A 230686-nucleotide genomic window follows, 5' to 3' on the forward strand; every position below is an offset into this window, starting at 1 on the left:
TGTACAGGGCAGGTCGGTCACGCATTACTCACCCGTTCGCCACTCTCACCCAATAGCAAGCTATCAGGATCCCGTTCGACTTGCATGTGTTAAGCACGCCGCCAGCGCTCGTCCTGAGCCAGAATCGAACTCTCCACAAAAAAATCATGAAAAGCCAGAAACAAATTCCAGCACAAAAAAGACGGACCACAACCCCAACCAAAAAGATCAGAATCATGGAACGCACAAACAAAAAAGAAAAAACACAACCACACAAAACAAACTCATGCGGAAGCATCAATCCTTAACTGGCATTCAAAAAGACTACTAAAGTAGCACAATCAACGCTCTCGAGTTCTCAAACCACCAGCCCAACAAAACCAACCACCAGTCACAAACAACCAGCAACCAGCCCCGCAGGCAGCAAGAAGTAAACCTACACCACCCACACCAACCACCACAACCCCACCACCACAAAACCCAACAAACACAACCCAAACACGGCGTGTCGAAAAAGTATTGCAGACACCATCAACCTAACCAAACCCACGTAAACACCACATGAACCATCACAAAACCAACACAATTGAAAGTGAAATTCCACTCAATGGATGATCCACAGTGCGAAGCACCCACCACAAACCACAAATGGGAGTGAAATCTGCGAAAACCGCACTGATAATCTCAAGAAACTCAAAACCGAGAAAACAAAAAACGGCAGGCCACAAGACCTGCCGCTAAAAAACTCACCTCAGAAAACTCAGAGGGAAGCAACGTCGAGAGCAACACCCGGGCTCATGGTCGATGCCATGGAAGCCTTGATGATGTAACGACCCTTGACGGTGGAAGGACGCAAACGCTTAATCTCGTTGGAGACTGCAGCGAAGTTCTCTTCCAGAGCCTTCTGCTCAAAGCTGAGCTTACCGATGAGGAAGCTCAGGTTACCATTCTTGTCGACGCGGAAGTTGACCTTACCACCCTTAATTTCCTTAACGGCGGTGGCAACATCCATGGTCACAGTGCCGGTACGTGGGTTTGGCATCAAACCACGAGGACCGAGCACGCGGCCGAGACGACCAACCTGGCCCATCATGTCTGGGGTTGCGACAACGGCATCAAAGTCGAGCTCGCCACCCTGGACCTTTGCCACGAGGTCTGCGTCGCCAACGATGTCAGCGCCGGCCTCGAGTGCAGCGGTAGCCTGTGGACCACGAGCGAACACTGCGACGCGAACGGTCTTACCAGTGCCGTTTGGAAGGTTCACAGAACCACGGATAAGCTGGTCTGCCTTGCGCGGGTCAACACCGAGGCGGTAAACAGCCTCGACAGACTCATCAAAACCACGCTTAGGCATGCCCTTGAGCAGGGCGATTGCTTCCGCTGGGGTGTAGAGGTTGGATCCATCGATCCTCTCTGCCGCCTCGCGGTACTTCTTCGAACGCTTTACCATCTGCTTCTCCTATCAAGCAGCGCGGTTCGGGCAAGCGAAAGCCCTTCCGCACAAAAACTCACTTACCAGTGACGGTGATTCCCATGGAACGGGCGGTACCGGCGATGATCTTGGCACCGGCCTCAACGTCGTTAGCGGACAGGTCGGCGAGCTTGATCTGAGCAATCTCGCGGCACTGATCCATGGTCACAGAACCGACCTTGGTGGTCAGCGGATTTGCAGCGCCCTTATCCACACCTGCAGCCTTCTTCAGAAGGGTTGCCGCCGGTGGGGTCTTCAGCACGAAGGAGAAGGTGCGGTCAGCATAAACAGTGATCTCCACTGGGATGATCTGACCCATCTTGTCCTTGGTCTGGGCATTGTACTGCTGGGTGAACTCCATAATGTTCACGCCATGCGAACCCAGAGCTGGACCGATTGGCGGTGCAGGGGTTGCCTTGCCTGCTGGAATCTGAAGCTTGATCAGAGCAGCAACTTTCTTAGCTGGCATTCCAATGACTTCTTTCTGTGAAGCGGTGCAGACGGTGAAGCTCGAAAGCTCCCCCTCCCGCTACCAATGTGTCATACTACGCATGCACAGGCGTGCACACATAAGCTTTCCCATTATACGAAGTGGGCGGACGAATTTTGTTTACTTGAGGACGAATTTGTTTACTTGAAGATTATCAGCACAGTTGAGCAAAGACGAGGACGTGAAGAGCCCGCGGATGAAAAAAGCCGCCCGAAGGCGGCTTTGAATAAACAGCAGGCGATGAGCTCACACAAGCGAGGTCAGCGGGCTGATAATCTTGAGAAATTCTGGGCTTTCAGCCGCGCTTCTCGTCATCAACCTTCTTGACCTGGGAGAAGTTGAGCTCAACAGGCGTATCGCGGTCAAAGATAGAGACCAAAACGGTGACCTTCTGCGTTTGAGGCTGGACTTCGGAAATGACGCCAGCCATCGTAGCGAATGGGCCATCAGTAACGGTGACCTGGTCGCCCTGCTTGAAGGAGACTTCGACGACGCGCTTCTTGGCGGCAGCTTCACCCTGACCGGCCTTGCGCAGAGCCTCCTGAGCGATCATGGGGCCCATCATGGAGACGACTTCCTTGCGAGACAGCGGCATTGGCTCGTTTTGCAAGCCAACGAAGCCGGTGACAGCTTCAGTTTCGCGCACGATGCGGAAGGCGTCCTCATCCTCGTTGGACATGCGGATCAGAACATAGCCAGGGATGCGAACGCGAGAGATGAGCTTCTTACCCTTCTCAGTGTGCTTTTCGACTTCCTCCATTGGCACTTCGATCTGGTAGACCTTGTCCTCCAGGCCGAAGGTAGCGACACGAGCTTCAACGTTTTGCTTGACGCGGCGCTCGTAGCCGGAGTAGGTGTGCAGCACGTACCACTTGCCAGGAAGGGTGCGCAGCGACTGGCGGAATTCGGCGACGGCCTTGGTGCCAGCGTCTTCTTCCTCGCCGTTGTCAGCGTCAGCATTCTCGCCGGCTGCCTCAGCACCTTGAACGCCGTCAGCGACCTCAGCACCTTCAGCTTCATGAGCTTCAGCGTTGTCAGAAACTTCAGAAGCATCGCTTGCGCTGGCAGCTTCCTGAGCCACAGCACTCTGCGCGACATCGTGAGCGACTGGCTCGTTGCCCTCGAGCTCTTCTGCCTCAGCAGAGGCGGTATTTTCATCGACCATGAGTACCTCTCGTATTGCGTACGTCAGCGCACTACTCTGACATAAAATGCCATACTTCAATATTTAAAATGCCCGGATCGAAAGGTCGAACCGGGCATTGTTTTAAAGCTTTCAGGCGAAGATGAGGAACATCAGCTTGCCCAGACCAAAGTCCAGAGCCGTGATGACCAGCATCAACAGCACAACGAACACGAACACTGCGAAAGACCAATTCCACAACTCAGAACGTGTTGGAGAAACAACCTTGCGCAACTCCGTCACGATCTGCTTCGTGAACAGGCCAATACGGGCGAAGAAGTTTGGCTTGCGAACGCCCTGTTCTTTCTTCGCTGCACTATTCGATGCCATGTTCGTCCCTTTGCTAGAAAACAACTGAGCAGGGGAAGCGGGACTCGAACCCACAACCTACGGTTTTGGAGACCGTTGCGCTACCAATTGTGCCATTCCCCTATCGCTTTGCACCATAGCAAACCGACACGACGACACCGAAGCATCGCCGACTTGATAGATTAGCGCAAAATAGAATTCTCGTCTAGTACCCGCGAGTGTTGTCGCTAGAATAAGGGTTATGAGAAACTTCGAAACATCCTCTCGCATGAAGCCTGCATGGCGTTTCGCTAGCCTTGTTGCCGCCGCTTCGCTCGTTTTCGCGGGCCTGCCTGGTTGCGGTGCGCCTGCTCAAAGCACTGGCAGTGTCAAACCTCAAACGAGCCAGAAGAGCGACACGGACTCCTCCTCGACGTCGAAGAAGAGCTCGAACGACGATTCCGACACTCAGGCTCCGAAAACTGACCCGACGGACACGAGCCAAATGTGCACCACCTCAAGCTTGACGGCCAAGCTCACTATTGGCGGTGGTGGCGGTGGCGGCTCGGCTTACCCGTACCTCGTTTTGACGAACTCGGGAGAAAATACCTGCACTGTTGAAGGTTTCCCTGGGGTCTCTCTGATGGCTTCTGGTAAGCAAATTGGCGCCGCAGCAACTCGCGATGATGCGATAACCCCTCAGCCGGTGGTGCTCAAGCCTGGCGAATCAGCACATAGCCCGCTCAAGATTGTCAACGCGGATAACTTCGACACCGCAGCATGCAAGCCACAAGCGGCTGACACCATGCGCGTATTCCCGCCCGACCAGAAGAACGCGTTGAATATTCCTGCATCGGAATACCAAGGCTGCCAGAACACGAATACGGCGATCATCGCCGTGCAAGCTCTCCAGCCCGGTGAAAACTGAGCATAGAGCGCTGTAACCACAGCGCGGTTTTACCGCACGCTGCTGTCAACGCAGCGTGCAGCGCACGCGAAAAACACAGCTAAGAGCGCATAACAAAACAGCGCAGCGAAAGCTGCGCTGAGTATGCGAAGTGAAAATCTTAAGAAATGTTAGCGAGCCAGCCACTGGTCAATTGCGGCCAGAGCTGGCTTTTTGTATGTATCCGACATCACCGAGCCGTTAATCGAGCAACGAGCCCAGGTTGCCAGCATCTCGTCGGTAAAGCCGTGAATCGTGCGGGCATCCTCGTACTGGCCTTCGAGCCTCTCACCAAAGAGCAGAGGGTCATCAGCGCCGAGAGCCACCTCAACGCCAGAATCGTACAGCGCACGCAGAGGAACGTTCTGCTTGTTCTCAAACACGCCCAAGCCAACATTCGACGCCGGGCACACCTCCAGAGTGACGTGATTGTGCTTGAGCTCGGCCAAAAGCTCAGGGTCAGAAGCGGCCTGAACGCCATGGCCCATACGAGCTGGGTGCGCGTTATTCATGATGAAACCAATATGCTCAGGGCCTAACAGCTCGCCACCATGAGGCATGAGAGGCAAGCCGGCGCGCTGAGCAATCTGGAAGGCCGGCAAGAAGTCAGCCGTATTGCCACTGCGTTCGTCGTTGGACAAGCCAAAGCCCACCACCGTGCCAGGAGTGTCCCCTGCGTAACGAGCCGCCAAACGAGCCAAAGTACGAGCCTTGAGAGGGTGAGAGGTACGGGCAGCAGCAACAATCACGCCCACAGCGATATGGTGACGTTCGCTCGCCTTCTTCGCCTCATCGAGCATCACTTCCAAAGCAGGAGTGAGCCCACCCATAATCGGTGCATAAGAGTCAGGAGTGACCTGGATTTCCAGAATTTTAGAGCCCTCTTCAGCGTCAATACGGGCAGCGTCGTCGATAATCGTGCGCATATCCTCTTCGGTTTGCACGCAACGACGAGCCATGTCGTACAAACGCTGGAAGCGATACCAGCCACGACGGTCCGCAGGAACGCGCAGAGGGTGAGCGTTGAGCAGCTCCGGGTCGAGAGTGATGTGATGCTTCTTCGACATTTGGCGCAGCCGCTCTACCGTCATAGAACCAGTGAAATGCAGGTGCAGATGCGCTTTAGCAAGCTTGACCAGGTCAGCGCGGCCCTGAGCAGGGTCAGCAGTGTGGTCGGTGGCGCTGATGGAGTAATCAGTGTCAATGTGAGCCAGCTGCTCGGCGTCCTGGTTGGGCTCGTGAGCGTGAAGAGAGTCGATATGCTCTAACAGTGCGTGGTTCCACTCCTGCATGTGCTGTCCTTACTCGTTCGGCTGTTCAGGCGAATCAGTGACGCTCGGGTCGCTCCAGTGGCCAGCACGACGTTCTCGTTCGCGCTCGGCTCGGGCCTCAGCGCGACGATCCATCTCTTCATGGTAATCTACGCGCCTCTGCGAATTGGAGCGGCGCTTAGCGTAACCGTAATCGCACAGGCGAATGTCGTCACCGCGCGACACCAGAGGAGCGTCATCCAAGCCTTCAGCGCCAGCAGTGATGGTTGGCTCCCAGTTGAACACCACTTCGTTGCCTGCAGGGCCCATATGCACTTCGTCGCCTTCCACTGCTCCGGCAGCCTTGAGGGCGTCTTCTACGCCCAGAGCTGCCAGGCGGTCAGCCAGGTAGCCGACGGCTTCGTTGTTGTTGAAGTCGGTTTGGATGACCATGCGAGCGATTTTCTCGCCTTTAACCACGAACCAGTAGTTGCCTTCCGGATCGCCATGACGGATGACGTTGAATGCAGGACCCACCTGGTTTTTGGCACGGTTGCGCGCCATCTCCAGAGGTTTGATGACGACGCGTTCTTGCTCGTGCTCGGCCTCAAGCTTTCTGACAATCTCGCGCGTTTTGCTAACCTCTCGAGCCAGGGCAAACTTGAGCTCTTTCAAGCCTTCGTGAGATGCCGTAGAAATTTCGTAAACCGGCAGGCCAAGCTTTTCAAAGTCGGGACGCACCAGATTTGCAAGGTCTTTGGCGTCGGGAACGTCCATCTTATTGAGAACCACGATTCTCGGGCGCTGCGAGATCGGGATAGCGCCGATCGGCAGCTCGAGGTTCTTGTCGTATGCGGCGAGCTCCTTTTCCAGCGCCTCGTAGTCGGCCATCGGGTCACGATCCTGCTCGTAGGTGGCGCAGTCGATGACGTGAACGATAACCTGCGTGCGCTCGATGTGGCGCAGGAACTGCAAGCCCAAGCCCTTGCCCTCGGAAGCGCCAGGGATCAAGCCCGGGACGTCAGCGATGGTGTAGCGCACGTCGCCAGCCTCCACAACGCCCAAGTTTGGCACAAGAGTGGTAAAGGGGTAATCGGCGATCTTCGGGCGAGCAGAAGAGAGAGCCGCCACCAAGGACGACTTTCCTGCCGAAGGGTAGCCCACCAAAGCGATGTCAGCGATGGACTTGAGCTCCAAAATGAGGTCGCGTTCCTCACCAGGCTCACCCAAAAGGGCAAAACCAGGCGCACGATGAGCCTTATTCGCCAAAGCATGATTACCTAAACCACCCTGGCCGCCAGCTGCTGCGACGAAAGTTTGGCCAGGAGTGCGAAGGTCGGCGAGTAGTTCGCCGCGATGCTTGGGCTTACCTACCTCACCTTTGGCTTCGAAAACCATCGTGCCAACAGGGACGGTGAGGACGATGTCGTCACCCTTCTGCCCGTCCTTGTAGTCGCCTTCACCATGATGGCCGTTTTCTGCGGTGCGGTGAGGCAGCATGCGGAAGTCGAGCAGAGAGTTGGTGCCTTCTGAGCAGCGCAGGATGATGGAACCTCCCCTGCCGCCGTTTCCGCCGTTCGGGCCTGCGAGAGGCTTGTACTTTTCACGGCGAATGGAGTGTGCGCCATTGCCGCCGTCACCGCCTTTGAGGTGAACGGTAACACTATCGACGAACTCTGCCATACTTCCTGCTTTCTTGTGATTTTCTGAGTCTGTGGTCAGTTTGTAGTGACTGCTGTTGCGTGAGGTGAGCGCGAGGTGGAGTTGAACTAGAGCTTGAGCTGGAGTGTGAACCGGAGCTTCAGCTGCCTGCACGCTCAGTTTTCAGGTAAAAAAAGAGGGCCGCATCAGCGTGTGACGCGACCCTTTCAAGAGCAATGCTCAGGCCTTGTTCTCCTCGGTCAGAACATCGACGACCTTGCGGTCGTGACGCACGCCGAAGCGGACAACACCGTCAGCCAATGCGAAGAGGGTGTAATCCTTGCCCAGGCCGACGTTGAGACCCGGATAGAAGCGGGTACCACGCTGACGGACGAGGATGTTACCAGCGACGACGCTCTGGCCGCCAAAGCGCTTCACACCCAGGTATTGTGGATTTGAATCGCGACCGTTCCTAGAGCTGGAACCAGCCTTCTTGTGTGCCATTTTTTCCTCCGATTCTTCCCTACTTCCGAGAAGCCTCGGAATGTAGGTTTACACCTGTTTTATCAGCTGCTCAGCTCAGGCGATCTTGGTGATCTTGACGACGGTGAGCTTCTGACGGTGACCAGCGCGACGAGCACCGCCAGTCTTGTTGTGGAACTTCATGATGGAGACCTTTGGGCCCTTGGCCTCGTCATCCACCACTTCGCCCTGAGCCTTGACCTTAGCCAAGTCCTTAGCAGCCATGGTGACCTTGTCACCATCGACGAGAAGAGCAACTGGGAATTCCACAGTCTCACCCTTCTTTGCTGCCAGGCGATTCACAGTAATCTGCGTGCCGACTTCGACCTTCTCTTCGTGGCCGCCGGCCTTCACAATCGCGTACATAGCCCCTACCTTCATAAATGAAGCTCTTAGCTCTGAAGTTTCTTTCCTCGTCACACTCCTTGGCTCTCCGCTTGCTTTTCAGCTGCGTGAGGCGTGCTTCAGGGCGTGACAAAGCACCGACTTTCCACACTACACAAAAGCGAGCGGGTTCGTCAAACTCCAGAATGGAAACACTGCTTGCAATTTTAACGAACCCATAAGACGAGATTTGCACTGAGCTTACTGCTCGTTACGCTCGGCTTCCTTTTTCGCTTCAGCTGTCACACGGCTCGGGATTTTCAGCGCAAAGCCAGCGAGCATGACGGTGTCCGGGTCATCCGACTGGGCCTGCGATGCCACAGGGCGATGCTTCCTTTGAGCAGGGCGAGCTTTCACCTGTGGAAGGTCCAGCTTCGGCAGAACCTTGGCTGGGTGCTCCTGCTGCTGTACATGATCAGCCTGAGCGGCATTCTCAGCACGTTTTGTCTGCTCAGTGGTGAGCGTGCGCGCTGCAGTATCAGCCTGCTCAGAGTTGACAGCAGCCTGCGCCTTGCGCCTACCCCTGTGAGGGTTGAGGTCAACAGTAGGCGTGTTCTGCGGTTCACCGCGGTGGACTGTCCTCGTGCCGTGCGCTCTCCTCGTTCCCCTCAACTGGGTGCGAGAGGAGCGGCGAGCGTGACCACTGTGTTCTTGATCGGAACGTTCTTGGTCGCCGTGATCCTGGTCAGAGTTCCCTTGAGTGCGGTCAGTCTCGTGAGCTTGCTCATGCTCAGCCTCGTGAGCGTCATCAGCTTCCTGGGCTGGCTGTTGCGCTGGTTCCTGTGCCTTCTCCTGCTTCTGCGCCAGCTCATGCTTCTGCTCGCTCGCAGGCTTTGGCTGAGCCGAAGGTGCAGTCGAAGCCTCAGAAGAAAGCTCAGTGGTAATCTCAAGCGACGCATGAGCAGCATTTTCACCAGCTGCCACCTCGCCACTAGCTTGAGCTTGCGATGCGCGGCCAGCCTCAGCAGCCTCAGCGGCCTTAGCGGTTTGGGAAGCGGCGGTTGCAGCAGCAGCAATAGCAGCCAACTTTGCCTTCACTTCCTGCGAGGAATGCTGAGGAATGGCAGACTTGCGCTCTTCACGAGCCTGAGCCTCATCAAAGTAATCGCGAGACTCATACTCGCCACGCTCGGCCTCACCAGAGTGAGAATCAAACTCCCCATGCTGGTAATCAGAGGAAGGATGCGAGCCATGCTCCAAACGCTGCTCACGAGCCTGCGCCTCACGACGGCCCTTCGACTTTTCGAAAGGATCGCCGCCCTTCACCTCATACGGGTCGAAAGCGTCAGCCTCAATGGTCGGCTCGTCATGGATCAGGAAGCCGCGGCCATGGCAGGTTGGGCACTCCTCCGAGAAGGCCTCCACCAAGCCCTGCCCCACGCGCTTACGCGTCATCTGGACCAAGCCCAGCGAGGTGACCTCAGCAACCTGATGCTTCGTGCGGTCGCGAGTCAAACATTCAACGAGGCGGCGCAACACAAGGTCGCGGTTCTCCTCCATCACCATGTCCACAAAGTCGATCATGATCATGCCGCCAATATCGCGCAGGCGCAGCTGGCGGACGATCTCCTCAGCAGCCTCCAGGTTGCAGCGAGTGACCGTTTCCTCCAGCGACTTGCCCTTGCCGATGAAGCGGCCGGTGTTCACGTCGATGGTGGTCATAGCCTCGGTACGGTCGATCACCAGAGAGCCGCCGCTTGGCAGATAGACCTGGCGTTCCATGCCCTTGCGCAGCTGGGAATCGATATTCCACTGGTCGAAGACGTCAGCACCCTGATGCTCGGCTGGGTCCCACTGCTTCAAGCGTGGCAGCAGTTCAGGGCTCATCTCCTCGAGGTAGCCATGGATGCGGTCGTAGACGTGCTCGCCTTCGACGACAAGCTGGCGGAAGTCATCGTTGAAGATGTCGCGCACCACGCGGATGGCGACGTCAGGTTCGGAGTGCAGGATGTGCGGGCGATGCGTGTCCTTGAGCTCGTTGTAACGCTTCTGAATGCCTTCCCAGCGTTCGAGCAGCAGCTTCAAGTCGGCTTCGACGGCTTCCTTGCTGGCTCCCTCTGCTGCCGTGCGGATGATGACGCCCATATCCTTCGGGGTGACGGCTTGGACGATGCGCTTGAGGCGCAGGCGCTCGCGAGAGGAGAGCTTGCGCGACACGCCGGTCATTCCGCCGCTTGGCACGAGCACGATGTAGCGGCCAGCCAAAGTAACCTGGCTGGTCAGGCGGGCACCCTTGTGGCCAATCGCATCCTTGGTGACCTGCACGAGCACAGGGTCGCCCGAATGGTAGGCGCGCTCGATGCGGCGAGCTTCACCTTCCAGCTGCGTGTCATCCCAGTTGACTTCGCCTGCGTAGAGAACGCCGTTACGCGCTTCACCAATGTTGACGAAGGCTGCTTCCATGCTTGGCAGAACGTTTTGGACGCGGCCAACGTAGATGTTGCCCACGGTCGACACTTCTTGGATGTCGGAAACGTAGTGCTCGACGAGGATGTTGTCCTCGATGACGGAGATTTGGGTGTGGTGGCCCTTTTCGCGCACGATCATCTGGCGGTCGACGTTTTCGCGGCGTGCCAGGAAGTCCTGCTCGATGACGAGATTGTGCTGGCTGCGAGTTCGGCGCGTGTCACGACGGTGGCGACGCTTGGCCTCCAGGCGGGTTGAGCCCTTCACGTCCTTGATGCGCGAAATGTAGGCTTGCTTGCGCTCGGCGTGGGTTGCTGGCAGTGGCTCCATCGAGTCGCTCGGCTCTGGCAGGGCGAGGCGGCGGGAGCGGTTGCGCGTTCTGGTGCGCAGGATTGTCGATTCGCTGGCCTCGTCGCGTTCTTCACGGCTTGCGCGGTCGGCGCTGCGGTCGGCGTTGCGCTCAGCGCGGCTGGCTGCCCTATCGGCGCTTCTCCTGCGACGGCGGCGAGTGACGCCTTCTTCGCGGTCTTCCTCGTCTTCCTGCTCTTGCCTTTGCTCACGCTCCTGCTCGCGCGCTGCTCGACGAGCCTGACGCCTGGCCTCAATTTCCTCAAGGCTCCTACGGCGATGGCGCGTTGGTGTGGTGCGCTCTTCGTCAAAGTTTGGCTCAAGATTACCAGCGTCGTTTTCGCCGTCCGCACCCTTGCGACGCCTACTTACGCTGATAGCGCTCTTGCCTTCAGCTGTTTCGCTGTCATGTTCGTCATCATCGCGTGCTGCAGTGATTGCGCGTGAGCGTGCAGCAGTTTCGTTCGCCTCTGCGCCTCTGCGGCGACGGCGGGAGCGGGTGCCGCGCTCTTCTTCCTCACTGGCAATCTCTTGCTCAATGCTGTCTACTTCGGCAGCGGCTGCGCGTTCCGAAGAGTTCAAGCGGCGAGAAGAGTGGGAGCGAGAGCGGTGACGGCGATGGCCTGCCTCTTCTTCCTCTTCAAAGGCTGGGCTTGGCTCAGCGCTCGGAGCGGAGGCGTTAGTCGCTGGCAACACGGGCTCTTGGAAGAGCAGTGCCGACATTGCGCGGGTGAGGCGGCGGTGTGGCTCTTCTTGTTCTGGCTCTGGCTCGCTGAAGGTTGGCGTGATTGCCAGGCGGCGGCGAGTGCGCTGTGCGCGCGTTTGGTTGTTGTGCGCAGTTTCTGCGGTTTCTGCGGTCACTGCAGGCGCTGCGGTTTCTGCGGTTTCGGTTGCAGCCTTACCCTCAGATGTCTTGCCTTCAGCAGCTTTGCTCTCAGCTGCCTTGTTGGCGGCCGGCTTGTCAGCAGTTTCAGCCTTCGCTTTTTGCACAGCTGGCTGTACTTGCTGCACAAGCTTCGGCTCGCTCACGCCCTTATCAGAGAAGAGAACGGCGGCAATTGCTTCTCGACGCGCACGCTGTGCCTGTTCAGGGTTTTCTTGCGCTTCAGGTTCCTTTGCGGCAGGTTCCTCAGCGCCACTTTCCTCAGCTGCACTCTCCGCTACTGCGGCTTCCTTGGCAGCACCTGCAGTCGAAGCTGCTCGCTCAACAGTTTCCTTCACTGAAGCTTGCTGCTTGACAACTTGGTCAGCGCGCTCGGCGCGATCGGCCTGCTCAGCATTCTGAGCAACAGTTTGTGCGGCAGTTTCTCTAGCCGTTTGCTCAGCAGCCACGCTCGTCGAGGCAGCTTGAGCCGTATCGTCGTCACTGTGCGCGGGCGCAGTCACTGAGACTGGCAGTTTTGCTCCTGCCGCTCCAGCAGCGCGCACGACACGCCTTCCTGCACGCCTGCGGGTACGGCGGACTGGTGCCTGCTCAGGCGTATTTGCATTTTCAGATTCTGTTGTATTGCTCACGAGAAGCATCTCCTCGGAACGGCTGCACCCACTCCTGTGTGGATTTCCAAGCCTTGGGCCTAGAAAAGTTTCAAAAGCTCACGGGCGGATGCGGACACCGTCACTCGCAATCGGCGAGGGGATCAACGCATCACTCTCACGCAGTTGTGCAGAACTGCTCTTCACAGTATGGCACACTTTTGCTCACTCTATGGAAACTTTCCGCAATTCTTCTTTTTGTAAAGCTTTTGTAAAGGCTTAAGATTGCCACTCCTTGAAAAATCAACGTTTCCCCATATCTAACCTGTCAGTTTCAAAAAACGCGTGGCCAATATCTGTTTTCTTCACCCACTTTTCTCGAAATACACACCCTTTTAAGCTTGAAACCATGCGGATTATCACTACAACACCCCTCTTTGCGCACACCTGAACAGCACCTGTCTTCATCTACGAAATGCGCTGGTAAGGTGGAAGGCACCGTTGATCTTTACGAGATCAACACTTTCTAATGAGGAGAAAGATTATGTACTGCACGCAATGTGGCGCACAGATTCCAGAGGACTCAGCCTTCTGCACCAACTGTGGCGCGCCTGTTAACCCGCCTGCTGAGCAGCAGCCTGCATCTGCTTCCCAACAGTCCCCCAACCCCGTGCCGCCTGCACAAGGCCTAACATTCCAGCCAGGCGTTGCGCCAGCAGCACCGACGACCACTGCTCCTGCTGGACCTCAACCATCAGCTTCTACGGGCGAATTTGTTCGCCTGCTTGAAAATCCAAAGCTCTACCAGCATGCCGGTATTATTGCCGGCTTTGCGATGGCAGGAGCTTTGATTGGCCTTGTCATCCTTGCACCACTGACTTACTTCGGCGCAAAAGGCGATGCGACCAGCGGCCTTCCTCGTGAGGTTAATGCCTTCCAGCTCATTTTGAACCTCTTGGTTCTGGGCTTCGGTGGCAACATCCACATGACAACCTCAGGAATGTTTTCCTTCGGTACATCTGGCGATGCTTCACTTCCTCTCTCCCTCGTTGGCCTGCTAGCATTTGTCGGCGCCTATGTAGGTGTCATTCAGATTGTCAAGAGTGACAACAACATGCGTTTTGATGCTTCGACAGCTGCGGCAAAGAAGTCTTCATACGTGCGCATCTGCACCTCATTGATACTGGCTGGCATATTCTCCGGCCTGTTTATCACCATCGTGGCAGCGATCGCAATTATGCACCCAGATAACTCAGTCGCGTTCTCTACTGTGAGCGCACGAAGCTTCTTTAACCCATTCTTCATTGTCGTGGCAGGTGGAACATTGGGCTTCGTCACTTCCCAGTATTCAGGGAAGCCTCTCGATCAATTCGTAGCCGGCCTGAAAGGCCTGCGTTTTGGACTACGTACCTTCTTAGAAACCACGGAAATCTTCTTTGCTGTTTTCACTGTTGTATCCATTGTCGCGCTCGTGGTGTGGAGCATTGCTGGTAAGAATGGCTACGCGGTTCTCTTCCTGCCTTTGATCGGCCCATTCCTTGCAGTGGGAATGACTGCTATTGGTAGCTTAGGCTCTGTAAGCTTCATGGGATTCACCGTAAGTTTGTTCCAGCATCCTGAAGGTGAATTAGAAATCAGCATTTTCTTCATTATTTCTCTGATTCTGGTTCTCCTATGCACGGGATATTCCGCATATCGCTTGGCGAAGCGTATGGCTATTGATCCACAAGAACGTGAATGGAAGCATTCTTGGAAAGCCCCTCTCTATACCGCAGTTCTGTGGGGATTCCTCGTTATTTGCTTCGCTCCCATCTCCGTTTCTATGGGTGGCTTTGGCGGAACGATTCTTAGCGGCCTTGCTGCCTGGGGTACTTCCTCGAACTATTCGCCAACAGCAAGTAATGGCATCACTCCAGCAATGGTCTTGATCGGTGCGGTGTGGGCCTTCGGTATCGAAGCCCTAGCACGATTGGTATTCTTGGGCATGTTTAATGTCACCCCAGCAGTTGCTGGACAACCTCTTGCCCAGCCGCCAGTTCAGCCAGCTGCTGCCGGTCAACCTGTTGCTGCAGGTCAGCCAGGCGTCGCTCCAGCGCAAGCTGCAGCCGCAGCAGCTGCTTCTGCAGATGTCACCCCTGCTGCTGTTCAAGCAGCACCAGCAATGAAGGTAAACAAGAAGGTTGTTATTCCTGTTGCTATTACTGTCGGTGTTCTTGCACTCGTCGGTATTGGTGGAAGCATTGCTATCACCGTTATCGACAACACTCGTTTCAGCCCAATGGCGGTTGCTGAGAGTTACACGAATGCCATTGCTGCAGGCAACTTTGAGCAAGCTAATGCTATGGCAGTGAGCACATCGAAGATGTCAAGCCCACTGATCAGCAACGCTGTAGGCAAGAAAGTTCAGCGCCCGACGAACTTCCGCCTCTCTGAGAACCAGACATCCGGTGAAAATCGTTCAATCACGGTGAAGTACGACCTTGATGGTCATACAAAATCCAATACCATCACTTTGCAAAAGACGGGAACGACTGGCATCTTCTTCTCCAAGTGGGAAGTGAAAGACCAGTTGAAGATGAAACTGAGCATCTGGCATGATGAGATGCTCTCCGACACTGCTACCGTCAACGGAGCCAAGGTGAAAGCGGATGGCAAGCCATATGAAGCTTACCCAGCTATTTACACTGCATCTGTCAAGAACACGAAGTGGGTGGAATCAAAGCCGGTAAAGGTGACCCCCGAGAACAATGAGGTTGTCTTCGAGTACACACCATCATCCGCTGTTAAGGAAGCTGTACAGCAAGCCCTGAATCAAGCCATCGATGAGGTTGCGAAGCACCCGACCGACAAAGATGGATATGAGTGGCTTGACACTGGCTGGTATTCATGGAGCAGTGACTTCTATTCCAACGTCAAGGCAACCGTGAAGAAGTATCCAACTATTGGAGAGATCTCGGTAGAAGATAATGAATTCGAGGCAAAGCTCAAGGATAAAGGAAAAATTCATTACGAATACGATTATTCCTTCCTTGGGGACACCGATCATGATCAAACAGATAATGACATTGATTTTGGTTGGTCTTCTTCCATCAACTTCACTGTGGACAAGAACGGAAAGATTACTTTTAATGAGTAACACTCTTTCCATCTCGGATCTGGAGCGATAGTACAAGCCGAGCAGTGAAAACTGCTCGGCTTAATTAATAACTCGTGATTACCGTACTGAAAATAATCTCAGTGATTTCAAGAAATTATCCACAGAATGCAATTTGTGAGGAAATTGCACTCTGATTCTTGCTAGTCTTAGCCGCATAGCTGTATGCAATGATGCAGCACAAAATGAGGAGATAGAAATGTATTGCAGAAATTGCGGATCTCAACTCAGACCCGGTGCTGCATTTTGCGGGCGCTGCGGTACTCGAGTCCTGCAAACACCTGCGCAACCAGCGCAGGCCGTAGCACAACAACCAGTAGCACAACAGGCACAACCACAATATGCAGCGCCTGCACAGCCCGTACAACCTGCACAACCAGCGATCCCGCCCGTACAACAGGCTCAAGTTGCATCCCAACCGGTTGGAACTGTACAGGCGCAGCAGGTGCAAACTCAACAATCATCGCAGCCTGAAATTGCTTCTCTTTCTGCTGAGATTGCTCATATCCCAGCCCAGCCAGAAGCAACAGGCGATGAAACTACCTTCATGATGCCCCTGAGCCAACACCCTGCCCAGAAGCAACAAACTTCTGAGCCTCACGTCCAACAACCAACACCTGAACCTGAAACGCAAACTGCACCTTCCGTTGTTGAACAAGAAGAAGTGCTCGAGCCAACAACTGTACAACCTCCAGTTGAGTCCACACAACCAGCTCCTTCAGCACCACAAGAAGAACTAGAAGCCCCTGCAGTTGAGCACAGTGGAGGTGTTGAGTCAGAACTTCCCGTAGCTCCAGCACCTGCAGCGATTGCTCCTCAAGTTCCAGAACCGAGTGCAGCAGAAGCAATGCAAGAAGCTTTGGATACTCCTTCAGCTGCAGACCAAGCAACACCTACACCAGACGCTGAACCTACACCACAACAGCCAGTTGCTGCCGAGCCACAACAGACACAACAACCACAGCACCCAGCTGCCGCCCCGGTGCAACAGCCTGCTGCACCTGCTATGGCACAGGGATCTGCTAACCAGCCAGCAACCCCAGGAGCAGCCACTCCCTCCCTGTCCATCAAACTGCCGCAGAATCAATTCACTGCAGTACTGAAAAAGCCAGCAATCTATCAGAGAGCAGGCATTATCGCAGGAACAACAATGGCAGGTGCTGTTATTGGAGTGATGTTGCAAGCCATTATGCTGTTCCTTACCTCCATCTTGCTGCCTAGCCACAATTCCGCGATTACCTCTTCCGCGCTCTCCTTCAAATCAATCCTGTCAACACTGGTAACTGGTTTTGGTGGAACGTACAATACTGACGTCGATCTGAGAAGCACACTTCAAGGTTTCCCCGTTCAAACCTCTCAAACATCGGTGAGCTTTGCCGTTGAACTTCCACTCACAATCATTGGTGTTTTGGCGCTCGTTGGCGCACTTATCGGCGGTATCATCGCAGCGCGTTCCGCGGTAGCCGACACAGAACAGCGTCAGGAAGTACTCCTTTCTCGTTGCATTACTCTCGCTATTGCAGGAATTGGCACCGGCATTATTGTTTGCATCCTCGGTGCACTTGCTAGTTCCACGACAACGGCAACAATCGTTCAAACTCCCATTCCAGTTTCCGTGTCCTCTGTATCAGCAAAAGCGTTCTGGAACCCTCTGTTCTTAGTCGTTGTGGGTGCTCTCCTGGGAATGCTCATTACCGGAAAAGACCACAAACCCTCACTGGCACGTTTGCACTATGGCGTTCGTACCTTTGTTGAAACATCGCTACTCTTCTACGTTGTATTCACCGTTTTAACGATTATTCTGTTCGTTGCCGTGGCAGTAGTGTCGAAGACGTTTGCTTTCATCCCATTGATCTTCGTTTTCGGTCCTCTAGCCATGTTCCAACTCATGACCCTGGGAAGCTGGGGTTCCTTCTCCGTCCTCGGCCTGTTCACCTTCTCTACCTTCTCTGACTTCTCGTCCTCCGTCATGGATGGGCTTGCTTTGCAGGTAGACAACCTTTACCCACTGTTTAGGTTCCTTCCCGGTTCAAACGTGACTAATCAACTCGATATGTTGAGAAGAAATGGTCGTTTCGCCCCAAGCTCAGTGCATGACCCAGCATGGATCCCTCTGATCAAACTGGCTCTTGTTCTGATTACCTTTGCAAGCCTTGCTGCAGTAGCCTACTCTTTGGCTCGCCGTATGGCCGCTGACGAAGAGGAACGTAACTGGAAGCACACATGGGTGTTCCCACTGCTCAGTGCTGTTACATGGGGATTCATTTGCTTGGCTTATACCCCTCTGGGCCTTATGGTTCCTCGCGACACTGTTTCCTTCATATCGCAAATGAGCAATCCGAATACTGCAGCCGTGTTCTCCGTGTTTAGTTCTGCAGGTCAGATTTCCCCAGCAATGATCTTCTGGGGAGCACTCTGGGCATTCGCCGTTGAGGCTCTTGCTCGTCTGGTATTCCTCAAGATGATTCAGAAGAAGGCACAGCCAGCCCAGCAAACAACGCAAGCTGCTCAATTCGCACAACCACAAGTGCAGCAGCCACAAGTTCCACAGGCTCAGCACTACCCTGCTCAGCCTCAGAACTATCAGGCTCAACCTCAGATGCCACAGTACCCAGCACAATCTCAGTACCCGGCACAACCACAGTACCAGGCACAACCACAGCAATATGCTGCTCCTGGAGCATATTCCCAGCCTCAATATGCCGCTTACCCTGTGCAGCCTACTGGGCAGATGCCGCTCCAGCAACAGGTAGCTGCCGCACCACAGCGTCCAGCTGCTCCCGCCCCTCAGAGCCCAACAACACCAGCTCCTGCGCAACCAGCGGCTCCTGCTCCTTCACAGCAGCAAGGTGGACGCTACCCGCAGGCTCCGGCTCCTCAGTACCCAGCACAGCCCGGCACCTACCAGCAAGCGCCTGCTCCTCAGGCACCTGGATACCCGCAGAACCCTCAGGATTATCAGCAGGGCAATAATCAGCAGTGATAATCTCAGGTAACAGAGAGCCGGGTAGTGCAAGAGTGCTGCTCGGCTCTTTTGCTGCTTCATACGCCTTCGTACCGTACAGCGATACCGAACAATAAAAGAAGCAACGAAGGCCAGTGAACTATGGCTGACATACCAGAGAAGTTTTGCACAAACTGCGACACACCGAGAGAGCCGAGCGATAACAGTTGCCCTCAATGCGGTAAGCCAACGGGTTGGGAGGCGAGCGTTAAGCAGTACCCGAAAGCTGTGCGCGCTGGGATGAGCTATATGCGACCGAGCACGTGTGTGGTGCAGCGGCCCGAGCGGTTCACGTACAAGATCGAGCGGTTAAAGTGCAGGCTCCGAGCGTGTTCTAGCTGATCAAGGCTGAGCGCAGTTTTTCATGCTCAGTTGTTTGCCATAGCGCGCGAGATTTGACGGGCGCGATGCAAATCATCCAGCCAATCTGCCTTGAAATAGCTCAGCAGCGGCAACGACTCCACATCAGACACACGCTTCCACACCACATCGATGGACTCGTTATCCGTCACATGCGGCTTGACCGAATGGCCCACACGCTCAAACGCGAGCAAAGTCGTGTACGCCCACGGGCCATGGTCCTCCGTATGCGCACCGACAATGTCAATATCCTGCGGAGCGATACCTGCTTCTTCCCAGGCTTCACGAAGGCCGCCTTCAAATGGGCTCTCCCCCGTTGACAGCGCACCACCCGGGTTACCCCAGGTTCTACCCTCTATCGACCAAACCGCACGACGCTGCAAAGCAACATGAGTAATCTCACCAGTGAAAGTGTCCCTGCGGAAGAGCAGAACACCAGCAGCACCGTGCAAACCCCAATGCTTATGCCCGCACGCGCAATCGATGAAACCATCACCCGGCTGAGAAACATGCTTCAACGGGGCGCGAGAATCTCCGTTAATAGCCAAACGGCCGCGCTTATCACGCTTCAAATTCCACAAATCAGGCCAGAAGAAGCCCAAACGAGTGGCCATCTGGCGCACCAGAGGAAGCGACAACCCCTGAATTCCATGCGGATCGCCAGAAACAGAGTCGATAAAAGCTCCGCCCAAACCCTCAAGAGTGAAAGAACCTGCCACTTCGAGGGGCTCACCCGTTTCCACGTATGCGCGAATCTCTTCGTCGGAGTAGTCGGCGAAGTGAACACGAGCGCTGGAAATCTCCGATAGTTCCCTCCCCGAAGCAAGGTCAATGAGGGTGTGACCTGTCCACAAAGTGCCGGACTTGCCACGCATCTGGGCGATGCGTTCGAAAGCCTTTTCAGCAGTGTGCGGCTTGCCATACGCCACACCGTCAAACTCGAACATAGAATCCGAGCCGATGAGCAGAGGGCCCTTCTTCAACCCCGCAAGCCCAGGGTTAGCAGCGATCGTGCCCAACGGCCCGCCCAACAGTTCCGTCGTCGTGCGCCCGATCAGAGGGTTGACGCGCTCCTCAATAGCAGTGGAGCGGCGAGCGCGGTTAATCGTGTTCTCCTGCTCGCGGTAAGCAGCCTGCACAGCGTGAGCCTTCGCGCGGGAAAGAACCATCACGCGCTGCTCGGTAGGCATATCCTCCACTTTCATGTCCGCGTTGGCGGCGAAGCGACGAATGACGGCGTCCTCGTCGACGCGCGAAACGCGGATGGTTGGGCAGATGCCTGCTTGCAACAGCAGAGCACGCCTCGAAGGGGAAGAGGATGCCAAGATGACAGGGATACTCACTCTGATGCCTTCCTTTGTGGCTTCTGTACCTTCGTTTTCAGTTCAGCCCACTCGGCGCGGGCGGGCGGCGCGCGGGACCTTCGCTATTCTGCAATTATTCTGCATTCAAGGGCGTGACTTGAACACCGTTTTTATCGAGCGGCATATAAGTCAAGCTCCAACGCTTGTTGGCCAGCCAATCATGCTCCACCAGCTGCTTGATGCGGTTAACCCACGCGGGCCTGGCGCTCGAACTCCACATACCCGGAGCGATACCCACTCCGTAAGGGTTCCACGCTTCTGAACCAGACTCTTGCGCATCTTTCATACGCGCTAAAGTGCGCTGATAATCTGGGTCAGCGTGAAGAACGAGAACAGCTGGACCAGAGCCGAGCAGAACAGCAGCGAAACCTTGGGAACGTAAGTGTTCCACCAGCAGCACCGACTCGCGCAGAGCCCCGTCGAGCAAAGGAAGCCTCATTGCGTCATGAGTAGCGTCGAAAAGCAACTGATTATCAGGCATATTCTGGCCAGTCAGCTGAGAGTGCAGGAGCACCGAACGCTGAATGTTCGTCAGCGCGCGCGAGCGGGAGAACGGCTCAGAAGTACCTTCACCGTAGTCTGGTTCAGCACCAAGAGGAAGGCTTCCGCGACGTCGCTCAGCTGGCAACAAGAGTGCTGCTTGAATGGCGGGATGCACAGGAGAGCTTTGCGCTACCCACTCTGTTTGGCGCGTAATAGCTTGCGGGAAGCCAACAACTGAAGAAGGCACGTCGCTGGGCTCTCTGAGCCACACTGACACAAGATTGCCACACACCGATGCCGCTGTGGCGCTTTGCCTTCCCAACATCGATGCGGCAACAGAGAACAACTGCTGCTTGAACTCAGCTGAAGTGAGGTCATCTTGGTCAGGGCGCATGGCGAATGCTGCTGCTACTCCTGCCACGACACTAGCTACTGACGTTCCCAAACCTGCGCGAGCTGGAATTAAGTTGCGCATGCTTACCGTCAAACCGGTGCGGGGCTCACCCAAGAAATCTTGGGTTAACCAGCAGGCTTTCACGCTCAAATTTTGCTCGTTATGAGGAAAAGCAAGCTCGTCGACGCCACGAATGCTCACCTGCGCTCCGGAGCGAGCAACAGGTTCGAAGGTGACGTCGAGGTGAAGATCCAAGCCCAAGGCGAGCGTTCCCACACCGGGGCCTAAACCGGATGCGGATGCGGGGACGCTCACTTTCACACCGTTTGACTGGTAAACCATTGAGGTCACATCTTTTCTGGAGCAGACACTGCCAAGAGTGCCAAACCGTTTTCTACAACCTGGCGTACTGCGTCGTTCAAACGTAGGCGAGCTGCAGCGCGTGCCGGTTCAGGGTTCTTCTGCTTTTCCAGCAGTTCAACCGCTTGCTGCTCGCCACGCTTTTCTGCGTCAGTCAAAGGCATGGCAACCACACGTTCTTTGGCATACCACGTGTGGTAAGCTCCAGCGAGATCTTCCAAATAGTGAGCAATGCGGTGTGGCTCGCGCAGGTCAGCAGCGGTGGTGAGAACCTCACGGTAGAGGGCGAGCTGTGCCAGCAGTTCCTCATCGTCCTTGAGGTCGAGCAAGGAAAGGTCAGCGCCGTCACGGTTGACTCCTGCTGCTTGAGCGTTGCGGTCCACAGCGCAGGAACGAGCGTGAGCATACTGAACGTAGTACACCGGGTTTTCGTTGGTGTGACTGGTCAGAACGTCGAGGTCGATGTCGAGAGTCTGGTTGTATGAGGTGCGAGCCAAGGAGTAGCGTGCAGCATCCACACCCACTGCGTCAACGAGATCGTCAATGGTAACGATGTTGCCAGCACGCTTACTCATGCGCACCACTTCACCGTTCTTGAAGATGTTGACGAGCTGACCGATGAGAATTTGCATGTTCTCTTGTGGTTTGTCACCAAAAGCGGCGGCTGCAGCCATCAGGCGGCCAATGTAGCCGTGGTGGTCAGCGCCGAGCATGTAGATTGCCGTGTCAGCAGGCTTTGTGGCACGGTGACGCTTGTTGAAGTAGTAGGCGACATCGGAGCAGAAGTAGCTTGGCATGCCGTTGGAGCGGATGAGAACGCGATCCTTATCGTCGCCATAGTCAGTGGTGCGAAGCCAGGTTGCGCCGTCCTTTTCATAGACGACTCCCAGCTCACGAAGCTTAGCCAAAGCTTTATCTACTTCGCCATCGTCGTAAAGGCTCTGCTCGTGGAAGTACACGTCGAAGTGAACACGGAACTCTTCCATGCTCTTCTTAATTTCGTCGAACATGAGTGGAACGGCACGCTTGCGGAACTCCTCACGCTGAGCAGAATCGCCCTCGCCCAGAGGCTCGCCGTCCTCATTCACGCCGTCGTCAACACGAGGCAGGGAGAGGATGTCAACGCCGTCAGCGGTGGCTTGCGAAATTACTGTACTGGCAATCTCGTTGATGTAGGAGCCTTTGTAACCGTCGGCTGGAACTGGCTCGTTGTGAGCTGCAGCAACCAAAGACTTTGCGAAACGGTCGATTTGGGAGCCATGATCGTTGAAGTAGTACTCGCGCACCACGTCGGCGCCGTTGGCTTGCAGGACGCGAGCCATGGAATCGCCAACAGCAGCCCAGCGAGTGCCACCAATGTGGATTGGCCCTGTTGGGTTTGCTGAAACGAACTCGAGGTTGAGCGTGCGGCCTGCCAAATGCGTATTCGTGCCAAAAGAGGAGCCCTGCTGGAGAACTTCGTCGACAATTTGTGCGGAGGCTGCAGCGTTCAACGTGATGTTGATGAAGCCTGGGCCTGCGATGTCGACAGAAGCAATACCGTCGTTTTCGCGCAGTTTCTCAGCAATCGGTTCAGCGAAAGCACGCGGTTGCATGCCAGCGCGCTTACCCAGCTGAAGGGCGATGTTCGATGCCCAATCGCCGTGTGCGCGGTCCTTTGGACGCATGACAGCGGCCTTTTGGGCGGTCGGAACCATGTCGGCGGTCAGTTCGCCGGCCTTTCCAGCGTTCACCAGCTCGGTGACGATGGAGACAATCAAAGTGCTCAAAGCTTGCGGATTCATAGTCTCCATCATACGGAACCCGCGCTACTCGACCCGCCTGAGGGTTAATACTGGCCTTCATGATGCATATAGTCAAAGAGACTGATGCAATAAACTCCAAAATGACGTGCAACCGGCTGCTTCAAGAAGCTTTGGGAAGGTAGTTCTGTTACTTCCTGTCAAGCGGTACGCCTGAGTATAAGTTGTTCGTCCCTCTGAGATGCTCGCGGACAACCGTGCAAGGAAACGATGGTCCAGTCGAGATTGTTTGGTGTTGTAGTAGTTCCCACCTGAAACTGTTGATTCCTTCTGTTCCCACTGTTTCAGACTTTCATCTGCAATCTTGTCATACATTGCCTGACCAATGAAACCAGCGTCAAGTGCCCTGCGAGCAACAGTTACAGCTGATACTGGAAACACTTTCGCAAGCTGAGCTATGATTTGTACCTCACCTATCCCTGTAGACATGCTTCGCTTCCATTCTTGAATAAAGGCAGCATTCGGTACGAGCAGTTCAGCTGCGGTAGCATTGCACAGCACTTCCAGAGGCGCATTGCTTTGTGTTAGGTAATTGTCGTTGTACAGCTCATCTACGCCTAGCCAAATGTGCGCTACTTCATGAGCAAGAGAAAAGAGTTGGCCGGCACGACTATCAGCATGGTTGATGAAGATGAGTGGATCATAGGCATCAACCAGGGCAAATGCGCGGAACTCTTGAGGATTTAACGCTCGATGAGTGTTATCTCCAACTATTCCATTGAGCATGACGAGAATGCCAGCCTGTTCGCAACTTTGCCTCAACAAGGTAAAAGCTTCAGATAGAAGCCGTGGTGAGCTCACTGCTTCAAACTATCGTTCATCGAGGCCGAGCACTTGGCGAATTCGATGAGCGAGTTGTTGCGCGGTGATGGTTGCAATTGAACAAGAACCGACATAGCTCAATTGAGCATAATCGTTATCGCGAGAATCTTGCCGTGCCCAATCCTGAATAGATTGCATGGAGAAAACGGTATCTACAAGATCGCGAGAAGGCTTGGCTAGATTAGCATTTGCAATAGTTCGATGAGCAAAAACTTGAGGAGTGTCATCAACTGGCTCTTTGAGGAAGAAATAGCCGAATGGCACACTCAGCTTTTTGCTCATGTAAGAGATTTGACGCATCGTAGGATTTTCACTGCCAGAACGCCAGAGATCGATTTTCTCATGATCTGCCACAGTGAGGTTGCTGTATGCGCCGATACGCATAACCCAATCCCAGATAGAAGCCTTCACTGGCACTCTTACAGTCGTGCTCATTGCTCCTCCCCTCTCGTGTGACGACGTACCGTCATTTTATCGACCACACAACAGCAATTCGAGAAATATTTCTTATTGTGGATAACTTTTCATGCGCACAAAGCACCTCAAATCGTTCATTTTTCTATCCTTTGTTCACACATTGATTCGCTTGGGAGCAGCGTAAGCTTGGCGAGCTGTTTGAAAAAGCCGGATCAGGCGGAACTCCCAAATCTTCTGTGGCTGAATATTACAACGGAGATATCCCGTTTTTGAGCATTTCTGATGTATCCGATTCGAATGGCTATATTAAGCAAACCACAAAGATGATTACTGAAGCAGGTTTACAAAACTCTGCTGCTTGGATTGTTCCGAGAGGAGCAATTAGCTTGGCAATGTATGCTTCAGTTGGGAAAGTAGCAGTTCTTGAAATCGATGCTGCTACTTCTCAGGCCTTTTACAATATGGTCTTCACAGATTCTTCTGTTCGTGATTTCGTGTACCAATGCTTGGTAAAAGCGAGTGTAGAAGATTCATGGAGGCCATTTATCTCTACTGGTACCCAAGCCAATTTAAATGCAGAGAAAGTACGAAATGCTGTAATCTACAAGCCATCAGATAAACAGGAAATTGAATTAATCAATCACTACTGTTCAACTGTTGATTCCCTCATCGATTTGTGTCGGCGAAAATTTGATCTTCTCACGCAAGCGAAGAAAGCTTTAATGCAGCAGATTTTCTCTCAACAGCTGCGGTTTAAGGCTGATGATGGTTCTGATTTTCCGCGGTGGGAAGAGAAGAAGCTAGGGGAAATGGCTATCCTTCGCAACGGATATGCTTTCAGTAGTTCTACTTATGTACCTCACGGGTATTATCACATAATTACGATTGCAAATGTACGAGGAGAACATTTCATAACAGTAGATTCCAGTACTAGTACAATCGATGAGTTGCCAAAAAACATCGCTCATTGGCAGGTATTAAAAGAAAACGATATATTAATCTCTCTGACTGGTAATGTCGGGCGGGTTTCTCTAAATCGGGGTTCAAATAATTTACTCAATCAACGTGTTGGTCTATTGGAAGTTAATAGTACCGAGCTCAATGTGGAGTATCTGTATCAAAGAATTTCCTCTGCTGATTTTGAGCAAGCTATGCTCAATGCTGGTCAGGGAGCAGCTCAACAAAATATCTCTAAGTATGACATTGAAAATTTCAGGGTTTCTATCCCATCTCTCCCCGAACAGAAGAAGATTGCTGCTTGTTTGAGTTCTGCTGATGCGCTTATCGATCAGGCTCGTGTTGAGCTTGAGCAGTGGCAGGAGGTGAAGAAGAGTCTGCTTCAGCAGTTATTTGTGTGAGTAGTAATGGGTTTCTGCCTCATAGGAGGCAGAAACCTTCATTGTTTTAGAGTTGGCTTAAGTGTTTCATGACTTTGTCACGGTCTTGATTTTCCAGCTCTTGAATAATGTGCAGGTAGGTTTTCTCTGTGGTCGTCGTATCCGCGTGTCCCAGACGTTTGGAAACGCTCGGAATCGATACACCTTCATACAACAGCAGTGAAGCGTGAGTGTGACGTAACCCGTGGATAGAGATTACGGGAATTCCTAACTGCGTGCAGTAGCGTTCGAGAATGTCGTTCACTGTTGAGTTGAACACGCGCTTACCCTCAGGAACAAAAATCGGCTGATCAGCAGACTTTCCTTCACACAGGGTGGTTAACTGATGAATCAGTTTCCAATCAGCAGGTATTTTCCTCACTGAAGTAGGGTTCTTTGTTTGCTGAAAACCACCCGTACTGCTTTTATAATTCCAAGAATTGGTCACGCTGATAATCTGGTGTTCTCTATCAATGTCAGCAGGAGTGAGAGCAAGAGCCTCAGCATAACGCAAACCGGTTTTCGCCACCACGAGAATAAACCAATCCCAACTTGGTTGCGAGCCCAAGTGCAAGTGGCGCAACAGCAACTGCAACTGGTAAAGGCTGAGAAATTTTGTTTTCTTTGCTTTGGGAGCACGCCCTTTGATGACCGCTCGACGAGTAGGATCATGAACAAGCAAACCATCATCTAAAGCGTCAAGAATGGCTGCTTTCACGTGGTGGTGGAAATCCATCACCGTTTGCCTCTCGTGAGTTTGAGCATACTTGTTCAATAATGCCTGGTAGCTTGCCCGGTTCAACTCGTGCAAGTGCAGGTTGGGCGCAAGCTGGGTGATGTGGTCGAGAGTTTTCTCATACTTGCGCAACGTGACAGGACGAACTGCGCCTTCTTTGTAGAGGTGAATCCAGTGCGCGTAATAGGTGGAAAACAATTGTTTACTCGGATATCGAGCCATAATACATCTCCTGTGAAATCGGTGGAACAATTGCACAGGAGAGTATGCACGGCTGACTGCCTACACAAACAACTGCTGAAGCAGACTCTTCTTCACCTCTCGCCACTGCTCCAATTCAACACGAGCCTGATCGATAAGTGCATCAGCAGAACTCAAACAAGAAGCAATCTTATGCTGCTCAGGAAGAGAAGGAATAGTAACCTTTACTCGAGTTAGAGATCGTTGACTAATTCCTTGTGCTGTTCCCCCAGTAGCGAGGATACGTAGTTGATTTTGTACTTGCGGAGATCGCAAAAGACAAGCTAGGTAATCATCTGAAACAAGATCACCTTGCGGAATAAAAGCAATAACTCTCTGACTTAGGATATATGGTTCAGAATCAGGAATCTGAGCAACATTCCCCATGGGAGCTTCAGTAGTGATCACAACCTCTCCTGGGTATAATTCGTTACCTGTCATCCATTTGTCATATAAAGCTTTATTTCCATAGTGAGGATCTACAGCAAAGTCAATATATCCTTGTTTTACATTTAGTGCAGAGAGGGCGAGATATTTTGTCGGCTCTGGAGTCCATTCCATTCCAATCTTTTTCGGAGTTTTACCCCTATAATCGATGATTCTGTCTATTAATTCCAAGAATCGTCGATCTTCCCACTCCGGAAAATCAGAGCCATCATCAGCCTTAAAGCGCAGTTTGCGAGAGAAAATCTGCTGCATCAAAGCTTTCTTCGCTTGCGTGAGAAGATCAAATTTTCGCCGACACAAAGTGAGGGTGGAATCAATGGATCCGAGGAAAGAAGAAATTACTTTCTGCTCTTCGACGGAAGGCAACGCAACTGTTGTCTCCAGAACTTGCTTTTTGGAAACACTAGGAATTGTTGCAGTCTGCTGATCACGAATAAGTTGATTTTCTCTAACTTTTAACGCATAGTAGAGGAAAATCCAATCAGACTCATCCAACACCTCAATAGAATGGCAGCTGTTGCCAGCCCAAAAAGCCGTAGCTGAACGGTTTACGAAGCCAGCAGCTCCTCTGGCACTAATAATGACTTTGTTCCCTGTCTGATTGTATTCACTGTAGTATCCAGTATTAGTTTTCCCTCCGTTGTAGACCGGGTAAGGATAAGAATCATCTTGCTTAGTCTTGATAACAAATTCGCCACTCGTAACTTTGCAGAAGTCCTGGATTCTTCGCTGCTCCCAATCGTTCGTGAAGCCGTCAAAACGCACAGAAGGAGTTGATTTTTCACTCATCAGAGCCGACCTTCTTCTGCAAGAATGAAACGAAGGAATCAAGGTTTGCCTGCAGTTGAGCGTCGTCAGAATGCAGCTGGCGAGCCATACCCAAAAGCTCCTTCTGCTTTTGCATCATCTGAGAATCAATATCACTCAGCTCACGAGTCACAGCACCCAAATCAACTGGTGGCTCCTCCTCAAACGTATCAACGTAGCGAGGAATGTTGAGGTTGTAATCGTTGCTGGCAATCTCATCCATGCTGGCAACATGAGCGAACTTATCAACGTCCTGACGCGCAACATAAGCGTTGACAATCTTAGAAATGTTCTCATCTGTCAAGGAATTCTGGTTCTTACCAGGCTTAAATTCCTTACTAGCATCAATGAAGAGAATGTTATTCTCATTCGCCCCACGGTTGCTCTTCAACACAAGCAAGCACACAGGAATAGATGTGCCATGGAAGAGGTTCGGAGCCAAACCAATAACAGCATCCAAACGGTTCAAATCGCGAACAATGTACTCACGAATCGTCTGCTCAGCACCACCGCGGAAAAGCACACCATGTGGCAACAGCACAGCCACACGGCCATCCTGCTCATCCATGTGGTAGAGCATGTGCTCCACGAAAGCATAGTCAGCGTGCGACTTGGGAGGAAGCTTGCCAGCGCCGGAATAACGAGGATCATCCAACAAAGCAGGGTTCGCATCATACTTCAACGAATACGGCGGGTTGCACACCTGAACCGTCATCTTCACATCGCCATACTTATCCTCACGAAGAGTATCTCCCTTGTAAATGTCAAAGTTCTGATAATCAATGCCGTGCATGAGCATGTTCATGCGAGCCAAGTTGTACGTGGTTGCATTGTTTTCCTGACCATAGAAATGACCAACGCGCTGCTTCGTCAAATGCTTCTGCACTTCGAGCAACATGGAAGCAGAACCGCAGGTGCAATCGCCCACCGTCTTCGCCTCATCCAAGCCGATAGTAGCCAAAGTTGCCACCAAGCGTGACGGGCCAGCCGGAGTGAAGAACTCACCACTCTTCTCTTCTTGCCCGCGTCGGAAGCGAACTTACCGATCAAGATCATGTATGCAGTGCCAAGAACATCGAACTGCTGGTCGGCAACATGCAAATCCAGCTCGTTGACGCGCAGAATCACCTTGGAAATGAGAGCGGTACGGTCAGCAACAGAATCGCCTAAATCGGGGTCCTGCAACTTCATGTCGTTAAACAAGCCAGAGAAATCCGACTCTGAAGGCTGGCCAATAGTGGAGCCCACCAGTTCGTTGACCGCGCGCTCATAATCTTCAATGCTGAAGCGGTCAGCGTCATCGCGAGGACTGACAATCTTACGAACAAGCTCGCGGTACAGGTTCTCCGGCTTAATAATGAAGCCCAAGCCAGCCAGCGACATCTGCTCCACAGCCGGGCGGTAGTCATCGTCAGCGAATGCCTGCTCGTAAGTGATGTCAGAATCCTCATTCTTGAGCAGGTTCTTCATGTAGTTTTCTGTGCTCTGCGAAAGGTAGGAGTAGAAAATAGTGCCCAGAATGTAGTTGCGGAACTTGGTAGAATCCATGTTGCCGCGCAGGTCGTTGGCAATGGCCCACAGCTTGCTGGACAGTGCGGCGGCCTGGTCGCGGTAGATAGCTTCCTTCTGTTCAGAAGTTTCCTGGGAAGCTTCGTTGGAAGTTCCCTCAGGGTTTCTCTCAGAAGTTTCCGTGGGCATGTGAGCCTTTTCATCGCTGACAGCGTTATCAACGAGATTTTCCACCACAGAGTGCTTATCCGTCATACTATTCTCCTTCAGCCTGGAAGCGCAGGGATTCCTGCTTCACAAATTCTTTGAGAGCCTTGATCAGCTTGATCACTTTCAACAAGCCCAAGTGGTACGGCTCGAGTGCCTTACGGATGTCCTCATCGGAGAGCTCACCGCGGAAGTTATGCTCAGTGAACACGTGCTGAACATCCTCCGGTTTCAAGCCGTTCTCCTGAGCGAAAGCCTCGAGTTCGTGCTGCAGCACCTGCTTCTCATATTCCTCATAAGCCTCAGAAATATTCGCATCCTCGGGAAGCTCATAGAACACGTTCTCCAAGAAGCCCACAATAATGTCCTTCTTGGCACGCAAAGCAGCATTATCAGAGCGCTCAATTTCGCGCTTGACGAGGTCAATATCACGCTCGCGCTCCTCAGCCGTCTTTTTGCTGGATTTTGCTTCCTTCAGCAAGCCCAGAATATACATAACGTTGATGCGGTCAGTGCGCACGAGTTCGATTTCAAAATCAACATCAACCGGAACTGGCGCTTTCTTCTTATCATCCTGAACGCGCGTTTGATCGTAGAAGTACAAGTATGCCGACTTATACACTTCAAACTCTTCTTCATCCATCGCAACAGAGAGGTCGTGCCAATCAAACTGCGAGAAGGTTTTCAGCGTAGCCAGCGTTCCTGCCAGAGCGCGGAAATTAACAATAAACTCGCGAATATCGTCTTCAGCCTGCAAGTTCAAAGCCATATCAGCCGTCGGAGCAACCAACCTGACGTGAGCAACATTGCGAACCCAGCGCTCGAGGTATTCCGGGTAGCTTTCCAGCACGATGCAGTTAGGGTCGCCATCACCTGAGAACAGGCGCAAAGCGTCATCCTGTGCCTTCTTGATGTTGCGGTAAGAAATAATTTGGCCAAACTGCTTCGTTGGCTTATCCACACGGTTGGTACGCGAGTACGCCTGAACGAGCGAATGCCACACGAGGTTCTTATCCAAGTACAAAGTATTCAGTGTTCTCGCGTCGAAGCCAGTCAGCATCATGTTGACGACCAGCAGGATGTCGATTTGTGGAAGCTCCTTTTGCTTCATTCGCTTGGAAATATCCTTGCGGTAAGCATCGAAGGAGTCGAGGCCGTAAGCTGTGTTGAACTCTTGGTTGTAGTCGTTCATGATGCGCTGGAGAAGCATTTGCGCGTTCTCCTTTTGCACTGGTGCAAGCTGCTGGTCGCCTTCTGACGTATCGGCTTGAGGGTCGAGGTACATCGCAGGATTATCAGGAGCATCCTCATTATCTGCGTAGGAGAAAATAGCAGCAAGGCGGAATCGCTTTTCCTCTGGTCGCTGCTCGTTGAGGGCCTTGAAGACGTCATAGTACTTGCCCAAAGTTTCTATCGAGTCAACAGCAAAGAGCGAGGTGTACGTGTCTGCTCCTTGAATGGCGTGCTGATCGTGATGGGCAAAAATATGTTCTGCAACCTTCTCAATGCGCTGAGGGGCATGGTAGAGCGGGGAAATGTCGATATCATGCTCTGCACAGTACTGTGGGTCGTCAAGCTTCTCAGGGTCAACACCTGGAGCAGCAACATCGGTAATTTTGATGGAATTCTCAAACTCCACGGAGAAGCGCAGAACATTGCCGTCGGCGATGGCGTCCTTGATCATGTACTTGTGCAAGCACGCTGGGAGCTTGTCGCCTGCGGAGAAAATGTCTGCTGTGGTTTGGCGCGCACTTCCCCTATTCTCTTCGAAAATCGGGGTTCCGGTGAAGCCAATGTAATTGGCGTTGCGGAAGGTGCGGTCGATATCGCGATGCATTTTGCCAAACTGAGAGCGGTGACATTCGTCGATAATGAAGACGACCTTCTTATCGCGGTAGCTTTCCATCAGATCGCGGTAGCGTTCGCTACGCACTGCGGTCGCCATCTTTTGAATGGTGGTGACAATCAGTTTTCTGTCGGCTTGCTTCAGCTGCTTGACAAGCACTGCCGTCGAGGTAGAGCCGTCGACACTGTCTGCTTCGAAAGAGTTATATTCATCAACCGTCTGGTCGTCGAGGTCCTTACGGTCGATGAGGAAAATCACTTTGTCAATCCTGGGCTGGTCGCGCAAAAGCTGGGCGAGCTTAAAGGATGTCAGTGTTTTACCCGAGCCTGTGCAAGCAAAGACGTATCCGTTCTTATTTTCAACGATGACGCGCTTCATAGCTGCCTTCACCGCGAAAATCTGATACGGGCGCATTACCATCAGCACAGGCTCAGTGGTTTTGATCACCATGAACTTGCTGATCATTTCCACGAGAGCGGCACGCTGGAAGAAGGTGGCGGTGAACTCTTCGAGCCTGTTAATACGCTTGTTGTGCTCATCAGTCCAGAAGAAGACGAGCGACTTCAAAATATTGTTCGGTACACCGTTAACCGTTTCATTCTCATTGCAGAAGTACTTAGTCAAAGCCGAGTTCGACACGACGAAAAGCTGCAGGAAGTGGAAAAGGCCTTTGAAGGAGTAACTGCGATACCTGTTAATCTGATTGATCGCTTCGTTAATATCAACGCCATTACGCTTCAATTCAATCTGAACCACAGGAAGGCCGTTGAGCAGGACGGTGACGTCATAGCGGTTCTTATACACCACATCGTTGCGATGAGCGGGGTCCATGGTGATTTGGTGGGCAACTTGGAAAGTGTTATTGTCCCAAATCGAGTCAAAGAAGCTTAAATAGACGGTTTTCTCATTGTCGAGCGTAAGCACCCATTGGTCGCGCAGAATCTTCGCCGACTCGTACACCGACTTCTTGTCGACATGGTTCATCACGCGCTCAAACTCAGAGTCGGAGAAGCTTGCCTCACCCTTGGCCTCAATGAGCTTTTTCGCATTGAGCTTGGCGAGTTGAACGCGGAAGTTATCAAGGACGTCTTGGTACGTATGCAGATCGACGTACTCATAGCCAATCTGTTCCAAGCGCTCGATGAAGAGATTCTCCAGCTCCAACTCTGACACCCGTGTCATAATGACTCCTCACGTCGATGGGGTGAGTGGGCCCGACGCGGGTCGAACGCGCGACCTTCTGTTCCGGAGACAGACGCTCTATCCACTGAGCTACGGGCCCATAAAAAGTGCTGGCCATGTCAAAGAGTCCATACAAAAGATGACGCGACCAGCACAAGCTCAACTCTAACACTTTCGCTGTATCGCAGCGAAAGTGTCAGGCGGGAAAAGTACCGCTTTCCCTGCAAGCTCAGGTTTTCTTGTCCAGCAGTTTGGCTTGAGATTAGCACTTCTCAGTACAGCAGCACGGACAAGCGGCGGCGGGCGCGAGCAACGCGAGGGTCGTCATCCCTGCAGATGGGGAAGTACGACACGAGGCGCTTCCTCACCTCATCCAAAGCCTCACGGTGGCTGGCAGCAAAGTCGAGCAAGCGCGAGAAGGCGTCGTCAACAAAACCGCCGATCAGGTCAACATCCGCAACGGCCAACTGCGCATCCACATCATCTGGGTTGGCGGCAGCAGCCTCGCGCACCTTGTTCACGTTGGCAGTAGCAGATCGAGCGAGTAAGAGTGCCTTCGCGTGCTCGCGTGCAGCGATGCGATCGCTCGGGTCTGCTTCCAAAACCTTGCCGTATTCGAGGGCTGCGCCGGAGAAATCACCTTGAGCGGCGAGATCATGCGCTTTTTGGTGGGTTGGTGGCACATTGGCGTTGGTGGTTTCGCTGGTTTCGCTCGGTGCAGCATCCGCTTGCGCGTCCATACGGGCGGTACCGTAGCCGTCCGAACCGTCAGAAGCGGAAGATTCAGAGTCCTGAGAATCTTGGTCGGAACTTTCCATGTGAGGTGCCGTACCAGAAATGCCTTGCTTATGGGCAAGCTCAACCAGGCGCGCGACCACGCGGTCCATCTGCGCAAGCTCAGAAGCGTCAGGAACACCTTGGGTAATTGGGATTGGCCTGCCGCCCAGCAGCAGCACGAGGGCCGGAACGCCTTGCAATTGCAGGGCTTGAGCGATGGCCGGGTACTTCTTGGCATCGATGCGAGCCAGCTGAATGCCACCCTTCTGCGCGTCAACGGCCTTGTGCAGCACCTCGGTGAGCTTGAAAAGCCTGTCATCGTCAGCAATCCAGACGTACAGGAGCACCGGGTAGGTTTGCGAACTGCGCACTACCGATTCGAAGCTTTCGGTGGTCACGTCGATGGTATAGCCGCCAGCTTTCGGCGCGCCGCCCTTCTCGCCTGGCTTGGCGTCAACATGGTGGGCGACGGTGCTCAAGTCGACGGCACCTGCCAGCGAAATTCCCACGTTCATCTTTTCCTGTTTATCTGCCATTTTGCCTTCTTTTTTGGGAGTTTCTTAAGATTATCAGCGCTGTTTCACGTGGTGCGCAGCGCAGGGGCGCTCACTTCACGGCTTCAGCGGAAATCGGCTGGCGCTCAGCGCCCACAGCCTGAATCGTCGCCTTCGAACCAGCCGGTGGAATGTAGAGAGCAACCACATTGGTGTATTCCACACGGATTGTTGCCGTCGCCTCCTGGTTACCAAACAACGCTTTTTCTGCGTCAGAAGCAGGGCCAGAAGTGCGGCCCTCCCCTGCTGAGCGCGTCCATTCGGAGTTAATCGCCGCGATGACGAGGTCACCACCATCAGCGGAACGGACAACGGCCAGAGAGTTGTAATCCGGAGTGAAAATCTGGTGTTGTTCGCCCTTATTGGCCTTCACGCCTTCATCGACTGAGGAAACGAGGTCCGCCAAGCTCTTGCGGAACTGGTCGTCGCTAAACTTCTTCGGCATGTCGCCCGTCGGGTTCTCCAAGCTCGAGGCGTAGGCTGCGACAGCTTCGCGAGGAGTCATGAGCAGGCCGGAATCCTCCAAGGTGCCTTGGCGAGTGCCGATCGACGGAATTTCAAACTTCGGCAACTTCACGCCGGAGAACAGGCGCACCAAACCCCACAGCGAGTAGTTCTGCTGGCCATTGGGCTGGCGCATCACGAGCAAACGTTCCGACTGCTGGTCGTCGGTGGTGGTTGTGATGGTCACGATCGCGCGCGGCCAGCCGGTGGCGATGGGCAGAACGCGCTGGCGAATGGTGTGAGGAATGACCATTTTAGCATCATTCGTGTTGGTCTGCTTTTCGATGTTGAGCTGGCTGGTGCGAATGGCAAGCTCGGGGCCGGTGACGCGCGGGCTGAGCAGCGTTGGGTCTTTCTTTTCGTCGGCGGCGGCGATCGCGTCGAAAATGGCCTTTTCGATTTGCTTGGCCTTGCTCAGCGATACTGCCGGCTTGCTCACCACGTCGGTGCTGACCTGAGTCGTCGTGGTGGAGGGGCTCATTTGCCCGCATCCGGCGAGGCTCATCATGCTGGCAAGGGCAATGACGCTGGTAAGGCTGGTTTTCCAAGCTTTACTCATTGTTTGCCTCCTGGTCAGTTTTGTGTTGCTCAAGATTATCAGCGCTCTTCATCTCGTCCGAGCCACCCTCGGTTGCGGTTTCTCCGGTTGCGGAAGCGTCAGCTGCGGCGGCTGCGTCAGCCACCTCGTCGGTGGCGGCATCGGTGGCGGCATCGGTGGCGGCATCGCTGTCTGCCGCATCGTCCTTTTGCAGGAAGACGTGCAGCTCGGAGTCCAAACCAGACTCTTCCAAGCCCTGAGTGCCGAGCTTTTCTTCGGAAAGCCTGCGCAGGTAATCTTGGATGTCTGCGTCGCTCGGGCGCTGGTAGGTTCCGCCAGTGATTGGCGCGCTTGCATCCGAGCCAGCGGCGAAGCCCTCGCCCATACCTGTGCCCATATCCGTACCGTCAGTGCCAGCAATAGCAGAAGCATTAATCGGCTTCATCACCTGCGTGGTAGCAGCATCAGCAGCAGTGAATGAAGCACCTACCCCACTGTGAGCAGCACTGCCCGAAGCACCAGCAGCAGCCGAAGCACCCAGCACAGCAGCCGAAGCAGAACCCATCGAGACTGGCTGAATCACACCCGTCTGCTCTTGCATACGCTGAACGAAGTTAGCGCCGCGAACATCCACCACGTTCGGGCCGGTTGCCGCACCCGAAGCTTGAGATGAGCCCACTGCAGAGGATGGCTTGCGCGTAATCGACTTGAAGAATCCTGATAATCCTGTGTCGGACTGAGCGCGATGAGAGGAGACGTGACGGCGAGCGCGCTTACGTTCCTTCACCACGTGGTCATTCGCCCAGCGAGGAGCGTCGTCACCAGCGACCTTAATCTCCTCCGTGCCTTCCATCTGGGCCGGCATGCGTTCGGCATCGACCAGGCGCTTCGGCTTGCGGCGCAGGCGAGGCGCGAGGGCGAAAATCGTCGCCACAATGCCCGCCAGCAGCGCGACCAGAGCGGCCAGCAGCCACAAAAGCCGTGCAGTGGAGTTGAGGTCGGTGCGAATCCAGCTCATCTGCAAGGTTACCGGCGAGGCAGACTGCGAACCGGTCAGACTGGAGTTAGGGTTGGCGTCGATGATGAGCACGTCGGCGCTCGTCTTGTCACCCTTCCAGTTGAGCGTGACCTGCTTACCGCAGGAGACGCGCTGCCAAGAGTCGAAATCCTTGAAAAGCGGTACTTGCTGCTCGTCAACCTTGGTGTTGCGCGCTTTTGGTGCGGTGGCTTGTTGAGTGGCCAGCTGCGTCCAGGAGTGGGTGCCGGTGATGCGCGTGTACTTTTGCCCGGCAATCCAGCCTTCGGCGTCGGTAGAGCTGGTGAGGGCAACGCAGATGTCGTTGCTACTCGTCGCCTTAATTTGCACGGCATTGTTGATCAGCGGCAGCACACCGGTGTCGGTGACCGAGTAGCGAGTGGTGAGGCTCGCTTCGGGGCGCGCCCAGGGGTCGTTGTTCCACCGTAATTGGGTAATAAGGCCCAAGATTGCCAGGACGACTGCAACACCGGCAATTACTGGAGCAACGATCTTGCGAGCTCGTGCACTCGCCTTCTTTGCTTCCTGGTTAGTGTGGTGTGATTGCCGCTGTGTGCTACCTTCCCCGCGCTTGGCTGCCTGGCGTTCTTGGCGGGCGCGTTTGAAGTCGGCCCAGAAGTTTTTCTGTGTTTGGCTTTCGTCGCCATCGCGGTGAAGGCCCAGACTGCGCTTTTTGCGCTTCTTCTCTTCAAGTTCGCGATATTCTTCGACAGTTTCGGGCTTATGCTCGGGTTCTGCGTCGCCCTCCTCAGCACCCTCTTCAGAAGCCTTTTCAGAATCTTCGTCAGCGCTCTCGCTGGAGTTTTCTTCAGCTCCCTCGTGATCAGATGGCTGCTCAGCTGAATCAGCTGAATCCTGCTGGTCATCAGCCTGAGCAGGCTCTTCGGCTGGTTCAGCACCCTCAGCTGGCTCAGCCTCGGTGGCCGATTCAGCTTCAGCTGCCGACTCCGCGCTCTCAGCAGATGTGCTCTCAGCGGACGTGCCCTCAGCAGCTGCTTCCTCCCCAGATGCACCCTCATGAGATTCGCTCTTGCGAGATGTACTCTTGGGGGAAGGGTCAGCCTCACTGACAGGGCGCAGCACCTGCGTCTCAGCCTCACTAGCACTCATCTGATCATTCTTCATACCTTCTATCCTACCGAGAAGCGAGTAAAGGCGCTGATAATCTGAGAAAAAGCTGCTGCGCTACACCTACGAGTAGGCTTAAAAACATGAAATCACGTAATGTCATCACTCGTATCGCCGCCGGCGTACTCGCCTTGGGCATGAGCATCGCCATGATCGGCTGCGGCAACGATAACCCGGCTGCAACTGCTGCCAAAGCTTCCGGCATTCCGCTGCTCGAAGGCGTCAAGCTGAAGGGCTACGACAAGAAGGGCGTGCCACAGCTGGAGTTTAAGAAGCCACTGAAAATCTCGCAAAATTCTATCGCAACCCTTGAGCAGGGTAAGGGTGCCGACGTCAAGGATGGCCAGCGCCTCTGCTTCTACTCCGACGTGGTGAACGCGCGTACCGGCAAGGCCGTTTCAGAGACTTTCTCCACCAAGAAGCTCGACTGCACAGTGAAAGTAACCAAGCAGATTAGCAGTGAGTACCGCAAGCTGTTCCTCAGCGCCAAGCTCGGCGACATGTGGGCCATGGGAATCCCAGGCTCCTCCTCCGGCTCGCAGACCAGCTCGGCCAACTCTGATGACGCTTACATTTCCGTCATGAAGCTGATTTCCGCCGAGAAGGACCTCACTCGTGCCGAGGGCGACAAGGTGAGCGACATTCCAGCCAACCTGCCGAAGGTGACGCTTGACAAGAAGGGCAAGCCGAGCATCGATATGAACGGCTACAAGGGTTCCGACAAGCTCGTCGTTCAACCTCTCATCAAAGGTAAGGGTGCTAAGGTTGGCGAGCACGCTGTCGTCTCCGTCAATTACACGGGCTGGCTTCTGAACGGCAAGCAGTTTGATTCGTCATGGGATCGCGGCCAAAGCGCTGAGTTCTCCCTCGACCAAGTGGTGAAGGGGTGGTCTCAGGGCTTGGCTGGCCAGACTGTCGGCTCGCAGGTTTTGCTCGTCGTTCCACCGTCTTTGGGCTACGGCAATCAGGCTTCCGGCAAGATCCCGGCCAACTCGACGCTCGTCTTCGTCGTCGACATTCTCTCGGCGAACTGACAGCTGCGCGCAGTAGCGGCAAAGTTCAAGCCTTCGGCATCGCTTGAGATTATCACCGCGCTTCATCGCAACTGAAAATTGTGGCGGCTCCTTCGGGGGCCGCTTTTTTATGCGCACAATGGGGCTTTTGCTGGGCCCGGGCTGGCTGGCACGCCTGGTCAGACACCCAGCGCGCAACCCAGCCAGTGACCCGACCCGGTCAGAGAGCTCCCTAGCCAGCGCCTCACCTCAGAACAGCGTGAGAGCGGAATCTGGCTGCTCTTTCATCTCGTCATACGGCAAAATCAAGGTCGCAAACCCGCGAGATTGCGCCAAAGTCTGCGCCTGCGGGGTGATCGTCTGCGCCGCGAACATGCCATGCACCGGCGCTAGCAGCGGATCCTTGTTCAGCATCGTCACATAGCGCGTCAGCTGCTCGACACCATCAATGCCGCCGTGGCGCTTAATTTCAATAGCCACATTTTCGCCTTGCGCATTTTTCGCCATAATATCGACCGGCCCTATCGGCGTCGGGTACTCGCGCCTCACCAGAGTCGCGCCTTCACCAATGCGCTCAATCTGCTCGGCCAAAAGCTTTTGCAGATGCGCTTCCACACCGTCCTTGACGAGGCCAGGGTCCTGGCCGAGGTCGAAAGTCTGGTCGCTTTCCTTGCTAAAGAGGCGAATCACCAGCTGGTCGTCGCTCTTGGCTGCTTGTACGCGCAAAGTCACGATCGGCTCAGCACTCTCAGCCATAGGGTCCTCAAGTTTATCAGCGCGCTTACTCTGCCCTGCACCAACTGAACTGTCGTCGTCACTCTTCACATTCTCAACTTCGGTACTCTCCGAGTTATTGTCGTCACGAGTCGCCGAGTCCTCGTCGTCATTGTTGTCGGCTGTCACTTCGTGGATCGTGCACGGAGCTGCCATCCAGTTCAGCGGTTTATACGAGCCCAGCTCGGAAAAGATCAACACTGATTGGTCGGCTTTGATCATCAGCACTCGCTTCGCCCTCGGCAGGGTTGCGTTGAGGCGGCCCGTGTATTCAGCTTCGCAAACTCCAACAATAATGCGCATGCACTCTAGGCTAGCGAGGCCAGCGAATATGCACACGCCAAAAGGAGCCGATGAACTGCACTGATAATCTTGAGCACTAAAAAAGCCTCTCCCCGAAGAGAGAGGCTAAAAACTGGCTCAAGTGCCACAAACTCAGGCCAAACGGCCCGCACGAGAAGCTAAACGGCCAGCGAGGCCGCCCAGCGAGAGGTACCGGTAGCGGCCTCTACTCAGGCTTGCTCGCCAGCAGAAGTGTGAGCGGCATGCAGCTCCTCAGAGCAATGCGGAACGGCAACAGTCAGCTTGTTCTCGTCGAAAGAAGCAAAACCACCATCGACGTCGAAGAAGTGACGGTTACCCTCAGCATCGACAATCCGCACGCGGCCCTTTCCCAAAATGGTCAGCACAGGCTCATGCCCTGGCAAAAAGCCCATCGAACCAGCGACATCAGGAATGACAACGAACTTCGCCGGGCTCGTGAACACCGGGTGATCACTTGCCACGAGGTTCAAGTCAAACTGTTTGCGCGAGGCCTTCACGGAATCGTCTGTCATCACTCACCGTATTCCTTCTGCATGTCGTGCCACTTGCGCTCGAGGTCCTCGATGCCGCCGATCTGGGAGAAGGCCTGAACTGGGACCTTATCGTACACACCGTCGCAAATACGAGTGAAGGCTTCGATCGTCTCATCTGCTGGGACGTAAGAGCCCTCGAGGCCGGTGAACTGCTTTGCCACGTAGAAGTTCTGACCGAGGAACTGCTGGATCTTACGAGCGCGGTTCACCGTGGTCTTATCTTCTTCGGACAGCTCGTCGATACCGATCAGGGCGATGATGTCCTGCAGCTCGCGGTTGCGCTGCAAAATAGCCTTCACGCGGTTAGCGCACTCGTAGTGAGTCTTGCCCACATAACGAGGGTCGAGAATTCGCGAGGTGGAAGCCAGAGGGTCCACTGCCGGGTAAATACCCTGAGAGGCGATATCACGCGAAAGCACGGTTGTTGCATCCAAGTGAGCGAAGGTCGTCGCTGGAGCTGGATCGGTGTAATCATCTGCTGGGACGTACACAGCCTGCAGAGAGGTGATGGAGTGGCCCTTGGTGGAGGTAATACGCTCCTGCAAAGCACCCATCTCATCTGCCAAGTTTGGCTGGTAACCCACTGCGGAAGGCATGCGGCCCAGAAGGGTCGACACCTCAGAACCTGCCTGGGTGAAGCGGAAGATGTTATCGATGAAGAGCAGCACGTCCTGGTTCTGCACGTCGCGGAAGTACTCTGCCATAGTCAGAGCGGTCAGCGGCACGCGCAGACGGGTACCTGGGGTCTCATCCATCTGGCCGAACACCAAAGCGGTCTTATTGATAACGCCTGCAGCAGTCATCTCGCCGATCAAGTCGTTACCCTCACGGGTACGCTCGCCGACGCCTGCGAACACAGACACACCACCGTGGTTCTGAGCAACGCGCTGAATCATCTCCTGAATCAGCACCGTCTTGCCCACACCTGCACCACCGAACAGGCCGATCTTGCCGCCCTGAACGTATGGGGTGAGAAGGTCGATCACCTTGATGCCGGTTTCGAACATCTGGGTGCGAGGCTCGAGCTGGTCGAAGGCTGGGGCATCGCGGTGGATGTTCCAGCGCTCGGTCACCTTGATCTGCTCGCCTTCCTTCTTGTTGAGGATGTCGCCAGTAGCGTCGAAAACGTGGCCCAGGGTCACATCACCAACTGGAACGCTGATCTGGCTGCCGGTATCCTCCACAACAGAGCCGCGGACCAGGCCATCGGTTGGCTTCAAAGCGATGCAACGCACCACAGAGTCGCCGATGTGCTCCTCGACCTCAAGGGTGATGGTCTGAAGCTGCTCGCCCTCTTCTTGAGAAGCAGGGTTGATCTTCACCTTCAGAGCATTGTAGATATCCGGGATGTGGCCCACCGGGAACTCAACGTCGACCACAGAACCCTGTACAGCGACGATGCGGCCCTTAGAAGCGTTCTTGTTCTCCTCCGAAGCTTCCTGCTTCGTGGCCTCGGTGGCATCCTGCTTAACAGCTGTTTGAGCCATGATGCTCCACTTCCTTATTTTTTCTTCTTCAGCGCGTCGGCGCCGCTAACGATCTCGGTCAGCTCCTGCGTGATCTGTGCTTGGCGAGTCTGGTTCTCTTCCAAGGTGAGCTGATCAATGAGCTTGTTCGCATTATCCGTGGCCGAATGCATAGCGTTCTGTCGGCTTGCCGTTTCCGAGGCAGCAGCAGTCAACAAGCATTCGTGGATACGAGACTGCACATACAACGGAAGCACAGTGTCCAACACCGTTTTGGCATCCGGCTCGAATGCGTAGAGCGGAATAGGGCGGTGTTCGATCTTCTTACCGTTGATCTGGTCTCTGATCTCGCCACCTTCATCGTCTACCAGTGCGATCGGCAGCATGCGCAGCACGCGCACCTTCTGGACGACGAGGTTCACGAACTCGGTGTAGACGATGTACAGCTCCGAAACACCACCTTCCACTGCTGGACGCATGTAGGCTTCCAGCAGCTTGGAGGAGATGGAACTTGCGAGCTTGACAGAAGGATGGTCAGATTCACCTTCCCAGGTACCTTCCAAGTCGCGGTTGCGGTACTTGTAGTAGCTCACACCGCGCCGGCCTGCCACATACAGTTGTGGAACTTTACCCTGCTTATCCAAAGAGGCGAGCAGGCCTTCTGTTTCGCGCAGAATATTCGGAGTGTAAGCGCCGGCCATGCCGCGGTCAGAGGTGATTGCCAAAACCGCTACATGGTTGTTATCCGGCTCTTGCCTAAAAATCGGGTGATCGATATCCGTGTGGGCGACCAAGCTCAGCATCGCGTCGTTGAGCGCATCCGTATACGGCTTTGCATCCAGGGCGACCTTACGAGCCTTGGCGATGTGCGAAGAAGCGATCATCTCCTGAGCTTTGAAGATCTTTCCCAGAGATTCTGTGGATGCAATGCGCTTTTTCAGTGCGAGTTGAGATGGCATGGATCAGTTCTCCTTTGCAGCAGAACGATCAGCAGAGGCGTTGGAATCGTCAGCCTTTGGGCGAACGATCTGCTCCTGGCGAACCTCAGTTGGCTCTTGAACCTGCTGCTTGGCGTCGACCAGTGGGCGGCCGTCATGGCAGATGAAGGTTGCGCGGAAGTCATCCACAGCCTGAGCCAACTGCTTCTCGGTTTCAGCCGAGAGGTCACCAGTTTCGCGAATGGTGTCCATCACCTTGGTGTTGGAAGCCACATAAGCGTGCAGCTGGGATTCGAAGTTGGCCACATCGACCAAGTCAACATCGTCCAGCTTGCCGTGAGTGCCAGCCCAAATGCTGACAACCTGTTCTTCCATGCTGAAGGGATGGAACTGAGGCTGCTTGAGCATTTCCATCAGGCGAGCGCCACGAGTCAGCTGTGCCTTCGAAGCGGCATCCAAATCGGAAGCGAACATGGCGAAGGACTGCAGGGAGCGGTACTGGGACAGAGAGATTTTCAGGGTTCCAGAAACCTTCTTCAAAGCCTTTGCCTGAGCTGCACCACCGACTCGGGAAACGGAGATGCCGACGTCGATAGCTGGACGCTGATTAGAGTTGAACAAATCAGTCTGCAAGAAGATCTGGCCATCAGTGATGGAAATCACGTTGGTTGGAATGTATGCAGACACGTCGTTTGCCTTGGTTTCGATGATCGGCAGGCCAGTCATCGAGCCGCCACCCAAGTCGTCAGAGAGCTTGGCGCAGCGTTCGAGCAGACGAGAGTGCAGGTAGAACACGTCGCCTGGGTATGCCTCACGGCCTGGGGAACGACGCAGCAGCAGGGAAATAGAGCGGTAAGCTTCTGCCTGCTTGGACAGATCATCGAAGACGATGAGAACGTGCTTGCCGTTGTACATCCAGTGCTGGCCGATTGCAGAACCGGTGTATGGCGCAATGTACTTGAAGCCTGCTGGGTCGGATGCTGGGGAAGCCACGATGGTGGTGTACTCCATAGCACCGGAATCCTCGAGAGCAGAACGCACCGAGGCGATGGTGGAACCCTTCTGGCCAATAGCCACGTAAATGCAGCGCACCTGCTTCTTCGGGTCACCAGATTCCCAGTTAGCCTTCTGGTTGATGATGGTGTCGAGAGCCAGAGCGGTCTTACCCGTCTGACGGTCACCAATGATGAGCTGGCGCTGACCGCGGCCCACTGGCGTAATAGCGTCGATGGCCTTGATACCGGTCTGCAAAGGCTCGGTGACAGACTTGCGGTGCATAACGTCTGGAGCCTGAGCTTCCAGAACGCGGCGACCTTCGGCCTTAATCTCACCCAAGCCGTCGATTGGCTGGCCCAGAGGGTTCACCACGCGGCCAAGGAAAGCGTCGCCCACTGGCACGGAGAGAACGTCGCCGGTGCGGCGCACTTCCATGCCTTCCTCAATTTCAGAGAACTCGCCGAGAACGATCACGCCGATCTCGCGTTCCTCCAGGTTGAAGGCCAGACCCTGCACGCCGTTAGCGAAGGTCAACAGCTCGTTGGCCATGCAGCCCGGAAGCCCGGTCACATGGGCGATACCGTCGCCTGCAGTCTTGACGTGGCCGACCTCCTGGGTCGGTGCATCCGAGGGCTTGTAGGAGTCGACGAAGTCGTTCAGGGCCTTCCTGATGTCGGCTGGATTGATGGTCAGTTCAGCCATGTATCACTCCTTTTCGCGTTAGTTTCACCGTTGAGTTCGATCCGTTTCTCAGGATTATCAGTCAGGCTCATCAAGCCCTGGCTCCAAAGCTCGCGCGCAGGTTATTCAACTGACCTGCCACGGTGGTATCCGTCACGTCACGGCCGGAACGAATTCGCAAGCCGCCCATGACTTTCGGATCAACGATGACATTCACATGGACCTTGTGGTTCAACTTCGCCGCATAGATCCTCTTAATCCTGGCAATCTGCTCTTCACTCAAAGCAACGGCAGAAGTAACCGAGACTACGCGCTCACGCAAATGATGACCCAGTTTGACGATCATCCAGGAGAGAGTATCCGCATAACGGCGGTTGCGCAGGTCTTGGGTGGCGTGCCTGGCGAGCATGTCAGAGATCTCATGCAGACCAGAGTTGCCAAAGATCGTGTCGTAGAACTTCACACGCACACTCGAATCCACCGTTTGATCAGAGAGATTCGTCCTCACTTGCGGCAGGTTCAAAATTGAGCTGCGCAGCCAAGCCAACTCAAGAGCAATGATCTTGGTTGCTCCACGAGCGTCAGCGGCATACATCATGGCGTCAACTCCGAAATCCTCTACTGCATTAGCAATATCAGAGAATTGGCTCCATGGCCTTCTCACCAGGTCATCGATAATCTCGTGGGTGAGAGGCTGAGCGTGGGCTTCGTCCAAAATGCGACGAGCCAAAGCTGCGCGCTCTTCATCTGAGCGAGACGGATCGGTGAGCTTATCTTCCAGTGCTGGATTATTGTCCAGAAGCGAGCAGAGCTCAAACAGTTCTTTGCCCACTGTCAGTGAGCCGTCACCGAGCTGTTCAAGGGAAGCTGCAAAGTGATCCCTTGCCAGGCGATCGGACAATTGCGAGGTTTCACCGCGCATGTCTGCTCCTTTCCTTTCTGCTCGTCACTGGTTATTCGTGCTATTCGTGCTGGTTTGCGCCGAATCCTGGTCCTTTTCCATCGAATCCAAAAGAGAATCGATCATATCGGACTGGGCCTGATCATTTTCCAAATGCTGAGCAACGATCTTGGAAGCAAGTTCAGTTGCCATCTGGCCAAGCTCATCACGCAAAGCGTTCATAGCTTGAAGCTTTTGCGCTTCCACAGCCTTCTGAGCGTTGGCGGTGATCTGCTTAGCAGCAGAATCAGCCTTGGAGCGAGCATCCTCACGAATGTGAGATGCCTCAGCGCGAGCGTCTTCGCGAATATGAGAAGCTTCGCTCTTGGCGTTTGCCAAGCGCTGCTCATACTCGCTCTTGAGCTCTTCAGCTTCCTTCTGCACCTGTTCTGCCTGGTCCATACGACCCTGGATGCGCTGGGCCCTCTCGTCGAGAACCTTATTCATCTTTGGCATGAAGAACTTGGCGAAGAAGAAGATCAGGATGGCGAGGATGACCAGCGACCAGACAATGTCATATGTTTCCGGAAGGAACAAGTCAATTCCGGACGCAGCTTGTGTCAGCACAGCATCCTCCTTTAGCGTTCGTTATTGTTCGTCGTGCTCGTAATAAACCCTGAGGGGCAAATCACTTGACGAAGCACAGAACGAATGCCAGAAGGGCGAGAACCTCGACGAATGCGATGCCCAGAAGCATGAGCGTACGCAGCTGGCCAGCAACCTCTGGCTGACGAGCGGTAGACTCCAAAGCCTTTGCAGTCATCAAGCCCATGGCGATTGCTGGGCCGAGAGCAGCGAGGCCGTAACCAAGAATGTCGACGTTACCAGAGACAGCAGCGAGAGTAGCGATACCCATTGTTTCCCTTTCTCACACAAGAGGAGCTTTGCTCCTCGCCCGGCACAGTGCCGGAAAATTTTTTCGGTGCCGGTGAAACCGGCCTTTCCGGCCATGCCGGAAAAAAGTTGTACTGATAATCTCAAGCGCTAACAGCTGCCAGTTGAGCAGCAGGCTGAGCGGCCTGAGAAACTTTCTTATCCTCTTCTTCCTCTTCCTCACCCAAGCTCATCGAAATGTAGCTTGCCGTGAGAATGGAGAAGATGTACGCCTGCAGGCCGGCAACGAAGATTTCGAAGCAGGTCATGAACATACCGCCTGCCAGGGTCAGCACACCGAATGGTGCAAAGATCTTGGTATTGGTCTCGATGAAGAAGAACTGAGTCGCCGCCAAGCACATGCCGACCAGCAAGTGGCCAGAGAGCATGTTGGCGAAGAGTCGAACTGTCAGGGAGAACGGGCGAATCAGCGTGATCTCGATCAAATTGATCGGAGCCAGCAGGATGTAGATTGGCCAGGGGATTCCGGCAGGGAAGAGTTCCTCGCGCAAGAAGCCACCCAATCCATGAGCCCTAATTCCAGCTGCCCAGTAGTTATATACAGACCACAAGGCAAAAACAAGAGGTGCGCAGATCGTCGCGGTTGCAGCCATATTCGCAAACGGGATGACAGCGCCCAAGTTGAAGATGAAGATGGAGAAGAAGATGGTGGTAATCGTTGAAACGTAACGCTTACCCCTCTCCTTGCCGATCACGTCGTAAACGATGCTTTCACGGACGAAATCGAGACCATATTCAACAACGGACTGCCATCTGCTAGGAATGAGCTTCGCATGGCTTGCCGTAAGGCCCAGAACCACCAGAATAACGACGGTGAGGATGATACGGATCAAGATGATGCGGTTAATCGCGAACGGTGTGCCAGCGAATAGGGCTGGCTTGGGGAGGAAGTCCTCGATCGTCGGGTAATCTGGCTGCTTTGCCGATGCAAGGTGCATCAGGCCGCTAGCCGTCGTCAAGCCAACGAATGAAACCATTTCGCCTCCTGTAGATGTTGAGCACGGGGGCTCTTGCACTCGGTACACTCAGGGCACCTAGCGCAGGCCACCTCGCGTGATCGCTCCGCCTTACTTTACCCCTACGTGTTCCCCGTTAAAGGACATATAAGGCGTGTCGGCTTGAGATTATCAGGAAACAAGGCTGTTGTCGTGAGTAATTACTCACCCGCTAGTGTGAAAACATGAACGCCATGTGCAAGTACGGTACTGATTGCTTGAAATACGAAAACTTTACATCAGGGTTATCACTCAAGCTGATAACCCGTGAAACGAGTAATTTTTCAAAAATGTTACAAAATTCTGTACATGGACTCAGAAAAGCCTATGATCTCACACATTTTGCAGCTGTTATCAGATTAGCTGAAGTAACAAGTACTGATAATCCTCCCAGGAAAACGTAAGCTAACTACCAATGCGCGAGGCATCGCCACCTCCACTGTTCTTGTTTTGGTGCGGCCGGTGCGCGTGAACCGATTGATTGAGGAGAATATATGAGTCAACGACCACACTCGAGGTCTGCTACAGCTGCCATCGCAGTTCTCGCAGCCGCCTCTATGTTCGCTACTCTTCCTGGCACCGCTGCAGCAGCAGAATCGACAGCAAAGTCGCCCGCTGCTTCCCAGCAAAGGTCAAAGGAAGCGTTGGCAAAACTCGTAGCCGAGAAAGGTTACGTTTCGAAGAAGATACGCGAAACACAAGGTACGACGGCTGCATTCATCCAGCTTGTGCAACAGTCTGGCATCGAAAAGAAGGCAGAGAAGCTCAACGGTAAGCTCAGCCTTTCTGCCAATCAAGAGAAGAGCGCCAACCAGGAAGCCCAAGCCTCTGCAAACAAGGCTTCCCGTGTTGCAGCAAGCGTAGAAGCTGAGCTCAAGAAGCTCGATCCACAGGCAAAAGTTCAGTACACCACGAGCTACGCCATCTCCGGTTTGGCAGTTCAAGCAGATTCTCAGGCCTTGTTTAAGCTTGCACGCAACTCTTCCCACGTGTTGCGCGTTGTTCCACTGCCACAGCACACCGCTTCCGTTGCCAGCGACCCTGACATGAAGGGTGTCACCGTTTCCGGTGGTCCAGAGAGCCCTCAGAATAAGAATTCTGACAATCTGGTGCGCGCCGTCAATACCTGGAGCCAAACAGGAAAGACGGGTAAGGGCGTCAACGTGGCCATCGTCGACACCGGCCTTGACTACACGCACGCTGATTTCGGCGGCGCAGGAACTACCGACGCTTACGACACGGCATACCAAGCTCAAGATGAAGACCCTCTGACTAACCCTGCACTCAGAGGCCTGTTCGACCCTGCCAAGTTCAAGGGCGGTTACGACTTCGCAGGCGCTGCTTATAACGGCAAGAAGGTCAAGACTCCAACGCCTGATCCAAACCCGATCGATGGTTCTGGCGGCCACCACGGCACCCACGTCGCTGGAACTTCTCTCGGCTTTGGTGTCAACGCTGACGGAACCACTTTCCGCGGTGACTACACCAAGCTCACCAACGGCGACGTTTCTGGCATGCGCATTGCCCCAGGTTCCGCCCCACAAGCTGGCGTTTACGCTTTGAAGGTGTTCGGTGACTACGGCGGCTCCACTGACCTGACGCTTCAGGCTCTCGACTGGATTGCCAAGCACAATCTCACTGCTTCCGAAGAAGACAAGATTTCTCTCGTCTCCATGTCGTTGGGTGACTCCTTCGGTACCCCAGATGACCCAGAAAACGATGCTGTTGACAACTTGGCTGCTACCGGTGTTCTCTCCGTCATTGCTGCAGGCAACGACGGCGATATCACCGACATGCTGGGTGACCCGGGCGGCGCACGTTCTGCTTTGACCGTTGCTGCTTCCTCCTCTGGTAAGACGGTTCAGGATGCTCTGCGCGTCGACGAAGGCCCAGCTTCCTTGAAGGGACAGCTGCTCGCCGGTCAGTACTCTGCAGACCTTTCTGGCGACTTTGATGTGGAATCCACTGAGGTTGTCCGCGTCAAGGATTCTGCTAACCTCGATGGCTGCTCTGCATACTCTGATGAAGACAAAGCTCGCGTTGCTGGCAAGATCGCCTACGTTGAGTGGGACGACAAGGACGTGAAGTGCGGCTCTGGTAAGCGTTTCAACAATGCTGAAGCTGCTGGCGCCGTGGGCATCCTCTTCGCCTCTCAACACGACATTCCAGAAGCTGGTATCGCCGGTAACGCAACGCTTCCAGGCTTGCAGTTGGTGAAGTCTGCTGCCCAGAATGAGGAGCTTCAGAAGGCTATCGACGATGGCACGCTGAAGGTCACTCTCGCTTCTTCTTTGAAGCACGCTAAGGATGCTGATTACTCCGCCGAGTTTGAGGATACAGTGGCAAGCTTCACCTCTCGCGGCCTGCACGGTTCTCACGATGGCACGGTGAAGCCTGATGTTGCTGCTCCTGGTGTTGGTATCATCTCCGCTTCGGCTGAGTCTGGTAACCAGTTTGAAGTGATGTCGGGTACCTCGATGGCTACCCCATTGACTTCTGGTATCGCCGCTCTGGTCCGCGAAGCTCACCCTGGCTTCACTGCTCAGCAAGTCAAGGCCCAGATTGTCAACACGGCTGATCACGATGTTCTCAACGCTACTCGCAGCGCGGCTGAAGCTCCTATTCGCGTGGGTACTGGCCGTGTGGATGCTTTGGCTGCTGTGAACAACCAGGTTCAGATCAGCTCTACTGATACCGAGGCTGTAACTGTTCAGTTCGGCGTTCTTCAGGTTCCTCAAGCAGGACTGACTCAGACGAAGGAACTCGTCGTTTCCAACAACTCTGATGTTGAGCGTTCCTACCGTGCTGAGTACTTGGCACGTACTGAAACCCCAGGTGTTTCGTACACTCTGTCTGCTAACCAGGTCACTGTTCCAGCTCACGGCACCGCAAAGCTCTCTGTCACCCTGAAGGCTGACCAGGCTGCTCTGCGTCACACTCTCGATAAGAACATGGAGCCACAGGTTCTCGGCGGCGACCGTGCTTATGTGACTGATGCTTCTGGTGTGGTGAAGCTCACTCCTGTGAGCCCAGCTGTTGGTTCTGACCCTGCTGCTGTCGGCCTGCGCGTTGCAGTTTCCTCCGCTCCTCGCCCACTGTCAGAGACGGAAACTTCTCTGAAGGGCCTCAATGCTGGTGGCAAGCTCACTCTCTCTGGTCACGGTGTGAACCAGGGTGAAGGTAAGGAAGCTTACCAGTCCAAGCTGTACCCAATGGTCATGGTTGCTGACGACCCTATCAACGCTTATAGCGGCGACTTGAATACGAACGGTCAGATTTCCAAGGCTTCTGGCGACTTGCGCGCTATTGGCTACTCCTCCACTGCCCCACAGTTGGATGATCCATCACAGGGTACGTTCTCTGTGGGTATCGTTACTGATAAGGCATGGTCGAACTTCTACACTCTTGCTATGTGGCCTTCCATCTTCTTCGATGTGAATGGTGATGACGACCCGGATTACCAGACCGAAATCAATACCACCAAAGGCAAAGATGAGAATCTGGATCGCGCTGAAGCAGTGACATACGACCTCAACACTAATGAGGTTGTAGATGTTGAGCCAATCGACAAGGAATTCTTGTTCGATTCCAACCAGCTCGTGCTCTCCACCAAGCTGTCTGCTTTGGGCTTCACGAAGGACACGCAGAACCCGTCGATCAACTTCCTCGTGGTAACTCGTTCTGTTTACGTTCCATCCTCTGAGCACTATTTCATCGATCTCTATGGTCTCAATGAAACAACCACGGTCAACCCTTATGCTCCAGCTTTGAGCTTCGGCCCACTCTCTGAACAGGGCAAGAAGGCTATGGCTGACGCAAAGGCTGCTTCCTCCAGCGCCTCTACCCCAGCTCCAAGCGAGCCGGGCACAGGTTCTGAGGAGCCAGGCGCTTCTCGCACTTCGAAGAAGGCTGGCACTCAAGCTGCCCGTCGCACAACCTCTGCTCGTACTGCTGACACAAAGGAAGGCTCTGCTTCGGTCGAGCCAGTTTCTGACCCAGCTGCGCAAGCTCCAGGCCAGGTTGCCTTCGATGACCAGGATGGCCAGAGCGTGAAGGTGAGCACTGGCTCTTCTGCTCAGGACCTGCGAGTTCTGTCCATCCACAACTTGGGCAAGACCGCTCTGCGAGCCGAAGATCAGGCTCAGCCAGATGTTGATTCTCTCAGCGCAGTTGACCCTCAGAAGTTGCAGGATGCTATTGACCAGTACTCTCAGCTGAACAAGGATGAGTGGACTTCCACCAGCTACGCTGAGCTGCAAAAGCAACTCGAAGCAGCCAAGGCTGTTCTCGCTGATCCTAATGCTGACCAGCAGGCCATGGATGATGCTTATCAAGCACTTCTGACCGCTTACAACGGTCTGGTCGCTCGTGCTTCCGGCGTCTCCCGTGGCCGCCTGCAAGCAGCAGTCGGCGCTGCGGGCAAGCTCAACCCTGGCGATTACACTGACGAAACCTCTCAGGCATTGCAAGATGCTTTGAAGGCGGCTCAGGACGTTCTTGCCAATCCAGATGCAACTCAAGAGGATGTCGACAATGCTCTTGACGCCCTCTTGAAGGCAATGGATGCTCTGGAGAAGAAGCCTGCTGAGCAGCCTGGTAAGGACCAGAAGCCAGGCCAGCCATCTGAGCCAGGCAAGCCGGGTCAGCCATCTGAACCTGGTAAGCCAGCCGAGCCAGGCAAGGGTGGCAAGCAATCTGCTAAGCCACAGGTTGTTGCTCAAGCATCCCGCTCCCGCCTTGGTGAGACCGGTGCAAGCGCAAACCTCATCGCCCTCGGCGCACTGGTTCTGCTCGCCACTGGCTCCGCACTCACCCTGCTTCGTCGCAAAAACCACACCACGGTTGCTGGCGAAGAAGAGTGAATAACTCCATAAACCGGTCGAACGACTCTCCTTCATCGACCGGCGGCCACATCCCCTACAACCGCGGGATGTGAATGGTAGAAAGAAAACTCCACTGTCCGTGATTCGGCAGTGGAGTTTTCTTTTCTGATAATCTTGAGTTATTTTTCCTGAGCTTGAGCCAAACAGTGCGTAACCGAGAACCCAGCTCAAGCAACGTACAACAAAACAAGACCGGTTGCCACGCATAGAATGCAGATACCGGCCAGAATTCTCACCGTCATGACTTGCTTATGCGCAACAAGAGATCGTCCTTCCTGCCCTTTAGCACTAGCAGAACCAGCACCAGAAGCAGTGCCGAACGTCATGCTGAATAACGCTGCGAAAACAAAATGTCAGCAAGGGCGCTAAACGCGCCCTGCGCTGGCACGGTTTGACAAGTAAAGAGAGACGCCTCTTCATACGGAAAACGGCCGGATTCTGAAACTGAATCCGGCCGCATTAGTAGCGGGGCATGGATTTGAACCATGGACCTCTGGGTTATGAGCCCAGCGAGCTACCGAGCTGCTCCACCCCGCGATACGCGATGTTGCTTGTGCAACGTCTCTCTAGTTTACACAGTCTGAAAAACTTGTCAAGCACTGACACGAAAGCAGTGAACAAACAGTGAAACCGGCTCACGTCGACACTCACAAGCGCGTCCTCTCACTTCACCGCTCACAAACTCGTCCGCTCGCCTCACGAATTATCGATAAAGCTCACCACGCGAGCACAAGCAAGAAGCGTGCCATCCTCGTTGAAACCATGCGGCTGGCCAGGCAGCAACACAAGCTGCGACTCAGGAATCTCCCCCACCGCGCGGTAGCTGACATCAGGCGGCACAACAGAATCATCCATGCCCTGAACAATGAGCGTAGGCACAGGAATCTGCGCCAGCCAACGGTTCGCATCAACATCCCAGATATCCGTCGCATACTGACGGCTCAAGGTCACACCAAACTGCGTCACCTGCTCAGGAATCAGAGCTTTATCCTGGAAAACATAGCGCACAAGGTGAGGCAGCATAAACGCTGGATATTCGAAAACTGCGCGCGCATACCACTTCGACTGCTCGTGCAGTGCGATCAGCGCAGCAAGCCCTCCTTGCGATTGCCCCAGAAGCGTAATCTGCTGGATGTTCACATCACTTTGGTTGCGCAACCACTGGGTAACGGTCAGGGCATCTTGCGCCTCTGTTTTCGCTGACATCGTGGTGGTCGAGCCGGAGGATGCCGCACCTGGCGCAATTCCTCGCGGGTCGAAGAGCACGACGTCGTAGCCCGCGCGAGCCAGCCGTTGGCCAACACTCGCACGGCAGGCGCTCTGCGTAACTGCTAATCCTGAGACGCATATCACAACAGGGCGGGGCTTGAGATTATCACTGCTCAACTGCCCAGCAGCTCGCAACCTCGTTACCGAGAGGAATTGATCAGGCGAGCCAGGTACGGGAACTTTCACCGTTTCAGTAGCAGGGGTCTGCCCCGCAAAGCGCGACTGCTGGTTTCTCTCCTCCAGCCATGACAATGCCTCTTGTGGCTCGTGGGTTTCACGGCACGTGCGAGCTCGCGAGCGAAGGGTTGGACTCAGGGTGGATTCAGCCTGAGTGGAAATCTTGCGCCCTGCGATAGGCTGCTCACCAAAAGTGGCGCACTCATCAACATCGTGAGGCACAGTAAAGCCGCCAAAAGCGCGCGGATCCCGCTTGAGAGCTTGCTGGATTCTCACCGGCAAAGTTGCGCCGCTCACCACCGTCTGCCGGGCAGCTCGGCCCTGCGAAAAGGTGCGGAAAGCAAAGAAGGCGCTGGCTGCCACAAAAGCGAGTGCGAGCAGTAAAACCAAAAAATGGCGCGCCCCAGCATGGTGGGAACGCGCCTTTTTGTCACGAGAATCGTTTTCGTCACGGTAATCATCGTGATCACGGTAATCATCCGCCTCATTGGTTGGGTCGGCGAATGTTTCCGTGTAATCGTGAGAAGTCATACGCCCATTGTAGGGCGCAAAGTTGAGCCTACGCTAACTCAGCCTTCAATGGCGACAGTAGTCTCGGCTTCATCCTTAGCAGGAGCCTTCTTCGGCAAGGTCAGAGTGAGGATGCCGTTGGAGAAGGTGGCGTGGATGTCACGAGGCTGGAAGCCTTCACCCACGTAGAAGCTACGAGAACGGGTGCCAGAGAAGCGCTCGCGACGGAGCAGCTTGCCCTGAGAATCCTTATCCTCGCTCTCCTTCTTCGCAGTTGCAGTGACGACGAGGTTGCCATCCTTGAGCTGCACGTTTACATCCGACTTGTCAAAGCCAGGAAGCTCCATGGACAGCTCGTAGTCGTCGCCCTTATCACGAACATCAGTGCTCATGATGTTGGCTGGCATGGAGTTGCGAACCATGCGATCGGGGAAGAAGCTATCAAAAGCGTCATCAAAATCAGAACCAAAAACTGTTGGAAGGAATGCCATAAACCCTCACGTCCTTTCATTAACGCTTTTCGCGATGGCGGGCTCAAGCTTGCCGTCAGGCCCGTGCGGCTGGCTGTTCTCGTGCGGCTGACTGTTGAAGTAGCCGCGGGTGGAGCGCCTGCGAGCTCGGACGGCTCGTGCTCGCCCGGCCATCGTGGTCATTTGTTCTACTTGGCTCAACCCGAAATCAAGCTGCACATTCCCCGATTTCACTCTGAGTTAAAAACTTGATAGCAGTAGGCTCAAGTTTTGGGTTTGTCGAATTTAACGAGGTGTACCGGTAAGCTGAAAGAGTCGCCAACAGCGATAGCAACCATTACAGCCATGAGCAAGGAGGCGCTTTTATGGCTCACATGGAAAACGTCCCACGTTTCGGCCAGCTGGGAATTTTGAACGTAACCCCAGCTCCTTCACCAGAAGGGTTCCCACCACGAGTGGAATTGGGTGAGCAATTCCCTCTCACCGCACAAGTTTTCGGCGCAGGCCGCGAACCCGTGCGCGCAGAGGTGACCCTCACTAATCCAGCAGGAAAGCACTTTACTTATGCCATGCCAGTGAAAGAAGAAGGCCTTGACCTCTTCGAACTGCAGGCACAAGCAGGCAAACCCAGCACGCTGATGCCATGGCAAAGCGGTTATAAGGCCCACGTTGCCCCACAGCTTGGCCACTGGACCTTCGTCATCACCGGTTGGGAAGATCGCTTCTCTCTGTGGCTGCACGACATCGCTATTCGCGTGTCCGTTCACGACGACGACCTCGAAAACGCATTCGCCGAAGGTGCACAACTGTTGCAAACCTGGACTAACAAGCGCTCGTCTCACGTCCCAGCCGCTTCCAAGAAGCTGCTTCACGACACAGCAGAAAAGCTCGTGGACACCAGCTTGAGCGCTGAGGAGCGCCTGAGCTTGGCTCAGAGCAACGAACTGCGCCAGCTCAACGAGGTTCACCCACTGCGCACGAACCAAACAAAGTCGTCCACCTTCCACCTCGAAGTGGAGCGCCCACATGCAAGCTTCACCTCGTGGTATCAGTTCTTCCCCCGCTCGGAGGGCGCTCACTACGCAGCAGACGGAAGCATCGTCCCCGGCACTCTCAAAACTGCAGTCGCCGGCTTGGAGCGCGCCAAGGAAGAAGGCTTCAACACCGTTTACATTCCACCGATCTTCCCTATCGGCGTCACTCACCGCAAGGGTAAGGACGGCTCTCTGATCGCCAGCCCCACCGACCCAGGCTCTCCATGGGCTATCGGCTCGGAGCAGGGCGGCCACGACACCGTCGACCCAGCACTGGGCAGCATGAAGGACTTCGCAGACTTCTGCCACCGCGCCCACGAGCTCGACCTCGAAGTCGCCCTCGACTTCGCCCTGCAGTGCTCGCCAGACCACCCCTGGGTTAAGCAGCATCCCAACTGGTTCAAACACAAGGCTGACGGTTCCATCGCCTTCGCCGAGAACCCGCCAATGAAGTATGAGGACATCTACCCTCTCAACTTCGACGAGGACATGGACGGCATCATCGAAGAAACCGTGCGCTGCATGAAGGTGTGGATCAAGGCCGGCGTGACAGCATTCCGCGTTGATAATCCTCATACCAAGCCCACTGCCTTCTGGCAGCAGGTGATCGCCGAGGTTCACGAGGACCACCCTGAGGTGCTCTTCCTCGCCGAATCCTTCACCCGCCCAGCACCTCGCCGCGCCCTGGCATACGCTGGCTTCACCCAGTCGCACTGCTACTTCCTGTGGCGCAACACGGGTGAAGAGCTTGAGGAGTTCCTGCCGCAGGTGAACGGCACGGATGGCTTCTATACTCACGACACTTTGTGGCCATCGACGCCTGATAATCTGACGGCATTCCTGCGTGACGGCGGCATTGCTGCTCACGCTATCCGCGCGGTTTTGGCAGCTTTGGGCTCGCCAACCTGGGGTATTTACTCGGGCTATGAGCTGGTGGAGAACAAGCAGCTGGAAGGTACCGAAGAGCCTGCCGACAACGAAAAGTTTGAGATCAAGGTGCGCGACTGGAATGCCACCGACCAGTACGGCATCAAGCTGTTGCTCACCGTTCTCAACAAGATTCGCTCCGAGCATCCGGCAACGCACTCCTTCCACAACCTCACGGTTCATAAGAGTGATAACCCGAATGTCATCGCCTTCTCGCGCTATACCCCGGCTAAGGTAAGCCCGACGGGTAAGGCCGACCGTTTGGTGTGCGTGGTCAACCTGGACCCTCACAACACGCAGGCCGCCAATATTGAGCTTGACCTGGGCGCTCTGGCCTTGGATGCGAACGCCGGCTTTGACGTTGAGGACCTTCTCACTGGAGCCGTTTTCCACTGGGGCTCGCACAACTGGGTGTGCTTGTCTCCTAACCAGGAGGTCGCTCACATCCTGTCGGTACGCGCCTGAATTTCGAATTTCTCAAGATTATCAGGCTGCGGCTGATGAGTGCGCATTGATAATCTTGAGAGACTTCATGAGGGCAACGTAACTGAGGTGAAGGCATATGCGCGGTAGAATTCCTGCCGCGCATTACCATAGTGAAGGTAATGGTGACTCGTAAAGGAGAGCATATGGCAAACGAGACTTTCGACGTGTTGGTCGAGATTCCGCAGGGTTCGAAGAACAAGTATGAAGTGGACCAGCACACTGGCCGCATCACTCTGGACCGCACCCTGTTTACCGCAATGGGCTACCCACAGTGCTACGGCTACATTGAGGGTACTTTGGGCGAAGATGGCGATCCACTGGACGCTTTGGTTATGCTTCCTGTTCCTGTGTTCCCAGGCTGCGTCGTGAAGTGCCGCGCCATCGCTGAGTTCGACATGACCGACGAAGAGGGCGTGGACTCCAAGATCCTGTGCGTGCCAGCAGATGTTCGTTTCGACGGCTACCAGGATGTTGACGATGTGAACAAGTTCACCCTCGACGAGATCCAGAACTTCTTCGAGAACTACAAGGTTCTCGAGCCAGGCAAGGACGTCAAGCCAGGTTCTCACTGGCTGAACAAGGAAGCCGCTCAGAAGGCCATTGATGCAGCATTCGCTCGCGTCAACGACCCTAACGCAAAGCGCAACTGAGCTGTGGCGAGAAAACCGCTTCGGTTATAAAAAGGCCCTGCACCTTCACGGGTGCAGGGCTTTTTCTTGCGTTAAGAGGGGCGCAAGCTTATTGTTCAAGATTATCAGCGCTTGAAGGTGTTCAGCGGACGGCAGTTGTACGGGACGAAGCTAGGCGGGCTGCAGTTGTGCGCACTGATAATCTTGAGAAACTCATACCAAGAGGAAGAGCGGGATCAGCGTGCCGCACAAGCCCAACGTGAGCAACGGCAAGCCAACGCCTACGCGAGCGGCATCGAGGTCGGCCGACTTTTCACCAGGCTGGAGCATGTAGGCTGAGCGGATGAAGCCGATCATCATCACAATGTCAATGAAGATGACGATGAAGAGCAGGCCCCACGCCATCGCCGGCATTTGCGCGGTGAGCAGGAGCGGGACGAAAAGCCAACCGCCCATCAGGAAGCTCGAAGCGCCAACGAGGAGCAGCTCACCAGCGGAAGCGATCATATGAGTGCGGTCGCGGCGAAGCATTTGTGTCACGAAAATCACGGTGATCAGGGCAACCAGAGCCCACAACATGGCGCGCATCCACCAGAAAACAGCTTCGACCAGCGCGTAAGAAATGCGGCCAGAGACGCTCATCGTCAAAATGGCGAAAAGCGAGGCGGCGACACCGCACACACCCCACACGCCGGCGACGATGCTCGGTGCGGTTTGCGGGGTTTCCGGCTCCATATACGGCATGCGCCAGGCCATGGCGGCGATGGTGATGACCACGAAAACGGCGGCAACGATTGGCGCGCCCATATGCCAGGTTTCTGGCAGCAGCGAGGTGAGCAGGGCCGGGATGATTGCCACAGCGATGATGGCCAGAACGCTGACGAGCAGAGCCGGGCGGAAGGTGCGCTGGGAGCGTTCTGCTGCTCGCGATGCAACTTTAATGCGTTCGATACGTTCTTGGTCAGCGGCAGAAGCGTGCTGTGCGCTGGAGTGCTGAGGAGCGGCGCTGGAATTTTGTGGAGCGTCGGCTTCTGCAGATTGAGCCCTTTCTGCAGATTGAGCTTTTTCAGTGCGAGCGCCTTGCTCAACGGCCTCAGCAGCCTCAGCAGCTGTTGCCTCTCCAGCAGCAGGCGCAGCGGAAACAACGTCTTCTTGAGCTTCATGAGCAGCATTCACCTCAGCTGCAGCGAACACTTCAGTGCTGTCGTTACCGCTCATACCTTCCGTGTTCCTGCTCTCGTTCTCGCTGTACGCCATGCTCGTCCTCCTTGATGTGCACATCTTTCCCTCCAGCTTAGCAATAATGCGCCATCGCAGCTTGCCTCACTGCCTTGGTTTCTCAGGTGAGCAGATTCCACTCACCTCGCTCACAATCGAGACTAGAAAATCCGAAAAAAACTCCATCATTCGATCAAACTACGAGTAAGAATCTGCCGAATATAAGCGCTAGGCGTCAACCCCTGCTTGGCTGCAGCAGAGTCTATTCAAATTCCTTTTCTCTACGTCCTACTTATCAATCAGAGATAGAAACTCAAGCGCTTATGAAATTGTTATCCAGGTCTCATGGCAAACAGAGCAGCGCTAGAAAACCTGAAATTTTTGATGTTTTTGCTGATAATCTCCTGCCTTTCCGCCTGTGTGCTTAAGATAAAGAAGTACTTTCGTACATCTCACGGAGAGGAGCCGACGTGACTGACCTCACGCTTATGACAGCCGCTCATGATCCAGCAACAGTGTTGCCTTCATTAGCGCTTCTCTCTCATCGCGTCCGCGTTCTGCCGCTCGAGCCCAGCGCTTTGCCTAAAATGCCGGAATACACCATCCTTTTCATGGATGCTCGCGAAAATTTGGGTATGGCGAAGTCTATTTGCCGGCTCATTCACACCACGAATCTTTCTATTCCGATCATCCTGATTCTCACTGACGGCGGTTTTACCGTCATTAATTCCGAGTGGGGCGTTTCTGATCTGATTCTTTCCCAGGCAAGCCCGGCCGAGGTTGAGGCGCGCTTGAGGCTGATTAATGAGCGTGCTGTTCGAGGAATGGTGTCCACTGGCCGCGGTCGCATTCGCCATGAAGTTGAGGAACCTCGTCGTCAAGATGATTCTGACACTATTCGCTCGGGCGACCTCGTGATTAACACCGCCGGATATTCAGCAACTTTGAATGGCAAGCCTCTGAACTTGGCTTACAAGGAGTTCGAGTTGTTGCGCTACTTGGTGGAACATCCGGGTCGCGTTTTCACGCGTGCCCAGCTGCTGCAAGAGGTGTGGGGTTACGACTACTACGGCGGCACTCGCACTGTCGACGTGCATGTCCGCCGTTTGCGCGCCAAACTCGGCACTGAATATGAGAATCTCATCGGCACGGTTCGCAACGTCGGCTACCGTTACGACCTGCCGAAGAAGCGTTAGTCTGCCTTCACGCCCCTCTCGAGTTGTGTGAGATTACCACCGCGCTGAGCCTTCAGCGCAGGCTCTCGCGCTGGCCCTTCAGCGCTTTTCTCTGCGCTGCATACTTCTTGCGCGCCTCTTTTTCTGCTTTCTGTGCTAAGAACTGTGGAGCAGCAGGGCAGGTTGAAGCCAGCGGGCACACCTCACATTCGGGATTCCTAGCATGGCAGATATTGCGGCCAAAAAAGATGAGGCGATGCGATACATCAGCCCACCATTCCGGTGGAAATTCAGCAGTAACTTGCTTCTCAATCTCCACAGGGTCAGGGTTAGTTTTACGCCACTGCGTATGCCAGCGTAATCTACTCGTCACCCGCTTGACGTGAGTGTCCACAGGGAAACCAGGAAGGTGGAAAGCATCTCCCAGTACGACATTGGCAGTTTTGCGCCCTACTCCAGGTAGGGTGGTGAGCTCGTCCATTGTGTGAGGAACAACGCCATCAAAACGCTCAACAAGCGCTTGGGAAAGCTCAATAATATGGAGAGCTTTCATGTGGTAAAAGCCAACAGGGCGAATAATGTTTTCCACATCCCACAGTTGAGCTTGAGCCAGCGCTTGAGCATCAGGGTAACGATCAAAAAGCTCAGGAGTTACGCTGTTCACCCGCTCATCAGTTGTCTGCGCGCTCATCACGGTGGCGACGAGCAGTTCCCATTCATTGCGATGGTGCAGAGAGCATTGTGCCACAGGGTAGAGTTCGATGAGGCGAATATACTGCTCTCGCATCCTCTCATGACGTTGAGCCTTGGTCTCTCTCGCCATCTCTCCTCCTCGCTGAGCACTGCGCCGGACGGTCTCTCCACGCCGAGCCGCACGCACTAGCCTCACACGCTAACCGCAAGTTTTCCACAGCCGCACAATTTTCACAGTGCACTTCCGTCTTTAGTTTAAGCTAGTACCTATGAGCAAGAAGAGCACATTACCAGATTTTCAGTCTGACAATTCGCAGGCTGATAAACAGTGGACATCTGCACCACGCTCGCAGAACAGCTCTCGCGTCCTCGACGAGTTTCGACACAAGCGCGGGCCTTTGCGCGCGCTGATGTTCCTCGTCCTGCTGGTAATCTTTGGCCTTATTGCGACCCTCGCCGTCAGAAACGTCAATAAAGAAGAGGTTTTCGGCGGCATCCTTCCCGGAGTCGAAACCAACGGCCAAACCTTAAGCATCGGCATGCTCTCCCAGCCTCAGCACCTCGACCCGCGTACCGACCCTGCTGCTGCTCGCCTGCTCGTTTCCACTGTTTACCAAGGCCTGACCGCCCGCGATCAGAAGAACCGCGTGACGAACACGGGCCTCGCGAAAAGTTGGAAGGTGAGCTCGGACGGCTTGCACTACACTTTCACCTTGCGAACCGCTTATTTTGCGACGGGTACGCCGGTTACCAGCCAGTATGTGGTGAAGTCCTTCCAAGCTTTGAGTGAACAAAAGTTGGGTGGCGACCTTCTCGCTCACGTGTCGGCCATCACGAATACCGACGCGAAAACGGTGAAAATGGACCTTTCCCAGCCTGACCCTCTCCTACTCACCAAGCTTGCAGGGCCTTTAGGCATTGTTTATGAAGCCAGCGCTGGTTCTTCTTTCGACGGCGACCATCTGCCTGCCGGTTCTGGCCCGTATTCTTTCTCTACTCGCAACGGTGGCACCCTTCGCCTGTCGTCAAATCCGCAGTATAAGGCGGCTCGTACGAGTGCTCGGCCTGCTTTTGACGCTATTTCAGTGAAGTACTTCCCTTCCTCACATGAGCTGTTCGAAAGCTTTAGGAAGGGCTCGCTCGATGGTGCTATCGGCTTGGACGCTCAAGATTATCAGTCTGCTAAAGCCGACAAGGACCTTTCGTCCCGCCTTGTCACCGGGCCGAGTACGCAGCGCGCTGTGGTTGTATTCAATGCCAATGACAATTCGCTCAACTCCGATTTGCGCTACCGTTTGATCTACCGCATGGTGTTCAACCGCGACGAACTGCTCAAGGTCAGCGGCTCTTCTGGTTTTGTAAACGCGAGCCCACTCAACTCTTTGGAGTTGGGCTATAAGGATGCGCTCAAAGGCCAGGAGAATGACTTGGAGAAGGCGAAGCAGGATGTTCGCTACTTCGTTATGTATTACGGGTGGACTACTTTCACCATGGCGTTAAGCCCTGATTTCCCCCAGGCTGTTGCTGACAAGATGGTGGAGCAGACGGAAGCTATGGGCGACCATTTGAAGCTGGTGCGTTTGAATGCGCAGCAGTGGCATGATGAAGTGACGAATGCTCCGGAAGGCAAGATGAAGTACGATATGGCTGCCTTCTTGGATAGTGGTTTGTACACCTTCTCGAAGTTCACGCATGATACGTGGTGGCATTTCGACTCTGTGGAAGCAGATAAGGCGTATGAGGCTGCCAGCACGGCAAAAACGCAAAAAGAGTATGAGCAGCAGATTGATCAGGCTGCTCAGCACTTGCTGGCCAATCAGCCGTGGACGTGGCTCTACCAGATGAATAGCGTGAGCTTGTGGAAGAAGGGCTTCACTGGTATGCCAACTTCCATGCTGGATGAGTGGGTGGATTTGAGTAACGTCGCTACCACTGGCAGTAGCCCCAGCAGTAGCAGCAAGTAGCAAGCTGGGCACACCCGCTTCCTTGCGCTCGCCGCGCGCACGCCCCCCCGTACATCCCAGCGTTCTGGGCGCGAGCTCGCGCTAGCGCCACACGTCACAATGCCTTTATAGACTTAAACGCATGGATAAAAACGGTGTGATGCTTGCTGACCTCACCCCACTTCCTGACAAAGTGGGTGTTGAAGGCCTCGAAGATAAGTGGACCGAAAAATGGGCCGCTGAAAAAACTTATGCTTTCGATGGAAACCATCCTCGTGGCGAGGTGTACTCCATCGATACCCCACCGCCAACTGCTTCTGGCCATCTGCACGTCGGCCATGTGTTCTCCTACACACATACCGACGTGATCGCCCGCTATAAGCGCATGCGCGGTTACGACGTGTTCTACCCGATGGGCTTCGACGACAACGGCCTGCCAACCGAGCGTCGTGTTCAAAACTACTTTGGTGTGCGCGTCGACACATCTCTTCCTTACGACCCGAACTTTAAGCCACCTTTCCACGGCACTGAAGGCAAGAAGCTGGAAGCTCGCGATCAGGTTCCCTGCTCTCGGCGTAACTTCATCGAACTGTGCGAACAGCTCGCCACCTCCGATGAGGAACAATTCCGCGACTTGTGGACCAAGATTGGCCTGTCCGTAGATTGGGACCAGGTGTATCACACCATCGGTGAGCGTCCTCGCAAGGTCGCTCAGAAGGCCTTCCTGCGCAATCTCGCTCGTGGCGAGGTGTACCAGAAGGAAGCTCCTGGCTTGTGGGACGTCACTTTCCAGACGGCCGTTGCTCAGGCTGAGCTGGAAGCTCGCCCTTACCCGGGCAACTACCACAAGCTGGCCTTCCACAAGGCTGATGGTTCTGGTGACGTGTTCATTGAAACTACTCGTCCAGAATTGTTGGCTGCTTGCTGCGCTCTGATTGTCAATCCTGATGATGAGCGTTATAAGGACCTTCCTGGTACGAAGGTTCTCTCCCCTGTTTTCGGTGTGGAAGTTCCTGTTTACGCTCATCCTTCTGCTCAGCCTGATAAGGGCACGGGCGTGGTGATGTGCTGCACCTTTGGTGATACTACTGATGTTCAGTGGTGGCGTGAGCTTCACCTTCCTACTCGCTCTATCATCATGCGTAATGGTCGCATCAACCCAGAAACCCCTGAGTGGATCACTTCCGACAAGGGCCGCGAAGTGTACGCAACTTTGGCTGGTAAGACGACCTTCTCTGCTCGTAAGGCAATGGTGGAGGCTCTTCAGGAAACTGGCGAAATGATTGGCGAACCGGTGCCAACCATGCGCGAGACGAACTTCTATGAGAAGGGCGAAAAGCCTCTCGAGATTATCACTTCTCGTCAGTGGTACCTCTCCAATGGTGGTACGGACCTTGAGCTTCGTGACAAGCTGTTGGCTCGTGGCCGTGAGCTCGTTTTCCATCCTGATTTCATGCGTGCTCGCTATGAGAATTGGGTCAATGGTTTGAATTCTGATTGGCTCATTTCCCGCCAGCGCTTCTTCGGTGTTCCTTTCCCGCTGTGGTACCCAGTCAAGGACAACGGTGAAGTCGATTATGACCATCCGATCACTCCTGAAGAAAGTGAACTTCCTGTTGACCCAACCTCGGATACTCCTGCAGGTTTCACAGAGAGCCAGCGCGGCCAGGCGGGCGGCTTTGTAGGCGAATCTGATGTGATGGATACGTGGGCAACCTCGTCTCTGACTCCTCAGATCGTCACTCACTGGGATGAGAACGACGGCCTGTATGAAAAGACCTTCCCGATGGATCTGCGCCCTCAGGGTCAGGACATCATCCGCACCTGGCTGTTCTCCACCATCGTGCGCGCTCAGCTGGAGAATAACTGTCTGCCATGGGCTGATACTGCTCTTTCTGGTTGGATTCTTGACCCTGACCACAAGAAGATGAGTAAGTCCAAAGGCAACGTCGTTGTTCCAACTGAACCTATTGATGAGTATGGTGCTGATGCAGTGCGCTACTGGGCTGCTTCAGCTCGCCTGGGTATGGATGCCACATATGATGTCGGTCAGATGAAGATCGGCCGTCGCTTGGCAATCAAGCTGCTGAACGCTTCAAAGTTCGTTCTGGCCATTGGCCGCGAGGATGAGAACTTCCATGTGAGCGAACCTGCTCATGTGACGTGGGACCCTTCCAACATCACGAAGCCGCTCGACCGCGCTGTGATGGCTCGTTTGGGCCGCGTGGTGAAGCAAGCGACGAAGGACCTCGAGAATTACGAGCATTCGAAGGCTCTTGAGACCGTCGAGACTGCTTTCTGGAACTTCTGCGACAACTATATCGAGTTGGTGAAGAACCGCGCTTACGGCACGTCTACTTTGGGAAACCAAACCCCGAGTGAAGCCGATATTCTTTCTGCTCGTACCACTTTAGGTTTGACGATGGATTGCTTCGTTCGACTCTTCGCTCCATTCCTGCCCTTTGCAACAGAAGAAGTGTGGCATTGGATGCATGAGGGCGAAGGTTCTGTCCATCGCGCTTCTTGGCCTGAGGCGAGCTTCTACACGGGCATTGCTCTGGGTGTTGCTCCTGAGGTTTTGGACGAGGCTGGTAAGGCTTTGGCCGCTTTGCGTAAGCTCAAGTCCACCGCTAAGGTGTCGATGAAAACTCCTATTCTTGACGTCACCCTGGGTACCTTGCCTCAAACTGTTGAACAGGTGAAGGCCTCTTTGGATGACATTATGGAGGCTGGTCGCGTCACTGGTAATCTCAAGCTCAAGGCATTGAGCATTGAGGAGATTCGCACGAAGTTGCGCGAGCAAGTGGAGCAGGAGCTTGCTGCTAAGCCAAAGAAGGGTAAGAAGGCTGAGCAGGAGGCTCAGCAGGCTCTTGAAGCTGCGGCAAACATTGATGAGAACTCGAATGTTCCTCTGCTGGCTGAGAACTCCACCTTGGGTGAGGCTCCAGCTAAGAAGAAGTAACGCTCAAGATTGTCACGCTGCGTTTTCCCTGCCTGGAAAATGAAAAAGCCGGAGGTTTTTCCTCCGGCTTTTTCATTGTGTTAGCTGATCAGACGCTCATCGCACTGTCGCGACGCCACACAATGATAATCCCAAACATCAGCGCGGCAAGCAGAAGCGTATAGACTGCTGCGACAACGAGCATTTGCCAATCGCCTGTTGCTGGCATTGTAGCGATCACCGCGCTCTTTTGGTTGACCAGGGTAACGCTCGTTCCATCAACAGAGCACCCACCTGAGCCCTTCGAACCTTCAGGAGCAGTATTCACACAGGTGATCGTCACTTTTGGTGTCGCCTCCATGGTGAGATCATCTTCGTTATAGCCCACGCTAATATGCGCTTCCCATGTGGTGTTCTTGTAACCAGGCTGAGCTTTCGTTTCCTTGAGAACATACTCGCCCGCTGGTATATTCTTCCAGTCGTAATGATCGACATTCGTGTAGGTTTCCGTCTTCGTCACCGAAGAAGACGGAGCAGAAGAATATGTAGACGCATCGCCATCCCAGCCCTTGAGTGATTCAACGAGTTTAACCTCACTGGCAGCAACAGATTTGCCAAACTGATCGACCTTCTTGAAGGAGAAAGAGCCAAACAGTGTTTTCAGGCTAGAAGGAACTGATTGCACTGGCGAACGTCCATCCACAGTGAATGCTGCAGCATTCACTGATTGAATAGTTGGGTTGGCCTTTGCCAACAGTGCAGGATCATCTTCACCAATATTTTCAGGGATCTGGGTTGGCAAGATCAAACGCACGCGAGAGTAGGCTGGAACATCGCCGAAACTGACACGGAAACTAGTGATGCCATCCCAAGGAATAGTCGGATCATCCATCGTCGTATCCACTCGAGTGATGCTCGAGTCGGCACTGGACGCATCCCATGTCATTCCTGTTGCACGAGGGTCGGTGGTGTAGCGAATGTTCAGTTTCGACAAGTCGTAGTCGGTCGTCTTTCCCGTTTGGAAATTGTAGAGAACAGCAGTAACCTTTCCTGCCAATCTGACGGGGAATTGTGTACCTCGAGCTTGACCGTTCACCAGCATCACGTCGCCGACATTGGGAACAGTGTCGAACATTTGCAGATCTTTACGAACAACAGAGCTGCCATTGTTGTAGGACAGTGCCCAGTAAACCGTTCTTCCTGGAACGATCGTCATGCTCGTTTCACCCAAACCTTGAGAGGCGTGAGCAGCAGGATAGCTTCCGTACAAGCTCTTGATGAAGGAATCACCTTCTGCAGTCAACGTCGTGTACGAGCCCATGGAGAACACAATGTTCTTATTCGGGCCAAAGTGCATTGTGTCCTCAATGGTGTTGGAGTCGTCCTGAACAGGGGCGTTATCCGCTGTGAAGAAGGCTGGAACCTTATTCGCACCATTTCCCGAGAAGGACTGAGAGAAGTCTACCTTACCGTTGACTTCAATCCACATTGTGCCTGAAGGGTAGAGGGAGAATGCTTTTTTGGCTGCATCTTGGTTGATGTGGAAGATCAAAAAGTCCTGACCAGTACCCCTGTAGTTTTCCACTTTCTCCCAGCTGCTGACAAAGGTGCTATTCCATGTTCCTGGCAAACCATCGGCATTCTGGTTATGAGTTCCCGTCATCGTAAAACCAGGGGGGATTGGGGCGAGAACGCGGAGGTCTTTGTAATCCTTCTCTGGGTCGAGGAAGGCTCGCACTGCGTAAACGAGAAGAGGATCGCTGCCATCCTTCGTCAGATTAGAGTTAAAGGCCCATGCATTCAGCACGAGCTTTTCTGGGGCAGGGGCTAGCAGATGTGTTTCTGCTCTCGACCAGCCAAACAGAGTGGAGGTTTTATGTGTCGAGAAGTAGCCAGCAGACAAATCAGCATTATTGACAAAAGTGTTATTCGTTGTTGTCACTGAGTCATAGTTGATAGCAGAAGGGTCTTTCCATTGAGTTTGGAAAAGCGCGTTGATCTGTTCACCGTAGTTGAGCGCATAAGTCTTGGGGACAACAATTTGCGCAGAAACATAGGTTTTTGACGTGTCAAATGTCAGCGCATTACTCACCGTTTTATCTGCCGACCAAGTCAGCGGGTAGGTATCTTCATGGCCATCTTCAGTACGCGCAACGACAACGGTTTGCCCAGCATCAGCTAGTGTAGTGAGATTCGGCCACCAGTATTGTCCGCGCGGGCGAACATACAGCTGGTCGAGTCCAGTTATTTTGAAGCGAGAATCATTAGTAACAGCTTTGCCTTGCCCATCCGTGATGGAGCGGTCAGAAAGAACGATATTCGTTGCAGCGACATTCGACGTATTCGACCAGCGCACAGTCCACTGCAAAGGTATGTTCTTGTGTGCGGAGGTTTGAGTGAAATCGCTCGGAGCAAACTTTTCTGGGCCTGCCGACTTGATGAAACCGCCAACCACAACGGTCTGCGGCGAGCTAGCAATATTCGTCCGCTGAACTACCGTATCTGCAGGATTATTGGCGTAAGCGTCGATATATGCCTTATTGACAATCTGAGTGGATGGGTCTCCATCAGTTACGCCGGTCAAAGGCAGGTAGGGAAAAGTCAAGCCAATGGAATACTGTGGCAAAGAGCGATCCAAGCTATGCATTACAGCAATTTCGTTGTACTTGTCATTGCTCTCATCTGCACGGAAGCATGCTGTCGTACCATCTGGGGAAAGCTTCCACCCATCGGCCTGCGATTGGCGCGACAATTGCGCCGTGTGCTGCTGGCCATCAGCGCCTATGTAGGTAGGCAGAATATCGCAAATATCATATTTGCTCACTCGGCGAAGGTTACTGCCGTTAGTAATAGAGAAGTTGAAGATCACCGGAGCAAGATCATCGGGGCTAATATATTTCACCCCATCTACTGTTGTCGCGTACGTAGTTGCACCCTGTTGGGTTCGTGGCCCGTTGAGGCTCAGCTGCGGGGTAGGGTACGCATAGGTGACGGCCAGGGTATCTTTTCCTGCAGTTTGAGCTTGTTGGTCAGAAGAATACGACACTGAGATTGGCAGGCGATAGTCGAGGGGAACATCCGTTCCCCATGCCACGGAAACTGGAATTACCACACTGGACGTGGCATCATAGGTAGGCCAGGTGATGGTAAATGTCCAGTTGCCTTGAGCATCTTTCACAGGAGTGGAAATGGTATGCGGGCCACCCCATTGATCAGAGAAACCTGGGATGTTCGGCGCTTGAACGGAGTCGCCAGGCATGGTAACGGTGACGCGATAATTGGTCGGGTTTTTCTGACCTTGAGAATTGACACGAATATAGAACTTGAAACCTGTTTGAACAGATTGTTCGGAAACTTGCGTATGCGCGTCCAGCGACACACCGGATGCCACATAGTAATCAGGATCATCAGTGACAGCGTGCGCGAAGGAAGCAGAAGAGAAAGCCACCATGGCTGCCATAGCGAGCGCAATCAGCAGTGCAATGAGCTTGCGCATTCTGAATTGATGCTTGTTGCGTACAGGCATTAGCCTTTGTACCACGTTTCTCACCTTCTTCTGGCTCATTCACCCGTTGTACCCATTTGACGTTCAACAGTGTTCGCCCCTCTGTTGCGCGTGAGCTCTTCACACAGATGGTTCGCGTGCGCCCATTCTGTACCCTGTCAGCCTTATATCAGTGCGTGCAACACTGTTATCTCTCATCTTCCGGGCAGAGGACGGCATACTGTCACATCTCTCAACAGTATTCAGTCTATCACGCGCTCTACTCATTCTGCACAGCATGTATTTGTTTCTTTCATTCCGCGAGAAACAGGAAAAAGATGACAATAATTTGTGGCACTGTACTATGCCACAGTGATAATCTAAACGGCGCTTCTGAGAGAATTCAGAAAATATGAAAAGTTTTTGATAAAAGACGAATGCTGTTCTTTCCTTGGCTTCTTTTTCAAAACGCCAGAATTTATTCTTCTTGCCCAAAAAAAACAAAAGCACATTAGAATGACAGTGTGCGATGAACGATAGCCATCACACACTGTCTGTTCAATGGGGAGCGGATGCTTCGGGCTCGTGAGAGGGAACCCTCTTGCGAGCCCTTGCTTTTACCACATGTTCTCGCTGCACGATCGATGTTGTTGCTTTTCACGAGCACTCGCTTGCTATCACGCTCTCTTTTCTATCGCTCTGTTTTCTTAACAAAAAGGCCGCCCGAAGGCGGCCCGATGATTTTTTATCCTCAGGAACGCAGCTTGTCTGCGTTCACTCGCGGTGACAATCTTGAGCGATATTACTGCTTACCCAACTGCTGGTTAAGCTGAGCACCTTGAGCGCCCATGTTAGCCACAAGCTGAGCATAGAACTCGCGGTTTGTCGCCGTCTTCTTCAAACGAGGAACAAGCTGAGAGTAAGCCTGCTCAGCTTCCATACCACCGAAGAGACGACGCAGGCGGTACGTCACCGCCAGCTCATCGGCAGGAGTGATGAGCTCCTCACGGCGAGTGCCAGAAGCGTTGATATCCACTGCTGGGAACATACGCTTATCAGCCAGATCGCGCGAAAGGCGAAGCTCCATGTTGCCAGTGCCCTTGAACTCCTCGAAAATGACCTCATCCATCTTCGAACCAGTCTCCACCAAAGCGGAGGCAATAATCGTCAGAGAACCTCCATTTTCAATGTTGCGAGCTGCACCAAAGAATCGCTTCGGCGGGTAGAGAGCTTGAGCGTCCACACCACCCGAGAGAACACGGCCGGAGGCAGGCATAGCAATGTTGTATGCGCGAGCCAAGCGCGTCATGGAATCGAGGAGCACGACGACATCCTGGCCCAACTCGACCAAACGCTTAGCACGTTCAATTGCCAGTTCAGCAACTGTCGTGTGGTCAGAAGCTGGCTTATCGAAGGTAGAGCTGATCACCTCACCATGAACCGTACGCTGCATATCGGTCACTTCCTCCGGCCGTTCGTCGACGAGGACAACCATGATATGGCACTCCGGGTTATTTTCATGAATGGCGTTGGCGATGGACTGCAACGTGATCGTCTTACCAGCCTTTGGCGGGGAAACGATCAAACCGCGCTGACCCTTGCCAATAGGAGAAACAATGTCCATCATGCGGCCAATCAGCTTGTTCGAGCTCGTCTCCATCTTCAAACGCTGCTGCGGGTAAATTGGGGTGAGCTTGTTGAAGTCTGGCCTGTTCTGAGCCTCTTCCACACTCAAACCATTGATCTGAGTGATGGCCTGCAATGGCACGAACTTCTGACGAGAGTTGTGGTAGTCATTGCTCTGCGGGGAGCGAATAAGGCCACGAACGGCATCGCCCTTACGCAAGCCATACTTGCGAACATGACCCATGGAAACGTAGACATCGTTAGCACCCGGCAAATATCCCGATGTACGAATGAAGGCGTAGGAATCCATGAGGTCAACGATGCCGGCCACTTCGACCATTGCTGGTTCTTGTGGCTGCTCGGCTGCGTCCTGATAATCTCGAGCGTCCTGCTCTTCGTTGTTTTCCGTGCGCTCGTAACGCTGAGAAGAGGCGTTGTCATTGCGGTCAGTGCGGGTGCGGCGACGGTTGTTGTCGCGAGAGTCGCGCGTATCGTGACGATCAGCCTGGCGAGCGTTGCGACGGGCGAAGCGGGAGTTGCGGCGAGAATACTGGGTATCCTCCTCTTCTGAACTGTCGTCAGTGACGCGAACGGTGCGGATCACTGTCGCTTCGTCATTCTCCTCGTTGCGGTAGTCGCGACGGCGTGGACGGCGGTTGCCGTCTTCCTCCTCGTTATTGGCGTTCGAGGAGTTGTTCTGAGCGTTACCAGAACGGTCAGGCAAGGAAGCCAAAATGTCATCCAAGCTGTGGCGAGGTGCACCAGCAGAGCGAGTCACGCGGCCACCTTGGCGGCGAATGGATGGACGACCAGTTTCACGGCCTTGAGGAAGGGTGATGCCCAGGTCGAGGTTTTCAATGCCCTCTGCCTTGTCGTGGTGCAATTCGCCGAGGGACTCGTGCAGATCAGGCAGCTGGGAAGCGTTGCGATCCGCGCGATTTTGGCGCTCGTCACGCTCGTTGCGATCCGCGCGCTCAGTACGGGAGTTGCGCTCGTCATGCTCGGAACGCTCGCGCTCATTGCGAGAGTCGGTACCCCCGTCGTCGCGCAGGCGTGGACGGTGCTCGAAGCGGCCATTCTGCTGGCGGTAGATATGCGGTGGCTGGTGCTCCTCGCTACGCTCCGAGTTTTCTCCGCCTTGCTCTTCATGGTTATTCTTGTCGGAAGCGTGTGAAGAAGAACGACGAGCATCGTTGCTGGCGCTCTCCTGTGCTACACGCTGAATGCTGCGCTCGAGGTCATCGAGAAGATGAGTGCCGAAGGCGAGTTCTTCACGCTCTTTAGCTTCACGCGCATCGTTCTCACGTTCTTCGCGTTCGCGGGCCTCTTGGCGGGCTTGCAGCACAGCCTTGGTAGAACCTGGCTTGCGGCCGCGGCGAATTTCACCCACAGTCACGCCTGCTGGTGCTGGGCCGCCGCTGCGTGCGGCTTCCAAGGTTGCAACAAGTTGAGGCTTACGCATGGTTGAAACGCCACGAATGCCCATCTGACGAGCGACCTGCTTGAGGTCGGTGAGCTTCATATCTGCGAAATTCTGGGCTGCTGCCACAACACACCTTTCATGGACTTTTACCACGTGTATACACGGGTAGAGTCGTAATAAAAGAATTGGAAAGTTGAAAAGAGCCGAAACACTACAGCTCATATCACTGCTCTGAGTATATTCCAGCCTCTACCCTAACGGCAAGCAAAACGCCCGATGCTCAACAATTTCGCCATGAACCGCTTCAGATGAGTATGCGGCGGCACGGTGACACGGCGGCACAGCAGCATTAGCGGCCCGCGGCACGGTGCCCCCCCCACCGAAGAACCTCCGGGCAAACAAAACCGCGGTGCAAGCCGAAGCTTGCACCGCGGTTCAGGTTGTGAAGCAACTTCACAGCTGAAGCGTCATGAGTTTGTCATGAGTTCACCATGCATTCACACACGCGCATCAGCGGGCGCACACTCACTTGCGGTGAGCGCGGTAGAAGTTGATGAGAGCCTGAGTGGACTGGTCCTGAGCTGCCAGAGCCTTGTCATCCTTGGACAGAGCTGGAGCGATCTCGAGAGCGAGCTTCTTACCAAGCTCAACACCCCACTGATCGTAAGAATCCAAGCCCCAAACGGTGCCCTCGACGAAAGTGATCATCTCATAGAGGGAGATGAGCTCGCCCAGTGCAAATGGGGTAAGGGAGTCACCGAAGATGGAGGTAGTTGGACGGTTACCAGTGAACACGCGAGCTGCAGCAACAACTGGGTTCGTGGTGCCCTCAGCATGAACCTCATCGAGGGTCTTGCCGAATGCGAGAGCCTTGGTCTGAGCCAGGAAGTTGGAGAGGAAGAGCTCCTGAACATCCTGGTCGCCATCCTTGGTTGGATAAGCGGTGTTAGCGAAGGCCAGGAAGTCAGCTGGGATCAGGTGGGTGCCCTGGTGGATCAGCTGATAGAAGGAGTGCTGGCCGTTGGTTCCTGGCTCACCCCAGAAGATCTCACCGGTCTTAGAGGTAACTGGGGTACCATCCCAGCGAACACCTTTACCGTTGGACTCCATGGTCAGCTGCTGCAAGTATGCAGGGAAGCGATGCAGGTACTGGTTGTAAGGCAGCACTGCGTGAGCTTCAGCGTTGAAGAAGTCGGTGTACCACACGTTCATCAAGCCCATGAGAGCCACGACGTTCTTCTCCACTGGAGTGTTACGGAAGTACTCATCCATAGCATGGAAGCCCTCGAGGAACTGCTCGAAGCGCTGTGGGCCGAGGACGATGGCGAGGATGGTACCGACGGCAGAATCCACGGAGTAACGGCCACCAACCCAGTTCCAGAAGCCGAAAGTATTCTTCTCGTCGATGCCGAACTCGCGCACGCGCTCGAGGTTGGTGGAAACGGCGATGAAGTGAGCGGCAACGGCCTTCTTCTTGGACTCATCAGAGCCGTCGATGGCGCCGTTCTTCTCGAGGGTGTCGAGCAACCAGCGACGTGCGTCACGAGCGTTAGTCAGGGTCTCGAGAGTGCCGAACGTCTTAGAAACGATGACGAAGAGAGTGGTCTCTGGGTCGAGGTCCTTCACCTTCTCAGCCTGATCCTGTGGATCAATGTTGGAGATGAAGCGAGCAGTGAAGCCAGCGTCTGCGTATGGCTTCAGTGCTTCGTAAACCATGACTGGGCCCAGATCAGAGCCACCGATGCCGATGTTGACGACGGTGGTAATCTTCTTGCCGGTCACGCCAGTGTGCTCGCCGGAGCGAACCTTGTTGGCAAAAGCGTAAATGCGGTTGAGAACTTCGTGAACGTCAGCAACAGTGTCCTGGCCGTCGACGATGAGCTTGCCTTCGTCGGAAGCTGGACGGCGCAGTGCGGTGTGCAGAACAGCGCGATCCTCAGTGTTGTTGATGTGCTCACCAGAGAACATAGCCTCGGTGCGCTCTTGCAGCTTGACAGCCTTAGCAAGGTCAGCGAAGAGAGCAAGAGTTTCTGGCTTGATCAGGTTCTTGGAGAGGTCGAAATGCAGATCGCCAGCTTCGAAGGAGAGCTTAGCGGTACGCTCTGGGTCCTGCTCGAACCACTGGCGCAGGTTGATGCCTTCGGACTGCAGATCGTCATAGTGCTTCTGCAGTGCCTGCCAAGCGTCGGTCTTCGTAGCATCGACTGGTGGATTGATGGCCATTATTGTCCTTTCCGCGCCAAAGCCCAACAAGAGCGGGCGCAAAACAGCCTCATTGCATCCGTAACGCTGTCAATTTAGCAACGATTGCAGACACTGACGCATACCGGTTGCTGAGGGCTCATTTTTGAGTACTGATAATCTTGAGAAACTCTTTATTTTCCAAGATTTTCAGGAAGCTTTACTCTTACCCACAAGCTTTCGCCATCGGTTGCAAAAAGGCCTCACGCGAGCCTCATGAGCTTGAGCAGAGGGCGCCGGACGACACGGTCCAACAGCAAAATCGCCACAATATAGAGCGCGGACAGCAGAGTGCCTAACACAATGAATGCTAACACTACCACCGGTTTATACGTCATCATACCCGGAAGCGAGTGCGAGAAAAGCAGCGAGCCACTCGGCAGAGGAAGCGCGCGATTCGTTGAGCCTGGAGCGATGCCCAAAACGGCGCACAGAAGCGGGCGGATCCAGCTTTCCCACACGGGGTTGAAAAGCGACTGGAAAATGTAGAAGCCCAAAATGCCAGAAGCGGCACTGATAATGACGCGGTTCCAACGGGCTTTTACCGACGCCTCAGCCCAGGAAAGCCCGGACTCATCGACGACAGGCCTCAACTCGCGCTGCTCGCGGTGGCGGTCGCGCAGGTTCATGGCTTGCATCAGGCAGCCGACGGCCAACAGGAAGGAGAGCACCGACGTGGACTTGTAGGTCAGCGCGCCGATCACTGCCCTATCGCCAGGAAGCGCGAGGCCTGCCATGAAGATGACAGTGACGAAGAGAATGCCGATGAAGAAGATGCCGGAGACGTGACGGAAGGAGCGCCACGAGTCAGCAATGACGCCGGAGACGAGGAAGGCGACGACGTAGGTTGCGCCGGAGAGCAGCTTGCGCCAGTCGAAAACCCAGCTTGATTGGGCGACTTGGTCAAAGAAGACAACGTAAAGGTTCAAGCCCATAACGGTGACGAACAAGATTGCCACCACGTTGGCCCAGGTTTCGATGCGTACGGCCAGCCATGCGAAAACCGGGGCGAAGGCGACGATGATGGCGTACAACCAAATAAATTCCAAGCCCATGGTGAAGCGGCCCACCACGCCGGTGGAAAAGTAATCCATGGGGAGCACGAGGGAGAGCAGCCAGCACAGTGCGCCGATGATGGCCACCGAGGCGACGATGACAGCGATGCGGCGCAAGGTTTTGCGCGTCTGGCGTTTCCAGTAGCCGGGAGTACGGCTGTCCTTTTCAAGGCTCGGCATAATGAAGAAACCCGAGATCATGAAGAAGACGTTGTTGCCGAACGAACCAAGCAGGGCGATGAGGGCGAGCAGGAAGAGGGCAGTGAATGATGTTGTCATGCCGCTGACGCCAATGCCTACGCCGTCGTCCATGTTGTGGAAGAGTGCGTTGATCCATGGCAAAAAGGTATGGAATACAGCAATTCCCAAGATTGACACAATACGGAGAACTTCCACTTCGATATCGCGTCTCTTGACTGAAGCCATGGTCACCTCCTCGCTGATCACTGCGTGAAGCTGTGCTTCTGCCGGCTGCCGAGGGGCTCGTTTCTCAGCGAGCGCCACTGGGCTATCGTCAGGCTTGCTTCTGCGTTGTCACCTGTATGTAAAGCTAAGTGCTTCATCTGAAAGCTGCTCGGCGGTTATCTGAGTGTTTTCTGAGAATTTACAGGTAGCCGGGTAGGGAGCGGCGGCGCGCAGGGCGGCGCGCGGACAGGGCCTTGCATTGAGAGGCTGTTATGTTATACACTTCTTCATTGTTCGTGGTGTCACTGTTTCAGCAACACCGCCTGCCGCTTTAGCTCAGTCGGTAGAGCGTCTCCCTCGTAATGAGAAGGTCGACAGTTCGATTCTGTCAAGCGGCTCTGAGGCCTTGAGTTTTTCTCGAGGCTTTTTGTTTACCTAGGGTCAGTCCCCAGCTGGGGTAGGCCTCAGAGGAGTTAACCCCGCAGGCCTGAGCCTCGCTAGGGTTATCCTCTATTGCGCGAGTGGCGAAATTGGTAGACGCGCAGGATTTAGGTTCCTGTGACTTCGGTCGTGTGGGTTCAAGTCCCATCTTGCGCACGCAGCACACATCACCTTCCCAGCAGGTGATGGGCAATCTGCTTCATCGCATAGGTCACCGGCTTGAGTACCACACTGAACTGGCCCGTCATTTCCGCCACATAGCCTTGGAAACCTTGCTTGAACTCGAGCACACCATGGCCTTGCGAATTCGGATCATTAAAAACGCCATCAATTCCGTAGAAGTTATATGACATGAGCCCGCGCTTGAGCGATTCTGTCATCACCCAATGCTGCAAAGCTGTCGGACCATAGAACTTCGCATACTTTTCATCCGAGCCGGAGAACAAGTAGAAAGCTTGACGAGGGTGCCACACAAACATGGCTGCGGAAATATCAACCGTCGTCCCATCCTGCTCGATGTACTCGTGAGCGCGGGCGATGCGGTTTTCGCAGGCAGTGAGCGTTTTCTGAGCAGTGGCAATCTTTTTGTGTACTGACTCAGGGTAGCGAGAGGTTGCCAGCAAGGCTTGCAAACGCGCGATTTCCGCCTCAGCCTTCTGCTTTTTGGCCTCCCACTGCTCGAGGTAATACTTCAGGTCAAGTGTGGCGAGCATAAACTGCGCCTTATCGCCAAGGTTGTCGTACAAGGCTTGGAAGTACTCGAGCGGGCGGTTGTCAAAACCTTGCTTTTCGCTGGCTAGCTCGCACAGATGATGGAAGATTGGCAATTCGTCGCGGCCAATTGCACGCACTGTTACACCCGATTTTGCAGCGATTTTGACGTTACGACGAGTGTTTTTGGAATAGCTGGCAAGCAGGGCTTTCTCATCAGCGATAGTGCTGAGGTCCTTGAGGTAGCGCCACCGCGGAATGGTCGTGTAACCCACGGTAAAGCCAGAATGCTTGAAGCCTAGCTTCTCCAGAGTGGCAATCTCAGGCTCGCGAGCGAAAGCGACAGGAGAAATGGCAGGGCGAGAAGAGCCGTCACCAGCGTCGTGGCTGGCCGCCGGCACGTCGTCACCAGCGTCGTGGCCGGCCGCCGAGAAGCCGTCACCCATCAGGCTGCCGTCGGAATTGCGCAGGTTATAGATAGTTTCGGGAATGATCTCGAGCTGGGAAGCGCCATTTTTGCGAGCGCGCTGTTGAAGCTGAGTGAAGAAGAAAGTGACAAGTTCTTCGTCGTGATAATCCAGAAGAGGACCGTTATGCACGACACTGAAAGTGGAAAGGCGAGAGTGGTAGGTTTCCAAAACGCAAGCAGCGACTACCGTTCCCTCCCTCTTGACGGCGAGGATTTCAACCTGCGTACCTTGAGATCTCCTCATCGCGGCCATCTGGCTTGTCTGTTGGAAATTGCCCTGAGGCAAGCTCGCGCTGAAAGAATCCAAATCTTGAGGCGAGATTTCTGTAAACTGCAGTGAACTCATCAATACTCCGTAGGTAGATCGGTAGGTAGCGGTCGCAAACACCTCATTATAACGAGCGGAAACCCGCCACACAGGCACGCCCTGCAGCACGAGTGCCTTTCACCCTGCGCGCAATTCACACAATTTTCACCGCATATTCAAGGTCGAGCAGGTGTGTCATCGCCCATATTTTCTAAGCTATTCAGGTCATACACGTACCGAGTGAGACGCTACTTCCGACCCCACACCGAGCCAGCGAGCAAGCTACTCCCACTCACCACCACCTGCTCGGAGTACTATGAACATGCTCTTGCAGCCTATAGCGCTGCTTTCCGCCATCGCAGTTGGATACTGGTTGAAGCATACCGGCCGCGTTCCTGCCAACAGTTACAAGGCCTTGCAAAAAGTGATCTTCGATTTCACTCTTCCTGCAGCCATCATCTACTCGTTCACCATTCGCCACCCGGAGAAGAACATGCTGCTCATCTCTGTGTTCGGCTTTATTTGCGCTGTTCTGCCGCTACCTGTTCTCTTCCTGGCAACGCGCAAGAGGCCGGTGAATGAGCGCTTCTTCTTGATGCTCAACGGCTCGGGCATGAATGTGGGCAACTTCACTTTCCCTGTGGTGCAAGCCTTGTGGGGCACTTCCGGAATGCTCACTTCGGTGATGTACGACATCGGCAACTGCCTGGTGGTGGCCGCAACCTCGAATTCCGTGGCCTCCATGCTGCTCAAAATCCGCCCGGACAAGCCTTTGAGCGAGTCGACCTATCGCGATGAAAACGGCACGCTCCACGTTCGCGTCTCCTCCAAGGACCCGGATGCTCGTCGTCTCGAAAGGCGTGCGAACATTCGCGCTATGCTTCTGAGCTATTGGCGTTCTTTGAGTTTCGTCGTTTACATCATCTTGGTCATCATGCTGCTCGCGGGTGTGCGCGTACCTCAGCCGGTAGGCACGTTCTTGAAGCCAATCGCCGACGGCAATTCGCTATGCTCCATGGTGATGATCGGCCTGATGATGGAACTGCCAACGAACGCTGAGCAGGTCAAGCTCGTGCTTCAAGCCTTCTCCTGGCGTATGCTTTTCGCCATCATCTGCTTCTCGGCCGCTTGGTTCTTGCTGCCTTTCGACCCGGTGACGCGCAAGATCGTGGCCGTCACCACCCTCTCCCCTGCCTCGATTTTCGGCACGTACTTCACTGATCGCATGTTAGGTGACGCTAAACTCGCTGGTTTCCAGTTGACGTTGACGAGTTTCTTCTCGCTCATCGTCATGACGGTGATCTACTTCGTGCTTTAAAGTATTTCTCAAGATTTTCACCGCGCAACATCACCCGCGCAACAAATTGCCCGCCTGTGGTTACCACAGGCGGGCTGTTGTTTTCGTGCTGATAATCTCAAGAAATACTGAGTTCAGAAAAGCAAAGAAGTGACGTCGGCAGCAAGCTTGCGCATCGCCTTGCCACGGTGAGAAATGGCGTCCTTCTGCTGCTCGCTCATCTGAGCAAAAGTGAGCGGGCGAGTTGGGTCTTCTTGCTCGTCAGGCAGGAACACAGGATCATAGCCAAAACCTGCATCACCCCGCTCTTCGCGCAGAATTCTTCCCGGGCACTCGCCCGTCTGAACAACCTCACGCGAGCCGCTGTCACCAGGAATAACGAGAGCGGCAGCACACATGAATCGGGCTGTTCGCTTATCATCCGGAATATCCGAAATTTGAGCGAGAAGCAGAGCTTTGTTCGCGGCGGAATCACCATGCTTGCCTGCCCATCGAGCCGAGAGAATGCCAGGAGCTTGGCCCATCACGTCAACAATGAGGCCAGAGTCGTCAGCAATGGCAGGGCTTCCCGACTTTTCGGCCACAAAGCGAGCCTTCAGCAATGCGTTTTCGCTGAAAGTGACACCTGTTTCCACAGGGTCGGGCAGGCCGAGCTCGCCAGCGGTGGTCAGTTCCACATCGTCAAAAGCTTCGCCGATGCTCTCGCGCAGAATGGCGCGCAGCTCAGGAACTTTACCGGGGTTGTGCGTTGCTAAAACGATTCGCATAGGAAACCTTTCTGTACTTCAGGCACTTACGCGCACTTGGACGCGCTTTCGCTTATTGGTCGCGCTGGGGGCGCCGACGCTTATTACTGCTGTTCCAGCGCCTCGCGCTGCAACTTTTGCAAGTCAGCATTGCCCTTGGCAGCAAGGTCAAGCAAAGTGTTCAACTGGTCACGGTCAAACGGGCCATGCTCAGCAGTGCCCTGAATTTCAATGAACTTGCCTTCGCCGGTCATCACCACATTCATATCGGTGCCTGCAGTGGAATCCTCCGGGTAGGGAAGGTCAAGCATAGGAACGCCTTGAATCACACCGACGGAAATTGCGGAAACCTGATCGCGCAAAACTGTGGCGTTGCGTGCAATCAGGCCCTTTTCGCGAGCCCATTCAACAGCATCGACGAGGGCAACATACGCTCCGGTGATGGAAGCGGTGCGAGTGCCGCCATCGGCTTGGAGAACGTCGCAATCGATGAGAATCTGGTTTTCACCCATCGCAGCGAAGTCCACAACTCCGCGCAGGGAGCGGCCGATCAGCCTGCTAATCTCCTCGGACCTTCCGGCAACATGGCCACGCACCGAGTCGCGCTGCGTGCGCTGGGATGTGGCGCGAGGAACCATAGCGTATTCGGCGGTAACCCAACCCAAGCCAGAATCGTGACGCCAGCGAGGAACACCTTCCACCCAGCTGGCAGTGCACAGAACACGAGTATTTCCAGCTTCAATCAGCACGGAACCTTCGGGAGCGCTCGTCCAGTGGCGGGTAATTTTCACCGGGCGGATCTCATCGACGTGGCGGCCGTCATAGCGAGCCACCTCTCCATTGACCGTGCGAACAAGCTGAATATCCATGTTTCACTCCCATCGTTAGAGACCGCTCTCAGACTATCGCTACGCATTGATTGGGCGCAGGTGCGAGCACACGGCTGTCCAAGCCTCGACAATTGCTCACTCTTTGTCCAGCGCGAGCCGTGCAGGCGAGCAAAATGCACCCGCACGCCAGCTCAGCCGCTAGAGTGAAAGCATGAATTTCCTCAAGAGACTCCTTCTCGCAGCCATTCGCATCGGCATCGGCGTTCTCGCCCTCGCCGCCACGTACAGCGCCTGGAGCGGACAGACGCCTACTCGCCTGCTGTATTTCACCACGGAATCGAATATTGGCATTGGTGTCGTGTTTATCTGGGCTGGTTTGGCCGCGCTCTTGAAGGGCGTCGAACCTCCTGCTTGGCTTAAAGGTGCGCTCACGCTCTACATTCTCATCACTGGAATCGTGGGGACTTTCATCCTGCCGGTTCCTAACCTCGCCACAGAACCGGTTATTTTTGGCGTTCTAGCCCGCACTTTCGTCGTCCACCGGGTCGTTCCGCTACTCGCTCTGGCCGATTTCGTGCTTTTCGACGTGCATCGCCGCTACAAGTGGCATTACGCCTTCTCCTGGCTTTCCTGGCCGCTGTTCTTCCTGCTTCTCATCCTCGCGCACGCTCACTTCATGCCTGCTCAAGGCATTTCCGGCTTGCCAGACGATAGGAACCCGTGGCCATATGGCTTCATGAACCTTGCGAAGCTCGGCGTCGCGCAGTTTAGCGTCAACATGGTGTTGCTGCTGGTCGCCTTTGTGGTGGTGGGTGGAATCTTACTGGCCGTCGACCGCCTCCTGCCCGCTAAGCCGTTGCTTTTGGCTACCAAGGCGTGAGATTATCAGTTCGCTGCATCACTCGCGCTGATAATCTCAAGAAACTTTTGCCCGTGCGTTACCCTAGAATGGCAAGTAGCCGCGGGCTTTTACATACCTGCCCGGGCCTCGAAAGGATGCCTCATGAATACTTTTGAAGCGGCAACTGCTACCCCAGCTTTGATGACGGATATGTACGAGTACACCATGCTCGAGGCGGCGTTGAAGGATGGAACAGCGCAACGCCAAAGTGTTTTTGAGGTGTATTCCCGCCATCTTCCGGGAGATCGTCGTTATGGAGTCGTGGCTGGTTTAGGTCGTTTGCTTCCTCTCATCGAGAATTTCCGCCCAAATGAGGCTCAGCTCAAGTTCTTGCGCGACCGTCACGTCATTTCCGCCGATACGCAAAAATGGTTGGAAAACTACACATTCCACGGCACTATCCGCGCTTACCGTGAGGGCGAGGTGTACTTCCCGAATTCGCCGATTTTGCAGGTGGAAACCACTTTTGGCGAAGGCACGCTGCTGGAAACCTTGATTTTGTCGGTACTCAACTATGATTCCGCGGTCGCCACCGCCGCTTCGCGTATTGTCACGGCCGCTCAGGGCCGCCCGTGCATGGATATGGGCGGACGCAGGGCTAACGAGTATTCCGCGATCGCGGCTGCTCGCGCTTCCATCGTGGGTGGATTTGCGGGTACTGCTAATCTTGCGGCAGCTATGGCCTATGATTTGCCAGCAATTGGAACGGCTGCGCACAGCTTTACCCTCGTGCACGATAACGAGGAGCAGGCTTTCCGCTCTCAGGTGGACGCTTTGGGCACGTCGACGACTTTGCTGACCGACACTTACAACGTCGAAGAGGCTATTACTCGCGCGGTTGAGGTTGCCGGCACCGACTTGGGCGGTATTCGCATCGACTCTGGTGACCTCGCGTCGATGGCGCAGCAGGCTCGCTCTCAGCTGGACGCTTTGGGCGCAACGCACACCAAGATCACCGTGACGAACGACTTGGACGAGTACTCCCTGCTCAATTTGCGTGACGCTCCGGTCGATTCGTATGGTGTGGGCACTCGTTTGGTGACGGGCTCTGGCCATCCGACTTCTGAAATGGTGTACAAGCTCGTCGAGCGTGAGAGTGCGGATGGGCGTATGCAAGGCGTGGCCAAGCATGCGGCTCATAAGGCTTCGGATGCTTGGCGTAAGGGCGCATGGAGGTCGTACCGCTACAACGTTGCTGACGCGGAGTATGTGGTGGCCGGCAGTCAGCGCGATGTTGAGGCCTGGGGCAAGCAGCATGAGGGTGAGGATATGCGCCCACTACTCATCACGGCTATTGACCATGGTGATGTGGACAGCTCGCTGGCCACTCCTCAGGCTTTGTTGGCGGCTCGAGATTATCACCGCCAGCAACTCGAGGCTTTGCCTATTGTCTCCCGTTCGTTTAAGGCTGGCGATCCCGCCATCCCTACGCTTGTGGAGCATGTTGACCCAGAGGGCGGGCAAGCCGAGAGCTGAATTTAAGCTGCGCCCGCCCGCGCATACCCGCGACGCGCGCGTTCATACCCGCGACGCGCGCCGGCATGTTTGTCTCCCGTCTCTTGCGAAAATAGGGGAACCGGACAAAGACGACCTGTTCCCCATTTTTGAGGAGATGTTTCGATGGCCAACTTGTTACTTGCCATCATTTACCTAGCATTTATTAGCCTCGGCCTGCCTGACGGTCTGTTGGGTGCCGCCTGGCCGAGCATGTACCCGCAATTCCACGTTTCTGTTGACCTTGCCGGTTACGTTTCTATGGTCATTTCGGCGGGGACGATTATTTCTGCTCTGCTTTCCGATCGCGCTACTTTGCGTTTTGGCGCTGGTAAGGTGACCGCCGCTTCGGTGACCTTGACGATGATCGCTCTCTTTGGTTTCTCGTTCTCCACGCAGTACTGGATGTTGCTGTTGTGGGCTATTCCGTATGGTCTCGGCGCTGGTGGTGTTGATGCGGCGCTCAATAACTATGTGGCGCTTCATTACGCTTCTCGTCATATGAGTTGGCTTCACTGCATGTGGGGCTTAGGTGCGACGGTAGGCCCTGCAATCATTGGCTACACGCTTTCCGCCCATCAGGGGTGGCAGCGCGGTTACCAGATCGTGGCAATCTTGCAGCTTGTTTTGACCTTTATCATCATGGTGAGCTTGCCGTTGTGGAAGGCTCGGCCAGGCCAAGCCTCAGCACAGCCCAAGATTACCAGTGACGCTTCAACTTCCGCGGACTCTTCTTCCCCCTCCACCTCTTCTGAGCCTCCAACCTCCGCTGCTCCAGAGCGCGCGCTGAGCTTGCGCGAAGTTCTGCGCATTCCTGGAGCAAAGGAGATTCTCGTCTGCTTCTTCTTCTACTGCGCAGTGGAACAGACCAGCATGCTGTGGGCCAGCTCCTATTTGAAGTTGTGGCGCGGCCTCGATGGCAAGACGGCAGCTCAAATGGCATCGCTCTTCTTCATTGGCATCACCGTGGGCCGCGGCCTTTCTGGCTTTGTGACGATGAAGCTGAACGATACGCAGATGATCCGCTTGGGCGAAATCATTTTGTGCGTAGGCCTTGCGATCGTGATGATCCCTGGGCCTGCGTGGCTGGCCTTCACTGGTTTGATTCTCGCTGGTTTGGGTTGTGCACCGATTTACCCGTGCATTATTCACTCCACCCCAGCGCATTTTGGTGCGAAGAATTCTCAAGCAGTGATCGGCGTACAGATGGCTACTGCATATATGGGAAGCCTTGCAATGCCACCGATTTTCGGTGTGGTTGCGCGTCACACGAGCTTTGCCATCATGCCGTTCTGGCTGTTTGCAGCAACGGTGATTATGGCGCTCATGCATGAGGCTTTGGTTCGCCGCGCTCCAATGCATTCCGAGCTGGAAACTGCGTGATGAACCGGACTGCGTGACGCCCTCAACCGCGTGATGAACCGCGCCGAGCTGAACCGCACGCTGAGCTGCTACAACAAACGCCTGCCTTCAAATGAGGGCAGGCGTTTCTGTTTGCTTTACAGCGCTTTACTGCTGAGATCCACCCATCAGCTGCGCATAAATCTTCTTGCACTCCGGGCAAATCGGGTAACCATCGGGCTTGCGCGTCGGAACCCACACCTTACCGCACAGGGCAATCACTGGCCTGCCCGTTCCTGCAGACTTTTGCATTTGTGCGCGGGACACATAGTGGGCGAAACGGTCAGCATCACCGTCATTGTTGTCCAGATCTGGCTTTTCCTGTGTATCAGGACGGTCGAGAACCTGAGTTTGGCCTTCATTCTCAGAGTGGAAACCCATCTCATCGATAAAAGAAGGAGCACCCGTTGAAAGAGCACCCGTTGAAAGAGCACCCGTTGAAAGAGCAGCCGTCGTGTGCGCATTCATCATTTCCTCAGCCATATCCACTCCTCACTCTTTTGCTCCTATCTTAGAGAATTCGGCAGAGAAGTGTTTCACCCGGTACCCAATCCGCTAGCCTAGAAACTATGAGAATTGCAGTATGCCCCGGCTCCTTCGATCCGGTCACTTCCGGGCATTTAGACGTCATCGAAAGAGTGGCCCAGCTCTTCGACCAAGTTCATGTTCTGGTCGCCGTCAACAGCGCTAAAAAGCCCCTCTTCACCGAGCACGAACGTGTCACCTTGCTTGCACAAGCTTTGAAGCAGGATGGCTACGAGGCTCCTCGCGTCATTGTTTCTTCTACAGAAGGCCTGATTAGCACGTACTGCCAATCTGCAGGTGCTCAGGTTATCGTCAAAGGCTTGCGCCAAAACGGCGATTATGAGGCGGAGCTCGGCCAGGCGCTCGTCAACCGCCAACTGGGACGTATCGAAACGATGTTTTTGCCGGCCGACCCGAGCCGTGAGCATATTTCGTCGAGCATCGTCAAGGATGTTGCGCTGCACGGGGGCAATATCACCGGAATGGTGCCCGATTGCGTGGTTCCCGCCCTTTTGAGCAAGCTTGCTCAACGCTAAACCATGACAGCCGCCCCAAGCCTTGGAATTACGGGAATGGTGGACAATAATAAGAGACGGAACTGGTGAGCGAAGGAGAGAAGAGAATGCCGGAAGAAAATGTCGGTCCTGATACCCAAACTCGTGTCGTTGCTGCAATGACTCCGCAGCAAGCGATGAGCACCGAGGGGCATGCCCACGTCACACAAAATCAGCATTCCCAGCAAGATTATCAGCACGATGAATCTTCCTCTGATGATGACCTCGCCAACGCTCAAGCACTTGCTGACCAAGGAAACACTGTTTTCGCCAGCGACGATGACGACGAGCCGAGCAGCTCTCCTTCCGAGGAGATCTACCGTCAACAGATGAAGGCTCGCGACAACGGCGAGGGCCGAGAAACCAGCGAAAATGGTAGTCAGCGCAGTGATGATGGTGTGGTGCATGCGGGTGCGCATTCGAACGTGCATGCAGGCGCGAATGCGGGCTCTCGTGCGAACCCTTCTGCGAGCGCGGGTGCTCAGAGTTCTCCGAGTTCTGAGCCTTCGTCAGCCTCGCCGGCCGCAGCAGCAGCTTCAGCATCGCCAGCTTCATCTGCACACCAGGCACATTCGAGTGCCCAGCGCGCAGCATCTCTTCCCCCACAGAACACTCAGGAGCGCAGCATGGATCGTTTTGACGTTGATAATCAAGAGTCGGAATTCCAGATTGCTTTCGACATCCTCGACCAAATCACCGACCTCGTCGATGACGCGCATCCCGTCATGTTCCAGCCAGGCTACGTAAAAATCGACCGTGATGAGCTGGAAATGCTGGTGAACAACCTGAGGGAAGCACTACCAACCCAGCTTTCTCACGCCTCCGAGATCATGCGAGCAGCCAACCGCGAGCTTGAGGAGAAGCAGAAACAAGGTGCCAGCATCGTCAACGATGCCAATCAGCAGGCGAAAGCCATGGTTGATAAGGCTGAAGCTCAAGCGCATGACACTATTTCCAAGGCTGACCAGCAGGCGAAGTCGCGCTTGGCACAAGCTCAGCAGCAGGCAGATTACCTGGCGGGCCAGCAAAATGTGATGGTTCTGGCTCGTCAGAAGGCAGAAACTGTGGTGGCGACGGCACAATCTCAGGCCACGCAGATTCGCCAGGGTGCTGACTCGTATGCAGCTCAGGTGCTTGGTGACCTTTCTGAGCGTTTGAGCAAGCTCAGCCGCGATGTGAACGGCGGCTTGGATGTTCTGCATCAAAGGATGAACGAGCAGAACTAAGAGTGGCGCGGGCCGCGCCGCTGCTCAACGACCACCCCGCGAGTGTCAACCGAGCCGGCCACTCGCGCTGAGAGCAGAACCCCTGATTCCGACTTAAGGTAACGATATGGAAACTATGAACTTGCCAGAAAAACACTGGCGTCACTCTGCTGACGAAGTAGATAGGCACTGGAAGTACGCCAACCAGTCACCATGGGCTATTCGTGTGGGTGACATCTCCGGGCGCGTGGGCGAAAGCCAAGAACTCGACATCACCCTTCCCGCACCGAGCGGAATTGGCGACGACTTCTACGGCATCACGGCCGATAGCGATGTGGACGTCACGGGCCACTTTGACGCCATCAAAGACGGCCTCGTGTTCATTGGCGAAGCCACCGCTGCTGTTCACGGCCAATGCTCGCGCTGCTTGAAGGACCTTTCCGGCCCTCTGAGCGTGAACTTCACCGTTTTCATGCCACTGAAGGCGAGCACAGCAGAAGAAGACGAGCGTTTGGGCCGTGGTTCGAGCGCACAGAAAGATGTCAACGTGGATGAGGACGAGGGTGAGGATGTTTACCCTCTGCTCGAGGACGGTATGTATGCCGACTTGGAGAGCCTTCTGCGCGATGCCTTCGCTGATGCCATGCCACAAACTCCGCTGTGCCAGCCTGATTGCAAGGGTTTGTGCCCTCTCGACGGTGTTAATCTCAATGATCACCCCGAGCACCACCATGACGAGGCGAAGGATGATCGCTGGTCAGCTCTGGCCAGTTTGAAAGCTCAGCTTGAGGCGAAAGAAGACTAACGCTGGCCACTGTGGTGGTTTGCGAAAGCTAACAGCCGCGCGTGAAGAGCTGACCAGCGAAGTTGCGTGACACCAAGCTGACAAAATCCGCCCGATGCGTTAGTATATGCAAGGCTTAAGCTAATAATCGATCGAAATAGAGGAAATCATGGCACTGCCAAAGTACAAGACCTCCCGTGCGAATACGCACTCGAGGCGTGCGAACTGGAAGGCCCAGGCTGTCGCAACTGTCACTTGCCCGAATTGCGGAGCTCCATCGCTCCCTCACCAGGCTTGCCCAGCTTGCGGTTCCTATCACGGCCGCACTTACAAGTCTGCTATGAAGGCTGATCACGCTGCCTGAGTTACAGATAAGCGTCTGAAGACCCTGCCATCGACGGGTGGCGGGGTCTTTGCATTTTCAGGCTCGCCCACGCAACACAGCACAGCGAGCACCCGCGCCCGCCGCGTTCGCTCACGCGACACCGCGCGACGCACACACACTGACAAGGAGACCCATGGCTCACACTCGCGATAAGCAGAGCAACGAGCTGCTGCGCAATGACGTGCAGGTAGATTACAGTTTCGACACCACCGGCTCTCAAGCCCTTCTCGATGCCTTGGGAACAAGCTTGAGCCCCGAGATGCTCGTGCACGCTCTCACTCATCGCTCTTTCGCCCATGAAAACCCAGGCCTGCCCAACAATGAGCGCCTCGAGTTCTTGGGGGACGCGGTGCTCGAGCTCGTGGTGACGGAAACCATTTATTCTCAATACCCTGACTGGCCGGAAGGCCATCTCGCTCCCCTGCGCGCGAAAGTCGTTTCCCAAGATTCTCTGGCCGCTATTGGCCGCGAGAAGCTACACGTTGGCCACTACATTTTGTTGGGCAAGGGCGAGATGGAAAACGGTGGCGCTGATAAGCCGTCGATTTTGTGCGATACCGTTGAGGCCTTGATCGGCGCAGTGTTCTTGGAACATGGTATTGACGGCGCTCGCCCGATTATTCACCGTCTCATTGATGACACTTTGGCTCATGTCGCACAGTTGGGCCCCGCTCTCGACTGGAAAACTGCTCTGGTGGTGGCCTGCCATGGCAAGAACCTGGAAGACCCTACATACCGTATGGAAGTTTCTGGGGACCTCACGTCTCCGGTTTACACCGCTCATGTGGTAATGGCCGACGGCTCCGAGATTGCCACTGCTCAAGCAAGCTCGAAGAAAAAGGCTCAAATGAAGGCCGCTCACTTCGCCTACCAGATTGTCACTGGCGAAGTTTCTTCACAGGAGAGCGCAGAGCAGCGCGAGGAGAACCGCGAGACGACGCAAGCGGCAGAGGGGATGAAGAGCACTGATAATCTGGAGCCCAACATTGGCAGCAAGCCAGTGGTGAGGGCCACCGACTCGAGCGACCCGGCGCTGCTGCATCAAGTTCAGAAAATCGAGCGCGAGATTGAGGAAGGCGCGCCTCAGGCGAAGCGCAAGAAGAAGTGGTATTACTGATGGCTGACCAGTTGAAGAAGAATGCGAGGAAGGCTGCGCAAACTGCGAAATCTGCGTCGAGTACGACGGGCGCAGATTCTCACCACAGTGCGAAGCCACTCAAGGGGAATGCTGGTAAGGCGAAAGGTGGCGAGGCGAAAGCCCAAGAGAACCTGCCAGCCGGCCGCGTGGACGCGAGCGTACCTGGCTTCGTGCGCACTGTGATGCCGTTCCTTCGCCCTGCCTCCCCTGCCTCGAGTGTGCCGGAGATGTGGATCAGCCTGTGTCTCATCGTGCTTTTCAGCGACTTTTCGATGCCAGCGAACCCGACGCGTGATGGCAATATCACGATGATGAGCATCATCATTCTCATCTTGTTCATCTGGATGATCAAGCGCAATCTGACGTGGAGAAAGCAGCAGCCATGGCGCGTGTTCGTCGCACTGCCCGTCATGATGGGCTTTGCGGGCTTGCTGTTGTGGATGAACACGGACGCCATGCGCATTGTGGTGGCGGTGTTGGCAGCATTTTACGCGCTGATAATCTTCCTGCTCGGACGCAATTTCCAGCACATCCAGCACAAACGCTGAGCTACAGGCCGGCGTGTCCAACTACCAGCGAAACCCGGCTGCCAAAGAAACCCAGCCACCGGCGCGACCACACCGGCGCGCAACCAGTGCTTACTCCTCCAGGAACTCGCCGAGCTGCATCCACTCGTCTTCGAGCTGCGCCTTCTCCTTGCCCACGCTCTCATGCTGAGCGGTGAGGTCAGCAAGCTTCTTCAGCTCCTCTTGCAAAGCGTCGCCACTCGCCGCACCCACAGCGTCAGAAGCATCAGCCATCTTGCGGTCCAAATCAGCCAGGTCAGCCTCCAGCTTGTCAATCTTGCGCATAATAGCCGTCTGCCGCTTGCGCGCATCGAACTTCTTGCGCTTCTCTTCCTTCGACTCCTCCGCCTGCGCATCGGTAGCCACCGAGACCAGCGAATCCGTCAAACCAGCAGGCATACCCACAGCAGCCGGCTTGCCCAACACACCGTTGAGCACCACACGCTCCGACTCGCTTGCCGTGAGGGAGAGCGCGGTGTCAGCAGCAGGGGCCACCCCTTCAGCAGCGAGCAAACCCACTTGCTTGCGTCGCTTTTCGATGACGTTGAGGTAGTCATCCACACCGCCCGGCAGGTGGCGAACCGTGCCGTTGATCAGGGCGAACTGGTGGTCAGTGACGCGCTCGAGCAGGAAGCGGTCGTGCGAAACGACGATCAAAGTTCCTGGCCAGTCGTCGAGGAGGTCTTCCATGACGGCGAGCATGTCGGTGTCAAGGTCGTTACCTGGCTCGTCGAGGATGAGAACATTCGGTTCATCCAGCAGGATCAACATCAGTTGCATACGTCGCTTTTGGCCACCGGAGAGGTCGCAGACAGGCGTCATCATTTGTGCCGCGTCAAAACCGAGGCGTTCCAACAGTTTCGCCGGTGTATATTCCTTGCCGTCCACTACGTAGATCGACTTGTAGCGCGTCAGCACTTCCTTGACTTTGGCGTCGCCGAGCTTGGTGACCTCGTCAAGGCGCTGGGAGAGCACGGCGAACTTGACGGTTTTGCCGATCTTCACTCGCCCGCTTGTTGGCGCGATGGAGCCGTCGATCAGGCCCAGCAGCGTTGATTTTCCAGCGCCGTTTGCTCCGACGATGCCGAAGCGGTCGCCAGGGCCGATGATCCATGTGAGGTCTTTGATGACGGTTTTTTCGGCGGGTTTCTCAAGATTATCAGTGCTGGTAATCTCCCCGGACTTTTCATTGTGCAGCGGGTAGGTTTTCGTCACGTCTTGCAACGTGACAACGTCTTTACCCAAGCGTGAGGTTGCCATTGCTTTGAGTTCCACTGAGTTGCGTACGGGTGGGACGTCAGCAATCAGCGCCTCAGCGGCTTTCACGTGAAACTTTTGTTTGGTTGAGCGCGCACGAGCACCACGAGTGAGCCAGGCAAGCTCTTTACGCGCCAAATTCCTGCGCTTTGTTTCGGAAACTTGAGCCTGACGGTCACGCTCCACGCGCTGCAAAATATAAGCAGAATAGCCGCCTACGAAGGGGTCGATCACTCCATCGTGCACTTCCCACATGCTTGTGCACACTTCGTCGAGGAACCAGCGGTCGTGTGTGACCACGAGCAGAGCGCCCTGTCCATCAGACCACCGGTTTTTCAAATGCTCAGCGAGCCAGTGAATGGTGACGATATCCAAGTGGTTGGTCGGCTCGTCGAGGGCAAGAATATCCCAATCGTGTAGCAGGAGGCGCGCGAGGTCAGCACGCCTGCGCTGGCCACCGGAGAGGTCGTTGACGCGCGCATCGAGCGGAATATCAGCGAGTAGTGTTTGCACGATTTCGCGGCTGCGCGGGTCGGCAGCCCATTCGTGGTCTTCCCTATTTTCCAAGGCTGCTTCGCGGATGGTTGCTTCGCCGTCGAGCTGGTCGGTTTGGCCGAGAATTCCCATGCGCAGGCCGTTGCGTCGGATGACGCGGCCAGAGTCGGGTGGCATCAGCCCGCCCATCAGGCGCAGCAGGGTTGACTTTCCATCGCCGTTGCGACCCACAATTCCGATGCGGTCGCCTTCATTCACGCCTTGCGTTTGGTCCACGAAAACGGTTTTCGTGGCGTAGGCAAGGGATACATGTTCAATTCCACAGTCAAAAATAGGCATAGCCCTTTGATTTTACGTGTTAGGCGTGAAGAACTTGATGCACTCTCTGATAGCTCAACCCGAGAATTCTGCCGATATCGCGCAGTGATAATCCCATAAAACAGGCTCCGAGGAAGAACCTCGAAGCCTGATAATCTCAAGAAACTCTTACCGCTTTCCAGCAAAGCCAAGCTTGCCAGCTTTACCGGCGGCCCAGCTTACCGATGTACAGCTTTACTGTCCCTCAGCCCTCAGCTGCTCGACAGCCTGATACATTGCCTCGCGGCTGGTAGCGTCCTGAGTAAAGCCGACAGCGTTAGCAAATGGCATTGCAGTGAACATTTCTTGCGCTTTGTCATCAACGTCGACATCAAACGGCTTACCGCCATTCTTCAAGTAAAGCTCGTAAGCGTGAGAGTCGCGAATCCACTCAGCCAGAGAATTCATCTCGTCGAGCGGCATTGACTTATCATCATCTGCAATGTCAACAGGAAGCGTCTCCACCACATCACGGCTTGAGCGAGCCACTTGCAGCTGGTAGGTGCCAGCTTGAACATGCCAATCATGGCGAGCTTCTGACCAGTAAGCGAAACTGCGCTCATCAAGGTCGATCATCACATGCTCACGCTCACCAGCCTTGACAAACACTTTGGCAAAGCCCTTCAGCTCATGAACAGGGCGGTCAACAGCGCAATCTGTTGGAGGGCACACATACAGTTCCACAACCTCAGCACCGTCTCGGTCGCCAGTATTGTGAACATCGAGTTCGACGCGAGCAGTGCGTGGAGAGGTGAGCTCAGCCTTCACATTCTCATATGCAAAGCTCGTGTATGACAATCCAAAGCCAAACGGGAAGGCGACAGGAACGCCAACTGTGTCATAGTGGCGGTAACCGACGTAAATGCCGTCATTATATTCCGTCACATGCTCGCCGCCAGGCCAGGTTTCATAGTTCGGAACATCTTGCAAGCGCAGAGGGAAGGTTTCAGCCAGGCGACCCGATGGGTTAGAGCGGCCAACCAGCGTATCGAGAACAGCGCGGCCACCAGCCTGACCCATCAGCCAGGTTTCCACAATGGCCTGAGAGTGTGCGGTGACCTCGCGAAGATCCACCACAGAGCCGTTGGAAAGGACGACAACCGTGTTCTTGTTAACTGCGCTCACCTGCTTGAGCAGTTCGACCTGCTTGGCTGGGATGGCGAGAGTGGTACGGTCGTATCCCTCTGATTCATCAATGTCTGGCAATCCTAAGAAGAGCACAACAACATCATGCTTCTTCGCCGCTTCCAGCGCCTGGTTCGTCAGTTCTTGGCTTTGTGGCTCATTGTCCAAAGTAAAGCCAGGAACAAACTCGACGCGCTTCTTCAGCTCAGCATTGCTCTCCAACTCAAGAGCGTGGAGAACTGAGGTGACTTTGGTGGGGTTGATGTGGCTGGAACCGCCGCCTTGGTAGCGAGGAGTGCGCACAAATTCACCAATGAAAGCGTATGTTTGCTCACCTTCAGCTTGGAGAGGAAGGAGGTTGCTCTCATTCTTCAGCAGCACGATGCTTTCCAAAGCCGCTTCATAGGCCACTTCGTCATGCGCGTCCACGTCGTAGGTGAAATCTGTTTGCATTGCGGGACGCACTTTTTCGATGAGTTCGATCATGCCCTGTGCCATCTTCTCCAGCTGGCCGGCAGAAATCTTACCCATACGAACCGCTTCCACCACTTGATTATCTGTGTTGGATGGTGGCATTTCGAGGTTTAAGCCAGCGTTGATGGAGGCGACGCGATCATGCACAGCACCCCAATCGCTCATGATAATGCTGGAGAAACCCCACTCTTTGCGCAACACATCCGTGAGAAGCCACTTGTTCTGAGAGGAATAGTGCCCGTTGATCTTGTTGTAAGCGCACATCATCGTCCACGGTTCGCACGTCTTGACAATGTGTTCGAAAGCTGGCAAGTAGATTTCGCGCAGTGCACGCTCGCTGATACGCTCATCAATTTGGAAGCGGTCGGTTTCCTGATTATTGGCCGTGAAATGCTTCAGAGAAGTGCCAATACCTTGAGATTGCACACCTTCGACGATGCCGATAGCTTCGTGGCCTGCTAAGAAGGGGTCTTCACTCCAAAATTCGAAGCTGCGCCCATCCAAAGGGTTGCGTTTGATGTTCACGCCTGGGCCGAGAATGACGGCTACTTTTTCTTGACGGCATTCCTCACCCATAGCGACGCCCGTCTTCCGGGCAACTTCAGGATTCCAGCTCGACGCCATGGCAGCTGCTGGTGGGAAGCAGGTGGCAGGAACCGTATTGGGGTGGTCGATGAGGCCTTCTGCTTTGCGTAATCCATGAGGGCCATCAGTGATCATGAAACCTTCCAACCCAACGCGCTTGACAGGTGTCAAATGCCAGGCATCTGAACCTGAGGTCAAGCTTGCTTGCTCTTCAATAGTCAAGTCGCTGGCCTTGAGAGAGGTAGCCTCAGCCGCGCTGTGAACTACACTGTGCTGCGTGCCCTGAATTTCTTCATTTTCTTGATTGTCAGTACTGCTCATTCTTCCTCCGACTTCGTTGTCGTTACTGAACACTTCTATTATTCCAAGAGGCTTGTAAATAACATACTCAATAAGCGCACAAAGGAATCACATCCCCACCAACAAGGAATCACAGCCCGTCAAAATTGGCCGCGAGTGTCGTCTTTGTTTCTTAGTCTTGACATATGAGTGAGAATACGAGTTTGTCGGATACTGCATCCCAGATTGCAGACCCCGCCTATCGCGTCAGCGAAGGGCCTACCCCGCAAAAAGTGAGTAAACAAGCAGCAACTCTACGCGTGTATAACACAGAAAGCCACACCACATCAGCTTTCCAACCACTCACCCCCGGCCAGGTACGCATGTATGTGTGCGGTGCCACCGTTCAATCCGCACCTCATATCGGACACATGCGAGCAGCCGTCGCTTTTGACGTGGTGCGTCGCTGGCTCACTCGTTTAGGCTATGACGTCGTTTTCGTGCGCAACGTCACTGATATTGACGACAAGATTCTTGCCAAGGCAGCCCAAGCCAACCAGCGCTGGTGGGCTCGCGCCTACCATTACGAGCGTGTTTTCACCCACGCTTACGCGCAGCTCGGTGTTATCCCTCCTACCTATGAGCCGCATGCTACTGGTGAAATGCCCGAGATGATCGCCCTGGTGAAGCGTCTCATCGAACGCGGGCACGCCTACGAGGTTCTCGATGCCGCAGGCCATGGCACCGGCAACGTGTATTTCTCTGTTCCTAGCTGGCCTGATTACGGAGCTCTCACCCATCAAACCTCGGGAACACTGTCCTCAAGCGCACTATCTACAAACGAATCATCCCCTACCGCCCTGCCCTCAAACGCATTGTCCTCAGCACAGCACGCAAGTAACGCGGCGACACAGCAGACGAACACTGTTGCCACCCACGCTGTCACCACAGAAGACGAAGATGCTCGTATTGCCGATGAAATGGGCCCTTCCGTCGACCAGGTTGGCGAAGACAAATACAACCCCAGCGACGATTCTGACGCTAATCTCAAGCGTGACCCTCGCGACTTCGCCCTGTGGAAAGCAGCAAAGGATAGCGAGCCTGCGGATGCTCGCTGGCAGGCTGACTTTGGCCATGGCCTTGTGTGGGGAAGGCCCGGCTGGCATTTGGAATGCTCAGCAATGAGCCACCGCTACCTCGGTGACGATTTCGACATTCATGGTGGCGGCCTCGACCTGCGTTTCCCTCACCATGAAAATGAAATGGCACAATCCAGAGCTGCTGGCTGGGGGTTTGCTCACACGTGGATGCACTCTGCTTGGGTGACTGCCAAGGGCGAAAAAATGAGTAAATCCTTGGGCAACGGCCTGGCAGTTGATGTTCTCTTAGCTCACTGCAGCGCATGGGTTGCTCGCTATGCACTCGCATCCGTGCATTACCGTGCCATGCTCGAGTGGTCCGATCAAACCTTGCAAGAAGCAACTGCAGCGTATGAACGGATCACCCGCTTCGTCTCAGCCGCAGGCGAATACATCCACGGCCAACCAAGCCGCGAAGAAATCACCACCTTGAGCGCTGATAATCTTGAGCACGCCTTTGTTGATGCAATGAACGAAGATTTCGCCGTTTCCCAAGCTCTTGGCGTCGTTTTCGCTACGATTCGCGAAACCAACCAGCTCATGCAAAACGCAAATACCGAGCAGGAAAAGGTTCGTGCCAATCTCGTTCAAGTCAGAGCCATGCTCGACTGCCTCGGCCTCGACCCCTTGAGCCCGGTGTGGAAGCAGGAAAAGACGGAGCAAGCCCCGGAGCATGAGGCCCTCGAAACCCTTGTTTCCTCTCAGCTTCAGGCTCGCCAACAAGCTCGAGCCGAACGCAACTTTGCACTGGCCGATCAGATTCGTGATAATCTCACCGCTGCGGGAATTGTCGTTGAAGATACTGCTCAAGGTCCCCGCTGGTCTGTAAAGAAGGTAGACTAACAAACATGCCAACAGCTTTCAGTTCCCTTACCGATAGGCTCACCAACGCCTTCAAGCACTTGCGCTCCAAAGGCAAGCTCAGTGAGACCGATATCGATTCGACCATCCGCGAAATCCGTCGCGCCCTGCTCGACGCCGATGTCGCCCTCCCTGTGGTCCGCTCCTTCACATCCCAGGTGCGTGAACGCTGCCTTTCCACCGAAGTGAGCGACTCCCTCAACCCAGCCCAACAAGTAGTGAGCATTGTCAACGACGAGCTCACCGCAATTTTGGGCCAAGGAGTTGATAGGCCTCTGAATTTCGCCAAGAACCCGCCTACCGTCATCATGCTGGCTGGCCTTCAAGGTGCTGGTAAGACGACGCTGGCAGGAAAGCTTGGCTATTGGCTCAAGCAAGCTGGCCACACACCTTTGCTCGTCGCGGCAGATTTGCAGCGCCCAAACGCCGTCACTCAGCTTAAAGTTGTCGGCGAACGCGCAGGAATCCCCGTGTTTGCCCCACAAGCAGGAGTGACCAGCAGTGACGAGACTGCCGAAGATGCCACAGTCGTCACTCCCGGCGCAACCCATGGCGACCCTGTTGCTGTAGCTCGCCAATCCCTGGAGTTTGCTCGCCAAAAGCTCTACGATATGGTCATCATCGATACCGCAGGCCGCTTGGGCGTTGACGAAGAACTCATGGCTCAAGCTCGCGACATCCGTGATGCAGTCCAACCTCAGGAAATTCTCTTCGTCATCGACGCGATGATCGGCCAGGACGCTGTGCAAACCGCACAAGCCTTCAACCAAGGCGTGAACTTCACCGGTGTCGTGCTCACCAAGCTCGATGGTGACGCTCGCGGCGGTGCTGCACTTTCTGTCGCCTCTGTGACGAACAAGCCAATTCTCTTCGACTCCACAGGCGAGGGCCTCACCGACTTCGAGGTGTTCCATCCCGACCGCATGGCCGGCCGCATTCTCGACCAAGGCGATATCCTCACTCTCATCGAGCAAGCCCAGAAGCAGTTTGACGAGCAGCAGGCTCGTGAATCTGCCGAGAAGCTGTCGGAAGGTACGTTCGGTTTAGATGACTTTATCGAGCAGTTGGAGCAGGTTCGTAAGCTCGGCCCGATGAAGAATCTGTTGGCGATGATCCCTGGTATGGCGCAGTATCGCAACCAGATTGACAATCTGGATGAAAAGACGATTGACCGTTCCGAGGCGATTATCCGCGCTATGACACCTGCGGAAAGGCGCGATACGAGCATTATTGACGGCTCTCGTCGCGCGCGTATCGCCAAGGGTTCTGGTGTGTCCGTTTCGGAAGTGAATGGTTTGATCCAGCGCTTTGAAATGGCTGCCAAGATGATGAAGCGCGTTGCCAATGGCGCTACTTCTATTCCAGGTGTGAGACCAATCCCTGGTATGCATGGCGGTAAGAAGAAGGGTAAGAACCAGAAGAAGAAGCGTTCTGGTGTGTCTGGCAACCCTGCGAAGCGTCGCCAGCAGGAGGAAGAGTTGAAAGCTCGCCTTTCTGGTAAGCCGACTGCCTCCCAGCAGAATGGCTCGAGTTTCCACAAGCCTGCTGCTATGCCAGATTTGAGCCAGTTGGGCCAGCTCCCTCCTAGCTTGAATGGTGGCTTGTTCGGCCGCTGAGCTAACGAACATTGATAGATTTGCCCATGCACTGGTGTTGCTTTCCTTCCCAGTGCGTGGGCTTTTCTTTTCTCACCTGCCTATGAGCTTTTCTCACCAGTGGGTCGGTGTGCTTTCACCAGTGCATCGACTGTGCTTTAGCCCCGCGTGGGCTTTTCTTTTCTCACACGTTTGTGTGCTAGTTTGTGTGCTAGTTTTCCTCGTTTCCCCAGGCTACAAGGAAAGAGTTCCCAAGACTGACACGAAAGACCACAGGAAAGAGTTGCAGGAAAGGGTTTCAGGAAAGCCCTACAGCTACTGTTTTCGTCACTGATCGGAGAGATTATGGCCCCTCAAGCGCCTCCGCCCCTCACACCTTTGGGCATTGTTGTGCTCGTCTTGTGCGTTCTTACTGTGCTCGTTCTCTCTGTGCTTCATGTTTGCCTGACGCTGACGGGTAAGTTGGGTTGGCATCACCCTGTTCCGCAGTTGGCTGCTTTAGCTGTTCCTGTTGGTCTGGTCAGCCTTCCTGTTGAGCTTGTTGGTGGTATTCTCGCTGCTGTTGCGTGGCCGCACGCTTTGTCGACAGTTGCTCTTGTTGTGGCGTTGTTGCTCGCTTTGAGCCTTGCTCTGCTGTTCCGCCCTGATTTTTCCCGTCCACCTCGCACATCATCTACTACTCATTCTGTTTCTTCCTCCTCTCCTCGCCCAGCACGCTCATCTTCTCTCTCTCCTTCTTCCTCTCCTTTCCGCCAGCTTTCTCACTCGGAGAGCGTAGTGGTGATGAGCCTCAATTGCCGTTATGGTCGAGCTCAAGCCCGTGAGATTGTCACTGCTGTTTCTCAGCACAACGTCTCCGCGTTGTGCTTGGTAGAAGCAACTGATCAGCTGCTCGCTGCTCTGGATGACGCAGGCATTGCTTCTTTCTTGCCGCATCGAGTTGTGGGAGCAAAGAACGGAAAAGAGAATGGCGGCTTCAACGTTGTGTTCTGCGCTGTTCCGCCTCTTCATGCCGAGCCTTCGAGTGTTTGCATTCCTGCCGCTAGCGTCCCTGTTCTCACTTTTCGTGCTCTCGGGAAACGTATTGCGGTTGCTGCTGCTCACCCGTATTCGCCTCAGCGCGGAGCAAAAGAGTGGGGGCTGGGGATTGCTCAGTTATCCGCGCTGCCTTCCGCGGTTTTTGCTCGTCATGCTGACGCGCTCGTCATCGCTGGTGATTTCAACTCGAATGTGAGCCACCCTACTTTCCGCTGGCTTCTTTCTGGTGGCTTACTGCCTGGCAATTACCTGGATGGGGAGCCCGAGGTTTCTTTCATTGCTGCTCGAGCTCACTCTCGTTCTCGCCGTCAGGCCAGTTCCCCTGTTCCTCATTCCCCTCAGCTCATTGATTCTTCGTTTGAGGCAGATAAACGCGGAGTAAAGCACTCTTTCCTCTCGCGTCGCTTCTTCCGTTCTCCCGCTACTTTTCCAGCTAACTGGCCTGTACTTCCAGCAATGATGGAGCTTGACCATGTGTTGCATACTGATGCACTGAAGTGCACTGAGCTGCGTTCTCTTCGTATCCCGGGGTCAGACCATAAAGCTCTCCTCGCCCGGTTGGAAGTTGTGAAGCCCGCTGACGAGGAAACAGCTGACTAGAAGGAAGTAGGGAACTATGAAGAAACCCAACTACCTTTACTCTCTATTGGTTGCTAGCTTCCTCTGGGTGGCAATCTTTCTGATAGGTTGGTTTCTCTACCTTTCTCTCAACCGTACAGAGTACATTTCGCTGGACAGCTCTTGGCTCATACTCGGTGTGCCGCTCATTGCTTGCTTGTGTGACTCTCTTTTTCATGCCATTAAGAAAGCACCTGTCACTGTTGCTGAGCGAGTTTCTCAAATGCTCGGCATACTTTTTGCTCATTTAGTTCTCCCTTTCATGCTCTTTAATTGGTTTCATGAAGGGGTTCATCAGAAGGTACACAAATGAGAAAAATACGCCAGCTACAAAACAGCAGGAAATCCCATTCATCTCTTACACGCTTGTGGCGTAACACTCGAAAGACGTGCGCCACTTATGAGACTTTTCTTGTCACTCTTCTCTCGTGGATTATTCCATCGCTCTTCTCTGTACACATGGCATCCTTTTACGCTCTGATCACCTTCCCCATAAAAAACGCAGAAGATAATCTTTACACTCAGACTTCTTTCCTTTTCCCGTTTGCCATTCTCTTTTGGCTTTTCTATGATTCACAATTGCCCATGATGCTTGATCAGTATCTTCAACGAATAACAGCATTATGGTTTTGTGCCGCAGCAATTCTACTGTGCGCCTATATCTTCGAGCCAATCTACCTTTTCCCACGCATCTGTGTGTACTTCGTCTTGTGGTGGGCAGTTTACGTTGTATTGGTCGGCTATCTTCAGAAACCTATGCCTCGTTCCCCGCTGAGAACGTTTGTTTCTGATTACCAGAAACGAGAGATGGTTCAATTCATTTGTTGGAGGTTGGGAGCAATTATGCTGTTTCTCTTCGAGATACTACTTACAGCTAAAACGATTACTCCTTCCATGTTCCTTTTACCCCCTGTTTCTTCTGCTAATGCTACAGGAAGGCAACTATTGTCATTCACCGTATTCGGCCCTATGATGTGGTTACTAAACCGCAGAGTTTCTCATTCTCTTTATTACTATCCTGATTATTATTCAGAGAATGTTAGCTACTCTCTCACAAGTTCCAAACACCAGTTCATCAAAGATCATTGGGTTTCTCTGATAACAACCGTGCTCGCCACAATTTACATTATTCTTTTACTCATCTTCTGTTTCATCCTCGTCTTCGCGTACCTCGTTGGAGTTGCAGCACGACCAGAATACTAAAAGCCTCCTCTCCCCTGAAGGCAAATCTCCACTTCGACGAGTTTCCTTCAGGGGAAAGAAGTACTTACACTACAATGTTCTGTTATTTACTGCTTTGCATCCATCAAAAAGTCGGAATAAACATCAGCAATGATTTCCGCTTCGACACTTGTAGGGAAGTAATCGGCATGAGCTGCTTTTCGTAGAAGATACTGCGGAATCTTAGAAATTCCTACTGCATGCCATATGCCCGTCAGCACTCCTTCACAAATTTGCTGATACTGCTGAGCAACATTCCTTCTATCACCAAAGAAACGCTCTAGAAAGAATCGACGAAGCCGATCCGCAGCTTCTTCTTGATAAATCTTATTTAAAGCGGAAGAAAGCGAATGCTCGTTAAGAGGATTGTCACCCATTGCTTTTGCAACAAGCCATGCATCCGCATCCGCAACAGCATCAAGCAGACCAAATGAACTGTTAGTAAGAGCCCCGATATGTGCTTGCATCCACTGTTGCAAATCGCCGGGATGGGACTCGCGGGTATATTGGCCCCAAACTTGCAAGAGATCTAGGCCCCAACCTCCTAGGGAACTTACGGTAAATTTACTAGGGTCACGTTCTACTCCCCATGTGAGATATCCCAAAGTCGAAGCTGCCCAATGAGCAATATCACGGTCTTTCAGCAGATGTTTAATGTCAGGTTGCTCCTTACAAATTTCTGCACAAGTTACCCTTGCTTCTGCTAGCTCAGGAGGTTGAGCAGCCTCCGGAGTATACGCCTCCCACATTCCATCACCGTTCAATCCCCAATACTCAGGCTTTCTCAACCATTGAAGAATGAATGTACCAATACTCGGTTTCTGCGCACGCAAGGAAGCAGTACCCTCGTCCAAAGCTTCAGCACATTGCGTTTCCGTTTTACGTACCCACTCATACAGAGGATCATCAAAGGATGCTGAGACCTCGGACATCAGGTGGTCAACTGGCAGAGTATCACCGCCAAATGCAACTCGATCAAGGGCTACGTCACCGAAGTAGTTCTCGATTTCAGTAAACTGATCGTAGCTCCACTTGTTAGGAATAGGATAACCGAGGTTTCCAGAGAAGCCAGACGACATATCTGAAACGAAGGCACTCACTGCTAAACCTGTATCCATCACTCGTTGGCAAACGTGTCGAGACGCATAGATACCAACTTTGTAACCGCCTTGAAGCGTACTAAACACTCCGTGGAAATAAGGGATGATTAACGAGTCGATCTGGTAATCCATGACATCCATATCTACAGAGAAGAAAATCACTGTTGGAGGAATATGAAGAGCCGATGCATGTTCATATGCCTCACGGCCATGTCGCTCTCCAATTTCTTCAGTGAAGTCACTTTCACTGCGGGAATTCTCTTGGAAAATAGGGAAGAACCTCAAGCCAGCATTGAGAATTCTCTGCAACTCGCCTGGCCTAATCGCCTTAAAGTACTCTTCTGGCTTGAGCTTATCCATTCCTGGTTCACTCAAATACCTACCCACGATGGAATAACCATCAGCTTTTAGCCTGTTTGCAAGAGATTCAGTAATCTCAAAACGAGTATCACAAGCAACGCACGCTCGATTTGGGTCACCCTTAGAAGTCAATAAACTCATCCAGGTACTTTTATCAAACACCCCGGTGCGAGGAAGAGAATAATGATCTTGGAAGCGCAACAACGAATTTGTCAGTGTTTCATCCCATTGAGAGGAAACAATTACATTAACGTCATTGCACAAGAGAGCAACTTTTCCTAGCCACACCCATTCAAGGTAAGCAGAAGAATTGTCAGATGTAATCTTTTTTAAATGAGCGGTAGTTCCTGAACCAAAGTTGCCAGTAGCCAAATCAGGAGTGTAACCCTCCAAGCTCTGAAGTACTTGAATCAGTGCCACATTCATCTGCCTACCGTAAACCCCATCAGTTGGAATCAATCCGGTATATGCAAGGTACGTGGCATTGATGTGTTGCTGAATTTGTCGAATTTCAGGTTTGCCACCATAGTCTGCGAGCAGTACGAATTGATCCATACTGAGCAGAGCTTTCATAATAGGCAAAGTCACGACAGAGTCAGCTGCAATGCCAGCATCATTTTGGAGTTTAGCAATGGCCCCTGCTGTACCACTGTAAAAATGGCGAGTAATCGCACTTGCTCCCGTGGAATAGCCTTTGCACCACAGTGCTCCTTGGATGATTCCATAAACATTACTCTCAGCAGAGTCACCATCTGGCTGACGATGAATGCCCTGAGGCCAGCGAGTTGCAAAAAGTGATTGAGTGCTAGGCCCGAAGGCATCTGCGGTGCTTGTAATTCCCAGTTCAATTTGGAGCGCATGAAGCAAGGCAAAAACAGTAGTTTGACCTGTTCTTCCATTTTCTGGAATAGGGTCATAGCCTTCTCTACCTTGATACGTTGAATTAAGCCACTGTTGCGTAGCTAATACCATCTGATCCACCATAATGGTGTCTCCTTCCATTTTTCGATCTTCACTGAATTCTTTGTGTCAATTTGCTTATGTTGAGTTTTCATCAATTGCATGAGTTAACTGCTTACTTACATGTCGATCACCTCCTTTCTAGGTGTTAAGTAAATAGCTTGTTAGCTTTGTTGCGAATTTTAAAGTTAAAAAAAATTAGCAGCAAAGCTTCAGGTTTTTCATCCTAAACTTCATAGCCTCCACAGACACCTGGAAAAGAGCTGACAAGTTCTCGATAACAGAAATCTTCTCAGGCCGAGAGAGTTCTGCCCACTACTTTCCCTTCAGTTCATTATCGAAAGCGCAGTGAACCATCGGTTCAGGCATCAATAGAGCAGCTGCCAAACAATTGGCTTGCACCTCGCATCTGTTTCTCTGGTTGCCTTTATTGCAATACTGCACGGCACCGGCAAGATTTTTATGGTAGTGGAGATGCGCACATTCGTGCATAAAAGTAAAACGGCTACGCGCTGAGGAGGAATGCAAATAAATGTCCACATCCAGAAGAATCGTGTTCTCAGGGTAAGAACGGCTCTGAGCGCTCCCATCCTCAGAAAAAACAGTAACAGAAGTTTGCGCCAGCGTTGACAAACCCAAAATGCTCCCATCTTGAGACAAACGGGCATAATCAATTGTTGCATTCATATAAAACTCAACAAAAGAATCAACATCGAGCGCCTGCGGGACCTTCAAAAACTTTCCACCTTCAAAGCCACGCAATATCTTGATGGCATCGTTTTCCATTTCGTCATAGGGCTTATATTTCAGCCCGTAAGTTGGCACGTTAGCTGTTACCATAAACCTCATCGCCCCTCAATAAACTTGATAACCGATTCCCAGTCTTTATCAGAAAAATCCTTTTGCTGAGCCCTTCTCAATGCAACGCGAGCATTTGAAGTGTTCATGATGTAACCAGAGATATCCGCCGGCGCCTGATTATCACGAGTTCGTGCCGCCGCATCAAAGAGAAAATCCCTTTCTTGGGTGCTCAGGTTAAGTATGTTGGCAATCTCAGTCAGCTTATTTTCCGGGGCAGCACGCCTTCCCTTCTCAATATCGCTCAAGTAGGGAGCTGTGATATCCAAACGAGATGCAAACTCTCGCATTGTCAACCCTTTCTCCTTGCGCTTCTGCGCAAGAAAAGTTCCAAAATCCATGTCAGTTCTCCTCTTTCTGTTCTGTTGTTAGCTTATCAGCTAACACGGAAAGATACAAGACCTTCTCAGAAAAAATCCCCTATTTCTCCTGCGCTTCCCACTCTTCGCGCGTGATGGAATAGATTTTCTCATCCCAGTACTCGTCGATCAGCGGCATCCAATGGTGATGATCCTCGCCATATTCGCTCATGCCAATCTTGCGCATTACGGCCTGGGAGCCAGCATTGCCGAACTTAAAGCGACCCCATACCGTCTCAATTTCTGTATGTGTAAAGGCAAACTTGAGCAAGGCATTGGCTGCTTCCGTCGCGATGCCATTGCCCCACAGAGGTGCCGCCACCCAATAGCCCAAAGCCTGGTCGTGAGTAGAGAGATCGAGAGGCTTACCATCCTTATCCGTCAGCCCAATGCTCGACTGCAAGGAGATCGCACCAATAGGCTCATCGGCAGGAATGATCACCGTATGGCCGTCACCCTCTGGCTCGACCGTTTCGACAGGCTCTCCGAAAACTGAGAAGCGCTGGCGGGGAACGTCTCGCAACTGGGCAAACTGAGGATTATCAGCAAGAATGCTATCAGGCAGTTTCACTGCCTGACGAAGAGTAATAGCCCACGTCCAGGGCTGAGCAAAAACAGTGCGAATAGTCTCCAGCGACTCTTCTACCGACTCCGGCGGTCTCCACCCGCACAGAGCGCCGATGCGAGGGTCTTGTGCTGCTCGGAATTCTGCAGGAGCATCGGTTTCGCGGAAAGGCCGCAGCAGAAGGCGCTCAGTTGTGATATCAGGGGTGAGCATTGTGGGCATGGAAATGCTTTCGCCATCGCTCATTGCTATACCTCCTGCTGGGCTATATTGTCGTGGCCTGCACTTGACGCCTTACTTTAGCAGCCTCTCCGCCCGAGCCAGCCGTCAGGCATTTTCCTGAGCACTGTCCTGAGCACTGTCACCCGCGCTCACCTCGACGTCAGGAGCATCACCCTTCTCCTCATCTGGACTTTCCTCATCGCTCTTCTTCTCATCACTCCTTTCCTCGTCACCCTTCTCCTCAACTGGGCTCTCCTCATCAGCCGATTTCACCAGCCCAACCCAAGCGTTATAGCCAGTCCAGCCGATCACCACCAGCAGGCATGCAGCAAAAACCCACGTTGCCCACGAGGTTAAGCTGCCATCCTTATTCGCTTCATAAAGGCTTTGCCCCAGCCACAACACACAGGCCAGTGCCGTCAACGCATACAGGCGAGCTCGTGCACGTTCATTGAGTTGCATCACGATAGCCTTCCAGATTATCAGTGCGAAAAGCTCGGCCTCCTTGTGGAAAGTCCTCCCATAAGGAAACCGAGCTTCTCATTCATGAGGGAAATAACAGTATTCAGCAATCGTTCAGCAGTTACCTTAGCTCTTCTTGCGCTTGGAGAGGATGTCAAAGGCAACAGCTCCCAGGAGCACGAGGCCCTTGATCGTCTTCACGATTGCGGTATCCACACCCATAATCGACAGGCCTTGGTTAATCACACCCATGACGAATGCGCCAACCACTGCGCCTGGAATGGTACCAATACCACCAGTAACAGCTGTGCCACCGATGAAGCAGGCTGCGATGGCGTCCATCTCGAACTCCATACCTGCTTGTGCAGTTGCAGAGGCCAAACGCGAGAGCATGCACACTGCAGCAACCGCAGAGAGGAAGCCCATGTGCACGAAGAGCATGAAGTCAACGCGCTTGGTGTTAATACCCGAGAGGATTGCAGCCTTGCGGTTGCCACCCACCGCGTACACATGGCGGCCGAACACGGTACGAGTGAGGATGAAGTTGTACACCAACACCAGCACTGCAACAATAACCAGCATGATTGGCGTACCACCCTGAGTGTCGTTACCAGAGGAGGCAAGCAGGTAGGTGACGAAGATGATAGCAATGGAGAAGATGACAAGTTTAATGATTGTCAATGCCATTGGCTCAGGAACGAGACCGACCTTGATGATGCGTGCGCGCTTGCGCAGCTGAGTGAACACGAGAGCTGCAATGCACAGAAGGCCCAGAACTATTGTTAATCCGTCGAACGGACCCCAGAAACCCAGGATGTTCGGCAAGTAGTTGCGTGCGATACCACGGAACTCGTTAGAGGTGATAGGAACCGATTCACCCACGATCACTGTTGCCAGGCCGCGGAACATGAGCATGCCAGCCAAGGTGGTAATGAAGCCTGGGATTCCCACATAAGCAACCCAGAAACCTTGCCAGCAGCCAATCACCAAACCGACCAGCAGAGAGATGACAATAGCCAGTCCCCAGTTGACTCCTGCTCGTTCCATCAGCAGTGCACACACGCCGCCGATGAATGCGACCAAAGAGCCGACGGACAAGTCGATATGGGTGGCGATAATCACCATCACCATACCGATGGCGAGAATAATGACGTATGCGTTCTGCTGGATGAGAGAGACGAAGGAGTTCGGCTTCAGAAGAACACCACGCGTCAAAATCTCAAAAACGAGAACGATTACTAACAGTGCGCCGACAATACCGTATTGACGTGCATTGTTTGCCACGGAGCGAAGAACGCTCATAGTCTCATTCTTCTCCTGCTTCTTTGCAGGTGCTGCAGTTGCGCTGCTCATAGCGCTACCTGCCTTTCCTTAGTCATACCTCGCATCAAATATTCCTGCGTAAAGCCTTGGCGAGGAACGTTATCTGTGACTACACCCTGGCTGACGGTGTAAATTCGATCGCAAATGCCGATCAGCTCTGGCAGCTCAGACGAGATCACGATAACAGCTTTACCCGCATCGGCAAGCTGATCGATAATCTCATAAATCTCATACTTAGCGCCAACATCAATTCCTCGTGTTGGCTCATCCAGAATGAGGATATCCGGGTCAGAAATCACCCATTTGGCGAGAACAACTTTCTGCTGATTACCACCAGAAAGCGTCGAGACTTGCACATCGATATCACGGCATTTGATGTTGAATTCCGTACGGTACTTTTCGGCTTCCTTGCGCTCGATATTGTCGTCCATCACGCCTTTCTTACTCATCTTTTTGAGCGAGGCGAGGGAAGCATTTTCTCGCACGTTTTGCAACAAGTTCAAGCCATAAACCTTACGGTCTTCGGTGGCGTAAGCCAAGCCTGCATCGATAGCATCCTGGACGGTTGGCAGCTCTACTTTCTTGCCTTTCACATAAATATCGCCGGAAATGTGAGAGCCATATGTCTTTCCAAAGATTGACATTGCCATTTCTGTACGCCCAGCGCCCATCAACCCTGCCAAGCCAACAATCTCGCCAGAGCGTACAGCGATGTTTGCATGGTCGACGATGACTCTGTTGGGGTCCAACGGGTGATGAACCGTCCAGTTTTCAACGCGGAAGAACTCTTCTCCTGGCGTATTGGATGGGTGGTGAGGGTAAAGATTTGTCAGTTCGCGGCCCACCATCTTACGGATCAGCTCATCCTGGTCGAGAGGTGTTTCTGGTGTGATGAACATTTCACCGACAGTTGCGCCGTCTCGAATAATGGTGACGTTATCAGCGATTGCTGCAACCTCGTTGAGCTTATGGGTGATGATAATGCTCGTCACACCGTGCTCATCTCGAAGCTGGCGAACAAGGTCGAGCAAGTGAGCAGAATCCTCATCGTTCAATGCTGCGGTTGGCTCGTCCAAAATGAGGAGCTTCACATTTTTGGATAAAGCCTTGGCAATCTCAACGAGCTGCTGCTTACCCACGCCGATATCCATAATCTTGGTATCCGGGTCTTCAGGAAGGCCGACGCGGTCGAGGAGCTTCTTTGCTTCTGCGCGCGTCTTATCCCAGTCGATAACGCCATGGCTCGAACGCTCATTGCCGATAAACAGATTTTCAGCAATGGAGAGGAACGGGCTTAATGCCAATTCCTGGTGAATGACGACGATGCCGTCTGCCTCAGAATCATTAATATTCTTGTATTTGCAAACCTTACCGTCGAAAGTAATGGTTCCCTCATACGAACCGTAAGGGTAAACGCCTGAGAGCACGTTCATCAGTGTGGATTTGCCCGCACCGTTCTCACCGCAGATTGCATGAATTTCACCACGCTCGACTGTCAAATCCACACCGGAGAGTGCGGTGACAGGGCCGAAGCGTTTGACAATGTGATCCATGGTGAGAATAACGTCTCTGGCATCCTCGTGAGTGTGCTGTGACATGTCATTCTCCTGACATAAGGACCGGGTGACCATTTTCACAGCCACCCGGTTCTTCAAAGTGGTGAGCTATTACTTCTTCAAGCTATTGACCAGCTCGTCGAAGCGAGCCTGCGTCACATAGCCAGCCTTGACGAGGTCATCAAGGTTATCCTTGGTGATGTTCTGTGGATCCAAGAGCTTGGAAGGAACATCGATCTTGCCGTTGTTGAACTTGCCGTTGATGCCGGAAACTTCCTTGCCCTCAGCAATCTCAACAACCATCTTGTAGACAGCATCAGCCAGTTCGTTGACGTTCTTGAACACGGTTTCTGCTTGCTTGCCTGCTGCAATGTTAGCGATGGCAATCTCCATGGCATCCTGGCCGGTCATCACTGGCCAAGTATCAGTGCCAGGCTTCATATCAGGGCGCTTTGCTTCGATAGCATTGATCACACCCATTGTGATGCCGTCATATGGAGAGAGAACTGCATCGAGCTTCTCGCCGTGTGCATAAGTGGAGTCGAGGATGGATTCCATGTCCTTCTGTGCCTGTTCCGTCTTCCACGACTGAACCGAAATGGCCTGCCACTGGCTGAGCTTGAAGTCCTTGGTGACACCGCCGCCGTGGCGAGATGGGGACACCAACTGGCCGCTCTTAAAGTATGGCTGAAGCAGATCCCATGCTCCCTTGAAGAAGTACTTGGCGTTGTTATCATCTGGAGAGCCGGTGAACAGCTCAATGTTGAACGGGCCCTTTGCGCCATCCTTCAAACCAAGCTTGTCGATGATGTAGTTAGCTTCCAACACACCAACTTGCTCGAGCTGGAAGGTTGCATAGTAGTCGACGGCGTCCGTGTTCATAATCAGACGGTCATATGCAATAACCTTAGCACCCGCATCACGAGCTTTTTCGACTGCTGGGCCGACTGCGGTGCCATCCTTGGCAGCAACAACAACGACCTTGGCGTTGTTGTTCACCATGTTTTCGATATCAGCGTTCTGCTGTGCTGGTTTATCATCAGCGAAGGAAAGAATAACCTTATAGCCAGCCTTCTCGAGCTTTGCCTTGAGGTTATTACCGTCCTTATTCCAGCGTTCCTCAGACTTCGTCGGCATAGAGATGCCGATTGTTGCGCCTTTCTCGATCTTTGCGCCGTCACCCTTTGCAGAGCCACCGCCTCGAGTTGAGCCACACGCTGCGAGACCAAAGCACATTGCTGCTCCTGCCAGCAGTGCCATCATCTTCTTTGCGAGCTTCATGTTTCTCCTTCACCATTGAGGGATTGATCTTCATTGATCCTCCGGTTTCCCGGTTGATAAAAGCTTATTGTATTTAGTTCCCAAAGTCAATATCTTTATTCCAAAAGTTTTAACTTCTGTTTTTAAATACATTCCCTGCTGTCTTTACCTTTATCCTTGCCTTTTCTTCACTGCCACAACGAAGGAATTCCTATAGTTTTACTGCTTTTCTGCTTGTATTCAGCTACAATCAACGTATGCCCTCAGGATTTTTTGGCTCACACAAGTCTTTAAGGGAGGCAAATAAAGCCAAACTTTTAGACTCCCTTTATAAGTTCGGAGCTATGACTCAGGTAGAGCTTGCTGAACTCACCGGCCTGTCAGCCGGCACTATCTCTACCCTTGTGCGCCAAATGGCCGACGAAGGCGAACTCACCACGAGCAACACCATCAGGAACGGTAGGCGAGCAACCCAAGTTGAACTCGCTCGTCAAGAGGGCGTTTCTATAGGACTGACAATCTCAACTCGTCAGCTGCACCTCGTCATTCTCGACTTCACCCGCGCAAGCCTGGGAGAACACACACTTCCTCTCGCTTTTGGGCACAAGCCTGATGACACTTTGCACCGAGCAATGCGCTTGATCAACGAAACACTCACCACCATTGGCGCCCAACCCGATGAAATTAAAGCTATTGGCGTTGGGCTGAGCGCACCGGTGAACTACCGCGAGAAAACGATCGCCATTCCAGGAATTCTTCCCGGTTGGGAAGGCATCGACGTCATCACACCGCTCACTAAAGTGTTCCACGTTCCCGTTTTCGTCGACAACGATTCCAATTTCGCCGCACTGTGCGAAGCTCGCGTCGGTGTAGCAGCAGGAAAGAAAAACTTCATTTACGTCGGCAGTTCTTACTCCGGAGTGGGAGCAGGTATCATTTCCCACGGTCTTCTTATGCGTGGGGTCACAGGAATGGCTGGAGAAATAGGTCACATCCAAGTTGATCCTCTCGGAGATATCTGCGCATGCGGAAATAGAGGCTGCCTCAACACCGTCGTCAACGAGCGCAGGCTCGTTTCCCTGTTGAGCATTACCCACGGAAACCTCACGCTGGATTCTCTCGTCGATAAAGCTATTGAAGGCGACCCCGGCTGCCGCCGCGTCATTTCTGATGCCGCAGTGCGCATTGGCACTGTCACTGCAAACTTGTGCATCAGTATCGACCCTGAACTCGTCGTTGTCGGAGGAACTCTCGCACGCGCAAAGGAAGTGTTCACTGATCCTTTTGCTGAAGCGTTGCGAAGGCTACTCTTCCCCAACGCCTTAACCCCTATTGAGGTTGTACCTGCGAGGTACTTAGAAACAAGCCCAGCACGTGGAGCTGCAATCTATGCATTGGAGCATCTCGATTCCACAGTCCACTCTCCGGGTTTCCTTCAAGGGAAGAAGTGACATGACGTATTCTCACTACATTCCAGCATTATTAGAAGTCAACGATCTGTCCATGCGCTTTGGGGGCATCGACGCCCTCTCCCACATTTCGTTCAGTGTTGAACCTCATCAACTAGTTGCCATCGTTGGCGACAACGGAGCTGGAAAATCAACACTATTGAAAATCCTCTCTGGCCTGCTCAAGCCCAGCTCAGGAACGATTGCGTTTCAAGGAAAAGAAGTATCTTTCTCCTCCATTAGAGAAGCGAATAATGCGGGCATTGCATCTGTGTTTCAAGAGCCACAGTTCTGTGATAATCTCTCTGTTTCTGCCAATCTGTTTTTAGGAAACGAGCTGAAAGATAAGTACGGGCTACGCGATGACAGTACTATGTTTTCTCGCGCACGAGTAGCTCTGAAAACCTTGACTTCTGCAGTGCAAGTGAGCCGAGATATGGAAGGTTTATCCTCCGGCCAGCGGCAAACCGTTGCCATTGCACGAACCCTGCTCAGCGATCCATCTCTTATTTTGCTCGACGAGCCCACCAACTCACTCTCCGTCATGCAGACCGGAGAAGTGTTGCAATACTTGAGCAGCCTGCGTTCCCAAGGAAAGACGGTGCTCATGGTGATGCATGATCTGCCTGATGTGTTTGCTGTGTGCGACACCATCATTGTTCTGCGCCAAGGAACTGTCCGCGCGATACATCGCGTCGAAGAGACGAGTTACGAAGAAGTAATTGCTGAAATTGCAGGCGTGAGCGCGCAGAGTGACACTTTCCATAGCATTATTGATAATCCGAAAGTTGACGGACTCATTCATCAGCATCGCCTCATCGAGCGCTCCAATGCCTACGAGGAGAGTGACGATAACGACGAAATGATCGATGAGGACAGTTGAGAAAGGCAGGTTGCTCAGTGAGCACGCTCGAAATTGTGATTACCATCGTCGTGGCATTGGCCGGCGTTGTTGCTGGCATCATTTACGGTTTTCTGCCGTGGCGGGTTGAGCAGATGGATAAGCAACAGCAAACCTGGCAAAAGAGCTTAGGAACGCTCGTTTTATGCGTCTTTGTTCTCTTGCTCGTCGCTCGCTATGACCTTGCCAGCTGGCTTATTTTGTTAGGCACACTTCTTGGGATTGCCATCGCCAAGATTCCTGCAATCCACACATGGGGTACCACGCGCTGGTTTGTGTTCCACCCTGCTGAACAAAAGGCGAGAGAACTGAAAAAGCACGAACGTGAAATGAGAAAGCAAACGCATTCGCGTCCATGAAATGAGGTATACTTCCAAGTTGTTGTCCATGTTGAAGGAGCCCTCAAACCTGTCAGCATGGGGAGAAGTGGACGACGCACCTTCACCCACAAGGAGCGGCAATCCGCGCTCTAAACAGATAAGGAGCCAATTTTGGCAACCAGGATTCGTCTTAAGCGTATGGGTAGGAAGTTCTACGCCTTCTATCGTATCGTCGTGGTCGATCAGCGCGCAAAGCGTGACGGTCGCGTCATCGAGGAGGTCGGCACCTACGATCCAAACACCCAGCCTTCGACCATCCACGTCAAGTCCGATCGCATTCAGCACTGGCTGTCTGTCGGCGCTCAGCCTTCTGACCCAGTCCTCGTGCTGTTGAAGATCACCGGTGACTGGCAGACCTTCAAGCACCTTCCAGGTGCAGAGGGCACCTACCGCGAGCCAGCCGTGAAGTCCGCTGCTGTTGAAGCTGTGGAAAAGGCAGAGCTCGAGGCTCAGAAGCTCAAGGCTGCAAAGTCCGCAGCTGCTGAGAAGGCAAAGCAGGAAGCTGAGAAGGAAGATTCTTCCGAAGCTTCTGAAGAGTCTGCTGAGTGAGTCTCTTCTGACGTTATAACTGCTCGTAGCGAGAAATCGTTACGAGCAGTTTTTGTATATTCACCTTTATGCGCATACTTTCCTCTGCCTTGCGCCTTTTTGCATTTGTTCTGAATACTTCTCGTAGTTATTCATCAACACACTCATGCACCCGATGAGGAGTGCAAGCGAAACGAGAAGGAAGAGAAGCGTTGGCCAATCAAAGAAAGCAATCATCGTCACCATGACGATGCCAGCAAGCCCACCAGCAAGAGAGCGAGGAAGCACCGCTGCCACAAAAGTACGCAACAGTGTGATGTCAGAAATAATGTGACTACTGACTTCTCCACTTTCGCGTTGGTCATGATAAGCCAATGGCAGAGCTAAAACATGACGAAAGAGACGAATACGCAGCGCAATAATCCACTTATCTGCGCTCGAAGAGAGCAGATAAGTGGAAACAGAGATCAACACAGAGGATAAGAGAAGTGCAACACAGCCCAAAGCAGTGTAAGCAATAAGCTGACGAGAGTCTGACCATTGCACGACAGCTGACCTGACGAAGAGAGGCATAGTTGCTCCCATCAAGCCTGCTATCACTCCAATAAGGACACCTACTATTACGGTAGGTTGACGGTAAAACTCTCGCAGTTGAGCAAACACGTGTTGCTCCTTCCCCTCATCCATCTGATGCCAGCCATTATGCGCAGTTGGCGAGGGCGAAAGGAAATGAGTGTCTGTTTTTTTCACAATAGGTATAGACAGGGTGGCAATCTGGAGCAGCCAATAAACAAGTTATTCGGCAAGCAGAGGGATTGTTGCTCGAACAATCCACACATCATCGTCGATAGAAGTTTCGAGGCTTCCACCCAGTTGCTCAATAATATGCTGATGCAGTTGTAAACCCCTACCCGACTTACCACCACGACTTCGCGAAGAAAGAGTGTTCATCGCAACGAGTTTCAGAGCCTGACAATCGGGAGCGAAGAGAAGAGAAACAGAGTACGTACCGTCAACAGAAGCATGCCGGCGAATATTAGCGAAAACCTCTGTCACCAGCTGAATAACCTCCTGGCGAGCCCGAACACTGATAGTGTCAGGAATTCCAGCAAGCTCAACATCAACAGTGCTAGCAAACCCAAGAGCATCCAGCTTCGCTTTTTCCCGGTTCGCAATGCGCGGCACAGCTTGCTGCAATGGCCCACGAGCATCAGCTACTTCATCAACAGGCTCTGGCTTACCACGAAGCCGATCAATAGCGAAGTGAGCTTTATCAAGAGCGTCCTGAGCTTCGTCGTACACATGTTGCCAATCAGAAGAAGTGGCAAGCTGAGAGTTTCCTAACGACGGCGAAGACTGAGATGAAGGTGAAGACGACGGTGAAGATGGAGATGAAAGCGAAATTGCTGTATTCTCTTGTCCCGTTTCTTCACTTGCAGTGAAGGATCGCTCTTGCAAAATATGGGAATATGCAATGGTGGCAATGAAAGAAAGATCATTAGTCAACCCATCATGCATTTGACTCGCCAAGCGGACATTACGTTCCAACTGCTCAGCGCGCTGTTTCTCCACCTGCAATTGAGCCGCCTGAACGCGAACCTGCATAAGCCGCTGGATGTTGCGTATTAACATTCCTAGAAGCGCAGCTTGGAAAATATACCCCATTAATTGCAGCACTGCATCGCGAATCTGGTAAGAAGGGACAACATTGCGACTTACCAATACGCCCATCGAGACGGTGAGGAGCAGTAACGGAATACAGAAGGAGAAAAGGAGCTCCTTGCCGGAGCAATTCACGATTATCATGACGATGCAAGAAAGAGCAGTCAGAATAAAAGCAGCGCCATTGAAGGTCGGCATTGAAGCTACAATGCTCCATACGCTCAAAAAGAGCATCGCGAAAGGGTATGTTCTCCACGTCAGCCCGAATGTTAACCCCATGAGCAGGAGAGCAGGAAGAAGATGCTCAACGTTGAGGGGAGCAGGGCTCATCACGTAAATGGTAATTTCATAGATGAGAAGCACTATAGCTGCGATAACGCTAATAGTGTTTACCATTTTCCAATACGAAGCATCAGAAATTGGCTGTTCACTCTTGTTCTGAATATGGCGATTGTTACTCTTTTCTGCCTTCTGTTCAGCATGCCGAATACCCGCATGTGGGAACAGCTGTTCCGCGAGCTTTCTCATTTTTGACCTTTCACCCACAGTGCAACCATTTGTACGCGGTTCTTCGCCCCCACTTTCTCACACATACGTTTGATGTGAGTGGTTATTGTTCCGTTGCTCACACCGAGCTCTTTCTGAATTTCTGGCGTGGAATAGCCTTCCGAGCACAATCGGGCAATACAGTTTTCTACTTCTGTAAAAGTTTCTATCCCTCGAGCTCGCGAATTCTGCGCTAACCGTTCGAATGCTTGGCGTGGAAGGAGAAAACTTGATTCCAGTGTGACGCTTTCAGCCGTTTTATGAGCATTAGTTGAGGAATCCCTCAGTGCAGTGACAATCTGGGAAAGTAAGGCGAGCAAAGCTGCAGGCTGACCTTTAGAAACGAGAGCTTGAGCTCCAGCGTGTGCCACTGAATCGCGATACTGCTCCAAGGGAAAAGACGTCATGGCGATGATCCACATTGAAGGATCATGAAGCCGGATTTTCTTCGTCAGATCAATGCCATCAAGGCCTGGCATGGACATGTCGGTGAGCAGAATTGTAGGATGCCGAGCTGAACTCGCGCTCAGAGCAAGTTGCTGGGCCCGAAGCGGTTCACTCACAGCCCATACGAGCTTGATTTGCGGCAAAGCTTGAGAAATAAGGTTTTTTAACGCGACAAGGCTCAGCGGGTCATTATCGATCAATCCCAGTGTGATTTCCTTGCTCATCGTGCCTTCTCTCTTACCAGCTGCTCGTCGCCAATTCCTTGGCTTGTAATCAGTTGCCACGCTATGCCAGCTGCTCGCCGCCACCATCTAGAAAATTCCCTGCTATTTCCTTCTTCAGCTTAGCTTCTTGCTACCGTCACACTTACAGATTGTGCAGAAAAACAGACAGTGATTTTGAAGCAACGATATAACAAGCCACACTGATAAAACAACATCCAACTGAAAGGAGAAATCCAATGAATAGAATCCTATCTCTGCAACAACTGCCAGCGTCCACAAGCAGTGTAAATCAGCACATTAGAGATATGGGTAGCAGCTCATCAAGCAGCAGTTCAAGCAGCAGTAGCGTCGATGTAAACGTCGGCAAGGGCAGTGTAGTTAAAAGCTTTGTCAGTATCATCTGCCTATAGAAATTGAGTTACACCCCTGAATCAACATATAGGAGGATCAATGAGAACGAATCTATATCAAGTAAATACAACATTCATCAAGCAAATTGCTCTTGAATTGAGAATCTTTCTCATTGATGCTCGGTTTGAGACCACTGCGATTTTCATTAACTTCATTCTTCCAAGCGCAGTACTAATTTTTACAGTTCTCAATACACCTCAGCAACTAATCAGCGATTCCACCTCTGCGAGGATCATTTTCCAGTTCACTACTTATATCTGCCTGACAACTGTAATGAACTTAGTTATCTCCTACCTTGTCAGCAGCAGACAAGAAGGAATTCTCCTTACTCACACTCATCTTTTTGGATCTCCCAGACCATTTATCATGGGACTCATCCTTGGGCAATCCCTAGTTTCTACTGCCGAATCGGTACTGTTGAGCATACTAGGCATGTCCCTAACAAACTATTTCAATTGGAAGCTCATCCTAGCAGTTGCAATTGGTATACCACTTGCAACATTCATTCTCTCTTTCTTCCTATTGCCTCTGGCCCTATCTTATGGAACTGCAAGTAGCTCTGCCGCAGTTATTTCAGTAATTCTCTTGATACTCTTTAATCTGCCGAAAGAGGGGTCTCATCCTTTCCTAACATTTGTTCTGCAATTGAACCCTGTATATTTCACTCAAAATGTTCAATCGTTCTTGCTGTCGACGGCAAGTATGAAAATCATTCCTCTATCTATGGGGAACTGCTTTGTGATCATCCTTTCGATACTTTCGAGCATTATCTCAATAAAACACCTTCCGCTAAGACCTCTGCTTAAGAGAGCTTAAGCATGATCAGTGGATAGAAAACACCTTGTTGAACCGCATCCTAATTCAGATGCGGTTCATTTGTAGACTTACAAGCCTGATAGTACCTATGAATTGAAAGTGAGCAGCATACGTGACACGTTCTGCCCTGACACGTTTACTAACACGACGAGACACAATCCCCTTACGTGTTCGAGTTTTCACCTAAGTTCGCAAAACATGCAAACGAGGATAACCCAACTGATTCACAGTATGGGAATACGCACCTAACTTCCAATACAAACGAACAGCTTTAACCTTGCTCTCACTCACCCGCACAGAAACCTCCAACAAACTGTTCGAGCAACAGATCGGCCGATAATCCTAATTCGAGTTATAGAGACCTCCAAACCTAAAATACGAACTGCTCCCTGATAATCGATCGATTTCATATCCGTTCGATTATCAGGGAGCAGTTTTACGCATACATAGCAAATAATCTTAACTTAGATGAATGCAGTGGAAACCACTCACTCCAACTGCCTTCTTCAGAAATACTGTGGAAAGCAAGAAGAATACCTGCTGATCCAGAGATATAGTCTGTGCTGCATTTATAGCCAAACCAACCTGGGACTAATACTTCAGAATCATCTCTGAGGAGATATTAAACAGTTGGTTCCCTTTGGTCAAACCTTCAGAGGAGGTTCACTCTTGCCCAAGCAGATTGCGGAAAATGTCTGACGACTGATGCGCATTCTCCCTCTTGAGGAATGAGGAAGCTTTCCCCGCGCGAATACGAGGTGTAGACAGCCCAGCCTGCTCTTCCATACTCCCCTGTTCCGTCAAACCAGTACCACGCATACCTTCGTCGCTCACAATGATGAGCCAAGGGTCACCGAAGAGGAAAATTTGTTCCATGCTGTGGAGGGTGACAACAACTGTCCTCTGCATCGTTTTCTGCAGTTGCTGAGAATCACTACCTGGAGTGGGCAAGAGTGACGTGATGGCATCAGCTATGAGGGTAGCATTGTAAGGGTCGACTCCTGAAAGCGGCTCGTCGAACAGGTACAGTTCTCGGTTCAACATGCATGCGCTCCACACGCTGACAATCTGGGCTTGACCTCCCGACAGCATTCCCATCCGAGTTTTCCGGTGAGGCTCAAGAATTTGAATAAGCTTGTTCAGCACATCGGGAGAATTCCCCGCAGCTTCCGGCCCAGAAATGCCATCGATCTGCCGAATAATATCGATTTGTTCACTCACAGTCAGCGATTCAAATAAGCCATGGTTCTGAGTGATATATGCCGTATTGGGTCGAACTGATTGCGTATCGTTTCCGTTCTCATCAATCTCGCCAGCAAGCGTATCCAGAAGAGTTGTTTTTCCAATTCCATTTCGACCAATAACGAGATTTACACAGTCATGAGCGAAGGGAATTTGCGAAACTTGGAATACCGGACGTACCATTTTTCCTCCTGATGTTGGTGTTGGTTTGTTAGCTATATCTGTTGTTTCGTTAAGCAACAGGTGGTTTCCCACATCTATCTCGGAATATTTCTTCCGAAAGTTTCCCTTGTTTATCGCTAAATGTTTCGCTGACAATACCTGTCAGCACGATGTTTCCATGATTGTCAAGATTGATGAAACGAGCAGAGGGAAAATGCTGCATCTCATTAAGGTTGTTAACACTCACCACTGCAATGCTCTTTTCCTTTCTTCGCTCAGCACATATGTCAGCCAGAAGGTCAGCACGGTCTTTCCTTTCAGCGGTAGAAGAAAAAGACGGACCAAAGAAATACACCGACCGGTTGAGATGAGCGATTTCCCACATCATGACCACATTCCTTACAGAACCCGATACATGGTTGATACGCGCCTTCCGATAAGGACTAAGTTCTTCTTCCATTGCCTTCAGCAATACTGGAAATCTTGAGCTCTGCTCTTGGGGAAGAGGAGGATCGACCTGCGCCATCAACTTCATGTGTTGCTTCACAGTAAGCTCCTGGTACGGCATAGTGAGCACAAGAGCACTAGGGGCAGCACATCCGCGAGGAATGAAAAGCGCATGCACAGAATAAAATAATGAAATGGCCGTGCCTGCCCTACGCTAGCTGTCATTGTGAAATCCCTCCTCCCCTGGCTTAGAAGTTCCTTCACGTCAAAAGGCTACGTTGCCTCTTCGTACTCAAGAAATCAGTGTCTGTTTTCTCGCAATATACTTCACAAGAAATGATGCAGTACATTTGTTATCGCCGTATACGGCCATGTGACGTTACACGTGAAACGCCTTCCCAACCAGATCGTTATCGTGAAGCCGGCACTAGCAGAGGAAAAAATGACAGCCGCATATGCTCAAAATAGTTCCTCTCCCCTTTCTCTTCGCCGCAAGCCAGTAGAATGGCAACTTCTTTATGAGTAGAATGACAAGAGTTAGTGGGCGAAAGGAAGAACATGCTAGCTGAAGCACTGAAGCACCTGATTAGCAATATCGTTGATTTCCCTGCCGATGTGTCCGTTCGTGACATCGACACTTCTCGCGGCGAAATGTTGCGCGTGCGCGTCAACCCGGAGGATATTGGCCGTGTGATTGGCCGTGGCGGACGCACTGCTACTGCTTTGCGCACTGTCGTTGACGCCATTGCTGGTGAGCATGTGCGCGTCGACATCATGGATAACCGTCGCTCTCGTCGATAAAATACGCGAGATGCTTGGCAATAAGGAATAATCCTGGTAACGCCGATCACGCCACCCCTATTACCATCCTTATGCCATCCAGTCTTGTCAATCGTCGCCCAATTGTGAGGGAGTGTATGCCTCGTACCGATAATCTCGAGAACCTCGTTCGCGTGTGCGTGATAGGCCGAGCTCAAGGTTTGCACGGTGAAGTCAATGTTCTCTCTTACACCGACTCTCCTGACGAGCGTTTTGCTCGCGGCTCTGAGCTTGTCGACGGCGGAGGTCGTACGTACCGGGTGCGCTCAGCCCGCCAGTTCAAACGTCGCTGGATTCTCAAGTTTTCCGGCGTGAGTGACCGAAACGCAGCCGAAGCTCTCAACGGAACAACTCTCTACGCTGAGCAAACTTATGAGAATGAGAGCGAAGAAGACGATGTTGACGAGGGTATTTACTACGAAGACCTCATCGGCATGCGCGCTCAACTGGCTGACGGCACGAACCTGGGTGAGGTGACGGACGTTCAGGAAGCTCCAGCCCAATTGCTGCTCGTTGTGCGCGAACCTCAGGGCCATGAGTCATTAGTTCCTTATGTAGAGGCGATTGTTCCTGATGTTGATTTGGACAATCGTATTCTCACTCTGGACCCGCCTGCAGGTTTGTTGCAAGAACACTGAGGACGCCTCTTTTTCTGGCGCATCCTGTGAGTTTGTTTGTTTGCCGGCCTTCTTACCCATTGTGACAAGTGATTACCTATGCTTCTTGATATTGTTTCCGTTTTCCCTGACTACTTCAGCATTTTGAACCTCTCGCTTCTGGGGAAAGCTCAGGCTGATGGGCTTGTTGAGGTACGCGCTCACAATCTGCGTGATTGGACTCACGACGTGCACCATTCTGTCGATGACACTCCTGTCGGCGGCGGGGCTGGAATGGTGATGAAGCCGGAAATTTGGGCTTCGTGCTTGGATGAGCTGTTGGGTATGCCTGCGCTCACTGTGGATGCTTCTGCTCAAGCTATGGCGAATGCTACTGCTGACCTCGCGTCGTCTTTTTCTTCTGGCTACGCTCCAGATTATCAGCCTTCTTCTTCACCCGCGGATGATGAAAAACCGGTGTTAATCTTCCCGGACCCTTCAGCTCCGCTTTTTACTCAGGCTGCAGCTCAGGAATTGTCTCGCCACCACCATCTTGTGTTTGGGTGCGGCCGTTACGAGGGTATTGATGCTCGTGTGGGGCAGTATTATGCGGCTCAAGGAGTGGATGTTCGAGAGTATTCTCTCGGTGATTATGTTCTCAACGGTGGTGAAGTTGCCGTCTGCGTGATGATTGAGGCTATCACGCGCTTGATTCCTGGATTTATGGGTAACCCTGATTCGATTGTGGATGAGTCGTATACGGGTGAGCCGCTGCTGGAGCATCGTCAGTTTACTCGTCCGACGACATGGCGAGGCTTGTCTGTGCCGCCGATTTTGACGTCGGGAGACCATGCGAAGGTGGATCGTTTTCGTCGTGATGAAAAGTTAGTGCGGACGAATGCTGTGCGCCCGGACCTTATCGAGAAGTTAGATACTCATTCTTTGGATAAAGCTGACCGCAAGCTTCTCATGAGCTTGGGGTGGGATGTGAGTGGGGACCATCCTCGTCGTGCGCGCAAGTAGGAATTGAGGCCTGAGTCCAGCGAGTTGCTTCAGCTGAAGGCGTGGCAATTTACCTGCTCCCCCTGCGAACCTTAAAATAGAGGCGTAGGTTTGTGCCTCGTAGAAGGGAGAGAGAATGGTCACACTCACTGAAGAAATGAAGGCCATGATCAAGGACAATCTTGGCTATGTTGCAACTGTTGATGAGAACGGAAACCCAGATGTCGGCCCTAAGATGTCGTTGACGGTTCTCGATGATTCTCACATTATGTACTATGAGCGCACTGCTCGTCAGACTTTGGAAAACTTGCGCGCTAATGGCAAGCTCGTCATCGCTGTTGCTAACTTGGCAACGAAGAAGGGCTTCCGTTTCAAGGGCGATGTTGTTTTGCACAAGGATGATGACATTTATGCAGATGCCATCAAGTTCGCTGATGAGCATGGTCTCAAGCATCCAGAGGTTGTTCCAGTGATGGAAGTCCGCCGCGTTGAGCTTCTCGACGCTGGTCCAAAGGCTGGCACCTTGCTCGTGGAAGGCTGAGATTATTAGCATGCGATGAGGTTGCGATACAACTTTCGTCGCACGTTTTTTCACTTTCACGCTGAGGGGAGCTTTCTTGCGAAGCTCCCCCCCCCCTATTTGTTTTATCAGCGCTCTCCTTCCTTATTCAGGAAAACGATAATGACAATCTGATAATCTCAAATGACAAACACGACGCTGTGCATAGTGGCGAGAAAAAAACAGGACAGTGGTGTTCCGGTTTGCCGTACTGATAATCTGAAGAAAGTGAAGGAGGACGAGCATGCGCCTAATTTCTGGCATTTTCAAGGGTTTTGAGGTGAAAGCTCCTCATGCGGGGACTCGGCCAACGACAGACCGTGCCAAAGAGGGGATTTTCTCGCATCTTGAGTCGGAGAATATGCTGGACGGTGTTGCTGTGCTTGACCTTTTTGCAGGTACGGGCACTCTTGGTTTTGAGGCGCTGTCACGAGGTGCATGCTCGCTGGTGCTCGTCGATAATTCTTCCCAAGCTTATGCGCTATTGAATGATGCCCTGCGTCGTATGCGTAAACTAGGCGCGTGGGATTCTTCTCATATGCAAGCCAGCGTTCGGCGGATGAATGCGCAGAATTTTGTGGCGTACTTGGCTTCTCCCCGCATAGATTCCCCTCAGAAATCCCTCTCAACGCTACCTTCTGGCGAGCTCCCTTCCCAGGAGGCGAGCGAGCTTTCTGAAAAGCAAGAACAGTGGGATCTCGTGTTTCTTGACCCTCCTTACGCTTTCTCGGATGAAGCATTTAACCAGTTAATGGCCGATCTGGCACAGACGGGAAGGCTTTCCTCAGTGTGTGAAATTGTAGCGGAACGCTCGTCTCGTACTGCAATTCCGATGCCTCCCGATGGGTGGAGCATTGAGCAAAGCAAGAAATATGGAGAAACAGTTATCTATTACATTGTGCGAGCAGAAAGCTTGTGAGCCTTGGCTAGGGCTGAAAGTCGGGAATTTTGAGAAAGAATTGAGATCACCACCGAGCATAATCGGAGAACTGTGACAATACTGCAGCAAACTGCCGGCAATTCAAGGTCCCGCTTTTCAGATTTATTCCCGAAAACTTTTAGTTTCTGATTTAGGCGAAAATACAGTTTTTGTTCAGCTCCTCCCGCTAAGCTGACCAACAGAAACAGACAGCTTAGAGGCTGGTGAAGTGGAGCAGGTATTCAACTCTTCGCTGAACTCAACAGCTATCTGCAAGAGAGTGTGAGAATGTGGCAAGCAATACCACATTCATGGCAGAAGGAGAACTTATGGAATCCGCAGTGATCAATGCTTTGAAGAATCGTCGCTCTATTTACGCACTGGGTTCTGGCAGCCCAATCTCCGACGATGAGATCGCTCAGCTCGTCAAGGATGCTGTCGAGGCAATCCCATCCGCTTTCAACGCACAGACTCAGAGCGCTGTCGTTCTCTTCGGTGAGAAGCATCAGCAGTTGTGGCAGATCGTTCGTGAAACTCTCTTCGCCATGCTCCCAGACGAGGAAGCCAAGGCAAAGACTGGCGCTAAGCTCGACAGCTTTGCCGCAGGCCATGGCACTGTTCTCTTCTTCTCTGATGTGGCAACTGTTGCTGATCAGCAGAAGAACTTCCCACTCTATGCAGATCACTTCCCACAGTGGGCTGATGAGGGAATCGGCATGCTCCAGATTGCTGTGTGGGCTGCTTTGGAAGAAGCTGGCTTGGGTGTGAACCTGCAGCACTACAACCCACTCATTGATGAGAAGGTTGCTGCAGCCTTTAATATTCCTGCTGGTCGTCAGCTCGTCTCCCAGATGGTGTTTGGCGAGGTGAAGGCTCCTGCCGGTGAGAAGCAGGATAACGTCTCTCTCGAAGACCGTTTCAAGGTTCTCAAGTGAGCTTGCTCTAAGCTCCGGCTTCTGTTGCTCGAGATTATCAGTGCACAGAAGCATCTTTGTTTGCATTGCCGCGGGTTTTACCCGCGGCTTTTTGTGTTGTGAGCAGAAAACCGCTCCAGCGGTCTAGCGTACTGACGGCTTAGCTCTTGGTCAGGTACTTTTCGTTCGCCCGCAAGAAGTCCAACACTGCGCCCATGAGCTGCGGGTAGGCTGTCAGGTTCGAATCTGCTTGGAGAAGGTCACGCGCCTGCTCACGAGCAGATTCGATCATCGCCGCATCCTTCACCACGCGCAACAGCTTGAAGGAACTCTTCCCACCGCTCTGCGCATCACCCAGAACATCACCGACACCGCGCAATTCAATGTCCGCTTGGGCGATCTGAGCACCATCATGTGAGGATTGAATCACTTTCAAACGCTGCTCGGCCAAACTACCTGGTTCAGCGGTGGAGATTAGGAAGCACCAGCCTTGCGTTCCACCGCGACCCACGCGGCCACGCAGCTGGTGTAACTGGGTGAGGCCGAAGTGGTTGGCATCGAAAATGACGATGCAGCTCGCCTGCTTCACATCCACACCCACTTCGATCACGGTTGTGGCCACCAGCACCGGTGTAGCACCACTTTCAAAATCGGCCATCACCTGGTTTTTCGTGTCTTCGTCGTCGCGGCCAGTCAAAGTGGCGAGCTTAATTCCAGCAAATTGCGGTAGTGCAGAAAGTCTCTCTTGGATTTCCGTCACCGAATGCAGAGGATGCTGCGCATCCATGCCCGCATCTTCCTCGTCTTCCGTGAAGTATTCCACTCCGGACGCCAGTTCGCGGTGTGCAGCATTATTCGTGCTATCGATGGCCGGGCAAATAATATACGCGCGTTCGCCCTGCTCGATTCTGGCGCGCACATGCTGGAAGACTTGTGCCATCAGCGGCCCGTTTGCTTCCGGGATGATGTGCGTGCGGATAGGTTGGCGTCCTGATGGCAGGCCTTTGAGTTCGCTGAGTTCGAGGTCACCAAACCACGTCATTGCAGCGGTTCTCGGGATTGGTGTTGCCGTCATCACCAGCAGGTGTGGGGTGCGCTCTGCCTTAGAAAGCAGCGTATCGCGCTGTTCTACGCCGAAGCGGTGCTGCTCGTCGATGATGGCTAAAGCCATGCGAGGGGCTTGGAAGTGCGTTGAAAAAGCCGCGTGGGTGGCGATCACCAGGCAGGGTTCGCCGCTGGCCACGAGCGCGAGATTTTCTCGCTTTTCCTTCTGTTTCAGCGCTCCCGTCAGCAGCACGACTGGTGGCAAGTCTGCCCCCTCGAGCTGGGCGATTCGCTGGCGAATATTCTCATAATGTTGCTCGGCAAGCACTTGAGTGGGCGCAACAAGCACTGCCTGGTAGCCTGCATCAACCGCTTGGAGCATCGACAGCAGCGCGACCAAGGTTTTGCCAGAACCCACTTCACCTTGCAGGAGGCGCTGCATAGGGTGAGTGAGTGCCATGTCAGTGCTAATCTCGCGAAGTACCTGCTCCTGGCCTGGGGTGAGCGTGAAGGGCAAGCTCGCGCACAAACGTGCCATAAGGCTGGGCTTTCCTTGCGCAGTAAGGCCGGTGGCAAGGGAAGGCTCGGGGCAAGGGAAGGATTCTTTTTCCTCGGTTTGACGGCGTTGGTGTAAAAGGCTGGTTTGCGAGACGAAAGCCTCTTCGAAACGCATGGTGCGCAGGCCTTCATAAAATTCCTGCGTGGTTTGCGGGTTGTGAATGGCGACGAGGGCTTGGAAGCGGCTCATCAGCTGGTTTTTCTCGCGAATCTGTTGTGGCAAGACGCTGGGTACGCTTTGGCTCTCGAATTTCTCCAGATTATCAGTGCTCACCATCGCCTGCTCGCTCGCAGCCCTCAGCTCGCTCGCAGCACACGCCAATTCCGCTGGGCGCGCAGGCGCAAGCTCACCCTCGCTCACGCTCGTCGACGCAGGAGTGGCCTGGCCCATCAGCCCATCTTGGAGGGCGAGTGCGGTGAGAAGCCCCACAATCTGCTCATGGATACGGTCGGTCGAATAGCGAGCGGAAGCGTGATACACCGGGCGCGGACGCGTTGCTCTGTCAATAGCAGCCTGAGCGGTGGGAGCGTCGTGGCCAATCACCTGAATATCGGGGTGAGTGAACTGCAAAACATTGTTGTATACGCTCGCGGAACCGTTGAACACAATCTCCGTGTTCGCACTCAAGCGCGAGAGCATCCAGGAAGAATACCCCTGGTTGCGCGAGAAGAACACAAGTTCCGCCGTGGCGGTATCATCTTCAACCACAGCGATGACGCGGGTTCCTCGCCGTGCTGCAAAGGGAACGGCACGGCTGGAGAGCACACGCGCATGCACAGCAACAGCTTGGCCGCTCGCCGCATCGCGCAAAGAAGTGAGCGGCAGAGGGTCGGTGACGCGGAAGGGGTAGTAGGTGAGCGCGTCAGCAACGGTTCGCAAGCCAAAATGCTTGAGCATCGTCGCTTTACGCTTGTTACCCAGAGCAGTTTCCAAGGGCATTTCCCACGAAAGGCGCATTCTCTCCTCCTCCCATTCACATGGCTAGCACATACAGAAAAACCCGAGGGCTTCCCCTCGGGTTAAACGTTCACTGAGAACTTCAGCGAGCAGCGCGCTGGACCTTACCAGCCTTCAGGCATTTGGTGCACACGCGCAGCTTCAGGGAAGCACCCTCGCCAGCGTCCACGCGCACAACCTGCAGGTTTGGCATGAAGCGACGCTTGGTGCGACGATGCGAATGAGAAACGTTGTAACCGGTCTGCGGGCCCTTACCGCAGACAGCGCAAAGAGCAGACATATTGCCCCTACCTTCCACAAGCCGAGCGGGCGTTAGCCAAACACTCGGAAAACTCAAGCCAGAATGCCCTCAAGGTACAATGACCCCTCACAGGCACAACGGAACAAGACTAGCGCACACGCCGGACTCATTCAACTGTTCATGAACTTGCGCTCACAGCGAGGAGTTGATCAACTGAGTAATCGCGTCCGTGTAGCTCAAACCCATATGTTCCCACGCCATCGGCCACATGGAAATAGCGGTGAAACCAGGCATCGTGTTCACCTCGTTCACCATCACCGTACCGTCTGGCTCGACGAAGCAATCCACACGCATCAAACCGCGGCCGTTCAAAGCCGTGAATGCGCGAGAAGCAACGTCACGTACCTTCTGCAAAGTCTCTTGAGGAAGGTCGGCGGGAACGTGAGCGTGAGAAGTGGAAGAAGATTGGTACTTCTGCTCGAAATCGTAGAAAGTATCGGACTCGTTCACCACCTCACCTGGCCATGCCGTTTGAGGCTCAACCGTCTGGTCCAAGGACAGCACGGCGCACTCAATCTCGCGAGCGGTGATGCACTTCTCAATGATAATCTCATGGTCGTAGCCTGCTGCCAGCCACAAGGCAGGAAGGAGCTCCTCCAGATTATCAACGCGAGAAACTCCAATAGACGAGCCACCATCACCCGGCTTCACAAAGAGCGGGAAAGCCAAGCCTTCCTTCTCCACGCGCGCGAGGATCTGTTCCTTATTCGCCTCAAAGTGGCTTGCAGCGTCCAGCGTACGAGCGTCAAGGGCAAAGCCAGGAGCCACCGGGATGCCAGCAGCCTTCAAAATCACCTTGGTAAAGCGCTTATCAATGCCAGCAGCGGAAGCAAAAATACCGCAACCCACATAAGGAACACCCAAAGTTTCCAGCATGCCTTGAATAGCGCCATCTTCGCCACCCAAACCGTGCAAAACCGGGAAAACAGCGTCAACATGGCCCAAAGGCTGCAAGTTCTGCTCAGAAACCGGCTTACCCACCGTCCCTGGCTCACCAACAAAGAAGCCATCGCCATGAGCAGTGAAATCGATCACCACCGGGCGAGATTTCTCATCAGCTGTGAGCTCGGGCAGAGAGTCGAGAGAGTAAGACGTAGGGTCAGTGTTGGAAATAATCCACTCGCCCTGCTTGGTAATGCCAATGGCCACCGGCTCGAACAGAGTACGATCGATAGCCTTGAGGGCCGAACCCGCAGAAACGCAGGAAATAGAGTGCTCCGAGGAGCGGCCACCATAGAGTACGACAACGCGCTTCATGCTCACCTCACTCGCCTTGTGCGTTCATGAGAGCGGCGAACATCTGCTGGAAGGAGTAGCCATCCTTCAACACATGGTTCATGGCCTCAGCCAAAGGCATGCTCACACCCAAACGGCCAGCGAGCTCGAGCACGGCAGCGGTCGTAGCAACACCTTCAGCAACGCCGTCAGAAGCTGCAGTGGCCTCTTCAATGCTCATACCCTTGCCCAGGTTGAAGCCAAAAGTGTAGTTTCGCGACAGTGGCGACGAGCAGGTAGCCACAAGGTCGCCGAAACCTGCCAAGCCTTGGAAAGTCTCAGCCTGAGCGCCGGCAGCTTCACCCAAACGGGTGAGCTCATTCAAGCCCATCATCATGATGACGCCTGCAGTGTTCTCGCCATTGCCAGCACCATGGCTCATTCCCACAGCCAAAGCAGTGACGTTCTTGAGCGAGCCGGCCATTTCCACACCGACCACGTCGTTAGAGGTTACTGGGTAGAAGTAGTCAGTGCGGCAAGCGTCAGCCACAGCCTGAGCTGCATCATCATTCTCAGAAGCCACAACAGCACCGGTTGGCTGGCGCAGAGCAACCTGCTTGGAAAGGTTCGGGCCAGAAACGGCAACGAAACGCGATGCAGGAAGGTCAAGAGCTTCACGAACAACTTCGTCCATGCGCTTACCAGTGTTCTTCTCCACGCCCTTCATCAACGAGACGACGATGGCGGAAGCAGGAATGAGATCCTTAAATTCCTGGAGGGCCACACGAGCGAACTGCGCTGCGATGGCGACAACGATGATCTCGGCGTTCTTCACAGCTTCAGCACGGTCGCCGGTTGCCGTCATATTGGCTGGCAAAGTACCAGCTGCGGGAAGACGATAGGAATTTTGATGGTTTTCACGGATGTCAGCGACGATCTCAGGCTCGATAGCCCACATCGTCACGTCATTACCAGCGTCAGCCACCACACGGCCGAAGCCAGTTCCCCATGCACCTGCACCTAGAACAGTAACGTTAGTCATGCCTCCCATGGTAGTGGGCAGGGCTAACGAATAGGCGCGTGCTCACACCAGCCATAAGCTGCAGTCGGCCGGCGCAAGTCAAACAAGCGGCAGTTCAGTCCTCTCCAGCGACATCACCTTCGCCGAGGTCTTTACTGCGCGGCACGAGCGGCTCGTCAAACTGGTTGGTTTCATCGAGGCGCTCGGTGTCCATCTCATACTCCGCGCTCAAAGCTGGGCGAGGAACACGGCTCATCGTGCGGTAATCCCACATGCCTTCCTGAGGCGGGTTCTCCCCACGAATTTCAGCCATGATGAGCTCCATCGCGCGCCTGATTCGCTCGGTGAGCTCAGCAACAGCCTCCTTGCTCGGCTCACCCTTCCACGATGCTGCATCGACGAGCAAGTCAGAGTAGTCCAAAGCCTTACCAATGCCGAGCATGATGTTCTTGCGCGGCCACGGCCAGAAGTTGTTGATGGATGCGCCACCCCACGTCACCGCAGGGAAAATCGGCACAGGGTAGCCCAAACGCTGGGACGCTTCCAAAGCAATGTAAGCAATTCCGGGCTTGAGGGACATCGGCCACTTCTTCGGGTCGCGGCTCACCGTGCCCTCAGGAAAAATGGTGAGAGGCCTTCCCGAAGTGAGAATCTTGATAGATTGCTCTTCAATTTCCTTGGCCTTACCGCCCCTGCGCTCCACAGGCTGCATGCCCACGCATCGCAAAGCCGAGCCAACCCACGGCCATTTGGCCAGCTCAGCTTTCGCCATGAAGCGTGGGCGACGGCCCAAGTGAAACAGCGTCATCATCGGCACAAACACGTCCATCTGCGTGACGTGCGTGGCAGCGGTAATAAACACGCCATTTTGTGGAATATGCTCCACGCCGAAGGCATAGCAGTGAGAACGCATGCGCGTCACAGCAGCAACTCCCGCGAGCAACCTTTCGGTTCGCTTGGGGTTTTGGGCCTCGATTTCCTTGGTGTTTGGCTGGTGCAGACGCCCGTACAAATAGTGCGTCGGGTCCACCAGAGCATGGCGACGCGACAGACGGCGCACTTGCTCGTCGCTCAACGCTGGAACAGACCTACCCGGTGAAGGCTTGCCTGGAGATACCACTGTTGGCCTTTCTCACTCATTCCTATAACACACTGAGATTATCAGCGTGGCACTATCAGCAACGCCCGCTCACTCGATCGTGGCGCCCAATGCACGCAGCTTCCCGCGGAAGTTCTCATAACCGCGGTCGATCAGCGAAATTCCGTGAACGGTGCTCATGCCATCAGCGGCGAGAGCGGCGATCAGATGGCTGAAACCACCACGGATATCAGGAACATCAATGTCAGCACCGTGCAACGGAGTAGGACCCATGATGACGGCCGAATGCACGAAGTTACTCTGACGGAAGCGGCACGGCAGAGAACCCAAGCACTCTTTGTACAGCTGGATTTTTGCGCCCATGCGAATCAGTGAATCAGTGAAGCCGAAACGGTTCTCGTACACGGTTTCGTGAACAATCGACAGGCCGTTAGCTTGTGTCAAAGCGCAGACTAATGGCTGCTGCCAATCTGTCATAAAACCAGGGTGAACGTCGGTTTCGATGGCCACTGGGTTGAGCTCACCACCCGGGTACCAGAAGCGGATGCCGTCGTCGCGAACCTCAAACTTGCCACCGATCTTACGGAAAACGTTGAGGTAGGTGATCATCGTCTCCTGCTCAGCACCCTTGACGAAAATGTCGCCGCGAGTAGCCAAAGCTGCCGAAGCCCAGGATGCGGTTTCGATGCGGTCGGTGAGCGCTCGATGCGAGTAAGGCTCCAAGTGGTCGACGCCCTCAATGCGGATAGTGCGGTCCACGTCGACGGAAATGATGGCGCCCATCTTCTGCAGCACAGCAACCAAAGCCATGATTTCTGGCTCCACAGCAGCGTTCGTCAACTCCGTCTTACCCTGAGCGAGGACGGCAGCGAGCAAAGTCTGCTCGGTAGCGCCCACCGACGGGTACGGCAGGTGAATTTGAGCGCCATGCAGGCCGTGAGGAGCGGTGATATGCGTGCCGCCCTTGTACGTGTTATCTACCACTGCGCCAAGCTTTTGCAAGGTGGCCAGGTGAAAGTCGATCGGGCGGTTGCCGATCATGTCACCACCGAGGCTCGGCAGGAATGCTTCGCCCAAACGGTGCAGCAGTGGGCCGGAGAAGAGGATCGGGATGCGAGAAGAACCGGAGAGGGTGTGCACGTCGGCGACATCAGCGCGGGAAACGTCGGAGGCATCGATCGTCACGACGCCTTCTTCAGGCTGATAATCTACCGTAATGCCGTGCAGGCGCAGGAGGTCGGAGACGACGCGAACGTCGCGGATTGCGGGGACATTGCGCAAAACGGAGGTGCCTGGTGCCAGCAGAGCAGCCACCATTGCCTTGCTCACGAAATTCTTGGCGCCGCGAACCTCAATGGTGCCTTTCAGCGGTTTGCCGCCCCACACCTTGAGAATATCAGTGTCGTTTTCATCGAACTGCATAGCCGTATTTTCGGCCATAGTGAGCCCCTTCCTCAAGCCGATTCCCCTTGAATTGGTACTCGGATTGGTACTCGGTTAAGGTTGCGTCTAAGCTTTAGTCGTTTCTGGCACGCGCGCAGAAACTATTCCTTCTCACCTTACCGTGAACTTCAGCATCGTGCACATAGGAACGACGAATTAGCACACAGCATGAGAAGAGCAGTGTGCGAGCGGCGGCGGCAGCGGCGCACCTCTCGGCTGCTATTTCTTACCGCGCAAGCGCGCACCCACAGCCGTCAGCGCACCGGCGAGCAAAGCCAGCCCGGCAGCCACGCCAGCAGCCTTCTTCGCCACTTTGCCCGACTTGCGCAAAGCATCCTTCGTCTGCGCCACATTCACGGGAACATGGCTGTTGACGAAGGTGTACACCGAGCGCGAACCCGGAGTTTCGCCCACAATATCAGCGAAGTACAGCAGCTTCGTACGGGGAGATTCCGGGTGGCGAATGTCGAACTCGACGAGTCGGATCGCGCGCTCAGCAGCAGGCGGACCGTACGAACCAAAACCCGAGGTTGGTGTCGCGCACATTTTCACTGAGCTCTTCGGCAAACGTCCCACGAAAGCATTGCGATGGTCGTGGCCAGTGAAAATCGCGCCTACATGCGTGGCGCGCAGAATATCATATTCGCCGCAATCTTCATCCGGGCAGGAAATTCCTTCCCCGAGCTTCGAGCCTTCCTCAACCAGCTCCGGGTTGAGAACATAGCAATTCTGCCCATGCGTACGGTAGCCCTGAATGGCACCGTCATGCGTTGGCTCGACGCGCAGCAGCAGATCGTAATACTGCGGTAGTGGGAAATGTTGGAAGAGCGCAGCCGGGATGGCAGATGCAGCCGACTGGTCTGTGCTGATAATCTGGGGCAATTGGCGAAGCCATTCAAGAGCACGCTCACTGGGCGTACCATAACCACCCTCTCGCGCGTAATCGCCAGAATTGAGCACCACCAAGTTGAGCACCGGGGCATCATCCTTATTTTCCTGGGCTTGCTGGGCCTCCGCCTGGGACGGGATTGCACCATGGTACACCGCGCGTGCCACACGAACCGAGAGGTCCTCAGCCGTGTTGTTCGGCAAATCCCACACGGGCAGGGCAAAAGTTCCTGGCTCCACACCGTACGCAACCTGGCGGCTCATCCCGCTGGCCGGCACATACTGGCCTGAGATTGCCACGCTGTGCTTCTCCCCCACTTCTGGGTTCAGGCATCCGGGGAATTGCCGGTAGATGGCGTCCAGCTCAGCAGTCGAGAGTCCGCACTGAAAATCATGGTTGCCGTACGTGATGGCAAAAGGAATGTGACGCTCGATCAGAGGCTTCAAAAACTGTTCGGCCTGTTCACGCACGAGCTTGCGCGTGTGTTCGAGAGGGTCAACCGGCAAGCGTGAGGCGCCGGCAGCTTCCGGCTGGTTGCCAGCCATCGCCTTTTTCAGCGTGCCTGCCGCACCGCCAGCTACCTGGACTGTTGCCGAATAGGCGCCGTTCCAGCCGCTTGCCCACCTGCGGTTGCGGAAGGTGGGGGCGAAAGCTTTGTCGTAGCCTTTGATCTGGTTGCCGGTAAAGATGACGAGGTCAGGGCGGGCTTCATCGCACGCCTTTTGCAGCAGGTGGATCATATCCGCGGAAACTTTGACGCCTTCTTGAATGTCGGCGACCTGCAGCACGCGGAACTTACCAGATCGGTGAAATTGGAGGCGTCCCAGGCGCATCGAAACGCTTGTTGCGTTGGGAAGGTGGCCTGCGGACGACATTGTTGGCGAATTCATACACACCTGCTTTCTGCCTTATCTGTTACGAGCATAAGGCAGAAAGCTGAAGGCGAGCAGAATTTTTTGAGATTATCAGCGGTACATTTCCTGATCTTCGACAGCAGTGTGCAGCATTTCGTTGTAGTCGTTGATGGCGTATTTCGGTGCTGCCACGCGCTGGTTGACGAGGTTGCAGAACTCTTCGGCCTTGCGAGCCTGGGATGGGCTGGTACCTGCTTCAACTTCCCACAACACGTCGTTGTCGATGTTGGCGGAAACGGTGATGATGCCGGTTTCGGTGTCATATTCGGCGCTCAAGTAGGTCAGGTCAGCCACGTCGTAGTCGGCGACGGCAGTGTTGTTGCCTTCGGCTGCGGCCACGCGAGGGTTGAGGTCGGCGAAGCGAGGTGCGTTCTGCTTAGGAACGACGCGCTCGCCGCGCTTGTTTTCGCCAGCTGCCACGTAACGGATTTGGGAGTTTTCGAGGACGAGCTGTGCGCCATCTTCTCCGGTGAAGGTGGAAAGGGACTTAGCAGTGTAGATGCTGCGTGTTTGTTCAACATAAGTCATACTTCTAGCCTAGTTCGGGCTTTCTACAGAATGGGGTTATGCCTGAGAGGCCAGATTGAAGGCCAAGAGACTGGGCGAGAGCTGAGAGACCGGGTGAGAAGCTGAGAGACCGGGTGAGAAGCTGAGAAGCTGCACGGTAGCTGAAAATAAAAAAGCCCGGGAGCTGAGCTCTCGGGTTTCCTTCGCTGGGGTGCCTGGACTCGAACCAAGAATGGATGAACCAGAATCACCTGTGTTGCCAATTACACCACACCCCAATGGAATGTTCCAGCGTTTTACTGTAGCACTTTCATGCAAAGGAAACGCCGAAGCATTGGTACCCCCAAGCGGATTTGAACCGCTGTTTGCGCCGTGAGAGGGCGATGTCCTGGACCGCTAGACGATGGGGGCATATTCACTTTTTCACCTCGCTGGCGAGGCAACAAAGAAAGACTATACCGATAGTCCAGCAGGAGCGCAAGCGATTTCTCTTTCGGCGTGTCGAAAGAGACCGCTCTGCGCTGCGCATTCACTACACGCAGCGCAGAGCGGCACAGCCTGATAATCTCAAGAAATACGAGGGAAAGTGACCTCAGCCCTTCAACTCACCGAGGTGCTCGCGCAAGGAGCGCAGGCGAGCAACAGTGAGGTCCTTACCCAAAATTTCCATCGACTCAAACAGAGGCGGGGAAACGCGACGGCCAGAAACAGCAACGCGAACCGGACCATAAGCCTTACGCGGCTTGTAGCCAGCCTTCTCAATGAGCTCAGCATCCAAAAGGTCATGCAAGCTCTGAGCCTTCCACTGGCCTTCCTCAACGCCTTCCAACGCATCAGCAGCCTGAGCTAACACATCGTCGGACTCATCCTTAAGCTGCTTGATGGCGTCTGGTTCTGGAGCAATATAAGGCTCTTCGCTCAACAGAGAGCCGACCATTCCAGAAACTTCACCCAGCAAGCGAACGCGAGGCTGAACGAGCTCCACCGAGTCGCTCAACACCTGCTGCTCGCGAGGAGTTAGCTTGTCCCACGAGTCTGCGGAAACCACGTGATCGCGGAAGAGGTAAGGAACCGAGCGGTTCAGGAAATCCTGAGGCTCGAGCTGGCGGATGTGCTCAGCGTTGAGGGCGATGGCCTTGTTCAGATCAAAGTGAGCAGGGTTGGCCTTGACGTTGCGAATATCGAAGTTATCGGCGAGCTCTTGCATGCTGAACACGTCGTTATCTGGGGAAATCGACCAGCCAAGCAGTGCCAGGTAGTTCAGCAGGCCTTCCTTGATGAAGCCCTGGTCGCGCAGCAGGAAGAGGTTGGACTCTGGGTCGCGCTTGGAGAGCTTCTTGTTGCCTTCGCCCATCACGTATGGCATGTGGCCAAAGAGCGGGGTCTGCTTGGCGATGCCGAGCTTCTTCAAGTAATCGTAGAGAACAACTTGGCGTGGGGTGGAGCTCAACAGGTCCTCACCGCGCAGAACGACGTTAATGTTCATCATGGCGTCGTCGACAGGGTTGGTCAGCGTGTAGAGCGCGTCGCCGTTAGGACGCACGATCACGTAGTCAGGAGTGGAGCCAGCCTTGAAGGTGATCGGGCCACGAACGAGGTCGGTGAAGGTTATGTCCTCATCAGGCATGCGCAGGCGGATGGCTGGCTTGCGGCCTTCTGCCAAGTACTTTTCGCGCTGCTCTGGCGTGGTGTTGCGGTCGTAACCGTCGTAGCCGAAGCTTGCTGGACGGCCGTTGGCAACATTGCGCGCGGCAGTCTCTTCTGGAGTGGAGAAGGATTCGTAAGCGTAGCCTGCGTCGAGGAGCTTCTGGGCGACATCCTTGTAGATGTCGGTGCGCTGAGACTGGAAGTATGGGCCGTCTGGGCCGCCGACTTCAACACCCTCATCCCAGTCGATGCCCAGCCAGCGCAGAGCTTCGATGATCTGGTTCAAGCTCTCTTCGGTGTCACGCTGATTATCAGTGTCCTCAATGCGGAACACGAGAGTGCCGTGCGTGTGGCGAGCCTCAGCCCAGTTGAACAGGGCCGTACGGACCATGCCGACGTGTGGGATGCCCGTTGGAGATGGGCAGAAGCGCACGCGCACGTCCTTTGGCAACGTAATGTTTTCAGTGTTTTCACTCATAATTCCATTGTGCCTAGGTATAGGGACGCCCTTGCGCGCGAGCTGGCGGCTTTACTCGTATACTGGATTGCGCATTATTAATTTGTCAGGACGCACGCGGGCTCATCACCTTCCCGCCTCTGCCACCTGGCACCAGCGCGCAAGCGCAGGAAAAGGTGAAATATGATGAATAACTTAAAGCGCGTTCACGGCGTTCGCACCACTCGTAACATCAACGGCCTTCACGGCGTTCACATTGCTCGTCGAGCTCTCAGCATTCTGGCTTCTGCCGCACTCCTGACTTCTCTGGCCGCCTGTGGTAATCAAAAGTCGTCAAGCTCGAGCGCCACCACCTCGTCAAACCAAACGAGTGCAACGAATAAAGCCGACGACAAGAATCTCACCCCCATGAGCTTTATGCTCGACTGGACGCCCAATACCAACCATGTCGGCGTTTATGTTGCCCAGAAGCTCGGCTATTACCAGCAAGCCGGCCTGAAACTCACCATTCTTCCTACCGCCCAGACTGGCGCAGAAACTGCCATCGAATCGGGCGTTGCCAATGTTGGCTTCACTACCCTGTCGAATGTTGCTGCAGTGAACGCATCCGGCTCGCATCTGCACTTTGTTTACGATCTGACGCAAAAGCAGGTGGCCCGCTGGTGCTCGCTCAAGGCCCGCAAGGACATCACTTCTCCGAAGGATTTCTCGGGGAAGACTTTCGTCACTTTTGGCTCTGCTGAACAAACTGCTGTGCTCAAACAGATGATCCGTCACGACGGCGGTAAGCCTGATTTCAAGACGGTGACGGTGGGCACTTCTACCTTCCAGACCTTGACCTCGGGTAAGGGCGATTTTGGTGGCTTCTACGAAACCTGGGAAGGCGTGCAGTCTCGCTTGGACGGCCCAGCTCTCAACTGCTTCATCGCTGGTGATTACGGTGTTCCTGGCAACCCTGACCAGCTGGGCTTTGCTGTGTCGAGCACGTGGGAGAAGGCTCATAGCAAGCAGGTGAAGGCTTTCGTTCAGGCCACTGCTCGCGGCTACCAATATGCGCTGAAGAACCCTGACAAGGCCGCTTCGATTCTTTTGGAGGCAACTCGCTCCTCGGCCCTCGACCCAAAGCTCACGAAGGCTTCGATGAAGGATATTGTTGCGGGCAAGTATTGGGGTGACGCTTCTGGCAAGACGGATGTGACCGCTGCTCAGCAGTACATCAACTTCTTGGCTGACAACAATGTTTACCGCGGCATCGCTCAGGACGCCAAGGTGAAGGATGTGGACGCTGCTGCTCACCCTCAGGCTTCAACTCTGGCAACGAACGACTATGTTGCGTAAAACGCACTCTGGCTCGGTGCATGCTGGCGAGGGCGGCCGCCCTGCTGTCGGAGAAACCCGCTCTTCCGGTCGCCCTACTGGGCACTCTCGCTCCCGTCGGCTTGCAGACACCCTGATTGCCACTGCCACCACGCTGCTCCTGCTCGTGTTGTGGCAGGTTGCCGTGGACGTCACGCACGTCTCTTCGCGCGTGATCACCGGCCCACTCCAGGTTGCGCAAACTCTGGTGGAAGAGTGGGATATTCTCTGGCCTGCAACGAGCCTCACGGCGGTGGAAGGCTTTCTCGGCTTTTTCATCGCCGTGCCCTTGGGCATCGCTTTTGGCGTGTGCCTCTACGCTTCTCACGCTTTGCGCGCTGGCCTGTACCCGCTGCTCACTTTTTTGCAAACCTTGCCTTTGATTACCATTGCGCCGCTTTTCATTATTTGGTTTGGTTTTGAGCCGGTGGGCAAGGTGGTGATGGTGGCGATGCTCTCCCTCTTCCCGGTGGCGATCGGCACGTATCGAGGCCTCGCTTCGGTGCCCAGTTACTTCTCGGATGTCGCTTTGACGTGTGGCGCGGGCAAACTCTGGACTCTGTTTCACGTGAAAATGCGCGTTGCTGCTCGCCAGATTCTCTCCGGCATGCGCATTTCGGCGGTCTATGTTTTCGGCACGGCTGTCACGGCGGAATACCTCGGCGCGCAAAACGGCTTGGGCATTACGCTTCAGGCCGCTTTCAACTCGTTCCGCACCCCGCTGGTCCTCGCCGTCACTGTGCTCGTCGTGGCACTCACTGGCCTACTGACTGGCTTGGTTGCGCTGGTCAATAGCCTGTGGCTGGGTCGCGATGATGACAACTTCGATATGTGAGTTGCTTGAGATTATCAGCACAGATTATCAGCTCTGACTATCAACACTGACTATCACTGCGGGCCCGCGCAGCGGGAAACCGCAGATCAGGAAAGTGTCACATCCTTTGCAGGGTCGTGATAATCTACCTGCAGCAGTTGCGGGATTTGGTTAAAGGTGAGGCTCGTCACCGACGCGAGAGCAGTGCCGCGCGTGAGGATGTTCGAGCTCGCCTTGCCTGTGGTGAGCACGTGACGCAGAGTCCAGATCGGCGACTCATGAGCCACGACGATGACGTTTTGGCCCGGGTAGCGCTTGACCATTTCGAAAGCGAAGCTTTGCATGCGCTGAGCCACCTCAGAGTAAGGCTCTCCCCAGCCAGGGCGTTTGAGGTTCAAAATGCGCTTCCAGTTATTATGTTTCCACAGCGCAGCCTCACCTTTGCCAGGCCTCTGGCCGCGAAACACATTCCACACCTCCATCAGCCGCTCATCCGTTTGGATTGTCAGCGCTGGTAATCCAAGTTCGGCGCGCGCTTCATTCACTGCGTTCAGAATGTGGTCAGAAGTGTCGAGGGTGCGGTCCAGAGGCGAGCTAAAGAAGGCCGCAGAGCGCACAATTTCCGGCTGCTCGGCCATCCAGCGAGCTGTTGCTTGAGCCTGCGCGTGGCCGAGCTCAGAGAGATGAAAGCCCGGGATTCGCTCATACACAACCCCGGTGGGGTTCTTCACTTTTCCGTGGCGAACGAAGTTCAGCGTGGTGTGTGGGGTATCGAGGCCAGCCTTCAAAAAGTCAGTTGTTTGGCGGGTTTGCTGAGTGGCTCCTTCGATTTCTCCAGCGTTTAAGTGCCGAGAAATGCTGGGGAAACTGCCGGTTGCGCGTTCAAAGGTGACAGGAGCTTGCCACACTGTTCCTTCTCGAGTTGCCATGTCACCCTTTCTCGTGCTGCGATACTGGCCGCGAACGAATCTGTTCCGCTGTTACCAGCTGGCTCGACTTGCGGCCAGAGAGGCGGCGGCCGCGCGGACGCTTGCTAGAAACTTCCGTTCTTGTAAGCCTAACAGCTGAAGCGGTTTTGTTCGCAGTGATAATCTCATGGCTTGCCGTGCCAAAAGTTGCCGCGAGCAAGCCAGCATACCAGCATAACTGCGCATTATAGGCATTTGAATATTAAGTAAAAGGGGGCTTTTCGCCTAGCTTTGTGCGGGTTTTTCTGCCCTATCCGTCCCCCGGGTGCCCATAGACTTGTATATAAGAACTTGCCGCGCAAAACAAAGAGGCAGCACGGTGAGTTCACCAGACCATACGAAGCTAAACGCGGCCGCACGCATGCGCAGAAGAAGTGAAATGAAGCGGAATGAAACCGCATGTTTAGCTCGACGGTGATCACAGAGGCCAGGCGCGAGAGAGGACGCGCCTCCCTCGGAAACGAGAACCATATACGTACCAGCCCAGTTGAGTGATGATCTGCATGCCTGAGCAACTTGAACAACCGCTGAACACGACAAACACCAGCAAACCTGCCACTTCTGCCACTAAATCCAGCACGCCACTGAGTGATGGAGCCACACCGAAGTTCCGCGAACACAAGCCGCGCGCCCGTCAGCACCGCACCCCCGCCCAGCTGCTCTCCCGTCTTTTCGGCGGCTACGTTGAGCTGTTGCGCATCCCGTACACTCTGCGTTTCGTCATCGCCGCACTCTTCGGCTCCATGGTCGGGCCGATGGTGAGCATGACGGTGACAATCTCGATCAAGCAGGTTTACGGCTTGTATGTGCTCGCCGGAACCTTGAGCGCCATCCAGTCCATCTCCTCGGCCATCATCGGCCCGATTTTGGGCCAGCTCATCGACCGTTACGGCCAGCGCCAGATTGCTATCCCGACGGTTGTTATTTGGACGACCGCCGCCGTGAGCTTCACCCTGGCTCTCGTCTTCCATGCGCCGTACCAGATCTTCTTCTTCATCATGCCGTTCCTGGGCGTCCAAGCTCCGTGGGGCTCAATGTCCCGCGCACGCTGGGCCTACATTTTGAAGGGCGACACCGTTCGCACCGACCGCGCGCTCGCCATGGCTTCCATGTTTGACGAGATCACCTGGGTTGTGGGTAACCCGCTGGCCTCCATCATCGCCGTGTGGAGTTACGTTGCCGCCTTCGTTTTCACCATCGCCTGCGTGCTGACCGGCTGCACCCTCTTCTTCACCGCCGTTGGTGTCACCCCTCCTTCTATCCGCGAGCGCGCCGAAAAGGCTGGCTTACCGATGAAAGATTATCAGCGCCAACTTGCCCAGAAGGTTGCTGAAGAGCAGGCTCGCCAGGATGCTCAGAACGCACTCAAAGCGGGTAAAGACGCTGAACAGGCTGAAAAGCTCGCGTCGAAGGCCAAGAATACCAAGCAGCTGGGCTACCTCTCTCCTGCTGTTCTCGCTTTGGCGGCCACTTATTTTGGTTTGGGTGCTTTTTCCTCGACGACCGGTATTTCGATTATCGCTATGGCCAACGAGCATCATCAAAGCCAGTTCGCCGGCCTCGTGTTCGCCTGCTTCTCCTTCTCCTCGCTGATCGGAGCAGCTTTCTATGGCGCTATTAATTGGCGTTCGGCCTTGTGGAAACGCTACTACATTGGCTTGCTCGTTTTGACAGTGGGAATCTCCAGCTTTATTTTTGCTCACGAATTGTGGCAGATTATGATCGTTTACCTCATGGTCGGCGTCTGCCAGGCTCCTACCTGGATCAATGGCTCTCAAACTGTTATGCGCGTTGTTCCTACCGACAGATTTACAGGAACGATGGCTCTGATGTGGGCTATGAATGCTGTGGGCGGTTCCATTGGTTCCGCGCTCGGTGGTCACTTCATCGATCAGTTTGGCTCACATGGTGGTTTCGCAACAGTGTGCGTGATGGGCTTGATGGTGATGGTTCTCTCCTTGCTCGGATTACCACAGATCAAGAAGGCCACTTCTCGCGCCATCATCTCTCAGCTTGAGGTGTAATCTCAAAACTACTTATCTGCTATCTTTGTGCTAAAGTAAAAATTGTATTTAAGTCATCTCGTCAAGGAGAAACTATGACTACTGCAAACACTTCAGCACCCAAAGATCAGGTAGTTGTGCGAGTACCACACCAAGTAAAAATGCGTGCTGAGGCTGCATGCAAGGCAATGGGAATGCCCATGTCCAGCGCAATCATGGGCTTCTTGCGTTACGTTGGTGAAGAACAGCGTATTCCATTCGAGTTCGCAGTTCCCCAAGATGAGTTCTACTCTTCCGCTCATATGGCAGAACTCGAAAGGAGAGCAGCAGACATGGAAGCTGGTCTCAATGTTCACTCTCACGATTTGATTGAGAAATAGTGATGATCATTGCATGGCATGACTTGGCTTGGGAAGAGTACCTATTCTGGCAATCACAAGATAAGAAGACGCTGAAAAGAATAAACCGTCTCATACTTGATATAACCCGGAACGGGTACAACTGCACTGGAAATCCTGAACCTCTCAGAGGGAATCTGAGGAGTTATTGGAGCGTCCGAATCGACAAGAAAAATCGACTTGTCTTTCGCATTCAGGAAAACAATCTCGAGATCATTGAATGCGGAGGCCATTACTCCCACTAGATACTAAACCCGTTCTAATAACTCCAGAACACCTCAAAGTAGCTAGAAAACAGCTCCAACAAACTTTCTGTTCTGAACTTCATATCCCCAACAGAGAATGCCAGAAGATCGGTGTAAATCTTATGCCTTCTTGTAGGCTTCGCTAGCCGGGGTGCGGTACTTCTTCGGGCCGTGCTGGAGCGACCACAAGCCAATGCGGCGAGCAAAGGTGTTATCCTCCTCATGGCCAGGGCGAGGCACGTCGATGGTGAGCTTACGCGAGACGAAGTTCCACACGGAAACGATGATGGTGGCGATGATCTTGGCGATATTCGTCATCAGAATAATCATCGCGCGGTTCGGGTGAGCCGCCCTCGTGAACGGGCTCGTCATCGCCCAAATAATGCCGGAGTTAATGCCCAGGCCGATCACCGAGCAAACGACGAAAAGCACCAGCTCCATCCACTGAGCCATGTCAGAGCGATGCTGGAAAACGTAGCGCATGCTGGCCACATAATTGACCACCAGCGAGATCAAGAAGGAGATTGTTCCTGCCATCGTCGGGTTGACGTGGAAGAAAGCCACCAAAATGTTGAGAACACCCCAGTCGATGAAGAAGCAGACGAAGCCAATTACACCAAACTTGATGAATTGCGCCAGCAGATGCCTCAGTGCCGGGTTCATCTTCTGTGCCCACTGAGGAAGCTTCGTATCTGGTGTATCTTCTGGGGTTGCCATGAGTTCTCCTCTTATCGTCGTACCTGAATGTTTTAGCAGATGAACCCGCCAATCTGGGTGTAATTCAGCCTTTTCGCACTCTATTCAGGGGATTTATCTACAGTATCCTCTCCATTCGCCGAGCTTGCATGCAATGGCAGGCGGCTGGCGCGAGCTGCGAGCGCGAGTACCAGAGAGGTGAGCACGCTGCCGGCGCGGACGGGGCGGCGGGGCGAGAGACGGCGGGCGCGAGCAAACGGGCGAGAGACGGCGGGCGCGGGCGGCGGAACGAGGACTGGCAGCGGCGGGCGCGGGCGTACCAGGCTGGCGCAAAAGGTAGAGTGGAAGCGTACGAAAACTCTCAGTTTTGTGGAGGTTGCTATGCCGTGCATTATCACTCACACCAGTCAGCCTATTTCCCCCGAACAGCGCGAGCGCATGAAGGCTCAGTTCGGTAAGGCTATTGCCGACCTTCCTGGCAAGTCCGAAATGTGGTTGCTGTGCGCCTTTGAGGACAACGTTCCTATGTACTTCGGTGGCGACGACTCCGAGCCTGTCGCCTTTGTGGAGGTCAACGCTTACTCCACCTCTGAAGTGCCGCGCTCGGCGTGGGAACGCTTGTCTGCCGACATTCAAAAGATTGTCAGTACGGAACTTCATGTCCCCACGAATCGCATGTATGTGCGCGAGATTGCCAGCCCGGATTGGGGCTGGAACGGCGGAAACTTCTGAGTTTACGCCCTCGAATCAAAACGGCGGTGATCAAAACGGCGGGGATGGTCTCGGTTACTGAGAACATCTTGCCAATCACAGTGGAGCTCTCCCCCTGTCTCACTGATGAGCAAGTCGGAGAGCTTCACTTTTCTCAGTTTTTCCACGAAAGCATCTGCTCCGTCATGAAGAGCATCATTGAGAATCGACTGCGAATGGTGCAGCGAATCAGAGAAAATATGGGAAGCAAGATCCTCATGGGGAATATCCACCACAGGGTCACCTTCCATCACTCGGCATACATCACCGAGAGTGATTTCTTCCAATGGGGTGGCCAGCGTATAACCACCATCTCGCGTTGCTGATGATTGAATGAACCCAGCCGTCACGAGGCGGCGAAGAGTCTTCTTCAACGAAGAATCGGAAACACCGAGGAGAGTGCTGAAAACAGAACTCTTCACCGGTTTGTTTTCCACCTGGGATCCCAGCATCAACAACACATAAACGCTGTTCTCAAAAGGTTTTCCTATCCTCATACACGGTATTGTGACGCGATCACTTTTTCTTGTCAGTTTTGCGAGACATACCGCACTTATGCTTTCAGATGCATAACCTCTTGTGTACAGAGAAAATAAAAGACCCTGTTGTATTCCATACAACAGGGTCTTTTGGCTTAGCTAATAAATGTCAAACGACTGTATGACATATCACTTCACAATGAAGTGACTCACTTCTTCTCAGCAACAACCTTCACGGTGAACTGAGCGGCGATCTCTGGGTGGAGCTGTGCCTTCACAGTGAAATCACCGGTGGTGCGGATTGGTGCGAAGGAGAGGGACTTTGCGTTCACCACAAGTTCCTTCTCAGCGAGAGCAGCAACGATCTTATCGGCAGAAACACCACCGAAGAGCTTGCCGGACTCGGACACCTTGGCACGGACGGTAACTGCGAAGCCATCGAGCTTGCTCTTGAGCTCAGCAGCAGACTCACGAGTCTCGAGGGCGAGCTTGCGCTGTGCGCGACGCATGTCCTCAATCTGCTTTGCAGCACCCTCGGTCCACTGGAAGGCATAGCCCTGTGGGACGAGGAAGTTACGAGCATAACCAGCGGCAACGGTGACAACGTCACCCTTCTGGCCCAGACCATTGACTGGCTGACGAAGAATGAGCTTGGTTTCCTTGTTAGTCATCGTTTACCTCCTCAGCGGCCGTTGGTGGCGTATGGCAGGAGGGCCATCTCACGCGCATTCTTGATTGCGCGGGAGAGCTCACGCTGCTCCTGGATGGAAACGCCGGTGATACGGCGGCTACGGATCTTGCCACGGTCAGAGATGAACTTACGAAGAAGTGCAACGTCCTTGTAATCGATCTCGGTAACCTTAGCAGCCTTGAGTGGGTCTGCCTTCTTCTTGAAAGGCTTTACTGGAGGATGTGGCCTCTTACGCGACATAATGTCTTCTTTCAGTACATGCTGCTCTATACAGCTATCATTTCTGTTTTTCTGATGAAGGGTAACTTCACTTGTCCGAGCTCTAGAAGGCGGCTACGTCGTCTGAACCAAAGTCGGAATCGAAGGAATTGGATGCTCCATAGTTGGAAGAACCAGCCCAAGAATCTGCAGAACCAGTAGCAGGAGCTGCCTGCTGCTGTTGCGGTGCAGAATAACCACCGGTGTAACCACCCTGTGCAGCTGCTGGCTGGAAGCCACCAGACTGACGCGCCTGACGCTGAACCTGTGCGGTTGCGTAGCGCAAGCTCGGGCCAATTTCATCCACAGTAAGCTGGAATACACGACGGGTTGAGCCGTCCTTTGCCTGATAGCTGCGCTGGGTCAAACGACCTTGCACCAGCACGCGCATTCCCTTAGCCAGGGACTGCTGAACATGCTGAGCCAAGTCACCCCAAGCAGAGCAATCGAGGAACATAGCTTCACCGTCTTCCCATTGATTGGTTTGACGGTTGAAGGTACGCGGCGTCGAAGCAATGCTGAAATCAGCCACCTGACGAGAACCGACAGTCCTCAATTCAGGATCGCGGGTCAAATTACCAGCAACGGTGATAACAGGTTCGTTTGCCATGTTTCCTCACTCACACGTTTTCATCAGATTAAAGCGCAAAAGCGCAGATCACTTCACATCCTTGCGCAGGATCTTGGTGCGCAGGACAGAACCATTGAGCTTGAGCTGACGATCGAGCTCGGCAGAGGTCTCTGGAGTTGCAGAATACTCAACAACAACGTAGGAACCTTCGGCCTTGCCTGCGATCTCGTAAGCGAGCTTGCGGCGACCCCAGAAATCGGTCTTCTCAACAGTGCCCTTGGCGCTGGTGACGACCTCGAGGTACTGATTGACGAGCTTCTTGACGGATGCGTCTTCGACTTGCGGGTCGACGATCATCATGAGTTCGTACTTATGTGCAGACATCACCCACCTCCTTCGGTCTCATGGGCCACGGTCTTTCCGTGGCAGGAGGATGTTCTGCGTTACGCCCGGCAAGTGCACTGTAGGTACACTCTTCGAGCATGAACCATCCCAGTTTACACGCATCGGTGACGAAAAAAGGGAAGGCTGCACTCGCGTACAACCTTCCCTGCAGTGATAATCTCAAGCCCTACTTCTGGAGCGTCAAGAAGTTCGAGTTCTTCAAGTACTGGTGACCAGCCGTGATGTCGTACTGGATGAGCCTGTACTCTTCCATCAGCTGCTTCTGCTGATCAGTGAGCTTGCGCAAATCGAGCTGCTTGCCTTGAGCATCAACGAAAAGCGCGGCACCGGAAGGAATGGAACTCCAGCCCTGAATCTTGTTGACAACAGGAGGTTCCATCGCCGGCAACTGCTCGTGCAAGCGCGTCAGGAAGGCGAGGTACGGCGACACCTTCGAGTTCGTATGCTCTGCAGCCTGCGCCATGAAGAAGTTCGGCGACGAGTACGCGGAATTCTTCTCCGAGAGCTTAGCCTTATGCGAGCTACTCGCCTTATTCGACCAGATGAAGTAGTCCGTTTCGTGCAGCTTCAAGGTGTTCTTCTCGTGAGCCGCCGCCGAAGCGTAGATGCCAGGCAGGTGGTCGCCATACCAGATCACTGTCACTGGCTCCTTGAGCTCGTCGAGCTCGGTGAGGAACTTCTTGGTGGCGTTATCCGTGATTTCTATACCCTTGGCGTACGTCTTGATGCGCAGCTCTTCCTTCTTGCTCAGAGGCTTAGCGGTAGTAGAGGTAGCTTCGAACTCATTATTGGGGTACCAATCCTTGTAATCCATGTGGTTTTGCATGGTTTCCAGCTGGTAGAAAGCGTTGTGATACTTACCAGACTTCAAAGCGTTCACAACAGCCGTGTAGCTCGAATCGTCGTTGACGTAAGGGCTCTTACCCGACTTATTCTGCGGAGTGAACTTCTCACTCGTACCCGTCTTCGCCCAGAAGTGCGAGAAACCGAACTTCTGGTAATTCTGAGCGCGAGCGTACATGGAAGCCATATACGGGTGGAAGCCCAGCGAAGTAGAGCCCGCTTCATTCCACAACTGGTTGAAAGTTGGAATCCACCTGAGCGCTGGAACCAGCTGCTGATATGGCGAAACCAAGGATGGGCTGAAGTTTGCCATGGACAGGCCGGTGCCCGCCATGAACTCCAGATTCGCCGTGCCACCGCCATAACCGGAGGAAACCATGAGGCCAGAGGTGGTCTTCTCCTTCAGACTGCGGATGAACGGCATCGGGTCCTTGTTGAGTTTCACGCCTGGCACACGAGTCGGGTCGGAGAACGACTCGGAAAGAATCAGCACCACATTTTCATCAGTGAGGGTGTTCTTCCTCGTGCTGTTAATCTTGGTGGCTTCGGCAGAATACTTCGCCTCCAGCTTCTTCATCGTCGCCTCAGAATAATTCTTCGGCTTGTCCATCACCTTGACGTTGATGAAGCGCAGGAAGTCGATCGCCGTGCCATTGCCCTGAGCGTCGAGAAGCGAGTTCCACAAATGCGGAACATCGCCGAGGAACCACGCGAAACCATGCGCAAAAGTGCCGGAAGTGCCGAGATTCATGGAGAAGAGGACGATGAGCAAGCCCGTCACAAAAACAGTGGCAATCTGGCTGGCAATGCGAGCGCCCACTTGAGAGGCCTTCGTTTTCAAACGAGCCCAGTCAGAAACTTGGAAAACGGCGGCTTTCTGGCCATCGAGGTGCCACAGCACCATGTTGGCCGCCCAAATGAGGGCGACAATGGCGAACATGCCCAGGATCATGGGCAGAGAATCTTGAGGGATGAAGTCGGCGATACCCGCCGCATTGCCGTTCGCCGACATCGTGACGTCCGACGGCAGAATCGCCTCTTCACGCATACTCACCTTCATGCGCTCAGCCAGCGAGCAGATTGCCACAACGGTGATAAACAGCGAGCTCGACAGCCAGAAGCGGTTGATGAGGAAGACGAAGAAGAGGTAGAAGGCAGCGATCACGATGAAATTGAGCACCGGGATCATACGCCACTCGCTCTGCGGGCGGAAGGGGAAGATGAAGAAGGTCCAGATTGCCTCACCCGTCTTCTCCGGGTTGACTGCCCACTGCAGCGCGATCTCCGAGAGGATGGTGTAGAAGACGAAGAACCACACGTAGCACTTCGTCGGGTATGTGCCCGCGAGGATGCGCTTGCCCGCACGCTGGAAGATATTTCCCGTTTTCGCCGGCTTTGGCTTCTGCTGCTGAGGCTGCTGGGCTTGCTGCTGCTTTTGGGCTTTCTGCTGAGGCTTGGCTTTCTGCTGAGGCTTGGCTTTCTGCTGCGACTGCTGCTCGGCGGCTTGAGCCTGACCCGGCTGAACCTTTTCGGTCGGAACCTTATCAGCCATGACACCATCCCTTCATTGCATAATCACCCCCATTATTCGCGAGTGCCTCAACGTTTCCTAAAGAATGAGTCATTTTGCGCGTCACATTTACAGATTCCACACCACAGATTCACCTTCACAGATTTCTCACTACAGATTCACCATGTGAGCGCATACTCAGAAGGCTATGCTCAGGCAATCCCGCTAAAATTTGCGTAGTCAACGTGAGGAGGACTATGTCAAAGCCGCAAATGTGGGGAAACCGCAACATCGAAGAAGAGGCACGCGCCGACCAGCAGAACAGAAGGCGTGCTGCTTCGAGCTCCGGTGCTCGGCCTCGCACCGCCTCTTCGCGCGGTTATTCGTCTCATAATACTTCTTCGCGTGGGGACGCTTCGCGCTCGAGCCGCACCTCGCATACAACCCGCGCTACTCGCTCTACCCGTTCTACCCGTTCAACTCGTTCTTCGCGTAGTTCACGCTCCCTGCGCGACCAGTATTCACAGCGCGGCGGCGAGTACGCCGACAACGTCTTTGCTAATCCTGTGATGCGCGCCAACGACGGCGCACGCTACTCCAGCTCACGCGCAAACGAACGTTCTTACCAGCAAACCAGCCGACGAGCAGGCCAACAAGCTGGCCAGCAAACCAGCCACCGTGCCACCAGGCCAACACGAGCCAACCGCAGCCACCGCCTGCAGCCCGGCGATCCTGGTTACAAGAAGAAGTCGCGCGTCGGCCTGTTCTTCAAAATTTTCGGCATCGTCATCGCCGTTCTCGCCGGCATTGGAATTGCCGCATTTGCTTATTTGTATGCGACGACGGATGTGCCAGAACCGGAATCTTTCGCGCTCGCCCAAAAAACAACCGTCTATTATGCGGACGGAAAAACACCGATTGGTAATCTTTCTGCGCAAAATAGGACGATTATCGCCTGCGACACCCTTCCCAAATATGTTGGCAATGCGGTCGTCGCCTCGGAAAACCAGACTTTCTGGAGCGATTCAGGCATCGACCTCAAAGGTATTGCTCGCGCGCTCGTCAACAACGTGACCAAGGGCACGCGCCAAGGCGGCTCGACCATCACCCAGCAGTATGCTGAACGCTACTATTTAGGCCAAACGGACACCTACCTGGGCAAGCTGCATGAGGCGATTCTCGCGCTGAAAATCACGCAGTCGCAAAGCAAGAGCCAAATTCTGTGCAACTACCTCAACACCATTTATCTGGGCCGAGGCACCTACGGAATTGAGGCGGCCGCGCGCTCCTACTTCAACAAGCCCGCCAAAGACTTGACCATCGAAGAGTCGGCCTTGATCGCGGGAATTATCCCCTCCTCAGGCTATTGGGCTCCGGACGTCAACCCTCAGATCGCGCAAAAACGCTATAACCGCACGATCGAGCTGATGTACAAGAATAAGTTCATCACCGCCGCCGAGCTCGAGCATGCCAAGAAGAACTTCCCGCAGGTTGCCGAGCACCAGGTTTCCAACGATTACGAGGGAACGAAGGGCTACCTTCTGCAGCAAGTGAAGAACGAGCTCGTGCAGCGCAAGGCTTTCAGCGAGGATGAGATTTCCACTGGCGGCTACTCCATCGTCACGACCATTGATCAGAAGGCTCAGGATGCTCTGGTCAAAGTGGGGCAAACTCGTTTCGCCGGCGAGCCTGATTCGTATAAGCAGACGGCCATTTCTGTGAACCCGAAGACTGGCGCTATTATTGCAATTTACGGTGGCGACGACTTCCTCAAGCATCAGTACAACAACGCCACTCAGGCCGTTTTCCAGCCTGGCTCGACGATGAAGCCGTTTACTTTGCTCACCGGCATTCAAAAGGGCGTGAGCCTGAAGACGGTGTATAACGGCAATTCTTTCCGCCATTTCGACGGTTTGAATGGCACGGTTTCCAACGCTGAGCAGATCAATTGGGGCAATATCAACCTGTGGCAGGCGCTAGCGAACTCGGTGAATACGCCGTTTGTTCAACTCGACGAGGAGGTCACCCCGCAGGCTGCCGCGGCCAATATGAAGAAGGCTGGCTTCCCGTCGATTGATGAGAACAATCCGCTGAATACCTTGGGTATTAATGCGACGACGGCTTTGCAGATGGCTCGCGCTCATAGCACGCTTGCTGCTGGTGGCATTCGCCCGGATGTTCATATCGTGGCCTCGGTGCGCACAGCCTCGAATGAGGAGCTGTACCATGCAAACACTCAGGGTACGCGCGTGTTCTCTCGCCATGATTCGCTGCTCGTGTTGCGCGCAATGCAGAACGTTACTCGTTTGACTGCCGGTGCTGAGCCTGCTGCTCTGTTGCGCTCTGGCCGCGAGATCGCTTCGAAGACGGGTACTGCTAACGACATGACTGCCTTCTCGTATGTGGCGTCGATGCCTTCAAATACCACAGTTTTCGCGGTGTGGAATGAGGATGATAAGGGCAACCCGGTCGCGCTTCCGGTGATGTTGGGCGGTTACGCTTATTCGAATTATCCGGCTCACCTCTACGCTCAGTTTGCGAACGCTTATTTGACGAGCTTGCCGGTAGAGAAGTGGGAGAATGTGAAGGATACCGGTAAGGTTGGCGGGCCTTCTGGCACGTGGGGTTTGGGTAACGGCCAGGCTTCTGACGCTTTGGCGACAGCCTCGTATGATGCGCCGGTGGTCAAGAAGAAGGACTCTTCGCAGGACACTCCTGCTCCTCAAGATTCTCAGAATGGCGAGAATCAGACGCAGGAACCTGATCAGTCCGACTCGGGTCAGTCGTCCGATAGCTCGCAGGAGAACAAGCCTGATGGTCAGGGTTCATCTTCTGGCTCTCACGACACCACTACTCCAGATTCTCAGGGCAATGATTCGAATACGCCGGAGAAGAATCCATCCACGGATACTTCACAGCCGACCACCCCAGGTGATGGAACCGGCGCGGGCGCAGGCAACGCTGAAAGCGCAGAGAACTGACGCTACTGCAGTGTGTCGTGCGGTGTGCGCTTGCGGTGTGTAGCTGCGGCTGACTTGCGCTGTTTTATTGCGCTGTTTTATTGCGCAAGGAGGGAAACTCCTCGGCGTGCGAGGCAATAAGCGTTGCCAATCCAGGTGTGTTTGCTTGTTGGCCACATCGAGCCTAAACGTGGGGAACCTTGGCTCATCCAAATGCTGGGGACGCGCCCATCAGAGGAGCGAGAACCGAGCAGGTTGAAGCCGTTGCGGCTGGAGAGCCATTCTGGCCTCTGCGTTGCGATGGCGAGGCCTTCTTCCAAGGTGAGTGGCTGGAAGCCGTCAGAATCGATGAGCTTACGGGCAACATCAGGTTCACGGTTGACGTAGCGTGAGCCGGTGTGCGGGTGGATGACGATGTAGAACGGGCCTTCAGGTGGCATGAAACCTTCGGGAAGGAAGCTTGCAATATCTCGCGGCGGCATGGTGGAGAAGCCTGCATTTCTGCCGATGGAGGTTCGTGCGATCAGTGATTGTGGAGAGATGAGTTCTCGTGTGGGGACGAGGAGAACGTCATCTGCGATTTCTACCTCGTCGAGTGCTGCGAGCAGTGGTTGGGCAAGGGCGACGAAAGAGTCGACTGTCATGTCAGCAACATCGGGGTAGCCGAGAGCGACAATCTTCTCCAATTGTGCTCGAACTGCGTCTGCTGTTCTCGACATGTGTGCTCCTTCATCTGTGGGTTTCGTCTGTACTGCGCCCGCGCTGTATGTACATCACCAGCGTACTGACCTCGGTATTGCGCGCCAGTTGCGCTTTTACACGCTTCTTCTGCCTGCCAAGGCCCTGCCGAGGGTGACTTGGTCGGCGTATTCCAAATCTGCTCCCACTGGCAAACCGGATGCGAGGCGCGTCACCGTTATACCGCTGGGGCTGATCAGACGAGAGAGGTACGTGTTCGTCGCTTCGCCTTCCACATTGGGGTTCAAGGCGAGGATGATCTCTTTGACTGTTTCGTCTTTCAAACGGGTGAGCAGCTCTTGAATGCGCAGGTCTGCTGGGCCGATGCCTCCCATTGGGTTGATGGCTCCGCCGAGAACATGGTACAAACCGTGGTATTCCGCCGTGTTCTCAATAGCCATGATGTCACTCGCGTGTTCAACAACGCAGATGACGCTGTGGTCACGGCGAGGGTCTTGGCAGATAGCGCACGGGCTGATTTCGGTGACGTTTCCGCAGATTTCGCAGAAGCGAACTTTTTCGCGCAGTGTGATGATGGCTTGGGCGAGGTGCTTCACATCGTTCTCTGAAGTGGAGAGAAGGTGGAAGGCGATGCGTTGTGCTCCTTTCGGTCCGATGCCGGGAAGGTGCGCGAAGGAGTCAATCACATCCTGGATTGCCCCGTCGTAGATTAACGCCATATTTTCTCCTCGTTTATGCTCTGTTCCTCACTGTGCTCATCACCGTGATCACGCAGGGAGTGATCACGGTGATGACCTGGTCACTGTTGGACGATTTTAGCCTCTTGTTTCTCGTCTGAGTCTGTTCCATTCTCTGCTGGAATAACTGTCACTTTTTTCGCGTCGAAAAGTGCACCTACTTGTTCGATGCTCAAGGTTTGATGCTGTGTCAGTTGTTCGTCATCGCGCGAATAAACATCTTCTTCCGGTGCTACCTCAGGTGTTGACGGCGCTGAACTTTGCGTTGCAGCAGCTGCTGTAGGGGTTTGCGCACTCAGTGGCAGCGACGTCACCCCTTGGCTCAAGCCCGGCATTTGTGCACGCTGAGGCTGAGCCGCCGGTGCGGGTTGCTCCGGCTGCGGTTGCTCAGCAGCGTTTGCTGCAGGTGCTGTTTGCTGCTCAGAAGTGTTGTTGTCCCACGAAGAGCGCGCTTCAGCGGTTGCTTGAGCTTGCTGCGCAGCTTGCGCTTCTTGAGCTTTGCGCTGCTCTTCCGCTTGCTGTTGCAACAGTTCTGCACGCGAAGGCTGGTTTGCCCACGGGTCCGTTTTATCGTCAGGAGAAGGAACAGCCACCTTCTTGTGATGGTGAGGGTGGGAATCGTCGGAAGAATCACCTTGCGAAGAATCATCCGATTTTTCTGAACCTTGCGCCTTCTCCTCTGAGCCGCTCTCCCCTTCATGTTCTCGTGCAGTAGGGGTTTGCTGACGAGAGGACTTCAACGCATTACTCGCTTGAAGTTGGCTAGCCGTCATGAGCTGGAAGCCGCCATTTTCTCCTGCTTTGTTCTGCGCCATCAGAGCAATTTGCAGTTTGATCCTCTTCTGCTCTTCCACCGGCAAGCTAGAAACTGGCTTGACAGCTTCGCCGTTAGCAGCTGCACCTGCTGGGCGAATGAAAGTGTTCGCTCCGAAGATGCTTTGGATGTGCTTTTGGAAGGAGACCGGAACCTTTTCACTGCCCACCACACCTAAGGAGAAGGCATGCTGGGACAGTGGAGTGTCGAAGGTGAGGATGACGAAACGGCGAGCCTTCACGTTTTGGAAGTCCACATGAGGGATCGTTGTTTCATTCACCCACTTCTTCAAATCCTCAGGAACAGTGGTGATGGCTTTCTTCCACAGCTCTTGTGGAGGTTCATTGCTCATCGCTGCTGATTGTGGTTGTACTTGCGTAGCAGGTTGTACTTGCGTAGCAGGTTGTACTTGCGTAGCAGGTTGTACTTGCGTAGCAGGTTGTACTTGCGTAGCAGGTTGTACTTGCGTAGCAGGTTGTACTTGCGTAGCAGGTTGTGCTTGCGTAGCAGGTTGTGCTGGTGCAGCTGGTTGGGTTTGCGCTGCAGAAGCAGGCTGGACTTGCTGCACGGGCTGTTGTGGCTGAACAGGTTGCTGTTGCACCTGAGCTTGCTGTGCGGAAACCTGAGGCTGGAAACCACGAGTCGGCTGGGCCACAGTTTGCGGTGCGAAATGCGGTGTAGAAGCAACAGGCGCACTCGTCACCGGCCCAGAAGTAGGCTGTGAGGAAGGAGTAAAAGCAGCATTCTGAGCAGAGCGAATTTCCAGCAACTGAGCAACCAGCAACTCCAAGCGCATGCGCGGCGAAACCGCACCGGACATCGTTGCCAAAGCCTCGTTAATCTGGTCTGCCAATCTAGTGAGCTGAGCCAAGCCTAAAGCATGAGCCTGCCTCTTCAACTCGTCAGCATTTTCCTGACGCTCTTCTTCTCCCAAACTGGCTACTGCTTGAGACCCAGCAATGCTGAGCACCAGAAGGTCACGCATATAAGCGAGAAGGTCTTCCACAAAGCGGCGAGGCTCAAAACCACCCACCACCACTTTTTCAACCGTGGAATACAAAGCGTTACCATCACGCGAAATCAGCGCATCAACCGTCCCGGAAATCAGCTCGGCAGGAGTGAAGCCCAACAGCATCGAAGCATCAGCCAAACGCATAACACCCGAATCAGAGCCCACCATCAGCTGGTCCAACACAGAGAGCGTATCGCGCACAGAGCCACCACCGGCTCGCATCGCGAGCTCCAAAACACCCGGTTCTGGCTTCATATGCTCTTTCTCGCACACGTCCTTCAAGAACGGGCCCATAATTTCCGGCGGAACCAGACGGAAGGGGTAATGGTGAGTGCGCGAACGAATAGTCGACAGAACCTTTTCTGGCTCAGTCGTCGCAAAGATGAAGATGACGTGCTCCGGCGGCTCTTCCACAATCTTGAGCAAAGCATTGAAGCCTTGCGGAGTGATCATATGAGCCTCATCGAAGATGAAGATCTTATAGCGGTCGCGAGTAGGAGCGAATTGGGCGCGCTCACGAATCTGACGAGCATCCTCCACCGAATTGTGAGAGGCAGCATCAATCTCCACCACGTCGATAGAACCTTGGCCGCCAGCAGCGAGCTCCTTGCAGCTCTCGCATTCTCCGCACGGGTGAGAAGTAGGCCCTTTCGCGCAGTTGATGCAGCGGGCGAGAATGCGCGCAGTACTCGTCTTACCGCATCCGCGAGGCCCGGAGAACAGGTAGGCTTGGATGAGCTTGCCATTGTCCAAAGCACGGCGAAGTGGCACAGTCACTTGGTCCTGACCGATCACTCCATCCAAGGTATCCGGACGATAGCGCCGATACAGTGCTAATGCCATATTCCCTCCCTTTGCTCGGACGATGAGCTTCTTTACCTTCAACGATAGTGGACGCCCACTATCATCTTAAACCAGCGTGGAATTCGTAAAACATTGAATTTTCGCCATTCTTCTTCCCCGTTTCTCCCCGTTTTTGAAAAGAGATAAACTAGGGCGAACAGATATCCTTCGCGATTGAAAATCTCTTCTGAGTCATCTCAGGAAGCTGTTTCAACGCAGAAACACGACGGGGAGGCTGCATGCCAAGTCATCACGTGCCCACACTTCGCGACGTCGCACGGCAAGCAGGAGTCTCTGTATCCACGGTTTCCAACTATCTGCGCGACTACCCGTATATGAGCGAGAAAACTCGTGATCGCATTGCCAACGCTATTAACTACCTGGGTTACGTGCGTAACGAGCAGGCCAGCAGCTTGCGCTCGGGCAAAACACACAACATCACATTGTGCGTTCCTGACCTTCGCCAGCCGTATTTCGGCCGTATTGCAGAGCAGATCATGGCAGCTGCTCGTTATCGCGGGTATTCCGTCATCGTTAAGTCGTCGACGTATTCGCGCCGCGAAGAGTTGGAAGTGCTCTCGCAGATGAGCTCTCACGCTTCTGATGGCTTGATTTTCAACCCGGTTGCTATGACGGAGGCGGATGTTCGCGCTTTTGCTGGCGATTATCCGTTGGTCATTTTGGGCGAGCGCATCTTCACCGCTCCGGCTCCTCATATTGAGATTGACAATACGGGTGGAGCGCGCGCGATGGTGAGGCATCTTCTTGCCAGTGGCAGGCGCAAGATCGCTGTTCTTGGCGGCTCTTTGGAGAAGCAAGCTACTTCTTCTCGTTCGTTGCGAACTCAGGGTTTTCTCGATGAGATGCACGCTCAAGGGGTGAGCGTTGACCCTTCGTTGATCATCCCTTGCAGTAGCTGGACGTTGTCGGAAGGTTGGTGGGCGGCGAAGGAGCTTTTCGAGTCGGGAGCGCGCCCCGATGCCATTTTTGCTCTCAATGATCCTCTGGCTATTGGCGCGATGAGTGAGTTGAAGGTGATGGGAGTTTCTATTCCTGACGACGTTCATGTCGTCGGTTTTGATAACTCGGATGATTCTGAGTATTTCAACCCTACTCTCACGACGGTGGACCCTCATTCTCAAGAGATTGCCACGAGAGCCGTTGATTCATTGATTTCGCAAGTGTATTCGGGTGTTCGCGCTCCCCATCGTCACGAGGTGGTGGAAAGCTCGCTTGTTTTCCGCGAGTCTTCCCCGGCAACTGATGCGGAAATGACGGATCAGAACGCTACGGCGGGCAAGGCATAATCCCAGCGACAGCATGAACGCTGAAGTGTAAGCCCATCACAGTGATTTTCACGATGATACTGCTTCTCTCCTCTCCTGCAGCGCAATCTTGAACGCTCAGGCTGGAGCGGCTTTCTTTCCAACTGGCGATATAACTGCTCACGGCAGAACATACACTGCTGCTCGCACGCAGACTTGCAGCAGTGACTTGCTGTTGGGCGTGTGCAAAGCGGGCGAGAGCGAGTGCGGAGACGTTTGCCATGCCTTGAGCTTGACGAAGTGTTGCGACCACACTGCCGACCATGCCTACGCCGACCATCATCACGACACAGCTGATAATCAGTGCTATGCCGACCACGGTTCCTGAGCCACGGTCAGTGGCGTGAAGGAGCCGGGAGATGCTTGTTATGGCTTGCTGTGACGTGCTTGCAGCTTGATAATCGGGGTGTTTCATGTCACCTCCTTCCCTAGATGTGGTGCTAGCTGGCGTTAGCTGTGTTGGCTTTCGTTGGCTGTTACTGACCTTTGTTGACTATCGCTAGTTTTCATTGACTGTTACCCGCTGTTAGCTGCCTACTGACTGGGCAAGGCGAGAGCATGACCTTCCACCGAGAAAGGCAGAAGTTGCAGAGGGCCTTGGCCAATAGGGCAGATCACGCTGATTGAGGTTGAGCCGTCGGATAGCTCGCGAAATGTTGTGCTCGCTGTTCCTACTGAGCGGATGATTGCCTGACGGGCGGCTTGAGAATCGTCATCTTGAGTGAGAACCCAGGCCGCTTTGTTCGCAGCATCTTGGCAGGTCACGCGCCTGGCACTGGCCGTACCTAACGCGATTATCAGGCCGATGAGAATGGCAATAGCTGGCAGTAGGACTGCAAATTCAGCAGTTACTGACCCACGATCGTACTGCTCGAGGCTGAATGTGCTGCACCGTACACACGCGTTATCCTGCTTGCAAGGCATTTTTCACCATCTCGCTGAGAATGTTTTTGATTGCGTCCGATTTGAGCACGAGCAACAGGATTCCTGCGAAACCGGTCGCCGCAACTAAAACAATGACGTATTCAGCTGTCATACTGCCCTTATCACGAGCAGTGATAATCTCCTGAAACTCGTGAGATGCGCGAAGAAACGCTTCGTCACAGTGGCGAGTGAGAGCGGATATGACTTTTTTCATGATTGTCCTTTCTGTTAAATGAGCTTGAGGTGAGCTTTATGTGAGCTTCGGGCAATGCACTGTGGGCATTGGATTTGTCACATACACTGCTGAACGCTGCAAAACAAGAGGCCTGCAGCAACGCCTGCCCCTCACGGTTAGAGAACCCCTGCAAATGCAGCGATTGTAGGGATGATGACCAGCACGATAAATGCTGGGAGAAAGCACAAGCCGATGGGCAAGAGAAGGTGGAGGGAAAGGTTGACTGAGTTGAGGTCAATCTGCTCCTTTACCTTCTGCTCCACAACGCGCGAAAGCCTAGCGAAACGGTGAACGCACGGTTCTCCGCGAATCCACGCACCTTCGCTCGTCTGCTGGAAGCGGCGCATCATGCTCTCCTCAGTGACGAAACAACAGGCAGCATTCCACGCCATTTTCCACGGGCATCCGCGTTGCAAGAACAGCCCAAGTTCGCGCAAAGGTTGAGCGCGAGCAGTGTGCCCGACGACGCTAAACGCTGCAGGAAGTGGCAGGCCAGCTTGTAAGCACAGGCGGATGAACTCAGCCAGCAGTGCAGCATCGGTGAGCCGCGTCATATCAAGGCTTTTCGCGGGTCTCATCAGCGCTTTCCACCGCCTAGTCTGCCGGTTTCCCCCATGCACACGGTCAGGAAGTGCGATCGCCGTTGGTTGGAAGAAGTCAGCCACTACTTTTCGCATCCACGATCTGCCGAGCACCATCAGCCCAGTTCCGATCAGAGCACAGATCAGGCCAGGAAGGCTGAGGTAGAACAGCAGCGGATTTGCCCCGATTCCGCCCGTCGTGAGCAGCACTGCGAAAGGCAGAATGAGGAAAAGTTTGATGGTCGCTTGCGGTAAAGCTTGGGCTTGCTTGAGCTTTTCCCTGCTTCTCTGCTCCAGATTTTCACTGCGCTCTAAGGCTTCCAACCCTGCAGCTGCAGGCACTCCGCTGTTTTCGCACAAGTCGAGGAGCATGAGAAGATGAGCCGCACAATCGCGGTATTCTTCTTCGCTCTGTGTGCCGGAACAGTAGGAGCGGATTGCTTCTTGCAACCATGTTTGAGGGATGCAATGGGCTGGCGGGTGCTGCCCTAAAGCTTGGAAGAGTGCCTCGCGTAGCGTACACCCAGAAAGCAGCGACGAGTGGATTTGCGCACACAAATCACCAGGAGTTCGCTCGATGGGTGTTGCTGCTCGCGAGCGCAGGTTTACTTGTTGCGTTACTTGCTTGGCGCCGGAAATGAGCGCGTGTATGGCGCGCAATCGCAGTGTTTTCGGCACAAACTGGGCTGCGGCAGAGTCGGCGGAAGGAATAGAGGCGGAAGCGACTGCAGCAGTGTCGAAAGAAACAGCGGCAGAAGAAGCCTTCGCGATGTGTACATTCGCGGTGTGCACGTGCGCGGTGCACGCATGCGCACTGCTACCGCTGCGTTTAGGTATTCTCATATGTCACTCTCCTTTTCACTGCCGTCGGGTCGATGGCGTTCGCCGCAGCAAGGTAACCGCTGAGCGAGCTGTACTGCTCGCTCGTTTTCTCACTCCAAATCGGCACTGCTTGAACGATGCCGTCAGGCGATAAACGCAGCCTGCCAATCTGGGAAATACGCCGTTTGCCTTTGCTTCTTTCCACATGGATTGCCATGTCAAAAGCGGCGCAACTGAGCAGTGAGGTTGTGCGAGGGTCGAGGCCTGCCAGCTGGCCTAAAGCAACCAAGCGCAAGGCAAGATGTTGAATGTCGTCGGCATGAATGGTGACGAAACCACCGCGGTGGCCCGTGTTAAAAGCCCTCAAGAGGTCAGCAATCTCCGCTCCTCGGCATTCGCCCAGAACGATGCGATCAGGCCGCATTCTCACCGTGGCGCGCACAAGCTGAGCTAAACTCACCTCTCCCTTGCCCTCAGAATTGGCGGGACGGGAAACTAAGCTCACGTAGTTTTCGCGGTGGGCTCCGCTCAGTTCCCGCACTTCTTCCACGCTGATAATCCGCTCGTTTGCGGGGCACATTTGTAGTAGTGCGCGTACCAGTGTGGTTTTGCCAGTTCCTGTTCCTCCCGAGATGATGATTGTTGAGCGTTTCATCACAGCGTCCCGGATCGCCTGCGCAACAGATTCTGAGCAGAAACCACGAGCTATGAGCCCGTCAAGATCAATGTTTCCGCGCGGTGGAATGCGTATGGAGATGCTCGCTCCGCCCACGACGAGAGGTGCAAGAACTGCGTGCACGCGCAATCCACTGGTCGCGCAGGCATCCGCGATGGGTGAAGAGTCGTCGAGGCGCACTCCCAGTTGTGCGCACAGGTGGATTGCGTATTCGCGGACGAGTTGTGGGCTGGAGAAGGGGATGCGCACGTGCATTCTCTGCATTCCATCACCGCAATCTGCCCACACGGAACCGTCGGGAAGAACCGCAATATCAGTGATTTCTGGCCGAGCCGCGAGGTCGCGCAAGGGGCCCAATTCTATGCCGTCGTCAGTACTGCCCGCGCTAGCCGTTGCGTAGCACAACTGATCACTGGCCGTTCCGCTGGCCTGTTCACCGTGCAATTCACTGCGCAGCATCCTGCTCACCCGCCTTCTCCTCAACCAGCCCGCGGCGACGCACACCCTCGAGGAGCGCCTCAAGCACCGCACACGCCATCTGTTGCAGACACGCTGAAGGGTGCAGCCCTGTTCCGCGCTGCATATTCCTGGAAATCTTGGCCTCCCAATTGAGCTTCCCCAGGCAGGGCAAAGCCAGCCATTCTTCGGCGTCCTTGACGTTGACTTGCGCGCTGCCGCCTCGAGGAGAACAGGCCACAAAGCCTGCTGGCGGGGAAAACTTCTCATGCGCAAGTACCCCTCTCATACGCGCGCAGGCCAGAATACTGAGAGGCAGAAGCTCCACGCGCGTGATGCTCACTCTCGCTTCATCGCCCGCATTGCGCACCAGCACAGGAGCTTCATGCGCAGTTCCCGCATCGATGATCAGCACACTGAAAGCCCGCGTCAGCGCAGCATAAACAGCCTCTTTTTCCCAAGGGTTCTCGATAACTCCATTCCACGGGTCGGCAGAGAGGACGGCTACAGATTTCCACCGCGGCAATTGCACCGCTAAAGCCTGATAATCTAGGGTTCCCAAGGGCGCTTCCAGCCCACTCCAGCGCAGGCCTTTCTCCTGCTCAATGCCGAGGAGCACATCAAGGCCTCCGTTGCGAGGGTCTCTGTCAACCAATGCGACAGAAGAAGTGAATTGCCGGGCAGCCAGGGCAAGCAAAGCCGCGAAAGTGCTCGTTCCTACTCCTCCGCAGGGAGAGGACACGAGTATGCACACCGTGTGCTGCGCTTCGTGAGGCGAAGCCGGTGGAGTTGTGAGCTGAGCATGAGCTCGCCAGAGGGGTTGTTGTGTTCGCATGCCTTGAGTGTGACAGAGAAGAAAGGGGCGAACAGAAATTTTTTCAAACTGTGGATAACTTTGAAAACATGTGAAAACAGAAGGAAAACGTGCGCTAGCCTTGAGCAACACACTTAACACTATCTTACGCTCAAAGCAGGCTGGTAAGGAAAATACTTACCTACCTCACCCTTGAGCGTATTTGCCCGATCAGCTCGACAGGCCTTGAAAAACTTGCAATAATAGGGGTTACAAGGAAAAGTTCAGAGAGCAGAAACCCCACAAGTAGTAAACCTACGCGAAGGTTATTACGTTGGGCGGATTGAAAAAGAACACGAAACTTACCGCTGCAACGATGGTGTTGTGGATTGAGCACTGCTCCATTAAGTAACTTCCTTGGAGGGGAGGTTCCGAACTAGGCGGAACCTCCCCTTTTCCATGCTGAAAATCTCAAGAAATACCCTCGCAACAAAAACGCGTACCTCAGCCATAAGCCCAGCAACACCAAAAGCGCGAAAATAAGCCAAAAACCGGCGCGAAACCCGTTTCACAACACGAAACATAAATTGCCTGCCTATCTCCTACACTAGAAAGCATGGCGCAGATGTACAACGAACCAACGAAGGCAGAGCTCCGCGAACTCATCGCAGAGCATATCGCAGAAAAGCACGGTGCTGAGAAGGCACGCGAGGAACTCGGCTTGGGCGAAAACCAACTCGTCGAGGGCCACCCGCTGCTCGAAAAGCCGCTGCCCGAACGTCGTTTTTACGACCGTGAGCTCAGCTGGCTTCTCTTCAACAACCGCGTTCTTGATTTGGAGAAGGATAAGAGCGTTCCTCTGCTGGAGCGCGCCTTGTTCGGCTCTATCTTCGCGTCCAATTTGGATGAGTTCTTCATGGTTCGCGTGGCAGGTTTGAAGCACCGCATCGAAATGAACATTGCTGTTCCTTCCCCTGCAGGCCTCTCCCCACGCCAGCAGTTGCATGCCATCTCGCAGATGAACCATCAACTGCAGCAGGATCATGCTCGTTATACGCTCAACACTTTGTTGCCAGAACTGGAGAAGGAGAATATTTCCCTCCTGCGCTGGAATGAGCTGACTATTGCCGAGCAGGAAATTCTCTCCCAGTTCTTCAAGCGTCAAGTTTTCCCTGTGCTCACTCCTTTGGCAGTAGACCCTGCGCACCCGTTCCCGTACATCTCTGGTAATTCGTTGAACTTGGCTGTTATTGTGCAGAATCCACAGTCGGGCAAGTCGCATTTTGCTCGCGTGAAGATCCCGGATAACATGCCTCGTTTGGTGCCTGTGGAGGACCGTACCGACACGAATACGGCCGATCCGAAGAACCAGCATTACGCCTTTATCACGATGGAGAACTTGCTCGTTGCCCATCTGGATGCACTTTTCCCAGGGATGATCGTCAAAGAGGCTCGTTCCTTCCGTGTCACTCGTAATGAGGATATTGACCTGGAAGAGGACGATGCTGATAATCTTTTGAATGCCTTGGAGAAGGAGCTTCGTCAGCGTCGCTTCGGATTACCAATCCGCTTGGAGTTGAACGAGAATACTTCTCCCTTCCTGTCGAACCTGCTCGCCCAGCAGCTGGGTGTTACACAAGACGAAATTTATCGTCTTCCTACCCCGCTGGACCTCACCTTCCTCTCCGAGTTGCGCGGCTCGGTGGATCGTAGCGACCTCAAGTACAAGCCGTATATTGCTCCAACAAACCGTCAGATTGCTGGTATGAAGACGGCTGGCTCGTCTGAATCGGATATTTTCGCCGCTATTCGCGAGGGCGATGTGCTGTTGCACCACCCGTACGATTCCTTCCAGACTTCCGTCGTAGCCTTCTTGCAGCAGGCTGCAAGCGACCCGAACGTGCTGGCAATCAAGCAGACTATTTACCGTACGTCTGGTGATTCGGCCATCATCAACGCTCTGATCGATGCAGCTACTGCAGGAAAACAGGTTCTCGCTCTCGTCGAGATTAAAGCTCGCTTTGATGAGGAAGCCAATATTGCTTGGGCGCGCAAGCTCGAACATGCAGGCGTGCACGTCGTCTACGGCATTGTTGGTTTGAAGACGCATTGCAAGCTTTCGCTCGTCGTGCGCAAGGAAGGCAATCAGCTGCGTCGCTATTGCCATGTGGGAACAGGTAATTACAACCCGAAGACGGCTCGTCTGTACACCGATCTGGGAATCCTCACCTGCGATCCCGTCGTCGGTCAAGATCTCACTCGCCTGTTCAACCAGCTTTCTGGCTATGCTCCACGTGAAACCTTCCACAGGCTGCTCGTGGCTCCTCGCACCATCCGCCCAGGCTTGATCGAGCGTATTCGCCGTGAGGAGAAGGCAGCTCTCGCTGGTAAGGAAGCCTGGATCAAGATCAAGGTCAACTCTTTGGTCGATGAGAAGTGCATTGATGAGCTGTACCGCGCTTCTCAAGCTGGTGTGAAAATCGATTGCGTCGTACGCGGTATTTGCTCTATTCGCCCGGGCATTCCTGGTCTGTCAGAGAATATCCGCGTTCATTCCATTCTGGGACGTTATTTGGAGCATTCCCGCATTTTCGCCTTTGCTAACTCCAACGGTCCACAGATTGATGAAGGCCCTGAGCATGGCCCCGAAGTGTGGATTGGCTCTGCCGACATCATGCACCGCAATCTCGATAGGCGTGTGGAAGCTCTGATCCGCATCACCGATCCTCATCAGGCTCAGGAGCTGATCGACTATGTGGATGAGCAGATTTCTGACTCCACGTCGAGCTGGCGTGAGAAGTCGGATGGCACGTATGAGCGCGTGACTACCGATAAGGAAGGGAACCCTCTGCAGGATTCTCAGACCGTTGAAATGCATAACCACCTGCATCCACGTCACTGAGAGGTAAGGCTGCTGCGCATGAGCAAGAAGAACGATAAATCCTCGCATGATATCGTCTGGGCTGCAGGGTGCGTGGTCTGGCGTCGTATCCAGTCCGCCCCTGCGGCGCAACAGCCTCATACCGACCAGGGCACCGCTGGAAAGCCTGCTGCTGCAACTTCAGCGGCTTCTGCAGCCGCTCAGGTCGCACAACCTCAGAGCGCAGCTCAAGCCGCAACCGCACAGCCGCAGGCCGCAGCTCAAGTCGCAACCACACAACATCAGGCCGCAGCTCAGAACACAACAGCGAAGCCAGCCTTGACTGCGCGTCAGCTTGCTCAGTACGGCCCGCGACCCCAGCCGGATATTTCCCAGTTAAATAAGCGCCAGCGCGTGGTCTACGCCATGAATGATTTCGCCCTGGATGCGCAGGATATGAAGGCTTTGGCCGTTTCTGCGGCTCAGACCAGTGATAATCAGAAGCGTTTGCGTGCGGAAAACTACCAGCCTGATTTCGACGTCATGACCGATGTGGACGGCGTAGGCATGCGCTCTCACTCGGGCTTGGCGAACAACCCGCATATTCCGATTTATTCGGATATTCAGCTGCCTCGCGACGTGGAAATCTGCCTTATTCACCGCAGAAAGTACGACGACTGGGGGCTTCCGAAGGGCAAGAGTGACAAAAATGAGTCTCTGGCTCATACGGCTGTTCGCGAAACTATGGAGGAGACAGGCATTCCAGTTCGCCTCGGCCCTCTGGTGGGCTGCGTGGGCTACCCCATCGACGAGGTCAAGAAGCATGGGAAAGCCAGCCGAAAGCTCGCCTCTGCTCAAACAACCTCTTCCGAGCCGCTGGAGATTGCCAGAACCTATCGCAAACAAGTGGTGTATTGGATGGGCGAGCCACTCAGCCCGGCCGCTCACGCGCAACGCGAACTGGCTTTAGGCGGCCCGATTACCAAGGATGAAGAGGCAGATGAACTGGTGTGGATGCCTCTCGCCGAGGCCATGAACCGCCTGTCTTACCCATCCGACCAGCAGATTATGCAGAACTTCGCCTACCTGTGGGAGCTCGGAGCCGGAGATGCGGGAACTGTTCTGCTGCTGCGCCACGGCACGGCTCAGTCGAAGAAGCACTGGCATTATGCCGATTCTCAGCGCCCGCTCACCCCTGTCGGCGCTGCTCAAGCATGTGGTTTGGCACCTGATATTGCCGCTTTTGCGCCATCTCGCTTGTTGACCTCGCCTGCTCGCCGTGCACGCCAGTCGCTGTTGCCGTACTCGCTGGAAACTGGCTTGACCTTGCAAGAGTGTAACGAGTTGACACCGGAGGCGACCGCTCACGATTCTCACGCTGGCCGCGAGTTCTTGGTGAAGGTGATGCGTGAAGCGCAGAAAGCCCACGAATGTGTCGTTGTGGAAACGCATAAGCCTGTGATCGTCAAAATGATGAAGCTGTTGCGCAGGTCGGCGGTGAGCAATACCTCGCAGTCACTGGCAGATGATGGTTTTGTTGAGTCCGGCGCAGGATTAGCACTGACGGTTCGCACTAGCTCGTCCGGAAAGCCCGAAGTGATTGATTCCTTCGAGATTTTCCCGACTCTGTACTGAGCGAAACCACAGTTGTACTGAATGAAACCCGCGGTTGCACTGAGCGTTGTCCTCAGCGAAAACCGCGTTTAATAACGCATTATCATTTTATTCCCGCACATACGCTACTGGCTGAGTAGAGAAATTACGGGTAGTGTGCCTGCCTATACTGAGCACACAGCACGGGAACACTACTTGGCGGTAAGCCGGAAGTAATTACCGCAAGTAACGAGAGCACATAAGAAGCACCTGAGCCGTGCACGCACAACGAAGGAGGGAGCATGAGCACAGCTACGTCTCAACCGCGTTCTGCATCAACTCCTGCGCGCTCTTCGCAGCACGGCGCCAAGCCTGGTGCTCAGCCCAGCACCCAGCCTAACAGTAAGAAAGCCGCTGCTCGCGCCCGCTCACGATGGGCATCGCCCGCACTCGTATGGGGAACCGTGATCGTTTCCTTCTTCGTGTTGCTGGCTCTCCTTGCACCTGTTTTCACACTGATCACCGGCAACGACCCATACCAGGAGCACCGCGAACTGCTCGGCTCTTCTTCCGTGCCAACCGGTTTTGGCGGCGGAATTTCCGCACAACACTGGTTTGGCGTCACGCCTTTGCGCGGAGTTGACGTGTTCTCCATCGTCTCCTACGGCGCTCAAGTATCCCTGGGTATTGGCCTCGCCTCTACCGTTATTTCCACCCTTCTCGGTTTGGCAATCGGCCTGCTCGCTGGCTACTTCCCTGGTGTTGTAGACGCGCTGCTGTCGCGAACAATGGATGTTTTCTTCGGCTTCCCGTTCTTGATTTTCGCCATCGCACTCTCGGCAGTCATCCCGTCTTCCTTCCCTCGCCCACTCCTGCTCATCTTGGTGTTGGGCTTCTTTGGCTGGCCAGGAACCGCCCGCCTGATGCGCGCGCAAACGCTGACCTTGCGCGAGCGCGATTACACGACGGCCGCTCTCGTCATGGGTGCCAGCCCGTGGCATATTTTGCGCTACGAAATCCTGCCAGGCCTCCTGCCTCTGTTGATTGTTCGTACAACTTTGGCTATCCCGGGTCGCATCGGTTCAGAGGCAGCTTTAAGCTTCTTGGGTGTGGGCATTAACCCGCCAACACCGTCGTGGGGTCGCGCCATTTCTGACGCAGTGAATTGGGCTTTGGTCGACCCCATGTACCTGATTTTCCCTGGTATGGCGCTCTTCCTCGTCACCTTTGGCTTTAACCTGTTGGGCGACGGATTATCAGATGCCCTTGATCCACGAAAGGGGGAGAAAGCATGAGCACCTTCGCTTCTTCCCCACTGGCACGTACGCTGTGGTACATCCTCAAGCGCACCGTTCAAGCACTTGTGGTGATCATTCTCATTGCCATCGCGCTCTTCCTCGTTTTCTACATGCTTCCGGCAAACCCAGCTCAGCTTTCGTGCGGTAAGCCGTGCACCCCCGAGCAGTTGCAGCGCGTCTCCGCCTTCATGGGCACTGATCAGCCGTGGTATGCGCAGTTGGGCGCTTATATGCTCGGCATTTTTACTGGTCGTACTTTTGGTTCCGGAGCTTCTGCCGTGGTGTGCAGCGCTCCATGCTTGGGTTATTCGTTCCGCTTGAGCACTCCAGTCACCACTTTGATCGCTCAGCGCTTCCCCGTCACCGCATCGATTGCCATTGGTGCAGCTGTGCTGTGGATGCTTGTGGGCGTGAGCACGGGTGTTCTGGCTGCTGTGAAGCGTGGAACGTGGGTGGATCGCCTGCTCAATGCTCTTTCCAGCATTGGTATTTCGTCGCCAAGCTACCTGATTGGCCTGCTCGCCATCATCGTTTTCGCCATTGAACTGCCGCTCTTCCCTTCCTCGGGCTATGTTGCTTTCAGCACGAACCCGTTGGAATGGTTGCAGCACATGCTCTTGCCATGGCTGGTTCTGGCTTTGCTCAATGCTGCAGGCTACACGCGCATCACTCGCGCTCAAATGGTGACGGAACTCGAGCAGGATTACATTCGTACCGCACGCTCGAAGGGTGTGCCAGAGCGTCGCATTATTGGTGTGCACGCTTTGCGCAATGCTCTTCTGCCTGTGATGACACTGTTCGGCCTGGACCTGGGTGCTCTTCTCGGTGGCGCTGTGCTCACCGAAAAGGTATTCTCCATGCAGGGTTTGGGCATGCTTCTTCTTGATTCGGTGACGAATTTGGACCTCCAAGTGCTGGTGGGCTCCACTCTCTTCGCCGCCGCGCTCGTCATTATTGCTAATCTCATCGTCGATATCTGTTATTCCTTGCTCGACCCTCGGGTCACGCTCGGCCACTGACTTTCCGGCACAAAGTCACCCGTTGCGGCGCTTTTGCGGAACACAGAAAAGGACATCGCCGATGGAGGATAATGCCTCGGCAACTGCCAACCGGCATTTATCAGACCATAGATCACCGGGCTGCCACAGCCACCACAACTGAAACCGTTGCAACAAGCCGCAACAGTTGCAACACCAGTTGCACCTCGACTGTGACCGGCCCTGATCAGGAAAATAAGGAAAGCATATGAAGAAGAAATCTCTGGCGCTGACCGCCGTTGCTGCACTCACTACTCTGAGCTTGGCACTGGCAGGTTGCGGCTCTTCGGCAACTGGCTTAGGCGGGGCAAACGCTTCCAACGGTTCCAGCACTCAAGCAGCCGCTACGAAGGGCGGCACCCTCACCGTTTTGACAGCAGGAACGAGCATCAACCTCGATCCCGCTTCCAGCCAGAACCTCGCTACCACAACTGGTGGCGTCATTCACCGTCGTTTAAACGAGTGGAAGGTGAGCAAGAATGGTGACGCCCAGCTCGTTCCTGACCTCGCTACTAACACAGGTAAGCCCAGTGACAACGGTAAAGTCTGGACTTTCACTCTCAAGAAGAGTGTGAAGTTCTCCAATGGCCAGCCAGTCACTTCCAAGGACGTCAAGTGGGGGCTCGAACGCTCCTTTGCTGACACCTTCTCGGGAGGCTTGAGCTACCATAAGCAGCTGCTCGAAGGTGCTCAAGATTATCACGGCCCATTTGAAGGCCAAGAGCTCAACTCAATTGAGACACCAGATGATCAGACCATCGTCTTCCATTTGAACCAGCCTTTTGGTGAGTTCGACTGGGTGGCTTCTTTGATTTCCTTCTCTCCCGTTCCCTATGGTGAAGGAAAGAATAAAGATTATGGCACTACTCCTGTCACCACTGGCCCTTATGAGGTGAAAAGCAACGTTCCTGGACGCGAATTGGTGATGGTTCGCAACAAGTATTGGGATGCTTCGACTGATTCTGTGCGTAAGGCTTACCCGGATTCCATTGTTTACAAGATGAGCCAGGATACTTCTGTTGCTGCCCAGCAGATTATGGCTGGTTCTGGTGAGGGTAAGACGAGCATGTTGGGCGACCTTGTTCCTCCTGCTCAGCTTGCTCAGGCTCAGGCTAACCCTGCTCAAAAGGCTCTGTTGGCTACTTCTGGCGATGGCGCTTTGGAATACTTGGCGATTAACAATGAGCGCGTGAAGGATAAGCGCGTTCGAGAGGCCATTCTCTACGCAACAGACCGTGAGGCTTACCGTACTGCAGCTGGTGGCGAGATCGCCGGTGGTTACGCCAGCACTCTCATCACTCCTGGTATTTCTGGCCGCGAGCAGTATGACTTGTACAAGCCAGGTAAGACGGGCGATGTGAAGAAAGCAAAGGCTTTGCTCGCCGAGGCTGGCAGCTCGAAGCTCAACCTCACTTTGGTGGCCACCTCTTCCCAGACGGAGAAGGCTTCCGCAATTCAGACGGCTTTGAAGCGCGCTGGCATCACGGTGACAATCAAGACGTTGGATAGCACCGTCTACTCCGATACGGTGAGGAACGCTGGCGACTTCGACTTGGCTATTAGCTCCTGGCAGCCTGATTTCCCAAGCCCTTACGCCAACATTGCCCCACTCTTCAACTCCTCCCAGATTGGCAATGGCAATATGAACGAGTCCCACTACAACAACCCTGAAGTGGACAAGCTCATCGCTCAGGCCACTGGCACTGTTGATAAGGCGAAGGCTTTGAAGCTGTGGGCTGAGGTCGATAAGCGCATCATGGAGGATGTTCCTGTGGTTCCGCTGATCTACTCGCACAACACCTTCCTGCGTGGCTCCAAGGTGGCGAACTTCATGATCGGCACCTTCCCGGCTTACCCGGATTACCTGGTGGTCGGCCTTTCCAAGTGAAAGCGCTGAAACCGATACCTCAATTCGCTGGCCAGTCAGTTGGCTGGTGAACTGGCGTCAATAACTCAGTCGGTGAGCAGTAACTGAGTTGGTAAAACTAGGCCGCTCGGCTTGTCGCGTAGTGAGCTACGCCGGCGCGCTGAGCGGCTTATTCTTTGAGTAGCACAACAACAACACATGCTGGTAATCTTGAGGAATTTTGTAAGATTACCAGTACCCAGAAGAGGAGTGACATGGCCACAGATAGCACGCGCGAGCCTTTGCTCACTGTTTCCCACGTGTCGATTGGTTTTGACGGCACTCCAGTCACTCACGACGTTCACTTTTCCCTGTTCCCCGGCACGATTACCGCGCTGGTCGGAGAGTCGGGTTCCGGCAAGTCGGTGTCGGCGATGGCGCTGGCCCATCTTGACCCTTCCCAAGCTGAGGTTTCCGGCCAGGCTTTTCTTGGCAGCAACACGACGCTCAATATTTTGGACAATACGCTTGATCAGGCGAGTTTGCAGAAGTTGCGCGGCGGCCAGATCGGCGTGGTTTTCCAAGAACCGATGACGGCGTTCAACCCTTTGATGACTTTGGGCAAGCAGGTGGAGGAAAGCTTGATCTACCACCAGCCCAAGCTGAGCAAGCAGGAGCGCAAAGAGGCTGTTTTACACGCTTTTGAGGCGGTTCGCTTGCCGCAGCCGGAGCGTATTTTCACTGCTCATCCTCATGAACTTTCTGGTGGCCAGTTGCAGCGTGTGATGATTGCGATGGCGATTATTAATAATCCTTCGATTATCATTGCTGACGAGCCGACGACCGCCTTGGATGTGACGACGCAAAAGGCGATTTTGCAGCTGTTGGAGGGCCTCGCGCGCGAGCGTCACCTGGCGATCTTGATTATCACGCACGATATGGGTGTGGTGTGGGAAGCTGCTCAGTACGTTTATGTGATGCAAAAAGGCCGCATTGTTGAGGAAGGCAGCACGCGCCAGATTTTCACTGCGCCAACTCACCCGTATACGCGTATGCTGCTGGACGCTGTGCCGAAGCTGACTGTCGACAGCGAGAGCGAGGCCAGCCCCACCGCCGACTCTCAAGCTCCAGCTCTCGTCCAGCTCGAGCACGTGTCACTGTCGTATTCTCACCGCGCACAGGCCAAGCTCGCGCTCCACGACATCTCCCTGCGCATCGGCGCAGGGGAAACACTCGCGCTCGTCGGAGAGTCAGGCGCGGGCAAAACCACTATCGGCAAGGTGATTTCTGGGCAGCTGACCCCACAACAGGGAACCGTGCTCATCGGCGGTGATAATCTTGCGGGATTGAAAGGAAAGAAACTTCGCCAGGCGCGCTCCTCTATCGGCTTTGTATTCCAAAACTCAAGCTCGGCGCTCGTACCGACCAAAACGATTGGCTGGTCGATTGCCGAACCGCTGCTCGTTGAGGAGAGCCTGGGTGGCACGAAGCTGAGCAGCCAGCAGAGGCGCGAGCGTGTGGAAGAGCTGATGAAGCATGTGGGTTTGGACCCTGCTCTCGCCTCTCGCTTCCCCTACCAGCTTTCTGGCGGCCAGCGTCAGCGCGTGGGTATTGCTCGAGCGATCGCGTTGCGCCCGAAGCTTCTCATTGCTGATGAGCCGACGAGTTCGCTAGATGTGACCGTTCAAAAGCGCGTACTGGATCTGTTGCGCACGCTTCAGCAGGAGTATGGCTACGCTTGCTTGTTCATCACGCATGATCTGGGCATTGTGCAGGAGGTTGCGCATAATCTCGCCGTCATTAAGAGTGGTGAGATTGTGGAGCAGGGCAGCGTTTCTGAGGTTCTTGCTCACCCTCGCCATGCGTATACTCGTACTCTGTTGGATGCTTCTCCGCGCATCGACATCAGCGCACGCTAACTTCAGAAGCTGAACTTCACAGTGTTAGCTTCTGGCCCGTTACTTCAGGAGGAAGTTCATGCCAGTTCGCCCGGTTTCTCAGGCTTTTGACGCTCATCGTACGGGTTCTACTCGCCCTGCGCGCCCAGCTCAGCTCGATGATGTTCAGTTGAACCAGATGGGTTCTGGTTTGAGCCCTGAGCAAGTATCGGAAATGAGCCACCAGTCTGCCTTAGCTTTACTGCATCGCGTTCATGAGTCGAAGGATCCTGCTCTTGTCACGCGCGTGCTGACGGTGGTGGAGAATGAAGGCTTGGATATTATCGCCGAGTTGTGGGAGAAGTCCGAGCCGGAAACTCTTCCTGGCATGATGTGGCGTTTGTATACCTTGCGCTTGTGGATGCGCCAGAACCCGGAGTCTCTGTCGCGTTTTTGGCGTTTGGGTGAGCCTGTGGTGGGTGCTGCGTCGGCGATTACCGGCATTGATGAGGCTCCTACTGCTGAGAATATTGCTGCTACTGCCGACTCTATTTTGGCTGGCGCTTTTGTGGGTGATTTTTCGGTCGCTTTGCAGCGTGCTTCTGCTTTCGTCATGATTGAGGCTGCTGGAATGGACCTGTTGGCTGCTCGTGAGGCTCATGAGTTACCTGAGCTTGAGGAGCGTCGCTTGGCTGATAGTGACACTCGCCGTCGAATGGCTCATATTTCTGCTTTGCGTGCTACTGCTTCTCGTTTGGCGCAAACTGGTAAGGATTTCCGTTCTGGTGCTGCTCTGTGGAAGCAGGGTAAGTTGGAGTAGCACTCAAGATTATCACTGCGCTTCATCAGTTCTGCCGCTACTACTTCGTGCTGCGCTCTTCGCTTCGCTGTGCTGAGCTGCGTGCTTGAGGTGTGAGTTGATGAGGTGTTCTGCTCGCCACACCGGACACGCACAGTATGGCAGGAGTGTCGCTCTCGCGCTGAGCGCAATGCACTGTTTTGAGCTGTAACCGTGTATGCTGTTAATCGCGTCGAGTCGTAGTCAACTCCGGGCTCCATTTTTTGCCGCTACGAGCGGCCTTTGCGCCGACAGGCGTGTTGCGGCTCGACGTTTCCTTTCATTGCTCTTTATTTTCCGCTGATTTTGCGCATGTTTACTTGGCGAAATCCGATCTGCGCGTATACTAGTAGCCGATGCCCCTTTAGCGCAATTGGTTAGAGCAGCGTCCTTTTAAGTCGTAGGTTGTGGGTTCGAGTCCCACAGGGGGCACTATTTATTTTCCTTTTCTGCAAAGATGCAGGATGATCGTTTGGATTCTGCAAATGAGATCCAAAATTCATTGGCTGTGAGCTGCAATTGAGAGCAGTATTTTGAAAAATAACACGCTGTTATTCCGCCGCCTGTCACAAGGAATACCAGGCGTTTCCCCCACTTCTATGAGACGGTACTTCAGCATACTGTAAGCTATCACATGGGGAAACCCACAAAAGATGGGTAGTGTTGCAGCACTACCCACCTGAAACATTATCGCTCCCGAACAGAGCAAAGACAGTCAGAAGGTAACCAGCCTGCTGACCGATAACCACAGACACACTGTAAAGCACAATGAGACTGCAAGTCCATTGTGCCACACAGTGTGTCCATTTTTGATAACCATCGTGTTATCAGGAGGGAGTGCACTGCCATGAACAATGGTGCACAAAAATTAAACCAACATATCTTTCAACCACAGATATGGAATGGTATTTCCTGTTCCGCGCAATACAAGATCCCACGTATCTATGCCAGTGATGTGATTCCGCAGGCAATGATTCCTTTTAGCATAGCGTTGAATCCACATTGCCATGAATATAACGCCTTTGTATGCTTTTACGAAGACGACTATAAATTTGAAAGATTTTGGAAGACTCCTGAACGATATCTACCACGTCTTCGTCAATTTGCTGGTGTTATTTCTCCTGACTTCAGCACATACCAAGGCATGCCAATCCCTTTTCAAGAGTTCAATATCTTACGCAACTATGCTCTTGGCGCTTGGCTGCAGCAAATCCAAGGATTTCGTGTTATTTGTAATGTGCGGACAGGTGACTCCGAAATAATCCCTCTTGCATTGGATGCAGCACCACAGCATAGCGTTATATCGATTGGTGCTCATGGCAACCTCAAACCAAAGGACAATCGTGATCCGTTCTTCATCGGTCTAACATGTGCAATTGAGAAGCTTGAACCTTCCGCAATTCTCATTTATGGCACCGATTGCTACGACGTCTTTTCTCTCGTTCAATCTTCAGGAATCCCGCTCTATTTCTATCCTCCTCGTCAGCAGCTTGCCCATCTTCATAGGGATATCGGAGGTCTGAAATGACAAGCAAACCCCTGACAAATATTTGGATGATTTACCCCGAGAGCACAGAAGATTTATCCAATAGGTTGATTCACGGAATAGATAGCCATCTCAACGACGGAGCACAAAGAAAGCACATACTCGGAATGATTAACTTCACAACTGCCAATGCTCAGTCTGTAACTTTAGACCACAGACTAAAAAGCATGTTCACTGGCAGCCTCCGAGATGCTCAACAGCTCATTAACCAATATGGCGGAACTGGAGAATATAAAGGAACCCGAGGTGAAGATGTCGACTGTGAACGAGTCATAGGCTATTGGTTTAGCGTACGGGATAGTTGCTACTACCCAACTACATACGGAACGATTCATTACAGCAAGCGATCTGGAACTCATATTGTTCCTGCAAAACCAAGTCAGTTCCGAAATGAATAGAATGAAGCTAACTCAGGAAGAAGGCCAAGGAGGGTCTCCTATGCGTTACGAACATATCGAAGAATATTGGACCGTCGACATTCTCACCCGTTATGCGCGCGAACATGAAGAAGAACTGCTTACGTTTACTTACCCGGATGGCGAATCATTTTCCTCTGTTTTCATGGACTGTGACGATGCAGATAATTCAGACGATTACCCTACCGATGATCCTCACTATGAAACCTACTGGGAGCTTGAGTATGCGGTGAAAACTCTCTTCCAAGAAGGCCCCCATACTGCACATGGGTGGAACCTCGTCTTCGTGAACTACCATGATATGCCATCTCAAGTGGTCAATTCTCAAGGTAAGAGGATTTTCCCTCCTTCAGCAGCAGAGCAGAAAAAGATCGCTGAAATGATCGAGCAAGAGAACGCTGCCAATACAGCAGATGAGGAAACTGTGCCGTCGCACTTCTTCTACAACCACGAGGAGGAGGACTACACGACGGATATTCTCTTCTCTTACTCTCACGCTCACCTGGATTACCAGTTGACCTTTGAATATGCCACGGGAGAGAAGTATCGCTGCACCTATCTGACGTCATACGATTCCCAAACGACTGACGACAACGACTATTATGAGCTCGTCTACCAGGTAGATGACGTCATTTCGCTGGGACCTCACGCTTTTGGCGACGACCCGAAGAAGCTTTTCATCACCGTTAACTACATGGATATGCCCCAACAGGTCACCTCGCAGACAGGTCGAGTTCTGTTCCCAATCTCCTCTGATCGCCATGGAGAAGGATTAAACATCCCCGATTATTCGAATGAAAGACACGATATTCCAAGAAATGTCAGTATTTTCAATGGCGATGAGAAAACTGCTCAGTACATGATCAACGAAAAGGCAGGGTATGGAACGAGATTGTCACGAACGAGAGAACTCGCTTCTTACCCTCAATATGTTGGTATGTGGGTTAATCAACACACCTGCGGAAAGCGGTTATCCCACCAAGGCATCATTCACTACTCCGATCAGGGAACGTGGATTGTGCCTGCCGAGCCGTTGAACCCGGTTATCCTCGATCGCATGCCATAAACGCCTTCCTGAACTACCTCCTGGCAAAATCGAACTCGAGGCAAGGTAGACAAGGCATCAGCTATTCGTTTCGTGCGAACGATTAAGCTGCATATACAACGATCCCCGATTAGCATTGCTGTTAATCGGGGATTACTTTCTTTTATTGAGATTCTCGGCTAGCGAGAATGAATCATTTCCTGCTCAGACCGAGCGCTCGAGGTTAACTGCGAGTCAGCACTTCTGCAAGAGCAGCGATGACCGTAGACGGCATATGCGACTTCCAAATAGGCGGCTCACCCGCAACCTGCTCGCGCGTATTATCTCTCTCCAAAGCAGCAAAAGAGGCCAGAGCACCCACACCAAAACGAGAGATCTCATTCATCGCAAGGTCCTTCGTCAAAGTGTTAATCTTGGCGCGATTGAGAACATCAAAAGCGTCAGAAACGAGCGGGTTAGTGGCAATCTTGAGGCCTGGAAGGTCGACGTCCAGCTCGGCCGAGCTCGCCACCGCCTCACAGCTGACCAGCAAGCTCAACGTGCGCTCGTCATAGGAAGCGTGAGCAGCCACTTCAGAACGCTGGCCAGAAGCGTTGGTCGCATAGGCTCGAATTTGCTCAAGATTATCAGGGCGAGCGACGCCACGAACGCACACACTCCAGTTGCGCGAATCGGGGAGGATGCCAGCCTGCTGCTGCGAGGAGAACTGCGGGGAAGAAACGTGGAAAGTGCCAGCCTGCCAGTTCCACGTCAAGCGAGTACGCGCGGTGTGAATCTGGGAGGAATCGGGCTGGTAAATGCCGTCGTCTTCCACGAGCTCAAACGAGCCAGAAGCGCCAGGTATCAGTAGAACTTCCAGCGCGCGAGGGTTCGACGTGCCCGCCTGCAAAGCCTGAGCAGTGTCAGGCAGAAGCGGCAGAACGGTGCCAGAACGGGCGAAAACAGGAATCTGGTTGAGCGGGCGGAATACGCGAAGATGGCGAGCCTGAGGTGCCTCGTAAGCGCGGCCGGTGAAAATGTCGAACCACAGGTGAGGTGCGGAGGCTTCGGTAGTGGTAGAAGCGTCAATGTGGGAAGTGTCGCCAGCAGCAGCATCCTTGGGTATGATCGCACCCTTCGAATCGGCTTCGCGCAGCATTTCGCCGCTCATCACCGGAGCGTTATCACTGGCAGCAGGCAGCCACACCTGAGCAGAACCCATACCCGTGAACTCGTCAGCAGGGTCAACAATCGGGGCGACGAGAAGCTGAGTACCAAAGTAGAATTCGTCGTGGAAAGCGTAAGCCTCAGGGTCAGAATGCACCCAATACAGCGGCTCGACCACAGGAAGCCCAGCCTCATGCGCACGCCAATTCATCGAATACAGGTACGGCAGCATGCGCTGGCGGAAGCGCAGCGCAGCGCTCATCGAAGAGCGAGCAGGCTCGGCGAAGGAGCGAGGATCTTTGGTCAGGAAATCAGAGGCGGAGCTGTGCAGCCTGTTAATCGGGCTGAAAGTACCGAGCCAGAACCAGCGCGCTTCCAACTCGTCATCGCGCGTTCCCAACATATGCCCGCCGATGTCATGGCTCCACCAGCCGTAGCCCACATTCGAGGCTGTAGCAGTGAAGTACGGTTGGAATTTCAAGGAATCCCACGAAATCACTGTGTCACCAGAGAAGCCAACCGGGTAGCGGTGGGAGCCGACTCCCGCGTACCGCGAGAACGTGAGTGGCCAGTGGCCATCCCTGCCCGAATCGCAGTAGTGAGCGTGGTCGAGCATCCACAGAGGGTCAAGCCCCGGTTCGCGCGAAAGTGAGCCTTGCTGCCAGTCGATCCACCAGAAGTCAACACCCTGCTTTTCCAAGCGATGATGCATATGCATCGATGTGCGCAAGAACAGCGGGTCAGCGATGTCGAAATTCACGGTTGCGCCGCTATCCGGGTCGATGCCCATAGCTTGCGCGGCTTCAGCATAGCCGTCTTCGAAGCTGCGGTAGCCGTCGCGAGGGTGGTCGTTGAGGGTGACGTGCATTCCCATGTCATGCAGGCTCTTGAGGAAGGCGGGAGGGTCGGGGAACAGCTCTTTGTTCCACGTGTAACCAGTCCAGCCGTGGCCATACTGCGCTGGGATATCAACGAGGTGCCAATCCATGTCGAGAACAGCAACGCTAAATGGCAAGTTCTCTTCACGGAAACCGCGCATCAGCTGCTCGTATTCGCTCTGTGAGTAGCGGTAGTACCGGCTCCACCAGTTGCCCAGAGCCCAGCGTGGCAGCAGTGGCTGAGGCCCAGTCAGGCGGTAGAGGTCCTGCACGGCGCTGGCGTACTCATTTCCATGCGCGAAAATGTAGATGTCGGTTTCTTGGTGGCTGCGCGGGGTGAGCCATACGCCGTAAGGGTTTGCCTTGCCTTGGCTTGGCCCGTCAGGGATGGTGGGCATGTCACGCCACACGTTGGAGTGCGAGTCGTCGATAACTGCCCAGCCGTGGCGGGAAGCAACGCCCTTGTCGAGCGTGGTTGCGCCGTCGCATTGGTCGAGGGTGCGCGCTGTTCCGCCGAGGTTTCCGTTGTGGTCACCATCGCCGTAATGCCAAATTCGGTAGTGACTGGTCGATCTTTTTGCTGCAACGCTCAGGCCTTCAGAGCTGAAAGGCTTTTTGTTGTAACTCAGTGTCAGTGCTGGGGTTTCGATGACCACGAGATTATCACTGTTATGTGTCACGTGAAACTTTGGAGTACGGCCGAAGCTGCGGTTCATTACAATCTGCGTAGCGTGGTCTTCAAACAGGCCTGATTCCGACCATTCCACGCGCACGAGCGCTTCGGAGAGAATTCCAATGCGCCAGTGCTCGCCTTGGATAACGGTCTCCTCATTCATCTGCGGGGTGGCCGAGGCGAGGTAAGAGCGCAGCACATCGTTTGCTGGGACACCTTTGTTCTCGTTCATATTCATGCGTTCTATCTTGGCATGCACGGTGAAAATCTAAAGATGTTCGTGTTGAGGCAACTGGCCAGCCAGGCTTTCATCTGTAGGCTGCTCATGGTATAAAGATAGTTTGTATTCTCGTACGTACGAAAGAGAAGGCATTATGAAGCAGGATATTCATCCAGAGTATGGCCCAGTGGTCTTCCGCGACCGCACCGGCAACCTTACTTTCATGACCAAGTCCACCCTGGTGAACGACCCTCGTTACACCGAGACCATCACCTGGGAAGATGGCAACGAGTACAAGCTGATCGACGTTGACACGTCCTCCGCTTCTCACCCGTTCTACACCGGCAAGCGCACCGTTCTCGATACCGCCGGCCAGGTGTCCAAGTTCGAGGCTCGTTACGGCAAGAGGAAGAAGAACTGAGCACGTCTGCTCACGTGCAGTTCGTTTGAGCGCCTGAAAGTTTGCCACTTTGAGGTCGGAGGAAGCCTTACTTATGCTAGCGGGTAAGTTTTTCACCGTGTCGCTCAGCCTCTGACGAAGTCACGTCACAGCCCGGCAGAGCTCATCGCAAGAGTTCTGGCGGGCTTTTTCATACCCAAAGCGCAGCCTGCTGGTACGCGGGCCGCCGATACTGGCTACGACGTATGCTGGCGACAAACAGCCGCCGGTAGCACCTGCCCAGTGCGGCCACCAGCCAACCCCAGCCGCGCGGCCATCAATGAGGAGGAGAAATGTGCGGACGCTTTGCTGCAGCCTGGGAGCCCAGTCTCATCGGCGAACTACTTCACGCCGAACTCGCCCCTCACCTGCCCCACCCTTCCTGGAATATCAGCCCACAAAGTAGCATCGCCATCGCCCTTGCTACAGCTCAAGGCCATACCAAGATTGTCAGCGCGTATTGGTCGCTGATTCCCACAACTTCCTCTACTGCGCATCTGGCCTACCCCACCTTCAACGCTCGTGTGGAAAGCGCGCTGAGCAAGCCCACCTACGCTGCCAGCGCTGAGCGTATGCGAGCTATCATTCCGGTGAGCGGCTACTACGAGTGGAAAAGCGGGCGCGAACCGTATTATTTCTCGCTCACCGACGGAAAACCGCTGTGGTTAGCTGGCCTCTACTCGTGGTGGCCTGAACGCGAACTGAGCGAGGAAGAAGCCAGTAAGCGTGGGTACGTGTACCCGGTTCCTGGTAAGAATTTTTCCTCGCGGCTGAGCGCAACCATTCTTACTCAACAAGCTCAAGGCGAACCCGCTCAGGTTCATTCGCGCATGCCTGTTTTTGTCCCTGATAATCTTGTGCCGGACTGGCTGAATAGAAGCGTGCCGGGACGTGAAATTTTCCCTGAGCTCCAGCGCCTTTCCACAAGCCTTCTGCCCGAGCTTGACCAGCATCGTGTGGCGCCACTGAAAGGTGACGGCGAGCAGTTGACTAACGAGTGGTCTCCCGCACAATCAAGTCTCCCCTTCGACGAATAAGCTCAGCAGGGCCTTCCAACTTGCCTTCAATACGGTCATCCTCGGCTCCTTCCCTGCTTACAGAGTGTACCTTGGCTACCCACTGATTCTGCGGGTCCTGTAAACCGCGAGCTCTAGTGAACAGCGCGACCCTGGCCTGCGACCCTCTTACCGTCCAACGTTGCGCCCGTCGGTGAGCGTCTCGTCGTTGACTTGCGCACTGATCCACGTCATGATGAGCACGCTGAAACGTTCAATTTGCGCGGGAGTAAGCGGTACGCCTTGCTTGACTCCCCACCACTTGTGCATGCATCCGCGGCAGCAGGTTGCCGTAGCATGTTGGGCGGTGAATACAGGATGGCCTCGCCAGGGTGTTTGCCGCCCGTCATTGCTGGGGTTTGCCGCCGCCAGGCGCTGGGTGAGGAATTGACGCGCATGCTGGTGGATGGTGACTGGGCCTTTTTTGAGCGCATAGTCAAGGTCTGCGCTACTTAAGCGGAAGCTGGAGCGGAATTTCGAATGGGCAAGCCGGTAAAAGCAGTTTTCCACCCATTCTTGCGTTGCTGCATCGATGGAAACTACTGGCATCACCGCTTCGCTGACTACTGGCTCAGCTTTCCCGAATTTCTCAAGATTATCACTGTCGTTATCGTCCTCATCGAAGTCAAAGCTCAACTGTTGGGCGTTATCGAGATTGTGAACCATGTGCTACCTTCTTCCTCTTCCATTATCACTGTTCTCAGCCCCAATTCGTCAGTGCAGGAGGCACGACTCACCCGGACTCGGGAGGCACACAGCGCCACGGCCCAACCCGCCTGCGCCGCGGCCTAGAGCTACCAACCCAGCCCGAGCCGCGGCCTAGCGCACCCCGCCCGGGCGCGGGCAAAAAATAAGGCCGGGGAGAGAGAAGCCCCGGCCATACTATGAGAGAAGAAGAAAGATTCAATTATCATGCCGAAGCATGGTCACCAGAAGGATCACTCACTGTTGACCCCACCATTATTAAATAGGATTTTCATTCTGCCAAGAGGTTTTTCCTGTGAATTTCCTTAAAAATTAGACTGATTGTCACCATTTGTTTATGATCCTCTCGGAAATCTCTCGACATTACCCTTTCCGCCGTTCGGTGAGGAGACTGAACGTACCAAAACCAGCAAACCACACCAAGCCCAAGAGCGCAGGCAATAATGTCTCCGAGCTGAAAAACAGCGTGACATACACGAACAAGAAGAACACAATCGCCACGCGATCCCACACCTGATAGCCGCGCAGCAAGAAGCCATCCTCCAAAAAATCCTCGCTCTGGCGATAACGCATATGCGCAATCATCACCAACACGTAGATGACGATAATCACCGCCGACGAGGTCGAGGAGAACAGGGTAAACAGCGCTGGCAAACCCGGCAGCAAACTCAGCGCAGGAGAAACCAAAATAATCGCCGCAGAAAGCATGATCGCGCGCGCAGGAACGCCATGGCGGGACACTTTCACCAGCGCCTTCAACTTCGGCTCATGGCTTCTGCGAGCCACCGCATACAGCTGACGGCCGGCGGTAAACACCAGCGAGTTCATCGAGCTCATCGCAGCCGTAATCACCACGAAGAACACGAGAGCCGACGCCCAGTTCACACCCGCAAAGCGGAAGACCATAATAAACGGCGAAGCAAAGCTGCCATCTGCAGCCGGCTTAAACATCTTCCACGGCACAATCGCCATAATGGCAAGCAGAGCACCCACATAGAAGATCAAAATACGGTTGATAATCTGGTTGACTGCCTTGGGCAGCACATGGCGAGGGTCCTTCGTCTCGGAAACAGTATTGCCGAGAAGCTCAATCGTCTCATAGGCGAAGAAGACCATTTGGAAGCTGAGAATAAAGCTCATCCACCCGTTGGGAGCGAGCTGATAATCTTGGAAAATATTGGTGACACTTGCCTGCCCAGCCGGGATGGCGACGCCTTGAACAACATGGGCAGGGTAGCTAAAGTGCGTAATAACCATCACAATGCCAGTGATAATCATGCCAATAATGAGGCTGATTTTGATCATGGCGAACCAAAATTCTGTTTCACCAAAAGTCTTCACCGAAATCAAGTTGATGAGCAGGATCAGCGCGACGGTACAGACCTCGATAAGCCAACGCCATGGCGCAAGATTAACACCGAAGCCTAAGAAGAACGTGACAAAATATTGCGAGACTGCGGTGAGCTCGGTCATACCGATGATGAGCAGCACCAGCCAATACGACCAGCCAGCAAAGCGCCCCCACCCTGAGCCTAAATACCGGCCAATGAAGTTGATAAAGCTATGCTGCGTCGGGTCTTGGTAGAGCATTTCGCCGATGGCACGCATGAGAACAAACATCACCGCGCCAACGAGCATATAGACCACAACGATGGAAGGGCCGGTCAGAGCGATGGACTTTCCTGAGCCAAGGAACAGGCCAGTGCCAATAGCTCCACCAATGGCGATGAATTGGATGTGGCGGCCAGTCAGGCTGCGCTCGAAACCATCTTCACCCTGGGAGTCCGTAGCAAAACGATTGTGATTGGCATAATCGATGTTAATCTCACCGTCTTGGCCGGATGGGGTAGTCATAGTCCTCCTTGAGCTCGCGCCACCGTACCGGCTTGCAAGCTAATATTCGTACCTTCACAGGCTAGCACTCAGGCTCACTGAAGCACATAAGAAAAATGGCTCTAACACGAAACTAGAGCCATTCTCTCACGGTGTCTGCGCAGCCTGCCAGCACTGGTCACCGGACTCGACCAGTAGCGAACACGCGCGCGATCCGTTAGCTTTACAGGCGGGTGACGAGAGCCTCCCATGGGTCCAGACGTTCGTTGAGCAGAGAGCCTGCAATGTTAGAAGCATCATCGTTGGCAATCACCACGCGGGTTGGGCCAATCTTTCCTTCCAACAGCTGCTGGCACTCAACAGGGATCAGCGAGTAGGTCGAGCTCATGTTGACCATCACCAGGTACTGCTGGCCTTCATGCTTCTCTCCCTTGTCGTCGGTGTAAGGAGCAAGAGTGCGTGTGAATGCATACACATTCTTGTCATCAGCAGCAACAAGCTGCCAGGAGCCAGCAGCTACCACCATGTCGTGATGACGAAGGTCGATCAGCTGCTTGTAGAAGGCACGCACCGAGTTGGGGTCATCCATCTGAGCCTGAGCATTGATGTGATCCTTATTCGGGTTCACCTTAATCCATGGCTCATTGTCAGAATCTGCTGGCATGAAACCAGCGAAAGTGGAAGAATCCCACTGCATAGGAGTGCGAGCATTATCGCGGCCCACGCGGTAAATTCCTTCCATCATCTTCTCTGGAGTCGTTTCCCCAGCTTCAATGCGCTGGTGATACAGATTAATGGACTCCAGGTCGCGGTAGTCGGAGAGCTTGTCAAAACGGACGTTTGTCATACCCAACTCTTCGCCTTGATAGATATACGGAGTGCCGCGATGCATATGCAAAAGCAAAGCCAACGCTTTAGCCGAGCGCACGCGCAGCTCTTCCGTCGAATCGTCACCAAAACGGGAGACCATACGCGGCTGATCATGGTTATCCAAGAACAAAGAGTTCCAACCCTTGCCAGCGGCAGACTCCTGTTGTTTACCCAAGCTCCTCTTCAGGTCAAGCGGGCTTTGAGCTGGAGCATCCCACTTTGGCCTACCTTGTGGGTCGTCCAGATGGGTGAAGATAAAGAGCATGTCCAACTCATGATTATCAGGATTGGTGATCTCCTCTTGACGTTTACCTTCAATACCTGGCGCTTCACCTACGGTGAGGAAGCCCTGACGGCCTTCAAACACTTCGTGGCGCATTTCCTTCAAGAACTCATCCAAACGAGGGCCATTCGAGCAGAAGGGGTAAGGGCTGGAGAAGCCGTCAGCACCAGCAGGTTCTGTTTCCAATTCGCTGCCTGGCTCGCCTGGAAGGCGACCGTGAGAATCAATACGCTTGGAAATCTGGGTGATGACGTCCATGCGGAAGCCGTCGATGCCGCGATCAAGCCAACGATTCATCATCGCATACACAGCCTTGCGAACCTCAGGATTCTCCCAATTGAGGTCAGGCTGCTTCTTGGAATACTGATGGAAGAAGTATTCTCCTCGCTTTTCGTCGTACTGCCATGCCGAACCACCGAAGTAGCTTCCCCAATTGTTTGGTTCTGCGCCTGGAGTGCCTGGCTTATGCCCCGGGCGTGCTGGACGCCACCAATACCAATCAGCATGAGGATCATTCTTATCGCGAGAAGCCTGGAACCACGCATGCTCATCCGAGGTATGGTTAACCACCAAATCCATCACAATCTTCAAACCACGCGCATGAGCCTGCTCGAGCAACTCATCCATATCAGCCATAGTGCCGAACATGGGATCAATATCCTCATAGTCGGAAATATCATAACCATTGTCATCCTGAGGAGAACGATACACAGGAGACAACCACAACACATCAACACCCAGATCAGCTAAATAATCCAGGCGAGAAGTAATACCCTTTAAATCACCCAAACCATCATTATTCGTATCCTGGAAACTGCGCGGGTAAATCTGATACACCACAGCATTCGACCACCACGGGTTTGGCGTTGCTCCGTTCGTATGGATGGAATCAGGCACTGACAGCCTATTCTGAGCAGTCATCTTTGACCTTTCTCTCTTACCTCCTATTTTCTTTCATTATAAAAATAATTCAGAGACTATACAAGGCACTTTACGTCGCTTTTGTAATGCGCAGGCTTCTTTCCCTCACCCTCACCACAATAATTAATTCCGACAATATGAGGGGGGAATTCGCTATTCAGGACCTTCGGCAGATAGTAAAAATGACGAAGTGAGCACTCTTTCAATTCAATTATTTACTTTGAATTATTCATTTAATATACTCTTTTCAGATTTATTTATTGCCATTAATATTCTTTTTATTACCATCAATGATAATCTTTTTTCTCTACTCTTCCTTCTGTTATTTATTTCTATTATTTTAATGACTTCGTAACACGGCTTGTAATGTATTGATGCTCTTCTTTTTTTGCTTTCTTCTCATAGCATGGATACCTCATGGTGATCACAGCAGTAAAACGACAGAAACACAAAGGCCGAGCCACAACAGTGACTCGGCCTTACGAAAAGGTTCAGTTACATCGGTGAGCAAAGGCTCAGTAAGCTCACTCGCCCTTCACAGCGCCACGCATCACACCAGAAATGACCCACTTCTGCGAGATGACGTAAACCACCAGAACAGGAAGCATAGCCATCAAGTAGGAGGAGAATGCCACTGGGTAGTTCGTAGCAAACTGGCTGGAGAACACGTACTGTGCCAGAGGGATAGTGGTGTTCGACGCATCAGTCATCACAATCAATGGCATCAGGAAGTCGTTCCACGCCCACAGAGTAGTGGTAATCGCAATGGTGGCATTAATTGGTCCCATCAGAGGCATGATAATCGTGAAGAAGATCTTCCACGTACCAGCGCCGTCAATACGAGCTGCCTCTTCCAAAGAGAATGGAATCGAGTTAATGAATGCCGTTGCGATGAACAGGTTCGTACCCAAGCCAAAGATCACGTACAAAATGATCAGGCCAATGCGGTTATCCAAGTGCAACATACCCATCTGCTTTGCCAGAGGAAGCATAAGAACCTGGAATGGCACGAACATAGCAGCAATGAAGAAGAAGTACAGGAAACGGAAGAACTTCTTATCCTGGTTCCTTGCCACTGCATAAGCTACGAAGGTGTTCGTCATCAGCGTGAGAACAACAGCAGCAACAGTGATAATCAGAGAGTTAAAGGCGACGTGACCCAGGTCAACCATCTGAGCTGCAGTCGAGAAATTCTCCCAGTGCATCTTGCTTGGCCAGTCGAAGCCACCAACTGTTGCTGGAGTCTTCAGAGCCGTCACCAGGGTGAAGTACAGAGGGACAAGAATCACCAAGGAGAGCACAGCCAAAACAATGGTCAAAGGCCAGTTAACGGTATGCCTATCCTTGCTCTTGACTGCCTTGCCGTTAGCATCCTTCAACGATGCCTTCTCGCGAGTCGCGAGAGTACGAGGGTCAGCTCCACTCATGGGAGCAGCAGAAACGTTTGTCATTGTCATCAGGACCTTTCGCTTCTCACTTCTCAAGCTTTTTGGAGATGGCCAGCTGGATGCCTGCAATGATGAGCAGGACCACGAAGAAGACCACTGCGTTAGCCGTCTGGTAAGCGAACTCGCCGCCAGTCAAGCCATTGTTGAAGATCAAGTACGTCACCGTCTCAGTCTGAGAGTTTGGACCACCGCCCGTCAAAGCAACCACCTGATCAAAGGTGTTCATTGCGTTCTTCATCGTCAGAACAAGATTGATGGTGAAGAATGGTCCAATCAGTGGGAAGGTAAGCTGCCAGAATGCCTTCCAAGCGTTGGCACCATCGAGGGACACAGCTTCATACAAGCTCTGGTCGATAGTTTGCAAACCTGCAAGGTAGAGAAGCGTGGAGTAAGCCACACCCTGCCATACGGAGAGGAAGACGATCGGGAACCATGCCATCGAATCAGATGTCAGCATGGATTCCGACAGCCAACCAATATGCAATGCCTGTCCCCACGCTGGAACAACGGCCATGAAGATGTACTTAAACACATAGCCAATAACCAGCACGGAGAGAATGTATGGCACGAAGAAGATCGCGCGGAAACCGTTCTTAAACGCGATCCTGGAGTTCAAAGCCACAGCCAAGAACAGGGCGATCACATTGACGAAAATGGTAATCACAATAGCGATGGCAATGGTGAACAGGTAAGCGTGGCCCACGCGGTCATCCTGGAACAAAGCGCCGTAGTTACGCAAACCAATGTAGTGATAATCTCCGTAACCCTGAGAGTTCGTGAAGGAGTAGAGAACACCCCTCACAAACGGCAGGTACAAGAAGAGACCAAACAAAATTGCTGCAGGAACGGCCATCCAATAATAAGCCGGATCCACATGGCGGGTAGAGAAGGAAGAAACCTTTGCCTTCTTGGCCTTACCTGCAAGGCGAGCCTGACCGGCGGAAACTGTCGTAGACGTCATTTCACTATCCTTTCTTTACTCACGCTCACAGGTAGGAGAAGTTACGGGACTGAACCTTGTCCCATTCCTTCTGCATTCCCGAAATGAACTGTGGAACGTTCTTGCTAATCACAGCAGTCTGCATCATGCCACCCAGGTTGATGGAGGATGGGATGTTATGGTCAGCAAAGTCGACGAGTCTGTTCTCCTTGTAGAACTTTTGAATGGTCTTCAAAGCAGGATCACCAAAGTGAGTGTTCTTCAGAGGAGTGATGGCGCTCTGCTCGTCGGCATACTGGTTAAGCGACTTCTCGCTCATCAGGAAGTTGATGAATTCCATAGCTTCTTTAGGATGCTTGGTGTTCGCGCCCATGGTGAGCATCACGTCGTCGCCAGCAACCAGCAACTGCTGCTGAGGATTATCAGTAGCAGGAAGTTGTGCAAAGCCGAGGTCTGCATCCTTCTTCACCATTCGCACCTGAGGAATGGCGTACGTACCCAAAGGAATGATGGCGGCTTTGCCCTGTGCGAGGTTCTGAGTGCCCTGCTGGTAGGTCACGCCCTTGGTGGAGGTGGACATATCCAACAACTCAACGGTGAGTTGAACTGGCTTGGTCCAAATCTCCTTGAAGGTTGCCTCACCCTTGCGCAGCTTGTCGTAGTCGGAAACAGGAGTGGTGGTTCCTGCGAAAGAGGAAAGAGGAGCCTGCGTCGTCCAGCCATCAGCAACGGTGGCTTGAACTGGGTTCACACCGCAATCCTTGAACTTTTGGACAATGGCCTTGAAACCAGACCACGTCTCTGGTGGGTTCTCGGGGTCAACACCGCACTTGCGCCACACGGTCTTGTTGTAAATGTAGCCAGAAGCATTTCCTGCAAATGGGAGACCATACACACGCTTCTTTGCGGGGTCGGTGGTCTGAACCAGGTTGCGAGAAATTTCAACCATGCCCTTGTTGAGCTTCTTGACGATCGGGTCGTTGGTGAAATCGTGGAACATGCCTGCAGCAGCGAATGTTCCGAAGCTGATATCACCGTTGAAAGTAATAACATCAGGCACGCGGTTCTTCACGAAGCGCGTACGCAAATCAGTCTGTGCGTTGGCCGAATTGTTGATGTTGATATGAATATGCGGGTGTTCTTTTTCAAACTGACGAGCCAAAGTCTCAAACTGATTCTTTGCTTCGGCCTTAAATTGGAAGAAGTCCAGGGTGACGTCATTACTGCCCGTCACTCCACAGCCCACAAGGGACATCGTGGTAGCAACCGAAACTGCGATAGCTGCTGCTGCCCTGGCCACCTTCCTGACCATGCCGGAATGTACCTGCATCGGATGTGACCTTTCTCCTCGTTGATACTTCATCAGTCGTTCTCAGGAACTTATTTTCCCACAACCAGCTGGAGCACGATTGCTGAGCGAAATTTGCAGTGCAAATGTTGCTGTGCGAACTTTGCCGAGCAACTCATGCCATCCCTGCTGAATGAACTCTGGGAAAATTCATTCTGTAGGAAATGCTTCCTCACATCTCCGTATCTTTTATTGTCGACGGTCTTTTTTTACTTTCAAAACCAGAACAAATGCAATAAGATGAAATTAATACAGAGTCGCGCGAACTTGAGCCGCCTACTTCTGAGTGAATGAGAGAGAGTTACTATGGCAGATTTCGATAAAGCAGCGCTTCTTCCGCCACAAGCCGCCCAACCATGGTTTGACGGTTCTGAGTGGACGCACCGTCTCGCAGCCGATATTTTGATGTATGGCCCTATTTCTCGCACAGGCCTCGCTCGTCTCCATTCGCTCAGCCAGGGCACGGTTTCGCGTATTACCGCCGACCTTATTTACGACGGTGTTATTACTTCTACCGATGAAGAAAACTCCCACTCCCCTGTCGACGAGCAAGACGCAGAAGATAAAGACTCTGCAGGCCGCGGCCGCCCACAGACTAATTTGCGCATCAACGACGATGCCAACACCTTTGTGGGAATTAATCTGCGCGGTGAAGTAGCCCGCGCGATGCTCGTTAACACCTCCTGCAAGCAGCAAGGAAGCGTGCACGAAGAGTACTTCACTGACACCACTCCCGAAAATGTGACCCGCTCTTTGGCCAAGCTCATCGACCAGTGCTGTGACGAAGCAAAATCGTTGAATTTGCCGACTCCACGCATGATAGGCGTGAGCATTGGCGGCCACATTATGGACGATGGAACTGTGGACCAAGCCCCATTCTTGGCATGGAACCATCGTGTTGATTTGGGCGGAATGGTGTCCGAACTGACAAATATTCCGTGCTACATTTTCAATAATTTGGACTCTTTGCTGCGCTATCAGCAGTGGTTCGGCGCAGGAATTGGCGAAACTGATTTCGCTATAGTCACCGTCGGCGCAGGCGTCGGCTACGGCTTGGTTTCTGGTGGCGAAGTGGTGCAAGCTCCGGGAGAATCCTACGGATTAGCAGGCCATATTCTCATCGACCCTGACGGCCCAGCCTGCTTGTCCGGTCGTCGTCATCGCGGTTGCTCGCAGTGCTTAACGAATGATTCTTTGGCTCAGGAATACTCGGAAATGATGGGTTCTCCAAAGACTTTCGACGACTATGCTCATGACGTTGAGCAAGGCGTTCCTCAGGCCAAGCGTTTGGTTCAACGGGAGGCTTTCCGTATGGGAGCTCTTCTTGCTGTGGTGGCAAATATGGCGATGCCACGTACCATCTTTATTTCTGGTGAGTCGTGCTCTATTTTAAAGTATGCAATGGAGTCGATTCGCATGGGTTTGGCGGAGTATCGTCCGAGCCGCGCTCCTGAGGTTGAGTTCAGCATTCTTCAGGATGACGATTCCCCATGGATGATGGGCGCTGCAACAGAAGCAATCCGCCTCTTCGTCCTCGGCCCAAAGATGGCGCTGAGGTCGGCGCTGACGCGAGAATGACGGTATTCGACTTCCGGCGTGCTGCGGTGCGAGCGGAACTCGGGTGCTGACAGGCTTAGCGAAACTCGAATGCCGACGGACTGGCAGCGTTGGAATGACAGCATTCCCCACGTTTTATACATCAAAATTTGTATGGGCGGCTTGTGATGAGCAAGCCGCTTTTCTTATGCCTGACGACGAGCAGTGGTTGCGACAGCGGCAGCAGCGACAGCGTTCATGGCACTCATAGCAGTCATGACGGCCGCCGCACTCATGGCAGCCGCCACGCTCATGGCGGCCGCCGCGTTGCGACGAGCGTTCATGGCGAAACATGAATTCCTTAGCGATGGAGTGAGCGTCGCAAACGACTCAATTATTTCTTGTACTTTTTTCTTCTCAGAGCCCCGATTTATTGCAAAATAGCGAAACAATATTTTCGCAAATGGAAAAGCAGAAGAAAATCGCGGGAAACTCTGTAATAAAATGGATTTCTGGAACGTTCGAGAGTGGTAAAACCTTCACAATGTTTTTTGCAAAAAGTAAAAAACGGCGTGTTGAACCGCAGATGGCGCCGCTTCCTCATGCGCAGCATGAAGAGAGGCCACCCACCTCGAGCAATACTTCATCGTACGAGGAACAGGTGGCCTCTCTTGCGCCGGTTGCCAAGCGTTTCCACACCCGTGAAAGCCAGCACCTGCAAGCTTGTAACAGGCGAATATGCAGGCGGCAACCAGCGCGGAAGCGGCTCAGCCATTCGTTCTCAGATTGGCCAATTCTGACAATCTCGAGAAACTAACTCACCAGCCAGTGCTACCACCAGCCAGTGCTACCACCAGCCAGTGCTACCACCAGCCAGCGCTACCACCAGCCAGCGCCGCAGGCGGCAACAGCCACAGAAACACCAGCACTACCCAGCAGCCGGCCAGCAACAGCCAGCCAGCGTCACTCTTCCACTTCGTCGACGACGAAGAGAACAGCTTGAGCCGGATGGAGGGACGGCGGGCGAATTCCGTAGCGAGAAAGAGCCTCGCCATCCAGCGTCACCGAACCGCTGAAGGCAGGAGAAACTGGAGAGGCCGAAGAGACCTCAGAAACTTCGCCCTCGGAAACCGCAGATTTCGAAGAGACCTCAGAAACTTCACCCTCAGAAACCGCAGATTTCGAAGAAGCTCCAGCACCTGCGGCACCACCACGAGCACCTGCAGCACCACCACGAGCACCACCGCCAACAGCCCAGAGCAGGTCGCTTTGGCCATTGCCCTTCTCAGGCATGTCAGCAACGGAAGCAGGCAGGAGGCTGACACGGTAGAGAGAACGCGGGTTCAAGCCCGGCAAACGTACTGGCTCAGCTGGGTAGCTGCGCGATGCAGTCAGCTGCGTGAAACGGTAGACTGCCTTCGAACCGTCCTGGGCAACAACGCCATCAACATAGGCTGCTGGCTCATCGCTATCATCTGGACCGGAGTGCACGACCATGCCTGTGGAGAAGAGCGGGCGCAAAGCCTTGTACGCATCCACCCACACGGCCAGCTGCTCGAGCTGCTCGGCAGGAACTGTGAGCAGGTTCCATTCCACGCCCAAGTGGCCGAAGAATGCCATGGCTGCTCGCAAGCTCAAGCTGGTTGCGCGCTTGGTAGAGTCGGCTGGGGATTTGCCGATATGCTCGCCCAGAATCTCTGGCGGGACAATCACGCTATCCCAACGCTGGTTTTCTTCGCGTTCGACGGGGTCAACGCAGTCGGATACCCACACGCGGTCGGCGAAGCGCAGCATGCCAAGGTCGATGCGGCCACCGCCGGAGCTGCAGGATTCGATCTCCAAGCCAGGGTGGTTCTTCTTCAGGCCTTGGAAGATGGAGTAGACTGCGCGAGTCTGCTCATGCACTGCTGGACGGCCGGAGTATGGGGAGATTGGCTCAGTGACGAGCTTATTGTGGTCCCACTTGATGTAGTCGATGTGCAGCTGTGAAACGAGCGTGTCCATGGCGTTGAACACATGCTCGTAGGCGGCTGGGTTGGTCAGGTCGATGACTTGCTGGTTGCGCCCTTGCATAGGCAGGCGGCCGAGCTCGCTACCTGGTTGGTTGGAAGCGCTCGCGCGCAAAATCCACTCTGGGTGTGCGCGCGCAGTGTCCGAATCCGGGTTGATCATCTCCGGTTCGAACCACAAGCCAAACTGCATGCCCTTGGCGTGAACATGGTCAGCCAAAGCCTTGAGCGAATGCTCGCCTTCTGGCCACACCGCAGGGTCAACCGACCAATCTCCCAAGCCCGCATTATCGGAGCGGCGGTGCATGAACCAGCCATCGTCCACGACGAAGCGTTCCACACCTGCATCAGCTGCCTTATCAGCCAAAGCTGCCAAAGTGGCGTAAGAATGCTCAAAGTACACAGCTTCCCACGTGTTAAGCAGCACGGGGCGTTGCACCTGAGCAAAGCACGGGTGAGCTGCACGCACGAAGCGGTGGTAGCGCTTACTGGCTTCGTTCAAACCGTTACCATACGAGCCATACAGCCATGGGGTTGCGTAGGTATCACCCGGTTCAAGCGACACTTCCCCGCCGTAGAGAAGCTCTGCACCAGAAATCTGTGGCTCGCAATAGGGCAGCTTTTCGGCGGCCATCACCGAGTTGCCCGACCATCCCAGGTGTTCGACGTACACTTCGCCTTCCTCGAAGCTGAAGCCTGGGGTTCCTGCGGCGAGCAGAAGGCTAAAGTCGAAATCTGGCCTTCCTGCCATGGCGACCTTTTCGATGCGGCTCATCGACAGCTTTTGCCTTTGCGCACGCCTCTCGTGCAGGTGATGGCCGGTGGTGGTGAGCACTTCGCTGGCACGTGACGGCAGCGGCCAGCCCAATTCCACCTTGGAAATCTCAAGATTATCAGCACCATTATTCTCGCCACTTGCCATTGGCTCGTTATTCACCAGGCGAGCGCTTTGGCGGATGAGGCCACCAGGCAGCATTTGCAAACGCCAGTTCACCGCGATGTTCTGCGCACTATCGCGAGCGATGACGTTGACTTGCACGCCACCGGCGGCTCCTGGGTCAAGCTCGGCGTCGAGGCCATCTCCTTGGGCGGGGTCGATCAGCGTTGTGGTGATCTCTTGCAACTCAAAGTTGAGGAAAAGCTCGCGCGTACCGCGGCGAATGTCGAGACGCTTAGCTCCGATCCACGCTTCTGCCTGAGTGGGGAGAATGGAAGGCCATGTGGTGTCATCCAACTCGCCAGAAACACGCTGGGGGCGCTGGGCTTCGTACAGATGCAGGACGTGGCGAGGGTGGGCGAGGGCGCGACCCCAGTGTACGAGGCGAGGAAGTTCCTTATCGCGAGCAACCAGTGCAACGCCAACTTCGCCGTTGTCGCTTTCCAAGTACACGCCCTGAAGGCTGTGCTGACCGTCGAGGGTGGTGTCGTTTAAGCTGACGATGCGAACTCCTGCTGAGGACGTCAGTTCTGTCATTTATCATCCTTCCGTCACAGTGTGGTGGCGTGAGAAAGCAAGTAAACTTCCCAACGCTAAGCACATCTGAAAACCCTCTTCTTCTCTGAAGAGAGCATCGATATATTCAGGGTAGACGCACAATTTATTTTTGTCACAAAGTAAAAAAATGGATATTCGGCAAGCAATGCCCGCCGAATATCCGTGATCGCAATAATCTTCAGGCCTGATAACTCAGGAAAACAGACCTTTGAGAAGAGAATTAATTCTTCTGCACTCCTGAGATTTCATCGATCTTCGCAAGCTCTTCCGCGCTAAATTCGATATTGCGCAAGGATTTTACGTCATCGAGCACCTGGGATGGGCGGGATGCGCCCACCAACACGGAGGTGACTTGCTTATGAGAGAGCAGCCAGGCGATTGCCATTTCGGCAAGCGTTTGACCACGCTGCTCGGCCATGCCGTTCAACGCGCGAATCTGAGCCAAACGCTCGTCTGTCAGCGCGCTCTTGTTGATATAGCGTGGGTCGCGGCCAATTCGAGAGTCTGCTGGAATGCCGTTGAGGTAACGGTTGGTGAGCAAGCCTTGTGCCAGTGGCGAGAAAGCTGTGATGCCGATGCCGTTGTTTTCTGCGGTTTCGAGCAGGCCGTCACGCTCCACCCAGCGCTCGAAAATGGAGTAGCTGACTTGGTTGATGACGAATGGCACGTGCATTTCGCGCAGCATATTGGCTGCTTTCACGGTGTCACGAGAACCGTAGCTGGAGATTCCCACGTAGAGGGCCTTACCTTGGCGAACAATGTCGGCCAGAGCGGTCATGGTCTCTTCCAATGGGGTATCAGGGTCGGGACGGTGGTGGTAGAAAATATCCACGTAGTCGAGGCCGAGACGCTTGAGCGACTGGTCAAGGGATGCCATGAGGTATTTGCGCGAGCCCAAGTCACCGTAGGGGCCAGGCCACATGTCCCAACCGGCTTTGGTGGTGATAATCAGCTCGTCGCGGTGGTGGGAGAAATCTTCCTTGAGAAGCTTGCCCAGGTTCTTTTCTGCTGCTCCGTAGTGAGGCCCATAGTTGTTGGCCACGTCGAAGAGGGTGATTCCTGCGTCGAAGGCAGTGCGCAGAATTTGGCGCATATTCTCGTAATTGCCGTTGTCACCGAAGTTGTGCCACAAGCCCAGGCTGATTTGTGGGAGCAGAAGGCCTGAGCGGCCAGAACGGTTGTAACCCATGCGTCCGTCGTAACGGTGAGGATCCGGGGTGTAGGGCGGATCGATATCGCACATCTCGACCATAAATTCTCCTTTATGAGGTGTTCTGCGCTGGTGCGTCCGCCATATGGCGAATGGTGAAGCAAGCTGAAGCGTCAAGCCCCTCGCTGAAGCGTCATCCGCTTCATGAGCTTGCATCGCTTGATTTTCACTACGCGAACACGGCACGTCTGTGTGCCGACTCTTCTAGCCTAGCCAAACAGGAGCGCACCATGCCAGAACATCAGTTAAAGAATGTAAGACACTGTTCACCAGCGTCTGCATTGACAGCTAAGGCCCTCTTGCACCGCTTACAGCAAGTACCTTGCTGGTGCGGTAACGAAGATTCCGTAGATCATACGGGCAAACTCTTCATCAGGTTCCTGCGCGCCTTTGGAAAGCCAGCGAGCGGTCACAGAAATGCAGGCAGAGAGAAGAACTGCAGTGCCATAATCTTCTGGCAAGCCGCAGTACGACATGCTCAAGCCTGGGATCTGCTGGGTTCGCATGCGGAACACTCGCGTAATAGCGCGGATTGCACGCTCCGAGAAGTATGGGTCACCATTCGGGCCGACGAGCGGCTGGAGGAACCCGATGTTCTCGTGCATGTAGCGAATGCACTGCAAGATCGCCTCATAGGTGAACATGGACATGCCTTCGCCCTTGACCCAGCGGTCCACCCGGGTGCTATCACCCACGCGGCGGCGAATATCCAAGGATTCGTTGAGCTGGTCGACATGTTCTGCCGAGCTGGGAACCGGAGCAGTCATAGAGAACATGAGCGAGCAGATGTGGGAGATGATGATGTCTTCCACCGAGGCGATGAGGTCTTCCTTACCGGCGAAGTACAGGTAGATTGTGCCGCGGGAGAGACCCGATTCGCGGGAAATATCCGCCACGGAGATGGTGCTGAGCTTTCTTCCTGCTCATCAGCCTTCCCAGTGCTGCCACGAGTTGTTCGATGGTGCGGCGTACGCGGGGAGAGGTGAAGTGCAGGCGGCGGTGTGCGGCCTTGTCGCTGGTGCGCTTCTCTTCTTCAAATCTCTCTTGGGTTTCTTTGTGGTTGGGCACTTCGACAGGGTTTCCGGCGGTGACCATAGCCGAGAGGCTGGTGGTCAGGCTTGCGGTGAGGTCGTCGCTGCTCATGGCGATGTCGGCGAGCACTTGGCTTTCACGCGTAATATTCGTGTCGTCGGTCAAGGAGAAGCGGTCGGAGTTGATCATCTGCTGGCCGAGTTGCTCAGCTGCTTTGCGCGTTTCAGCGCTGACCCTATCCTGCTCTTCTTTCAGCCAGGCTTGGTAATCTTCGTCCTGGTCGTCGCCGTAGAGGCTTTCGATCAGCTCGTCTCGGCTCATATCTTTCGCTTCAGGATTATCACCGCTCTGATTCTTCTTCGCAGCTTCATCCTGTGTGTTTTCGTCCGCTGCGGCTTCGCCTGGCGTGCGTGTCCCTGCGCTTTCGCGCGCATTCTTCGAAGGGCGCGCGCCACCCGCGGAAGTGTCACTGTTCACTGCAGTTTTCGGGTCACGCTTGCGCAGTGGTTGCGTTCGCTCGCTCTCGTCGAGCTCGCTTACCCGCTGGCTTTCTTCGGCTGCGCTTTCCGCGCGTTCGCTGTCGCGAACTGCGCGGTCGAGCAGGCGGCTTGCCAGCTCGCTGCTCACATCGCTATGACGCTTTTTCACTGCTCGTGCAGCTTTTCGAGCCTGTTCAACGGCATGGCGGGCAGCACTTTCGGTTTGGGCGGGGCTAGGTTCGGCGTCAAAGCCGTGAGCAGCATCCTCAAAGCTGTTGCCAGCTGGTGGGAAGCCGTTTGCTGCCTCATTATCCTCTTGCGGATGAAGCTGAGCCCGCTGCTGTTGTGATGAGAAATCAGGCATCTGGTCTGTCATCCTCCCCATACCAGTGAAGTACTGGTATGTGTCTCTCTGTGAGGCTTATGAGAGAGAACTCATATTGTCGATATCGGCCCGCAAGCTTCATAAGCCTCGGATGCACACTTACCCGATGTCACCTGAGGTAAATGAGCGTGCGCTCACTTTCACTATCTGCTTGAATAGCTTGACAGAAAGTCTTGCCATTCCTGATATTTCAAACTGACGTTCACATAAACTTCACATTTGTTAATCATCATGGCCGTTAAACGACCGCCTTCAATAATACACTTCTATTGTTTATGTTCAATTTCGTCTTGTGATGAACACGCTCACATTCCTCTCTCATGAATGTGAGAGGCTAGACAGACGGCACAGAAAAATATATAATTCCCTGAAATTTGAACACTTTGTTCATTTCCAAGGAAGGAGCTGCGCGCTAAGAAATGGCCCAAGCCACGCCTTAGCACACTGACAGGTATACGGCTTCACCTCATAAGCCGAAGGAGAGATATGCGCACGATCTGGGCAATATACCGGCGAGACATTCGCCGCCTCTTTGCCTCCTTCCCTATGGTGGTCATCACCTTAGGCATCAGCATCATTCCCTGCTTCTACGCATGGTTTAACATCGCTGCCGATATGGACCCCTACGGCAACACCTCCCACATCCAAGTTGCCGTGGCCAACGAGGACGAACCCGTAGAATCGCAGGCAGCAGGCAAACTCGACGTCGGCTCCCAGATCATTGATAATCTCAAGAAAAACAAGGATATCGGCTGGCGCTTCACCACCAAGCAAGCCGCCCTCAACGGAGTCAAAGCCGGCAGCTACTTCGCCGCCATCATCATCCCCACCGACTTCAGCGCGCGCCTGGCCTCCCTCGCCGCCTTCGACGACACGCCTCAGCAGCCGAAGTTGCAGTATTACGTCAACGAAAAGGCGTCAGCAGTCGCACCGAAAGTCACCGACTCCGCCTCCTCAACCCTGCAACAACAGCTGATTTCCACCGTCGTCACCGAGGCTTCCCATGCGGTTGCCAGCCAGGTGAAGAGCTTCGCCACCACCTACGACAAGCGCCAGCGTTCGCTTCTCTCCCGCACGCTCGCCCAGATCGCGCAGGCCAGCGACAAGCTCACCATCACCAGCGACTCGCTCAAGGATTACTCCGAAACTCTCTCCAACACTCGCACGAGCCTAGCCGCAACAACGGGAACCCTACGCACTCTCTCCAGCCAAGCGCAGAAAGTGAAGAAGGACCTCGCTTCCGGCGACACTACCTTGGCCCAAGCTCGCCAGGACGCTCAAAACCTCGCGCTCTCCGTCAACCAGGCCTCCAGCAAGGCAGCTTCCGAGGTGAGCAGGATCTCGGCGAACGCTACGGCGACTTCATCGAGCGTTGCCAGCGATATTCATTCTGCCCACGGCACCGCCTCCGGCGTTCTCTCCCGCGCACAGTCGGCACTCGACGAAGCACAGGGCATTCGCGATAGCTTGCCTGACCTCGCCAGCTCCCTGCGCGACCTCGCCAGTTCGCCCAACGTTCCCGCAAACGTGAGCGACCAGCTCATTCAAGCCGCTGGGCTCATCGAAGGCGTGAAAACCATCGCCGACTCGACGCATGAGGCAACCCAAACCTTGGTTTCTGGGGTAAGCTCCACCGTCGATTCGCTCGATTCCACGGCTAACCAAGCGGACACTGCTATTCACCAGCTCGCCGATTCGACGAGTACACAGGTCAACGCCCTGGCCGGATTGAACACGTCCTTGCAAAATACCGCTGTTCCCGCGCTTTCTCACGGGCTCGACTCCCTTTCTTCGGCAAGCTCGCGTTTGACGGCAGCCCTCGACGAAGTGTCCGAGCTGTCCAGCAGCTCCGTCACCGTGATCTCGCGGCTCGACCACACGCTGGCAAAGCTTGACGACGCTCTCACTACTACGCGCCACGAGTTGGATACCACGCGCGATCAGTTGAAGAATATGGCCACCGACATGGCTACTCTCTCCTCATCGCAAGCGGTTGCTGACATTGCGTCGCTCATGCATCTGGATGCGAAGGGTATCGCTTCCTTCATGGCGTCGCCTGCGCAATTGGTAACGAAGACAGATTACCCGATGAAGAACTATGGCTCTTCTATGACGCCTGTTTTCGTGTCAGTGGCAATCTGGGTGGGCTCGTATATGTTGGCCATGGCCTTCCGCTTCGATGTGGACAAAGAAGGCCTTACCGACAAGCGAGGCCGCACGCTGCATATTTCTGCACGCCAAGCCTATTTGGCCCGCCAGCTCTTCTTCGCCACCTTCGCCACTTTCCAGTCGCTCATCGGCTCGATAGTTTCCATGTTCTTGGGCATCGGCGTGGAGCATCCGGTGGCTTTCGCGCTCACCAGCGTTCTGTGCGCACTCGTGTACAATAGCATTATTTACTCGCTATCCGCCTGCTTCGCTCATGTGGGTAAGGTGCTCTCGCTCATCATTTTGATTCTGCAGATTCCAGGCGGCACAGGCATCTACCCGATCGAAATGATGCCGAAGGTGTACCAGGATATCAGCCCTTGGCTGCCGTGGACGTATGGCATCAAGATGATGCGCGAGACGATCGGCGGCTACTACCAGTTCACTTGGCTCAACAGCTTCTCGATTCTGATGCTCTTCTTCGCCTTCTCCCTCGTGTTGGGCTTGGCGCTCAAGCCGTACTTGGTGAATGTGAACTCCTTGTACGACAGGCGTTTGCTCGCAACCGAATTCTTCGCCACCGAGTCGGGCGACGATCTGCCAACGACTGGTATTCCGCGTTTGTCGTCCATTCTGTCGACTTTGGGCTCGCGTGGGGTCTACCGCGCCAAGCTTGTCGAGCAGGTGGATCGTTTCGACCGCGTCTACCCGTACCTCATTCGCGGTGGCTTCGTGGTGGCCTTGCTTTTGCCATGGTTGCCATTCGCCCTCATCCCGACGAATAACGCCCGTCTGGCCTCTTTGGGCATTTGGTTGATTGTCAGCCTGGTGGACATCCTCTTCCTCACGATCGTGGAGGATATTCACGATAATTTGCATCGCAGCCTGTCAATCTCGGATATGACGGATCAAGATTTGCACGCTCTGTTAAACGAAAGGGGTGAATGATGGACCCCAAGCTTCAAGCGCAAGTGCACGACGACATTAAGAAGCTCGCCGAACATGTGAGCCACCGCAATGAAGGCTTCTGGAAGCACTTTTGGAATTTGCCGTTCTTTAACCCCTTCCGCATTTTCTGGCGTGATTTCCGCTCGGTGACGAACTCGGCTATTCCGCTCATCTGCGCGGTTGGACTGGTGATTATCCCGAGTTTGTACGCCTGGTTTAATATTGCGGGCGCATGGAATGTGTATAACAACACCGGAAGCTTGAAGGTGGCTGTCGCTAACCTCGACGAGGGCTACCGCTCCGATATTGTTCCGACGCGCATCGATGTGGGTGAGAAGCTCGTCTCCGCCCTGCGTTCGAACGACCAGTTGGGCTGGACTTTCACTTCGCGTCATGACGCAGTGGAAGGTGTGCGTTCGGGCGAGTATTATGCGGCTATCGTCATCCCCCAGAGCTTCTCTCGTGACATGATGACGCTGTTTAGCCCGCAGATTCACCACGCGAAAATCACGTATTACACGAATGCGAAGCAGAACCCGATGGCTCCGATTATTACGGGCAAGGGTGCTACCACCGTTCGTGACCAGATCAACCAAACTTTCACGAAGACGATGACGAGCGTAGCTTTGGATGTTGCCTCGGCGATGAGTTCGGCTCTGCGCACAGATGAAGCGCGCACGTCTTTGGATTCTTTCGTCAAGAATGTGGATGCGACCGCTTCTCAGGCTCGCTCGCTTTCTGGCGTGATTGGCGCGTATTCTGCGGTACTGAGCTCTGCTGGTGACGTGGTGGATGCTGCGTCGGCGATGCTGCCTAATGGTGGCGGCGCTGGTGACGGCGCTGGTGACAATTCTGGTTCCGGCACCGGCTTGCAAGATGCTGCTCGCTCTGCCATCGACTCGGCTTCCCGTGAGGCAAAAGCTGCTCGGAATAGCGCGCGCGATGCTTCTTCTGCGGTGAAGAACGCGCTCAAGCAGTCGGATGATGCTTTTGCCAACGCGCAGAAGGCGGTGACCTCGCTGCTCGACACGGTGTCAACGTCGTCGCGCACGTCAGCGTCTGAGCTTTCTTCGTTGGCCGAGCGTACGGATGCGCTGGCGCAGTCGTACGCTTCGCTGTCGGGTAAGCTGACGGATTTGGCGTCGCAGTTGCATTCTCGTGCGGGGCAGCTGCGCGATCAGGCAAATTCGTCGAGCTCGCAGCCGGTTTCTTCGGCGCTGGCTCGGGCTGCTGACAGGCTCGATTCGACGGCGGATCGCATTTCGTCGCAGGCGCAGGCTCTCACTCGCGTTCATGATTCTCTGTCTTCCAGTTCTGCGGCGCTGAAAAAGGCGGCCGAGTCGGTTACTGGACGCACTGATAATCTCGAGAAGCAGAAGCAAGAGGCCAAGCAGGCTCTCGCTTCAGCACGACGCGAGATTACCAGCGCGCAAAATCAGGCCTCTTCCCAGCTCACTTCTGCTACTTCGTCGCTGGCGCAGATCGTGAGCGACGCTTCTTCCACTGGCCTGACCCTCACCGGATTAATGGATCAGGCGTTGAATAATGCCGGCCAGGCGAGCGAGAAGATGAACGGCTCGCTTGCCACAACGCTTGATAATCTCACGGATACGCAGAAGAGGTTGGGCAAGCTTGCCGACGAGCTGAGCAGTTTCAGCCAGAGCGCGCGTGAGGCTTTGAATTCGGGTGCAACGGATGCGCTCAAGCAGTTGAGTTCGGAGGAGCCGGAGACTTTGGCAGGCCTTGTTTCCCAGCCGGTGGGTGTGGAAAGGCATGCTGTTTTCGAGGTGAAGACTTTCGGTTCGCAGATGACGCCTTTGTACGGCATTCTTGCGGTGTGGGTAGGCGCGACCCTCATGTCGGCGAGCACGTCTGGCGTGGTGAGCGAGCGTAAGAAGCGCGGTTTGAGGAGGCTGACGAAGAACCAGGAGTTCTGGGGCCGTTACCTGTCGATCGTGTTTATGACTGAGCTTCAGGCGTTGTGCTTGAGTTTGGGCTGCTTGTTCTTCTTGAAGGTGCAGTACGCGAGGATGGATTTGTTCATTCTCACCTTCCAGATTGCGGCTTTCGTGTTCTCCTTCTTCATCTATTGCATGGGCGCTGCATTTGGCGTGGTGGGTAAGGCGATCTGCGTGATTGTGATGATCATTCAGGTGTCGGGCTCGTCGGGCCAGTACCCCACCCAGCTCATGCCGGCTTTCTTTGGCCGGGTGCGCCCGTGGTTGCCGGCGACGTATGCGATGGATGCTTTGCGCGCTGCGATTGCTGGTGTTTACAACAACGATTGGCTGTGGAATATCGGCATGCTCTGCCTCTTCCTCATCCCGTCGGCGCTGTTGGGCCTGGTGGTACGTGAGCCGCTGAAGAAGCTAATGGCTGGCCTAACTGCGCTCTCTCATCGCTCGCATCTCATGGCGCTGGGCGGATAGCCGCTGAACGGATAGCCGCCGGGGAGATTATCACTGCGCACTGCCCCCGCGGCCGAGCTACGCTGCCCTGCGACTGAACGCCGTGAACAGGCACTAGGGAGAAGGCCAGAGGCTTACCTCTGGCCTTTTCCCTATCTATCTTCCTGAAACTGTGCACAACGCACACGAGCCGCAGTTATCTTTACATTTCTCACCGTATAAACGGTGCTTTCTGAGCTATAATGGATAGCTAACCTAAGTGGCACGACGCCGTGCCAGAAGGAGGCTACCATGTCGTCGATTCACAGCCTTTCACAGCATGAGCTCCACAATGAAAAGTCCACTCTCAATTCTCCAGAAGGTCAGCTCCCGCTAACTGCGGAAGAGGTCAACTCTGACAAGTCTGAAGAACCATCAGCAGTTCCTGCGTTTAGTTTCACGTGGAACTCATCGCATACTGTGATGACCGCGCTCTCCTTGCTGATTGTTGGTTTCTTCGGTCTTCAATTCTTGATGCTGTCGGGTTGGTCAGCCAACATTTTTCTCACAGCCGACCCTTCTATCTGGATTGCTCAAACCTGTGATCTCGGCATTGCCATGGCTATTTTCTCGCTCATTTGCGGGGCAATTCCCACGGTGAGTTTGAGTAGCATCATAGCGAGCGCAGCAATAAACATTATTGCCTTTGTGAGTATTTCCGCATCCAACATGCGTCACCTCGCTTGGCGTTCTCACGATTCGGCTTACAACATTCTTTCTTCCCTCGCGCTCGCCGCTGGCATCACACTGGTCTTCTTAGTGTTTTACTCGCTGTCCTCGGTTACGCTTCGCCCTCTTGTGCTGCGTTGGCTGAGCCGTCACCCTCGTCGTGATGGCAGAAAACGGAACATCCCGCTCTCCATTAGTAGAACCGTCTTGGTTCTCGTCGAGCTCGTAGTAGTTGCGGCATTCCTCACTGATCTCTTTGCTCCAGGGCAAATGCCTGCCACCGTACTCGCATTGGCTTTCCTGGTACCTGCTCCTGCCTTCATTTTCGGTTGGCTGGCAATCTACCCTTATTCTCAGCTGCGCTGGTTCGTAGTTTGCTCAGCCGTTCTCAATATGGGATTTTCCTTTGCTCTCTTTGTACACAATGGCCAAACGATGGCTGTAGGAGATTACGCAGCAGTCTTCACCATTCTCATCCCCTATGTTCTGGGTGCTATTGCTGGCACAATAACCAAAGGGGTTATCATGCGTCATAGAGCGCGTATGGAGAAGAAGGCTTAATCAGGGAGGCAGCTATGAAGGCTATTCGTTCCGCATTTCGTTTCACGTGGAATAAGGAACACTTACTCGCTTTCATCGCTGCCGCCGAGGTGATTCTCTTCTCCTGCACCTTCCTCACCCGCATGGTGGTGTGGTCAGTAGTGCCGGATTCGAATAGCAATTCGCTCCTTTTCTTCTTCCCCATTCTGATCAGCACCGTCATCGTTTCTGTATTCTTGGGAATGACCGATGGCATCAGCCTCACCGCTCCTGCCATCGAAATTTCTCTCATCAGCTTGGGCCTCTTCGCCCTTTCTGCATACAACACCAAAAAGTACAGTCTGGTTCACCTCTCCCTTGGCAAGACTGCACTCTACAGCGCCCGAGTGCTGGGCATCATTGCTCTCATCGTTCTTCTCTCCTATTGCGTCGGAGTAGCCTTCAGGCCTGGTCTTGCTCATCTTGAGCACCAATGGGAGAAAGCGAACAATACAAGCCTGCCGTTTGAAGATAAAGGCTTCTTCTTCATCGCCGCACTCATGTGCCTGCTCGTGGCCTTCGTTGTCATCACTTCCCCGATGCACACGCTGTATCTCCTCGCGGAACTCGCCTGCTTCCCTGCAGCAATGTTTGTGCTCGTGTGGTATAGCGTTGACCACTACCCACAGCTCAACAAGCTCGTCGCCATTCTCGCCGGTATCACTGTTCTCAGCCTCGCAGTGTTTTACGGTTTTGTTGCGCTAACACACACGCATATTAACGAGCCTGCAAATTGGGCTATCGCAGCAATTGCGCCATTTATCTGCGGTAGTGCACTCGGCGTGCTCACCAGCATGATCCGCGCTGCAGTACAGAAAGCTCGCGCCAAGCGTCCAGCCACTCGCCCATCTCACCGCACCGCTCGTCGCGCTCATGAAATCAACAACGACGACACCAGCCGCGCAGCCCACCGCACCGCTCGTCGCCCATCTCACCGCGTTCGTCCGTCAGCGCAAGCCGGCCCCGCTCAGCACCAGCGCGCACCGAAGAAGAAGTGAAGTTCACTTGAACGAGGAGAGCAATTACTTTCTGCGATCGCGGAAGAAGGAGGTGAGCAGCTCCGAGCACTCTTGTTCGAGCACTCCCCCAATCACCTCCGGCTTCGAACCCACATGAGGGTCACGCGGAATATCCCACACCGAACCGCAAGCACCCATCTTCGCATCCCAGGCGCCAAACACAATGCGGCCGATATGGCTCATCACAGCAGCACCCGCGCACATCGGGCAAGGCTCCAAGGTGACCACGAGGGTACAATCCTGCAAATTCCAGTTGTAGGTGCGGGCAGCAGCAGAACGCATAGCCTCAATCTCCGCGTGGGCGAGAATGTCTCCATTCGCATCACGGCGGTTGTAACCGCGGGCAATCACGCGATCATGACGGTCGAGAACGACTGCGCCGACAGGGACATCAGCCAATGCTGTCATCGCCGACATTTCGTTAATCGGTTGAACTAAGTTGCGTCCGTGCTGATGGAGCTCGTGTAAATCTTGAGTAGTAGAGCCAGAACCCAAACCAGAAACGTAACCACCGGCGCTCACGGCAATACCCGGGCGAGCGATCGCACCCATAGCAATAGCTTCTTGGCGCTGACGAGCGGCAACAGTCTGCGTCATCTGAGCTTGACGCAAAGCCAGGCGCATAGCAGGAACGAAACGATGGTTCACACCTTGCTCGAAAGCCGACGCATTCACCGAACCCTTTTCTGCATCGCTACCGGAAACGGCAGTACGAATGTTATGACTCATCACTACCTCCTGCATTTGGCACCTGAATCAAGCATAATTGATTTTTCTGCGATTGACACTGCACAACCACCGCACAAACAAAAGGAGCTCCCCGCCGAAGCGAGGAGCTGGAGAATGATGATGAGGGTGAGCTCATCAGCTCATGAGGAAGATGCTCATCAGCTCACAAAGGACTGCAGCTGAAGCTGAGTCAAACCCGGGACCGGCTCACCGGTTGTACGAGGCAAACCGTGAGCCGACAGGCGCGCTACAATTTAGATTTCTACCTCCACCTTGACGGTCGAGCCAGGCTCGAAGTTACCCGAAATAACCGGAATCACGCGGCCGTTTGCCTCACGCGAGACAGACGTTTCTGGCAATCTGGAGCCATTGACGCTCACCACCGGGCCAGAAGTGACCTGCGAGCGGCGCATGTGGATGTCAAAAGTGACGCCACGATACTCGCGCTGAACATGAACCTCAGGCAAACGCTGAGGCAAGTGAGGGTCGATACCCAAGCCATCCAGCGTTGGACGAATGCCCAGAATGTACTGGGAAATATTGAGGAAAGTCCAAGCTGCAGTACCCGTCAGCCACGAGTTCTTACCCTCGCCAGGCTGGTACGCTTCAGGGCCGGCTACCATCTGGCAGTAAACATAAGGCTCCGTCTTATGAATCTCGGAAATTGCCTCCGTATTCGCAGGGCACGTACGCCAATACACGTTGAAGGCTTCCTCATCATTGCCTGCAATAGCGTTGGCAATGCTGATCCATGGGTTATTGTGGCAGAATACGCCACCATTCTCCTTATAACCACGTGGATAACTCGAGATCTCACCCAACTCAATGCGATACGTCGAATAAGCAGGAGCGAGAATAGCTGTTCCCCACTTGCTCGTCAGAATATCCTTCGTTGAAGTGAGAGCCTGCTGAGCTTTGCCATCATTGAGGCCAATTCCAGCCATCACGCACATGCCTTGAGGCTCAATGAAAATCTTGCCTTCGCTATCGGAATCGCTACCCACAGGGCGAGAGTCAGCATCATAGGCGCGCAAGAACCACTTGCCATCCCAACCAGCAGACTCGACAGCATCGTTCACGCTGATAATCTCCTGACGTACGTCACTCATCTCTTGAGCAACCTCAGTGGCGGACATACCAGCAGCCTGACCATAATGCTGCAAAATTTGGACGTAGCGACCAGCGTAGAGAACAAACATGCCACCGATAAACACCGATTCAGCAACATTCTCCGGCTTATTCGACTTCACCGTTTGGAAGGACTCTCCTGGAATTGCCGTGTAAGCATTCAAATTCAGGCAATCATTCCAGTCTGCTCGGCCGATCAAAGGCAGACCATGAGGGCCCTTATGGCCGATGGTGAAGTTTACCGAGCGGCGCAAATGCTCGAGCAGAGAGACTTCTGTACCTGCAGTGGAATCGAAAGTCACCTGTTCACTGAGAATGCTGGAGTCGCCTGTTTCTGCCAAGTAAGCGTAAGTAGAAGCAACGAGCCAGAGCGGGTCGTCGTTGAATCCGCCGCCAATACCAGCGTTGCCCTTCTTAGTGAGAGGCTGGTATTGATGCCATGCCGAACCATCCGGAAGCTGAGTGGAAGCAAGGTCGAGAATACGCTGGCGAGCGCGCTGAGGAACCATGTGCACAAAGCCCAAGAGGTCCTGATTAGAATCGCGGAAGCCCATGCCTCGCCCAATTCCCGACTCGTAGTAGGAGGCAGAACGAGAAAGGTTGAAGGTGACCATGCACTGGTACTGGTTCCAAATGTTGACCATGCGGTCTACACGCTCGTCACCCGTCTGAGCAGTGTATACACCCAAACGCTCATCCCAGTAATTCTTGAGCTTTCCTAATTCACTCTCCACAGCCTCGTCAGTGTTGAGCTGCGAGAAAAGCTCGCGAGCAGGGGCCTTATTGATCACTCCTTGGCGAGGATCACCTTCCCACTTGTTTTCAACGGGAACCTCAACATAGCCCAACACGAAGATCAAGCTCGAGCTCTGCCCTGGCTTCAGCGTCAGGCTCACGCGAGGAGCGGCAATAGGAGACCAGCCATGAGCATGAGTGTTGAAAGCATGGCCTTGGCTGATAGCTGCTGGAGTATCCCAGCCGTTGAACTGGCCGAGGAATGTTGCACGATCAGTGTCATAGCCTACGCTGCTGTGGTTGACGGCGAAGAATGCATAGTGGTTACGACGTTCTTTGTACTCCGTCTTGTGGTAAATGGTTGTGGAATCAGCGTCAGTGGTAATCTCCACTTCTCCTGTAGAAAGGTTGCGCTGGAAGTTCGTGGAATCGTCAACAGCATCCCACAAGCACCATTCCACTGCACCCGTAACGTCTACCTTCTTGACCTGATCCGTCGTATTCGTGACAACGAGCTTGTTCACTTCAGCATTCTTATGCAAAGGCACAAAGGCGAGCAGATCAGTGGAAATTCCCGCTTTACGAGCCAAGAAGCGCGTATAACCCAAACCGTGGTGGCATTCGTAGAAGTCAAGTGCAGTGCGAGTTGGCAAGAAGGTCGGGCTGAACGTGAGTTCAGGAGTGCCATCCTCATTCATCACGCTGATGTAGTAGCTGCGAGAGCCGTTGTCAGTAGGAACACCGTTATAGCGATAGCGTGTAATACGGCGCAATTTGGCATCGCGATAGAAATCGTAGCCGCCACCTGTGTTGGAAATCAGGCCGAAGAAGGCCTCATTACCCAGGTAGTTAATCCACGGAAGTGGCGTAGCAGGCGTAGTGATGACATACTCGCGATGCTCGTCGTCAAAATGTCCGTACTTCATTGCGTATCTCCACTGTGAAGTGTGTGTTGAACTCTGCTTCGAGTTCCTGTGTCAATGTCGAGCTGAAGCATCTTCGCTCAGTTCCTGTTTTAGGATAGCACTGTTATTGATAAAGTTATAGATAAGAAACTCGCAGATCGAGAAAACTTCTCGTGAGGATGCTGGCCCGGCTTTGGGTTTCACACCTGCTTGCACACACGAGTTTTTACACCCGCTCGCACACACGAGTTTCCGCTGGTGAGTAGAGTAGAACTTAGATGCACAACGACCGTGCTAACCCTGATGCAGAGAGCTGAAACTATGAGCATTCCCATCTGGAAAACCGTTCTTGACGAATACAGCAGCAAACCAGAACCTGCGAGGCTGCCTCCCGTCGACCCTGCACGCCGAAGGCTCAAACCCCACGAGCGTAAAGCTTTCATCATTCAAGCTGCCGCTGACATCATCGCCCATAAAGGTTTCCAAAGCATGAGTATGCAAGATGTTGCCAACGAGATTGGCACATCGGAAGCAGCCCTCTACCATTACGTTCATAGCAAAGATGAATTGCTCACTCTGGTTCTCGACCGCACGTATGAAAACCCAGAAGCAGACCACGCTACTTACGCAGAAGCCAGTGGTACAGACGTCGATGGCCACCGCTTCTTCTACTTCCCTCGCTCCTGCGTGAACCTCATTGGCTACAACATGTCCCGCTCGCAAATGGTGCGCATGTTCTCCCTGCTCAACGGCGAGTCGCTGAACCCCAACCACCCCGCTCACGAATACTTTACTCAAAGGTACTTCAACAATTGGGCTTACTTCTCTCGCATCAATTGGGTTTTGCCTCACGGTATGAGCCTGGATGATTTTCACCATTTGTGGCGTTTGACCATGTCTGCAATGGATGGTTTGCAGTATCGCTGGTTCGCTGGCGAAATTGACAATCTGGGTGAAGAATGGCTGCATTTTTCCGACAACCTTTTCCCGCCCACAGAGTGGAACCACTTGCTTGACCCTACTCTGTACACGCCTGAGGACGGCTGCTTGTCGCACTTAGGCTTGCTGACGAGGGGCCAGAGCTAACCTCGCTTCTTATGCCTCCAGATTATCAGCACGAAAAACGGTGCAGCTGAAATTCAGCTGCACCGCAAAGTCACTTGTTTATTTCACTGTGTTCATTTCACTGTGTTTATGTCACAGTGTTTATGTCACAGTGACAATCTCACAAGGCAAGCTACTCTTCAGAAACGTTGAAAAGAGCCTCTCCCTTGCCATGAGCAAAAGCAGAGAGCAAGGTGCCAGTGAAGCCACCAGCTGAGGTTGCCGCAAAAATCTGGCAGGGAACAAAGCCCATCGTCACGCACTCACCCATCTTGCTCGGGTCAGAAGCGTAGAAACGATACCCATCTTCACTGCTATGCACTTGCAAGCGCAAACCTTCCGGATTGTTTAGTACAAAAGAGTGACCATGGGCGATCAAGCCGTGATCATTAGTGATGAGTTGAACCTTCTGGGTTTCTGTCGAGTACATGAGTTGAGCCCACACGTCACGGTTAGCGTATACAACGAGGCCCATCCAGCCTTCTTCAACAGGGCTGACCACGTCCACAGTGAAGCTGTCATCCATCTGAAGCTGACGGCGGCCAATGAGGCGCGGACCATGCTCAGCAGCGAAAACTTCACTGTAATTAAATGGTGCAGGTACAGCAGCATTAGCAGCAATACGAATCTGGGTTCCTACACCGCCAAAGTCAGAGTCGAAGCTGCCATCGCTGCTCGTTTCAGCCAAGCTCACGTGGAAGCGCTGCTCGCGGTCGACTCCAGGGCAGATCCAGTCATGCCGGGAGCTTTCGACGGAGCCGTTGTCAGCAGGGTCGACTTCGAAGGATTGATCTTTGAGGTCTGGCCAGCCTTCATCGTTCCACGTGAAACTGGAGAGGAAGGCTTCGCGGCCGAGGAAGCCTTGCTGCGGGTAGGAAGCGTTTGTTCTCAAGCCTAAGAACACCAACAAGGAGCGCTGCTCGTCCAGTGGAGCGAAATCTGCATGGCCGATGCACTGCGGGGAGAGATGGGTGGAACGGTTCGTCAAAATCGGGTTATCCGGGTTGGCTTCATAGGGGCCGAACACTGCTTGCGAGCGGGCGATGCACTCCATATGCCCTGCTTCGGTGCCTCCTTCTGCCCACATGAGGTAGAAGGTGTTGCCGCGCTTGTACATATGCGGGCCTTCTGGGTTTGACCCGGTGACTCCACCGATGAGGAAGTGGCGCTCACTCAGCAGGTGGGCAGTGTCTGGGTTGATGCGCGCTGCGTAGATTCCTGGCTTTTCACTGCCATTTCCTGCTTCGTTGCCGCAGATGTAGGCTTCGAATTCTCCTGACCCGCTTTCGTCTGCGTCGAGGAAGAGCAGGCTGGGGTCAATTCCTGGCCAGCCTTCGATCATCATGGGATCGCTCCATTGACCGTGCAGGTCGTGAGTGGTGAAGATCATCGCGCCACGATTCACATCAGTGACAATCAGGTAGTAGGTGCCTGCATGGTAGCGGATTGTTGGCGCGTAGAAGCCTTGAGAGTTGCCCAGTGGCGTGCTGGTAAACTGCTCGGGGCGCGCTGCTACATGTGAGCAGAAGCTCCAGGTTTTTCCTTCGTCGAAGGATTCATACACCGGTAGGCCCGGGAAATACTCAAAAGAGCTGAAAGTGAGAACGTAGTGACCCTTCTCAGCTTCGCAAATGCTGGGGTCCGGATGGAAACCAGGGACGATCAGCTTTGCTGGTCGCACGTTAAACAGTGTCATTGTACCTTTCCTTTTCTCGCCGTCTTTGCCGAGAAAACCTCATGTCGTCTTTGATATGAGGTACGAACTTTCCTAGATTGTCACAACCCTGAGACCCGCGCGAAGAATACGTAGTTATCTGCGCAGGTGCCCTGGAGAGGTGACGAAATACGCAAACGAAATACGCAAAGAAGAGAAGTAGCCCAGATGAACTACTTCTCCCCTTCATTTGTACTTTCAGTTTGTACCTTCGTTTGTACTTTCAGTTTGTACTTTCACCAGTGATCTGAGCGCAGCACATCAATAGCTCATGCTGATCAGTAATCAACTGCTGGATGCTGCTCGGCGTAGCGACGGCCTTCTTCAGCCGTTGCAATGCCACGCGCTTTGCACTGCTCGTCGATATCTTCTTCACTGAGCATGGTGAGCTCAGCGCCAGGGCGGACGAGAAGAGGCAGAGTGTGGTAATCAAAGGATTCGGTATACCAGTGGCCTGGCTCATAGCTCTTGCCTGTCAGCAGGTTCGTCCATGCTTGGCCAGCGTGGTCACCACCAGCGTCAGGAACGTAGAAGCGAGCAACGCTATCCTCACGGAAAATCGGCGCTACCAGCAAGTCAGAACCCAGCATGTATTGCGTATCGATATCCTCGCACGCAGGATCATCCTGGAATTCCAATGCCATTGCGCGCATCATCGGAACGCCAGTCTCATGTGTGATCTTCGCCTGAGAGGTGAGGTAAGGAACGAGGCGCAACTTCAGGCGTGTAAACTCGCGGGACACCTCAACAGCTTCATCACCAAACAGCCACGGAACCTTGTATGCAGTGGAACCATGGTAGCGAGAGTGAGAGGAAAGCAGGCCAAACTGCGTCCAGCGCTTGTAGATGTCGTGCGTTGGCTTGTCCTCAAAGCCGGCGATATCGTGGCTCCAATAGCCGAAGCCAGACATACCGAAGGACAGACCTGCACGCAGCGATTCTGCCATTGCTGGGTAAGTAGAGTGGCAATCTCCACCCCAGTGGATCGGGAACTTCTGCGTGCCAGCAGTTGCGGAACGAGCGAAGAGAATAGCATTTTCGCTACCGTTGCGCTCTTGCATCACTTCGTACACAGCTTTGTTGTACAAGTAGGTGTAGTAGTTGTGCATCTTCACAGGGTCAGAACCGTCGTAGTAGACGACATCCTCGGTTGGGATGCGCTCGCCAAAGTCGGTCTTGAAGCAGTCAACGCCCTGGTCCATCAAGTGACGCAACTGGTTCTTATACCATTCCACGGCTTGTGGATTGGTGAAGTCGACGATGGCCATACCAGCCTGCCAACGATCCCACTGCCACACTTGGCCGTTCGTGCGCTTGATGAAGTAACCCTTCTCCTGGCCTTCCTTGAACAGTGGAGACTTCTGACCGATGTAGGAGTTAATCCACACGCAGGCCTTCACACCGCGCTCATGCAAGTGGCGCAGCAGACCTTCTGGGTCAGGGAACTTATCCTCATCCCACTGGAAGTTGCACCACTCCAATTCTTTCATCCATCGGCAATCGAAGTGGAAGCAGGAGAGTGGAATGCCGCGGTCGAGCATGCCATCAACGAACTCCAACACCGTCTTTTCGTTGTAGTCGGTGGTGAAGGAGGTGGAAAGCCACAGGCCGAAGGTCCAGTCAGCCAGAAGTGGTGCGCGGCCAGTCAGTGCGGTGTAGTTGGTCAGAACGTCCTTCATGGAAGAGCCGCCGACCACCGAGTAGGTCATTTCTTGGTCTTCCAAGCTGAACTGGACGCGAGAAACACGCTCGGTAGCTACTTCGAATTCGACGCGGCCAGGGTCCTGAACGAAGAGGCCGTAATTGCGGTTGGACAGGTAGAACGGGATGTTCTTGTAGCTTTGGTCGGAGTCGGTTCCGCCATCGCGGTTCCAGATGATCACTTGCTGGCCGTTCTTCACAAAGTTGGTGAAGCGCTCGCCCATGCCGTAGATCTTCTCATCAACGCCGAGGTCCATTTGGCCCAGAACATGCGTTTTGCCTTCTGGATCGGTGACCAGGCCCATGCTGCGGAAGCCAGAGTGTGCAATACGCTTACCGTCATACTCATAGCTAAAGTCGATGACGTCGCCCTTGCCAACGTGCAAGGTGAGCTTGCCGGAACGGTAGCGGTACTCGTTGTCATCTTCTTCAATAACGACTTTGTTGTCTGGGTCGGCGTTCAGCGGGAAGGTGGGCTCGTGGCTGCGATCCAGAGCGAAGTTGACAAGGCGCGTGGTGATGATGTTTTCACGGGGGCTGCTCACTTCAATGGTGAGGATGCCTCCATCCAAAGTCATGCCAGCGTTGCGAATAGGAGAATTAAAAGGCGCGAAGAGAACGAGTTTGTCTCCTTCACGGCGGGACGTATAGATATTGGCTGCGTACTTTGCTTCGAAACCATCTTCGACAAGCCACTCACCATTGAGAAACTTCATTTTTCCTCCTGCCCACAGGGCCGGTTACGGATGATTTACACTCGCTATCTTACTATTGATAACTTAATCGATAAAGAGAAAAACACATTTCCCTCGCCTTAAACAGGAATTATCTGAGATTGCCAGCGCTGATAATCTCAAGCGTTTCAGAACCTGTGCCTACTGCTGAACAGGAAGCGTGCCGTTGGGGAAATCGGCAGGGACCTCGCCCACCACATGAGCCGGGTTACCGACAGCAATCGAGTTCGCAGGAATAGACTTCACCACAACAGCTCCAGCGCCAATAACGCAATTGTCACCAATGCTCACGCCCGGGCAGACGGTGACATTACCACCAAACCACACATTGTTACCAATGCGAACGTCTGAATTATTCTGCCAGCCGTCCAAACGTGGGCGGACAGGCACAGCATGGTTCGGCGTGTAAATAGAGCAGCGAGGACCAATCAGGCAATCCTCACCAATGCTGACAGCACCGCCGCCCACAATGAGGAAATCCATGTTGATAAACGTGCGCTTGCCAATCTTCAAACCCAAACCATAATCCAGGCGGATCGGAGGGCGAATGTCAACACCCTCCCCCGCCTCAGGTACGAGCTGATGGAAAAGCTTCATCGCATGCTCATTATCGGTGAAGAAGGTACGGTTAATCTCATCGCAGGTTGCCTGCGCTTCCCACGTCAGCTGCGGAAGAATGTCAGACTTGCGGTATTGCAACCATTCGTCGCCAAACACTTTGACAACGTCAGGGTATTTATTCATCATTTCTTGCACGTGAGCGCTCGGAACATACTGCTCGTCATGCCATGCGCCTTGTGCCCTGCGATGTTCTTGAACCATAAGGATCACCTCTCGCGTGAAGTGGTTGCGAGTTGCCGGCTGCGCTTTCATAGCGGCTTCAGAGCGACTTCACAACCCCTTCATTTCACCATTACTCATTGCGTCTACTCAGTAAAGACAGCATCAGGGAAGAGGCGGTTCATCCAGGCATGGAAGAGCTCAGGCCATGCTTGAACATCTTTCTCAATGCCGTAGTTATGCCATCCCTTAATGCTGGTTTCGCGCGTCCCCAAGCTCAGGCCATGGCCTCCTTGCGGGAACACGTGCAGCTCAACAGGAACATGATGTTCAATGCATGCTTGGGCGAAGTACAAAGAGTTCTCCACTGGCACAGTATCATCTGTTGCGGTGTGCCACAGGAATGTTGCAGGAGTGTGCTCGTCGACGCGATTTTGCAAGGAAAGCTTCTCAATCCATTCTGGGTCAGCCTTGTGCTCACCCAGCAGGTGGTCAAACGAGCCACGGTGAGCCTTCGCTCCTCCATCAATGACGGAATAGCCCAGCACCAAGCCGTTGGGTTTAATCTCGTCCTGAGAGAAGCCGTGCTCACCAAACACAGGGTCGCTCGCATAAGTCGTCGCAAGATTAGCAGCAAGGTGACCGCCAGCCGAGAAGCCCATGAGCACGATCTTGTCAGAATCGACATGCCACTGCTCATTGTTGTGACGAATCACGCGCATGGTTTGTGCCAATTGCAACAGTGCAGTTGGCCATACGCTCGGCCAGCACGAGTAGCGCAGGACGAACACGTTGTAGCCACAGCTCACGAGTTTCAGAGCGACTGGTTCCGCTTCCCTATCAGAGGTCATTTCATAACCACCACCAGGTACGACGACAATGGTGGCGCGCTTGCGCTCGACATCCATCTCTTCTGAGTTGTCGATAACGTATCCCGTCAGCTTTGCCGTGGTGCCATCGATTCCTTCGATGCTGGTATCAAAGACCTGCATAGTTATCCTTTCACGTTGCCGTGAAGCATACACTTAGTTAAGCCGTTTAACTAAGTGTATGCTTCACTCTTCCCAATTGTGGAGCGCATGCCTTCATTTGCGCATAAGGCAGAGCGCTACAAAACTATTAAATTGCTCGCCTCTTGATCACTTCTCTTCCAAGCGCAACACCACAGGCAGCACATCCTCATCCGAAGTAATGAGTGTGCCCGCTGCTCGCATCCTGGCCAAAGCATCATCCACCTGAACATGCAAGCCTTCGCTATCGCGTGTGAATGGCAAATCAGCATTCTGGGGGTCACCGAGAATGCTCACGCGCCACATCACACCATGGAATGGCGAGTGGTCTTCATCTCTATATTCTCGATACGCCTTCACAGTGATAATCTCAGGCAAAACTGAGCGATGCAGGTGCTCAGGGCCAACGCCACCAGCAGGCGCGAGAACAGAAGCGTACACAATGCCAGCCCGAGAAGTGAAGCGAATATCGGCCGACGTATAGTCAATAGCAGCTTCATTAAAGGAACCAGAGTGAGCAGGAGTTGGCCCTTCATCGCTCTCTTTCCAAGCAATGGTGTCGTAAATTGCTTCGCCATTGACCTTCATCCAGCTGCCAATCGTGTGCAAAATGTCACGATCCTTCTGGGCCAGGGAGCCATCGGCGCGCGGGCCAACGTTGAGCAGCAGATTGCCATTATGCGAAGTGACGTTAATCAGTGTCCTGATAATCTCGCCAGCAGGCTTGTACTCCAAAGTAGAGGTGTAATCCCAGGAGTTATAGGCAATGGAAGTGTCCGTCTGCCAGTGGAATGGCATCGCCTGGTTATAGCCGCCGCGCTCCACATCCATCATGCCTGCTCCCCATGGCAGAGCATTTTCCTTATAGCAGATGGAAACGTCACGTCCCCATTGTGCAGCGCGGTTGTAATAGTAGGCTGCCATGAGCATCACGTATGGCTTAAACGCTTCATGGCCAATCCACCAGTCGAAGTACAGCATTTCCGGCTGGTAGGAATCGATGATTTCGCAGGTACGCATCAGCCAATCTTGCAAGTACTCGTCGCTGGGGTAAGGCTTCGATTGCATATCCATGTGGCTTGCTGGCTCTGGCATTGCTGGCCAGTAGAAGCTGCCATGCTTCAAGCCTCGGTATTCAAAACCATCCAGATTTCCACCGCGCTCAGTGTTCGTGTTCGCTTCCGCTTCACGACGAATGTCAGAATCAAATTCCATGCCATGGCTCATGAACCACCAATGTTCTGCGCGATGGCTCGAAGTGGCAAAGTGCATACCATGGTCAAGTGTTGCCTCGCGCAGCTCGCCGATAATGTCACGCTTCGGGCCCATCTCTACAGCGTTAAAGTGTGAAAGCCTGCTTGCATACATCTGGAAACCATCATGGTGTTCTGCTACAGGGAAGTAGTAACGCGCCCCAGCATAAGCGAAAGCATCTAACCATTCGTGAGCATTGAACTTCTGGGCTGTAAAGAGCGGGATAAAGCTCTGATAGCCATGCTCAGCGTGCGCTCCGAAAGTGTCAATCTGATGTTTGAACTCATCAGTGCCTTGGATGTAGAGGTTGCGCGAATACCATTCGTTGGCAAATTCAGGAACAGTGTAGAGTCCCCAGTGAGTGAAGATGCCGAACTTGTCACGGCCAAACCATGCAGGAGTAGATAGCTGTTCGTGACGAGCGAGGCTTTCTTGCGTAGGAAGCCAAGGGCCTTGAGTGGCAACACGAACAATTTCGTCAAGGAGTGCAGGTGTTGCTCTTAAGCTGTGTGCTTTGCTTTGTGCCGCAGGGATTGCAGACAAAATCCAGCTGGAACGATCTGGCATAGCAGGAATGTGCTGTGACATGGAAACTTCCTTGTTCTCATAGTGTCATCAAACTTGAGAAGGGCTACAGATTTCTTCTGTAGCCCTTCTGCACTGCTCTTCAGTGAAAGCTTTTATAGCTTCACTGTTTATTGACCTAGCAGTTATTGACCTAGCAGTAGTAAGAGTGTTGCAAACGCCTTACTGCCCAGCGGTAGCTTATGTGGTGTACTGCTTACTTCGCGTACTGCTTGACGATCTTGATCTGAGCGTCCTTGAGCTCGGTCAGGCACTTCTGATCGAAGCCGTAGACCTGCTTGAAGTCAAGGCCGTTGACCTTTTCCGTCATCTGCTTAATCTCGTTGTCGAAATCAGCGTCCGACTTTGCCATAGCAGCCTTCCAGGAGTGGGAAACCACAGCGGTGTTGACCTGGCCGTTGATCGTAGAGATCTTGCTTGGCATTTCAGGAGCTGTGTACGAAGCGCCTGGAGCAACAGCAATCATCTTGTTCTTCTCGAGGTATTCGATGGTGCTCTTCGCTCCGCCCATATGATCGGACCAATCTTGCTTGAGCTTGTTCTCCTTAGCCAGCTCAGTATCCCACAGCTGTGGGTTATAACCTTGCTTGGTCTCTGGGTCAATAGCATTCGGAGAGATAGTTGAGAAGTTCAGTTCAGAAATACCGTCGTTGTAAGAACCGCCACCATACTCCTTTGGCATGTTCAGCCCGGATGCGTCATTCATAGCCTTCAAGCCAAAATCGGTGAGGTATGGCTTGCCTTCATCGTTGAGCTTCCATGCCAAACCCTTGATGCCTGCGGAAGAACCTGCATTCGAAGCAGAATCGTAAACGCCTTCAGAAGAGTAGAGCCAGTCAATAAACTTCACCAAGCGGCTCTTATTCTTTGCCTTAGAGCCCACTGCGATAACCGTAGCAATGTCGCCCGTTGGCATTGCACCTGCGGAGTATACCTTCATAGTCTTGAGTGGAGCGAGCATGAAGCCGACACCCTTAGCCATGTTGACTTCAGAATTCTGGCGTGGCTGGCCCAACCAAGACCACAGGGAGAGTAGAACCTTACCTTCTGTCGTCTTCGTGGAGATGTTATCCCAGCTCTGAGTTGCAGAATCTGGGTCAACAATACCCATCTGGTAAGCCTTGTTAATCCACTTGAGCACCTTCTGGTACACGCCATCCTTGGTGACAGCGCTCTCATAGCCGCTCTTCTCCGTGCCTGCTGGGTAGAGGATGGAATTCTGCTGGTAGTAGCCAAACCAGTTGGCAATGGCACCAGCATTCTGCATCAAAGCACCATCCCAATCCTTGAACAAGGAAATGGCGTAGATGTCGTTCTTGCCGGTCTCTTCGCGAGCCTTATCCTGCATCTGCTTCAACACGTTGAGGAAGGCGTCCATATCAGGAATCTGAGGGTAGCCGACCTTGGCGTAGTAGTCCCAGCGAATATAAGGAGCAGCAGCAGGCTCAATGCCTTCCGATGGAGAAAGAGGAGACTGGTTGGACACTTTCTGAGGCATACCCCAGATGCCCTTCTTCACCGTAACAAGGTTGGAAACAGCTTGCTGTGCGCCCTTGTACTGGTTGAGGTTCTTCATACCCTTCATGTAAGGAGTCAAGTCGGTGATGAGGTTTGCCTTTGCCAACTTGTTGAGGTTAGAACCGGAAGTGATGATCAAGTCGCCCAGATTACCAGCAGCAGTGCGGGTATCGTACAGGGTATTGCCACCACCAGCGACGTTTGGAGCAATCATATTCAGCTTGATCTTGAACTTATCCTGAATAATCTTGCCGAACCAGCCCTTTTGAATACCCTGGTAGTTGGCAAGGCTGTCGAACACGTCGACGGTCATCATCTTGCCGTCATCTTTGGTATCGGCAGCAGAAGAAGAATCGGAGTTGCCACAACCTGCCAGCGCCATAGAAGCAACGCAGAGCAAACTGACTGCAGCCATCAGCTTGTTTTTCTTCATATATTCCCCCCCCCTTGAAGATGGGTCCCAGCCCAGTGCGACGGTGCACTGCGTTCTGAACCACTCGGATAAAAGAGCTTACGATCCTTCACCTGATCAGCTCAGAAAGCTGATCACACAACGTTTTGTGTGTAGTGCTTCGTTGTCAACATTGACAAACGGAGTAGAACCGTTATTGAACTCTTTATCAATAACTATTCTACTCCGAATTTTTCGAATTAGTGAGATTCTTCCCACTGTTTCTTAATTTCGACACGAGCCTTGTTCTGGTCCTTCGCATTCTTCATATCCCAGTCCAGAACGGTCTTGAAGTCCAAGCCTTTCACTTTCTCGCGCATTTCGTCGAGAAGCTGGTTGAACTGCGCATCAGAATCAGCCATAGAAGCCTTCCACGAATTGGCGATAATCACCGTTTTGATCTGACCACGCAGGTTAGAAATAGTGGAGGGCTCTTCTGGAGCAGTGTACGAAGCGCCTGGAGCCACAAGAATTTCCTTATTCTTCTCGAGGTATTCCATTGTCGTCTTCGCTCCACCCATATGCTCGGACCAATCAGTGGTCAGCGCATCATCGTTGTGCTTGAGCACAGATGGCCACAGCTGCGGGTTGAAGGACTGCTTCGTCTGTGGGTCGATGTCGTTAGCAACCTCGGTGGTCATGTTCAGAGCAGAAACACCATCCTTATAGGTGCCGCCACCCCACTCAGCTGGAACATCAGCACCACCGCCGAGGAGTGCCTTCTGGCCAAACTCAGTGAGCACTGGCTCATCGCCCTTCATCTGCCAGGTCAAGCCCTTTGGGCCAGCAGAACCACCGGTATCTGTGGAAGTTGCATACACACCTTCTGGGGAATACAGCCAGTTGATAAACTTCACCAAACGCTGCTTATTCTTTGCCTTCGAACCGATAGCAATAAAAGCGGTGCTCGAGTCGCCATCCGTCTTTGCGCCATAGGAGAAGATCTTCATGTTATCCATAGGAGCGATCATGAAGCCTTTGCCCTGCTGCTTGTGTTCTGTAGTGTTGTAAGCAGCTTGACCCAGCCATGGCCAGAAGGAGAAGAGAATCTTGCCTTGCTGGTACTTGGAGTACATGGTGTCGTAATTCTGAGTAGAGGAATCAGGGTCCAGAATGCCGGCGCGGTGAGCAGCATTGAAGAACTTCAAAGCCTTCTCATACATGCCACCTTTTTGGGTAATGGACTGGTAATCTGAACCGTCGCCCTTTGCCAGAACAAAGCCAATTTCGTCGTAGCCATAGTAAGTTGTTGGCTGCTTGGCGTTGTTCATCATGTTGCCGTCCCAATCCTTGAACAGGGACATGGCGTAAATATCTTTCTGACCGGTTTCTTCGCGAGCTTTATCCTGCATCTGCTTCAAAACCGTGACGAGAGAATCAAGGTCAGTGATCTTTGGATAGCCGATTGCCTTGTAGTAATCCCACCGAACGTAAGGACCAAAGGTTGGTTCCAAGCCTTCCGAAGGCTGAGTTGGTGCCTTGGAAGACAGAGAGCTTGGCATGCCCCACACGCCCTTCTTGCCAATAACATCGCTCAAAGCGTCGGTAGCGCTCTTGTACTTATTGATGTACGTCATGCCCTTCAAATAAGGGGTCATGTCGGAAATCAAGCCAGCCTTCACTAGCTTCTTCGCGCGGCCACCTGCAGAGCCGATGATGACAAGGTCACCGAGATTACCAGCAGCAGAGCGAGTATCGAACAGCGTGTCACCACCGCCGGCAACGTTTGGGGCAATGATGTTCAACTTCATGTTGAACTTGTCTTTGACAATCTTGGCAAACCAACCCTTTTGAATACCCTGATAATTGGCAAGACCATCAAAAACATCAACAGTCATTTCCTTGCCATCGTCCTTGGTATCGACAGAGCTTGCCGAGTTACCGCAACCAGCCAAAGCCATAGAAGCAATGGTGATCAGACTGACAACGCCCATCAGTTTCTTGGACTTCATGTCAACCCTTCCTTCAAGGTCCTCTTTGACCTCTGCAATAGATTCCAACGGCAGAGTTCCTACCATGCAGATAATTCCAGTGTAGCGTTATTGATTAAGTTGTCAATAACGAGAAGCAGAGTTTCTTAACCGGTTAATTTATAGAGTTATAAATTAGCTCATATGCGCAACTGGCCGTCTTTCTCTCTCTGCTGCTCCATTCCACTGTTCTCATCTTCCCTACATCCGCTTGTTCCTCTATCCGCTTGACAGCTGCAGCTGAGACACACAATCTCGCCTATACCCACCATTCTGGCCCGTCGCCCTACCCGGCCTCTCATCATTGACCTAGCGGCAGTACGCAAACGCAGAAACCCAGAAAAATAAAGGGCGCCGGGAGCTCAAGCTCATACCAACGCCCTTATAGCCTCAACGTAGTTGACTGTTACTGAATATTATTCCACAGCCACCTTACTGCCTGACTACTGCTGCAGAATAAGAGTTTCGAAACCGGCCATCGTCAGCGTGTCCCCTTGCTTAACGAGCTTGCCAGTCAGCAAGTCCTTACCCGACACAGGAGCAGTAAAGCTCACAGGAGGCTCAGCCGTATTCATTACGAACACCAGGTCGCGAGCGCCAGGCTTGTCCGCTCGAGCAACGCGGCGGGTAATTTCTATGGCCGATGTAGCTTTCTGGCAATCTGGAGAGCAAGGAGTACCACAAGATTGGCACTTCTCACACATCGGCAGCGTCACCATTTGCTCTACCGCAAGGCCAGTCAAGAGACGGTCCACAATACGAGCAATTGCAGGCTCATTTGGCATCGTCGCGCAGTAGATGACACCCGCAGCGCCATTCTCCAGCTTGCCGCCCTGCTCAAGCGCGTGGAACGTCAGAGCTGGAGTTCCCGCGTAGAACTGGTCAGTGTACGTCGCCAGAACCTCAGTGTCAGAATCGGCGTGAAGAATGTCGAAGAGCGTCGTGCCATAAGGCTGCTCGCCGCCTGCAACCTTATTGCCTATAGCCTTGCCGCCTGCAACTTCGCCATATGTCGCTTTTCCATATGTCGCTTTGCCCGCTGCTGACGCCCTTTCTTTGCTTGTACTTGGAGAAACTTGAGGAGCTTGAGCTTCTTCGCCTGTGAAAGCCAAACCAACAGGGGTAGAAGGAGCGAGAGAATCTGTTTCTTCAACCCAGATGCCAGCGAGGTCGCGCAATGGTACTGGCTGCTCGCCTTGGTAGAGGGAATCATGCTCATCAGCTACTGCTGTCATCGTCGTCATGAGCAGGCGTCCGCCGTGAGAAACGTAGTTGCGGAGGTTTTCTACAACAGCTTTGTCAACGCTTTGCAGGCATGGGGTGAGCACAGCCTGATAATCTTGGAGGTTTTCCAGAGGGCTGACGACGTCGACGGCAATATTGCGCCTATGAAGTTCGCGATACCAGCGTTGGCATTCGGCGACGTAGTCGAGGGCTTGGGTTGGACCAACAGAGAATTGGATATCCCACCAGGCGTTCCAGTCGAAGATAAGCGCGACTTGGCCGTGGCGTGGTTTTGTAGCGAGGATTTGTGCAGAGAGTTGTTCGAGTTGCTTACCGAGCTGGGCTGCTTCGCGGAAGCGGCGAGTTTTGTTTGTTCCATCGGCTGAGATGATGCCGGAGTGGAACTTTTCGCAGCCGGAGCGCGCTTGACGAATTTGGAAGTATTGCACGGTGTTGGCGCCGTGGGCTACTGCTTGCCAGGAGAGTTCGGCGAGCTGGCCTGGGCGTTTGACGTAGCAATATGGCATCCAGTTTTGGTTACTCGGTGCTTGTTCCATGAGCATCCATGGTTCGCCGTGAGCGACTCCACGCATCAGGTCGTGGCGCATGTCGATGACTGCCGCATCTTCGCCGAGGCCCGGGTAGGAATCCCAGCTGATCACGTCGAGCAACTCACCTTGCTTGTAGTAGTCGTAATCGTTGAATGTTCCCATCATGTTAGTGGTGATAGGAGCATATGTGTCATAAGTACGTACGGCGTCTCGTTCAAGTTTGATGCAGGCACGTACTTGGTCGTTGTAGAAGTGGCGGTAATCCAGTGAGTAGCCACCAAGCACTGCGTGGCCTGCCCAGTAGGCGCCACCTTCCATACCGTCGCCACGGGTGTTGGGTGGGAAGATCTCGTCGAAGGAGTGGTAGGTGTGGCTCCACATGTGGGCGTTCCACGCATCGTTGACTTCGTCGATATTGTTGTGGTACTTGGCTTTGAGCCATTCGCGGAAGGCTTGTGCGCAGCGATCGCACCAGCAGAAGCCGCTGTATTCGTTGGAAAGGTGCCAGGCGACGATAGGTGAGTCGCCTGCGCCGGCGTCTCCTCTCTCAACGTAGTGTTGTGCCATTTTGGCGGCGAGCAAGCCTGCGTATTTGCGGAAGGTGGGGCTGGAGGCGCAGAAGTTTTCACGCCCGTTGTGCCTATAGATTTCGCCGTTGTAGCCGATGCGGTTTACGTCCGGATGGCGCAGGCACATCCATGCTGGTAGAGCGCCGGTTCCTGTTGCCATGACGATGCGCAGGCCATTTGCTTTGCAGATGTCGACGATGCGGTCGAGAAGGTGGAAGTCGTATTCGCTTTCGCTCGGCTGCAGCAGCGACCAGGAGAACACGTTGAGGGTGACTTCGTTGATATGAGCCTCTTTCATGAGTTTCATATCTTCTTGCCATACTTCTTCTGGCCATTGCTCGGGGTTGTAATCTCCGCCGTAAAGAATGGTTGAGAGGGAGGAAACGACGCGATCGATCATTTTCTCATCGCGAGCTACCATAACATCTCCTTTGATGCTTGTGTTGTTTGGTAGTAGTTCTGTGGTGTGTGGCTCTTGTAGCTCTTGATTATCAGTTTGTTTCAACTGGGCTTTGCTTTGTTTCCCAGCTGCTTGTTCACTGGTTTGCTACGTGGTGAGCCTTGATTGTCACTTCTAGTTTATCGATAAGTCAATCGATAAGTCAGCCATGAGGCAGCAGCATGTGCTTTTCACTTTACTGAAACCGTTCAGTTCTCACAGTTCCTGAGCTTTTGTTGAGTGCTGCTCGCGCGTGTCGAAAATGCGTGTGCTCGTTCAGCGTTCATCGTTCCCGCTGAGAAAATAGCGCCATACGTTGCCGGGTTAGCCACCCCGATTCCCCGTTGTGTAGCTGTTACAAAATTTTCTCGCACACATGTCACTCTCTGGTAATATGCGCGCGTATAGTGGGAAGCATGACCATGCATTTAACAGTATTGGATCACCCGCTGGTCGACCACAAGTTGACCTTGCTGCGTGATAAGAACACTCCATCATCCGAATTCCGTGAGCTCGTCAAGGAGCTGGTGACCCTCGAAGCTTATGAGGCCACTCGCAACCTTTCCACCACGGAAAAGACCGTTGCTACCCCAGTGGGTGTGGCACACGGTAAGAAGCTCAATGAAAGCCCTCGCCCCATGGTTGTGCCGATTCTTCGCGCCGGCTTGGGTATGCTCGATGGCATGATGGCCCTGCTTCCTATGGCAGAAGTCGGATTCCTCGGTTTGAAGCGCAACGAGGCTACTCTCGACATCATTACTTACGCACAGCGCCTTCCAGAGGACCTGACTGGCCGCGAGTGCTTCCTGCTCGACCCAATGCTCGCTACTGGCGGCTCTCTTGCCACTGCTGTCCACTACCTGCACGATCGCGGCGCTTCCAAGATCACCGCAATCGACATCTTGGCTGCTAAGCCAGGCCTCGAGCGCTTGGAGAAGGAAGTTCGCCCGGAAATCGACTTCTCCGTCGTGGTGTGCGGCGTTGACGACGAGCTCAATGAGCACGGCTACATCATCCCAGGTTTGGGCGATGCTGGCGACCGTCTCTACGGCGTTGTCGACTGATCTCACTCTTCTGAGCTAGCAGTAAAGCTGCTGGCTACTTAAGCCGCTGGTAATCTGCCAGTGGCTTTTTCTTTTTGAATTTCTCAAGATTATCAGCGCCATTTTCACGCTTGCTTGCGCTGTTACGCCCCTGCGGTATACTGATTACTTCCCGCCGCATGGTCATTTTGGCGAGAGAAAGCTTCATGGCTAACCGGGGTCCGGAGGCCATTTCAGCAGGTACCGATCGGTTTCGCATGGTCATTTTTCCCGATCGGTACTTGCCGGTATTAAGCACACTGATCCACCTATGTTTCACATGAAACGGAGCATGATGCTGAATTTACCTGTTTCTCAACCCTCTGGGGCAGCTCTCGAACGCATTGAAAAACGCCTTCAGGCAACAAAAGCCGCTGAAAATGAGACGCAGGCCAGTTCCGGCTCGGTGGTCAACATGCTGGGTACGCCCCAGATTGCCAGGAGCGTGGAAACCTACCGCGGTGCCATTTTTTCTGTGGATGATCGCACCGTGCAATTGCCTACTACTGCTGATATTTCGATTGATATCCCCCGCCAGATTGTTCACCACAGCCCAGCGGTGATTCTCCTCGTCCACGATGTTTCACGTGACGCTTACTTGGTGGAGCGAGAATACCGCGTGGGTTCGAACAGTTTTTCCTTCGGCTTCCCTGCCGGCCTGCGTGATAATCAAGAGTCGGCCCTTCAGTCGGCCTTCCGCGAGCTTGCCGAGGAAACGGGAATTGTCGTGGAGGGGATCGCGCACCTTGCCAGCGACCCTGATTTTGCTGCCAAAAAGCTCCAGCATGCTGTGGAGGCGTCCGAGAATGTCGACGTGGATGTTCTCGGCACTTTCTACCCTTCGTCAGGCATGAGCGATGAGCAGGTCACGCTTTTGACCCTGCACCTGAAAAAGTTCCACGTGGAGGGCCGCCATTTTGACGCCGACGAGCACGTGCAATCGACGTGGGTGAGCTGGAAGGAGCTGAGCGAAGTCATCCCCTTCCAAGGCTCACACACTAATTTCCTGATTCTCAACGAAAAGCTGCACCGCTCACGAAGAATACAAACTTCACATGCACAAGCCATGGGGACTATCCTCTCAACATCGTCGATTCCCGAGTCATTCTGATCGGGCCAACTTGGCTCCGCTGACAGCGCAACACCCCGTCCGCCTGGACTTTTCCAATTCGATTTTCTATACTTCCAACTATGCCAAAGTCATTCATAGAACTCTTCGCAGGCTGCGGCGGCCTCAGCCTCGGCCTCCGCTCCGCAGGCTTCACCGAGCTCGCCGCCAACGAGCTCTCCTCGATGCCCGCCGAGACCTTCGCCCTTAACCTGATGGGCATCGACCTGCGATCCGAAGAATTTGCAAACACTCCGATTGGCAAGCGCAATGTTCTGTGGATTGACCCATCGTCCGAGGACATCATAGAGAGACTGAACGACAACCCGTTCGAACGCCCGCAGACGGATATGCCTGAGCTCTCCACCACGAGTGACTTCACGGGAAAGCTGATTGTCGGAGACATCCGGCGACTCAACTCCTTCATCGAAGACAAGCATTCGCCTCTCATCAACGGAGAAGTCGATCTTGTTTCCGGCGGCCCGCCTTGCCAAAGCTTCTCGCTGGCGGGACGGCGCGAATTCGGCAATCAGCGCAACCAACTCCCTTGGGAGTTCGCAAAGTTCGTCAATGCTCAGCGCCCGAAAATGGTCCTTCTCGAAAACGTCGAGGGAATCCTCCGACCTTTCAAATTGGAGAACCATACTTACTACGCATGGTTTGAGGTCTGCAAGGCTTTCGCCTCAATCGGATACGTCACATGCCCTCTGCTCGTGAACGCGAGGCTCGCAGGAGTCGCCCAGAACAGGCCGAGGTTCATTATGATCGCCGTGCGCGAAGATCTAGCAACGAATTTGTCTTCGGATACAGCCGATTGGTTCCAACAAGGCATTCGACTCATCGATGCTGTCCGGAAAGACTCTACGGATGCCGAGTACGATGGGGACCGATGGACATACAGGGATCTGAATGAGTCTGGCTGGCAGCAGCGTGCACAGCACAGCGTTTTTTCGCCACTGGTCGCTTTTTCCGAAATCGATTCTCAGCGAACTGTATTCGACGCCATCGGGGACCTGCAACTCGAAAACGCGCCTAGAAAAAGCCGATATGTGAAGAACCTCAACAAGCTGTTTTCTCCCCTGCTTGCAGATCCGCGGCATGCCATGATGAACACACGAGTGCCTGTCAATACCCCGAGGGTACGCGCCAGATTCCGTCTCTATCAGATAATCGCTCGCGCCGGCAAGGAGACGACGAACGAGGTACGGGCAGTTCTGCGCCGGCAGAGCGTCGAACTTCCCAGCCCAATCGCCGAATATCTTCTCGACGCGGATTTGCTTGATTATGGGCGAGGCATTCCTGACGATGAACGCAGCCTCATGACGTATCTCGATGGCCTCGCGACCAAGAAATTCTCCCAAAAGGCTCTGCTTAAGGATCAGCCGGCGCCTGCAGCTCTGTCCATCCCCGATGACATCTGCCACTATCAGGAAGCACGCACTCTCTCGGTACGCGAGATGGCCCGCATTCAGTCCTTCCCGGATGCTTTTGAATTCCGCGGAATACCCACGACGGGAGGCGCCAGAAGGAGCTATCAGGTTCCCCAATACACGCAAATCGGCAATGCCGTGCCGCCACTTCTGGGGAACGCCTTGGGAAACGTCATTTCAAACATCCTCGGTGAGCTAAGTTAATCGTTATAAAACGATTAACTTGGAGTTCACTTCGGATGGAAGGATTGGGACGAAATGTCAGATAAGGATTTCGGAAGCATAGAATACATCACGAAACGAGCCGCTAGAGTAAGCGAAAGCGCGCATGGGAGAACGATTCTTGAGCAGCTCACAACGGCCCTGATGGTCCTGATGCGTTACCCGCGTCTGAAATACTCATTCCTCCTGCCCACGGAGACCGGATTGTCAAAAAGCATCCTTGACTCAGTCAAGCCCATGCGCGATTTTCTTAAGGATGCCGGACTCCATGACTTTGCTTTGCAACGTCAGGGAATAGGCGACAAGGTTACACTCGACGGTTGCATCATCACCGAGAATGACACCATTCAGACGCCCATGAGCTTGTACCGGCCAAACACAAAGACAGGCGACCCCAGAGTCTGGTTCTTCAAATTGAATCAATATGTACTTCCCTGGAGTCTTCTCGCCATCGTCACAGACGGCTACACGGTCTATGCACTCGACTGCTCGACAGACGTCCTCAATAATCCTGAAACAAGCGTCATACTCGCACGCTGCAATTCAGATTCCAACCTCACCCCCTTCGAATCCAAACTGCTCGACCGACTCCGTAGTATCAGCCATAAAGGCTGGATTCCTTCCATAAAGCATGGTGACACGGCAGTCGGCATGACGCTCGAAGACGAGCTTGGCATCCCACCCAACAGCGACCGCGGTCCGGACTGGAACGGGATCGAACTCAAATGCCAGCGCGTCGGCAACAACAGCCGTCATGTGCTTTTCGCCGAAAAGCCTAATTGGGGACTGTCCGCATACAACGAACGCGAACTGCTGGATACATTTGGATACTGGGACGAGAAAAACAAGCGCACTTCTCTGTATTCAACCATTTACGGTCACCACCGCAATCCACAAGGATTCCTCCTCAAGCCTCTTGCAAGCGAAGATGAGATGACCGTCCAATACGAATCCGCAAACGGAACATCGGCAATCGAGGAAGTTTCGGTCTGGGAAATGGAGAAGCTACGCACCCACCTGCGCAACAAGCATGCCCACACGTTCTGGATTGAAGCGGAAACACGACGGGTATCGGGCAAAGAGGAGTTTCATTACATCGCCGCAACCCTTACAAGAAACCCCGACTACATGCAACTGGAGAACCTCATCAGCCAAGGGCATATCACGCAGGACTTCACTATGCATCTGGCGCCAGCAACCGGCAGAGGCAAGGCAGATATCAATCTCCCTGAAAGCGACCCAAGGTTGTTGAAAACCCGCGACCATGGATTCCTCTGGAAAGCCGATGGCACCGGGATGCGGACGCTTTTCGGCAACGGCGACAGATACAATCTGCAACAGTGAATGCTACGCACATAAAAGCAGCGGTCGGGAAAGGCTCCTTCGAAGTCGATGAAGCAGAAGGAAATCAGAAGAACCTTATTTCTTCACGGCCATCATCCAATACCCGGCTGCGGTTCCCCCGGTCCGGCAGCTTCATCACACCGCTGGACCGGAGTCGCAACGCTTTCCGGAGCCGTCGCCAGCAACATCCGCCAGTGTCATGCCGGGAACTGAAAATATTTATAGGTAGTCGACAAGGAAGGCTGCAGAATCTCGTCCATCGTGTCAATAGTCGATCTATCGCTTCCGTCGCTCAATGTGCTATCCAGCATTTCTTTGATTGAGCTCGCTATGCCTTCTTGCGATTTATGGCCCCAATAAACGCCTCCAGACAAGTGGCTTAGCCTTACGACAGGAGCTGAGGTTGGTTTGAGATCGTTCATATTCCCTGTGGGGACCGTGACGAAAGAATACGTATTGGCTTTGGCATGCTGAACTGAATAGTTGTTCTTCCCTACCGTTAGATTCAGCGGACTGTCTGTGTTGTTTTTCATATGGTACACGGCGTCCCAAAGCATCGGAGCCTGAGCGTTATCTTTCCAGTTTGTTTTGCATTGAATAATATGCACTCCGATTTCTCCGAAATCGCGCGCAACAAGAGCATTCATAACAGACATCAACGGGTACTTTTCTTGTTGGCTAGTCGTTAGAACGCGCTTACCATGAGTATCGTTAATGCAAATCTCTTCTTTATCAATCTGATACTCCGAGAGATTCGGGAAAGAACGAGCAACCAAATCCGGTTCCTGAGAAAAAACTAAAGGCCCCAATTTGAATGGTCACAGCATCCAAGATAGGCTGAGGGAGCAGGTCTTTAATTGGCGGAACGACGACGGTGTTCCGCCCAACGGTGCAGATGTTGAGATACCAGCAAACAAGAGCTTCCCAATTCTTGCCTCCTTTGGATACGGAACTTTGGCTTCTTTTTTCTTCCCCTTCCGGTGGTGCAGTCTGATTGAAGATTTCATGCAGATGGTCACCCAAGTCCAATCTTTCCCGCGTGGTATGCGCTGGTGCCAATTTTTTAATTTGAGCACTCCAGCATTTGAAGGATTTCTCGAAGCTGTCCTTCGTAAAAAGATTCTCCACGGTGCATTGCCGAAGATACTCAACGATATTCTGGACCATCACCTTCTCCTTGAGCAGACGTAACCAGAATCAGTGTAATCAACATCAGAAAAGAAGAAGTACCAATGACAAATTCTACTTTCCCAGAAACGAGCGCATTGGGGCGCATCAAGTGTAGATGGTGAATCCAAAGATTACCCTGCTGACGAGCGCAAAACGTCATTCGCGAATCCGCATCTTCAACGATAGATTGGAGAACGCAATGCTGGCAGGACCTGAAAACAAATTACCTGCGCTTGATCCGAAATTAACTCACGTATATGGATTGGGCGGAACACGAGGAAGCCGAAAAACACCTTGTCACTATTCGATTCTCGAATAAGCTAAAGTCCTACTATTGGTCTCGCTTCTTTGCTTGATGAAGCCTCGCCGGGAGCATCGCGTCGATTTCCTCTGTTGTGAAGCTCTGGTATCCTTCCTGTTTTATAGCCTTCTGTGCCTGTCTATATGCTCTGTTGTTTGTAATGGGAGCAGCATCATAAATGCTAGCGGTACGTTTCTGCAGTGATTCTCTCTGCACTCGAATTTCTTCATCAGAGAGGACGGGAAAATCCGTAAGAAGACTCAGATAATCTTCTCGAATCCGCCAAAGCGCATCTGCGGTTTTCCGGTTTGCTTCGATGTCAGCCATGTAATTCTTACCACGCATATAAATATTCAATCCAAGCGAAAGAGCGGCCGTAGTACCGCCTATAGCCGCGAGAATTCTCTGATTGGTTATTACCGTGCTCAGCAATCCAACCGTTGATATCGATGTGAGGAAAATCAGGGTGACACCGATACTGTTGTTAATACGCGCTAATCTGTCAGCCATCTTATGGTGGGTCGTATAGGTGTAGACGAGTTTCCCATAGGATTCTCGGATCTGCCCCATAAGGTCGTCTCTGTATTGATGCTCACACATCGATTCTCCCTTATTTCACTCCTCAGCCATCTTCTTCAGAATTTTGCCCAAGGAATTACAGATGCTCGCAGAGTTATCAATTCTCATTCCGCTCCCCGGCGCCCTCCACTGAGGCACTCCGCCCCATGCAGTGGCTATTCTGAACTTCTTCAACAGAGATTCTTCATACGGATGTCCACTGGAGTATTCTGATTGGTGCGAAGTTCCATTGCCGCTGCCCCAATGCCAATTGGCGATACTGTCATAGACAAATGCGTCTATCAATATCCCAGGAAGATGCTCATTCGTGAAGTACGTGTCACGAAGAAAACGAATCTGCCGGCAAGTATCAACCAAAAGACCGTTGGATTCTACATCTTTCCTTTTAAGCGCTTCCTGTTCAGCTTTCGGATTGGTGCTCTTCCAATTCCCGCCCATATGTGTATCGGGATATTCATACTCTCCCGATGATGTTTCGAAGGCAGGAAGTAATTCGAATCGCATCCCATCAGAGAAAACAACGACCACAACTTGCCCATCTCCATGAACTTCAGTTCTTGGATAACGGCTCAAGACAGATTTCTTCACTGTCTGCAATAAACGCGACTGCCCATTCCCAGTCAAGGAACTGTAATGGTAATATTCATTCTTCGGCAGTTCGAGCAATATATCAATGTCACTGGTAGATATCGCCGTGCCCCTTCCATAAGATCCGACATACATACTGTGACGTTCCTCAACATTGATACCCCAAAACTCACGACACACAGCATCACTAATAGATTCGTATCTTCTAGCGATGTCATCGAGAATTTCTGAGTTAATAGCATTACCTCCCTTGTGTACCGAGAAGTTCAACGCTCTTTCTTCCCTTCTTAATGAAAATCGTCATACGAATAAAACAGTCATTACATCGATGGATAAACCACTAACCCACCCGATGT

At 53.7% G+C, this 230686-nt stretch carries 176 protein-coding genes, 8 tRNA genes, 1 rRNA gene and 3 pseudogenes; 71 read left to right on the forward strand and 117 right to left on the reverse strand.

What is annotated here, in order from left to right:
- The 6 genes from AEAE_RS00005 to AEAE_RS00030 form a co-directional block, all read right to left on the reverse strand.
- Positions 1–140 (reverse strand): 16S ribosomal RNA (locus AEAE_RS00005); the annotation flags it as partial.
- Positions 141–739: 599 nt separating this feature from the next.
- Entirely contained in the window at positions 740–1429 is a 690-nt protein-coding gene (gene rplA / locus AEAE_RS00010) for a 50S ribosomal protein L1 (RefSeq protein ID WP_094689141.1), read from the reverse strand.
- A 58-nt stretch (positions 1430–1487) separates the two neighbouring features.
- The gene (rplK, locus tag AEAE_RS00015) at positions 1488–1919 is read right to left on the reverse strand and encodes a 50S ribosomal protein L11 (RefSeq protein ID WP_094689142.1); all 432 of its coding nucleotides are present in this window, start codon (positions 1917–1919) and stop codon (positions 1488–1490) included.
- Positions 1920–2235: 316 nt separating this feature from the next.
- The gene (gene nusG / locus AEAE_RS00020; RefSeq protein ID WP_094689143.1) at positions 2236–3105 is read right to left on the reverse strand and encodes a transcription termination/antitermination protein NusG; all 870 of its coding nucleotides are present in this window, start codon (positions 3103–3105) and stop codon (positions 2236–2238) included.
- Positions 3106–3216: 111 nt separating this feature from the next.
- Positions 3217–3453, reverse strand: coding sequence for a preprotein translocase subunit SecE (gene secE, locus AEAE_RS00025; protein ID WP_094689144.1), 237 nt, complete (start codon positions 3451–3453; stop codon positions 3217–3219).
- Positions 3454–3482: 29 nt separating this feature from the next.
- A tRNA-Trp gene (locus AEAE_RS00030) sits at positions 3483–3555 on the reverse strand.
- A 118-nt stretch (positions 3556–3673) separates the two neighbouring features.
- Here AEAE_RS00030 and AEAE_RS00035 point away from each other — a divergent pair.
- A complete protein-coding gene (locus tag AEAE_RS00035) occupies positions 3674–4339 on the forward strand; it encodes a DUF4232 domain-containing protein (RefSeq protein WP_244569557.1) in 666 nt (221 codons plus the stop codon).
- A gap of 149 nt (positions 4340–4488) precedes the next feature.
- Here the strand turns inward: AEAE_RS00035 and AEAE_RS00040 are convergent, their stop codons facing one another.
- From AEAE_RS00040 to AEAE_RS00060, 5 genes are all read right to left on the reverse strand, one after another.
- Positions 4489–5649, reverse strand: a complete 1161-nt coding sequence (locus AEAE_RS00040) for an adenosine deaminase (RefSeq protein WP_094689145.1) — start codon at positions 5647–5649, stop codon at positions 4489–4491.
- 9 nt (positions 5650–5658) lie between these two features.
- Entirely contained in the window at positions 5659–7290 is a 1632-nt protein-coding gene (obgE, locus tag AEAE_RS00045; protein ID WP_094689146.1) for a GTPase ObgE, read from the reverse strand.
- Positions 7291–7488: 198 nt separating this feature from the next.
- Positions 7489–7752 carry a 50S ribosomal protein L27 gene (gene rpmA / locus AEAE_RS00050; RefSeq protein WP_094689147.1) on the reverse strand — a complete coding sequence of 88 codons (264 nt, stop codon included), beginning with the start codon at positions 7750–7752 and terminating at the stop codon, positions 7489–7491.
- Between the two features lie 75 nt (positions 7753–7827).
- Complete coding sequence (gene rplU / locus AEAE_RS00055; protein WP_094689148.1) at positions 7828–8136, reverse strand: 50S ribosomal protein L21; 309 nt, start codon at positions 8134–8136, stop codon at positions 7828–7830.
- A gap of 219 nt (positions 8137–8355) precedes the next feature.
- Entirely contained in the window at positions 8356–12423 is a 4068-nt protein-coding gene (locus AEAE_RS00060) for an Rne/Rng family ribonuclease (RefSeq protein WP_244569558.1), read from the reverse strand.
- Between the two features lie 502 nt (positions 12424–12925).
- Here AEAE_RS00060 and AEAE_RS00065 point away from each other — a divergent pair.
- The 3 genes and pseudogenes from AEAE_RS00065 to AEAE_RS06970 all read left to right on the forward strand — a co-directional run bounded on the left by AEAE_RS00065 (position 12926) and on the right by AEAE_RS06970 (position 18518).
- Positions 12926–15517 (forward strand): zinc-ribbon domain-containing protein, encoded by a 2592-nt coding sequence (locus tag AEAE_RS00065; RefSeq protein WP_158520440.1) that lies wholly within the window; start codon positions 12926–12928, stop codon positions 15515–15517.
- Between the two features lie 217 nt (positions 15518–15734).
- Positions 15735–15797: pseudogene (locus tag AEAE_RS07030) on the forward strand (zinc-ribbon domain-containing protein); the annotation flags it as partial.
- A 183-nt stretch (positions 15798–15980) separates the two neighbouring features.
- A complete protein-coding gene (locus tag AEAE_RS06970) occupies positions 15981–18518 on the forward strand; it encodes a cation:proton antiporter family protein (protein WP_094689151.1) in 2538 nt (845 codons plus the stop codon).
- A gap of 389 nt (positions 18519–18907) precedes the next feature.
- Here the strand turns inward: AEAE_RS06970 and AEAE_RS00075 are convergent, their stop codons facing one another.
- The 5 genes from AEAE_RS00075 to AEAE_RS00095 form a co-directional block, all read right to left on the reverse strand.
- The gene (locus AEAE_RS00075; protein ID WP_094689152.1) at positions 18908–20242 is read right to left on the reverse strand and encodes a Maf family nucleotide pyrophosphatase; all 1335 of its coding nucleotides are present in this window, start codon (positions 20240–20242) and stop codon (positions 18908–18910) included.
- Positions 20243–20336: 94 nt separating this feature from the next.
- Positions 20337–21482: a GHMP family kinase ATP-binding protein gene (locus AEAE_RS00080; protein ID WP_094689153.1), complete on the reverse strand. Its 1146-nt coding sequence runs from the start codon at positions 21480–21482 to the stop codon at positions 20337–20339.
- 5 nt (positions 21483–21487) lie between these two features.
- Positions 21488–23284 (reverse strand): arginine--tRNA ligase, encoded by a 1797-nt coding sequence (gene argS, locus AEAE_RS00085; RefSeq protein WP_094689154.1) that lies wholly within the window; start codon positions 23282–23284, stop codon positions 21488–21490.
- Between the two features lie 72 nt (positions 23285–23356).
- Positions 23357–24103: an ImmA/IrrE family metallo-endopeptidase gene (locus AEAE_RS00090; RefSeq protein ID WP_148139924.1), complete on the reverse strand. Its 747-nt coding sequence runs from the start codon at positions 24101–24103 to the stop codon at positions 23357–23359.
- Between the two features lie 9 nt (positions 24104–24112).
- Positions 24113–24559, reverse strand: coding sequence for a hypothetical protein (locus AEAE_RS00095; RefSeq protein ID WP_094689156.1), 447 nt, complete (start codon positions 24557–24559; stop codon positions 24113–24115).
- Positions 24560–24723: 164 nt separating this feature from the next.
- Here AEAE_RS00095 and AEAE_RS07010 point away from each other — a divergent pair.
- A pseudogene (locus tag AEAE_RS07010) lies at positions 24724–25899 on the forward strand (restriction endonuclease subunit S); the annotation flags it as partial.
- A gap of 46 nt (positions 25900–25945) precedes the next feature.
- Here AEAE_RS07010 and AEAE_RS00105 read toward each other — a convergent pair.
- The 9 genes from AEAE_RS00105 to AEAE_RS00145 all read right to left on the reverse strand — a co-directional run bounded on the left by AEAE_RS00105 (position 25946) and on the right by AEAE_RS00145 (position 37425).
- The gene (locus tag AEAE_RS00105) at positions 25946–26875 is read right to left on the reverse strand and encodes a site-specific integrase (RefSeq protein ID WP_094689158.1); all 930 of its coding nucleotides are present in this window, start codon (positions 26873–26875) and stop codon (positions 25946–25948) included.
- Positions 26876–26935: 60 nt separating this feature from the next.
- Positions 26936–28129 carry a restriction endonuclease subunit S gene (locus AEAE_RS06810; protein WP_211277513.1) on the reverse strand — a complete coding sequence of 398 codons (1194 nt, stop codon included), beginning with the start codon at positions 28127–28129 and terminating at the stop codon, positions 26936–26938.
- Entirely contained in the window at positions 28122–29117 is a 996-nt protein-coding gene (locus AEAE_RS06865; RefSeq protein WP_244569559.1) for a type I restriction-modification system subunit M, read from the reverse strand. Before AEAE_RS06865 ends, AEAE_RS06810 begins: the two co-directional genes overlap by 8 nt.
- The gene (locus AEAE_RS06870) at positions 29018–29911 is read right to left on the reverse strand and encodes a type I restriction-modification system subunit M N-terminal domain-containing protein (RefSeq protein ID WP_244569560.1); all 894 of its coding nucleotides are present in this window, start codon (positions 29909–29911) and stop codon (positions 29018–29020) included. The genes AEAE_RS06865 and AEAE_RS06870 overlap by 100 nt, the downstream gene beginning before the upstream one ends.
- 1 nt (position 29912) lies before the next feature.
- Positions 29913–32891, reverse strand: a complete 2979-nt coding sequence (locus AEAE_RS00125; protein WP_094689159.1) for a type I restriction endonuclease subunit R — start codon at positions 32889–32891, stop codon at positions 29913–29915.
- A 27-nt stretch (positions 32892–32918) separates the two neighbouring features.
- Positions 32919–32991 (reverse strand) — tRNA-Arg (locus AEAE_RS00130).
- Positions 32992–33163: 172 nt separating this feature from the next.
- Positions 33164–34204 (reverse strand): tetratricopeptide repeat protein, encoded by a 1041-nt coding sequence (locus AEAE_RS00135; protein ID WP_094689160.1) that lies wholly within the window; start codon positions 34202–34204, stop codon positions 33164–33166.
- A 70-nt stretch (positions 34205–34274) separates the two neighbouring features.
- Positions 34275–35285, reverse strand: coding sequence for a DUF8094 domain-containing protein (locus AEAE_RS00140; RefSeq protein ID WP_094689161.1), 1011 nt, complete (start codon positions 35283–35285; stop codon positions 34275–34277).
- Positions 35278–37425 carry a hypothetical protein gene (locus AEAE_RS00145; protein WP_094689162.1) on the reverse strand — a complete coding sequence of 716 codons (2148 nt, stop codon included), beginning with the start codon at positions 37423–37425 and terminating at the stop codon, positions 35278–35280. Before AEAE_RS00145 ends, AEAE_RS00140 begins: the two co-directional genes overlap by 8 nt.
- An 86-nt stretch (positions 37426–37511) precedes the next feature.
- Between AEAE_RS00145 and AEAE_RS00150 the strand changes: the two genes are divergently transcribed.
- Complete coding sequence (locus tag AEAE_RS00150; RefSeq protein WP_244569561.1) at positions 37512–38462, forward strand: FKBP-type peptidyl-prolyl cis-trans isomerase; 951 nt, start codon at positions 37512–37514, stop codon at positions 38460–38462.
- A gap of 228 nt (positions 38463–38690) precedes the next feature.
- On the opposite strand, the gene AEAE_RS00155 is transcribed toward AEAE_RS00150, so the two are convergent.
- From AEAE_RS00155 to atpB, 9 genes are all read right to left on the reverse strand, one after another.
- Entirely contained in the window at positions 38691–39518 is an 828-nt protein-coding gene (locus AEAE_RS00155) for an endonuclease (protein WP_094689163.1), read from the reverse strand.
- A 209-nt stretch (positions 39519–39727) separates the two neighbouring features.
- Positions 39728–40051, reverse strand: a complete 324-nt coding sequence (locus AEAE_RS00160) for a F0F1 ATP synthase subunit epsilon (RefSeq protein WP_094689164.1) — start codon at positions 40049–40051, stop codon at positions 39728–39730.
- A complete protein-coding gene (atpD, locus tag AEAE_RS00165) occupies positions 40051–41559 on the reverse strand; it encodes a F0F1 ATP synthase subunit beta (RefSeq protein WP_094689165.1) in 1509 nt (502 codons plus the stop codon). The genes AEAE_RS00160 and atpD overlap by 1 nt, the downstream gene beginning before the upstream one ends.
- A 14-nt stretch (positions 41560–41573) precedes the next feature.
- Entirely contained in the window at positions 41574–42497 is a 924-nt protein-coding gene (locus AEAE_RS00170) for a F0F1 ATP synthase subunit gamma (protein WP_094689166.1), read from the reverse strand.
- A 3-nt stretch (positions 42498–42500) separates the two neighbouring features.
- The gene (gene atpA / locus AEAE_RS00175; RefSeq protein ID WP_094689167.1) at positions 42501–44174 is read right to left on the reverse strand and encodes a F0F1 ATP synthase subunit alpha; all 1674 of its coding nucleotides are present in this window, start codon (positions 44172–44174) and stop codon (positions 42501–42503) included.
- A 70-nt stretch (positions 44175–44244) separates the two neighbouring features.
- Positions 44245–45075, reverse strand: coding sequence for a F0F1 ATP synthase subunit delta (locus AEAE_RS00180; protein WP_094689168.1), 831 nt, complete (start codon positions 45073–45075; stop codon positions 44245–44247).
- Between the two features lie 24 nt (positions 45076–45099).
- Entirely contained in the window at positions 45100–45657 is a 558-nt protein-coding gene (locus AEAE_RS00185; protein WP_094689314.1) for a F0F1 ATP synthase subunit B, read from the reverse strand.
- Positions 45658–45721: 64 nt separating this feature from the next.
- A complete protein-coding gene (atpE, locus tag AEAE_RS00190) occupies positions 45722–45949 on the reverse strand; it encodes an ATP synthase F0 subunit C (protein ID WP_094689169.1) in 228 nt (75 codons plus the stop codon).
- A 121-nt stretch (positions 45950–46070) separates the two neighbouring features.
- Positions 46071–46964, reverse strand: a complete 894-nt coding sequence (gene atpB / locus AEAE_RS00195) for a F0F1 ATP synthase subunit A (protein WP_094689170.1) — start codon at positions 46962–46964, stop codon at positions 46071–46073.
- Between the two features lie 512 nt (positions 46965–47476).
- Between atpB and AEAE_RS00200 the strand changes: the two genes are divergently transcribed.
- Positions 47477–51844, forward strand: coding sequence for a S8 family serine peptidase (locus tag AEAE_RS00200; protein ID WP_094689171.1), 4368 nt, complete (start codon positions 47477–47479; stop codon positions 51842–51844).
- Between the two features lie 188 nt (positions 51845–52032).
- Here AEAE_RS00200 and AEAE_RS06740 read toward each other — a convergent pair whose 3' ends face one another.
- The 4 genes from AEAE_RS06740 to AEAE_RS00215 form a co-directional block, all read right to left on the reverse strand.
- On the reverse strand, positions 52033–52191 hold the full coding sequence (locus AEAE_RS06740; RefSeq protein WP_158520441.1) for a hypothetical protein: 159 nt from the start codon (positions 52189–52191) through the stop codon (positions 52033–52035).
- A gap of 137 nt (positions 52192–52328) precedes the next feature.
- Positions 52329–52402, reverse strand: a tRNA-Met gene (locus AEAE_RS00205).
- Between the two features lie 159 nt (positions 52403–52561).
- Positions 52562–53842, reverse strand: coding sequence for an alpha/beta hydrolase family protein (locus tag AEAE_RS00210; RefSeq protein ID WP_094689172.1), 1281 nt, complete (start codon positions 53840–53842; stop codon positions 52562–52564).
- A 38-nt stretch (positions 53843–53880) separates the two neighbouring features.
- Positions 53881–54312, reverse strand: coding sequence for an Hsp20/alpha crystallin family protein (locus tag AEAE_RS00215; RefSeq protein WP_094689173.1), 432 nt, complete (start codon positions 54310–54312; stop codon positions 53881–53883).
- A 344-nt stretch (positions 54313–54656) separates the two neighbouring features.
- On the opposite strand from AEAE_RS00215, the gene AEAE_RS00220 reads away from it, so the two are divergent.
- Positions 54657–56717, forward strand: coding sequence for a maltotransferase domain-containing protein (locus tag AEAE_RS00220; protein WP_094689174.1), 2061 nt, complete (start codon positions 54657–54659; stop codon positions 56715–56717).
- Between the two features lie 164 nt (positions 56718–56881).
- Positions 56882–57388 (forward strand): inorganic diphosphatase, encoded by a 507-nt coding sequence (locus tag AEAE_RS00225; protein ID WP_094689175.1) that lies wholly within the window; start codon positions 56882–56884, stop codon positions 57386–57388.
- A gap of 192 nt (positions 57389–57580) precedes the next feature.
- Here the strand turns inward: AEAE_RS00225 and AEAE_RS00230 are convergent, their stop codons facing one another.
- Positions 57581–58624 (reverse strand): hypothetical protein, encoded by a 1044-nt coding sequence (locus AEAE_RS00230; protein ID WP_094689176.1) that lies wholly within the window; start codon positions 58622–58624, stop codon positions 57581–57583.
- 431 nt (positions 58625–59055) lie between these two features.
- Between AEAE_RS00230 and AEAE_RS00235 the strand changes: the two genes are divergently transcribed.
- Positions 59056–59781, forward strand: a complete 726-nt coding sequence (locus AEAE_RS00235) for a response regulator transcription factor (protein ID WP_094689177.1) — start codon at positions 59056–59058, stop codon at positions 59779–59781.
- Between the two features lie 52 nt (positions 59782–59833).
- Here AEAE_RS00235 and nth read toward each other — a convergent pair whose 3' ends face one another.
- Positions 59834–60583, reverse strand: a complete 750-nt coding sequence (gene nth / locus AEAE_RS00240; RefSeq protein WP_094689178.1) for an endonuclease III — start codon at positions 60581–60583, stop codon at positions 59834–59836.
- Positions 60584–60722: 139 nt separating this feature from the next.
- Between nth and AEAE_RS00245 the strand changes: the two genes are divergently transcribed.
- Positions 60723–62417 carry an ABC transporter substrate-binding protein gene (locus AEAE_RS00245; RefSeq protein ID WP_094689179.1) on the forward strand — a complete coding sequence of 565 codons (1695 nt, stop codon included), beginning with the start codon at positions 60723–60725 and terminating at the stop codon, positions 62415–62417.
- A gap of 121 nt (positions 62418–62538) precedes the next feature.
- A complete protein-coding gene (gene valS, locus AEAE_RS00250) occupies positions 62539–65358 on the forward strand; it encodes a valine--tRNA ligase (protein ID WP_094689180.1) in 2820 nt (939 codons plus the stop codon).
- 88 nt (positions 65359–65446) lie between these two features.
- Here the strand turns inward: valS and AEAE_RS00255 are convergent, their stop codons facing one another.
- From AEAE_RS00255 to AEAE_RS00270, 4 genes are all read right to left on the reverse strand, one after another.
- The gene (locus AEAE_RS00255) at positions 65447–68833 is read right to left on the reverse strand and encodes a SpaA isopeptide-forming pilin-related protein (protein ID WP_148139925.1); all 3387 of its coding nucleotides are present in this window, start codon (positions 68831–68833) and stop codon (positions 65447–65449) included.
- A gap of 790 nt (positions 68834–69623) precedes the next feature.
- Positions 69624–71996 (reverse strand): transcription termination factor Rho, encoded by a 2373-nt coding sequence (rho, locus tag AEAE_RS00260; RefSeq protein WP_244569562.1) that lies wholly within the window; start codon positions 71994–71996, stop codon positions 69624–69626.
- 399 nt (positions 71997–72395) lie between these two features.
- A complete protein-coding gene (gene pgi / locus AEAE_RS00265) occupies positions 72396–74093 on the reverse strand; it encodes a glucose-6-phosphate isomerase (RefSeq protein ID WP_094689183.1) in 1698 nt (565 codons plus the stop codon).
- A gap of 221 nt (positions 74094–74314) precedes the next feature.
- Complete coding sequence (locus AEAE_RS00270) at positions 74315–75592, reverse strand: acyltransferase family protein (protein ID WP_094689184.1); 1278 nt, start codon at positions 75590–75592, stop codon at positions 74315–74317.
- 304 nt (positions 75593–75896) lie between these two features.
- Here AEAE_RS00270 and AEAE_RS00275 point away from each other — a divergent pair.
- Together AEAE_RS00275 and AEAE_RS00280 are read left to right on the forward strand one after the other, a co-directional pair.
- Positions 75897–75969: transfer RNA gene (locus tag AEAE_RS00275), tRNA-Thr, on the forward strand.
- Between the two features lie 117 nt (positions 75970–76086).
- Positions 76087–76168: transfer RNA gene (locus tag AEAE_RS00280), tRNA-Leu, on the forward strand.
- 11 nt (positions 76169–76179) lie between these two features.
- Here AEAE_RS00280 and AEAE_RS00285 read toward each other — a convergent pair.
- Positions 76180–77538, reverse strand: coding sequence for an aminoacyltransferase (locus tag AEAE_RS00285; RefSeq protein WP_094689185.1), 1359 nt, complete (start codon positions 77536–77538; stop codon positions 76180–76182).
- A gap of 277 nt (positions 77539–77815) precedes the next feature.
- On the opposite strand from AEAE_RS00285, the gene AEAE_RS00290 reads away from it, so the two are divergent.
- Positions 77816–78817 (forward strand): AEC family transporter, encoded by a 1002-nt coding sequence (locus tag AEAE_RS00290; protein WP_094689186.1) that lies wholly within the window; start codon positions 77816–77818, stop codon positions 78815–78817.
- Positions 78818–78930: 113 nt separating this feature from the next.
- On the opposite strand, the gene rdgB is transcribed toward AEAE_RS00290, so the two are convergent.
- A complete protein-coding gene (gene rdgB / locus AEAE_RS00295) occupies positions 78931–79563 on the reverse strand; it encodes an RdgB/HAM1 family non-canonical purine NTP pyrophosphatase (RefSeq protein WP_094689187.1) in 633 nt (210 codons plus the stop codon).
- Between the two features lie 83 nt (positions 79564–79646).
- On the reverse strand, positions 79647–80411 hold the full coding sequence (gene rph, locus AEAE_RS00300) for a ribonuclease PH (protein ID WP_094689188.1): 765 nt from the start codon (positions 80409–80411) through the stop codon (positions 79647–79649).
- A 172-nt stretch (positions 80412–80583) separates the two neighbouring features.
- Between rph and AEAE_RS00305 the strand changes: the two genes are divergently transcribed.
- From AEAE_RS00305 to AEAE_RS00315, 3 genes are all read left to right on the forward strand, one after another.
- A complete protein-coding gene (locus AEAE_RS00305; protein WP_094689189.1) occupies positions 80584–81252 on the forward strand; it encodes a Pr6Pr family membrane protein in 669 nt (222 codons plus the stop codon).
- Between the two features lie 123 nt (positions 81253–81375).
- Complete coding sequence (locus AEAE_RS00310; RefSeq protein ID WP_094689190.1) at positions 81376–82749, forward strand: nicotinate phosphoribosyltransferase; 1374 nt, start codon at positions 81376–81378, stop codon at positions 82747–82749.
- A 144-nt stretch (positions 82750–82893) separates the two neighbouring features.
- Positions 82894–84150: an MFS transporter gene (locus AEAE_RS00315; RefSeq protein WP_094689191.1), complete on the forward strand. Its 1257-nt coding sequence runs from the start codon at positions 82894–82896 to the stop codon at positions 84148–84150.
- A 126-nt stretch (positions 84151–84276) separates the two neighbouring features.
- Here AEAE_RS00315 and AEAE_RS00320 read toward each other — a convergent pair whose 3' ends face one another.
- Entirely contained in the window at positions 84277–84651 is a 375-nt protein-coding gene (locus AEAE_RS00320; protein ID WP_420809201.1) for a DUF3039 domain-containing protein, read from the reverse strand.
- An 86-nt stretch (positions 84652–84737) separates the two neighbouring features.
- Here AEAE_RS00320 and coaD point away from each other — a divergent pair, with 86 nt between their 5' ends.
- The 6 genes and pseudogenes from coaD (at position 84738) to AEAE_RS00350 (ending at position 89307) form a co-directional block, all read left to right on the forward strand.
- Positions 84738–85229 (forward strand): pantetheine-phosphate adenylyltransferase, encoded by a 492-nt coding sequence (gene coaD, locus AEAE_RS00325; protein WP_094689192.1) that lies wholly within the window; start codon positions 84738–84740, stop codon positions 85227–85229.
- An 86-nt stretch (positions 85230–85315) separates the two neighbouring features.
- The gene (locus AEAE_RS00330) at positions 85316–86473 is read left to right on the forward strand and encodes an ATP synthase subunit B family protein (protein ID WP_094689193.1); all 1158 of its coding nucleotides are present in this window, start codon (positions 85316–85318) and stop codon (positions 86471–86473) included.
- 106 nt (positions 86474–86579) lie between these two features.
- Positions 86580–87257: a YceD family protein gene (locus AEAE_RS00335; RefSeq protein WP_244569563.1), complete on the forward strand. Its 678-nt coding sequence runs from the start codon at positions 86580–86582 to the stop codon at positions 87255–87257.
- A gap of 148 nt (positions 87258–87405) precedes the next feature.
- On the forward strand, positions 87406–87600 hold the full coding sequence (rpmF, locus tag AEAE_RS00340; RefSeq protein ID WP_094689194.1) for a 50S ribosomal protein L32: 195 nt from the start codon (positions 87406–87408) through the stop codon (positions 87598–87600).
- Between the two features lie 154 nt (positions 87601–87754).
- Positions 87755–88501, forward strand: a pseudogene (gene rnc / locus AEAE_RS06875) (ribonuclease III); the annotation flags it as partial.
- A gap of 224 nt (positions 88502–88725) precedes the next feature.
- Positions 88726–89307: a hypothetical protein gene (locus AEAE_RS00350; RefSeq protein WP_148139926.1), complete on the forward strand. Its 582-nt coding sequence runs from the start codon at positions 88726–88728 to the stop codon at positions 89305–89307.
- A gap of 90 nt (positions 89308–89397) precedes the next feature.
- On the opposite strand, the gene AEAE_RS00355 is transcribed toward AEAE_RS00350, so the two are convergent.
- Together AEAE_RS00355 and AEAE_RS00360 are read right to left on the reverse strand one after the other, a co-directional pair.
- A complete protein-coding gene (locus AEAE_RS00355; protein ID WP_094689197.1) occupies positions 89398–91416 on the reverse strand; it encodes an ABC-F family ATP-binding cassette domain-containing protein in 2019 nt (672 codons plus the stop codon).
- 213 nt (positions 91417–91629) lie between these two features.
- Entirely contained in the window at positions 91630–93939 is a 2310-nt protein-coding gene (locus AEAE_RS00360; protein ID WP_094689198.1) for a glycoside hydrolase family 3 C-terminal domain-containing protein, read from the reverse strand.
- Positions 93940–94103: 164 nt separating this feature from the next.
- Here AEAE_RS00360 and AEAE_RS00365 point away from each other — a divergent pair, with 164 nt between their 5' ends.
- From AEAE_RS00365 to AEAE_RS00380, 4 genes are all read left to right on the forward strand, one after another.
- A complete protein-coding gene (locus AEAE_RS00365; protein WP_094689199.1) occupies positions 94104–95879 on the forward strand; it encodes a cysteine--tRNA ligase in 1776 nt (591 codons plus the stop codon).
- 5 nt (positions 95880–95884) lie between these two features.
- Positions 95885–97513, forward strand: a complete 1629-nt coding sequence (gene ffh / locus AEAE_RS00370) for a signal recognition particle protein (protein ID WP_094689200.1) — start codon at positions 95885–95887, stop codon at positions 97511–97513.
- A 324-nt stretch (positions 97514–97837) separates the two neighbouring features.
- The gene (locus tag AEAE_RS00375) at positions 97838–99130 is read left to right on the forward strand and encodes an endonuclease/exonuclease/phosphatase family protein (protein ID WP_094689201.1); all 1293 of its coding nucleotides are present in this window, start codon (positions 97838–97840) and stop codon (positions 99128–99130) included.
- 16 nt (positions 99131–99146) lie between these two features.
- Positions 99147–99461 carry a hypothetical protein gene (locus AEAE_RS00380; protein ID WP_094689202.1) on the forward strand — a complete coding sequence of 105 codons (315 nt, stop codon included), beginning with the start codon at positions 99147–99149 and terminating at the stop codon, positions 99459–99461.
- Between the two features lie 976 nt (positions 99462–100437).
- Here the strand turns inward: AEAE_RS00380 and AEAE_RS00390 are convergent.
- The 8 genes from AEAE_RS00390 to AEAE_RS00425 form a co-directional block, all read right to left on the reverse strand.
- Complete coding sequence (locus AEAE_RS00390) at positions 100438–102813, reverse strand: glycoside hydrolase domain-containing protein (RefSeq protein ID WP_094689204.1); 2376 nt, start codon at positions 102811–102813, stop codon at positions 100438–100440.
- Between the two features lie 291 nt (positions 102814–103104).
- Positions 103105–103629, reverse strand: coding sequence for an ImmA/IrrE family metallo-endopeptidase (locus tag AEAE_RS00395; RefSeq protein WP_158520442.1), 525 nt, complete (start codon positions 103627–103629; stop codon positions 103105–103107).
- Positions 103630–103634: 5 nt separating this feature from the next.
- Entirely contained in the window at positions 103635–103988 is a 354-nt protein-coding gene (locus AEAE_RS00400) for a helix-turn-helix domain-containing protein (protein ID WP_094689206.1), read from the reverse strand.
- Positions 103989–104067: 79 nt separating this feature from the next.
- The gene (locus tag AEAE_RS00405) at positions 104068–104817 is read right to left on the reverse strand and encodes a GNAT family N-acetyltransferase (protein ID WP_094689207.1); all 750 of its coding nucleotides are present in this window, start codon (positions 104815–104817) and stop codon (positions 104068–104070) included.
- An 81-nt stretch (positions 104818–104898) separates the two neighbouring features.
- Positions 104899–105255, reverse strand: coding sequence for a hypothetical protein (locus AEAE_RS06880; protein WP_244569564.1), 357 nt, complete (start codon positions 105253–105255; stop codon positions 104899–104901).
- 126 nt (positions 105256–105381) lie between these two features.
- Positions 105382–106608 (reverse strand): multiple monosaccharide ABC transporter permease, encoded by a 1227-nt coding sequence (mmsB, locus tag AEAE_RS00415; protein ID WP_094689208.1) that lies wholly within the window; start codon positions 106606–106608, stop codon positions 105382–105384.
- Positions 106605–108176: a sugar ABC transporter ATP-binding protein gene (locus AEAE_RS00420; protein ID WP_094689209.1), complete on the reverse strand. Its 1572-nt coding sequence runs from the start codon at positions 108174–108176 to the stop codon at positions 106605–106607. The genes mmsB and AEAE_RS00420 overlap by 4 nt, the downstream gene beginning before the upstream one ends.
- 69 nt (positions 108177–108245) lie before the next feature.
- The gene (locus AEAE_RS00425) at positions 108246–109415 is read right to left on the reverse strand and encodes a substrate-binding domain-containing protein (protein ID WP_094689210.1); all 1170 of its coding nucleotides are present in this window, start codon (positions 109413–109415) and stop codon (positions 108246–108248) included.
- Positions 109416–109651: 236 nt separating this feature from the next.
- Between AEAE_RS00425 and AEAE_RS00430 the strand changes: the two genes are divergently transcribed.
- The 4 genes from AEAE_RS00430 (at position 109652) to rpsP (ending at position 112672) form a co-directional block, all read left to right on the forward strand.
- Positions 109652–110845, forward strand: coding sequence for an ROK family transcriptional regulator (locus tag AEAE_RS00430; protein ID WP_094689211.1), 1194 nt, complete (start codon positions 109652–109654; stop codon positions 110843–110845).
- A 1-nt stretch (position 110846) separates the two neighbouring features.
- Positions 110847–111725 carry an ATP-binding cassette domain-containing protein gene (locus AEAE_RS00435; RefSeq protein ID WP_244569566.1) on the forward strand — a complete coding sequence of 293 codons (879 nt, stop codon included), beginning with the start codon at positions 110847–110849 and terminating at the stop codon, positions 111723–111725.
- Between the two features lie 17 nt (positions 111726–111742).
- The gene (locus AEAE_RS00440) at positions 111743–112102 is read left to right on the forward strand and encodes a hypothetical protein (protein ID WP_094689212.1); all 360 of its coding nucleotides are present in this window, start codon (positions 111743–111745) and stop codon (positions 112100–112102) included.
- A gap of 132 nt (positions 112103–112234) precedes the next feature.
- Positions 112235–112672 carry a 30S ribosomal protein S16 gene (gene rpsP / locus AEAE_RS00445; RefSeq protein WP_094689213.1) on the forward strand — a complete coding sequence of 146 codons (438 nt, stop codon included), beginning with the start codon at positions 112235–112237 and terminating at the stop codon, positions 112670–112672.
- A gap of 66 nt (positions 112673–112738) precedes the next feature.
- On the opposite strand, the gene AEAE_RS00450 is transcribed toward rpsP, so the two are convergent.
- From AEAE_RS00450 to AEAE_RS00460, 3 genes are all read right to left on the reverse strand, one after another.
- Positions 112739–113338, reverse strand: a complete 600-nt coding sequence (locus AEAE_RS00450) for an ABC transporter transmembrane domain-containing protein (protein ID WP_094689214.1) — start codon at positions 113336–113338, stop codon at positions 112739–112741.
- A gap of 108 nt (positions 113339–113446) precedes the next feature.
- A complete protein-coding gene (locus AEAE_RS00455) occupies positions 113447–114841 on the reverse strand; it encodes a sensor histidine kinase (RefSeq protein ID WP_094689215.1) in 1395 nt (464 codons plus the stop codon).
- Positions 114838–115590, reverse strand: a complete 753-nt coding sequence (locus AEAE_RS00460; RefSeq protein ID WP_179373190.1) for a response regulator — start codon at positions 115588–115590, stop codon at positions 114838–114840. Before AEAE_RS00460 ends, AEAE_RS00455 begins: the two co-directional genes overlap by 4 nt.
- A gap of 390 nt (positions 115591–115980) precedes the next feature.
- Between AEAE_RS00460 and AEAE_RS00465 the strand changes: the two genes are divergently transcribed.
- Positions 115981–116757: a hypothetical protein gene (locus tag AEAE_RS00465; RefSeq protein WP_094689217.1), complete on the forward strand. Its 777-nt coding sequence runs from the start codon at positions 115981–115983 to the stop codon at positions 116755–116757.
- A gap of 663 nt (positions 116758–117420) precedes the next feature.
- Here AEAE_RS00465 and AEAE_RS00470 read toward each other — a convergent pair.
- Positions 117421–118182, reverse strand: a complete 762-nt coding sequence (locus AEAE_RS00470; protein ID WP_094689218.1) for an ATP-binding cassette domain-containing protein — start codon at positions 118180–118182, stop codon at positions 117421–117423.
- A 49-nt stretch (positions 118183–118231) separates the two neighbouring features.
- The gene (locus tag AEAE_RS00475; RefSeq protein ID WP_094689219.1) at positions 118232–118708 is read right to left on the reverse strand and encodes a hypothetical protein; all 477 of its coding nucleotides are present in this window, start codon (positions 118706–118708) and stop codon (positions 118232–118234) included.
- Between the two features lie 458 nt (positions 118709–119166).
- Between AEAE_RS00475 and AEAE_RS00480 the strand changes: the two genes are divergently transcribed.
- The 6 genes from AEAE_RS00480 to AEAE_RS00505 all read left to right on the forward strand — a co-directional run bounded on the left by AEAE_RS00480 (position 119167) and on the right by AEAE_RS00505 (position 123438).
- Entirely contained in the window at positions 119167–119409 is a 243-nt protein-coding gene (locus AEAE_RS00480; protein ID WP_094689220.1) for an RNA-binding protein, read from the forward strand.
- Between the two features lie 116 nt (positions 119410–119525).
- A complete protein-coding gene (gene rimM / locus AEAE_RS00485; RefSeq protein WP_094689221.1) occupies positions 119526–120065 on the forward strand; it encodes a ribosome maturation factor RimM in 540 nt (179 codons plus the stop codon).
- Positions 120066–120143: 78 nt separating this feature from the next.
- Positions 120144–121046 carry a tRNA (guanosine(37)-N1)-methyltransferase TrmD gene (gene trmD / locus AEAE_RS00490; RefSeq protein ID WP_094689222.1) on the forward strand — a complete coding sequence of 301 codons (903 nt, stop codon included), beginning with the start codon at positions 120144–120146 and terminating at the stop codon, positions 121044–121046.
- Positions 121047–121161: 115 nt separating this feature from the next.
- Positions 121162–121566, forward strand: a complete 405-nt coding sequence (locus tag AEAE_RS00495; protein ID WP_094689223.1) for a pyridoxamine 5'-phosphate oxidase family protein — start codon at positions 121162–121164, stop codon at positions 121564–121566.
- A gap of 262 nt (positions 121567–121828) precedes the next feature.
- Positions 121829–122503, forward strand: a complete 675-nt coding sequence (locus AEAE_RS00500) for an RsmD family RNA methyltransferase (RefSeq protein ID WP_094689224.1) — start codon at positions 121829–121831, stop codon at positions 122501–122503.
- A gap of 329 nt (positions 122504–122832) precedes the next feature.
- Complete coding sequence (locus tag AEAE_RS00505; protein ID WP_094689225.1) at positions 122833–123438, forward strand: nitroreductase family protein; 606 nt, start codon at positions 122833–122835, stop codon at positions 123436–123438.
- Between the two features lie 139 nt (positions 123439–123577).
- Here the strand turns inward: AEAE_RS00505 and AEAE_RS00510 are convergent, their stop codons facing one another.
- The 11 genes from AEAE_RS00510 to gltX form a co-directional block, all read right to left on the reverse strand.
- On the reverse strand, positions 123578–125977 hold the full coding sequence (locus AEAE_RS00510) for an ATP-dependent DNA helicase RecG (protein ID WP_094689226.1): 2400 nt from the start codon (positions 125975–125977) through the stop codon (positions 123578–123580).
- A gap of 82 nt (positions 125978–126059) precedes the next feature.
- Positions 126060–126257: a 50S ribosomal protein L28 gene (gene rpmB, locus AEAE_RS00515; protein ID WP_094689227.1), complete on the reverse strand. Its 198-nt coding sequence runs from the start codon at positions 126255–126257 to the stop codon at positions 126060–126062.
- A 153-nt stretch (positions 126258–126410) separates the two neighbouring features.
- Positions 126411–127541: a D-alanine--D-alanine ligase family protein gene (locus AEAE_RS00520; RefSeq protein WP_179373191.1), complete on the reverse strand. Its 1131-nt coding sequence runs from the start codon at positions 127539–127541 to the stop codon at positions 126411–126413.
- 1 nt (position 127542) lies between these two features.
- Positions 127543–128535, reverse strand: coding sequence for an NAD(P)H-dependent glycerol-3-phosphate dehydrogenase (locus AEAE_RS00525; protein ID WP_094689229.1), 993 nt, complete (start codon positions 128533–128535; stop codon positions 127543–127545).
- Between the two features lie 94 nt (positions 128536–128629).
- Positions 128630–129634, reverse strand: coding sequence for a lysophospholipid acyltransferase family protein (locus AEAE_RS00530; protein WP_094689230.1), 1005 nt, complete (start codon positions 129632–129634; stop codon positions 128630–128632).
- A gap of 69 nt (positions 129635–129703) precedes the next feature.
- Positions 129704–131053 (reverse strand): UDP-N-acetylglucosamine 1-carboxyvinyltransferase, encoded by a 1350-nt coding sequence (murA, locus tag AEAE_RS00535; protein ID WP_420809202.1) that lies wholly within the window; start codon positions 131051–131053, stop codon positions 129704–129706.
- A 222-nt stretch (positions 131054–131275) separates the two neighbouring features.
- Entirely contained in the window at positions 131276–132835 is a 1560-nt protein-coding gene (locus AEAE_RS00540) for a metallophosphoesterase family protein (protein WP_094689231.1), read from the reverse strand.
- 75 nt (positions 132836–132910) lie between these two features.
- A complete protein-coding gene (locus AEAE_RS00545) occupies positions 132911–133387 on the reverse strand; it encodes a hypothetical protein (protein WP_094689232.1) in 477 nt (158 codons plus the stop codon).
- Between the two features lie 185 nt (positions 133388–133572).
- Positions 133573–133644 (reverse strand) — tRNA-Gln (locus AEAE_RS00550).
- 57 nt (positions 133645–133701) lie between these two features.
- Positions 133702–133777: transfer RNA gene (locus tag AEAE_RS00555), tRNA-Glu, on the reverse strand.
- Positions 133778–133958: 181 nt separating this feature from the next.
- Positions 133959–135491 (reverse strand): glutamate--tRNA ligase, encoded by a 1533-nt coding sequence (gene gltX / locus AEAE_RS00560; protein WP_094689233.1) that lies wholly within the window; start codon positions 135489–135491, stop codon positions 133959–133961.
- A gap of 162 nt (positions 135492–135653) precedes the next feature.
- Here gltX and AEAE_RS00565 point away from each other — a divergent pair, with 162 nt between their 5' ends.
- Together AEAE_RS00565 and AEAE_RS00570 are read left to right on the forward strand one after the other, a co-directional pair.
- Entirely contained in the window at positions 135654–136808 is a 1155-nt protein-coding gene (locus tag AEAE_RS00565; protein WP_244569568.1) for an ABC transporter substrate-binding protein, read from the forward strand.
- Positions 136798–137661: an ABC transporter permease gene (locus tag AEAE_RS00570; RefSeq protein ID WP_094689234.1), complete on the forward strand. Its 864-nt coding sequence runs from the start codon at positions 136798–136800 to the stop codon at positions 137659–137661. Before AEAE_RS00565 ends, AEAE_RS00570 begins: the two co-directional genes overlap by 11 nt.
- Before the next feature lie 86 nt (positions 137662–137747).
- On the opposite strand, the gene AEAE_RS00575 is transcribed toward AEAE_RS00570, so the two are convergent.
- A complete protein-coding gene (locus AEAE_RS00575; RefSeq protein ID WP_094689235.1) occupies positions 137748–138569 on the reverse strand; it encodes a histidine phosphatase family protein in 822 nt (273 codons plus the stop codon).
- Between the two features lie 542 nt (positions 138570–139111).
- On the opposite strand from AEAE_RS00575, the gene AEAE_RS00580 reads away from it, so the two are divergent.
- The 3 genes from AEAE_RS00580 (at position 139112) to AEAE_RS00590 (ending at position 141254) form a co-directional block, all read left to right on the forward strand.
- Positions 139112–140632: an MFS transporter gene (locus AEAE_RS00580; RefSeq protein ID WP_158520445.1), complete on the forward strand. Its 1521-nt coding sequence runs from the start codon at positions 139112–139114 to the stop codon at positions 140630–140632.
- A gap of 74 nt (positions 140633–140706) precedes the next feature.
- On the forward strand, positions 140707–140991 hold the full coding sequence (locus tag AEAE_RS00585; protein ID WP_094689237.1) for a type II toxin-antitoxin system RelB/DinJ family antitoxin: 285 nt from the start codon (positions 140707–140709) through the stop codon (positions 140989–140991).
- Positions 140992–140993: 2 nt separating this feature from the next.
- Positions 140994–141254 (forward strand): Txe/YoeB family addiction module toxin, encoded by a 261-nt coding sequence (locus AEAE_RS00590; protein ID WP_169711581.1) that lies wholly within the window; start codon positions 140994–140996, stop codon positions 141252–141254.
- A gap of 120 nt (positions 141255–141374) precedes the next feature.
- Here AEAE_RS00590 and AEAE_RS00595 read toward each other — a convergent pair whose 3' ends face one another.
- Positions 141375–141905: a GtrA family protein gene (locus AEAE_RS00595; RefSeq protein ID WP_094689321.1), complete on the reverse strand. Its 531-nt coding sequence runs from the start codon at positions 141903–141905 to the stop codon at positions 141375–141377.
- A gap of 426 nt (positions 141906–142331) precedes the next feature.
- Between AEAE_RS00595 and AEAE_RS00600 the strand changes: the two genes are divergently transcribed.
- On the forward strand, positions 142332–142682 hold the full coding sequence (locus AEAE_RS00600) for a tautomerase family protein (RefSeq protein WP_094689238.1): 351 nt from the start codon (positions 142332–142334) through the stop codon (positions 142680–142682).
- Positions 142683–142684: 2 nt separating this feature from the next.
- On the opposite strand, the gene AEAE_RS00605 is transcribed toward AEAE_RS00600, so the two are convergent.
- The 6 genes from AEAE_RS00605 to AEAE_RS00630 all read right to left on the reverse strand — a co-directional run bounded on the left by AEAE_RS00605 (position 142685) and on the right by AEAE_RS00630 (position 147499).
- Entirely contained in the window at positions 142685–143197 is a 513-nt protein-coding gene (locus tag AEAE_RS00605; RefSeq protein ID WP_094689239.1) for an RrF2 family transcriptional regulator, read from the reverse strand.
- A gap of 191 nt (positions 143198–143388) precedes the next feature.
- Positions 143389–143850 carry a 50S ribosomal protein L9 gene (gene rplI / locus AEAE_RS00610; RefSeq protein ID WP_094689240.1) on the reverse strand — a complete coding sequence of 154 codons (462 nt, stop codon included), beginning with the start codon at positions 143848–143850 and terminating at the stop codon, positions 143389–143391.
- 11 nt (positions 143851–143861) lie between these two features.
- Positions 143862–144110, reverse strand: coding sequence for a 30S ribosomal protein S18 (gene rpsR / locus AEAE_RS00615; RefSeq protein WP_094689241.1), 249 nt, complete (start codon positions 144108–144110; stop codon positions 143862–143864).
- An 82-nt stretch (positions 144111–144192) separates the two neighbouring features.
- Entirely contained in the window at positions 144193–144738 is a 546-nt protein-coding gene (locus AEAE_RS00620; protein WP_094689242.1) for a single-stranded DNA-binding protein, read from the reverse strand.
- Positions 144739–144786: 48 nt separating this feature from the next.
- Positions 144787–145083 carry a 30S ribosomal protein S6 gene (gene rpsF / locus AEAE_RS00625; protein WP_094689243.1) on the reverse strand — a complete coding sequence of 99 codons (297 nt, stop codon included), beginning with the start codon at positions 145081–145083 and terminating at the stop codon, positions 144787–144789.
- A 187-nt stretch (positions 145084–145270) separates the two neighbouring features.
- A complete protein-coding gene (locus AEAE_RS00630) occupies positions 145271–147499 on the reverse strand; it encodes an LTA synthase family protein (protein ID WP_094689244.1) in 2229 nt (742 codons plus the stop codon).
- Positions 147500–147714: 215 nt separating this feature from the next.
- On the opposite strand from AEAE_RS00630, the gene AEAE_RS00635 reads away from it, so the two are divergent.
- Complete coding sequence (locus AEAE_RS00635) at positions 147715–150438, forward strand: transglycosylase domain-containing protein (protein ID WP_094689245.1); 2724 nt, start codon at positions 147715–147717, stop codon at positions 150436–150438.
- Between the two features lie 77 nt (positions 150439–150515).
- Here the strand turns inward: AEAE_RS00635 and AEAE_RS00640 are convergent, their stop codons facing one another.
- From AEAE_RS00640 to dnaX, 3 genes are all read right to left on the reverse strand, one after another.
- Positions 150516–151136, reverse strand: coding sequence for a DUF5701 family protein (locus AEAE_RS00640; protein ID WP_094689246.1), 621 nt, complete (start codon positions 151134–151136; stop codon positions 150516–150518).
- Positions 151137–151232: 96 nt separating this feature from the next.
- Positions 151233–151835: a recombination mediator RecR gene (gene recR / locus AEAE_RS00645; protein ID WP_094689247.1), complete on the reverse strand. Its 603-nt coding sequence runs from the start codon at positions 151833–151835 to the stop codon at positions 151233–151235.
- Positions 151836–151915: 80 nt separating this feature from the next.
- The gene (gene dnaX / locus AEAE_RS00650) at positions 151916–154522 is read right to left on the reverse strand and encodes a DNA polymerase III subunit gamma/tau (RefSeq protein WP_094689248.1); all 2607 of its coding nucleotides are present in this window, start codon (positions 154520–154522) and stop codon (positions 151916–151918) included.
- A 239-nt stretch (positions 154523–154761) separates the two neighbouring features.
- On the opposite strand from dnaX, the gene AEAE_RS00655 reads away from it, so the two are divergent.
- A complete protein-coding gene (locus AEAE_RS00655; RefSeq protein ID WP_094689249.1) occupies positions 154762–155829 on the forward strand; it encodes a LacI family DNA-binding transcriptional regulator in 1068 nt (355 codons plus the stop codon).
- Here AEAE_RS00655 and AEAE_RS00660 read toward each other — a convergent pair.
- From AEAE_RS00660 to AEAE_RS00685, 6 genes are all read right to left on the reverse strand, one after another.
- Positions 155810–156262: a hypothetical protein gene (locus AEAE_RS00660; RefSeq protein ID WP_094689250.1), complete on the reverse strand. Its 453-nt coding sequence runs from the start codon at positions 156260–156262 to the stop codon at positions 155810–155812. The two genes, AEAE_RS00655 and AEAE_RS00660, sit on opposite strands and share 20 nt — an antisense overlap.
- Positions 156263–156381: 119 nt before the next feature.
- Positions 156382–156771 (reverse strand): TadE/TadG family type IV pilus assembly protein, encoded by a 390-nt coding sequence (locus AEAE_RS00665; protein ID WP_094689251.1) that lies wholly within the window; start codon positions 156769–156771, stop codon positions 156382–156384.
- Positions 156752–156985, reverse strand: a complete 234-nt coding sequence (locus AEAE_RS00670; RefSeq protein ID WP_094689252.1) for a DUF4244 domain-containing protein — start codon at positions 156983–156985, stop codon at positions 156752–156754. Before AEAE_RS00670 ends, AEAE_RS00665 begins: the two co-directional genes overlap by 20 nt.
- A 137-nt stretch (positions 156986–157122) precedes the next feature.
- A complete protein-coding gene (locus tag AEAE_RS00675) occupies positions 157123–158430 on the reverse strand; it encodes a hypothetical protein (RefSeq protein ID WP_094689253.1) in 1308 nt (435 codons plus the stop codon).
- Positions 158417–159544: a TadA family conjugal transfer-associated ATPase gene (locus tag AEAE_RS00680; protein ID WP_218841042.1), complete on the reverse strand. Its 1128-nt coding sequence runs from the start codon at positions 159542–159544 to the stop codon at positions 158417–158419. Before AEAE_RS00680 ends, AEAE_RS00675 begins: the two co-directional genes overlap by 14 nt.
- Positions 159531–160376: a nucleotide-binding protein gene (locus tag AEAE_RS00685; RefSeq protein WP_148139928.1), complete on the reverse strand. Its 846-nt coding sequence runs from the start codon at positions 160374–160376 to the stop codon at positions 159531–159533. The genes AEAE_RS00680 and AEAE_RS00685 overlap by 14 nt, the downstream gene beginning before the upstream one ends.
- A 574-nt stretch (positions 160377–160950) precedes the next feature.
- Here AEAE_RS00685 and AEAE_RS00695 point away from each other — a divergent pair.
- From AEAE_RS00695 to AEAE_RS00745, 11 genes are all read left to right on the forward strand, one after another.
- A complete protein-coding gene (locus AEAE_RS00695) occupies positions 160951–163236 on the forward strand; it encodes an RNA degradosome polyphosphate kinase (RefSeq protein WP_094689256.1) in 2286 nt (761 codons plus the stop codon).
- A gap of 18 nt (positions 163237–163254) precedes the next feature.
- Entirely contained in the window at positions 163255–164829 is a 1575-nt protein-coding gene (locus AEAE_RS00700) for an NUDIX hydrolase (RefSeq protein ID WP_094689257.1), read from the forward strand.
- A 260-nt stretch (positions 164830–165089) separates the two neighbouring features.
- A complete protein-coding gene (locus AEAE_RS00705; protein ID WP_094689258.1) occupies positions 165090–166082 on the forward strand; it encodes an ABC transporter permease in 993 nt (330 codons plus the stop codon).
- Positions 166079–167104, forward strand: a complete 1026-nt coding sequence (locus AEAE_RS00710) for an ABC transporter permease (protein ID WP_094689259.1) — start codon at positions 166079–166081, stop codon at positions 167102–167104. The genes AEAE_RS00705 and AEAE_RS00710 overlap by 4 nt, the downstream gene beginning before the upstream one ends.
- Positions 167105–167330: 226 nt before the next feature.
- On the forward strand, positions 167331–169010 hold the full coding sequence (locus AEAE_RS00715) for an ABC transporter substrate-binding protein (RefSeq protein ID WP_094689260.1): 1680 nt from the start codon (positions 167331–167333) through the stop codon (positions 169008–169010).
- A gap of 233 nt (positions 169011–169243) precedes the next feature.
- Entirely contained in the window at positions 169244–170887 is a 1644-nt protein-coding gene (locus AEAE_RS00720) for a dipeptide ABC transporter ATP-binding protein (RefSeq protein WP_094689261.1), read from the forward strand.
- A gap of 58 nt (positions 170888–170945) precedes the next feature.
- A complete protein-coding gene (locus AEAE_RS00725; protein ID WP_094689262.1) occupies positions 170946–171665 on the forward strand; it encodes a hypothetical protein in 720 nt (239 codons plus the stop codon).
- Between the two features lie 376 nt (positions 171666–172041).
- Positions 172042–172115, forward strand: a tRNA-Lys gene (locus AEAE_RS00730).
- Between the two features lie 415 nt (positions 172116–172530).
- The gene (locus AEAE_RS00735; protein WP_094689263.1) at positions 172531–173211 is read left to right on the forward strand and encodes a DUF4417 domain-containing protein; all 681 of its coding nucleotides are present in this window, start codon (positions 172531–172533) and stop codon (positions 173209–173211) included.
- A 26-nt stretch (positions 173212–173237) separates the two neighbouring features.
- Entirely contained in the window at positions 173238–173627 is a 390-nt protein-coding gene (locus AEAE_RS07035; protein WP_420809220.1) for a polymorphic toxin type 50 domain-containing protein, read from the forward strand.
- Positions 173628–173667: 40 nt separating this feature from the next.
- Positions 173668–174711: a polymorphic toxin type 50 domain-containing protein gene (locus tag AEAE_RS00745; RefSeq protein WP_158520446.1), complete on the forward strand. Its 1044-nt coding sequence runs from the start codon at positions 173668–173670 to the stop codon at positions 174709–174711.
- A gap of 202 nt (positions 174712–174913) precedes the next feature.
- Here AEAE_RS00745 and AEAE_RS00750 read toward each other — a convergent pair whose 3' ends face one another.
- Positions 174914–177619, reverse strand: a complete 2706-nt coding sequence (locus AEAE_RS00750) for a glycoside hydrolase family 31 protein (protein ID WP_244569570.1) — start codon at positions 177617–177619, stop codon at positions 174914–174916.
- A gap of 142 nt (positions 177620–177761) precedes the next feature.
- On the opposite strand from AEAE_RS00750, the gene AEAE_RS00755 reads away from it, so the two are divergent.
- Complete coding sequence (locus tag AEAE_RS00755) at positions 177762–178028, forward strand: type B 50S ribosomal protein L31 (protein WP_094689266.1); 267 nt, start codon at positions 177762–177764, stop codon at positions 178026–178028.
- Positions 178029–178339: 311 nt separating this feature from the next.
- On the forward strand, positions 178340–179083 hold the full coding sequence (locus AEAE_RS00760; protein ID WP_094689267.1) for an SOS response-associated peptidase: 744 nt from the start codon (positions 178340–178342) through the stop codon (positions 179081–179083).
- Between the two features lie 147 nt (positions 179084–179230).
- Here the strand turns inward: AEAE_RS00760 and AEAE_RS00765 are convergent, their stop codons facing one another.
- The 6 genes from AEAE_RS00765 to AEAE_RS00795 form a co-directional block, all read right to left on the reverse strand.
- Positions 179231–179767: a DUF4186 domain-containing protein gene (locus AEAE_RS00765; protein ID WP_094689268.1), complete on the reverse strand. Its 537-nt coding sequence runs from the start codon at positions 179765–179767 to the stop codon at positions 179231–179233.
- A 402-nt stretch (positions 179768–180169) separates the two neighbouring features.
- Positions 180170–181660 (reverse strand): amino acid permease, encoded by a 1491-nt coding sequence (locus tag AEAE_RS00770; RefSeq protein WP_094689269.1) that lies wholly within the window; start codon positions 181658–181660, stop codon positions 180170–180172.
- 202 nt (positions 181661–181862) lie between these two features.
- Complete coding sequence (locus AEAE_RS00775) at positions 181863–183713, reverse strand: alpha-glucosidase (protein WP_094689270.1); 1851 nt, start codon at positions 183711–183713, stop codon at positions 181863–181865.
- A gap of 524 nt (positions 183714–184237) precedes the next feature.
- Entirely contained in the window at positions 184238–185164 is a 927-nt protein-coding gene (locus tag AEAE_RS00785; protein ID WP_420809221.1) for a carbohydrate ABC transporter permease, read from the reverse strand.
- Positions 185165–185186: 22 nt separating this feature from the next.
- The gene (locus AEAE_RS00790; RefSeq protein WP_094689272.1) at positions 185187–186122 is read right to left on the reverse strand and encodes a carbohydrate ABC transporter permease; all 936 of its coding nucleotides are present in this window, start codon (positions 186120–186122) and stop codon (positions 185187–185189) included.
- A gap of 25 nt (positions 186123–186147) precedes the next feature.
- A complete protein-coding gene (locus AEAE_RS00795) occupies positions 186148–187431 on the reverse strand; it encodes an ABC transporter substrate-binding protein (RefSeq protein ID WP_094689273.1) in 1284 nt (427 codons plus the stop codon).
- Positions 187432–187755: 324 nt separating this feature from the next.
- Here AEAE_RS00795 and AEAE_RS00800 point away from each other — a divergent pair, with 324 nt between their 5' ends.
- The gene (locus AEAE_RS00800) at positions 187756–189027 is read left to right on the forward strand and encodes an ROK family protein (RefSeq protein WP_094689274.1); all 1272 of its coding nucleotides are present in this window, start codon (positions 187756–187758) and stop codon (positions 189025–189027) included.
- Between the two features lie 164 nt (positions 189028–189191).
- Here AEAE_RS00800 and AEAE_RS06745 read toward each other — a convergent pair whose 3' ends face one another.
- Positions 189192–189329 carry a hypothetical protein gene (locus AEAE_RS06745; RefSeq protein ID WP_158520447.1) on the reverse strand — a complete coding sequence of 46 codons (138 nt, stop codon included), beginning with the start codon at positions 189327–189329 and terminating at the stop codon, positions 189192–189194.
- Between the two features lie 119 nt (positions 189330–189448).
- Here AEAE_RS06745 and AEAE_RS06675 point away from each other — a divergent pair, with 119 nt between their 5' ends.
- The gene (locus tag AEAE_RS06675) at positions 189449–189802 is read left to right on the forward strand and encodes a hypothetical protein (RefSeq protein WP_148139929.1); all 354 of its coding nucleotides are present in this window, start codon (positions 189449–189451) and stop codon (positions 189800–189802) included.
- Positions 189803–189948: 146 nt separating this feature from the next.
- Here AEAE_RS06675 and AEAE_RS00805 read toward each other — a convergent pair whose 3' ends face one another.
- From AEAE_RS00805 to AEAE_RS00820, 4 genes are all read right to left on the reverse strand, one after another.
- Positions 189949–192468 carry an alpha-galactosidase gene (locus tag AEAE_RS00805; protein ID WP_094689275.1) on the reverse strand — a complete coding sequence of 840 codons (2520 nt, stop codon included), beginning with the start codon at positions 192466–192468 and terminating at the stop codon, positions 189949–189951.
- A 241-nt stretch (positions 192469–192709) separates the two neighbouring features.
- Complete coding sequence (mgrA, locus tag AEAE_RS00810) at positions 192710–193732, reverse strand: L-glyceraldehyde 3-phosphate reductase (protein WP_094689325.1); 1023 nt, start codon at positions 193730–193732, stop codon at positions 192710–192712.
- A 275-nt stretch (positions 193733–194007) separates the two neighbouring features.
- Complete coding sequence (locus tag AEAE_RS00815) at positions 194008–194595, reverse strand: TetR/AcrR family transcriptional regulator (protein WP_158520448.1); 588 nt, start codon at positions 194593–194595, stop codon at positions 194008–194010.
- Positions 194531–195595: a hypothetical protein gene (locus AEAE_RS00820; protein ID WP_148139931.1), complete on the reverse strand. Its 1065-nt coding sequence runs from the start codon at positions 195593–195595 to the stop codon at positions 194531–194533. The genes AEAE_RS00815 and AEAE_RS00820 overlap by 65 nt, the downstream gene beginning before the upstream one ends.
- 486 nt (positions 195596–196081) lie before the next feature.
- On the opposite strand from AEAE_RS00820, the gene AEAE_RS00825 reads away from it, so the two are divergent.
- The 4 genes from AEAE_RS00825 (at position 196082) to AEAE_RS00840 (ending at position 203384) form a co-directional block, all read left to right on the forward strand.
- On the forward strand, positions 196082–198691 hold the full coding sequence (locus AEAE_RS00825) for a YhgE/Pip domain-containing protein (protein ID WP_094689278.1): 2610 nt from the start codon (positions 196082–196084) through the stop codon (positions 198689–198691).
- Complete coding sequence (locus AEAE_RS00830) at positions 198688–201120, forward strand: YhgE/Pip domain-containing protein (RefSeq protein ID WP_094689279.1); 2433 nt, start codon at positions 198688–198690, stop codon at positions 201118–201120. Before AEAE_RS00825 ends, AEAE_RS00830 begins: the two co-directional genes overlap by 4 nt.
- Before the next feature lie 270 nt (positions 201121–201390).
- On the forward strand, positions 201391–202368 hold the full coding sequence (locus tag AEAE_RS00835) for a hypothetical protein (RefSeq protein ID WP_094689280.1): 978 nt from the start codon (positions 201391–201393) through the stop codon (positions 202366–202368).
- Positions 202369–202382: 14 nt separating this feature from the next.
- The gene (locus AEAE_RS00840; protein ID WP_094689281.1) at positions 202383–203384 is read left to right on the forward strand and encodes a hypothetical protein; all 1002 of its coding nucleotides are present in this window, start codon (positions 202383–202385) and stop codon (positions 203382–203384) included.
- Between the two features lie 24 nt (positions 203385–203408).
- Here AEAE_RS00840 and AEAE_RS00845 read toward each other — a convergent pair whose 3' ends face one another.
- Both AEAE_RS00845 and AEAE_RS00850 read right to left on the reverse strand, forming a co-directional pair.
- A complete protein-coding gene (locus AEAE_RS00845) occupies positions 203409–203822 on the reverse strand; it encodes a nucleoside deaminase (protein WP_094689326.1) in 414 nt (137 codons plus the stop codon).
- A 566-nt stretch (positions 203823–204388) separates the two neighbouring features.
- Entirely contained in the window at positions 204389–206923 is a 2535-nt protein-coding gene (locus AEAE_RS00850; RefSeq protein WP_094689282.1) for a glycoside hydrolase family 94 protein, read from the reverse strand.
- 300 nt (positions 206924–207223) lie between these two features.
- Between AEAE_RS00850 and AEAE_RS00855 the strand changes: the two genes are divergently transcribed.
- The gene (locus AEAE_RS00855; RefSeq protein ID WP_158520449.1) at positions 207224–207988 is read left to right on the forward strand and encodes a TetR/AcrR family transcriptional regulator; all 765 of its coding nucleotides are present in this window, start codon (positions 207224–207226) and stop codon (positions 207986–207988) included.
- Between the two features lie 151 nt (positions 207989–208139).
- On the opposite strand, the gene AEAE_RS00860 is transcribed toward AEAE_RS00855, so the two are convergent.
- The 8 genes from AEAE_RS00860 to AEAE_RS00895 form a co-directional block, all read right to left on the reverse strand.
- On the reverse strand, positions 208140–209702 hold the full coding sequence (locus tag AEAE_RS00860; protein ID WP_094689284.1) for a glycoside hydrolase family 43 protein: 1563 nt from the start codon (positions 209700–209702) through the stop codon (positions 208140–208142).
- Positions 209703–209998: 296 nt separating this feature from the next.
- Entirely contained in the window at positions 209999–212137 is a 2139-nt protein-coding gene (gene yicI / locus AEAE_RS00865) for an alpha-xylosidase (protein ID WP_094689285.1), read from the reverse strand.
- A 159-nt stretch (positions 212138–212296) separates the two neighbouring features.
- Positions 212297–212902 (reverse strand): sugar O-acetyltransferase, encoded by a 606-nt coding sequence (locus AEAE_RS00870; RefSeq protein ID WP_148139934.1) that lies wholly within the window; start codon positions 212900–212902, stop codon positions 212297–212299.
- Positions 212903–213081: 179 nt separating this feature from the next.
- Positions 213082–213927, reverse strand: coding sequence for an alpha/beta hydrolase (locus AEAE_RS00875; RefSeq protein ID WP_094689286.1), 846 nt, complete (start codon positions 213925–213927; stop codon positions 213082–213084).
- Positions 213928–214074: 147 nt separating this feature from the next.
- A complete protein-coding gene (locus AEAE_RS00880; RefSeq protein ID WP_244569571.1) occupies positions 214075–215787 on the reverse strand; it encodes an alpha-L-fucosidase in 1713 nt (570 codons plus the stop codon).
- Positions 215788–215980: 193 nt separating this feature from the next.
- Entirely contained in the window at positions 215981–217735 is a 1755-nt protein-coding gene (locus AEAE_RS00885; protein ID WP_094689287.1) for a type 2 periplasmic-binding domain-containing protein, read from the reverse strand.
- Positions 217736–217953: 218 nt separating this feature from the next.
- Positions 217954–219705: an ABC transporter substrate-binding protein gene (locus tag AEAE_RS00890; RefSeq protein WP_094689288.1), complete on the reverse strand. Its 1752-nt coding sequence runs from the start codon at positions 219703–219705 to the stop codon at positions 217954–217956.
- A gap of 461 nt (positions 219706–220166) precedes the next feature.
- Entirely contained in the window at positions 220167–222488 is a 2322-nt protein-coding gene (locus AEAE_RS00895) for a beta-galactosidase (RefSeq protein ID WP_094689289.1), read from the reverse strand.
- Positions 222489–222928: 440 nt separating this feature from the next.
- Between AEAE_RS00895 and upp the strand changes: the two genes are divergently transcribed.
- From upp to AEAE_RS00920, 4 genes are all read left to right on the forward strand, one after another.
- A complete protein-coding gene (upp, locus tag AEAE_RS00900) occupies positions 222929–223570 on the forward strand; it encodes a uracil phosphoribosyltransferase (protein WP_094689329.1) in 642 nt (213 codons plus the stop codon).
- A 310-nt stretch (positions 223571–223880) separates the two neighbouring features.
- Positions 223881–224699, forward strand: coding sequence for an NUDIX hydrolase (locus AEAE_RS00910; protein ID WP_158520450.1), 819 nt, complete (start codon positions 223881–223883; stop codon positions 224697–224699).
- 80 nt (positions 224700–224779) lie between these two features.
- Entirely contained in the window at positions 224780–226330 is a 1551-nt protein-coding gene (locus AEAE_RS00915) for a DNA cytosine methyltransferase (RefSeq protein ID WP_094689292.1), read from the forward strand.
- Positions 226331–226384: 54 nt separating this feature from the next.
- Positions 226385–227692, forward strand: coding sequence for an MvaI/BcnI family restriction endonuclease (locus AEAE_RS00920; RefSeq protein ID WP_094689293.1), 1308 nt, complete (start codon positions 226385–226387; stop codon positions 227690–227692).
- A 197-nt stretch (positions 227693–227889) separates the two neighbouring features.
- Here AEAE_RS00920 and AEAE_RS00925 read toward each other — a convergent pair whose 3' ends face one another.
- The 4 genes from AEAE_RS00925 to AEAE_RS00940 form a co-directional block, all read right to left on the reverse strand.
- Positions 227890–228468 carry a hypothetical protein gene (locus AEAE_RS00925; protein ID WP_158520451.1) on the reverse strand — a complete coding sequence of 193 codons (579 nt, stop codon included), beginning with the start codon at positions 228466–228468 and terminating at the stop codon, positions 227890–227892.
- Positions 228425–228859, reverse strand: coding sequence for a hypothetical protein (locus AEAE_RS00930; protein ID WP_094689295.1), 435 nt, complete (start codon positions 228857–228859; stop codon positions 228425–228427). The genes AEAE_RS00925 and AEAE_RS00930 overlap by 44 nt, the downstream gene beginning before the upstream one ends.
- A gap of 334 nt (positions 228860–229193) precedes the next feature.
- The gene (locus AEAE_RS00935) at positions 229194–229763 is read right to left on the reverse strand and encodes an SLATT domain-containing protein (RefSeq protein WP_094689296.1); all 570 of its coding nucleotides are present in this window, start codon (positions 229761–229763) and stop codon (positions 229194–229196) included.
- Positions 229764–229778: 15 nt separating this feature from the next.
- Complete coding sequence (locus AEAE_RS00940; RefSeq protein WP_211277514.1) at positions 229779–230600, reverse strand: SMODS domain-containing nucleotidyltransferase; 822 nt, start codon at positions 230598–230600, stop codon at positions 229779–229781.
- Positions 230601–230686 lie beyond the last annotated feature (86 nt).

The sequence above is a fragment of the Aeriscardovia aeriphila genome (genome assembly GCF_002259595.1).
Taxonomy (GTDB): domain Bacteria; phylum Actinomycetota; class Actinomycetes; order Actinomycetales; family Bifidobacteriaceae; genus Aeriscardovia; species Aeriscardovia aeriphila.

What these genes read in the sequence shown, in the direction of transcription:
- AEAE_RS00375 (WP_094689201.1), top strand. Translation starts at nt 97,838, where the DNA reads ATGGCCCCTCAAGCGCCTCCGCCCCTCACACCTTTGGGCATTGTTGTG.
- AEAE_RS00465 (WP_094689217.1), top strand. Translation starts at nt 115,981, where the DNA reads ATGAGAACGAATCTATATCAAGTAAATACAACATTCATCAAGCAAATT.
- AEAE_RS00135 (WP_094689160.1), bottom strand. Translation starts at nt 34,204, where the DNA reads ATGGCAGATAAACAGGAAAAGATGAACGTGGGAATTTCGCTGGCAGGT.
- AEAE_RS00640 (WP_094689246.1), bottom strand. Translation starts at nt 151,136, where the DNA reads ATGTCGAGAACAGCAGACGCAGTTCGAGCACAATTGGAGAAGATTGTC.
- AEAE_RS00845 (WP_094689326.1), bottom strand. Translation starts at nt 203,822, where the DNA reads ATGTCGGCGATGACAGCATTGGCTGATGTCCCTGTCGGCGCAGTCGTT.
- AEAE_RS00395 (WP_158520442.1), bottom strand. Translation starts at nt 103,629, where the DNA reads ATGGTAACAGCTAACGTGCCAACTTACGGGCTGAAATATAAGCCCTAT.
- trmD (WP_094689222.1), top strand. Translation starts at nt 120,144, where the DNA reads ATGCTTCTTGATATTGTTTCCGTTTTCCCTGACTACTTCAGCATTTTG.
- AEAE_RS00480 (WP_094689220.1), top strand. Translation starts at nt 119,167, where the DNA reads ATGCTAGCTGAAGCACTGAAGCACCTGATTAGCAATATCGTTGATTTC.
- AEAE_RS00500 (WP_094689224.1), top strand. Translation starts at nt 121,829, where the DNA reads ATGCGCCTAATTTCTGGCATTTTCAAGGGTTTTGAGGTGAAAGCTCCT.
- AEAE_RS00930 (WP_094689295.1), bottom strand. Translation starts at nt 228,859, where the DNA reads ATGGTCCAGAATATCGTTGAGTATCTTCGGCAATGCACCGTGGAGAAT.
- AEAE_RS00890 (WP_094689288.1), bottom strand. Translation starts at nt 219,705, where the DNA reads ATGAAGTCCAAGAAACTGATGGGCGTTGTCAGTCTGATCACCATTGCT.
- AEAE_RS00920 (WP_094689293.1), top strand. Translation starts at nt 226,385, where the DNA reads ATGTCAGATAAGGATTTCGGAAGCATAGAATACATCACGAAACGAGCC.
- AEAE_RS00495 (WP_094689223.1), top strand. Translation starts at nt 121,162, where the DNA reads ATGGTCACACTCACTGAAGAAATGAAGGCCATGATCAAGGACAATCTT.
- rpsF (WP_094689243.1), bottom strand. Translation starts at nt 145,083, where the DNA reads ATGTCTGCACATAAGTACGAACTCATGATGATCGTCGACCCGCAAGTC.
- AEAE_RS00040 (WP_094689145.1), bottom strand. Translation starts at nt 5,649, where the DNA reads ATGCAGGAGTGGAACCACGCACTGTTAGAGCATATCGACTCTCTTCAC.
- AEAE_RS00660 (WP_094689250.1), bottom strand. Translation starts at nt 156,262, where the DNA reads ATGAAACACCCCGATTATCAAGCTGCAAGCACGTCACAGCAAGCCATA.
- AEAE_RS00505 (WP_094689225.1), top strand. Translation starts at nt 122,833, where the DNA reads ATGGAATCCGCAGTGATCAATGCTTTGAAGAATCGTCGCTCTATTTAC.
- atpA (WP_094689167.1), bottom strand. Translation starts at nt 44,174, where the DNA reads ATGGCTGAACTGACCATCAATCCAGCCGACATCAGGAAGGCCCTGAAC.
- atpB (WP_094689170.1), bottom strand. Translation starts at nt 46,964, where the DNA reads ATGGTTTCATTCGTTGGCTTGACGACGGCTAGCGGCCTGATGCACCTT.
- AEAE_RS00360 (WP_094689198.1), bottom strand. Translation starts at nt 93,939, where the DNA reads ATGAGCAGTACTGACAATCAAGAAAATGAAGAAATTCAGGGCACGCAG.
- obgE (WP_094689146.1), bottom strand. Translation starts at nt 7,290, where the DNA reads ATGGCAGAGTTCGTCGATAGTGTTACCGTTCACCTCAAAGGCGGTGAC.
- AEAE_RS00145 (WP_094689162.1), bottom strand. Translation starts at nt 37,425, where the DNA reads ATGAAGAATGATCAGATGAGTGCTAGTGAGGCTGAGACGCAGGTGCTG.
- AEAE_RS00125 (WP_094689159.1), bottom strand. Translation starts at nt 32,891, where the DNA reads ATGACACGGGTGTCAGAGTTGGAGCTGGAGAATCTCTTCATCGAGCGC.
- AEAE_RS00755 (WP_094689266.1), top strand. Translation starts at nt 177,762, where the DNA reads ATGAAGCAGGATATTCATCCAGAGTATGGCCCAGTGGTCTTCCGCGAC.
- rplI (WP_094689240.1), bottom strand. Translation starts at nt 143,850, where the DNA reads ATGACTAACAAGGAAACCAAGCTCATTCTTCGTCAGCCAGTCAATGGT.
- AEAE_RS00760 (WP_094689267.1), top strand. Translation starts at nt 178,340, where the DNA reads ATGTGCGGACGCTTTGCTGCAGCCTGGGAGCCCAGTCTCATCGGCGAA.
- rplA (WP_094689141.1), bottom strand. Translation starts at nt 1,429, where the DNA reads ATGGTAAAGCGTTCGAAGAAGTACCGCGAGGCGGCAGAGAGGATCGAT.
- rplK (WP_094689142.1), bottom strand. Translation starts at nt 1,919, where the DNA reads ATGCCAGCTAAGAAAGTTGCTGCTCTGATCAAGCTTCAGATTCCAGCA.
- AEAE_RS00355 (WP_094689197.1), bottom strand. Translation starts at nt 91,416, where the DNA reads ATGCCTATTTTTGACTGTGGAATTGAACATGTATCCCTTGCCTACGCC.
- AEAE_RS00330 (WP_094689193.1), top strand. Translation starts at nt 85,316, where the DNA reads ATGCCGGAAGAAAATGTCGGTCCTGATACCCAAACTCGTGTCGTTGCT.
- yicI (WP_094689285.1), bottom strand. Translation starts at nt 212,137, where the DNA reads ATGAAGTTTCTCAATGGTGAGTGGCTTGTCGAAGATGGTTTCGAAGCA.
- rpmF (WP_094689194.1), top strand. Translation starts at nt 87,406, where the DNA reads ATGGCACTGCCAAAGTACAAGACCTCCCGTGCGAATACGCACTCGAGG.
- AEAE_RS06810 (WP_211277513.1), bottom strand. Translation starts at nt 28,129, where the DNA reads ATGAGTGAAAAATCAACTCCTTCTGTGCGTTTTGACGGCTTCACGAAC.
- AEAE_RS00310 (WP_094689190.1), top strand. Translation starts at nt 81,376, where the DNA reads ATGAATACTTTTGAAGCGGCAACTGCTACCCCAGCTTTGATGACGGAT.
- valS (WP_094689180.1), top strand. Translation starts at nt 62,539, where the DNA reads ATGGATAAAAACGGTGTGATGCTTGCTGACCTCACCCCACTTCCTGAC.
- AEAE_RS00680 (WP_218841042.1), bottom strand. Translation starts at nt 159,544, where the DNA reads ATGCTGCGCAGTGAATTGCACGGTGAACAGGCCAGCGGAACGGCCAGT.
- AEAE_RS00700 (WP_094689257.1), top strand. Translation starts at nt 163,255, where the DNA reads ATGAGCAAGAAGAACGATAAATCCTCGCATGATATCGTCTGGGCTGCA.
- ffh (WP_094689200.1), top strand. Translation starts at nt 95,885, where the DNA reads ATGCCAACAGCTTTCAGTTCCCTTACCGATAGGCTCACCAACGCCTTC.
- AEAE_RS06740 (WP_158520441.1), bottom strand. Translation starts at nt 52,191, where the DNA reads ATGACGTTCGGCACTGCTTCTGGTGCTGGTTCTGCTAGTGCTAAAGGG.
- AEAE_RS00670 (WP_094689252.1), bottom strand. Translation starts at nt 156,985, where the DNA reads ATGAAAAAAGTCATATCCGCTCTCACTCGCCACTGTGACGAAGCGTTT.
- AEAE_RS00035 (WP_244569557.1), top strand. Translation starts at nt 3,674, where the DNA reads ATGAGAAACTTCGAAACATCCTCTCGCATGAAGCCTGCATGGCGTTTC.
- AEAE_RS00860 (WP_094689284.1), bottom strand. Translation starts at nt 209,702, where the DNA reads ATGACACTGTTTAACGTGCGACCAGCAAAGCTGATCGTCCCTGGTTTC.
- AEAE_RS06880 (WP_244569564.1), bottom strand. Translation starts at nt 105,255, where the DNA reads ATGCAACTCAATGAACGTGCACGAGCTCGCCTGTATGCGTTGACGGCA.
- AEAE_RS00095 (WP_094689156.1), bottom strand. Translation starts at nt 24,559, where the DNA reads ATGAGCACGACTGTAAGAGTGCCAGTGAAGGCTTCTATCTGGGATTGG.
- AEAE_RS00910 (WP_158520450.1), top strand. Translation starts at nt 223,881, where the DNA reads ATGATGCTGAATTTACCTGTTTCTCAACCCTCTGGGGCAGCTCTCGAA.
- AEAE_RS00605 (WP_094689239.1), bottom strand. Translation starts at nt 143,197, where the DNA reads ATGAGGATAGGAAAACCTTTTGAGAACAGCGTTTATGTGTTGTTGATG.
- AEAE_RS00915 (WP_094689292.1), top strand. Translation starts at nt 224,780, where the DNA reads ATGCCAAAGTCATTCATAGAACTCTTCGCAGGCTGCGGCGGCCTCAGC.
- AEAE_RS00620 (WP_094689242.1), bottom strand. Translation starts at nt 144,738, where the DNA reads ATGGCAAACGAACCTGTTATCACCGTTGCTGGTAATTTGACCCGCGAT.
- AEAE_RS00765 (WP_094689268.1), bottom strand. Translation starts at nt 179,767, where the DNA reads ATGGTTCACAATCTCGATAACGCCCAACAGTTGAGCTTTGACTTCGAT.
- AEAE_RS00800 (WP_094689274.1), top strand. Translation starts at nt 187,756, where the DNA reads ATGGCAGATTTCGATAAAGCAGCGCTTCTTCCGCCACAAGCCGCCCAA.
- AEAE_RS00750 (WP_244569570.1), bottom strand. Translation starts at nt 177,619, where the DNA reads ATGAACGAGAACAAAGGTGTCCCAGCAAACGATGTGCTGCGCTCTTAC.
- argS (WP_094689154.1), bottom strand. Translation starts at nt 23,284, where the DNA reads ATGAATCCGCAAGCTTTGAGCACTTTGATTGTCTCCATCGTCACCGAG.
- AEAE_RS00635 (WP_094689245.1), top strand. Translation starts at nt 147,715, where the DNA reads ATGTCAAAGCCGCAAATGTGGGGAAACCGCAACATCGAAGAAGAGGCA.
- AEAE_RS00695 (WP_094689256.1), top strand. Translation starts at nt 160,951, where the DNA reads ATGGCGCAGATGTACAACGAACCAACGAAGGCAGAGCTCCGCGAACTC.
- AEAE_RS00105 (WP_094689158.1), bottom strand. Translation starts at nt 26,875, where the DNA reads ATGGCTCGATATCCGAGTAAACAATTGTTTTCCACCTATTACGCGCAC.
- AEAE_RS00390 (WP_094689204.1), bottom strand. Translation starts at nt 102,813, where the DNA reads ATGGTGGATCAGATGGTATTAGCTACGCAACAGTGGCTTAATTCAACG.
- AEAE_RS00830 (WP_094689279.1), top strand. Translation starts at nt 198,688, where the DNA reads ATGATGGACCCCAAGCTTCAAGCGCAAGTGCACGACGACATTAAGAAG.
- AEAE_RS00365 (WP_094689199.1), top strand. Translation starts at nt 94,104, where the DNA reads ATGAGTGAGAATACGAGTTTGTCGGATACTGCATCCCAGATTGCAGAC.
- AEAE_RS00285 (WP_094689185.1), bottom strand. Translation starts at nt 77,538, where the DNA reads ATGAGTTCACTGCAGTTTACAGAAATCTCGCCTCAAGATTTGGATTCT.
- AEAE_RS00430 (WP_094689211.1), top strand. Translation starts at nt 109,652, where the DNA reads ATGCCCTCAGGATTTTTTGGCTCACACAAGTCTTTAAGGGAGGCAAAT.
- AEAE_RS00155 (WP_094689163.1), bottom strand. Translation starts at nt 39,518, where the DNA reads ATGCGCATTATTGTTGGAGTTTGCGAAGCTGAATACACGGGCCGCCTC.
- atpE (WP_094689169.1), bottom strand. Translation starts at nt 45,949, where the DNA reads ATGGGTATCGCTACTCTCGCTGCTGTCTCTGGTAACGTCGACATTCTT.
- AEAE_RS00715 (WP_094689260.1), top strand. Translation starts at nt 167,331, where the DNA reads ATGAAGAAGAAATCTCTGGCGCTGACCGCCGTTGCTGCACTCACTACT.
- AEAE_RS00320 (WP_420809201.1), bottom strand. Translation starts at nt 84,651, where the DNA reads ATGGCTGAGGAAATGATGAATGCGCACACGACGGCTGCTCTTTCAACG.
- atpD (WP_094689165.1), bottom strand. Translation starts at nt 41,559, where the DNA reads ATGGCTCAAACAGCTGTTAAGCAGGATGCCACCGAGGCCACGAAGCAG.
- AEAE_RS00745 (WP_158520446.1), top strand. Translation starts at nt 173,668, where the DNA reads ATGCGTTACGAACATATCGAAGAATATTGGACCGTCGACATTCTCACC.
- AEAE_RS00705 (WP_094689258.1), top strand. Translation starts at nt 165,090, where the DNA reads ATGAGCACAGCTACGTCTCAACCGCGTTCTGCATCAACTCCTGCGCGC.
- AEAE_RS00710 (WP_094689259.1), top strand. Translation starts at nt 166,079, where the DNA reads ATGAGCACCTTCGCTTCTTCCCCACTGGCACGTACGCTGTGGTACATC.
- AEAE_RS00880 (WP_244569571.1), bottom strand. Translation starts at nt 215,787, where the DNA reads ATGTCACAGCACATTCCTGCTATGCCAGATCGTTCCAGCTGGATTTTG.
- AEAE_RS07035 (WP_420809220.1), top strand. Translation starts at nt 173,238, where the DNA reads ATGATTTACCCCGAGAGCACAGAAGATTTATCCAATAGGTTGATTCAC.
- AEAE_RS00210 (WP_094689172.1), bottom strand. Translation starts at nt 53,842, where the DNA reads ATGACTTCTCACGATTACACGGAAACATTCGCCGACCCAACCAATGAG.
- AEAE_RS00570 (WP_094689234.1), top strand. Translation starts at nt 136,798, where the DNA reads ATGTTGCGTAAAACGCACTCTGGCTCGGTGCATGCTGGCGAGGGCGGC.
- AEAE_RS00220 (WP_094689174.1), top strand. Translation starts at nt 54,657, where the DNA reads ATGGCTCACATGGAAAACGTCCCACGTTTCGGCCAGCTGGGAATTTTG.
- mgrA (WP_094689325.1), bottom strand. Translation starts at nt 193,732, where the DNA reads ATGTGCGATATCGATCCGCCCTACACCCCGGATCCTCACCGTTACGAC.
- AEAE_RS00150 (WP_244569561.1), top strand. Translation starts at nt 37,512, where the DNA reads ATGAAATCACGTAATGTCATCACTCGTATCGCCGCCGGCGTACTCGCC.
- AEAE_RS00850 (WP_094689282.1), bottom strand. Translation starts at nt 206,923, where the DNA reads ATGAAGTACGGACATTTTGACGACGAGCATCGCGAGTATGTCATCACT.
- AEAE_RS00230 (WP_094689176.1), bottom strand. Translation starts at nt 58,624, where the DNA reads ATGGCGTACAGCGAGAACGAGAGCAGGAACACGGAAGGTATGAGCGGT.
- AEAE_RS00790 (WP_094689272.1), bottom strand. Translation starts at nt 186,122, where the DNA reads ATGACGTCTACGACAGTTTCCGCCGGTCAGGCTCGCCTTGCAGGTAAG.
- AEAE_RS00435 (WP_244569566.1), top strand. Translation starts at nt 110,847, where the DNA reads ATGACGTATTCTCACTACATTCCAGCATTATTAGAAGTCAACGATCTG.
- AEAE_RS00825 (WP_094689278.1), top strand. Translation starts at nt 196,082, where the DNA reads ATGCGCACGATCTGGGCAATATACCGGCGAGACATTCGCCGCCTCTTT.
- AEAE_RS00180 (WP_094689168.1), bottom strand. Translation starts at nt 45,075, where the DNA reads ATGCGCGGTGAAACCTCGCAATTGTCCGATCGCCTGGCAAGGGATCAC.
- AEAE_RS00575 (WP_094689235.1), bottom strand. Translation starts at nt 138,569, where the DNA reads ATGGCAACTCGAGAAGGAACAGTGTGGCAAGCTCCTGTCACCTTTGAA.
- AEAE_RS00565 (WP_244569568.1), top strand. Translation starts at nt 135,654, where the DNA reads ATGATGAATAACTTAAAGCGCGTTCACGGCGTTCGCACCACTCGTAAC.
- gltX (WP_094689233.1), bottom strand. Translation starts at nt 135,491, where the DNA reads ATGAGTGAAAACACTGAAAACATTACGTTGCCAAAGGACGTGCGCGTG.
- AEAE_RS06870 (WP_244569560.1), bottom strand. Translation starts at nt 29,911, where the DNA reads ATGACGGATAAGCACTCTGTGGTGGAAAATCTCGTTGATAACGCTGTC.
- secE (WP_094689144.1), bottom strand. Translation starts at nt 3,453, where the DNA reads ATGGCATCGAATAGTGCAGCGAAGAAAGAACAGGGCGTTCGCAAGCCA.
- AEAE_RS00935 (WP_094689296.1), bottom strand. Translation starts at nt 229,763, where the DNA reads ATGTGTGAGCATCAATACAGAGACGACCTTATGGGGCAGATCCGAGAA.
- AEAE_RS00590 (WP_169711581.1), top strand. Translation starts at nt 140,994, where the DNA reads ATGATCATTGCATGGCATGACTTGGCTTGGGAAGAGTACCTATTCTGG.
- AEAE_RS00630 (WP_094689244.1), bottom strand. Translation starts at nt 147,499, where the DNA reads ATGGCTGATAAGGTTCCGACCGAAAAGGTTCAGCCGGGTCAGGCTCAA.
- rpmB (WP_094689227.1), bottom strand. Translation starts at nt 126,257, where the DNA reads ATGTCTGCTCTTTGCGCTGTCTGCGGTAAGGGCCCGCAGACCGGTTAC.
- AEAE_RS00455 (WP_094689215.1), bottom strand. Translation starts at nt 114,841, where the DNA reads ATGAGAAAGCTCGCGGAACAGCTGTTCCCACATGCGGGTATTCGGCAT.
- AEAE_RS00805 (WP_094689275.1), bottom strand. Translation starts at nt 192,468, where the DNA reads ATGACAGAACTGACGTCCTCAGCAGGAGTTCGCATCGTCAGCTTAAAC.
- AEAE_RS00735 (WP_094689263.1), top strand. Translation starts at nt 172,531, where the DNA reads ATGAACAATGGTGCACAAAAATTAAACCAACATATCTTTCAACCACAG.
- AEAE_RS00215 (WP_094689173.1), bottom strand. Translation starts at nt 54,312, where the DNA reads ATGGCATTCCTTCCAACAGTTTTTGGTTCTGATTTTGATGACGCTTTT.
- AEAE_RS00875 (WP_094689286.1), bottom strand. Translation starts at nt 213,927, where the DNA reads ATGCAGGTCTTTGATACCAGCATCGAAGGAATCGATGGCACCACGGCA.
- AEAE_RS00545 (WP_094689232.1), bottom strand. Translation starts at nt 133,387, where the DNA reads ATGACTTATGTTGAACAAACACGCAGCATCTACACTGCTAAGTCCCTT.
- AEAE_RS00065 (WP_158520440.1), top strand. Translation starts at nt 12,926, where the DNA reads ATGTACTGCACGCAATGTGGCGCACAGATTCCAGAGGACTCAGCCTTC.
- AEAE_RS00870 (WP_148139934.1), bottom strand. Translation starts at nt 212,902, where the DNA reads ATGATGAATAAATACCCTGACGTTGTCAAAGTGTTTGGCGACGAATGG.
- AEAE_RS00380 (WP_094689202.1), top strand. Translation starts at nt 99,147, where the DNA reads ATGAAGAAACCCAACTACCTTTACTCTCTATTGGTTGCTAGCTTCCTC.
- AEAE_RS00725 (WP_094689262.1), top strand. Translation starts at nt 170,946, where the DNA reads ATGCCAGTTCGCCCGGTTTCTCAGGCTTTTGACGCTCATCGTACGGGT.
- AEAE_RS00335 (WP_244569563.1), top strand. Translation starts at nt 86,580, where the DNA reads ATGGAAACTATGAACTTGCCAGAAAAACACTGGCGTCACTCTGCTGAC.
- AEAE_RS00255 (WP_148139925.1), bottom strand. Translation starts at nt 68,833, where the DNA reads ATGCGCAAGCTCATTGCACTGCTGATTGCGCTCGCTATGGCAGCCATG.
- nusG (WP_094689143.1), bottom strand. Translation starts at nt 3,105, where the DNA reads ATGGTCGATGAAAATACCGCCTCTGCTGAGGCAGAAGAGCTCGAGGGC.
- AEAE_RS00270 (WP_094689184.1), bottom strand. Translation starts at nt 75,592, where the DNA reads ATGGCTTCAGTCAAGAGACGCGATATCGAAGTGGAAGTTCTCCGTATT.
- upp (WP_094689329.1), top strand. Translation starts at nt 222,929, where the DNA reads ATGCATTTAACAGTATTGGATCACCCGCTGGTCGACCACAAGTTGACC.
- AEAE_RS00675 (WP_094689253.1), bottom strand. Translation starts at nt 158,430, where the DNA reads ATGAGAATACCTAAACGCAGCGGTAGCAGTGCGCATGCGTGCACCGCG.
- pgi (WP_094689183.1), bottom strand. Translation starts at nt 74,093, where the DNA reads ATGGCCATCAATCCACCAGTCGATGCTACGAAGACCGACGCTTGGCAG.
- AEAE_RS00795 (WP_094689273.1), bottom strand. Translation starts at nt 187,431, where the DNA reads ATGCAGGTACATTCCGGCATGGTCAGGAAGGTGGCCAGGGCAGCAGCA.
- AEAE_RS00470 (WP_094689218.1), bottom strand. Translation starts at nt 118,182, where the DNA reads ATGGTACGTCCGGTATTCCAAGTTTCGCAAATTCCCTTCGCTCATGAC.
- AEAE_RS00770 (WP_094689269.1), bottom strand. Translation starts at nt 181,660, where the DNA reads ATGACTACCCCATCCGGCCAAGACGGTGAGATTAACATCGATTATGCC.
- rplU (WP_094689148.1), bottom strand. Translation starts at nt 8,136, where the DNA reads ATGTACGCGATTGTGAAGGCCGGCGGCCACGAAGAGAAGGTCGAAGTC.
- AEAE_RS00665 (WP_094689251.1), bottom strand. Translation starts at nt 156,771, where the DNA reads ATGCCTTGCAAGCAGGATAACGCGTGTGTACGGTGCAGCACATTCAGC.
- AEAE_RS00835 (WP_094689280.1), top strand. Translation starts at nt 201,391, where the DNA reads ATGTCGTCGATTCACAGCCTTTCACAGCATGAGCTCCACAATGAAAAG.
- AEAE_RS00425 (WP_094689210.1), bottom strand. Translation starts at nt 109,415, where the DNA reads ATGAAGCTCGCAAAGAAGATGATGGCACTGCTGGCAGGAGCAGCAATG.
- murA (WP_420809202.1), bottom strand. Translation starts at nt 131,053, where the DNA reads ATGGCCGAAAATACGGCTATGCAGTTCGATGAAAACGACACTGATATT.
- AEAE_RS00510 (WP_094689226.1), bottom strand. Translation starts at nt 125,977, where the DNA reads ATGCGCCTTTCGTGGGAAATGCCCTTGGAAACTGCTCTGGGTAACAAG.
- AEAE_RS00655 (WP_094689249.1), top strand. Translation starts at nt 154,762, where the DNA reads ATGCCAAGTCATCACGTGCCCACACTTCGCGACGTCGCACGGCAAGCA.
- nth (WP_094689178.1), bottom strand. Translation starts at nt 60,583, where the DNA reads ATGGCGAGAGAGACCAAGGCTCAACGTCATGAGAGGATGCGAGAGCAG.
- coaD (WP_094689192.1), top strand. Translation starts at nt 84,738, where the DNA reads ATGAGAATTGCAGTATGCCCCGGCTCCTTCGATCCGGTCACTTCCGGG.
- AEAE_RS00200 (WP_094689171.1), top strand. Translation starts at nt 47,477, where the DNA reads ATGAGTCAACGACCACACTCGAGGTCTGCTACAGCTGCCATCGCAGTT.
- AEAE_RS00525 (WP_094689229.1), bottom strand. Translation starts at nt 128,535, where the DNA reads ATGACTAACGTTACTGTTCTAGGTGCAGGTGCATGGGGAACTGGCTTC.
- rpmA (WP_094689147.1), bottom strand. Translation starts at nt 7,752, where the DNA reads ATGGCACACAAGAAGGCTGGTTCCAGCTCTAGGAACGGTCGCGATTCA.
- AEAE_RS00420 (WP_094689209.1), bottom strand. Translation starts at nt 108,176, where the DNA reads ATGTCACAGCACACTCACGAGGATGCCAGAGACGTTATTCTCACCATG.
- AEAE_RS06675 (WP_148139929.1), top strand. Translation starts at nt 189,449, where the DNA reads ATGGAAAAGCAGAAGAAAATCGCGGGAAACTCTGTAATAAAATGGATT.
- AEAE_RS06745 (WP_158520447.1), bottom strand. Translation starts at nt 189,329, where the DNA reads ATGAACGCTCGTCGCAACGCGGCGGCCGCCATGAGCGTGGCGGCTGCC.
- AEAE_RS00820 (WP_148139931.1), bottom strand. Translation starts at nt 195,595, where the DNA reads ATGGGGAGGATGACAGACCAGATGCCTGATTTCTCATCACAACAGCAG.
- AEAE_RS00585 (WP_094689237.1), top strand. Translation starts at nt 140,707, where the DNA reads ATGACTACTGCAAACACTTCAGCACCCAAAGATCAGGTAGTTGTGCGA.
- AEAE_RS00885 (WP_094689287.1), bottom strand. Translation starts at nt 217,735, where the DNA reads ATGAAGAAAAACAAGCTGATGGCTGCAGTCAGTTTGCTCTGCGTTGCT.
- rimM (WP_094689221.1), top strand. Translation starts at nt 119,526, where the DNA reads ATGCCTCGTACCGATAATCTCGAGAACCTCGTTCGCGTGTGCGTGATA.
- AEAE_RS00840 (WP_094689281.1), top strand. Translation starts at nt 202,383, where the DNA reads ATGAAGGCTATTCGTTCCGCATTTCGTTTCACGTGGAATAAGGAACAC.
- AEAE_RS00895 (WP_094689289.1), bottom strand. Translation starts at nt 222,488, where the DNA reads ATGGTAGCTCGCGATGAGAAAATGATCGATCGCGTCGTTTCCTCCCTC.
- rph (WP_094689188.1), bottom strand. Translation starts at nt 80,411, where the DNA reads ATGGATATTCAGCTTGTTCGCACGGTCAATGGAGAGGTGGCTCGCTAT.
- AEAE_RS00170 (WP_094689166.1), bottom strand. Translation starts at nt 42,497, where the DNA reads ATGCCATCTCAACTCGCACTGAAAAAGCGCATTGCATCCACAGAATCT.
- rdgB (WP_094689187.1), bottom strand. Translation starts at nt 79,563, where the DNA reads ATGCGAATCGTTTTAGCAACGCACAACCCCGGTAAAGTTCCTGAGCTG.
- AEAE_RS00400 (WP_094689206.1), bottom strand. Translation starts at nt 103,988, where the DNA reads ATGGATTTTGGAACTTTTCTTGCGCAGAAGCGCAAGGAGAAAGGGTTG.
- rpsR (WP_094689241.1), bottom strand. Translation starts at nt 144,110, where the DNA reads ATGTCGCGTAAGAGGCCACATCCTCCAGTAAAGCCTTTCAAGAAGAAG.
- AEAE_RS00160 (WP_094689164.1), bottom strand. Translation starts at nt 40,051, where the DNA reads ATGACAGACGATTCCGTGAAGGCCTCGCGCAAACAGTTTGACTTGAAC.
- AEAE_RS00315 (WP_094689191.1), top strand. Translation starts at nt 82,894, where the DNA reads ATGGCCAACTTGTTACTTGCCATCATTTACCTAGCATTTATTAGCCTC.
- AEAE_RS00290 (WP_094689186.1), top strand. Translation starts at nt 77,816, where the DNA reads ATGAACATGCTCTTGCAGCCTATAGCGCTGCTTTCCGCCATCGCAGTT.
- AEAE_RS00600 (WP_094689238.1), top strand. Translation starts at nt 142,332, where the DNA reads ATGCCGTGCATTATCACTCACACCAGTCAGCCTATTTCCCCCGAACAG.
- AEAE_RS00080 (WP_094689153.1), bottom strand. Translation starts at nt 21,482, where the DNA reads ATGGTTTACCAGTCAAACGGTGTGAAAGTGAGCGTCCCCGCATCCGCA.
- AEAE_RS00405 (WP_094689207.1), bottom strand. Translation starts at nt 104,817, where the DNA reads ATGAGCGATGGCGAAAGCATTTCCATGCCCACAATGCTCACCCCTGAT.
- AEAE_RS00685 (WP_148139928.1), bottom strand. Translation starts at nt 160,376, where the DNA reads ATGCGAACACAACAACCCCTCTGGCGAGCTCATGCTCAGCTCACAACT.
- AEAE_RS00225 (WP_094689175.1), top strand. Translation starts at nt 56,882, where the DNA reads ATGGCAAACGAGACTTTCGACGTGTTGGTCGAGATTCCGCAGGGTTCG.
- recR (WP_094689247.1), bottom strand. Translation starts at nt 151,835, where the DNA reads ATGGCGTTAATCTACGACGGGGCAATCCAGGATGTGATTGACTCCTTC.
- AEAE_RS00450 (WP_094689214.1), bottom strand. Translation starts at nt 113,338, where the DNA reads ATGGATGAGGGGAAGGAGCAACACGTGTTTGCTCAACTGCGAGAGTTT.
- AEAE_RS00305 (WP_094689189.1), top strand. Translation starts at nt 80,584, where the DNA reads ATGAATTTCCTCAAGAGACTCCTTCTCGCAGCCATTCGCATCGGCATC.
- AEAE_RS00775 (WP_094689270.1), bottom strand. Translation starts at nt 183,713, where the DNA reads ATGACTGCTCAGAATAGGCTGTCAGTGCCTGATTCCATCCATACGAAC.
- AEAE_RS00540 (WP_094689231.1), bottom strand. Translation starts at nt 132,835, where the DNA reads ATGAATTCGCCAACAATGTCGTCCGCAGGCCACCTTCCCAACGCAACA.
- AEAE_RS00785 (WP_420809221.1), bottom strand. Translation starts at nt 185,164, where the DNA reads ATGACAAACGTTTCTGCTGCTCCCATGAGTGGAGCTGACCCTCGTACT.
- AEAE_RS00140 (WP_094689161.1), bottom strand. Translation starts at nt 35,285, where the DNA reads ATGAGTAAAGCTTGGAAAACCAGCCTTACCAGCGTCATTGCCCTTGCC.
- AEAE_RS00720 (WP_094689261.1), top strand. Translation starts at nt 169,244, where the DNA reads ATGGCCACAGATAGCACGCGCGAGCCTTTGCTCACTGTTTCCCACGTG.
- AEAE_RS00580 (WP_158520445.1), top strand. Translation starts at nt 139,112, where the DNA reads ATGCCTGAGCAACTTGAACAACCGCTGAACACGACAAACACCAGCAAA.
- dnaX (WP_094689248.1), bottom strand. Translation starts at nt 154,522, where the DNA reads ATGGCATTAGCACTGTATCGGCGCTATCGTCCGGATACCTTGGATGGA.
- AEAE_RS00245 (WP_094689179.1), top strand. Translation starts at nt 60,723, where the DNA reads ATGAGCAAGAAGAGCACATTACCAGATTTTCAGTCTGACAATTCGCAG.
- mmsB (WP_094689208.1), bottom strand. Translation starts at nt 106,608, where the DNA reads ATGAGCAGCGCAACTGCAGCACCTGCAAAGAAGCAGGAGAAGAATGAG.
- AEAE_RS00855 (WP_158520449.1), top strand. Translation starts at nt 207,224, where the DNA reads ATGAGCATTCCCATCTGGAAAACCGTTCTTGACGAATACAGCAGCAAA.